A 225,582-nucleotide genomic window follows, 5' to 3' on the forward strand; every position below is an offset into this window, starting at 1 on the left:
GCAAAGGCCGATACACTGGCATCAAAGGAGACCCCCATGCGAGCCCTGATCGTTTTAGCCCTGGCGGCCAGCGCCGTCGGCTGCACCCGCTGGTCCATGGACCACCACCTGAACAATGCCTACCGTGCCTACGACCGTGGCGATTGCGCGCGGGTCATGCTCGAGCTGTCGCAGGTCGACCGCACCAGCCGTGCACGACCGTTCATCCACCCCGAGGTGTCGCTGCTGCGCGGCCAGTGCCTGGAGCGCCAGGCCTTGTACGTGGATGCGGCGCAGACCTACCAGTACCTGATCCAGCAGTACCCGGGCAATGAATACGCGTATCGTGCCCAGGCACGCCTGCAGACCCTGGAGAAACTCGGCCATTTGCGCGGCACCGAAGCCGCCGTGGCGAGCCCGGTGACCGCCGCACCTTGGCGTTAACACCAAGGTGTGATTTATTTCACGGGATTTGCCGCGCGCGCTGCGCTAATCTGTAACTCAGTTGTTACAACAACCGCCAGTTCCACGTATTCCTGGCATCGGATACGGACTGCACTTGCGATCATGTTCAACAAGCGCCACATCGAACGCCATCAGCTGCCTTGTGTTCTCAAGGTGTTCAACCGCATTACCGGCCAGGCCATCGGCCAACTGGGTAACGCCTCAGAAGACGGGCTGATGTTGATAAGCCAGCTACCTGTGCTGGTCGGGCCCGACTATGATCTGCAATTACGCCTGCCGCTGCTTGGTGGCGGGCATCAATTCGTCAACCTTACCGCCAGCTGCCTGTGGTGCCGTGAAGACCAGACGCCCGGGCACTACGATTCCGGTTTCATGCTGCTGCAGGCCCCCCGCGAGTACGATGAATTCGTCCGTTCGTTGCGCGACTATTTCAGTTTCCGCCCCGCCAACGCATCTGCCTGAGCCTGCTGAGCCCCGGGCCCAGCTTCTGGAATCGCGCTAGAATCGGGTCGACCTCGATACAGGACGACCCCGTGACCTCCAGCATTTTCTGGCACGACTACGAAACCACCGGCATCAACCCGCGCTGTGACCGGCCGTTGCAGGTTGCCGGTGTGCGCACCGACTTTGACCTCAACGAAATCGACGAGCCGATCAGCCTTTATTGCCGGCCCTCCGACGATATCCTGCCGCACCCGGCCGCCTGCCTGGTGACTGGCATCACCCCACAACTGCTGGCCGAGCAGGGTTTGTGCGAAGCGGAGTTCATGACCCGGGTGCACGCACAACTGGCGCACCCTGGTACCTGTGGCGCCGGCTACAACACCCTGCGCTTCGACGACGAAGTGACCCGCTACAGCCTGTACCGCAACTTTTTCGACCCTTATGCCCGAGAGTGGCAGGGCGGCAACAGCCGCTGGGACCTGATCGACATCGTGCGCACGGCCTATGCACTGCGCCCGGACGGCATCGAGTGGCCGCAGCAGGACGGGCGCACCAGCCTGCGCCTGGAGCTGCTGAGCAAGGCCAATGGCATCGACCATGGGCATGCCCACGAAGCGCTTTCCGACGTGCGGGCAACCATCGCCCTGGCCCGCCTGATCCGGCAAAAACAGCCCAAGTTGTATGACTGGCTGTTTCAGTTGCGCAGCAAGCATAAAGTGATGGAGCAGATCCGTTTGTTGCAGCCACTGGTGCATATATCCGGGCGCTTCTCGGCGGCACGCAATTACCTTGGTGTCGTATTGCCGCTGGCCTGGCACCCGCGTAATCGCAATGCACTGATTGTGTGCGACCTGCATCAGGAAACCCTACCGTTACTACGGGAAAGTGCTGAAGTTCTACGCCGGCGTTTGTATACCCGCCATGAAGAACTGGCCGAAGGCGAATTACCCGTGCCGCTCAAATTGGTGCAGGTCAATCGCTGCCCGGTAGTGGCGCCACTTTCGGTATTACGCCCGGCCGATCAACAGCGGTTGGGTCTGGACTTGACGTTGTTACAATTGCGCGGCGAAGAATTGGCCGAGCAACAGGCGCAATGGCAAGACAAGCTGGAACACATCTACGGCAAGGAAGACTTCGCCCCGAGTGAAGACCCGGAACAACAGTTGTATGACGGTTTTCTGGGGGACCGTGACCGCCGCTTATGCGAGCAAGTTCGTGCACTGGAACCGGCGCAGTTGAGCCATGGGCAGTGGATGTTCGATGACCTGCGCTTGCCTGAATTGTTGTTCCGCTATAGGGCACGCAACTTCCCCGAGACCCTGACCGGCGAAGAGCGGCAACGCTGGTTCAGCTTCTGCCAGCAGCGCCTGAGCGACCCGCAGTGGGGCGCGCCGAATACGCTGGGCGACTTCGAACAGGCGCGGCAGCAGGCCTGGGAGGGCGCTGACGATGCGGGGCGGCGGGTGCTGGATGCCTGGCAGGTACATGCCCGGCAATTGCAGGCACAGTATGCAGTTGGCTGAGCGCTGACACAAAACGCGGACAAACAAAAACGCCGGCAATATGCCGGCGTTCTTGTTGCGATAAGCAGCAGGCGTGTGCGGACAATCAGTCCAGCAGGGTCGCCCAGCTTTCAACCACATCGCCACCCCACTTGGCTTTCCATTCTTTCAGGGTCTTGTGGTTGCCGCCTTTGGTTTCGATCACTTCATTGTTGTGCGGGTTCTTGTATTGCTTGACCTTGCGCGCACGCTTGGTGGCGGTAGTCTTGACTGCACCACGAGGGGCCTTGCTCAGTTTCGACTCTGGGTCGAGCAGGGCAATCACGTCGCGCAGCGACTTGGAGTACTCGCCCATCAGTGCGCGCAATTTGCCTTCGAACTCCAGTTCTTTCTTCAGCTTGTCATCCTGCGACAGGTTGGCCAGGCGGGCCTGAAGTTCCTTGATGGCTTCTTCGGTAGCGCGGTACTCGTTGATCAGGGACATGGAGTGTTCCTTAATGCGTGTTCAGAAATGTGTGGGGCAATAATAGACAGGCAATACTCGCAAGTAAACATATTGTTGGGCAATTAACTGTTAACTAAGCTGTGACAACCATTTCTCTACGTGAACAAAAATTTACAATTAACCCTGCATTTCGTCATGTCTGTCAGAGAATGCCGGTAGTGCATCTCGTCAGGAACACAGGCCACGGCCGCTGCGATCAATACTGCGTTTTTCCTGGCGGGCCGCTAGAATGAGCGCCTTTGCGAAGTTCTGGAGTCTCATTCATGCGCACCTATCGTCTGGTGATCGCCTGCCCCGATCGTGTTGGCATCGTGGCGAAAGTCAGTAATTTCCTGGCCTTGTACAATGGCTGGATCAACGAAGCCAGCCACCACTCCGATGAGCAGAGCGGTTGGTTCTTCATGCGCCATGAAATCCGCGCCGAATCGCTGCCGTTCGGTATCGAAGCCTTCCGCGAGGCGTTTGCGCCGATCGCCGAAGAGTTCTCCATGACCTGGCGCATTACCGACTCGGCGCAGAAAAAGCGCGTGGTACTGATGGCCAGCCGCGAGTCGCACTGCCTGGCGGACCTGCTGCACCGCTGGCACACCGATGAACTGGACTGCGAGATCCCTTGCGTGATCTCCAACCACAACGACCTGCGCAGCATGGTCGAGTGGCACGGTATTCCGTTCTTCCATGTACCGGTCGACCCCAAGGACAAGGCATCGGCCTTTGCCGAAGTTTCGCGCCTGGTGCAGGAGCACGCCGCCGACGTGGTGGTGCTGGCCCGCTACATGCAGATCCTGCCGCCGCAACTGTGCCAGGACTATGCTGAAAAGGTGATCAATATCCACCACAGCTTCCTGCCGTCGTTCGTCGGCGCCAAGCCGTATCACCAGGCGGCCCTGCGTGGTGTGAAACTGATCGGCGCGACCTGCCACTACGTTACCGAAGAGCTGGACGCCGGCCCGATCATCGAGCAGGACGTGGTGCGTGTCAGCCATGCCGACAGCATCGATGACATGGTCCGCTTTGGCCGTGATGTGGAGAAGATGGTGTTGGCCCGTGGCCTGCGTTATCACCTGGAAGACCGGGTGCTGGTGCATGGCAACAAGACTGTAGTTTTTGATTGACGGCCTTGGGGCTGCTTTGCAGCCCATCGCCGGCAGGCCAGCTCCCACAGGTTTGCACATGGCTTGAGGTCGATGCGGTCGGTGTGGGAGCTGGCTTGCCGGCGAAAGGGGCGCAAAGCGCCCCCGGCAATCTTGAGGGATACGTAATGGCGAAGACTCGCAACAACCCCACCGCCTCACCCCCACCCACCCTCGGTGAAGGCTGCCTGGCCCGCTACGACCCCGAAGCCCTGGCCGACACCGATGGCACCGATTTCCCCGGCGCTGCGGAACTTTGGCAGCAGCTCAACCCGCCTGACGCCGCCAACGCGCCAGCAGCGGGCGCGCCAGCAGGCACACAAACACCGGCCCACCCGCCAGCAGATAAAAGTAGTAAGTGACCGCCCGCCATATCAGGATCGCCGCAGCCGCGGTCGAACTGCCCACCAGTGGCGTCAGCAAGCTGGCCGAAGTCAGCTCGGCGGCACCGGCACCGCCAGGCAGCAGGCTGAACTGGCCGGCACTGAGCGAGAGCATCTGCACCAAAAAGCTGGGGATCCACGCCAGGTCTACCCCCAACCCCCTCAATACCAGGTACAACACGCTGTAGCGCAGGCCCCAGTGGGCGCAGGTCAGGGTGAACACCAAGGTCAGCGTACGCTTGGGCAGGCGCCAAGTCTGCGCCAGTGCATCGATGAAGCGTAGCAGTTTGCGTGCCCAGCGCCGCTTGCGCTGGCGGCTCATGCCCAGGCGGCGCAGCAACCTGCCGTTCACGCGCATCACCGTGCGCCGGTAGCGCAGCAGGCCGATCACTCCGGCCAGTGCCGTGCACAGCAGCAACGCGCTGCCCAGCAACATGCTCTCCTGGCTGCGGCCCAGGCTGTGGAACAGTGCATAACCGGCAATAGCCAGCATCGCGCAGAAAAAGAACACCAGGTCGTTCAGCTGATCCATGGCAAACACCGCGCCGCTGCGCGCCGGGCCTATCCGGTCACGTGCCAGCAGGGCCATCAGGGTCAAGGGGCCGCCGCTGCCGCCGGGGGTGGTACAGATGGCGAACTCGGTAGCCATCACCACACCCAGGCTGCGCAGGCGCCCAAGCCTTGCTCCTTGCTGGCCGAGCAACAGGCGCAAGCGGATGGCGTTGATGACCCAGCAAAGCAGGATCATGCCCAGCAGGGTCAGCATGAGGCTGGGGGCGAAGCGCTGCAGCCTCGGTAGCAGCTCGCTGCCACCGAGCAGTGCCGGTACCAGCATGGCACCCAGCAGTGCCAGGGCCAGCCAGGCCAGGCGGTTCATACGCTGGCCTGGCGGTCGAGCCAGGTGGATTTGGTCAGCGGCTCTCGGCCCTGTGCCAGTAGCGTGTGCAAGGTGTTCAGCCAATAGTCGCGGGACGCGCGATGGCGCATGTCCACCGGGTGCAGGCCCAGGCGCAGGGTCTGGGCGTCGCGCCAGCGCCGGCATTGCCAGTCGCACAGCACCCGTGACAGGCCACGGCGCCAGGCGCTGCGTGCACTCCAGACAAGCCCTGGGGCCTTGATCGCGGTGAAGTCCGGTAAACGATACAGGTGCTGTGGCGTGCTGGTGTAGCGCAGCGGCAGACGGCGCAGTGCCTGGCGGGTGCCTTCGCTCATCAGCCAGGCAGGCGCGACGAAGCCTGCCACTGGCCAGCCCTGCTGGGCGAACAGTGCCAGGCCGTGCTCCAGTCGTTGCAGGGCCTGCTGCTGGTCAAGGGCGTAGAATTCCCCTTCGTGGGTATAGATGCGGCGCATGAAGTATTCGCCGGGTGTGCGCGGTGGTGGCCCGCTGTCGGCATGGTAGAAGCCGTGCAGGGCAAGCTCGTCGCCCTGGGCCAGGCGCCGTTCGAGCAAGCGGCAGAAGGTAGGCGAGCGTTGCAGCGGGTTGCGGTGGTGAAAGTCCGGCACCACCAGCCAGGTCATGGGGATGCCGCCGATGGCGTCGACGGCCTGGACGAAGGGCTGGTAGTCGGGCCAGGTTTCGGGCGCGACATCGTGCAGCACCAGCATCAGGCTGCGCGATGCCGGTAGCGGCTCAGCCATGGGCACGTACCTGTGGCTGGTGGCCGAGCACAGCCTGGTAGTGTTGCAGCAGGCCGGCGACGACGTTGTCCCACGAATAGTGCTGCTCGGCATGGCGACGGGCCTGTACCCCAAGCGTGCGCACACCGGCTTCGAACGCCTCTTGCACGGCCGTCGCCATGGCCTGGCTATCGTTGGGGCGGCACAAGCGCCCGCATTGTTCGTTGACGATTTCGCCGAAAGCACCTGCGCGCACGGCCACTACCGGCGTGGCGCTGGCCATCGCTTCGAGAATGACCAGGCCGAAGGTTTCCTGGTCACCGGCATGCACCAGCAGGTCGGCGCTGGCCATCAGCCGGGCGACTTCCGGTGCCGGGCAGAAGTGATCGATCACACTGACGTTCCGCGGTACGTTGGCCGGCATGTTCGAACCCACCAACAGCAAGTGGTAGGGGTGGCCCAGGTGCTGCATGCAGTCGAGCAGCACCGGCAGGTTCTTTTCTCGCGAGCCACGGCCGGCGTAGATCAGCAGGCGACTGGTTTCGGCAATACCCAGTTCGGCACGCAGCTGCGGGTCGCGCTGGTTGGGGTGGAAGGTGGCCAGGTCGACGCCCAGGCGCTGCACGTGCACATCGCGCACGCCCAGGCGGCGCAACTTGTCTGCCATGACCTGGCTGGGGGCCAGGACCCGGTCGAAATTGCCGTACAGCTTGCTGACATAGGCCTCGACATTGGGGGTGAACCAGTTGCCCATGCGGTTGCTGACCAGCAGCGGCAGGTCGGAATGGTAGAAGCCGATTACCGGCACATCGAGCTTGCGCCGCGCTTCCAGCGCAGCCCAGGCGGTCAGGTAGGGGTCGCCGACTTCGATCAGGTCGGGCTTGAGCCTGCGCAGCACATTGCACCAAGGGGCCAGGCGTACCGGGAAGCGGTAGCCATTGCCGAACGGCAGTGGCGGTGCGGGCACCTGGTATATGCCATCGGCGTGCTGGGCGCTGGCACCGGGTATCAGCAAGCTGTGGCGGACGCCCTGGATGGCGTCGAGGCGGTGGTGTTTGGCATCAAGATAGGTACGTACGCCACCACTGGCGGGGGCGTAGAACATGGTGATGTCGGCGATGTGCACGATCAGCATCCCTCCGGGATCGTCTTCGGGTCTGTCATCCGGCGTTAACGGGCCGGCGATGACGCGCCTAAAGGTTGACCTATCAGAAGGATAGTTTGTTCGATCGGGGTTGGGTGGGGTTGGGAAGAGGGTAGGCTGCACAAGCGTTGTAGGAGCAGCCTTGTGCTGCGAAGGGGCCAGAGAAGGCATGCCTGTACTGGCCTCTTCGCAGCACAAGGCTGCTCCTACAAAGAGAGGAGTAGCACTTGTCAGATGCGGAAGCTGCCCACCAGGTGCTTCAGGCGGCCGGCCTGCTGCTCCAGGTCGGAGCAGGCGCGCAGGGTGGCCTGCAGGTTTTCCACGCCCTCCTGGTTGAGCATGTTGATTTCGTTGATGTCCATGTTGATCGCTTCGACCACGGCGGTCTGCTCTTCGGTGGCGGTGGCTACCGACTGGTTCATGCCGTCGATCTCGCCGATGCGCACGGTAACGCTGTCCAGCCGTTCACCGGCCTGGTTGGCGATCTGCATGCTGTCCTGGCTGTGGCGCTGGCTCTGGTCCATGGTCTCGACCGATTCGCGCGCGCCGACCTGCAGTTCTTCGATCATGGTCTGCACCTGTTGCGCCGACTCCTGGGTGCGGTGCGCCAGGTTGCGTACTTCATCGGCGACTACGGCAAAACCACGCCCGGCTTCACCGGCACGGGCCGCTTCGATGGCCGCGTTCAGCGCCAGCAGGTTGGTCTGCTGGGAAATGCTGGTGATCACCTCAAGGATCTGACCGATGTTGACGGTCTTGCTGTTCAGCGTCTCGATGTGCGCGCTGGAAGTGACGATCAGGTCGGACAGGCGGTTCATTGCCGCAATGTTGCGTTCCACCACCTGCTGCCCTTCTTCGGCCAGCAACCGCGCCGAACTGGCGTGCTGCGAGGCCTGGGCGGCGTTGCCGGCAATTTCCTGGGCGGCGGCGCCCAGTTCGTTGATGGCGGCGGCCACGCTGTTGGTACGGTTGGACTGTTCGTCGGAGTTGGTCATCGACGAGTTCGAGGCACTGATGACCCGCAGGGCAACTTCGTTGACCTGCTCGGTGGCCGAGGACACTTCGCGGATCGAACTGTGTATACGTTCGACAAAACGGTTGAAGGCGCTGCCCAGGATGCCGAACTCGTCATGGTTGTGGATGCGCAGGCGCTTGGTCAGGTCGCCTTCACCCTCGGCAATATCTTCCATGGCACGGGTCATGGTGTGCAGCGGCTGCATCAGCACGCGGATCAGCAGCCCGAGCAGGCCGATGATGATCACCACCGCCACCAGCGTGGCGATCACCGCTGACGTGCGGAAGGTGCTCAGCATCGAGAAGGCCTTGTCCTTGTCCACCGACAGGCCGATGTACCAGTTGGCCGACGGCAGGCCGGTGATCGGGGTGAAGGTCAGCAGGCGGGTCTGGCCGTCGCTCTGCACTTCGGTCAGCTCACCGCTCAGTTTCGGCGTGTGCTGCGGGAACAGGTCCGACAGCGACTTCATCACCAGGTCTTTGTCCGGGTGCACCAAGATCTTGCCTTGATCGTTGACCAGGAAGGCATAGCCCATGCCGCCGAAGTTCAGCGAGTTGATGATCTGCACCAGGCCGTCCAGGGCCAGGTCGCCACCGACGACACCGACACTGCCGGACACTTTGTTGATGATGCCGATTACCATCCTGTTGGTGGCCATGTCGATGTATGGCTCGGTCAGGATCGGGCCTGCGGCGTTCATGCCGTCCTTGTACCAGGGACGGATACGTGGGTCGTAGCCGTCAGGCATCTTCGTGTCAGGACGCACGCTGAAGCCACCGTCGACCTTGCCCACGTAAACCGTGAGAAAGCTCGAGATCAGCGCATTCTGGCCCATCAGGGTTTCGGCGTTGGTCGGGTCCTGGGCTATGTTCTGTGCCAGGTTTTCCACCAGCTTGATACGGCCTTCGAACAGGTTGCGGATATTGGTCGAAGTGGAAGCGCCCATTTCAGCCAGATAGTTCTCGAGGTCCTCGCGGATCGCATTACGCTGGAGGTAATCGTTGTAGAGCGTGAAAAGGCTGAAGGCGAGTATCACGATCAGTGATGCTGCCAAAAGAATCTTGTGGCTGAAACGAAGGCTTTTGTTCATGGCGTAATCGGTTCCGCTAAGGTTTCATATCAGGCGTTTGCACGCGTGGAGTCGCAAAGCAGTGCAATATCCCGAAAAGTCCCTTTTCGGTTGTTCCTCTCTATTAAGGCGAATATCACCCACAGGTATCGGCCGAATTACGGTAAAGCTTGAGCAGAGGATTTAAGAGATGTCGGAAATTTCGACCATCGTTGTAGGTGCTGGCCCGGATGGCCAGCCGGTTGGGCAAGCTATGAGGTTGGCCAACCGCCATGGCCTGGTAGCGGGCGCTACGGGTACTGGCAAGACCGTCACCTTGCAGCATCTGGCGGAAGCGTTCAGTGACGCGGGGGTTGCGGTGTTCGCCGCCGATGTCAAAGGCGACCTGTGCGGCCTGGGCGCTGCTGGTGCGCCGCAAGGCAAGGTGGCCGAGCGCATCGCCGGCATGCCCTGGCTGGGGCACAGGCCCCAGGCTTACCCGGTGAGCCTGTGGGACATTGCCGGGCAGTCCGGCCACCCGCTGCGTACCACCCTCAGTGAAATGGGGCCGCTGCTGCTGGGCAACCTGTTGGAACTGACCGACAGCCAACAGGCGGCGCTGTATGCGGCGTTCAAGGTAGCCGACCGTGAAGGCCTGCTGCTGCTGGACCTCAAGGACCTCAAGGCGCTGCTCGCGCACCTGAAGGACAACCCGCAACTGCTGGGCGAAGACAGCGCGCTGATGACAACGGCCTCCACTCAGGCGCTTTTGCGCCGGTTGGCGACCCTGGAGCAGCAGGGCGCCGAGGCGTTGTTCGGTGAACCGGGGTTGCAGCTCGAGGACCTCCTGCGGCCAGACCCGGATGGCCGTGGGCGTATCCACCTGCTGGACGCCAGCCGGTTGGTTCACGATGCACCGAAGGTGTACGCGACCTTCCTGTTGTGGCTGCTGGCCGAGTTGTTCGAGCAACTGCCCGAGCGCGGTGATGCCGATAAGCCGGTGCTGGCGTTGTTCTTCGATGAAGCGCACTTGTTGTTCAACGATACACCCAAGGCATTGCAGGATCGCCTGGAGCAGGTGGTGCGGCTGATTCGTTCCAAGGGCGTGGGTGTGTACTTCGTCACCCAGTCGCCGGGGGACTTGCCAGATGCGGTGCTGGCCCAGTTGGGCTTGCGCATTCAGCATGGCTTGCGGGCGTTTACCGCCAAGGAGCAGAAGTCGCTGCGGGCGGTGGCTGATGGCTTCCGCCCCAACCCGGTGTTCGACACCCTGGCGGTGCTGACCGATCTGGGTATTGGCGAGGCGCTGGTGGGGACACTGGAAGAGAAGGGCACGCCAGCGATGGTGCAACGTGTGCTGATTGCACCGCCGCAGTCGCGTATCGGGCCGTTGAGCGCGGCTGAGCGCAGTGCGCTGATTGCCAATTCGCCGCTGGCGGGGCGTTACGACAAGCCGGTGGACCGTGAATCGGCCTATGAGATGCTGACCCAGCGCAAGGGCGAGCCGGTGGAGCCCGTGCCGCAACCCAAGGCGGATGAAGAGAGCTTTGCCGACAAGGCTGGTGAGTTCTTGCAGAGTGCGGCAGGGCAGGCAATCAAGTCGGCGGTGCGCCAGGCGGCCAACCAGTTGGGGCGGCAGTTGGTGCGAGGGTTGATGGGGTCGTTGCTGGGGGGCAAGAAAAGGTAGGTTGCCTGTACCGGCCCCATCCACAGGCCTGCGCTGTACCTGTAGGAGCGGCCTTGTGTCGCGAAAGGGCTGCGAAGCAGCCCCGGGATTTCAGCGCAGATGCGCAAATTGCCGGGGCTGCTCTGCAGCCCTTTCGCGACACAAGGCCGCTCCTACAAGAGGCGTGTGTGTTTGCGGATACGAAAAAGGCGCCCGAGGGCGCCTTCTTCTTATTGCGGTATCACTCAGCCAATGGCTTTGGACGCCAGCCAGAACAGGCCGGCCGCCAGGCCCATCGACGCAGGCAGGGTCAGTACCCAGGCCAGCAGGATGGTCTTCACGGTGCCGCCTTGCAGGCCGCTCTTGTTGGCGACCATGGTGCCGGCCACACCGGACGACAGCACGTGGGTGGTCGATACCGGCAGGGCGAAGATGTTGGCCATGCCGATGGCACAGGCCGCGGTGATCTGTGCCGACATGCCCTGGGCATAGGTCATGCCCTGCTTGCCGATCTTCTCGCCAACGGTCAGTACCACGCGCTTCCAGCCGACCATGGTACCCAGGCCCAGGGCCAGGGCGACGGCCACGATCACCCAGAACGGGGCGTACTCGGTAGTGGCGGTCAGGTCTTTGCGCAGTTTTTCCAGATCGGCCTTTTCACGGGCTTCCAGACCTGGCAGCTTGCCGACCTTCTTCGCCGTGTCGTCCAGGCACAGCAGGTAGCGGCGCACTTCGACACGCTTGTCGGCACTCAGGCTGTGGTAGTCGGTCACGCCCTGCAGCGAGGACTGCAGCGCGGCAATGGTCGGCTCGGTCTGCTGCGGGTTGCAGCTGAACTGCTCCGGCAGGTCGCTGGACTTGGCCTTGCCCAGTGCCAGGAACTCGCCCAGGGTGGCGGCGTTGCGCTGGTAGAACTGGCTCATGTGCAAGGTGGCGTCGCGGGTACGCTCGATCTGGTAGGTGGTGCTGTTCAGGTCGAGGACGAATTTGGCCGGGACGATACCGATCAGCACCAGCATGATCAGGCCGATGCCTTTCTGGCCGTCGTTGGAGCCGTGCACGAAGCTCACACCCATGGCCGAAACCACCAGTACCAGGCGGTTCCAGAACGGTGGGTGCTTCTTGTCGTCGAGCTTGCGGCGCTGCTCGGGGGTCTTGTGCATCTTCGACAGCGGGCGCCACCACTTCAGGCCGATCAGCACCATAGCGGCAACGGCGAAGCCGGCCATCGGCGAGACCACCAGCGACATGGCGATGTCGATAGCCTTCTGCCAGTTGACACCGTCGCCCAGCGGGATGTCGTTGATCAGGGCGTTGGCCAGGCCGACGCCGAGGATGGAGCCGATCAGCGTGTGCGAGCTGGAGGCGGGGATACCGAAGTACCAGGTGCCCAGGTTCCAGGTGATGGCCGCAGCCAGCAGCGAGAAGACCATGGCCAGGCCGTGTCCGGTGTTCACATTGATCAGCAGCTCTACTGGCAGCAGGTGCACGATGGCATAGGCCACCCCGACACCGCCGAGCAGAACGCCAAGGAAGTTGAACACGCCGGAGAAGAACACGGCGAGGTGCGGCGGCATGGCTTTGGTATAGATGACGGTAGCTACCGCGTTGGCGGTGTCATGAAAGCCATTGATGAACTCGAAGGCGAGCACGAAGGTCAAGGCGAGCAGCAGGCTCACCAACACCCAGGCATCCAGTCCGCTGAATAATTCGATCATGAAGGTTGTCTGGCGGTCTTAGGGGGGCGGGATTATGCCAGAAAACGTTGGCAATCGATGCATTTGCGACAGACCGACGGCAATCTTCCTGACGCGAGCGTGATGTGCACGGTGCGACGTGCCGGCAGGGAAATATCCGCTAAAGCGCGTAAAAGCTGGCGAAAACCGGCAAAAAGCTGGAAAAAAAGCCGCTTCGCTTCTTTTCAAACGGGCGTATGAAATTTGTGTAATTCCATTTCACCTTCGGCCGGACAGTAAAGATCGACCGCGCCCGGGCTGGCCGGGCGACGACGCGCTGGCGTGGTCCCGGGTCAGGGAGTGTCGCTGCGCAGTTCCTTTTGCATACGTTCCAGTTCCTGGCTGAAGGCCTGGTCGCGCACGCTGGCGCGCTTGCGCCAAGGTTTGCGTTCCGGATCCGGTTGTGCGGCGTAAGTGGTGACTTCGCCACCATAAACATCCTTGTAACGTTCAGCCTGGCGCTCGAGTTCCGCGCGCAGTTCATCTTTCGTCACAGTAGTACCTGAATTAAGTTTGATGACAGTTGTTAAGCGTTGTGCAGCGTGCACATGCCTTGCTGGCCGCAACGGCTTGATACAGCGGAGGGTTCCATTACCACGGCATCGTCGAGGCCTGCGCAATCGATTATAGCAATCGATATTCGCCGAACATCGTAATTTACCCAACCCTGACATCACAAGACGCAAGTAATGGAATGCATTCGATGACAGTTTGGGCCTTTCGTACAAGTTTGAAAGGCAATACGGACAAAAGTTCGTTGCAGTGCAGCAGCGGGACAGTCGACCGGGAGGGTAATGAAAAACGGCCTCGCCAAAAGGCGAGGCCGTTGCCTGGGGACTTCTACGGTGGGTACCTGACCAGTCTCTCCAAAGAAGCCACAAGTGGCATGAGAAAGGTATAAGTAAAAGTGTCAGCGGTCAATTGCGATTATCGGCCGTTTGTTCGATAATCGCACGAGTGGGCGTTTTTTTTTGAGGTGTGCGATGAGTGACGAAACCTTGGCCAGCGATTCCGTCAATCCAGAGTCGGTCAACCTGGAGCAGGGGCGACCTGCCTCGGCAGCCCTGGCACCACCGATCGTGGCGTCACCGGCCAAGCGCATCCAGGCCTTTACCGGCGACCCGGACTTCATGACCTCCCTGGCGCGAGGCCTGGCAGTCATCCAGGCCTTCCAGGAACGCAAGCGCCACCTGACCATCGCCCAGATCAGCCACCGCACCGAAATCCCCCGTGCTGCGGTACGCCGTTGCCTGCACACGTTGATCAAGCTGGGTTACGCCACCACCGACGGGCGCACCTATTCGCTGTTGCCCAAAGTGCTGACGCTGGGGCATGCGTACCTGTCGTCGACGCCGCTGGCGATTTCCGCCCAGCCTTACCTGGACCGCATCAGCGACCAGCTGCACGAGGCGGCCAACATGGCCACGCTGGAAGGTGACGACATCCTTTATATAGCCCGTTCGGCGACCGTGGAGCGGTTGATTTCGGTCGACCTGTCGGTGGGCGGGCGCCTGCCGGCCTATTGCACATCGATGGGGCGTATTCTGTTGGCGGCCATGGACGACACCAGCCTGCGTGAATACCTGGAGCGTGCCGACCTGAAGGCGCGTACCAGCCGTACCTTGCACGACCCCGAGTCGCTGTTCGCCTGTATCCAGCAGGTGCGTGCCCAGGGCTGGTGCGTGGTAGACCAGGAGCTGGAGCAGGGGCTGCGCTCGATTGCGGTGCCGGTGTATGACGCCTCGGGGCAGGTGCTGGCGGCTTTGAATGTGAGTACCCATGTCGGGCGGGTGACGCGCAGTGAGCTGGAGCAGCGGTTCTTGCCGATCCTGCTGGCGGCCAGCCGGGACCTATGTCATCAGTTGTTTGGTTGAGCCCCGAAGGGGCGCACAGCGCGCCACTTTCAAATTTAGAACAGGCAAAACCCTTTCCTGTGCGATAAACGCACAGTGTCGTTCGCGGTGAATTGCGCCGCCTCCGCTCGCTGATTAATGTCTCTCGCAACGGTCGGCTGTGCCGACCGAACAAGAAAAACATAAGAGGCACTTAACATGAATACTGTCCCCTCGCTGCCGCGGCCGCACCCGCGCGCAGTACCGTTATATCCAGGCTGACGCCGGCTGCATTCCCCAAATCATCGTCCTCTGTACCGTTTGATCGCGTGCAGTGGGCTGGCTGTGCCCATCATTCTGGAAAACAATAATGAATCAAGCGCAAACCAACGTCGGCAATAGCCTCGACGTCCAGTCGTTCATCAATCAGCAGCCGCTGTCCCGCTACCAATGGCGGGTGGTGTTGCTGTGCTTCCTGATCGTCTTCCTCGATGGCCTGGACACCGCCGCCATGGGCTTCATCGCCCCGGCCCTTTCGCAGGAGTGGGGGATAGACCGCGCCAGCCTCGGCCCGGTCATGAGTGCTGCATTGATCGGTATGGTTTTCGGTGCCCTCGGCTCCGGCCCGCTGGCGGACCGTTTTGGCCGCAAGGGCGTGCTGGTGGGCGCAGTGCTGGTATTCGGTGGCTTCAGTCTGGCCTCGGCCTATGCCACCAACGTCGATCAGTTGCTGGTGTTGCGCTTCCTGACTGGCCTGGGCCTTGGTGCAGGTATGCCCAACGCCACCACGCTATTGTCTGAATATACCCCCGAGCGCCTCAAGTCGCTGCTGGTGACCAGCATGTTCTGCGGCTTCAACCTGGGCATGGCCGGTGGTGGTTTCATTTCCGCCAAGATGATCCCGGCCTACGGCTGGCACAGCCTGCTGGTGATCGGTGGCGTGCTGCCGTTGCTGCTGGCGCTGGTGCTGATGGTGTGGCTGCCGGAGTCGGCGCGGTTCCTGGTGGTGCGCAATCGGGGCACCGACAAGGTGCGCCAGACCTTGTCGCCCATCGCGCCGCAGGTGGTGGCCGAGGCGGGCAGTTTCAGCGTGCCGGAACAGAAGGCGGTGGCCGCGCGCAACGTGTTCGCGCTGATCTTCTCCGGTACCTACGGCATGGGCACCATGCTGTTGTGGCTGACCTACTTCATGGGCCTGGTGATCGTCTATCTGCTGACCAGCTGGTTGCCAACCTTGATGCGCGACAGCGGCGCGAGCATGGAACAGGCCGCCTTCATCGGCGCACTGTTCCAGTTCGGTGGCGTGCTGAGCGCCGTCGGTGTGGGTTGGGCCATGGACCGCTTCAATCCGCACAAGGTGATCGGCATTTTCTACCTGCTGGCCGGGGTGTTCGCCTACGCCGTGGGGCAGAGCCTGGGCAACATCACCGTATTGGCCACGCTGGTGCTGGTTGCCGGCATGTGCGTGAACGGCGCCCAATCGGCGATGCCTTCGCTGGCGGCGCGCTTCTATCCGACACAGGGCCGCGCCACAGGGGTATCGTGGATGCTGGGTATAGGCCGCTTCGGTGCGATTCTCGGGGCCTGGAGTGGTGCGACGCTGCTCGGGCTGGGCTGGAACTTCGAACAGGTGCTCACGGCATTGCTGGTGCCGGCGGGGCTGGCGACCGTGGGTGTGATCGTGAAAGGGCTGGTGAGCCACGCTGACGCGACCTGAAGCCCGAGGGCCGCTGTGCGGCCCTTCGCAGCACAAGGCTGCTCCTATAACGGCGACGCAGCCCTCTGTAGGAGCAGCCTTGTGCTGCGAAGAATTCGACACGGTAGCGAATGAGTAGCAGGACAACAAATGGTTCGATAATCGCACAAATAGTCGATTATCGGATTGTAAGCCACCCACCAGTCTCCTTAATCTGAGCTCACCGAAGCACCCTGACCAGGAGTCTCCAAATGGCTGCAATTCTCCCGCTTCACGAAGCCGTGAAGCAGTTCATCCAGGATGGCGATACCGTCGCCCTCGAAGGTTTCACCCACCTGATCCCGACTGCCGCCGGCCACGAGATCATCCGTCAGGGCAAGCGCGACCTGACCCTGGTGCGCATGACTCCGGACCTTATCTACGACCAGCTGATCGGCGCCGGCTGCGCCAGCAAGCTGATCTTCTCCTGGGGTGGTAACCCAGGTGTCGGCTCGCTGCACCGCCTGCGTGATGCCGTCGAGAAGCAGTGGCCACACGCCATCGAAATCGAAGAACACAGCCATGCCGACCTGGCAAACGCCTATGTCGCCGGTGCTTCTGGCCTGCCGTTCGCCGTGCTGCGTGCCTACGCCGGCTCCGACCTGCCGAAGGTCAACCCGCTGATCAAGAGCGTCACCTGCCCGTTCACCGGTGAAGTGCTGGCAGCCGTGCCGTCGGTGCGCCCGGATGTGACCGTGATCCACGCGCAAAAGGCCGACCGCAAAGGCAATGTGCTGCTGTGGGGCATCCTCGGCGTGCAGAAGGAAGCCGCCCTGGCCGCCAAGCGCTGCATCGTCACCGTCGAGGAAATCGTCGACGACTTGCAGGCCCCGATGAACGCCTGTGTGCTGCCGACCTGGGCCCTGAGCGCGGTATGCCTGGTACCTGGCGGTGCGCACCCGTCCTATGCCCACGGCTACTACGAGCGTGACAACCGCTTCTACCAGGCCTGGGACCCGATCGCGCGTAGCCGCGAATCGTTCGCCGCCTGGATCGACACCTACATCCGTGGCACTGCCGATTTCAACGAATTCAAGGCCAAGCTGGCCAGCACTGCGGAGGCCGCACAATGAGCTACTCCACTTCCGAAATGATGACCGTCGCTGCAGCACGTCGCCTGCGCAACGGTGCTGTGTGCTTCGTCGGCATCGGCCTGCCGTCCAAGGCTGCCAACCTGGCGCGCCTGACATCGTCGCCAGACGTGGTGCTGATCTACGAATCCGGCCCGATCGGCGCCAAGCCAAGTGTGCTGCCGCTGTCTATCGGCGACGGCGAGCTGGCCGAAACCGCTGACACCGTGGTGCCGACCGGCGAGATCTTCCGCTACTGGCTGCAAGGTGGGCGCATCGACGTCGGCTTCCTCGGCGCTGCCCAGGTCGACCGCTTCGGCAACATCAACACTACCGTCGTCGGTGATTACCACGCCCCGAAAACCCGCCTGCCAGGTGCTGGTGGTGCACCGGAAATCGCTGGTTCTGCCAAGCAGGTACTGATCATCCTCAAGCAGTCGCCGCGTGCCTTTGTCGACAAGCTGGACTTCATCACCTCGGTTGGCCACGGTGAAGGCGGCGACTCGCGCAAACGCCTTGGCCTGCCAGGCGACGGCCCGGTCGGCATTATCACCGACCTGTGCATCATGGAGCCGGAAGCCGGGACCCACGAATTCGTCGTCACTGCGATCCACCCGGGTGTGACCCGCGAGCAGATCATCGCCGCCACTGGCTGGGCGATCCGCTTTGCCGACGATGTGCAGACCACCGCCGAACCGACCGAAGTCGAGCTGTCCGCTCTGCGTGACCTCGAAGCCCGTACCGCCGCGGCCCATGGCCAGGTCGCAGGAGAAGCTTGATGCGCGACGTATTCATCTGTGACGCCATTCGCACCCCGATCGGCCGCTTCGGTGGCGCCCTGGCCGGCGTGCGGGCCGACGACCTGGCCGCCGTACCGCTGAAGGCGCTGATCGAGCGCAATCCGACCGTGCAGTGGGATCAGGTTGACGAAGTGTTCTTCGGCTGCGCCAACCAGGCTGGTGAAGACAACCGCAACGTGGCACGCATGGCGCTGCTGCTGGCCGGCCTGCCGGAGAGCATTCCGGGTGTCACCCTGAATCGCCTGTGCGCGTCGGGCATGGATGCCATCGGCACTGCCTTCCGCGCCATTGCCAGCGGCGAAATGGAGCTGGCTATTGCCGGCGGCGTCGAGTCGATGTCGCGTGCCCCGTTCGTCATGGGCAAGGCCGAAAGCGGCTATTCGCGCAACATGAAGCTCGAAGACACCACCATCGGCTGGCGTTTCATCAACCCGCTGATGAAGAGCCAGTACGGTGTGGACTCCATGCCGGAAACCGCCGACAACGTGGCCGACGATTACCAGGTTTCGCGTGCCGACCAGGACGCGTTCGCCCTGCGCAGCCAGCAGAAGGCAGCTGCGGCCCAGGCCGCCGGCTTCTTCGCCGAAGAGATCGTGCCGGTGCGTATCGCGCACAAGAAGGGCGAGACCATCGTCGAGCGTGACGAACACCTGCGCCCGGAAACCACGCTGGAAGCCTTGACCAAGCTCAAGCCGGTCAACGGCCCGGACAAGACCGTCACCGCTGGCAATGCCTCGGGCGTGAACGACGGTGCCGCGGCGTTGATCCTGGCTTCGGCCGAGGCTGTGAAGAAACACGGCCTGACCCCACGTGCCCGCGTACTGGGCATGGCCAGCGCCGGTGTTGCACCGCGAGTGATGGGCATTGGTCCGGTGCCGGCAGTACGCAAGCTGACCGAGCGCCTGGGTGTGGCGGTGAATGATTTCGATGTGATCGAGCTCAACGAAGCCTTTGCCAGCCAAGGTCTGGCGGTGCTGCGTGAGCTGGGTGTGGCCGACGATGCACCGCAGGTGAACCCCAACGGCGGTGCCATCGCCCTGGGCCACCCGCTGGGCATGAGCGGTGCGCGCCTGGTGTTGACTGCGCTTCACCAGCTGGAGAAGAGCGGTGGGCGTAAGGGCCTGGCGACCATGTGTGTGGGCGTAGGCCAAGGTTTGGCGCTGGCCATCGAGCGGGTTTGACTTGTACCGGCCTCTTCGCGGGTAAATCCGCTCCCACAGGGGGAACCACGCCTCCCGCTGTGGGAGCGGGCTTGCCCGCGAAGAGGCCGGTCCTGCCAGACTCAAGGCCAGTTGCCAGCCAGATAGCGGAACGAGTGTGTTACCAGGTGTGTCTAGAATTACCTGCGACCCTCCAGGAGTAAACTCACCATGACCTCAACCTATTACACCGGCGAAGAACGCAGCAAACGCATCTTCGCTATCGTTGGTGCCTCTTCAGGCAACCTGGTGGAATGGTTCGACTTCTACGTCTATGCCTTCTGCGCGATCTACTTTGCCCCGGCTTTCTTCCCCTCCGACGACCCCACCGTGCAGTTATTGAACACGGCAGGCGTGTTCGCCGCGGGCTTTCTGATGCGCCCCATCGGTGGCTGGATCTTCGGCCGCCTCGCTGACCGCCATGGTCGCAAGAATTCCCTGATGATCTCGGTGCTGATGATGTGCTTCGGCTCCCTGATGATCGCCTGCCTGCCTACCTATGCCAGCATCGGCACCTGGGCCCCGGCGCTGCTTTTGCTGGCCCGGTTGATCCAGGGCCTGTCGGTAGGCGGCGAGTACGGCACCACTGCCACTTACATGAGTGAAGTAGCCCTGCGCGGCCAGCGCGGTTTCTTCGCCTCGTTCCAGTACGTGACCCTGATCGGCGGCCAGTTGCTGGCGGTGCTGGTGGTGGTGATCCTGCAGCAACTGCTCACCGAAGAAGAGCTGCGCGCCTGGGGCTGGCGCATTCCGTTCGTGGTCGGTGCCATTGCCGCACTGATCTCGCTGATGCTGCGCCGCTCGCTGCATGAGACCAGCAGCGCCGAAACCCGCCAGGACAAGGATGCCGGCACCATCAAGGGCCTGTTCCGCGACCATGCGGCGGCCTTCATCACCGTGCTCGGCTATACCGCGGGCGGTTCGCTGATCTTCTATACCTTCACCACCTACATGCAGAAGTACCTGGTCAACACCGCTGGCATGACCGCGAAGAACGCCAGCTATGTGATGACCGGTGCGCTGTTCCTGTTCATGGTGCTACAGCCGTTCTTTGGCATGCTCTCCGACCGCATCGGTCGGCGTAATTCGATGATGCTGTTCGGTGCCCTGGGGACGCTATTTACCGTGCCGTTGCTGATGGCGCTGAAAACCGTGAGCAGCCCGTTCATGGCCTTCGTGCTGATTACCCTGGCGTTGTGTATCGTCAGTTTCTATACCTCGATCAGCGGCCTGGTGAAGGCCGAGATGTTCCCGCCGCAGGTGCGCGCACTGGGCGTGGGCCTGGCCTATGCAGTGGCGAACGCGGCGTTCGGCGGTTCGGCCGAGTACGTGGCCCTGGGCCTGAAGACCCTGGGCATGGAAAACACTTTCTACTGGTACGTGACGGCGATGATGGCGATTGCCTTCCTGTTCAGCCTGCGCCTGCCGAAGCAGGCGGCCTACCTGCACCACGATAATTAAGGACGTGGCATGACCAACCAACTGTTCGACGCCTACTTCACCGCACCGGCCATGCGCGAGATCTTCTCCGACCGTGGCCGCCTGCAGGGCATGCTCGATTTCGAGGCGGCGCTGGCGCGTGCCGAGGCGGCTGCCGGGCTGGTCCCGCATAGCGCTGTAGCGGCCATCGAGGCGGCGTGCCACGCCGAGCGCTATGACGTTGGCGCGCTGGCCAATGCCATCGCCACTGCTGGCAACTCGGCGATCCCGCTGGTGAAGGCGTTGGGCAAGGTGATTGCCAGTGGCGTGCCCGAAGCCGAGCGCTATGTGCACCTGGGCGCCACCAGCCAGGACGCGATGGACACCGGGCTGGTCCTGCAACTGCGTGCTGCCCTCGACCTGATCGAAGCCGATCTAGGCAAGCTCGCCGATACCCTGTCGCGCCAGGCTTTGCAGCACGCCGACACGCCGCTGGTGGGGCGCACCTGGCTGCAGCACGCCACCCCCGTGACCTTGGGGATGAAACTGGCCGGCGTGCTGGGCGCCTTGACCCGTCACCGCCAGCGCTTGCAGGAGCTGCGCCCACGCTTGCTGGTGCTGCAGTTCGGCGGCGCCTCGGGCAGCCTGGCGGCGTTGGGCAGCAAGGCGATGCCGGTAGCCGAAGCCCTGGCCGAGCAGCTCAAGCTGACCCTGCCCGAGCAGCCCTGGCACACCCAGCGCGACCGCCTGGTGGAGTTTGCCTCGGTGCTGGGCCTGATCGCTGGTAGTCTGGGCAAGTTCGGCCGCGATGTCAGCTTGCTGATGCAGACCGAGGCGGGGGAACTGTTCGAGCCTTCCGCGCCGGGCAAGGGTGGGTCTTCGACCATGCCGCACAAGCGCAACCCTGTCGGCGCCGCGGTGCTGATCGGCGCCGCGACCCGCGTGCCGGGGCTGGTCTCTACGCTGTTCGCCGCCATGCCCCAGGAGCACGAGCGCAGCCTCGGTCTGTGGCATGCCGAATGGGAAACCCTGCCGGACATCTGCTGCCTGGTATCTGGTGCGCTGCGCCAGGCCCAGGTGATTGCCGAGGGCATGGAAGTGGATGCCGCGCGCATGCGCCGTAACCTCGACCTGACCCAGGGCCTGGTGCTGGCCGAAGCGGTGAGCATCGTCCTCGCCCAGCGCCTGGGCCGCGACCACGCCCATCACCTGCTGGAGCAGTGCTGCCAGCGCGCTGTGGCCGAACAGCGCCACCTGCGCACCGTGCTGGGTGAAGAGCCGCAGGTCAGTGCCGAGCTGTCTGCCGAAGAACTCGATCGCTTGCTCGACCCTGCCCATTACCTGGGCCAGGCCCGCGTCTGGGTGGCGCGCGCCGTGTCCGAACATCAACGTTTCACTGCCTGAAGGAGACCGCTGTGGCGCACTTGCAACTGGCCGATGGCGTTTTGAATTACCAGATCGATGGCCCGGAAAACGCCCCGGTGCTGGTCCTGTCCAACTCGCTGGGCACCGACCTGGGCATGTGGGACACGCAGATTCCACTGTGGAGCCAGCACTTGCGCGTGCTGCGCTACGACACCCGTGGCCACGGTGGGTCGCTGGTCACTGAAGGCCCCTACAGCATCGAACAGCTGGGCCGTGACGTGCTGGCCCTGCTCGATGGCCTGGATATCGCCAAGGCGCACTTCGTCGGCCTGTCGATGGGCGGCTTGATCGGCCAGTGGCTGGGCATCAACGCCGGCGAGCGCCTGCACAGCCTGACCCTGTGCAACACCGCCGCCAAGATCGCCAACGACGAGGTGTGGAACACCCGTATCGACACCGTGCTCAAGGGCGGGCAGCAGGCCATGGTCGACCTGCGCGATGCCTCCATCGCCCGCTGGTTCACCCCAGGCTTCGCCCAGGCCCAGCCAGCGCAGGCCCAGCGCATCTGCCAGATGCTGGCGCAAACCAGCCCGCAAGGTTATGCCGGCAACTGCGCGGCGGTGCGTGATGCCGATTACCGCGAGCAACTGGGCCGTATCCAGGTGCCGGCGCTGATCGTTGCCGGTACCGAGGACGTGGTGACCACTCCGGAGCACGGCCGCTTCATGCAGGCCGGTATCGCGGGTGCCGAGTACGTCGACTTCCCGGCGGCGCACCTGTCCAACGTCGAGATCGGCGAGGCGTTCAGCCGCCGTGTGCTCGACTTCCTGCTGGCTCACTGAGGATACCGCCATGGACGAGAAACAACGTTACGACGCCGGCATGCAAGTACGCCGCGCAGTGCTTGGCGATGCCCACGTGGACCGCAGCCTGGAGAAGCTCAACGAATTCAACGGCGAGTTCCAGGAGATGATCACCCGCCACGCCTGGGGTGACATCTGGACCCGCCCGGGCCTGCCGCGCCATACCCGTAGCCTGATCACCATCGCCATGCTGATTGGCATGAACCGCAACGACGAGCTGAGGCTGCACCTGCGCGCGGCGGCCAACAACGGCGTGACCCGCGACGAGATCAAGGAAGTGCTGATGCAGAGCGCGATCTATTGCGGCATTCCGGCGGCCAATGCCACCTTCCACATGGCTGAGTCGGTGTGGGATGAGCTGGGTGTGGAGTCGCGACAGCAGTAATGGCTGTACCGGCCCAATCGCCGGCAAGCCAGCTCCCACAGGGATTGCATCAGGCTTGAGGGCAGTGCAGTTCCTGTGGGAGCTGGCTTGCCGGCGATTGGGCCATGGAATGTTTACATGGCCGCATTCTTCTGCCGCATGGCCACTGGGCCGGCGTTGCTTTCCACGGCTTGCTTCAGGGCCGGGCACAGGCCGAGCATGAATGCCGCTTCTGCCACCACGAACAACGGCCCGATGATCAATCCGCTGACATCGTCGACAAACGCCGGTTTGCGGCCTTCGTAGTAATGGCCGACGAACTGGATGATCCAGCCCACCACGAACGCTCCCAGCCCGGTGCCGAGCCACAGCGCTGTCGTCTGCATCGCCAGCACCTGGCCGACCCACAGGCATAGCCCAAGCAACAACCCCATCACCAGGCCGAAGCGCAGGTCCAGGCGCAGGTAGAACCAGACCGAGGCCGCCGCCGCAGGCAGGGCAGGGGACAGCCACATGCCGGCTACCTCCCAGCCTGGGCGCGACAGCAGGATAGTGACCGCCAGCACGATCATCGGGATGCCGACGAAGTGGGTGGCGATGTTGCGTGGGTCGCGGTGGTAGCTGGCGTATTGGCTCAGGTGGTCGACGAGGGTTTTCATTGTTGTGCCTCCCTGGTTGCCTGATCGAGGTGTATTGCTGTTCCGGCCTCTTCGCGGGTAAATCCGCTCCCACAGAGTCACTACAACTCCTGAGGGCTGCGCTGTACCTGTGGGAGCGGGTTCACCCGCGAATGGGGCGGTACAGGCGACCGATATAGCTCAGGATAGCCCGCTCCTGCCACCATCATCAGCTCAGCGAATGGCAGCAGCCCGCACTGGCATATCCAGCCCCACCAGCGTCTCGATCATCGCTCGCGCCGCCGGCGACAGCCGGTAACCGCTGCGGCTGACCACGCCACAGCGCACACTCAGCACTTCCAGCGCCGGTGGCAGGTTGCGCCAGTGCAGGCGCACCAGCCGGCCGCTGGCCAGGTCTTCGGCAACTGCTTCCTCGCTGGCGGTGCCGATGGCATCGCTGGCTTGCACCACACTGCGCAGCACGGCCAGGTGCTCGGTTTGCAGGTGCGGGGTGAAATCGCTGCGCCCGCTCAGGTTGGCCAGGCGCTTGCGCACACCGGGGGCGAGCAGGGCGCTGGCCAGCGGGTAGCTGAACAGGTCGTTGGTCGACAGGCTGTCCTTGGCCAGCAATGGGTGCCCCGGGCGGCAGAAGAACAGGCCGGGGCGCGTTGAAAGGGGCTCGGTGTGAAAGTTGGGATCGGCTTCGAACGGTCGGATATCGTCGACGAAAAATTCGATCTGCTCGCGGCGCAGGGCCTGGCCGAGGCGTTCGGCGTTGTCTACCAGCAGTGAGGTGCGGATGCCCGGGTGGCGTTCGAGAAAGTGGCGCAGGGCATCGGGCACCAGGCGCACGGCCAGCGCCGGGCCGCTGCCGAAATGCAACTCGCCGGCGTCGAGCTTGGTCATCTGCAGCACTTCGTTGCTCAGCTGCGCGGCACCTTGTACCAGGCGCCGGGCATGTTGCAGCACCACCAGGCCTTCGGGGGTGGGCGGCAGGGCTTTGCTGGCGCGGTCGACCAGTGGGCAGCCGAAGCTGTGTTCCAGACTCTGTATGGCACGGCTGAAGGCGGGTTGGGTGATGCCCATGGCCTCGGCGGCACGGACGAAGCTGCGGTATTCGGTGAGGGCGATGAAGTAGCGCAGCTGACGGAGGTCCATGTCATGGCTCTGGGGCGGGGATCAGGGGCCTATTCAAGCGGTTGCTGCATATGTCGTCAAAGAAGGTTTATTGATTTGTTTATAGCTTAGGGTTATTTGTTGTAGCTTCTGGCCTCTTCGCGGGCATGCCCGCTCCCACAGGGACCGCACAGGTTTCAAGGCTGGTGCGGTCCCGCGAAGAATTCAGAGGAGATTCAGCGGGTAACTCAGGATCAACCGGTTCTCATCGAACGAGTTGGTGCTGAAGTCCCGGCGCATGGTGGAGTTGCGCCACTTCACCGACAGGTCCTTGAAGCTGCCCGACTGCACCACATAGGCCAACTCGGTTTCCCGCGCCCATTCCTTGCCATCGTCCACACCGCCTGCGGTCACGTTGTCACCCTTGATGTAGCGGTTCATCAGGGTCAGGCCTGGCACGCCGACGGTGGCGAAGTTGAAGTCATGGCGCACCTGCCATGAGCGTTCCTTGGCGTTGTCGAAGCTGGAGTTGTAGCTGTCGTTTGCCAGAGTGCCGCCGCTGGTGCCGTTCACCCGCATCCAGGCGTCGTCGCCGCTGACTTTCTGCAGGCCGACGTAGATGGTGTGGCCCTGATAGCGTGCCGAGAGCATGGCCGAGGCGGTGCGGTTGTCCAGTTCGCCAGCGCGTTCGGCGCCGTCTTCCTTGCCGATGAAGTAGCCCAGGTTGGCGCCCAGGGTCCAGTCGCCCAGGGGTTGGCTGTGCACCAGGTTGAGGTACTGCTGGCGGTAGATGTCCTTGAGCTGAGCATTCCACAGGCCGATCATGGTGCGCTTGTCGTTGAAGGTGTATTCGCCGCCGCCAAAGTTGAAACGGTCGGAGGTGAACGCTGCCTTGCCGTTCATCGACATGTCTTCCATGCTGGCGTCGTTGCGCGGGCTGTTGCCGCGGAACTGGCCGGCGTACAGGGTCAGTCCGGCGATTTCCTTCGAGGTCAGCTGGCCGCCGCGGAAGGTCTGCGGCAGCGAGCGGCCATCGTCCGAGCGCAGGATCGGCAGTACCGGCATCCATTCACCTACTTTCAGCTCGGTTTCGGACAGCTTGGCTTTCAGTGCCACGCCCAGGCGGCCGAAGTCATCGGCCGGGCGGCCATCATCGTGCACCGGCAGCAGGTGGGTGTTGGTGGTGCCTTTGCCGCCGTCGAGCTTGACCGAGTACAGGCCCAGTACGTCCACGCCGAAACCGACGGTGCCCTGGGTGAAGCCGGAGCGGGCGTCGAGGATGAAGCTCTGCGTCCACTCCTCGGCCTTGGCCTGCGGGTGGGCCGGGTCGACGAAGTTGCGGTTGATGTAGAAGTTGCGCAGGTTGAGGGTGGCCTTGGCGTCCTCCAGGAAACCACCTTCGTCGGCGGCGAACACGGGGAGTGCGCAGGACATGGCCAACAGGCCGGGCAGCAGCTGGCGTGCGGGTTGCAAAGTGCTCATCTGTCGTGGATCTCTTGTTTTTATGGGCGAGCCGGTACGCTGCAGGATGCGGCCTGCAGGTGCGGGTCTTTTGGGATGAACCGTGGCAACGTTGCGTGGGGAGGATGGTGCGGGGTAGGGCAGGGGTGAGGCAATTCGCCACAAACGGAAACGGGCGATAATCGAACGGAATGTTCTGGTTGGTTAATTGTTTTTCCTGTGCTGGCCTCTTCGCGGGCGAGCCCGCGAAGAGGCTGGTCCAGGCAACACAAAACAAAAAGCCCACCGCGAGGGTGGGCTTGATGCTTTGACAGCTTCAATCAGCTCTTCGGTGCTTCCACCGCTGCCTGCTGGTTGTTGGCCTGCCCGGTCTGCTCGTACCAACCACCGCCAAGCGCCTTGTACAGGTTGACCTCGCTGGTCAGCTGCGACAAGCGGTCGCCGATCAGTGCCTGCTGGGCGCTGAACAGGTTGCGCTGCGCGTCGAGGAAGGTCAGGTTGCTGTCGATACCGATGCGATAGCGGCGTTCGGCCAGGCGGTAGTAGTCCTGGTTCGCCTGCACCAGGTCGCGTTGCGCCTGCAGCTGCTCTTCGAAGGTCTTGCGCGCCGCCAGGCCATCGGAGACTTCCTGGAACGCGGTCTGGATGGTCTTTTCGTACTTGGCGACGTTGATGTCCTTCTGGATCTTCGAGTAGTCCAGGCTGGCCTTCAGGCTGCCGGCGTTGAAGATCGGCAGGTTGATCTGCGGCTGGAACAGCCAGGTGCCCTGGCCGCCCGAGAACAGGTGGCCCATGTCGGGGCTCAGGCTGCCGGCATTGGCGGTCAGGCTGATGCTCGGGAAGAACGCTGCGCGGGCCGCGCCAATGTTGGCATTGGCGGCCTTGAGCAGGTGCTCGGCTTCCTGGATGTCCGGGCGACGCTGGAGGATGTCCGACGGCAGGCCGGCCGGTACTTCGGCCAGTTGGTCGGCATTGAGCTCCAGCGGCTTGGCCAGGTCGGCGGGAATGCCGGTGCCCAGCAGCACGGTCAGGCTGTTGACGTCCTGGGCGACCAGGCGCTGGTACTGCGAGTACTTGACCCGGGCGCCTTCCACGGCGGTACGCGCCTGGCTGACGTCGAGTGCCGAGGCTACGCCGACTTCGTTGCTGCGACGGGTGAGGTTGTAGCTTTCCTCGTAGGTCTTCAGCGTTTCTTCGGTCAGCTTGAACAGCGCCTGGTCGGCCTGCCAGGTGTAGTAGGCGTTGGCCACGCTGGCCACCAGGCTGATCTGCGTGGAGCGACGCGCCTGTTCGCTGGACAGGTAGGTTTCCAGGGCCTGCTCGGTCAGGCTGCGTACGCGGCCGAACAGGTCCAGCTCATAGGCGCTGACGCCCAGGGTGGCCGAGTACTGGCTGGTGATGCCCGCTTCGCCCGTCTGCGACATGTTCGCCGGTACGCGCTGGCGGCTGCCGCTACCGTTGGCCGAAACCGCAGGGAACAGGTCGGCACGCTGGATGCGGTACTGCGCACGGTAGGCGTCGATGTTCAACGCGGCAACGCGCAGGTCGCGGTTGTTCACCAGCGCGGTCTGGATCAGCTGCTGCAGGGCCGGGTCGTGGAAGAACTGACGCCAGCCCTGTTCGGCGGCGGCAACCTCCGCCGACTGCGTCGGCGAGTAAGCCGGGCCTTGCGGCCACTGCGCAGCCACCGGCGATTCCGGGGTCTGGTAGTCAGGGATCAGCGAGCAGCCGCCAAGAATGAAAGCGGTTACTGCCAGGGACAACAAAGACTTGGTCATTGCCCAGCCTCATAACGTGGAGTTTCAGGGGTGACGTCTTTTTCCGGCTCTTTGCTGCCGAACAGTGACGACACTGCGACGAAGAACAGTGGTACCCAGAAGATAGCCAGCACGGTCGCACTGATCATGCCGCCGATCACGCCAGTACCGATGGCATGCTGGCTGCCGGCGCCGGCGCCGCTGGCGATAGTCAACGGTACCACGCCGAGGATGAACGCCAGCGAGGTCATGATGATCGGGCGCAGACGCATGCGGCACGCCTCGATCGCCGCGTCGTACAGGCTGCGGCCTTGCTCGTGCAGTTCCTTGGCGAACTCGACGATCAGAATGGCGTTTTTCGCCGCCAGGCCGATGGTGGTCAACAGGCCGACCAGGAAGTACACGTCGTTGGACAACCCGCGCAGGCTGGTGGCGATCAGGGCACCGATGATACCCAGCGGTACTACCAGTACCACGGCGATCGGGATCGACCAGCTTTCGTACAGGGCTGCCAGGCACAGGAACACGAACAGTACCGAGAGGGCGAACAGTGCCGGCATCTGCGAACCGGAGAGTTTTTCCTCGTAGGACATGCCGGTCCAGGAGAAGCCGATGCCGCTTGGCAGTTCGCCAGCAATGCGCTCGACCTCGGCCATGGCTTCACCGGTGCTGTAGCCCGGGGCCGGAGCACCGAGGATTTCCATTGCCTCGACGCCGTTGTAACGCGACAGCTTCGGCGAACCGTAGGTCCATTCGCCCTTGGCGAAGGAGGAGAACGGCACCATTTCGCCGGCGCCATTGCGCACGTACCACTTCTGCAGGTCTTCCGGGCTCATCCGCGCGTTCGGCTCGCCCTGGATATACACCTTCTTGACCCGGCCACGGTCGATGAAGTCGTTGACGTAGCTGGCACCCAAGGCAATCGACAGGGTGTTGTTGATGTCGGCGATGGTCACACCCAGGGCGCTGGCACGCTCGTCATCGATGGTCAGCTGGTACTGCGGCTCGTCGTTCAGGCCGTTCGGGCGCACGGCGCTGAGGATCTTGCTCTGCGCGGCCTTGGCCAGGAACTGGTTGCGCGCTTCCATCAGCTTGGTATGGCCGACACCGCCGCGGTCCTGCAGGAACACGTCGAAGCCGGTGGCGTTACCCAGTTCGAGCACCGCAGGCGGGGCAAAGGCGAACACCATCGCATCGCGGAAGGTGAAGAAGTGCTGCTGGGCGCGCTGGGCAAGGGCGAACACGCTGTTTTCCTTGGAGCGTTCATCCCACGGCTTGAGCATGATGAATGCCATACCCGAGCTCTGGCCACGGCCGGCGAAGTTGAAGCCGTTGACGGTGAACACCGAAGCCACGGTGTCGGCCTCTTCGCTGAGCAGGTACTCACGCATCTGGTCGACCACCACCTGGGTGCGCTCGGCACTGGAGCCGGCCGGGGTCTGTACCTGGGCGAACAATACGCCCTGGTCTTCTTCCGGCAGGAACGCGGTAGGGATGCGGGCGAACAGCCAGATCATGCCGATCACGATCAGCGCGTAGGCCAGCAGGAACGGTACCTTGTTGCGCAGGATGGTGCCCACGCTGCGCTCGTAGCCGGTTACGCTGCGGTCGAAGTTGCGGTTGAACCAGCCAAAGAAGCCGCGCTTGGCCACATGGTGCTCGCCCTTCTTCAGCGGCTTGAGCATGGTGGCGCACAGGGCCGGGGTGAAGATGAGCGCCACCAGCACCGACAGGCCCATGGCCGAGACGATGGTGATGGAGAACTGCCGGTAGATCACACCTGTGGAGCCGCCGAAGAACGCCATGGGCAGCAGTACCGCCGACAGCACCAGGGCGATACCCACCAGGGCACCCTGGATCTGCTCCATCGAGCGCTTGGTCGCTTCCTTGGGCGGCAAGCCTTCCTCGGACATCACCCGCTCGACGTTCTCCACCACGACGATGGCGTCGTCCACCAGCAAGCCGATGGCCAGGACCATGGCGAACATGGTCAGGGTGTTGATGCTGAAGCCGGCAGCGGCAAGGATGCCGAAGGTACCCAGCAACACAACCGGTACGGTCATGGTGGTGATGATGGTGGCGCGGAAGTTCTGCAGGAACAGGTACATCACCAGGAACACCAGGACCACGGCTTCGATCAGGGTGTGGATAACGCCACTGATCGATTCGGTGACCACCGGGGTGGTGTCATACGGGAATACCGCTTTCACCCCAGGCGGGAAGAACGGTTCCAGGTCGGCGATGGTCTGGCGCAGGGCCTTGGCGGTGTCCAGGGCGTTGGCACCGGTAGCCAGTTTAACTGCCAGGCCGGAGGCCGGCTTGCCGTTGAACTGGGCGCTGACGGCATAGTTTTCACCACCCAGGCCAACCTGGGCGACATCACCCAGACGCACCTGCGAACCGTCGCTGTTGACCTTGAGCAGGATTTTCTCGAACTGCTCGGCAGTCTGCAGGCGGGTCTTGCCGATGATGGTAGCGTTCAGCTGGGTACCCGGCATGGCCGGCAGGCCGCCGAGCTGGCCGGAGGATACCTGCACGTTCTGCGCGGCCACGGCGGTCTTGACGTCGACCGGGGTCAGCTGGAACTTGTTCAGCTTGGCCGGATCGAGCCAGATACGCATGGCGTACTGCGCACCGAACACCTGGAAGTCACCCACACCCGCGGTACGCGAGATCGGGTCCTGCATGTTGGAGACGATGTAGTTGGCCAGGTCGTCCTTGGTCATGCTGCCGTCTTCGGACACCAGGCCGATCACCAGAAGGAAGTTCTTCACTGCCTTGGTGACGCGGATACCTTGCTGCTGCACTTCCTGCGGCAGCAGCGGGGTAGCCAGGTTCAGCTTGTTCTGCACCTGCACCTGCGCGGTGTCTGGGTTGGTGCCCTGCTCGAAGGTGGCGGTAATGGTCATGCTGCCGTCAGAGTTACTTTCCGACGACACATAACGCAGGTTGTCGATACCGTTGAGCTGCTGCTCGATCACCTGTACCACGGTGTCCTGTACGGTTTGCGCCGAGGCGCCCGGGTAGGTCACGGCGATGGCGATGGCCGGCGGCGCGATGCTGGGGTACTGGTTGATCGGCAGCTTCAGGATCGACAAGGCGCCGACCAGCATGATCACCAGGGCGATCACCCAGGCGAAGATCGGGCGATCGATAAAGAACTTCGACATGGTTTACTCCGCTTTGGCGTCTGCTTTCGCCGCGTTGGCCTGAACAGGGCTGGCCGGCTTCTTGACGTTGGTGGCTTCGCTGACCTTGACCTCGACGCCCGGGCGCACGTACTGCAGCCCTTCGGTGATCAGGCGGTCACCCGGGTTCAGGCCTTCCTCGATCAGCCAGTCGCTGCCCAGGGTACGGTTGGCCTTGAGCTGGCGCAGTTCGACCTTGTTCTCCTGGTTGACCACCAGTGCGGTCGGCGCGCCTTTCAGGTCGCGGGTCACGCCCTGTTGTGGGGCCAGGATGGCGTTGGCGTTGACCCCGGCCTTGAGCCGCGCATGCACGAACATGCCTGGCAGCAGGGTGTGATCGGGGTTGGGGAAGAGGGCGCGCAGGGTGACCGAGCCGGTGGTCTCGTCGACCGCGACTTCGGAGAACTCCAGGCGGCCTTCCTGCTTGAACAGGCTGCCGTCTTCCAGCACCAGCTGCACCGAGGCGGCGTTGTCGCCGGCCTTCTGCAGCTGGCCGCTTTCCAGGTCACGGCGCAGCTTGAGGAGTTCGGCGGTGGACTGGGTGACGTCGACGTAGATCGGGTCGAGTTGCTGGATGGTGGCCATGGCGTTGGCCTGGCCATTGCTCACCAGTGCACCTTCGGTGAACGAAGAACGGCCGATACGGCCGCTGATCGGTGCCAGGACCTTGGTGTAGCGCAGGTCGATCTGCGCGCTTTTGAGCGAAGCCTCGGCCTGCAATCGTTTGGCATTGGCGTCGTCGTATTCCTGCTTGGAGACAGCCTGTTCGTCGATCAGCTGCTTGTAGCGCTCGGCCAGCGAGCGGGTGGCCTGCAGGTTGGCCTGGGCATTGGCCAGGTTGGCTTCGTACACGGCAGGGTCGATCTGGTACAGCTGCTGGCCTTCCTTGACCTCACTGCCTTCCTTGAACAGGCGCTTGAGGATGATGCCGTTGACCTGCGGGCGCACTTCGGCGACGCGGTAGGCAGTGGTACGCCCCGGCAATTCCGAGGTCAGGGTGAAGGCTTGGGGCTGGATGGTCACGACGCCGACCTGAGGAGCCTGCGCCGCTGGCGCTGCTTCTTCTTTCTTACAGCCACTGAGCAGGGTTGCCAGGGCGACGGCGGAAACCAGAGCGGTAACGGCTGGCTTGAATTGCATGAGGATCCTCGGGTCGCTGGAGCTGGGAGACGCTCAAGAGTAATGGAAGAGTCTTGATCTGGAAAAATTGCTATCCGGTGGATAAATAGCTTGCTAAGGAATATACTTACATTCATGGTTGTTTGTAAATACCGCTGGGTTGTACTCGGGTACTGCCACAGCTCTTGATTAGCTCCCCCGCGAGGCACCCTGCAGAGGTGCCCCCGGAGTGTTCCCCGCACGCGCCGCGCGTTCGGGGCAGATGAGGTTTGTACTGCCATGGTCCGTCGAACCAAAGAAGAAGCCCAGGAAACCCGCGCCCAGATCATCGAGGCGGCGGAAAAGGCCTTCTACAAGCGCGGGGTTGCGCGAACCACCCTGGCCGACATCGCCGAACTGGCGGGTGTGACGCGAGGAGCGATCTACTGGCATTTCAACAACAAGGCCGAGTTGGTGCAGGCGTTGCTCGACAGCCTGCATGAAACCCATGACCACCTGGCGCGGGCGAGCGAAAGCGAGGACGAAGTGGACCCGCTTGGCTGCATGCGCAAGCTGTTGCTGCAAGTGTTCAACGAGCTGGTGCTCGATGCCCGAACCAGGCGTATCAACGAAATCCTGCATCACAAGTGCGAGTTCACCGATGACATGTGTGAAATTCGCCAGCAGCGCCAGGCTGCTGTGCTGGATTGCCACAAGGGCATCACCCTGGCGTTGGCCAATGCCGTGCGCCGGGGCCAGTTGCCAGGCGAGCTTGATGTCGAGCGCGCGGCGGTGGCCATGTTCGCCTATGTCGATGGCCTGATCGGGCGCTGGCTGTTGCTGCCTGACAGTGTCGATTTGTTGAAGGATGTCGAAAAATGGGTCGACACCGGGCTGGATATGCTGCGCTTGAGCCCGGCTCTGCGCAAATGACACTTTGTTAAGGATTGTGAGGGAGTGTTACCCCTTTGTGTTAAGGGGGGATTAATGCTTCCGGATGACCTTGAACAAATCACAGATCCTGTGGGAGCGGCCTTGTGTCGCGATAGGGCTGCGCAGCAGCCCCGGCAATTTGTGCATCACTGCTGAAATCCTGGGGCCGCGTCGCGGCCCTTTCGCGACACAAGGCCGCTCCCACAGAGATCGCGTAGCTTCTAGCGTCCGCGCAGTTGCCGGTCGGGCAATGCAAACGCTGCAAACAGTCCCAGCACGGCTACCCCGGCACTCCCCATCAACAACTGCCGGAACGTCTCGAGCAACCGCCCCTGTGTCACCAGGTCCACTTCACCGGCCTTCAGGCTCCCCAGCAACGGATTACCCAGCGACTCGAACCCGCCCTGGTGCAGCAGCGCCAGCAGCAGGCTGGACATGCACGCCACCCCCATGGCCCCACCTAGCGAGCGGAACAGGTTGGTGGTGCTGGTGGCCACGCCGATGTCCTTGCTGTCCACCGCGCTTTGTGTGCCTACCAGCGAGGTCGGAAACTGCAGCCCGCAAGCGATGCCGGTCAGCAGCATGAACAGTGCACTGAGCAAGACCGACTGCGGCGGGGTCAGCGCCATGGCGAAAATGGCCAGTGGCATCAGCAGTGCGCCGGCCAGAATCTGCGGCTTGTAGCGCCCGGTCAGACTAGTCATGCGCCCGCCGGTGAAGGCACCCATGGGCAGCCCCATCACCAGCGGCAGGAGGTGCAGGGCAGCACTGTCGGCGCCGGCACCGGTGATGCCCTGGTAGCGCAACGGCATAAGCATGGTCAGGGAGATCGACTGGAAGCTTGCGAAGAAGATCACGCCCCAGCACAGCACCGCCACGCGATTGCCGAACAGGCCGAGCGGCAGCAGCGGCTCCGGGCAGCGGCGCTCATGGGCGATGAACAGCATCAAGCCCAGCGCGGCGCAGGCGAACAAGGCCAGCACGGCCTGGTCGACCCAGGCGTGGCCCTGGCCGACCAGGGTAATGCCCAGCAACAGGCTACCCAGGCCGAGAATCAGCAAAACGGCACCCAGGTAATCCACCTGCGCCTCGCGGCGCTGCACCGGCATGCCGCCGAGGGCGCGGCGGATCGCCCACAGTGCAACCAGCCCCAGCGGCAGGTTGATCCAGAACACCCAGCGCCATGACAGGTATTCGGTCAACCAGCCGCCCAGCACCGGGCCGGCGACACTGGCCACCGCGTACATGCTGCTGAAGTATCCCTGGTAGCGGCCGCGCTCTCGTGGGGGTACGAAGTCGCCGATGATCGCCTGGCTCACCGAGACCATGCCACCGGCACCGATGCCCTGCAGTACCCGGGCCAGCACCAGCTGTTGCATGTCCTGGGCCAGGGCGCAGGCGATCGAGGCCAGGGTGAACAGGCTGATGCCGGTGAGGATCATCCTGCGCCGCCCGTACAGGTCGCCCAGCTTGCCGTAGATCGGCACGGCCACGGTCATCGCCACCATGTAGCCGGAGATGACCCAGGCCAGCAGGCCGACATCGTTGAACTGCGCCGAGATCGCCGGCAGGGAGACGGCAACGATGGTCTGGTCCAGGGCGCCGAGGAAGATCGCCAGCATCAGGGCGGTGAGCACGTTGCGCAGGGTGGTGGGGGGCAGGGCGGCGGTCACGGGGATACCTTGTTTATCGGTTGAGGCCTCTTCGCGGGCACGCCCGCTCCCACAGGTACAACACAGGGCTTGAAGGCTGTGGTGTACCTGTGGGAGCGGGCGTGCCCGCGAAGGGGCCCCGAAATTGTAACCTGAGTTAGGTAGCTTCCTATCCACTATCTGCATCCCCTATGCAAGATCGGCATTGGCGCATTCGTTCAGTGCTGCATGGCTGCGTGATATCGTTGGTATGCCACAGAGGCTGAAAATCGGGGCTTTGCACCACCTTGGTGCAACATTATGCCGCAGGTTTTTGCGCCGCTGTCTCCCACACCTTTTATTCCTCTGCCTGCATGTCGAGCATGACCGCCCAGATGGCGACGGTTGGAACAGGCCAGGTAGACCCGATTACAGGGGTCGGTAGTTACCGTTCGAATTTCAACTTATTTTGCGGAGTGATCATGCCCAAGGCTTCCCATCAAGATCTGCGTTTTGCCTTCCGCGAGCTGCTCGCTTCAGGTTCCTGTTATCACACCGCATCGGTGTTCGACCCGATGTCGGCACGCATTGCCGCAGACCTGGGCTTCGAGGTCGGCATCCTCGGTGGCTCCGTCGCTTCGCTGCAGGTACTGGCTGCACCGGACTTCGCCCTGATCACCCTCAGCGAGTTCGTCGAGCAGGCCACCCGTATTGGTCGTGTGGCACAACTGCCGGTGCTGGCTGACGCCGACCATGGCTATGGCAACGCGCTGAACGTCATGCGCACGGTCATCGAACTGGAGCGCGCCGGCGTGGCTGCGCTGACCATCGAGGACACCCTGCTGCCTGCCCAGTTCGGGCGCAAGTCCACCGACCTGATCCCGGTTGAAGAGGGCGTAGGCAAGATCCGTGCGGCGCTGGAGGCTCGGGTCGATTCGTCGCTGTCGATCATTGCCCGGACCAACGCTGGCGTGCTCACCACCGAAGAAATCATCGTGCGTACCCAGAGCTACCAGAAGGCCGGAGCCGATGGCATCTGCATGGTGGGGGTGAAGGACTTCGAGCAACTCGAGCAGATTGCCGAGCACCTGACGGTGCCATTGATGCTGGTGACCTACGGCAACCCGAACCTGCGTGACGACGAGCGCCTGGCACGCCTGGGCGTGCGCATCGTCGTCGATGGTCACGCGGCCTACTTTGCCGCCATCAAGGCCACCTACGATTGCCTGCGGCTGCAGCGCGGCCAGCAGAACAAGTCGGAAAACCTCAGCGCCACCGAACTCTCGCACACCTACACCCAGCCCGAGGACTACATCCGCTGGGCCAAGGAGTACATGAGCGTCGAGGAGTGACAGTGCCATTCCTGTAGGAGCGGCCTTACAAGTCCTGATCCCACTCCGGTTCGTCCTTGAACCGCTGCACAAGAAAATCCAGCATGCTGCGCAAGGTCGCCGGCATGTGCTTGCGTGAGGTGTATACCGCATTCAGGTTCAGCTCGCGTGGCCTGGCTTCGGGCAGCAGGCGCACCAGTTCACCCCGGCGCAGGGCCTGCGCGGCCTGGTAGGTCGGCAGCATGGCGATACCTGCGCCGGCCAGCGCCGCCTTCTGCAGTGTCATCGCCTCGTTGGCACTGATGTTCCCCGCCACTGGCACGGCGACTTGCTGGCCGGCTACCTCGAAATGCCACAGGCTGTGGCCGAAGTAGGCATGTGTCAGGCAGTTGTGCCGGCTCAGTTCCTCGACCCGTTGCGGCGTGCCGTGCTCGCGCAGGTAGGCCGGTGCCGCACACACAGCCGAGCGGCATACGCTCAGGCGCCGGGCGATCAGGTTGGGGTCCAGGTCATTGCTGGTGCGTATGGCCAGGTCGATGCGCTCGTCCACCAGGTTGACCGTGCGATCGAGCATCTGTAGTTCCACCTTCACCCCAGGGTAGCGTCGGACGTAATCGGCCACAGCATCCACCAGTTGGGCCTGGCCGAATGAGGTGCTGACGCTGATGCGCAGCGCGCCCTTGGGCGCGTCATCCGGCTGCTGCACCGCGGCCTGCAGGTCGCCAGCCAATTCCAGCAATTGCCGGCAGCGGGGCAGGGTTTCCTGGCCGGCGGCGGTGAGGCTGAGCTTGCGTGTGGTGCGCTGCATCAGCCGTGCGCCAACCCAGTCTTCCAGCTCTGCCAGGTAGCGCGAAACCACCGGCCGGGACAGTTGCAGATGATCCGCCGCCGCCGACTGGCTGCCCAGGTCGACGACGGTGACGAAAACGCGCATGGCGTTGAGACGGTCCATGATTTGCCCGGTTTCAGAAACAAACTATGTTCGAGCATCGCATTTTTTGTCACGGATTAGGCAACTAGGCTGTTGGGCATTGTTCATCTGACGGGCGTTTGCGATGTCTCTTTTCACTCCTCTGCGTGGCCTGCTGCTGGCCTGTGTGACCCTGGCCGGCCCGGCGCTGGCTGCCGACCCCTTGCGGCTGGAGGTTTACAACCCCGGGCATGAGGCGATCTTCCCGGTCAGTTCGGTGATCGTCAGCGGCGAGCACGACGCCATCCTCGTCGATGCCCAGTTCGGCAAGGCCCAGGCCGAGCAGCTGGTGCAGCGCCTGCGGGCAGGCGGCAAGCAGCTGACCACTATCTACATCAGCCATGGCGACCCGGACTACTACTTCGGCCTGGATACCCTGACCCAGGCCTTCCCGGACGCCAAGGTGCTGGCGTCGGCCGCCACGGTTGCCCATATCCGCCAGACCAAGGATGCCAAGCTGGCCTACTGGGGCCCGCAGATGGGCGCGGACAAGCCGGCGCGGCTGGTGCTGCCACAGGTGCTCGAAGGCAACCGCCTGACGCTGGAAGGGCAGGACCTTGAGGTGGTCGGCCTCGACGGCTCGCAACCTGACCGCAGTTTTGTGTGGATCCCGTCGATCAAGGCGGTGGTCGGTGGCGTGGTGGTGTCGGAGAACATTCATGTGTGGATGGCCGACACGCAAACGACCAAGTCCCACGCCGACTGGCTCGGCACCCTGGCGCACATCGAAGCGCTGGCGCCGCGTACGGTCATCCCCGGACATTACCTGGGGGGCAGCAGTCGATCGCTGGAGGCCGTGCATTTCACGGCGAACTACATTCGTGACTTCGATGCCGAGACCGCCCAGGCGAAAGACGCCGGTGCGTTGATCGCGGCGATGAAGCGACGTTACCCGAGCCTGGCCGATGAAAGCTCGCTGGAGCTGGGGGCCAAGGTCGCCAAGGGCGAGATGAAGTGGTAGTTCCGTTCAACTGATGGAGAGTATCCCATGAGCAAGATTGCAATCATCGGTGCCACCGGCCGCGCTGGCAGCCAGTTGCTGGAGGAGGCCCTACGCCGTGGTCACAGTGTGCTGGCCATCGCCCGCGACCCGTCGCGGTTGCAGGGGCGGGAGGGGGTGACCGTCAAGGCGCTGGATGCCAAGGACAGCGCAGCCCTGCAAGCGGCGGTCGCGGGTGTGGATGCGGTGCTGAGTGCGGCGCATTTCTCGACCATCGAGCCACACGCCATCATCGAGCCGGTCAAGCGGGCTAGGGTTAGGCGCCTGCTGGTGGTAGGTGGGGCCGGCAGCCTGTTGCTGCCGTCTGGGCATCGGGTGATCGACAGCCCGGACTTCCCCGAGGCATACAAGGCCGAGGCCACTGCCGGGGTGCGTTTTCTGGAAGCGTTGCAACGGGAGCCGAACCTGGACTGGACCTTCCTGTCGCCGTCGGCGGAGTTCGTTGAAGGTGAGCGCAGCGGGCATTACAAGCTGGGCAAGGATCATCTGTTGATCGGCGCGGATGGCAAGAGCTGGATCACCTTTGCCGATTACGCGATTGCCATGCTCGACGAACTGGAAAAGCCGGCGCATTCGCGGCAGCGTTTCACTGTCGGCTATTGAGTCGCCTGCTTCGCGGGCGTGCCCGCGAAGAGGCCCTCACTGGCTGGCCTGGTGTTCCAGCCAATCCAGCAACTCCCCCAACCCCGCCGGCAAGCTCTTGGCCTGGCTCACCAGGTAATACCCCTTGCCGGTCATCACCTTCAGCGCAAACGGCATGCACAACCGCCCCCCGCGCAAGTCATCGCCGATCAGCGACCAGTCGCCGATGGCCACACCGGTGCCCTGCGAGGCCATGGCCATTGCCATGTCCAGCGTCTCGAAATGCTGCTTCGGGCCTTGAATGGCCAGCGTTGCCCCGGCTGCCTGCAGCCACAACCGCCAGTCATGCTCATTCCGCGAGGGGTGCAGCAGCATGTGTCGCGCCAGGTCCTCGACCTGCTGCAACGGCACCGGCCCCTCGCGCAGTGACGGCGCGCAAACCGGCGTCAGCTGCTCATCGAACAGCTTGCGCACGCGCAGCCCGTGGTTCGGCGCATCGCCATACACCACCGCCGCATCGAAACCCTCGCGGCGAAAGTCAACTCCATGTTGCACCGTGGTGGTCAGCTCCACCGGTACATCCGGGCGTAGCGCCTGCCATTCCATCAGGCGTGGCAGCAGCCAGCGCATCACGCAGGTCGGTGCCTTGAGCTGCAAGGTAGTGCTGCGCCCACCCACCTCGCGCACCCCTTGTTCAATCAGCGCAAATACCTGTTGCACCCTTGGCAGCCAGTCCTGGCCTTCACGGGTCAGGCTCAACCCACGGGCCTGGCGCTGGAACAAGGCATAGCCCAGATGCTCTTCGAGGGCCGCGATCTGCCGGCTGACGGCGCCCTGGGTGATATGCAACTGCTGCCCGGCACGGGTGAAATTGCAGTGCTGGGCAGTGACCAGGAAGGTATGCAGGGCGGGCAGGGGCGGGAGGCGTTTCATTGTGCTGAGCCATGATTGCAGGACATGGCTAGTATGTGTTTTTTTGCATTGTGGCGATAGCCGTGGCTGGGTCCAATAGGGGCATAACCCAACCAAGATTCACGGTGAAACCCAATGGCGACCTGCGGCGAAGTACTGGTAAAACTCCTTGAAGGCTATGGTGTTGACCATGTCTTCGGCATTCCTGGTGTACATACCGTGGAGCTCTACCGCGGCCTGGCGGGTTCGTCCATCCGCCATGTCACCCCGCGCCACGAGCAGGGTGCCGGGTTCATGGCCGACGGCTATGCGCGGACCCGTGGTAAACCGGGGGTGTGCTTCATCATCACCGGCCCGGGGATGACCAACATCACCACCGCCATGGGCCAGGCCTATGCCGACTCGATCCCGATGCTGGTGATTTCCAGCGTGCAATCCCGCGACCAGCTGGGCGGTGGCCGTGGCAAGCTGCATGAGTTGCCCAACCAGGCCGCGCTGGTGTCGGGTGTGGCGGCGTTTTCCCACACCCTGATGAGTGCCGATGACCTGCCGCAGGTGCTGGCTCGGGCATTCGCCGTGTTCGAAGGCGCCCGACCGCGCCCGGTGCATATCGAGATCCCGCTCGACGTGCTGGTCGAACCGGCCGATCACCTGCTGCCGGGGCGCGTGGTGCGCAGTAGCCGGGCAGGGGCAGCGCCGCAGGCCGTGGCGCAGATGGCCGAGCGCCTGGCCAATGCAAGGCGGCCATTGATCCTGGCCGGGGGTGGTGCATTGGCCGCGGGCGCTGCGCTGGCGCGCCTGGCCGAACAGCTGCAGGCGCCGGTGGCGCTGACCATCAATGCCAAGGGGCTGCTGCCGGCCAGCCACCCCCTGCAGATCGGCTCGACCCAGTCACTGCCAGCCACACGGGCGCTGGTGGCCGAGGCCGATGTGGTGCTGGCGATCGGCACCGAACTGGCCGAAACAGACTATGACGTCACCTTCAAAGGTGGTTTCGAGATCCCGGGCAGCCTGTTGCGCATCGACATCGACCCGGACCAGACCGTGCGCAATTACCTGCCGGCGCTGTCGCTGGTGGCCGATGCCGAACTGGCCGCCGAGGCGCTGCTCGGTGCCTTGCAGGCGCTGCCGCAATCCGTGCGTGAGAGCACGTGGGGCGAGGCCCGGGTGGCCAAGCTGCGCCAGGCACTGGCGGCGGGTTGGGACCAGCCGACCTTGAGCCAGACGCGTCTGCTGAGTGCGATTCTCGAGCGTCTGCCCAATGCCATTCTGGTGGGCGATTCGACCCAGCCGGTGTACACCGGCAACCTGACCCTGGACATGGACCAGCCACGCCGTTGGTTTAACGCATCGACCGGCTACGGCACCTTGGGTTACGCATTGCCGGCGGCCATGGGCGCCTGGCTGGGCAGCGCGGAGCAGGTCGGTGAGCGTGCCCCTGCGGTGTGCCTGATTGGTGATGGCGGTTTGCAGTTCACCTTGCCGGAGCTGGCCAGCGCGGTGGAAGCGCAGGTGCCGCTGATCGTGCTGCTGTGGAACAACCAGGGGTACGAGGAAATCAAGAAGTACATGGTCAACCGGGCTATCGAGCCGGTCGGGGTGGATATACATACGCCGGACTTCATCGGTGTGGCGCGGGCCCTGGGCGCGGCGGCGGAGCAGGTGGCAGATGTGGCGCAGCTGCAGGTGGCGTTGGGGCAGGCAGTGGAGCGCAAGGGGCCGACTTTGATCCAGGTTGACCAGAATCAGTGGCAGGGGGCTGTGTCGGGTTGAAGTAAATCTATTGCCAGTATCGGCCCTTTCGCGGGCTTGCCCGCTCCCACAGGTTTTTGCACAGGCTTTGAGTATTGTGCTGTACCTGTGGGAGCGGGCGAGCCCGCGAAAGGGCCGGTACTGCCGTTCAAAACTTCAGCCAGCAGTCGCCCGCAATCTGGCCACATCACGAATCGGCGGCGCGCCATACAGCCGGCTGTATTCACGGCTGAACTGTGACGGGCTTTCATACCCCACCCGGTAGGCCGCCACCGCTGCCTCGAGGCCGTCATTGAGCATCAATCGCCGCGCCTCCTGCAGGCGCAGTTGCTTCTGGTACTGCAACGGGCTCATCGACGTCACGGCCTTGAACCGGTGGTGCAAGGTCGAGGTGCTGAGGTTGACTTCACGCGCCAGATCCTCGATGCGCAAAGGCCGCTGGTAGTTCTGGTTGAGCCAGGTGATGGCCTGACAAACGCGGTGGGTCTGGCTGTTGGCCAAGGCAATTTCGTACAACCGATAGCCCTGCGGCCCTCGCAGCAGACGGTACAGAATCTCCCGGCGGAACAGCGGCGCCAGCATCGCGATGTCGCGCGGGGTGTCCAGCAGGCGTATCAGCCGCAGCAAGGCGTCGAGCAACGCGGCGTCGGTTCTCTCCACATACAAGCCACGACCGGAAGGCCGGTTGGGCACCAGCATCGGCCCGCTTTCGGCGATCAGTTGGCTTATTTCGGCTGGGTCCAGGTCCATGCGCAGGCCAAGGCTCGGGTGCTCGGGGCTGGCGTCGAGCTTTACGCCGCTAAGCGGCAAGGTTACCGAGACCACCATGTAGTGCAGCGGGTCGTAGGCGTACTGCTCGTCACCCAGGAACAGGCTTTTGCTGCCCTGGGCGAGGATGCACAGCGCGGGTTGCGCCAGGGTCGGTACCGAGCGCACGTTTTCGGTGTAGCGCACCAGGTACAGGTCATCGATGGCCGATGCCGGGCCATGAGGCTCCCCGGCGTGGCGGCGGATCAGCTCGGCCAGCTCCTGGCGTTGCAGTTCCAGGCTTGGGTCGATGGACGTGGCGATAGTCATGATGGCTTTCCTCTGCTGACCGACGCAGCATAGGTTTGGGCAATGGCGGGCGCTAGTCAAAAGCTGCACGCCGATTGCCTGATCCTGCCGCGCTGCAGGATCAGGCAATCGGCGTGCAGTAATGGCCTAACGCGTCGCGCGGGCGAGGCCCTAACCTTGGCAGCCTGGCTTTTTCGTCCGCCTGCTTCAAGGAGATTGTGCAATGACCCCGACACAACCGGTCACCCACCTTGCTTTCATCCGTGCCAGCAGCGGGCGCTCGGCGGAGCTGGGCGCGCGCCTGCGTGACCTGCTCGAGCCCTCGTTGCGGGCACCGGGCTGCCTGAGTTTTTCGGTGCAGCGTTCGCAGGCTGATGCCGATTTATGGTTGCTCAGTGGCAGCTGGCAAGACCAGCAGGCGATGAGTGGCTATTTTGCTTCGCCAACGCTGGAAGTGTTTGGTGAGTTGGTACAGGCGCAGGTGGTCAGCAGCCTGGATCTGCATACCTTTGATTGAGGTGTTGCCTATTCTGGCCTCATCGCCGGCAAGCCAGCTCCCACAGGTTTATCGCAGGTTTCGAGAGCGGTGCAGCACCTGTGGGAGCTGGCTTGCCGGCGATAGGGCCGGTACAGGTGAATAGGGTAAGATGCTGCCCTTGATCAACCAGGTAGATAGCAACATGGCACGTAGGGAATTCCCGCATTTCGAAGCGGTTTCGGCGATGGTCCCGGTGGAAGGTGGCGGCTACAACGCGGCCATCGCAGTCAAGGCCCTGGGCATGGGCGGCGCGCCGCGCTTTCACAAGATTCTCGACGGCCAGGTGTTCAAGGGCGCCGTGGCCGCCGATGAAGCGGCCACGGCCGAGCTGCAACGCCTGCAGGGCGTCAGCGAAGAGGGTGAGCTGATCTGGTGATCAGGCCGGTGGGCGGGCCATCTTGAACAGGTTGCCCAGCTCGAAATAGTCTGCCGGGCCACCACCACGCAGGATCGGCTCGGCGGCAGCGGTATCGTAGATACCGTTCTTCAACAGGTGCTCGGCAATGTGCACCGCCACCACTTCACCCAGGATCAACCAGCTGGGCACCAGTTCCTGGTCGGCCCGCTTGAGCTGGACGATCTGGCTGACCTTGCACTCGAAGGCCACTGGGGTTTCGCCGACACGCGGCACATTGACGATGCTCGATGGCGTGGCGGTGAGGCCGCTCAATTCGAATTCGCTTACCTCGGCGGCAACCGGTGCGCAGCTCTGGTTCATCTGCTCGGCCAACGTGCGAGTGGCCAGGTTCCAGACGAACTCGCCGGTCTGCTCGATGTTGTTCAGGCTGTCTTTGCGCCCGACGCTGCAGAAACCGATGATTGGCGGGATGTAGTTGAAGGCGTTGAAGAAGCTGTAGGGCGCCAGGTTCAGGCGGCCTTCGCGGTCCTGTGAGGAGATCCAGCCGATAGGGCGGGGGCCGACGATGGCGTTGAACGGGTCGTGGGGCAGGCCGTGGCCTTTTGCGGGTTCGTAGTAATACATCTGTGCTGGGCTTGCTGGCCCTACCTCCTGGTGGACAAGGCGCCTAGTGTGCCAAGCCTGTGCCCGCCTGAAAATGATCAAGCCCGGCCGAAGCCGGGCTGGGTGCTCGCATCAGGGATCAGCTGATGCGGTGGGCGTTGGTGCGGTTGAAGCCGTCTTCGGCGAAGCGCTGGCCACCAGTGCGGTCGAAGCCGTCTTCGGCGAAGCGTTGACCACCAGTGCGGTCGAAGCCGTCTTCGGCGAAGCGCTGGCCACCGGTGCGGTCGAAGCCGTCTTCGGCGAAGCGCTGGCCACCGGTGCGGTCGAAGCCGTCTTCGGCGAAGCGCTGGCCACCAGTGCGGTCGAAGCCATCTTCAGCGAAGCGCTGGCCGCCAGTACGGTCGAAACCATCTTCAGCGTAGGCAGCGGATTGGCTCTGGGTCGCTGCGAAGGTGTGGGCGTTGGTGCGGTTGAAGCCATCTTCGGCGAAAGCGCCAGCAGCGAAAACCGAGAGGGCCAGGGTAAGGATCAGTTTGTTTTTCATGGTCGTTGCTCCAGGGGTTTTTGAGGTTGTTTTGTTTCTATGGGTTTAATCCTACGCCGATTAATTTGATTAAAAAGCGCAAATAGTAGTGCTTAAAAATCGAATAGTTCGATATGTGTTGGCGTGCATCTTGTGGCTCGGGCAGCGGTTCTGGCTCAGGATGTGTCCGCCCATGCGCCGACGTTCTGCCAGCCATTTCAGCTTGAGGCGGTGGAATTAATGGGGCGTTAAGGATGAAAAATTTGTCATTGAAGGCTGCTGAACGCATTTTTCATACATCACCAACCGATTTTTCAAATGCAGCTCAGCACCATCGCCGCACCTCAAACCGGAGCGGCACAACAATGAACAAACTTCCGCAAATCACCTTGGCCTTCTGGGTCATGAAGATCTGCGCTACCACCCTTGGCGAAACGGCGGGGGATTTGCTGTCGATGACCCTGAACATCGGCTATGCCCTCAGTTCGTTGCTGCTTGTCAGCGTGTTCCTGCTGACCTTGCTCGGCCAGCTGTACTCGCGCCGCTACCACCCGATGCTGTACTGGCTGGTGATCCTCTCCACCAGCACCGCCGGCACCACCATGTCCGACTTCATGGACCGCACCCTGGGCCTGGGCTACGCCGCGGGTTCGGCCATCCTCATCGGCATCTTGCTGCTGACCTTCCTGGTATGGCGCCTGAGCGGCAACCCGCTGGATGTCACCCGCATCAAGAACCGCACGGGGGAATTGTTCTACTGGGTGGCGATCTTGTTTTCCAACACCCTCGGCACGGCGCTGGGCGATTACCTGGCCGATGACTCGGGGCTCGGTTTTGCCGGTGGCGCACTGTTGATAGGCAGTGCCATCGCCTTGGTAGTGGTGGCCCGCTACTGGACACGCATCCCTGGCGTGGTGTTGTTCTGGGTCGCGTTCGTGCTTACCCGCCCGTTCGGCGCCACCTTGGGCGACTTCCTCACCAAGCCCCACGAGAAGGGCGGCCTGGACTTCGGCACGGTCGGCTCTTCGGCGGTGCTGGGCGGGGTGTTGCTGGTAGTGGTGCTGATGGCCACCTGGTACCAGCGCCGTGAGCCGCGTCAGGCGTTGGAGATGTCCTGAGCCTGCTTTCCGATACCAGTAAGCCGATTAATTGGGCTATTCGGCTCACATGGTGAGCCGAATAGGATTTCTAATCGGCTCATCAGAAGGCTTCGGAGGTATGGCTTGATGTTTGCGCTGTTGCTCAAATCAAGCGCCGTCCGCGCGGTGCGTCTCGCATGCGCTGGAGCCCTCAAACCGTACACCTGGATTGCATGACGCATTCGCATGTATGAAAAAAGGCGCCCCGACAACGGGGCGCCCTTCTTGATTACCGCAAGCTCACACTCACTCAGTGGTAATCCGCGAGTGCTGCTTGGTGTCCTTCATGGTTGCGTAAACCAGCAGCGAGCAGGCGATGCAGGCGGTCACGTACCAGTAGAAGCCACTCTCCATGCCGGCGCTCTTGAACCACAGGGCCACGTACTCGGCGGTGCCGCCGAAGATCGACACGGTCAGCGCGTACGGCAGGCCCACGCCCAGGGCGCGGATTTCGGTAGGGAACAGCTCGGCTTTGACCACGGCGTTGATCGAGGTGTAGCCGCTGACGATGATCAGCGCCGCCATGATCAGGAAGAACGCGCCCCACCAGGTCTGGATGGTGTGCAGGGTGCTGAGGATCGGTACGGTGAACAGGGTGCCGAGCACGCCGAAGGCGATCAGGATCGGGCGTCGACCGATCTTGTCGGACAGGCCGCCGATCACCGGCTGCAGGCACATGAACAGGAACAGCGTGGCGGCCGAGATGGTGGTCGAGTCGCTGATGCTCATGCCAACGGTGTTGACCAGGTACTTCTGCATGTAGGTGGTGTAGGTGTAGAAGGCCAGGGTGCCGCCCATGGTCAGCCCGACCACGGTCATCAGCTCCTTGGGGTGGCGCAGCAGGGTGCGCATCAGGCTTTCCTTGGCCTTTTCCTTCTTGGTGAAGGAGGCGGTTTCTTCCATGCCGCGACGCAGGTACAGGGCCACCACGGCGCACAGTGCACCGATCACGAACGGTACGCGCCAGCCCCAGGCATACAGCTGCTCGGTGGTCAGGGTCTGTTGCAGGACGATCAGTACCGCCAGGGCGATGAGCTGGCCGGAGATCAGGGTCACGTACTGGAAGCTGGAGAAGAAGCCACGGCGGTCCTTGCTGGCCATTTCGCTGAGGTAGGTGGCCGAGGTGCCGTATTCACCACCCACCGACAGGCCCTGCATCAGGCGTGCAATGACCAGCAGGATGGGTGCGGCGACGCCGATGGTTTCGTAGCCTGGGGTCAGGGCGATGACCAGCGAGCCGGCGCACATCAGCAGCACCGAGGCCATCAATGCGGCCTTGCGGCCTTTGCGGTCGGCGTACAGGCCCATCAGCCAGCCACCGATCGGGCGCATGAGGAAGCCCACTGCGAAGATCGCGGCGGTATTGAGCAATTGTGCGGTGGAGTCGCCGGCCGGGAAGAAGGCCTTGGCGAAGTACAGCGAGAATGCGGCGTAGACGTACCAGTCGTACCATTCGACCATGTTGCCGATGGACCCGCTGAAGATCGACTTCAGGCGGCTGGCGGTGGTTTTTTCTGTGGCAGGCGCGGTGGACGCCCCGGCTGGCAGGGAGGTGGCATTATCCATCAGGGATACCTTCTCGTTGTTTTTGTGGAGCGCGCCGTGGCGCAGCTTGCACAGGTGATTGCAGAAGGTGTGCCAAATGGGTGCATTGGGCTTCAAATGGGGGCGCTGTGCGCCCCTTCGCGGGCACGCCCGCTCCCACAGAAGCCGCGTTATTCCTGACGTGGAGCATTTCCTTGTGGGAGCGGGCGTGCCCGCGAAGGGCTGCAAAGCAGCCCAGGAAAATCAGATTAATGAGCGGTTTTTTGCTTGCTGATTGAGCGAGATAAGCGGATTTCCGCTCATTCCCGCCCGATGAAGTCCTCGCGCACCAACCCATGCCGCTGCATCTTTTCGTTCAGCGTGCGCCGCGGCAGCTGCAAGGCCTCCATCACCGCCTTGATTTCGCCGCCGTGCTGGCGCAGCGCCGCGCGCAGGCATTGCGCCTCGAACGCTTCCATCTGTTCGCTCAACGACTGCCCGGCAGGCGTCACCTCGATGTTCGGCGAGCCCAGCCCCAATGCATGCCGCTCCGCCGCGTTGGCCAGCTCACGCACGTTGCCCGGCCAGTCATGCGACAGCAGCTGCGCCAGTTGCGCGCCCGACAGGGGCGGGGCTGCGCGACCAAGCTTTTCGCCGGCGGCACGGGCAAAGTGCTCGAACAGCAGTGGAATGTCCTCACGCCGTTCACGCAATGGCGCCAGGCGCAACTCGGCCACGTTCAGGCGATAGGCAAGGTCTTCGCGAAAGCGCCCGGCGCGGGCTTCTTCGAGCAGGTCGGGCTTGGTCGCGGCAATGATGCGCAGGTCGACGCTGATGCTCTGGTTGGCACCCAGGCGTTCCAGCTTCTGTTCCTGGATCACCCGCAGCAGCTTGGCCTGTTGGGCCAGTGGCATGCTTTCGATTTCGTCGAGGAACACCGTGCCACCGTTGGCGTACTCAAGCTTGCCGATGCGCTTGCCCTGGGCGCCGGTAAAGGCGCCGCTTTCATGGCCGAACAGCTCGGCCTCGAACAGCGACTCGGGGATGGCTGCACAATTGAGGGCGACGAACGGCTTGTCGGCGCGCGGGCCAAAATCGTGCAGGCAGCGGGCCACGCGCTCTTTGCCACTGCCGGTTTCGCCGCGGATCAGCACATTGACCGGCAGGCTGGCCAGGTCCAGCACTTGCCGACGCAGCTGTTGCAGGCCCTGGGACATACCCAGCAGTGTGCCTTCCAGGCGTGACTTGAGATCGGCCTGCTCGTGCAGCCGGCGGTTTTCCAAGACCAGCTGGCGCTTTTCCAGGGCCCTGCGCAGGCTGCCCAGCAGGTGCTGCGGGGTAAAGGGTTTTTCCAGGAAGTCGTAGGCCCCGCTGCGCATGGCTTCCACTGCCATGGGCACATCGCCGTGGCCGGTCAGCAGGATCACCGGCAAGTCGGGGTCGTCCGCCAGCAGGCGTTCGAGCAACTGCAGGCCATCCATGCCCGGCATGCGTACATCGCTGATGATCACCCCGGGAAAGTGCCGTGGCAGGTGTGCCAGGCATTCTTCGGCGCGGGCGAACAGTTGCACGCTGAAGCCCGACAGGCTCAGCCATTGCTCGACCGCGGTGCGGATACTGGCTTCATCATCGACGACGATCACTGAATTCAACATGCAGGCTCCAGGTCACGGGGCAGGGTAAGGCTAAGGCGCGCGCCGCCAGGCAGGTTTTCGGCCTGCAGCTTGCCGCCGGCCTCGTGGACGATGCCGTAGGAAATGGCTAGCCCCAGCCCAAGGCCTTCACCCACCGGCTTTGTGGTGAAGAATGGGTCGAAGACCTTGGCCAGGTTGGCCTCGGCAATGCCGCCACCCGAATCCAGCACGCTCAGGCGCCATAGCTCGCCGTCGGGCTCGATGCGGATCTCCAGGCGTTTGTAGCGCTTGTCGGCCATGGCGTCGAGGGCATTGCGCAGCAGGTTGATCAGCACCTGCTCCAGGCGAATGGCATCGCCGCGCACCCAGGCCGGGCGCGCCAGGTACAGGGCTACCTCCACTTCTTCGCTGCGAATACGCGCCTCCAGCAGGTGCAGTGCCTGGTCGACCACGGTGGCCAGGTCGAGGCGTTCGCGCAGGCCGACCGGGCTGTTGCGGGCGAAGGTTTTCAGGTGACTGGTGAGCGCGGCCATGCGCGTGAGCATCTGCTCCAGCGGCTCCAGTGCCTGGCGTGCTTCGTCATATCGGCCATGGTCGAGCAGCAGACGCAGGGTTTCCAGCTGCATGCGCTGGGTGGTCAGCGGCTGGTTGATTTCATGGGCCATGGCCGCCGACATTTGCCCAAGCGCCGCCAGCTTGGCCGATTGCACCAGCCCCTCCTGGGCGGTGCGCAGCTCACGGGTGCGTTCCTCGACCTGGCGCTTGAGCTCCTCCCGGCTACGCTGGCGCAGGCGGGCAAGGCGCAGGCGCTGGCTGACGAACAGCGCAGCGAACACCAGGCTCAGCCATACGGCGGCGGCGCCGAGGGCGGCATTGCGACCGTCGGCGGCCACCTGCGGCTTGCGCAGCAGATGCAAGGTCCAGTTTTCACTTTCCAGCGGCAGGCTTTCCCACAGGTACTCGGCGCTACCCTCCGGGCCTTGCACGCGGCTGAGGGTGCTGTTGGCGGCAAAGCGGGTCAGCACCTGGTGCTGCAGCGGCACCAGCGGTTGCTTGTCGTACTGACGGGTTTCGGCCAGTTCGGCACGGTCGGCACCATTGAGCGGCTGCAGCTCGCGGTAGCGCCAGCCGTCCTGGTTGGCGATGAAGGTGATGCCACGGGCATCGCTGACCAGCAGGATGTCGCTGCCCTGGCGCCACTCGCGCTCCAGTTCGGGGAACTCCAGCTTAACCACCATGGCGCCGAGGAAGCGGCCATGCTCGTCGTTCACCGCGCTGGCGAGGAAGTAGCCCGGCACGCCACTGGTCACGCCCACGGCGTAGAAGCGGCCACTGCCTTGGCTGCGGGTTTGCTTGAAGTAGGGGCGGAAACCGTAGTTGGAGCCCACATAGCTGCTGGGCAGCCGCCAGTTGCTGGCGGCGATGGCCAGGCCGGTGCGGTCGAGCAGTTCGAGGGTGGAGGAGTTGGCAGCGCCGTTGATGCGTTCGAGTTTGCGGTTCAAGGCGTCCTGCACCGGTTCGCTGACCGGGCCGCGCAGGGCGGCGATCAGTTCCGGGTCCAGCGCCAGCACGGCGGGCAGGGCGCGGTAGCGGTCGATCAGCGTGTGCAGGGCATTGGCATACAGGCCCAACTGCTGGCTGGCACGCTGGGCGTCGGCTTCCATGGCCTGGCGCTTGGCCTGGTGCATGGCCCAGCCGGCGCTGAGGGCGGTGCCCAGCACGATCAGCAGGGAGATCAGCCCCAGACGCAGGGCGCGAACGGAAAAGGGCATGGGGCGGATCCGGATGAATGGGATATCAGGGCCGGCCTCTTCGCGGGCAAGCCCGCGAAGAGGCCGGTACAGGCAAAACCAGTCAGTTACAGCAGTTCAAAGCTCTGCTGCTGTACCGCCTGGGAATCCAGCCCGACCTGTACATTGAATTCCCCCGGCTCGGCAACTCGCTGCAGTTGGCCATTGTAGAACTTCAGGTCTTCCTCGCTGATGCGGAAGCTCAACGTGCGCGACTCGCCAGGCTTGAGCATCAGCTTCTGGAAGTTCTTCAGTTCCTTCACCGGGCGGCTCATCGATGCCGATACATCCTGCAGGTACAGCTGCACCACGGTCTCGCCTGCCACCTTGCCGGTGTTCTTCACCGTCACCTTGGCTTCCAGCGTGTCGCCACGCTTGAGGTCCTTGTTCGACAGCTTCAGCCCCGACAGCTCGAAGCTGCTGTAGCTCAGGCCATAGCCGAACGGGTACAGCGGGCCATTGGGCTCTTCGAAGTACTGCGAGGTGTAGTTGCCCGGCTTGCCCGGTGTGAAGGGCCGGCCGATACGGGTGTGGTTGTAGTACATCGGGATCTGCCCGACCGAACGCGGGAAGGTGATGGCCAGCTTGCCGGACGGGTTGTAATCGCCGAACAGTACGTCGGCGATCGCGTTGCCGCCTTCGGTACCGGCAAACCAGGTTTCCAGAATGGCGTCGGCCTGCTCGCGTTCCCAGGCAATCGACAGTGGGCGGCCGTTCATCAGCACCAGCACCAGCGGCTTGCCGGTGGCCTTCAGGGCCTTGATCAGCTCCCGCTGGCTGGCCGGGATTTCCAGGGTGGTGCGGCTCGACGACTCGTGGGACATGCCGCGGGATTCGCCGACCACTGCCACCACCACATCGGACTGCTTCGCCGCCTTCACCGCCTCGTCGATCAGCACCGCAGGCGGGCGCGGGTCGTCGACGATTTCCGGAGCATCGAAGTTGAGGAAGTTCAGGTAATCGAACATCGCCTTGTCGCCGGTGACATTGGAGCCTTTGGCGTAGACCAGCTTGGCCTTGCCCTCCACGGCGCGGCGCAGGCCTTCGCGCACGGTCACCGAGTGCATCGGTTTGCCGTCGGCAGCCCAGCTGCCCATCATGTCGATCGGGGCATCGGCCAGTGGGCCGACCAAGGCGATGGTGCCGGCCTTTTTCAGCGGCAGCGTCTGGTTGCGGTTTTCCAGCAGCACCAGGCTGCGGCGCGCCACGTCACGTGCGGCGTCGCGGTGCAGGCGGTCGTTGCCGTAGTAGTCCTTCAGGTCGGTTTCGGCCTTGCCGATGCGCACGTACGGGTCCTTGAACAGGCCCATGTCGTACTTGGCACCCAGCACTTCGCGCACTGCCTGGTCCAGTTCGGCCTGGGTCACTTCGCCAGACTTCAGCAGGCCTGGCAGCTCTTCGCCGTACAGGGTGTCGTTCATGCTCATGTCGATGCCGGCCTTGATCGCCAGCTTGGCGGCTTCGCGCCCGTCGCGGGCGACGCCATGGCGGATCAGTTCCTGGATGGCACCGTGGTCGCTGATGGTCACGCCCTTGAAGCCCCACTCCTTGCGCAGCAGGTCGTTCATCAGCCAGGTGTTGGAGGTGGCCGGCACGCCGTTGATCGAGTTCAGCGCCACCATCACTCCGCCGGCACCAGCGTCGAGCGCGGCGCGATAGGGTGGCAGGTAGTCGTTGTACATTTTCGGCAGGCTCATATCGACCGTGTTGTAGTCGCGCCCGCCTTCCACCGCGCCATACAGGGCGAAGTGCTTGACGATGGCCATGATGCTGTCGGGGTTGGCCGGGCTGCTGCCCTGGAACGAGCGGACCATCACCTGGCCGATCTTCGAGGTCAGGTAGGTGTCCTCGCCGAAGCCTTCACTGGTGCGGCCCCAGCGCGGGTCGCGGGCGATGTCGACCATCGGTGCGAAGGTCATGTCCAGGGCGTCCGCCGCGGCTTCGATGGCGGCGGTGCGGCCGACCTTGGCGACGGCGTCCATGTCCCAGGTCGCGGCCATGCCCAGGCCGATCGGGAAAATGGTGCGTTCGCCGTGGACGGTGTCGTAGGCGAAGAACATCGGAATCTTCAGCCGGCTACGCATCGCCGCGTCCTGCATGGGGCGGTTCTCGGGGGCCGTGCGTGAGTTGAAGGTACCGCCGATGCGCCCGGCGGCAATTTCCTCGCGGATCTTATCCTTGGGCATTTCCGGCCCGATACTGATCAGGCGCAGTTGGCCGATCTTCTCGGCTTCGGTCATCTGGCTGATCAGATGGTCGATGAACGCCTGCTTGTCCTGCAGGGGCGGGGCGGAGGGGGCGGCGAGTGCCGCCTGACTGGCAAGGCCCATGGCCAGGCCCAGCAAAGACAGTTTCATCATCAATTCCGTTGTGAGGCCTGTGCCGTATCCACGGTGATACGCGCGCGGCCGAAGTTTTCAGGCGGCTATTGTTGTACGATTTGCAGGCATTTCTTCCAGCGGCGGATTATGCCTGAATATGTCGCCTGCGGATGAAGCCCCGAATGCCGGGAGAACAACTATAAGAACGCTCAAGAGACCGATGGCATGACCCCCCTCGATGAATACCATCAGCGCCAGATCGCCGAAGCCATTGCCCGTGCCGAACGGCGCACCGATGCCGAACTGGTGACGGTGCTGGCCCGCCGGGCCGACGATTATGCCTACTGGCCGTTGTTCTGGGCCGCCGTGCTGGCGCTGGCCGTGCCGGCCCTGTTGCACTGGCTGCTGGGTTGGCCCGGAGTGCGTGGCTTGCTGGTGGCCAATGTGCTGCTGTTCGTAGGCTTGTGTCTGCTGTTGCGCAGCCCACGCCTGGCCGGCTGGGTGATCCCCCGGGCCCTGCGCCGCTGGCGTGCTTCGCGCCTGGCCCGCCAGCAGTTTCGCGAACAGAACCTGCAGCGCACTGCCGGTGCCACGGGCGTACTGATCTTCGTCAGCGAGGCGGAGCGGCATGTGGAGATCCTGGTCGACCGCGGTATCGAGCGCCATCTGGATGCCACCGCCCGCGCGGCCATCGTCGCCCGCCTTGCCGAACAGGTACGCCAGGGCCGCACCTTGCAGGGGTTTGTCGAGTGCATCGAGGCATGCGGCGAACTGCTCAGCGAACATGTGCCGCCTACCCATGCACGTAACGAGTTGCCCAACCGGTTGGTGATTCTCGATTGAGCCGAACCCCGATGGCTTGACGCGCCCCCTGTAGGAGCGGCTTTAGCCGCGAACACCGGCGCAGCCGGGGCCATGCACCGCGTTGGATTCTTCGCGGCTAAAGCCGCTCCCACAGGGTACGCGTACCGCTTGCGAATTCAGTTCCCTACGCGACAGCGCAGCCCAAAGGACTGGGCGATCTCCCACAGGAAGTTAGCCACCCTGTAGAATGCGTGCATTGCGCCATGCGCTCCCCGCTATCCGAGGCACCGTTTTTCCATGTCCGCCAGTTCTTCTGCCCCATCCGCGCCGGATGCGCGCACCCAGTTTCTCGACCTGCTGACCGCCGCCCTGCATGGCAATACCCTGGTCAAACTGGTATTGGCGCGCCATGTCGGTGCCGACCAGACCCTGCAACGGATCATTGCCAAGCCGCTGCAGGTCAAGGGCCAGCCGTGCCTGTCGCTGGTCTATCGCCACCAGACCCGCGACATCACCCGCAATCTGGCGCTGGAGCAGGCCCAGGCGCTGGTCGCCGAGCTGCTACCGGACAGCTTCCGCAACGCGCACCTGTTCGATGCCGACGGTGAAGTGCAGTTGACCTTCAGCAAGAAGGGCAAGCCCATGCTCCAGCGCCACGGCGCACAGGCGCCACGCGAAGCTGCCAGTCGCAGCGGCCATGACCGCGAGAAGAAGCGCTATCTGGAGCTTTCACGGCCGTTCCTGCGGGACCTCGGCGTGACTGACGCACAAGGCGCGCTGATACCGTCGATGTCGCGCAAGTGGAAGCAGATCAACAAGTTCATCGAAGTCTTCGACCACGCCCTGGCCAGTGCACCGGTGCCGGCGGAGCAGGCGCTACGGGTGGCCGACTTCGGCTCAGGCAAGGGCTACCTGACCTTTGCCATTCACGACTACCTGCACAATAGCCTGGGCCGCGAAGCACAGGTAACCGGCGTCGAGCTGCGCCAGGACATGGTCGATCTGTGCAACGCCGCCGCCTTGCGTCTGGAGCACCCGGGCCTGGAGTTCCAGTGTGGTGACGTGCGTAGCGTGGTGCCCGAGGCCATCGAAGTGATGATTGCCCTGCATGCCTGCGACATCGCCACCGACTACGCCATCCACACCGGCATCCGCTGCAACGCCGCGATCATCATGTGCTCGCCGTGCTGCCACAAGCAGATCCGCCCGCAACTGCACAGCCCGGGGTTGTTGCAACCGATGCTGCAGTACGGCCTGCACATGGGCCAGCAGGCCGAAATGCTGACCGACAGCCTGCGCGCGCTGTACCTGGAAGCTTGCGGGTACGAGACCAAGGTGTTCGAGTTCATTTCGCTGGAGCACACCAACAAGAACAAGATGATTCTTGCGGTGAAGCGGCGCCAGGCAGGGGACAACGGCGCGTTGCTGGAGAAGATCGGACAGCTCAAGGCGTTTTACGGGGTGCAGGAGCATTGCCTGGAGACGTTGTTGCAGGCGGACGGGTTGCTCTGATAGCACTGCTTGCTTCTACGGGCCTCTAAAACATTCTTCGGGTCGAAGTCTCGATTCCGCGTAGGAAAATTCCCAACAGTTACTTACAGCGACTCCCAGCATCATCAATTCTGTAGTGTGGCGTGCACGCTTGCCGATTGGGTGGTTGTCATTTGACAACCTTTGGCATGCAAGTCCACACTGGAGAAAATCTGATGTCACGCCCCAGTCACGCCAGGAAGGAGGTTGAGCAGGCCTTGAGGCACGCTGAGTCAAAGGGATGGAGAGTAGTGGTGGGTGGGGGGCATTGTTGGGGGAAAATGTACTGCCCGTGGAACGATGCCCATTGTCGGTGTGGGGAGTTTTGCATTACCAGTATCTGGAGCACCCCGAGGAGCCCTGGCAATTTGGCGCGTCAGCTGAGGCGTGTGGTTGATAACTGTTCGGGCAGCAAAGTTGCCTTAGGCGCACCAAATGCCGGAGAGGAGTAGAAGCAGTGGAATATGAGTTCACCCTCAAGTATCAATTGAGCGAAAACGAAGACACCGATGCGCTACTGGAGCGTCTGGCTGAAGGCGGATGCGATGATGCGGTGGTTGGCGTAGGTCAACCGGGCCGCTTGGCGCTTGCCTTCATCCGCGAGTCCCCTACTGCGAAAGAGGCTATCGAGAGCGCTTTGAGAGATGTTTGCAGAGTGGTGCCAGGCGCTCGCCTTATCGAAGCGACCCCCGATCTTGTAGGGCTATCCGATGTGGCTGAAATCATAGGCGTATCTCGGCAAAACATGCGGAAATTAATGTTGGCGCATTCACATAACTTCCCTGCCCCCGTGCACGATGGCAGCACTGCTCTCTGGCATCTTGCCGACATTCTGGTTTGGTTGCAGGCGCGGGGTAGTTACTCAATTGGCCAGGGCACCCTTGAACTGGCTCGCATAGCGATGGCAGTCAATATTTCAAGCGCATATGAACGGGTAGTGCTTCAGCGATACTTTTGAGTCCCCGCACCCTGCAACAAATTGTCTGCCACGGCTGCATTGGTATCTTTCAAGGGCTCGGTTTCGCTGGCCGTCGCTTCGAGCTGGCGGGCCTGGCGGTATTCGCTGGGCGTGCAGTTGCTGACCTGCTTGAAGGCACGGGCGAAGTAGGATGGGTCCTTGAAGCCGGCCTCATAGCCGATGCTGGTAATCGGCATCTGGCTGTTGACGAGCAGGTCCATGGCCAGGTTCATGCGCTTGCTCAGGATGTAATCCAGAAACCCAACGCCGTTGACTTCCTTGAACAGGCGGCTGAAGCGGGCCGTGGTCATGCCGCAGCGCTGTGCGATGTCCTTTTGGTCGATGCATTCGCGAAAATGCTGGTCGATGTATGGCATGACCTTGCTGAGCGCCTGGTGCTTGTGGTGTTCGCCGGTCAGGCGAATGCTGTCCGGCAAAGAGGGAAGGTGGTCGATGCGCTGCGCATTGCCTGAGGTCTTGCTGGCGCGGCGTATGTCGCAAAGCTGCTTGAGGACATCGATGTAGCGACTTTTCTCACCGCTTGTCAGCGGCAATACCAGATACTCCCAGACCCGCGAACGCATGGCCCAGACAGCCAGCTCTTCGGAGTGCTGCACGGTGAACATGGTGATCGGTATGGACGGTGAGTTGCGTTTCACTTCCAGCAGCAGGTTGAGGTTGAGCGTGTCGGGACGATCGAAATGCATGCAGATCATGTCTGCCTGCTGGCGTTCGGAATGCGCCACGGCCTTCGCCAGTTTGCAATCGCAGACATGACTGAACTGTGCCATAAGCGCTTCGGTGGAATGATCGCGTGTCAGATCGAACCACAACAGCAGCGGCTTTGTGCCCGGGTTAGACATCGTGACTTAACCTTATGCTGGGGAGTTTCCCTACGAGCAGCAGTATTGTCAAAACATTATTAAGTCGCCGAGCAATTTGGTTATTACCTTAGATCGTTTTTGCTTAGGGGGTTCTATGCGTTTTGTAAAACCCTGATGTTAGACAGGTTCCGCAGTCAGGCTGGTCTTTGATCATGACGACCGCTTGTCGGCTTTGAACAAACGTGCCAGAACCTTTCCCTGAGCCGGCTGCAAATGCGTACGAAAGTGCTTCTCATATTGACGCTTGCTACCTGTTTTCCTGGTGGCATTGTCACTTTTTGGATGCTGGCCAATGGCCGCAAAAAAGTCCTAGCGATTCGCAAAAATCTCCTAACGACTGTCGTCTCCCCCTGACTAGGATTCCCATCAGGTAGTGCAACCGCCACTGCCTGGGAAGAAAGATAATGTCCTTAGCGAGGTGAGCGAAATGACTCTGCAAACAATCAAGGCTTCGGTCGTGAAGTTCGTCAAAGATGAAGATGGCCTGACCGTTGTGGAATATGCGGTGGCTGGTGGGTTGGTGACGGCACTTGTTGTTGGGATATTCACTAGTCTCGGAACTGCAGTGCAAACAAAGATGCAGACTCTCTGCACTGCCATTAAAGGGTCGGCGTGCTAATAGAAATAATCATCCAGCAGGGAGAGGCGGTGATGACCAGAGAGCAGTTGGTTATGACTGTTTTGCTGATGGGGCTGCTGGGTATAGCGGTGGCGAGCGACCTTCGTCGCCACCGCATTCCCAACCTCCTGATTCTGGTGGGGCTGGGGTTGGGCTTGGCTGGTCAGGCTTACTCCGCCGGAATCAGTGGTTTCGGTTATGGGTTGCTGGGGTTGCTGATTGGCTTCGCCATTTTTCTCCCAATGCACGCCTTGGGTGGGATGGCTGCCGGCGATGTCAAACTAATGGCTATGGTCGGCGCTTTTCTTCCTTGGAACGGCGCGCTCAGCGCGGCACTCCTGAGCCTGATTGCCGGATGTCTATGTGGTCTTCTACTAATTCTAGTGCGTGGCCAGTTACCGATGACCTTGTCGCGTTACTGGTTGATGTTGAAAGCACAGGCGTATTTCGCACCGCAGGCTGATGAAGTGGCCGGAAAGCCTTTCCCATACGCCATAGCAATTCTTCTCGGAACCCTTGTCAGCCTTTTTTGGCAACCGCTTGGCCTATAGCCTGGGAGGCTAACCATGTACGCACTCAGAGACAGTGGTGCCTGCGCCTGTGACAAGGACGCAGTGCAGAGCCTGGCACCTCAGCCACGTACAGTCCGTGAGACTGGCCTGGCAGAAAGCTTTCTCGCTGATCTGCTGTGCAAGCACCTGCATGACGCCGGTACGCTGGACCTGTCGCGCCTGGTGGAGCGCCTGGCACTGACCGGTGCGGTGGTAGAAGAAGTGTTGGCCTTTCTGCGCAAGGATGGCCGCGTCGAAGTACTGGGCCAGGTCGGTGTGCAAACGGGGGGGCAGGTGCTGCGCTACGGCCTGACCGAACGCGGCCGTGCCACCGCTCGCGATGCACTGGCGCGCAGCGGCTATATAGGCGCGGCGCCCTTCCCTGTAAGTACCTACCGTGACCTGCTCAAGCTGCAGACCATCCACCATGGCCGCATCAGTACGCAGGACATGCACTCGGCCTTCGCAGGTGTTGTGCTCTCGGAGAGCATGCTCGATCAACTGGGCGTAGCGTTGAACTCCGGGCGCGCGATCATGATTTACGGCCCCGCAGGCACCGGGAAGACCTACGTCAGCAGCCGGTTGATTCGTCTGTTCGCCGAAGCCATCTGGGTACCGCATGCCATAGAAATCAATGAGTCGGTTATCGAGGTGTATGACCCTCAGGTGCATCAGCGCCTGGAGGAGGAGGGGCAACCCACCAGCCTGTTGCTGAACGAAGGCATCGATCGCCGGCTGGTGCGCTGTAAGCGCCCGGTGGTGATCACTGGCGGCGAACTGGGCATGGAGCAACTGGATGTCCGTTTCGATCCGAGCACCCGCCAGTATCAGGCCTCCTTGCAACTCAAGGCCAGCAATGGCCTGTTCATCATCGACGACATGGGGCGCCAGCGCATGGCCCCGGCCGAGCTGTTCAACCGCTGGATCGTGCCGATGGAAGAGAAGCGCGACTTCCTCAACCTGGGTGGCGGGCGCCATTGCGAGCTGCCGTTCGATCTGGTGCTGGTGTTCTCCACCAACCTCAACCCGCTGGAGTTGGCTGACGAAGCCTTCTTGCGGCGCATTGGCTACAAGCTGCAGTTCAGCTACCTGAAAGTCGATGAGTACGAACGCATCTGGCGTCAGGAATGCGAACGCCTGGGCCTGGCTTACGACCCGCTGCTGTTGCGTTACGCGCTACAGGCGCTGTACGAGGTCGAAGGCGTGCCGCTGGTGCCCTGCCACCCTCGCGACCTGCTGAACATGGCGCTTGACCGCCAGCGTTACCTGGGCGGCGATGGTCCGCTGTCGCCACAGGAGCTGAAATGGGCTTGGCAAAGCTACTTCGTGCAGATCGACTTCCTTGGATGAGGAGATGCAGACATGAGTGCCCGTACGCTGACCTTGGTTGCCGTTTCCCTGACCCTGGGGCTTGGCGCCGCCTGGATGGCCAACAACTGGCTCAATGGTCGGCTCAACGCCGCCCCGGATGACAACATGAAGAACGTGGTGGTCGCTACGGTGGAGATCCCGTTCGGGCAGATGATCGAGGCCCAGCAGGTCGCTATCGTGCGCATGCCCAAGGATGCGGTGCCCGACGATGCCTTCGACAGCAATGAAAAGGTGGTTGGCAAGATTGCCACTTTCGCACTGTTGCGCGGCGATGTGCTGCGTAGTGCTCGCCTTGCCGAGCACCTGGGTGGCAGTACCCTGGCTTCATTGATTGCTCCAGACAAGCGCGCCATTTCGGTGCGTGTGGATGACGTGGTCGGGGTGGGCGGGTTCCTGTTGCCGGGTAACCGGGTCGATGTTCTGGCGACCAAGCAAAGCAATGGCGGTAGTAACGACGCTGAGTCCAGAACCATCCTCCAGGACCTCCGGGTATTGGCCGTGGACCAGACTGCAGGGACGGACAAGACCCAGCCGGTGGTGGTACGTGCCGTGACCCTGGAAATGTCGGCCAAAGAGGCCGAGGTGCTGGTCAGGGCGCAATCCGAAGGGAAGTTGCAGCTGGCCCTGCGCAATCCGCTGGACGCTCAGAAGCAGGCGCCAGCCGTTGCCGCTGTCGAGCCGGTGAAGGCTGCAACGCCAGCATTCAAACCCCAACCAAGACCGGTGGTAAATCGTAGTAGTGACGGTGGCGCGGTCACCATCATCCGTGGGACTGAAGTTGAAGTAGCGAAAGCAAGGTTTTAAGGCGGCAGGCGTCCGAATGGCTAACGTTCGGCAGGAACAAGAATACCTAGCAAGGAGTTGTGTATGAATACTTTGCAGAGACTAGGGATGTACCTGTTGTGCGGGCTTGGTACGCAGCTGCTGTTCGTCGGCGTGACGCAGGCTGCAGAACCGGGATCGGGATACAGCGCCATGCCGGCGGCCAACGCCAACATGGTCCAGGTGCCCATCTACAAGTCGCGGACGATCAGCGCTCGTACGCCGGTGAGGAAAATTTCGGTCGGCAACCCGGATATCGCCGATATCCTGATCACCAGCCCGACCCAGCTCTACCTGCTCGGCCGTTCCCTCGGCACTACCAACGTATTGCTGTGGGACAGCAACAACCGCTTGATCGAGACCATGGATGTGGAGGTTGTGCATGACCTCACCGGGCTCAAGACCAAACTGCACCAGCTGCTGCCCGAGGAGAACATCGAGGTGTTCAGCGCACAAGGCGCGTTGGTACTGCGTGGTCAGGTGCGCAGCGCCGCGGCCATGGACACAGCGATGAAAGTGGCCAAGACCTATGCCGCGCAGACCTCGAGTGTGGTGCAAGGCAAGGGTGAAGCCGCCGAAGCGGCACCGGCTCAGTCGCTGGAGGTGATCAACCTGCTCAGCGTCGGTGGCAGCCAGCAGGTGATGCTGGAAGTGAAAGTGGCAGAGATGCAGCGCAGCCTGATCAAGAACCTCAACGTGCGCTTCAATGCCCTTGGCTCGTCCGGCAACTGGAGCGGTGGTGGGTTCAACAATGGTCAAGGACTGGGCCTGACTCCAGGTGGCGGGTCGATTCTTTCGCCAGGTTCGCTGATTGGTGGCGGCAAAGGCTTGTTCGCACAGTTCCTGTCCGACGATTTCCTCTTCAACGTGGTGCTGGAGGCGTCCAAGGACAATGGTTCGGCCAAGGTGCTGGCCGAGCCCACCCTCACCACGCTGACCGGCCAGCAGGCGGAGTTCATTTCTGGTGGCGAGTTCCCGGTGCCGATCACCGAGGATGATGGCATCACCATCGAATACAAGGAATTCGGTGTCGGCGTGAAGTTCCTGCCGGTGGTGCTCGACTCCGGGCGTATCAACCTCAACCTGAATGTCTCGGTGAGCGAGCTTTCCAACGCTAACTCGCTGGTACTCGACACGGGCCTCAGCAGCATCCTGGGCGATGGAGTTTCCCAGGTTATTCCGTCGCTGACCAAGCGCAGCGCAGAGTCCACGGTCGAACTGGGCAATGGCCAGACCATTGCCATCGCCGGCTTGATCAGCGAAAACACTCGCGATTTCGTCAGCCGTTTCCCGGGTCTGGGGGACTTGCCGATACTCGGGCACCTGTTCCGCAGCCAATCGTTCATCAACGGTGAAACCGAACTGGTGATCCTGGTGACGCCGCACCTCGCCAAGCCTGTGGATGCCAAGGCGGTGCGCCTGCCCACCGAGAAGTTCGTCGAGCCCAGTGACCTGGACTTCTACCTGCTCGGCAAGACCAAGGGCAGTGAGCCGGGGCGCGCGGTCCCCGTGAGCCTCGGTGTCAGCGGTGGCAACTTTGGCCATGACCTGAATTGATCGGAGAGAACCAGCATGAGAAGCATGATCGTGTGTTGCGTGCTGCTGTCGGGGTTGTCGGGTTGTATGTCGTACGACGAAGGGCGCGTTGGCCCGTTGGGCTACAGCGTCTACCAGACCACCTACCAGCAGATTGCCGACAAGCAGGTAGCCGCCAACCCAGGCACTGAAGTGCCGGCCGCTGGCTCTGACGGGCCTTTACTGGAGAAGGTGATCAATAGCTACCGGGGGACGACTGGTGATGCGCAGCAGATCGGTCAGCCGATCCAGATCCAAGTCACTGATTCAACTCGCTGATTGAGGGCGTAATCATGACTCCTCGAGCTCAACGGATGTTCACCGCGCCGCCAGGCCAACAGCGGGGGGCAGTAACTGTCATCATCGTGATCGCCCTGTTGGCGATACTGATGATGGCAGCGTTGGTGCTCGATGGCGGTCACATGTTGTTGAACAAGACTCGACTGCAGAATGCCGTGGACGCCGCCGCCCTCAGTGGCGCCAAGACCCTGAGCCAGGTGATGGGCACTGGCAATTCTGCCAGTACCACACGAGCAGCCGCGCTCTTCACCCTCAACGAAAATGCCAAGGCCGCTGGCAACACGGAGCTGTTGACGGCAATCGGCGGCAACCCTGGTGGATTTGCCGTGGTGGAGTTGGCAGACAATGTCTATGGGCCTTTTTCCTTCCCCGGGCCGGCCAATGCCACCTATGTGCGGGTCTCGGTATCGAATTACTCACTGGCGGGCTTTTTCTGGAGCTTCGCCCAGTCAATCGGTACAGGAACCGTGGGGACCAAAAGCGTGACGGCGATTGCCACCGCCGGGCCGAGCCCCACCAGTCCATGTGATCTTGCGCCGCTGCTGGTGTGTGGGGATCCGACCAAATACACCCCGGATACCGGCATGTTCTGGGGGTATCGCTTTGGTGACCTGGAGGTCTTGAAATCAGCTTCCAAGGACAGCGACCCGATTGGCCCGGGCAATTTTCAGCTGCTCGATTTTGGCTCGGGCGGCAAGGCGGTTGGCGAACTCATGGCTGGTGGCGCCTCGGTTTGCCGAAATGTCGGTGACAACGCCGCTACCAAGCCTGGCAACACGGTTGGCCCTGCTGTGAAAGGCCTGAATACTCGCTTCGGCGAGTACGCCGGGTCGCTCAATAGCACGGACTATCCGCCCGATCTGGTTACGAGCTATAGCAACCCGGCGATGAAGTACAACGACACAACTGAAAAGGTGGAGCACCAAGGCCAAGTCGTCACTTCGAGCAATGGCAACCTGTCTGCTGGCGGCACGCCGCTGTTCGACTACAACGACTATGCCGCGCAGACCGCCGCATGTGTCGCAGGCGGTACGGGTTGCCAGTCGGGTGGAGTTTTCGAGCGGCGGATGCTGAAGATCGTGGTGGGCGACTGTTCGGGCAAGAACTCGGGGGCATCGTCGATTCCGGTCATCGGTTTCGGTTGCTTCTACGTAGTGCAGCCAGCGGACAACTCGGGCGGGGATTCGCAGATCTTCGGCCAGTTCGTCAAGCAATGCGAAGGCGACGGTGTGCCTGGGCCTACACCGCAAGACGATTCCGGCCCGCAGATCATCCAGTTGTACAAAACCTTTATCAGTGGCAGTGGCACACCGAGCACCGACTCCTAGGAGCGTGTCATGGAACTTCATCGGCTCAAGCGTGCGCAGCGCCAGCACGGGGTGGCAATCGTCGAATTCACCATCACCCTGCCGCTGTTGCTCCTGACCTTGCTGGCCTTCGGCGAATTCGGCCGAATGCTTTACCAGTACAACAGCTTGCTGCAGGGCAGCCGGGATGCCGCACGCTTTGTCGCCAGCCAGGCCTGGAACTCGACCCTGGGCAAGGTCGAAGTGAGCGCCGACCTCGAGTGCATGACCAAGTACGTGGCGGTGTACGGTGCACCCTCCACGCCGCCCTGCAGCCTGACCGGGATGCCCGCTAACACTAGCGTGCAGGTTGCCAAGGTGGCGGGTACCAACGACCACGTGCAGGTGACCATCAGTGCGGTCTTTTCCCCGCTGATAGCCAGCGGTATTCCGGCGTTTATCGGCAACGGCACGGCACTGAACTTCCCGTTGGTCGCCACCACTGTGATGAGGGCACTGTGATGAAGCGCAGAAGCATGCAGGGCGTGTATGTGGTGGAGTTCGCCATCGTCAGTGCGTTGATGTTCACGCTGCTGTTCGGGGTGCTTGAAATAGGCCGGCTGTACTACACCGTGAACGTGCTGAATGAGTCCGTGAGGCGTGGTGCACGTCTGGCAGCGGTGTGCAATATCAGCGATCCGGTGGTGCTGCGCCGGGCAATATTCAACAGTGCGGGCGACAGTGGAGCCAGTGGCCTGCTGGCCGACCTGGACACCTCGGACCTTACCCTGCGCTACCTGGACAAGAACGGTGCACAGGTCGCCAATCCCGGTGATCTGGTGAACGCCACCGGGTTTGCCGCTGTCCGCTATGTCCAGCTGACGCTGCAGAACTTTCAATTCAGCCTGTTTATTCCAGGTTTTGGGGTGCCCATTACCCTGCCAGTATTCAAGGCGACCTTACCTCGCGAGAGCCTCGGGCGTCATACCGAGGCGGATGTCGTACCGGAGATCACGCCATGCTGAATCTTAGGGAATCTTCCGTATCCGCTACCTCCATCAAACCCGGGATGCGTCTGTTGATCAGCAGCTCTGACGCCTTGGCCCTGCGTCAATTGCAAGAAATCTGTCAGCGCATCTCCGGTCTGGAGGTGAATGTTCGTCAGGTGAGCAATGGGCATTGCGACCCGCTGTACGGGCTGGACCGGATGCCCGATTTTCTGCTGCTGCGCGTTGGTCAGCTGTGGCGTGAGGAACTGGCGGCCCTGTTGCAACGCCCGGCCCATGAGCGCCCACCGCTGTTGGTGTGTGGCCTGCTGGACGATCGGGAAGGCATGCGCCTGGCGATGCAGGCCGGTGCGCGCGACTTTCTGCCGGAGCCCATCGTTGCCACGGAGCTGATCGCTGCCTTGAACCGTATGGTCATGGAAACCCAGACCAACAGCACGGCAACAGGCAAACTGGTCGCGGTGATGAATGCCAAGGGTGGCTCCGGTGGCACTGTGCTGGCCTGCAACCTGGCGCATCAGCTCAGCCTCAAGGGCAACACCCTGTTGCTTGACCTGGACCTGCAGTTTGGCAGCGTGTCGCATCATCTGGATGTGGCGCAGTCGCACAGCCAACTGGACGTGTTGCAGCAGATAAAAGAAATGGACGGGGTGGCACTGCGCGGGTTCTGCAGCCATTTCAGCCCGTCCTTGCATGTGCTTGGCAGCCGCGCCAATGAGCTGTGTCTGCCGCAGGATGTCCAGGCCGAACAGCTCGATGCGCTGCTGCAACTGGCGCGGGCCAACTATGACTGGGTAGTGGCGGACTTGCCACGGCAGATCGACCATATCACCGCTTCGGTGCTGGAGCAGGCCGACCGGGTGTATGTCGTGGTGCAGCAGAGCGTCAACCACTTGCGCGACGCCAGTTCCCTGGCGCGCATTCTGCGCGATGACCTGGGCGTACGCGGCAACCAGCTGGAGGTGGTGGTCAACCGCTACGACAAGGCGGCGCCGGTCAGCCTCAAGGATATCGGCGAGGCGCTGCGTTGCACCAATATCGTGAAACTGCCGAATGACTTCAGCGTTATCAATCAGAGCCAGAACACAGGTGTGCCATTAGGCCTGCAAGCACCTCGCTCCGCGATCACCCAAGCGCTGCGTGGGCTGGCCGAGGAATTGGTGGGCAAGCAGGTGGCCACAGACAGCGGACTGTTCAAACGCGCCTTCAAACGTGTTTTTCGGGGGTGAACCATGCTTAGCGATTTCCGTAACCGTTTGCGCAAACAGGCAGTCACCCCCGAGGCATCGACGCCGTCGAAGCAGGGTGGCGGCGCGAAGGACCCGGCAGAGGCACTGATGGCGTGGGAACATTTGGCACCGGATGTCCTGTTTGAAACGAAAAGCCAGGTCACATCGGTGGAAGCCGAGTGGCGGGAGAGGACCTATCAGCAACTGCTCAAGGTCATGGACCTGTCCTTGCTCGACTCGCTCGAGCAGGCCGAGGCCGTGCGGCAGATCCGCGATATCTGCCAGCGTCTGCTCGATGAGCATTCGGCGCCGGTAAGCTCTGCCAGCCGCCAGTTGATCATCAAGCAGATCACCGACGAAGTGCTTGGCCTTGGCCCGTTGGAGCCGCTGCTGGCCGACCATACGGTGTCCGACATTCTGGTCAACGGGCATGACTCGGTATACGTCGAACGGTTCGGCAAGTTGCAGCGCACCGATGTGCGTTTTCGCGATGATCAGCACCTGCTGAATATCATCGACCGCATCGTCTCCAGCCTCGGCCGGCGTATCGACGAGTCTTCGCCGTTGGTAGATGCGCGGCTCAAGGATGGTTCACGGGTCAATGCGATCATCCCGCCGCTTGCCATCGACGGGCCAAGTATCTCGATACGCCGCTTTGCGGTGGACCTGCTCAATGTCGACAGCCTGATCCAGGCGGGCGCCCTGACCCCGGCCATCGCGTTGCTGCTCAAGGCGATCGTGCGGGGCCGGCTGAACGTGCTGATCTCCGGCGGCACCGGCTGCGGCAAGACCACCATGCTCAATGTGCTGTCCAGTTTCATTCCGCATAACGAGCGCATCGTCACCATCGAGGACTCGGCCGAACTGCAACTGCAGCAGCCGCATGTGGTGCGCCTGGAAACACGACCGGCGAATATCGAGGGGCGCGGGGAGGTGGGCCAGCGTGAGCTGGTGCGCAACAGCCTGCGGATGCGCCCCGACCGTATCGTGATCGGTGAGGTGCGCGGCGCCGAGGCGCTAGACATGCTGACGGCAATGAACACCGGCCACGATGGCTCGCTGACCACGATCCACGCCAATACCGCGCGCGATGCGTTGGGCCGGGTTGAGAACATGGTCTTGATGTCTGGTGCCACGTTCCCGATCAAGGCCATGCGTCAACAGATCGCATCGGCCATCGATGTGGTGATCCAGCTGGAGCGGCAGGAAGACGGCAAGCGGCGGTTGGTCAGTGTGCAGGAGATCAACGGCATGGAGGGCGAAATCATCACCATGACCGAGATATTCTCGTTCGTCCGCAATGGCCTGGGCGAACAGGGCCAGGTGCTTGGTGACTTCCGGCCAAGTGGTATGGTCCCTGCCTTTCGCGATTCTTTGGCCAAGCGCGGGATCGAGTTGCCGCTGACTATGTTCAGACCGGAATGGATGGAGGTTGGTCAGCCATGAGCCAAATACCTGGTGAGTTCATCCTGATATTTCTTGGCATGGTGTTCGTTGCCGTGTTTCTCCTCAGCCAAGGGTTGGTGGTGCCAGTATTCGGCGAGGCGGGTAAGGTACGCAAACGTATCCGTAGCCGATTGGTGATTCTGGAGCGGGCAAGCCATCTGCCGAACATGCAGACCGTGTTGCGGCAGAAATACCTGACACGTTTGTCGCCACTGGAGGCGTGGCTCGAACAATTGCCCTTCATGGCGACGCTGACGCAGTTGATCGAGCAGGCCGGGCATGATTATCGGGCCTATCGGGTACTACTGATGGGGCTCGTGCTTGCAGCGGCTGCCGGGATGCTGGCCTGGCTGTTCTTTCCTTACTGGTGGTTGGCGCTGGCGGCAGCGTTCGTGGCGTTATGGCTGCCGCTGCTGAAAATTATCCATGACCGTGGCATTCGTTTCGCCAGATTCGAGGAGGGTTTGCCGGATGCGCTGGAAGCCATGTGCCGGGCATTGCGCGCTGGGCATCCCTTCAATGAAACCCTGCGCCTGGTGGCAGAGGAGCACAAGGGACCGGTGGCGCATGAATTCGGCCTGACCTTCGCCGATATCAACTACGGTAACGATGTGCGCCGGGCCATGCTTGGCCTGCTGGAACGGGTGCCGAGTATGACGGTGATGATGATGGTTACTTCGATCCTCATTCACCGCGAGACTGGCGGCAACTTGACCGAAGTGCTGGAGCGTTTGAGTAGCCTGATCCGGGGGCGTTTTCGCTTTCAGCGCAAGGTCAAGACTATGTCGGCCGAAGGGCGAATGTCGGCTTGGGTGTTGGTGGCCGTACCCTTTGTGCTGGCGGCGGGGATCATGCTCACTAGCCCCAAGTATTTGCCAGCGCTGGTCAACGATCCTTTCGGCCAAAAACTTATCATGGCGGCTTTCGGAGCCATGCTGGCCGGGATCCTCTGGATTCGCAAAATCATCCGAATCCAGGTTTAAGCAGTTCTCGCAACGGGGGCGTCGGTCATGGATTATTTGCTCGGTTTATTGAGTCGGGTGACGGACAATGAGGCACTGACACGCCTCCTGATCGTCGGTGCGATCGGGATGAGCACGGTCATTGCGGTTATTACCGTGACGTTGCTGGTGCTGGGGCTGCAGAGCCCACTGCAACGCCGTCTTGCATTGATCAAGCGTGACCACTCCAGCGCCGCGGCCGGTCGGGAGCCGCCAGGAAGCCTGCAGCTTCTACTGGAGCGTGTAGGTCGGCGCGTTACCCCGTCTACGGAGGGGCAAGTGTCAGCCACCCGAGCCCTGTTGACCCATGCTGGATACGGCTCGGCTTCAGCGGTACAGGTGTACTGGGCGGTGCGTTTGCTGCTGCCGTTGATGCTGATGGGTATCTCGTTGTTGATACTGCCGCTGGTTCCCAATTTTTCCCCGCTCAAGATCATGGGACTGGTAGCCATGGGCGCTGCCGTCGGATGGCTGCTGCCGGCCGTGTACATCGACAAGCGCAAGAATGCTCGGCAGGGCCGGTTGCGCGCGGCCTTTCCTGATGCCCTGGACTTGATGGTGGTTTGCGTGGAATCGGGCCTGGCGTTGCCCCAGGCTATCGAACGAGTGGCCGAAGAAATGGCGGTCAGCCAAGCCGAACTGGCCGAGGAGCTGGCGTTGGTCAATGTGCAGATCCGCGCCGGCATTTCCAGTACCGAAGCGCTCAGGCAACTGGCAGATCGCACTGGCCTGGAAGACATCCAGGGCCTGGTCAGCCTGTTGGCCCAAAGCATCCGCTTCGGCACCAGTGTAGCGGCTACCTTGCGCATCTATGCCGAGGAGTTTCGTGACCGGCGCATGCAGGCCGCAGAAGAAATGGGCGCGAAAATCGGAACGAAGCTGGTTTTTCCGCTAATTTTCTGTTTGTGGCCAAGCTTTTTTCTGGTTGCCATCGGCCCGGTGATCATCGGGATACTTAGAACGTTCGGGAATCCATGACATGAACAGGATCAGTTTGCTGTTGACCGTGATAGCCGTGCTTTCGGGGTGCCAGAGCACTGGGCCTGACCTGAATGGGGTGCGTTCTGTCTACTCCGGTGGCAATTCGGTGCTCTACCAGGTGCAGTCGCAGAGCAACTCGCCCGACCAGGCAATGCAGATGGCCGCGATGGCTTACCAGGCCGGTGACCTGGACCAGGCACTGTACCAGTACCTGCGCGTCCTCGAGCTGGCGCCCGAACGTTATGAGGCCTTGGTCTGGGTTGGCCGTATCCACCGCGAACGGGGCAATAACCAGCTTGCCGAGATGGCTTTCACCGAGGTACTGGGCAAGGCGCCGGAAAACCCTGATGCGCTGACTGAAATGGGCCTGCTGAACCTGTCCATGCGTAAACATGAGCAGGCCAAGGTGATGCTTTTGAAGGCAGTTGCCGTGGATCAGAAACGCTTCGTCAAGGACGCGGCCAACACCCAGACAGGGGCGGCTGCGCTCAGGGTCGACAGCAAGTCACCGCTCAAGGCGTACAACGGGCTGGGGGTGCTCGCGGATCTGGCCGACAACTTCGCCGAGGCGCAGACCTACTACCGCCTGGCCGAGCTCATCGATCCACGTTCGGCGTTGGTGCAGAACAGCCTGGGGTATTCCTACTATATGGCCGGGCAATGGGCCGATGCCGAGCTCCGGTACAAGCGTGGTGTGAGCTACGACGGCACCTACAAACCGCTTTGGCGCAACTATGGGTTGCTGCTGGCTCGCATGGGGCGCTATGAGGAGGCGGTATCTGCCTTCGAACAGGTCGAAAAGCGTGCCGAGGCCAGCAATGATGTCGGCTATGTCTGCCTGGTGGAAGGCAAGCTGGATGTGGCCGAGCAGTTTTTCCGCAGCGCGATCGAGTTGTCGCCGGGGCACTACCCCGTCGCCTGGGAAAACCTGAACAGGGTCCAGCAGATTCGGCAAATCCGCCAGCTGGGCGGCGATGTAGCGATGCCCGAGCCGGTTGCAGTTGGCCCGGCCGTGCAGGTGACAACCGCGTCGGCGCCTTGATGGGGTTCAGCGGGCAAGCGCTGATGCCTGTCAGATAGCGTAAACGGGGCTGCTACGCAGCCCGTCGCCGGCAAGCCGGCTCCCACAGGTACCGCGCAGAATTCAGGAGTTGGGCGATCCCTGTGGGAGATTGCCCAGCCCTTTTGGGCTGCGCTGTCGCGCAGAGAACAAATTTCGCTCGTCTGACGCGTCCTTTGTAGGAGCAGCCTTGTGCTGCGAAGAGGCCGGTACTGACAATGCCTGTCTGTTGCTTGTACCGGCCTCTTCGCAGCACAAGGCTGCTCCTACAGAACCTCGCCGAACCAATGAGTCAGGTGTTGTTCTACGAGAGCTGGCTTGCCGGCGATGGGCCGCAAAGCGGCCCCCAATTGGTCCACTTCACCTGTGGGTGAGCGGTGCTTCAATAGCCAACGCTGCTTGCCCCAACGGATGCGTACTGGCATCAAAGAAGTGCAGCACTGTCCCTGGCATATCCCCGAACCTGTCGACAAAATGCTGCTTCTGGTTGATCACCGATGCCTCGCTCAATGGCCGTATGGCAATCGACAGATGCTTCGGCCGGGCCTGTCGGATGGCTTCGAGCAGATGCTGGTCACTGCTGTCCAGGTGCAGCCCGAACAGGCATAGCCCTTGGCTTTCCCGCGCCAGTTGCCCCAGGCACCAGCCCAGGTAGTCAGAGTTGCGGATGGCGCGCAGCTTCTCGTCGCTGCGGTCTTCGTTGACGAACAGCGGCACTTCGCCCGGGATGTTAACGGCAAAACCATCGAGCAGTTCGGCGCTGTCGGCGCTGCGTTGGCGGGTGGTGCCGTCGGGCAGCTTGAGCAGGTGCAGGCCGCCATGCAGGTGCAGCACCCGCGTGCCTTTGACGTTGGTGCGGCGCACGTCGAAGAAGCCTTGCTCGTCGAACAGTTCGGCGAAGCCGTGCGGTGCGTGTAGCACGGCCCACGGTAGCAGCAGGTCGTAGTTGCTGGTGTAGACGCTGCGGTAGCCGCGCAGCGCCTGGTTGAGGGTTGCCAGGGTCGTGGCCGGCATGAGTGGCCACGGCAGGTGCACCGTGCGTACTGCGTGGATCAGCGCTTCCTTGATCGAGTAGTAGCGGTTCAGCGGCGCGGTGGAGTTGATGGCCAGCGCGGCGTTGGTGCGCACGGTGGTGTTGAGGGCGCTGAGCACCGGCTCGAACAGTTCCGTACCCAGTGACTTGAACAGTGCCTGGTCGCTGACGGCCAGGCCTTTCTTGCGCCCGGCACGTTGCGCTTCCTCGAACAGCGAGAAGTAGCCGAACGGCTTCCACAGCACGCGGCTGGCGCCGTTGCCCAGCAGCAGGGCGTCGCAAGGGTGGCGGGCGGCGAGTTCCGGCCAGGGGGTGAGGGTGGCGTCTAGTGCGGGCATGCTGGGGTCCGTTGGGTGGAGCGGGAACGGGGGCGACTTTAGCATGTCATGCAAAGTGTGCGAGGGTTGGTGTCCAGGCAACTGCTTTGTGCAGCCTGTACTGGCCCTATCGCCGGCAAGCCAGCTCCCACGGTTCGCCACAGGCCTTGAGAGCAGTGCAGTACCTGTGGGAGCCGGCTTGCTGGCGATATGGCCAGTAGCAACGACGCAATGCTTCAACCTTGTTCAGCCCGTTGCTCAACGCGACTCCTGTTACGCCAAACCCGATAGGCGCGAATGCCCGCCCGCACCGAGCCGAACAGCAGTTTGTCTTCCATCTCCCGGGCCATCCCCGAGCGCACCAGCATGCGCAGGAAGGTGCCGCGAGCGCGGGCGATGGCAAAGAAGATGCCCTGCGCGGCCAGGGTGTCGCGCACTTCGCGCAGGGCGGCGATGCCGCTGACGTCGATGCTGGTTACCGCTTCGGCATCGAACAGCACGGCCCTGGGCCGTTCCTGGCTCTGCACCGCTTCGAGCAGGCGCATCTTGAAGTAGTCGGCGTTGAAGAACAGGATCGCGTCGTCGAAGCGGTACACCACAAGGCCTGGCACGGTGCGGGCATCCTTGTGTTTGCGGATGTCCACCTGGCCTTCGGTGCCGGGCAGCCAGCCAAGCACCGCGTCGGTGGGCTGATAGATGCTGTACAGCAGGCGCAGGATCGCCAGGGTCACGGCAAACACGATGCCGGGAAGCACGCCCAGGCTCAGCACACCGACCGTGGTCAGCAGGCACAGCCAGAACTCGAAGCGGCTCAGGCGGCGGATATGCTTCAGCGACTTGATGTCGATCAGCCCCCAGCCTGCCATCAGCAGCACGGCACCCAGCGCGGCCTGCGGGATCCACGCCATCGGCGCGGTGAAGAACAGCAGGATCAGGGCGATGACCAGTGCTGCGATGATGCCCACCAGTTGGCTCTTGCCACCGACCATGTCGTTGACCGCAGTGCGCGAGTCTGCACCGCTGATGGCAAAGCCCTGGGAAACCCCGGCAGCCAGATTGCTTACGCCCAGGGCGACGAATTCGTGGTTGGCGTTGATCGCGTAGCCGTGCCGGGCGGCAAAGCTGCGTGCGGTGAGCATGGCGCTGCAGAAGCTGACGGTGGCGATACCCAGGGCGTCGCGCAGCAGGCTTTTCATTTCTGCCAGGTTACTGTGTGGCCAGGCCAGCTGCGGGATGCCGGCAGGTACCGGGCCGAGAATGGCGACGCCAAAGCGGTCGAGGCCGAGCAGGCCGACCAGCAGCATGAACAGCGCCACTACAGTTAGCGCCGCAGGCAGATGGGGGTAGCGTCGTGGCAGCCAGATCAGCAGGCCCAGTGCGGCGATGCCGATGAGCAGCGTCACCCAGTGGATTTCGCCTAGGCGCTGGAAGAAGTTGATCAGGCTGAGGATGAAACCGTCGCCCTCGATCTTGAACCCCACCACCTTGGACAACTGCCCGGCGATCAGGCTCAGGCCGATACCGTTGAGATAGCCGATCAGGATCGGCCGCGAGAAGAAGCTGGCGATGAACCCGGCCCGGGCCACCCCGGCCGCGATCAGCATTACCCCGACCAGCAAGGTGACGATCACCGACAGCTCGGCAATCCGGTGCGGTTCGCCCATGGCCAACGGCGCCACGGCGCCGGCGATCATCGCGCAAGTGGCGGCGTCTGGGCCGACCATCAGCTGGCGCGAGCTTCCGATCAGGGCATAGACCATCATCGGCAGCACACAGGCATACAGGCCGTACTGCGGCGGTAGGCCGACGATCTGCGCGTAGGCGATGGCAATGGGAATCTGGATCGCCGCCACCGAGAGGCCGGCCTGCAGGTCGGCGTGGAACCACTCGCGGCGGTAGTGCAGCAGGTTGGCAAGGCCCGGTAGCCAGCGGGAGATAAACATGCGTCGTCCTTTCGAAATGCTTCACGAATCCATCCACGCATTGAAGCGGATCGGCAGGCAAATGGCCATGGGGCAGGTCAAAGGGAGGGGGGAGAAACGAAAAAAGGAGCCTGGGCTCCTTTTGACAGCGATGACGTTGCTGGAACGCCATGCGGGAATGCGATGTGGAGCGGGTAGAGGGAATCGAACCCTCAACTAAAGCTTGGGAAGCTTTCGTTTTACCACTAAACTATACCCGCGTTTGCGCAGCACTTTTTACCAGAACCCTCAACGAATTAGAAGCCCAAGTTATTAAAAAGCTTGTCGGCGCCCCATGGTTTGCGGGTTTGAGCCACAGGACGCCGAGTTGCTCAGATGGCCAATGCATGCTGCTCCTGTTTTACAGGCTGGTAACGTTGACGAGGTTCACGCACGGTTGGCTTCAGGAACCCCAGCATGACACTGCGAGTGTCCTCGCAAGCGGCCTTGTGTTCCATATCCAGGAAGTGGCCTGCATCGCGGATCACGCTGAAGTGGCTGCGTCCCACGTGCTTGCTGAACTGCCGCGCATCTTCGACCGTGGTGTACTCGTCGCGGTCACCATTGATGAAAAGTACCGGGATGTCGATATTGCGTGCACCATCCAGCGCCCGCCCCAGGTCATGTTGCAGCACCTCGTTGATGTGGAAGTGCATCTGCGCATACTCGTGGCTGTCCAGGCTGCTGACATGGCGGTAGTTGAAGCGCTTGAACAGTGACGGCAGGTGCTTGCCGATGGTGTCGTTGATCAGGTTGCCGACCTGATAACGGTCGCAGGCGGCCAGGTACTGGCAACCACGGTCCAGGTAGTCGCGCATCGGTTCGTTGATCACCGGTGAGAACGAACTCACCACTGCCTTCTTCACGCCCCGCGGCTGGTGCGCCAGCGCCAGCAGCGTACTTGCGCCACCCCACGAGAACGACATCACGTGGTCTGCCTGGAAGTGCTCGATCAGCTCGAGGAGAATATGCGCTTCGGTCTCCTTGCTGATAAAGCGTTCCTGGCGATTGTGCGGCTTGGATTTGCCCGCGTATGGCTGGTCGAACAGTACAACGTTGAACTGCGGGTGCAGGTTACGTACCGTCTGGGCGAACGAGGCCGTGGTGGCAAGCGAGCCATTGATCAGGATGATCGTATTCTCGGCCGCATCCGCGCGATAGAACTCCGTGTAAACCCGATACTGACCTTGGATATCAAGTACAGCGATTTCTGGCCTCATGTCATCGACTCCTGGCGCAAAAAGGGTATTCGCGTCACCTAGGGTGCACGTTCTTTATGACAGGTAGGCATTTGCCTGAAGAGAAACCGGGGGGCCCTGTGTCGATCCTTGGCACGTGCGTCGACGGTATTGTTTTTGGCGGGCAATTCGCCGTGCCCCAAGGCATCGAGGCCTTGGGTGGCCGGCAAAAAGTGTCTGCGACTGCGGTCGTGACTTGGTAGTCACATGCAGACTGACGATTTGGATTCAAGCAGTGGGTCGGGAATCCCGCAAGTGCCGTTCGGGGGAAAATGTGACTTTTGTCGCTGAGCGGTCGTATGACGACCCTGATCTGTCTGGTCCGGCCCTTTCCACGTTTCGAGTCAGGCTTTGCGTGCTACGCGGCCCCTGTGGGAGCGGGCGAGCCCGCGAAGAGGCCGGAACAGCCAACCTAGACCGTCGCTATTTCATCCGCCGTCAGCTCACGAAACGCCCCTGGCGCCAACCCCGGGTCCAGCCGGATCGCCCCCATGCTCTCCCGATGCAACCCCACCACCTTGTTGTCGAAATGGCCGAACATGCGCTTCACCTGGTGATAGCGCCCTTCGACGATCGACAGCCGTGCCTGGCGCGGCCCGAGGATGTCCAGCTGGGCGGGCAGGGTGGTGAGGTCTTCGAAAGCGAAGTAGAAGCCCTCGAGGAACTTGGCCACATAGTGCTCGCCAATCTCGTCCTCGGTTTGCACCAGGTAGTGCTTGGGCAGCTTGGTCGCGGGCTGGGTAAGCCGGCGTGACCATTGGCCATCGTTGGTCAGGATCATCAAGCCCGTGGTGTTGAAGTCCAGGCGCCCGGCAATATGCAGGTCCTCACGCAAACCGGCTGGCAGCAAGTCGAGCACGGTGCGGTGTTGCGGGTCCTGGGTGGCGCTGACGCAGCCTGCGGGCTTGTGCAACATCAGGTAGCGTGCCGGGCGGCCAGCCTGCAGCAGTTGGTCGTCCAGCTCCACGCGGCTGAATTCGCGCACTTCGGCCAGTGGGTCGCTGACCACTTGGCCATCCACCCGCACGCGGCGTTGCGCCAGCATCAGACGGACTTGCTGGCGGTTGTGGCTGGGCAGGTTGGCGAGGAAACGGTCGAGGCGCATGGCAAACGGTCAGTCGGAAGCGGGGGAGCGAAGTTGTTCTTCGACGGCGGCGCAGCGCGGGCACAGGCAGGCTTTGTCGCGCAGCTCGGCGGGCAGGGCCTTGAGCACGGCAGGGTCGATGGTCACGCTGTAACACCAGCAGGCCTGGGTGGCCCGGCGCGGATCGGCCAAGCTGCACTGGTTGAGGGCGCCACAAGCGGGGCAGTGCTGGTTGTCGGGCATGGCTGCCGCTCACCTGTATCAAATTGTTGCAGAAATGGCACTGCACCTTGGCGGCACTGTCTTATTCAACGTCGATGATCGCATTTCGCATCGATGCTCGCCAGCGCCGCTGTTCGGGCACTCCAGCGGTCCAGGAGGCCGCCATGTCCTATCGAATCCTGTTGATCGCCCTGCTGGGGCTGATGACTTCCGCCTGCGTTCCGTACTACGAGAGCGGGGGCTATTACCGATCGGACCACTACTACTCCGACCGTTATGTGTCACCGGATTATTACCGCTATGACCGCTATTACGTAGCGCCGCAGCCCCGTTATTACTATCAGCCTGCGCCACGCTACTACTACCGCTCGGCGCCCGCGCCTCACTACCGGTCTCATCCGCAGCCGGGGATGAAGCAATGGTATGGCAACCCACGAAACGACTATGGCAACCGCCAGCGGTATGACTATGGGCGCGACCGGGACCGTCATGATTATCGCGGTGGCAGCCAGCGCTACCAGCAGAATGACCGTTGGCACTCTAGCGGGCGGGGGGATAGTGACCGACGCGGGGACGGGCGGCGTGGGCACGGGCAAGGGGGGAACTGGCAGCGGTAGGTGAATTGAAAACCGGGGGCGCGTTGCGCCCCTTTCGCGACGCAAGGCCGCTCCCACAGGTACGGCGCAGCATTGGAAACCATCGCTGTACCTGTGGGAGCGGCCTTGTGTCGCGATGGGCTGCAATGCAGCCCCAACTTCTCGAAGCTACCCGAGATCCGCCAGCGGATGCCGCCCCTCCCACACCTTGGCAAAATGCGCCTCCACCACCGCCGCCGGCACTTGCGCCACATCGGGCCAGTGCCAGTGCGGCTGGTTGTCCTTGTCCAGCAAGCGCGCACGCACGCCTTCGCTGAATTCCGGGTGGCGGCAGCAGTTCAGGCTCATGCTGTATTCCATCTGAAACACCTGCGCCAACGACAGCTGCCGTGCCCGGCGGATCTGTTCCCACACCAGGTGTGCGGTCAGCGGGCAACCTTCATGCAACCGTTGGCCGGCATCTGCCAGCAGCGGGTCGTCGTGGTGCTTGAGCCCCTCCAGCGCACGCCAGGCGGCTGCTGCGTCGGCCACGTCGAGCAACTGATCGATTACCTGTCGCCGCGGCAGCCACTGGGCCTGGGGCAACTCGGCGCAGGCGCGGTGCTGTTCGGCCTTGAGCAGGCTGTTCAGTTGCAGGGTAGTTTGTTCCTGCCAGTTCAGCTGCAGCAGTTCCTCGATCAGCGCCTCTTGCTGGTGCTCACCCAGAAAGCGGTCGGCCAGGCCCAGGTCCAGGGCGTCGTGGGCATTGATCGGCGCGCCTGTCAGGCCGAGGAACAACCCCAGCTTGCCCGGCAGGCGGGCAAGGAACCAGCTGGCGCCCACGTCCGGGTACAGGCCGATGCTGATTTCCGGCATGGCCAGCCGACTGCTGGGGGTGACAATACGCACATTGGCGCCCTGCAGCAGGCCCATGCCACCACCCAGCACATGCCCGTGCCCCCAGCACAGCAAGGGCTTGGGATAGGTGTGCAGGGCAAAGTCCAGGCGGTATTCGGCGGCGAAGAAGGTGGCGGCCAGCGGGGGCACGCTACCAGGGTGGTCGCGGCAGGCTTGTACCAGCGCACGCACATCACCGCCGGCACAGAAGGCCTTGGCACCGTTGCCGCGCAGCAGCACGCAGACGATTCCCGGGTCGCGAGCCCAGGCGTGCAACTGTTCGCCCAATACCTCGATCATCGGCAGGCTCAGCGCATTGAGCGCCTTGGGCGCATCCAGGGTGGCGATGCCGATGCGGGCGCCATCGGCGCCGGTGAGTACCTCGCAATGAATGGCCATGGACTACCTCGCGCAAGTCATCGCCCAAGTATGGCTTGCCTGGCCGAACATGCCGGTCGTCGGTCGGATCGTTTGACAAGCGGGAAGGGCTTACCTAGTGTCGCGCCATTGTTTATGGAAGGCCCCATGACTGACGACGATCGCATCAAACTCGAACCCAGCTGGAAGGCCGCCTTGCGCGCGGAATTCGACCAGCCCTACATGCATCAGTTGCGCGAGTTCCTGCGCAGCGAGTACGCCGCCGGCAAAGAGATCTACCCGCCAGGGCCGTTGATCTTCAACGCGCTCAACTCGACGCCGCTGGAGCAGGTGAAGGTGGTCATCCTTGGCCAGGACCCTTACCACGGGCCGGGTCAGGCGCATGGCCTGTGCTTCTCGGTGCAACCGGGCGTGGCCACGCCACCTTCGCTGGTCAACATCTACAAGGAGCTGCAGCGCGACCTGAACATCCCGATTGCCAGTCATGGCTACCTGCAGAGCTGGGCCGAGCAGGGCGTGCTTTTGCTCAACACGACCATGACCGTGGAGCGTGCCAATGCCGCGTCGCATGCCAAGAAGGGCTGGGAGTTCTTTACCGACCGGATCATCCAGGTGGTTAGCGAGCAGTGCCCGAACGTGGTGTTCCTGCTGTGGGGCTCGCATGCGCAAAGCAAGCAGAAGCTGATCGACGGGACCAAGCACCTGGTGCTGAAATCGGTGCATCCATCACCGTTGTCGGCTTACCGTGGGTTCCTGGGGTGCGGGCATTTCAGCCGGGCCAACAGTTTCCTCCAGCAGCGCGGGCTGGCGCCGATCAACTGGGCATTGCCACCGCTGTGATCACCTGAAAGAACGCGTCGCCTGCTTCGCGGGCTTGCCCGCTCCCACAGGGATAGCACCTGCCTTGAGGGCGATGCAGTACCTGTGGGAGCGGGCAAGCCCGCGAAGCAGGCGACGCGATTATTCCGGGTTGGCGTTCCACACCCGGAACAACGGCTCTGCCAGAAACAGCACAAACAACAAGCGCATCACCTGCAGCGCCGTCACCAGCGGTACCGACAGCTGCAGGGTCTCCGCCGTCAGGCTCATCTCGGCAATTCCGCCCGGCATCATCCCCAATGTCAGCGAACGCAGATCCAGCGCGGTCATCATGCTCAGCACCCATGCGGCACTGCCGGCAATCGCCATGCACAACGCCGTGGCCACCAGGGTGCGGCAAAGGAACGACGGTGCGCGGCGGAAGAACGCGCGGTTGAAGTGGCAGGCCAGGCCGCTGCCGATCAACCACTGGCCGATCTGGCTGGCGCCATTGGGCAGGGTTATCTGCAGGTCGCCCGCCAGGCTCACGGTGGCTGCGACCAACAATGGCCCGAACAACCACGGGTTGGGCTGGCGCAAGCGCTGCCACAGCAGGGCGACGGCAACGCCCAGCGGTGCAGTCAGCGCCAGCCAGCCCCAGCTCACACTGCCGGTGTGATTCAGCGGTACCCCGTCACCCAGCAGGAACTTGAACAGCGCCGGCACGCACAGTACCACCGCCAGTACGCGCAGGCTTTGCGCCGCCGCCACCTGGCTGAGCACTGCGCCATTGCGGGCGCCAAGGTTGACCATCTCCCCCGAACCGCCCGGCATGCTGGCGAAGAACGCCGTGGCACGGTCTTCACCGGTGCGCCGCAGCAGCCATACGCTGATCACGCTGGACAAGGTGGTGAACAGCGCGCCGAAGAAGATCAGTGCGAAATGGCTGGCCACCTGCTCGATCACCGCCGGGGTGAAGTGCAGGCCAATGCCGATACCGATGATGCATTGCCCGCATTTGCGGCCATTGGGGATTTCCGGCAGCTGCCAGGGTGTCAGGCAGCGCACCAGGATGATCGCCAGCAACGAGCCGACCATCCACGGCAAAGGCCAGCCGACCTTGCTGGCGGCAAAACCGCCAGCAAGGCCGACCAGCCCGGTCGCGACAAACAACGGCAACGAGCGATCAGGCATCGGCCATCGCCCGGCGCTGCAGGCTGCGTTTGCGCCAGATGCGCAGCAGCGGCAGGGTCAGCATGCAAATGGTCAGTACCCATACCGACATGCTGATCGGGCTCGACCAGAGGATGCCCAGTTCGCCGTTGGAGATCGACAGCGCCCGGCGCAGGTTCTGCTCCATCAACCCACCGAGGATGAAACCGAGCAGGATCGGCGACAGCGGGAAGTCCAGCTTGCGCAGGATATAGCCCATGATGCCGATACCGACCATCAGGAACAGGTCGAAGGTAGTGGCATGCACGGCGTAAACGCCGATCGCGGTGATGATGGCGATCACCGGTACCAGCGCCCAGTTTGGCACGGCGAGGATGCGGGTGAAGATGCGGATCATCGGGATGTTGAGGATCACCAGCATGATGTTGGCGACGAACAGCGAGGCGATCAGGCCCCAGACGATGTCTGGCTGCTGTTCGAACAACAGCGGGCCTGGGGTGATGTTGTACAAGGTCAGCGCGCCGATCATCACCGCGGTGGTGCCCGAGCCAGGTACGCCCAGGGTCAGCATCGGTACCAGGGCGCCACAGCAGGAGGCGCCGATGGCGGTTTCCGGTGCGGCCAGGCCGCGGGCGTCGCCCTTGCCGAACTTGCCCTTGTCGCCCGCCAGGCGTTTTTCGGTCATGTAGGCCACGGCGCTCGCCAGTGTTGCACCGGCACCAGGCAGCACACCCATGATGAAGCCAAGCAAGCCGCAGCGGATATTGACCACGAACACCGAGGCCGCTTCCTTGAAGTTGAACAGCATGCGGCCGGTGGCTTTGACTGCCTGGTGGCCATGGTGGGTCTTTTCCAGCAGCAGGAGGATTTCGCTGATGGAGAACAGGCCCAGCACCAGTACCACGAACTGGATGCCGTCGGCCAGGTGCACGCTGTCGCCGGTGAAGCGGTACACGCCACTGTTGGCATCGATGCCGACTGCCGACAGGAACAGGCCGATCAAAGCGGCAATGAAGGTTTTCAGCGGCTTGTCGCCGGCCATGCCGCCGAGGGCGACGATGGCGAACACCATCAGCACGAAGTACTCCGCCGGGCCGAAGGCGATTGCCCATTTCGCCAGCAGCGGTGCGAACAGCACCATGCCGCAGGTGGCGATCAGCGCACCGATGAACGAACTCCAGGCCGACAGCGACAGCGCTACGCCAGCCAGACCATTGCGGGCCATCGGGTAGCCATCGAGAGTGGTCATCACGGTCGAGGCTTCGCCGGGGATGTTCAGCAGGATCGAACTGATGCGTCCGCCGTACTCGCAGCCCAGGTACACCGCTGCCAGCAGGATCAGCGCCGATTCCGGCGGCAGGCCGAGGGCGAAGGCGATGGGGATCAGCAAGGCCACGCCGTTGATCGGGCCCAGGCCCGGCAGCAGGCCGACCACGGTACCGATCAGCGTGCCGGTGAGGGCGGTGACCAGGTTGTAAGGGGACAGGGCGACGCCGAAGCCCTGGCCCAGGTAGCTCAAGGTATCCATGTGTCAGTTCTCCAGTACGCTCAGCAGGCCAAGGGGCAGGGGCACGTCCATCACGCGGTCGAACAGCCAGTAGAGAAACAGGCTCATGCCCGCCACCACGATGGCGCTGTGCAGCCAGCGGCCGCCGTACAGGCGGGCCATGGGCACGCCGACCAGGATGGCGCTGAGGATGAAGCCCAGGGCTTCGAAGGTGCTGGCGAACACGATCAGCAGGCCGACGCAGGCGGCGATCTTGATCAGGGTCTCGCGGTCCAGTTCCGGTTCGTCGTCCTTGCGCACGATGGGGGTGGGACGGAACACCAGGTACAGCAGGCCCAGGCCGAGCAGGCCGAGCGTCAACAGCGGGTAGGCGCGCGGGCCCACCGGTTCATAGGAAAACGCCGCCTGGTAAGGCCAGGCCATCACGGCCAGGGCGGCGCACACCGCCAGCAGGGCCAGGGCGAAGATGCGTTGCAGGATCATGAAGGAATCCTCGTTGTTCATCGGCAAGACGCAGATCCTTTGTAGGAGCGGCCTTGTGTCGCGATGGGTCGCAAGGCGGCCCCAGGATTTCAGCATCGCTGCACAAATCGCTGGGGCTGCTTCGCAGCCCTTTCGCGACACAAGGCCGCTCCTACATGGAGCGAACGGCGTTGGCGTGTTACTGGATCAGGCCAAACTCCCTGGCCAGTGTCTTGTAGTCAGCCACTTGCTTCTTCACATAGCCGTCCAGCTCTGCACCGGTCATGGCGAACGGGAACAGTTCGCGCTGGTCACGCAACTTGGCGAAGTCTTCCGAAGCCAGCATCTTGTCGAATGACTGCTTCCACCAGGCGTATTCCTCGTCGCTCACCTTTGGCCCCAGGTAGAAGCCGCGTACCACTGGCCAGACGATGTCGTAACCCTGTTCCTTGGCGGTGGGGATGTCTTTCATCTCGGGCTCGTCCAGGCGCTTTTCCGAGAACACCGCGAGGATGCGCATGTTGCCGCTCTGAATGTGCGGCATGGAGTCGGAGATGTCGGTCGAGCCTACCTGGATATGCCCGCCCAGCAACGCCGTGGCGATCTCGCCGCCACCTTCCAGGGCGACGTAACGCAGGTCACGCGGGTTGATGCCGGCGGCCTTGGCAATCAGGGCGGTCTGCATCCAGTCCTGGCTGCCGACGGTACCGCCGGAGCCGATTACCACCTTGCTCGGGTCTTTCTTCAACGCTGCGACCAGGTCGTCGAGGGTCTTGTAGGGCGAGTCGCTTTTCACTGCGATGGCGCCATAGCTGGTGCCGACGGCGGCCAGCCATTTCACCGCGTTCTCGTCGAAGCGGCCGAACTTGCCCTGGGCCAGGTTCAGCAGCGAACCGCTGGACCAGGCCACCAGGGTGCCGGCATCGGCCGGGCGCTGGGCGACCACGGCGTTGTAGGCCACCGCACCGACACCGCCGGGCATGTAGGTGACGCGCATCGGCTTGGTGAGGATTTTTTCCTGCACCAGGGCGCTCTGCACCAGCTTGCAGGTCAGGTCGAAGCCGCCGCCGGGCGAGGCGGGAGCAATGCATTCGGGGCGTTTCGGTTCGGCAGCGAGGGCGTTGCCGGCCAACAGCAGGCAGCCGGTAGCGAGGACGAGGCGGCGCAGTGAGTAGGTCATCGTCTTTCTCCGTGAGCGTTGTTGTTATCAAGTTATCGCTATGGGGTTACCACAGCGCCACGCTGTAGCTCACCAGCAGCCGCACCTCGTCCGCGTCGCGGGCGAAGTTGGAGCGGAAGGTGGCGTTGCGCAGGCGCACGGCGACGTTCTTCAACGGGCCGCTTTGTACCACGTACTTCATCTCGGTATCGCGTTCCCACTCCTTGCCCTCGCCACCGGCGGCGCGGCTGACGTTGTCGCCGCTGATGTAGCGGGTCATGAAGGTCAGGCCGGGCACGCCGAGCGCGGCGAAGTTGTAGTCGTAGCGCGCCTGCCAGGAGCGTTCGTCGGCGCCTGCGAAGTCGTTGATCTGGACGAAGTTGACCAGGTACGGGTCGGCACCATCGACGTACGGGAAGGCGCTGTCGCCTGACAATTGCTGCCAGGCGGCGCTGACCTTGTGCCCGCCCAGGGCGTAGCTGAGCATGCCATTGAAGGTGGTGTTGTCGATGTTGCCGGCCTTGGCGGCGCCGGCGTCGTCACTCACGGCCAGGCGCAGGTCGGCGCCCAAGGTGCCGGGGCCCCATGGCTGGGTGGCGACCATGCCGATGAAGTGCTGGCGGTAGATATCGTCGAGCTGGGCAAAGTGGTAGCTGCCGGTGATGCGATCGGTGAACTGGTAGTCGAGGCCGGCCAGGTCCAGGTTGTCGGCGCTGAACGAGCCACCGAAGCGGCCGTTCTTGTTGTTCAGGGCCAGGTCTTCCCAGTTGGTGTCGTTGCGGTCCTTGGCCTTGTCCAGTCGGCCTCCGGTGAAGGTCAGGCCCTTGACCTCCTTCGAGGTGAGCAGGCCGCCTTCGAAGGTTTGCGGCAGGATGCGCCCATCGTTGGGCTGCAGGGTCGGCAGTTCGGGGATCAGAGTGCCGATCTTCAGTTCGGTCTGCGACACCTTCACCTTGCCGGTCAGGCCGAGCTTGGAGTACTCGTCGGCGGCCTTGCCGTCATCGTGCGTCGGCAGCAGGCCGGTGTCGGTGCGGTCGGGGCTGGAGTCGAGCTTGATGCCGAGCATGCCCAGCGCATCCAGGCCGAAGCCTACGGTGCCATCGGTGTAGCCAGACTCGAAGTTGAGCATGAAGCCCTGGGCCCACTCGTCGCGCTTGGATTGCTGTGCACTGGTGCCGTCGCGGAAATCGCGGTTGAAGTACATGTTGCGGGTTTCGAAGGTGGCCGTGCTGTCTTCGAAGAAGGCGGCCTGGCTCATCGGCGCGACACCGGCAAGCGCAAGGGCACTGACGATGGCGGAAGGGCGTGCGGCAAAGGAACGGGTAGGCGCGAACGCCTGTGGCTGCGATGACAGCATCACTGATGGCTCCGTTTATTGTTCTTATTCGTTGCACCTTGCTGGTGCTTTTTTTCGGCGCGTAGGGCGACCGTGGTGCGATGCTAGGTAACCAACCTTTCGCTAACCTTTCAGCGTGAAAGGTTTGTCGACAGGGCTTCACAGGCCTGCCGACAGCGGTACACTCCGCGCCACCGTCCCACCCGAGCAGGAAGAATCCGATGCGTGTGCTGCTGGTCGAAGACCACCTGCAACTGGCTGAAAGCGTGGCCCAGGCCTTGAAAAGCCATGGCCTGACCGTGGATGTGCTGCATGACGGCGTGGCCGCCGACCTGGCCCTGGCCAGCGAGGAGTACGCCGTGGCCGTGCTGGATGTCGGCTTGCCGCGCATGGACGGCTTCGAGGTGCTGGCGCGTCTGCGCGGCCGTGGCAAGACCCTGCCGGTGCTGATGCTGACCGCGCGCAGCGACGTCAAGGACCGGGTTCATGGGCTGAACCTGGGCGCCGACGACTACCTGGCCAAGCCGTTCGAGCTGACCGAGCTGGAAGCACGGGTCAAGGCCCTGTTGCGGCGCAGCGTGCTCGGTGGCGAGCGCCAGCAACGCTGCGGGCCGTTGGTATACGATCTGGATACCCGGCGCTTCACCTTGGGTGGCGACAACCTGACCCTGACTTCTCGCGAACAAAGCGTACTGGAAGCGCTGATCGCCCGCCCGGGCCGGGTGATGAGCAAGGAGCAACTGGCCGCCCAGGTGTTCGGCCTGGACGAAGAAGCCAGCCCTGATGCCATCGAAATCTACATCCACCGCCTGCGCAAGAAGCTCGACGGCCACCCGGTGGCGATTGTCACCTTCCGTGGCCTGGGCTACCTGCTCGAGCACCGCGATGCGTGACAACGGCAGCCTGCGTGGGCGCTTGCTCGGCAACCTGGCCTTGCTGCTGGTGGTGTTGATGCTGGCCAGCGGCCTGAGCGCCTACTGGAACGGCCGTGAGGCCGCCGACACCGCCTACGATCGGACCCTGCTGGCCTCGGCAAGGACCATTGCCGCAGGCCTGTCCCAGCGTGACGGTTCGCTGAGCGCGGATGTGCCCTACGTGGCCCTGGACACCTTCGCCTACGACAGTGCCGGGCGAATCTACTACCAGGTGCTGGACATCCAGCAGCGGCTGATTTCCGGCTACGAGAACCTGCCAGCGCCGCCGCCGGGCACGCCGCGTACCGACGATTACCCGGCGCTGGCGCGGTTCTACAACGCCACCTACCTGGGCCAGGACGTGCGCGTGGTCAGCCTGTTGAAGCCGGTGAGCGAGCCGAACATGAACGGCATGGCGGAAATCCGTGTGGCCGAGACCGAGGAAGCGCGGGTGCGCATGGCCCGTGGCCTGATGGCCGATACCCTGCTGCGCCTGGGGATGCTGGCGCTGGGCGCGCTGGTGATGGTGTGGTTTGCCGTGAGTGCCGCGTTGCGACCGCTGGAGCGCCTGCGCACGGCGGTGGAAGAGCGCCAGCCGGACGACCTGAGGGCCTTGCCGGTGGTGCAGGTGCAGCGTGAGCTGGGCCCACTGGTGCGGGCTTTGAACCATTTCACTGAGCGTTTGCGAGGCCAGTTCGAGCGCCAAGCGCAGTTCATCGCGGACGCCGCCCACGAGTTGCGTACGCCGCTGGCCGCGCTGAAGGCGCGGGTCGAGCTGGGCCTGCGTTCGGCCGAGCCGCAGGAGTGGCGGCAGACACTGGAGTCCGCGGCCCAGGGCACCGACCGGCTGACCCATCTGGCCAACCAGCTGCTGTCGCTGGCGCGGGTCGAGAACGGTGCGCGGGCGATTGCAGAAGGCGGCGCGCAGCGCCTGGACCTGAGTCAGTTGGCTCGTGAGCTGGGCATGGCCATGGCACCGCTGGCGCACAAACGCGGGGTGGCGCTGGCCCTGGAGGCCGAGGCGCCGGTGTGGCTGAAGGGGGAGCCGACGCTGCTCAACGAGCTGTTGAGCAACCTGGTGGACAATGCCTTGGCGCATACGCCGACTGGCGGCAACGTGATCTTGCGAGTGCTGACGCCGGCGGTACTGGAGGTGGAGGATGACGGACCGGGGATTCCCGAGGCCGAGCGTGAGCGGGTGTTCGAGCGCTTCTACCGGCGCAGTGCGCAGGGCAGTGGGCTTGGCTTGGCGATTGTCGGCGAGATCTGCCGGGCGCACCTGGCACAGGTGAGCCTGCATGACGGTGCGAAGGGCGGGTTGCGGGTGCGGGTGAGTTTTATCGCGGATTGATGTGTTGCCTGTACCGGCCCTATCGCCGGCAAGCCAGCTCCCACCTCGACTGCATTGACCTCAAGTCATGTGCTATCCCTGTGGGAGCTGGCTTGCCGGCGATAGGTCCGAACAGGCTGACACCGGTCAGCGCAACATGCTCCGCGCCTCGATCAGTTCACCCACTTCAAGCTCGGTGCCGTACGGCAGGCCCAGGTGGCGGTATGCCGGCAGTGCCGCCAGCGGCCGGTGGCGGCCTCGCTGGCTGATGCAGCGGGCGATCTGCACGATGTCGATGTAGTCGATCTTGTCAGTCTGCCGGTCCAGGTCCTGCACCTGGCTCGGCAGGTTGACCAGTTGCTCCGGAAACTCCCAGGCCTTGAGGATCTTGTCGCCCAGCACTGGCTGGATCTGCTCGATCACATAATGCAGGCACACTGGGTCCGACAGCAGTTCGTTGTGCTCTTCGGCGTAGATCAGTACCGGCAGCGCGCCAATCTGGTTGACCAGCCCGCCGAGGGTGGCCTGGTCGGGTTTGAGTTGTGTAAAGCGTCGGCAGATTTCGTAGCTGATGCCCGCCACATCCAGGCTGTTGGCCCAGATATCGCGTAACTTCTGCTCCACAGCCGGCGCCCGTGCGTGGAAAATCTGCTCGATCACCAGGCCAATGGCCAGGTTGCAGCTGTAGTTGATGCCCAGCCGCGTGATGGCGGTGTGCAGGTCGGTGACCTCGACCGCCGCGCGCAGCAGCGGGCTGTTGACGACTTTGATCAGGCGCGCTGAAAGGGCCGCATCGCGACCGATCACCTTGCTCAGGGCCGCTACGCTGATCTCGCTGTCTTCCGCCGCCTCGCGGATGCTCAAGGCAACCTCCGGCAGGGTCGGCAGGACCAGGTCATCCTTTTCGATGGCATCGAGCAACTGTGCTTGAACCATCTCGGCCAGCTTGTTCATGGGCGTGTCTACCGCAGTGGTGGTGCGGCCCCGCCATGTAGGCGGGGCAGGCTGGTCAGCGCTGGATTTCCCGGTCGCGGTCCAGTTCGTAGGGCAGGGTCAACACCTGCAGGCTTGGGCCATCGAGGCTGCCCAGGTGCAGGTTGTCGTCTTCCACCGCTTCGGCGCTGAGCACCGCGAGCAGTTCGCAGCCTGTGCCGTTGCTGGCAGCAATGACCACTTCACCGACCGACGAACCATGGGTGGGCGAGAAAATCTCGACGCCCGGGGCCGGAATGGCCTGCTGGTCCAGTGCCAGGCGGTACTGGCGGCGCTTGAGCTTGCCCAGGTACTGCATGCGGGCAACGATTTCCTGACCGGTGTAGCAGCCTTTCTTGAAGCTGACGCCGTCGACGGCCTGCAGGTTGATCATCTGCGGGATGAACAGCTCGCGGGTCGGCCCCATGACCTGGCCTATACCGGCGCGAATCTGACCCAGCAGCCAGTCGTCCAGGCTGCCTTCGGGCAGCGCGGTGGCCAGCGCCTGGCGAACGCGGTCGGCGTTGTCTGCCGGTACCCACAGTTCCACGCGGTCGGCGGACACGGCGATGGCGATCAACCCGTCGTGGCGCACGGTGCTACCGGCTGCCGCAGGCACATCGAGCCCCAGGGCCTGCAGCGCCGCATCGCCGCCTTGCAGGCCGAAGCGTGCCCAGGCAGCGCTTTCATCGGTCAGCGTGGCCTTGGAGAACACGGCGTACTTCTTGAGGTCGACCAGCTGGGCGTCGAGCAGCTCGCTGGCCATGGCCAGCAGGTAGCCGTTGCCTTCGGGCAGGATGCGGAAACTCGACTGCATGCGCCCCTTGACCATGCAGCGGGCGCCGAGGCTGGCGTGTTCCGGGCTGAGGTAGTTGATGTTGCAGGTCAGCTGGCCTTGCAGGAACTTGCCTGCATCGGAGCCGCGGACGGCGAGGATGCCCTCGTGGGACAGGGGGCAGAAGAAAGCGGAATCGGCCATGGGTCATCGCGGTGGCTAAAGACTGGCGGCCATCATAGAACGCCGGTAACAAAATAGGTAGTTGACTAGACCAACGCCCGGTGTCGCTTCGCTCGCCTGGCTGTATACTGGCGGGCCATTCGAGGAGGGCCCCATGGTCGAACAAACTGAACTCAACCGGCTTTTCTGGCACAGCCGCCGCGGCATGCTGGAACTGGACGTACTGCTGGTGCCTTTCACCCAGGAAGTCTACCCCACGCTCAACGAAACCGACCGCGAACTCTACGTGCGTCTGTTGAGCTGCGAGGATCAGGACATGTTCGGCTGGTTCATGGAGCGCACCGAGTCCGAAGACCCGGAGCTGCAGCGCATGGTCCGCATCATCCTGGATCGTGTCCAGCCCAAGTGAGTGCTTCGAGTGCCGCTGGCAAGGCTCGCGCCTGCTGCTGGCGGTCTACCTGGGTTGCCAGGTACTGGCGTGGTTCGCCGTATGGGCGAGCCCGCTGCCCGGGTGGTCGGCCCTTGCAGTTGTCGCCGCCTGTATTGCCCACGCTGGCTGGGCCATTCCCCGACGTATTCTGCTGACGCATGAGCATGCCGTTGTCGGCCTGCGCCGTGATGTGCGCGGCTGGCAGGTGTTCAGCCGTGCCCGTGGCTGGCAGCCGGTGCGCTTGTGCCGGGACAGCGTGGCGTTGCCGGCGCTGGTGGTGTTGCGCTTTGTGCGGGCGGGGCGCTGGTTGGGGGAGAGCCAATGTGTGCCGCGTGATGCGCTGGGGGCTGATGAGCACCGGCGTTTGCGGGTGCGGTTGAAGTTCAGCCGGCGCAGGTGGGCAGGGGTGGGGGCGAGTCAGGGCTGACAGGTGTTCGTCGTGGCAACTTCAGCGCCTGCAAGATCGAGCGCCGCCCGCGCGGCGCTTCGCAGCACAAGGCTGCTCCTACCGTTTGTTTCGGGCCAGTTATTCCTGTGAGCGCGGCACGCGGCCCCTGGCGGTCGCGTGCGCAGGCACAGGCGTTACTGGCCCGAAACAGATGTAGGAGCAGCCTTGTGCTGCGAAGCGCCGCGCGGGCGGCGCTCGATCTCGCAGGCGCTGAAATTGCCGCGCCAGGGGCCGGACTTAGATCGGACTAAGGATGGTGTCCTTGGCCTCGTCCAGCATCCCCGGGTAATCCAGTGTGTAATGCAGTCCGCGGCTTTCCTTGCGCTGCATGGCCGACAGGATCATCAACTCGGCCACCTGCGCCAGGTTGCGCAATTCGATCAGGTCGCGGCTGACCTTGTAGTTGCTGTAGAACTCGTCGATTTCGTCCAGCAGCAGGCGAATGCGGTGCTGCGCTCGCTGCAGGCGCTTGCTGGTTCGCACGATGCCTACGTAGTCCCACATGAAGCGCCGCAGTTCGTCCCAGTTGTGCGCAATGATCACGTCCTCGTCCGAGTCGGTGACCTGGCTGGCGTCCCAGCCGGGCAAGGCCTTGGGTATGGTCACCTCATCCAGGTGCGCCTGGATGTCGGCGGCGGCGGCACGGCCATAGACGAAGCATTCCAGCAGCGAGTTGCTGGCCATGCGGTTGGCGCCGTGCAGGCCGGTGAAGCTGGTTTCGCCAATGGCATACAGGCCCGGCACGTCCGTGTGGCCGCGGTCGTCGACCATCACCCCTCCGCAGGTGTAGTGCGCCGCTGGCACCACCGGGATCGGCTGACGGGTGATGTCGATGCCGAAGGCCAGGCAGCGCTCGTACACGGTGGGAAAGTGGCTCTTGATGAAGTCGACCGGCTTGTGGGTGATATCCAGGTATACGCAGTCCACGCCCAGGCGCTTCATCTCGTGGTCGATGGCGCGGGCCACGATGTCGCGCGGCGCCAGTTCTTCGCGCGGGTCGAAACGTGGCATGAAGCGTTCGCCATTGGGCAGGCGCAGCAGGGCACCTTCGCCACGCAGGGCTTCGGTGATCAGGAAGCTCTTGGCCTGTGGGTGGTACAGGCAAGTCGGGTGAAACTGGTTGAACTCCAGGTTCGCCACCCGGCAGCCAGCCCGCCAAGCCATGGCGATGCCGTCGCCGCAGGCACCGTCGGGATTGCTGGTATACAGGTACACCTTGGCCGCACCGCCAGTGGCCAGCACGGTGAAGCGCGCACCGAAGGTGTCCACCTCGCCGGTGTTGCGGTCGAGCACGTAGGCACCCAGGCAGCGCTCGCCGGGCAGGCCGAGGCGGCGTTCGGTGATCAGGTCGACCGCCACGCGCTGCTCCAGCAACTGGATATTCGGGCGTTTGCGGGCCTGCTCCAGCAGCGTGGTGAAGATGGCTGCGCCGGTGGCGTCGGCGGCGTGGATGATGCGCCGGTGGCTATGGCCGCCTTCGCGGGTCAGGTGGAACTCGAAGCCGCCGTCGTCGACGCTGTAGTGCTCGTCGCGGGTAAAGGGCACGCCTTGCTCGATCAGCCACTCGATGGCCTCGCGGCTGTGCTCGACGGTAAAGCGCACGGCGTCTTCATGGCAAAGGCCGCCGCCGGCATTGAGGGTGTCCTCGACATGCGACTGCACGGTATCGGTATTGTCCAGCACCGCCGCGACACCGCCCTGGGCCCAGAAGGTCGAGCCGTTGGCCAGGTCGCCCTTGCTGAGTACGGCGACTCGAAGGTGGCTGGGGAGGTTCAGTGCCAGGCTGAGACCGGCGGCACCGCTGCCGATCACCAGGACATCATGTTGGAATTGTTGGCTCATGTCGGGACACTAGTATTCTTTGGAAGGGGCGCGGCACAATAGTCACGCGCCGATGGCATTGTGAAACTATCGTAAAAGCTGGCCGGGTTGCCTTTATAGCAGCCCCGGGTGGCCAATTTCCATGCCACTTGCCTGGTCGCGACAACCTTTGTGGGAACTTTCCGACATGGCCGGAAATCCTATGAAGGCTGCCCACGCGCCACAACTTGCCGCGGCGACGCAGGGCGGCAGGCCTGTCCGGGCTGTCCCTGCGTACTCGAAACCTGATTATCGACGTAGCCGGCCGTAACCGTGCCGCGTCTTTCGTGCAAGCCGACCAAGGGCTGCAGGAAACTTGCTTGGAGGGGAGAACTTTTGCGCAAAGCCCGAGTCTATGGTTGCAAGCCTGAACGATGGCTGATGCAACGCTCCTTCGAGTTCACTGAGGAGTGTTCATGCTAACCCAGGAAGAGGATCAGCAGCTTGTCGAGCGCGTTCAGCGTGGTGACAGGCGAGCGTTCGATCTGTTGGTGCTGAAGTATCAGCACAAGATTCTCGGGTTGATCGTGCGGTTCGTTCACGACACCCACGAGGCCCAGGATGTAGCACAGGAAGCCTTCATCAAGGCCTACCGTGCGCTTGGCAACTTCCGCGGAGACAGTGCGTTCTACACGTGGCTGTACCGCATCGCCATCAACACGGCGAAGAACTACCTGGTGTCCCGTGGAAGACGGCCGCCAGACAGTGATGTGAGCTCCGAGGATGCGGAGTTTTACGACGGCGATCATGGTCTCAAGGATCTCGAGTCCCCAGAGCGCTCGTTGTTGCGGGATGAAATCGAAGGCACTGTCCATCGCACCATCCAGCAACTGCCTGAAGACCTGCGCACGGCGCTGACCCTGCGCGAGTTCGACGGGCTGAGTTACGAAGACATTGCCAGTGTCATGCAATGTCCGGTGGGTACCGTGCGCTCTCGAATCTTCCGCGCTCGGGAGGCAATAGACAAAGCCCTGCAACCTTTGCTGCAGGAAACCTGAGACAGCGGCGACAGCCAAGAGAGGAACCGCCATGAGTCGTGAAGCTTTGCAGGAATCGCTGTCCGCGGTGATGGATAACGAAGCGGACGAGCTTGAACTGCGTCGTGTGTTGAACGCCGTAGACGATGCTGAAACCCGTGCCACCTGGTCGCGTTACCAGGTTGCCCGCGCAGCCATGCACAAGGAGCTGCTGCTGCCTAACCTGGATATCGCCTCGGCGGTGTCTGCAGCGCTGGCTGACGAAGCCGTGCCGGCCAAGGTCAAGAAAGGGCCATGGCGCAGCATTGGCCGCCTGGCGGTAGCTGCCTCGGTCACCGTAGCGGTGCTGGCCGGTGTGCGCATGTACAACCAGGACGAGATCACTGGCGCCGAGCTTGCTGCCCAGCAACCTGCCCAGCAAGGCCTGAGTGTGCCACAAGCACAAGGCCCTGCCGTTTTGGCAGGCTATAGTGAGAGCAGTGAGCAACCGACCGGGCCGATGGCCAACGGCGTGCTGCAGAACCAGGCCGGCTGGGACCAGCGTCTGCCAGGCTACCTGCGCCAGCATGCCCAGGAATCTGCGCTCAAGGGCACTGAAACCGCATTGCCGTATGCCCGCGCCGCCAGCCTGGAAAACCGTTAAGTAAGGAGGATCATGCGCGCGCTACCTCTCCTGTCGCTGCTGATTGGCAGCTGCGTGACGGTGCCAGCATTGGCGGCCAATTCTTCGCCCGAGGCGAGCGAGTGGCTGAGCAAGCTGGCACAGGCCGAGCAAAAGCAGAGCTACCAAGGCTCTTTTGTCTACGAACGGAACGGCAGTTTCTCTTCCCACGAGATCTGGCACAGGGTCGACGACGGCAAGGTCAGCGAGCGGCTGTTGCAGCTCGATGGTGCCGCTCAGGAGATCGTGCGCGTGGATGGCAAGGTGGAGTGCGTCAGCGGGGCATTGGTCAGTGGAGTGACGACGCCCCCGAACACTACGCAGCGTGTACTTGATCCGCTGAAACTGATGGGCTGGTATGACTTGAGCGTGGCGGGCAGGTCGCGGGTCGCCGGACGCGATGCCGTGATCGTGACGCTCACCCCGCGCGACCAGCACCGCTATGCCTTCGAATTGCACCTGGACCGCACTACTGGCCTGCCGCTGCGCTCGTTGATGATCAACGACAAGGGGCAGTTGCTGGAGCGCTTCCAGATGACCCGTCTCGATACTGGCGCACCCAGCGATGATGACCTGCGCGCCAGTGCTGCATGCAAGCCGGTGCAGCATGTGGCTGCTGCCGCCAATGACACGGTCGCCGGCTGGCGTTCGGACTGGCTGCCGCCCGGCTTCGAGCTGGTCAACAGCTCGGTACGCCGCGACCCCAAGAATGACAGCACGGTCAGCAGCCTGATGTATGACGATGGCCTGGCGCGCTTCTCGGTGTTCCTCGAGCCGGTAAAGGATGAGGGCGGGACCGACATGCGCACCCAGCTTGGCCCGACCTCGGCGGTCTCGCGTCGGCTGAACACGCCCAAAGGCAAGGTCATGGTCACTGTGGTCGGCGAGATTCCGCTGGGTACCGCAGAGCGTGTGGCGCTGTCGATGCGCCCCCAGGATGGCCAGGCGCGCCAGTGATGGCGTGCATTTGCGGGCATGGCGTGCAGGCCATGCCAAGGCGTGCGGACATGCCGCTGAAATGAAATTAAAGCATTGTCATTTGCAATCCATCGGCAAATTTTCTATAGGTCAGGCTTCTAGGAGTCTGGCCTTTCCTGTTTTGTGCAGGGGCCTTTCTAAACTACCGCTCGTTGTGACGGGAGCCGTATGTCAATACCACGCTTGAAATCCTACCTATCGATGTTCGCCGCCGTGCTGATGCTCGGCCAGGTGCTCAGCGCCCAGGCCGAGGAAGCCCTGCCGGACTTCACTACCCTGGTCGAGCAGGCCTCGCCAGCCGTGGTCAACATCAGTACCAAGCAGAAACTGCCGGACCGCCGCATGGCCGCCGGGCAGATGCCCGACCTGGAAGGCCTGCCGCCGATGTTCCGCGAGTTCTTCGAGCGCAACATGCCGCAGCAACCGCGCTCACCGCGTGGCGACCGCCAGCGCGAGGCCCAGTCGCTGGGTTCGGGCTTCATCATTTCCAGTGATGGCTATGTACTGACCAACAACCACGTGGTAGCCGATGCCGACGAGATCATCGTCCGCCTGTCGGACCGCAGCGAGCTGCAGGCCAAACTGGTCGGCACCGACCCGCGCACCGACGTGGCCCTGCTCAAGGTCGAGGGCAAGAACCTGCCGACCGTCAAACTGGGTGATTCCGAGAAGCTCAAGGTGGGCGAGTGGGTACTGGCCATCGGTTCGCCGTTCGGCTTCGACCATTCGGTGACCAAAGGTATCGTCAGCGCCAAGGGTCGCACCCTGCCCAACGACACCTACGTACCGTTCATCCAGACGGACGTTGCCATCAATCCGGGCAACTCCGGCGGCCCGCTGTTCAACATGAATGGCGAAGTGGTGGGTATCAACTCGCAGATCTTCACCCGTTCCGGCGGTTTCATGGGCCTGTCGTTCGCCATCCCGATCGATGTGGCGATCGATGTCTCCAACCAGCTGAAGAAAGACGGCAAGGTCAGCCGCGGCTGGCTGGGCGTGGTGATCCAGGAGGTCAACAAGGACCTGGCTGAATCGTTCGGCCTGGACAAGCCGGCCGGTGCCCTGGTGGCACAGGTGCTGGAAAACGGCCCTGCAGCCAAGGGCGGCCTGCAGGTGGGTGACGTGATCCTGAGCATGAACGGCCAGCCGATCATCATGTCGGCCGACCTGCCGCATCTGGTCGGCAGCCTCAAGGATGGCGAAAAGGCCAAACTGGAGATCATCCGCAACGGCAAGCGCCAGAACCTCGACATCAGCGTTGGCGCACTGCCCGACGAAGATGCCGACATCGGTACCGGCGCCGAAGGCAGCGCCGAGCGTAGCAGCAACCGCCTTGGCGTCTCGGTTGCCGACCTGACCGCCGAACAGAAGAAAGCCCTCGAACTCAAGGGTGGTGTGGTCATCAAGGAAGTTCAGGATGGCCCGGCCGCGATGATCGGCCTGCGTCCGGGTGATGTGATCAGTCACCTGAACAACCAGGCTATCGGTTCGGCCAAGGAATTCACCGAAATCGCCAAGGAACTGCCGAAGAACCGTTCGGTGTCGATGCGCGTACTGCGTCAGGGCCGTGCAAGCTTCATTACTTTCAAGCTGGCTGAATAAGGTGTAGTTGCCTTCGCAGGCATTGTCCGGCTTGACAAGCCCGGTGCGTGAGCGCCGGGCTTTGTCATTCAGGGGGGGCTCAGTTGAAAATGGACATCAACGTGCCGAGGTATCCAGCAACTGCGGTTGAGTTGAAACCGATCACAGTGCGCTGCCCGTTATCCAGGCAAGTCATGGCATCGGGTATGCCGACGAGATCATTGATCGGTCGGAAGGATGTATCAATGGAGCCATCCGCAAGAAAGCGACGGTTTTCCAGGCTCCTGCCCAGGCCGAACGCAAACAGCCGATGTTGCTCATCGATGGCCACTGCACACCAATCTGTCAGACCTGAGTCGTCCAGTATCGGTGCACCGCCGTTAAATGTCGGGTCCTTCGCGCCACTGGCATCGAACTGCCAGAGCAATGCTTGTGATGAATTGTCTCCGGTTGTCGCTTTACCGGCGACCAGCAGCTGTCCTTCCGGCCTGGCTAGCAGCGCGTTGAGTTCGGTAGTGAAACCCGCAGCCCGGAAATACACTGTGCCGCCTTCACCGAAGGCTGAATCCAGTTCGCCGTCGTGGCGGTAGCGAGCGAGAAAGCTTTCTGCGGGCTGCCCCTGCTGCGAGCGGGTTCCGCTGACCACGAACCCGTCAGGCAACTGAACGATTCCGGCGACAGCAATTTGGCCTGCGTCCGGTAGAATATCGATGAATTCCTGAAGCCCTGCTGCTGGCTGGCCGGAGTGTTCCCGCAGGTACACCCTGGCCATCGTGGAACGCGCGCCTTGAGCCTTTTGGAGGTTCAGGGAAACCATGAGGTATGGCCCATCGCTTGTAAGGCGACCGCTACCAATCACCATGCCCATATCCGGCGGCACGCTCAGGAGCTGGTGTTCACCTCCTCGGCCATCGCGGTCGTAACAGGTGAGCCTGGGCTTTGCCAGCAGGTTCGAGGTAGGGGCACTCCATCCCAGCACTGTGAAGCGTTGGTCAGCCAGTACCGTTAGCGCTTCAGTCGATGCATGCTCGTCAAGCACGTAACGGCCAACTATTACGCCGCCCTGTGCAAAGTCGTTGTCAACTGAACCGTTTGCGGTAAAGCGGGTCAGGGCAAAATGACGCCCCCCGGAGGAGTCAAAGGCAAGCGCGCTGACAAGCAGGCTGCTCCCTTGTAGCGCCATGCCAGTCAGGTTTCGGCCTATTGAAGCGCCATGGAACGAAGGGAGCTCGGCCCTGCCATTCATTCCAAATGCAGGGTCGTAATCCCCCGGTGTCATGTGTTGTTCGGGCATGCTGGTCACCTTGGTCGAGAGATTTGCAAGGATGGTCGACTCCCGATGCGGTGAGTACTGGCAGAAATGCCAGGTAGCACCTCTGTCAGGCAACCGTGTTCACCAACGGCCGGATGGCGTGGCGGCCTGCTGCGGCTTAAGGTACAATTCCCGGCTATTTTTCGGCGGGCGTCCGGCTCGCAGCCTTTTCGAGTGTTGACCCGTGAGTGATTTGAGTCATATCCGCAATTTCTCCATCATCGCCCACATCGACCATGGCAAGTCGACGCTGGCCGACCGTTTCATCCAGATGTGCGGTGGCCTGTCGGCACGCGAGATGGAAGCCCAGGTGCTCGATTCCATGGACCTGGAGCGTGAGCGCGGTATCACCATCAAGGCCCACAGCGTCACGCTCAACTACAAGGCGCAGGACGGCAAGGTCTACCAGCTGAACTTCATCGATACTCCTGGCCACGTCGACTTCACCTACGAAGTCTCGCGTTCGCTGGCGGCCTGTGAGGGCGCGCTGCTGGTGGTGGATGCCGGCCAGGGCGTCGAGGCCCAGTCCGTGGCTAACTGCTATACCGCCATCGAGCAGGGCCTTGAGGTCATGCCGGTACTGAACAAGATGGACCTGCCCCAGGCCGATCCGGATCGCGTCAAGGACGAGATCGAGAAGATCATCGGCATCGACGCCACCGACGCCGTGGCCTGCAGTGCCAAGAGTGGCATGGGCGTGGACGAGGTGCTCGAGCGCCTGGTGCAGACCATTCCCGCGCCGGAAGGCGATATCGAGGCGCCGCTGCAGGCGCTGATCATCGACTCCTGGTTCGACAACTACCTGGGTGTGGTCTCGCTGGTGCGCGTGCGACACGGTCGCGTCAAGAAAGGCGACAAGATCCTGGTCAAGTCCACCGGCAAGGTGCACCTGGTCGACAGCGTGGGCGTATTTACCCCGAAGCACACCCAGACCGCCGACCTGAAGGCCGGCGAAGTGGGCTTCATCATCGCCAGCATCAAGGACATCCACGGTGCCCCGGTCGGTGACACCCTGACCCTGTCCGCGACCCCTGAGGTCGAAGTGCTGCCAGGCTTCAAGAAGATTCAGCCGCAGGTCTACGCCGGCCTGTTCCCGGTCAGCTCCGACGACTTCGAGGACTTCCGCGATGCGCTGCAGAAGCTGACCCTGAACGACTCGTCGCTGCAATACATGCCGGAAAGCTCCGACGCCCTGGGCTTCGGCTTCCGTTGCGGCTTCCTCGGCATGCTGCACATGGAGATCATCCAGGAGCGCCTGGAGCGCGAATACGACCTGGACCTGATCACCACCGCGCCAAGCGTGATCTATGAGCTGGAACTGAAAACCGGCGAGACCATCACCGTCGACAACCCGTCGAAGCTGCCAGACGTCTCGGCTGTCGCCGATTTCCGCGAGCCGATCGTCACTGCCACCATCCTGGTGCCGCAGGAGCACCTGGGCAACGTCATCACCCTGTGCATCGAGAAGCGTGGCGTGCAGCGCGACATGCAGTTCCTCGGTAGCCAGGTGCAGGTGCGCTACGACCTGCCGATGAACGAAGTGGTGCTGGACTTCTTCGACCGCCTCAAGTCCACCAGCCGCGGCTATGCTTCGCTGGACTATCATTTCGATCGCTACCAGTCGGCCAATCTGGTCAAGCTGGACGTACTGATCAACGGCGACAAGGTCGATGCCCTGGCATTGATCGTGCACCGCGACAACGCGGCCTACAAGGGCCGTGCGTTGACCGAAAAGATGAAGGAACTGATCCCTCGGCAGATGTTCGACGTGGCGATCCAGGCAGCTATCGGCGGCCAGATCATTGCGCGGACAACCGTCAAGGCGCTCAGAAAGAACGTACTGGCCAAGTGCTACGGTGGCGACGTCAGCCGTAAGAAGAAGCTGCTGGAGAAGCAGAAGGCCGGTAAGAAACGCATGAAACAGGTGGGTAACGTGGAAATTCCACAGGAAGCCTTCCTCGCCGTGCTCAGGTTGGATAGCTAGGTCCTATGTCGCTAAATTTCCCGCTGTTGCTAGTCATCGCCGTCTTCGTCTGCGGCCTGCTGGGCTTGATCGACCTGCTGTTCCTGGCCCCGCGCCGGCGTGCGGCAATCGCCAACTACCAGGGCAGCGTCAGCCAGCCCGAGATGGCGGTGGTCGAGCGCCTGGGCAAAGAGCCGTTGCTGGTCGAGTACGGCAAGTCGTTCTTCCCGGTGCTGTTCATCGTGCTGGTGCTGCGTTCGTTCCTGGTCGAGCCGTTCCAGATCCCTTCGGGGTCGATGAAACCGACCCTGGAAGTGGGCGACTTCATCCTGGTGAACAAGTTCTCGTACGGCATTCGCCTGCCGGTGATCGACAAGAAGGTCATCGAGGTGGGTGACCCGCAACGCGGTGATGTGATGGTGTTCCGCTACCCTAGCGACCCGAACGTCAACTACATCAAGCGTGTGGTCGGCCTGCCGGGCGACCAGGTGCGCTACACCAGCGACAAGCGGTTGTTCGTCAACGGCCAGCCGATTGCCGAGCAACTGGTGGGCACCGAGCCGGGCACTTTGGGCAGCGCCGAGCTGTACAAGGAAAAGCTCGGCGAGGCCGAACACCTGATTCGCAAGGAAATGAGCCGTTATCGCATGCCGCCGGACCAGCAATGGACCGTGCCAGCAGGCCATTACTTCATGATGGGCGACAACCGCGACAACTCCAACGACAGCCGTTACTGGGATGACCCGAACATCCCGAAGGAACTGCACGGCATGGTTCCCGACCGGAACATCGTCGGCAAGGCCTTCGCGGTGTGGATGAGCTGGCCAGAGCCCAAGCTCAGCCACCTGCCCAACCTGTCGCGGGTCGGTCTGATCCATTGATACCCATCGGCGCTGGCCTGCAGGCAGCGCCGAATGCATTTCTGACATAGGCTGTGTTCTCAGGGATCGGGAGATTCGTCGCACATCGCGGCGGGCCACAGCCAAACAGTCTTTCAGGATGTTGATTTGAACAACGCGTTGAACAACGAACGGGTGGCTGCATGAGTGCTCCCCTTGCCCGTCTGGAGCGAAAGCTCGGTTATACCTTCAAGAACCAGGACCAGATGCTCCTGGCACTGACCCATCGCAGCTACGCCGGGCGCAACAATGAGCGCCTGGAGTTTCTCGGTGACGCCATTCTCAACTTCGTCGCCGGCGAAGCGCTGTTCGAGCGCTTCCCGCAGGCCCGCGAAGGCCAGCTGTCGCGCTTGCGCGCGCGCCTGGTCAAGGGTGAGACCCTGGCCCGCCTGGCCCGTGGTTTCGACCTGGGCGATCACCTGCGCCTGGGCTCGGGGGAGCTCAAGAGCGGTGGCTTCCGCCGCGAGTCGATCCTGGCCGACGCCCTGGAGGCGCTGATTGGCGCCATCTACCTGGACGCCGACATGGAAACGGCCCGGGAGCGCGTGCTGGCCTGGCTGGCCGATGAATTCGAAGGCCTGACCCTGGTTGATACCAACAAGGACCCGAAAACCCGCCTGCAGGAGTTCCTGCAGTCGCGCAGCTGTGAGCTGCCGCGTTACGAAGTGGTGGATATCCAGGGCGAACCGCACTGCCGGACCTTCTTCGTCGAATGCGAAGTGGTGCTGCTGAACAACAAGAGCCGTGGCCAGGGCGTTAGCCGGCGTATCGCCGAGCAAGTCGCCGCCGCGTCTGCACTGATCGCCCTGGGCGTGGAGAATGGCAATGACTGATAGCAACCCGACCCGCTGCGGCTACGTGGCCATTGTCGGCCGCCCGAACGTGGGCAAGTCGACCCTGCTCAACCACATCCTCGGCCAGAAGCTGGCGATCACCTCGCGCAAGCCGCAGACCACCCGTCACAACATGCTCGGCATCAAGACCGAGGGTGACGTGCAGGCGATCTACGTCGATACCCCCGGTATGCACAAGGCCAATGACAAGGCCTTGAACCGCTACATGAACCGCAATGCCTCGGCGGCCCTGAAGGACGTCGACGTGGTGATCTTCGTGGTCGACCGCACCAAATGGACCGACGAGGACCAACTGGTGCTGGAGCGCGTGCAGTACGTGACGGGCCCACTGATCATCGCGGTCAACAAGACCGACCGCATGGAAGAGAAGGCCGAACTGATCCCGCACCTGCAATGGCTCCAGGAGCAGTTGCCGAACGCCGAAGTGATGCCTATTTCCGCGCAGCAGGGGCACAACCTGCAGGCGCTGGAAGCACAGATCGCCAAGCACCTGCCCGAGAACGAGCACTTCTTCCCCGAAGATCAGATCACCGACCGCAGCAGCCGCTTCCTGGCCGCCGAACTGGTGCGCGAAAAGATCATGCGCCAGCTGGGTGCGGAATTGCCGTACCAGATCACCGTGGAAATTGAAGAATTCAAGCAGCAGGGCCACGTGCTGCACATCCACGCGCTGATCCTGGTCGAGCGCGATGGCCAGAAGAAGATCATCATTGGCGACAAGGGCGAGCGCATCAAGCGCATCGGCTCCGAGGCGCGCAAGGACATGGAGGTGCTGTTCGACTCCAAGGTCATGCTCAACCTGTGGGTCAAGGTGAAAGGCGGCTGGTCCGATGACGAGCGCGCCCTCCGCTCGCTGGGCTACGGCGACCTCTAAGCAATACTATTGGGGCCGCGGTGCGGCCCATCGCCGGCAAGCCGGCTCCCACCCCGATCGCATCGACTTCAAGCCATGCGCCGTACCTGTGGGAGCTGGCTTGCCGGCGATGGGCTGCAGAGCAGCCCCAATATGCAGTTTACCGAGCCACAGGGAGCCAGTGATCTTCCATGGAACAACCTGTCGGCCAGCCAGCCTACGTGCTGCACAGTCGTGCCTACAAGGAAACCAGCGCGCTGGTGGACTTCTTCACCCCGCAGGGCCGCATGCGTGCCGTGCTGCGCCGTGCGCGTGGCAAGGGTGGCAGCCTGGTGCGGCCGTTCGTGCCGCTGGAACTGGAGCTGCGCGGGCGTGGCGAGCTGAAGAATGTCGGTCGCATGGACAGCGCTGGCATCGCCGCCTGGCTGCATGGCGATGCCCTGTTCAGCGGGTTGTACCTAAACGAACTGCTCATGCGCCTGCTGCCCGCCGAAGCGCCTTTCCCGGCGCTGTTCGAGCACTACACCCTGACCTTGCAGGCCTTGGCCGCCGGTCGCCCGCTGGAGCCGCTGCTGCGCTCCTTCGAATGGCGGCTGCTGGACGAGCTCGGTTACGCGTTTTCGTTGCACCACGACGTCAATGACCAGGCGATCGCGGTCGATGGCCTGTACCGCTTGCGTGTGGATGCCGGCCTGGAGCGGGTCGAGCTGGTGCAACCCGGGCTGTTCCGCGGCACCGAACTGCTGGCCCTGGCCGAAGCCGACTGGGATGCGCCAGGTGCCTTGCTCGCTGCCAAGCGCCTGATGCGCCAGGCACTGGCGGTTCATCTGGGGGCAAAACCGCTGGTCAGCCGGGAACTGTTTCGCAAGCGCTGATCACGACGTATGCTGTGGGGCTCAATCTTCAGGAGAGCCTTTCGTGACTCACAGCAACCGCATGCTTCTCGGCGTAAACATCGACCACGTGGCGACCCTGCGCCAGGCCCGGGGCACGCGTTACCCCGATCCGGTCAAGGCTGCCCTGGATGCCGAGGAAGCGGGCGCCGATGGCATCACCGTGCATCTGCGTGAAGACCGTCGGCACATCCAGGAGCGTGATGTGGTGCTGCTGAAGGACGTGCTGCAGACGCGCATGAACTTCGAGATGGGCGTCACCGAAGAGATGATGGCCTTTGCCGAGAAGATCCGACCGGCGCACATCTGCCTGGTACCCGAAACCCGTCAGGAACTGACCACCGAAGGCGGCCTTGACGTGGCGGGCCAGGAGGCACGGATCAAGGCTGCGGTTGAGCGGCTGTCGCGTACCGGTGCCGAAGTGTCGCTGTTCATCGATGCCGACGAGCGGCAGATCGAGGCGTCGCGTCGCGTTGGTGCGCCTGCCATCGAACTGCACACCGGGCGTTACGCCGATGCCGAAACCCCGACCGAAGTGGCCGAGGAGCTCAAGCGTATCGTCGATGGCGTGGCGTTTGGCGTGGGGCAGGGGTTGATCGTCAATGCTGGCCACGGGCTGCACTACCACAACGTGGAGGCGGTGGCGGCGATCAAGGGCATCAATGAGCTGAACATCGGTCATGCGCTGGTGGCGCATGCGCTGTTCGTCGGCTTCAAGGCCGCTGTGGCCGAGATGAAGGCGCTGATCGTGGCGGCTTCGCGCTAATCTCTGGTCGCCTGTACCGGCCTCTTCGCGGGTAAACCCGCGAAGAGGCCGGCACAAGCGATGTATTACTCGGCAGGAAATACCAGGGTAAACCGGGTCGGCCCCAAGGGCCTGCTGCTGACCTCGACCCGCCCACCATGCAACTGCATGATCGATTTCACGATCGCCAGCCCCAACCCGGTCCCTCCCTCCAGCCGCGAGCGCCCCGAGCCCACCCGGTAAAACCGCTCGAACAAGCGCGACTGGTGCTTTTCAGCAATACCAGGCCCCTGGTTTTCCACCGAAAGCCTGACTTCGCTGCCCACGCGCTCGATGCACAGTTCCACAGGCTTGCCATCCGGACAGTGCCGAATGGCATTGCTCAACAGGTTCGACAGTGCCCGCTGAAACATCAGCCGATCACCCTGCGCCGTCCCCCAGCCTTGCACACGCAACTCAACCCCTTTCAGCTCGGCACTGAACGCAAACAGCTCGACAACCCGCGCCGTCTCGTCGGCCAATGCCATGGGCTTGAGCGCGACCTGGGCCTGGGGTTGGCTGACCTGGGCGAGAAACAGCATGTCATTGATGATGCGGTTGAGCCGGGTCAGTTCTTCGATGCTGTCTTCCAGCACTTCCCGGTAATTCGCGTTGTCCCGTTCGCGGGCCAGCGTCACTTGCGCCTTGCCCATCAGGTTGCTCAACGGTGTGCGCAGTTCATGGGCCAGATCATCGGAAAACTGCGACAGCTGGCTGACGCCCTGATCGAGGCGGTCGAGCATCACGTTGATGCTGCTGGCCAGCTCTGCCAGCTCCAGCGGCAGGCCGGTAGCGGGAAGGCGATGTTGCAGGTCCTGGGCCGACACCCGCCCGGCAATGCGCCGGAAGTGCCGCAGTGGCCTCAGGCCGCGCTGCATCAGCCACCAGGCACCGGCCCCGATCAGCAACAGCAGCAACGGCAGCGCGAGCAAGGTGGAATGCAGATAGGCCTGCAGCAGGGCGTTGTCGTCGGCGCGGTTGAGCGACATCATCACCTTGACCGGGGTGTCGTCGCGCAGGCGCATCAGCCGGGTCGCGGTGAGTATCTGGTTGCCATTGCTGTCGCGCCACGCATGAAAGGCCAGACGGGCATCGGTGCGCAGCTCGCCTACCTGTGATTCCAGCGCCGGCCCGAGGCTGAGCAGGTGCGGGTGGCGGCCTTCGAGAGCCAGCACGCTGAGGCTGAGGTTATCGTGCCCCATCACCAGGTCGAGCAAGGGATGGGCGCGGCTGCCCAGGTCTTCGTTACGCAGGTCGACGCGCAGGTTGTGCTCGACCTGCAGCATCTTGCGCGCCAGGTCCTTGCGTGCGCGGCTGTCCAGTTCGTGATCGAGGGCGAACACGGCCAGGCAGGCCAGCAGCAGTACCAGTGCGGCGCCCATCAGCGTCACGCTCAGGCCCAGGCGCAGTGACAGGCTGGCGTTTTTCAAAAGCGTGCCTCGAGCACGTAGCCGACGCCACGCAGGGTATGGATCAGCTTGTTGTCGAACGGGTCGTCGATCTTGGCCCGCAGGCGCCGGATCGAAACCTCGACCACATTGGTGTCGCAGTCGAAATTCATGTCCCACACCAGCGAGATGATCTGGGTGCGCGACAGCACCTCGCCGGTCTGACGCATCAGCAGGTGCAGCAGGGCGAATTCCTTGGCGGTCAGGTCGATACGCTGCCCGGCGCGGTAGGCGCGGTGGCGGCCGGGGTCCAGCTCCAGATCGGCGACGCGCAGGGTGCTGGGCTGCAGTTGCTGGTCGTTGCGGCGCAGCAGGCTGCGGATACGGGCCAGCAGTTCCGGGAACTCGAAAGGTTTGAGCAGGTAATCGTCGGCACCCAGGTCCAGGCCCTTGACTCGGTCGGCCAGGCGGCCATGGGCGGTCAGCATCATGATGCGCGTGGCCGATTCGGCGCGCAGCCGCTGCAGCACGGTCCAGCCATCGAGCTCGGGCAGGTTGACGTCGAGAATGACCAGGTCGTAGGGCTGCTGGCGGGCCAGGTGCAGGCCATCGGTGCCGGTGTGGGCGCAGTCGACCACGTAGCCGTTCTCGCGCAGGCCCTGCTGCAGGTAGTCGGCGGTGCGCAGTTCGTCCTCGATGATCAGTAGACGCATGGATGGGCTCGGTGTGATGAAAGGGGGCGATTCTCGACCCTGTAGTGGCATCAGGGTCAAGGAGCGGGATGTTACGGCATGAGTAAGGGCGCGCGGCGCAGATAACGGATTTGTAATGCTGCCGTTATCTGGCTGTCTGTTAGGGCCCTATCGCCGGCAAGCCAGCTCCCACAGGTACTGCACAGTTTCCAAGACCTGTGGTGATCCTGTGGGAGCTGGCTTGCCGGCGATAGGGCCCGAACAGGCAAAACAAGGCCACATTGCAAGACTGTAATCCCCGCCTCACCTTGCCGTTAGCTGGCCCTCGCTAGGATGGCCGTATCTGATCGGCTATCACGAGGCAACCACGATGAACCTGACCAAATTCCTGCTGTTGGCCACCCTTGCCCTGGGCAGCGCCAGTGTTCACGCCGAGGGCGGTGCGGAACGTTCGAAACAATTCTGGCAAGCGTTCCGCGAAGACCAGCAGCGCCTGTACGGCGACAAGCAACAGGCCGTCGCAGAGCGTGAGCGCAAGGCACAGGAGAAGGCCCGCGAGTTGGCCAAGGATTGAGGTAACAACACCTGCGCCGCGACAGCTCCTCGGCGCGGGCGTATTCAGGCGCCCAACCGGGCGCCTTTTTCATTTGCGTGCCAGCAGGGTGGCGCGGCGTGGAGCCGGCAGGCCTTCGATGGTCTTGCTGTGGTCGTTCGGGTCAAGGAAGTCGCCCAACGACTGGTAGCGCATCCACTCGGTGCTGCGCTGTTCCTCGACGCTGGTCACGCTCACGTCGACGCATCGCACATCGCTGAAACCGGCGCGGCGCAACCAGCGCTCCAAGGCCGGTACCGACGGCAGGTACCAGACGTTGCGCATCTGTGCATAGCGGTCCTCAGGTACCAGCACCTGGTTTTCGTCACCCTCGATCACCAGGGTTTCCAGCACCAGTTCCCCGCCTTTTACCAGGCAGTCCTTCAGCGCCAGCAGGTGCTCGATGGGCGAGCGGCGGTGATAGAACACCCCCATGGAAAACACCGTGTCAAAACCTTCAAGGTTGGCCGGCAGATCTTCCAGGGCGAACGGCAGGTGCCAGGCGGGCAGCTCTGGCAGGTATTGCTGGACGGCCTGGAACTGGCAGAAGAACAGCCAGTTGGGATCGACGCCAATCACCATGTCGGCACCGGCACCGAGCATGCGCCACTGGTAGTAGCCGTTGCCGCAGCCCACGTCGAGCACGCGCTTGCCCTTGAGGTCCAGGTGCGGGCCAACCCGCGACCATTTCCAGTCTGAACGCCATTCGGTGTCCACATGCACGCCGAACAGGTCGAAGGGGCCTTTGCGCCAGGGCGACAGTCCCATTAGTGCATGATGCATCTGCGCGCGGGTCGCGTCGTCGCAATCGCAGTCCAGGCGCAGCCCGTTGACCAGGTCGACTTCGCTCGGCTGCAGGGCGGGCAGGGCTTCCAGCGCACCGCGCCAGCGGTCGAGGTCACCGTGGCCCTTCTCCAGCTTGGCTTCCAGTTGCGCTTGCAGGCCTTGCGACCAGGAAGCCAGGGGCGTGCCCGCCAGGCGGCGGACTAGGGGGGACAGATCGATCATGGCAGGGCAATCAACGAGGCGAAGTTAAGGCATTGGAACCAGGGCACCACCTTCGAGAAACCGGCTGCGCGCAGGCGCGCCTGGTGGGCTTCGAGGGTGTCGGGCTTCATCACGTTCTCGATGGCGCTGCGCTTCTGGGCAATTTCCAGTTCGCTGTAGCCATTGGCACGTTTGAAGTCCAGGTGCAGTTCATTGAGCAGGTCCTGCTGTTCCGCATCGGCGAAGCGCAGTTTTTCCGAGAGGATCAGCGCACCACCGGGCAAAAGCGCCTGGCGGATGCGGCCAAGCAGTTCCAGGCGCTGGTCGGGGGCGACGAATTGCAGGGTGAAGTTCATCGCCACCACCGAGGCGGGCTCGAATGGCAGGGCCAGGATGTCGGCTTCCAGCACCTGCACCGGCAGCAGTTCCTGGAACATCGAGTCCTGGGCAGTGAGGTATTGGCGGCAACGCTCGACCATCGCCGCGGAGTTGTCCACGGCAATCACCCGGCAGCCATCACTGCGCACATGGCGGCGCAGCGACTGGGTAACGGCACCCAACGAGGCACCGAGGTCGTACAACGCGGTGTGCGGCTGGGCGAAGCGCGCGGCCAGCACGCCGAGGTTCTCGACGATGGTCGGGTAGCCTGGCACCGAGCGCTTGATCATGTCCGGGAACACGCGCACCACATCCTCGTTGAAGGCGAAGTCGGGCACTTGCTCCAGGGGCTGGGCGAAAAGGCGGTCGGGTTGTTTGCTCACGGGAGGGCTCGATACAGGGTGAAACGGAGACGCATTTTAGCCAAAGGCCGCGATTCTTGCCATGGCGGCGCTCAAGGGGCGGGGCGCCGAGGGGCCTCTGCCCCTAACAAGTGGCCGTTCAGGTTGCCCGGGACGGAGCTGCGGCCTTTAGCGGACGATGATCTTGCAGTCGAAGGTTTGTACGGGCGCAATATCTGCGGCCCACGGCTGCTGGTACACAAGCACCAACTGGCCATCGCCGGTACCGCTGGCCTGGTAGCGCCAGGTGGAGACACCGGCATTGCCGACCAGGTCTTCCTCCTCGGGAGCGCTGTACACCTCCGGGCCAAGGCTGCGCAGTACATTGGCGGCGGGTTTTTCGACGCGCCAGCGATAGCCGGTGGATGGGTTGCTGGGCAGGGTCAGTGTCAGCACCTGGCCAACCTGCAGGCGTGTCGGGCATTCGCTTTCGGCGTCCAGTTCGACGGGTTGCGTAGGCTGTTGAGCGCAGGCGGAAATCAGGGCGAAGCTCAGGGGAACGAGCAGACGAGGGGCGGTCATGTTGGCTCCGGAGGCTGGCGATGGCCTGAGGATAACCGATGATCGAGGAGATTTGTGTTGCCTGTGCCGGCTCTTTCGCGGGTAAACCCGCCCACGGGGATCTCACTGAGCTCAAGCCCTGCGCTATCCCTGTGGGAGCGGGTTTACCCGCGAAGAGTGGCTAGAACAGGACTTTGGCCACGTCGGCAAAGCGCTTGGCGAAATGCACGGTCAGGCCTTCGCGCAGGTAGTCCGGCAGTTCTTCATAGTCCCCGCGGTTAGGCTCCGGCAAGATCAGCTCGAAGATCTTCTGCCGCCGTGCTGCAATCACCTTCTCGCGCACACCGCCAATCGGCAGTACCTGCCCGGTCAGGGTCAGCTCGCCAGTCATGGCCACCCCTTTCTTCGGCGCCTGGTCACGGGCCAGCGACAGCAGGGCGCTGGCCATGGTGATACCGGCACTTGGGCCGTCCTTGGGCGTGGCGCCTTCGGGCACGTGCAGGTGAATGAACGCTTCGTTGAAGAAACCTGGGTCACCACCAAACTGCTTGAGGTTGGAGCTGACGTAGCTATAGGCGATTTCGGCCGACTCTTTCATCACCTCACCCAGCTTGCCGGTCAGCTTGAAGCCGCGGTTGAGGCTGTGGATGCGGGTGGCTTCGATCGGCAGCGTGGCGCCGCCCATGCTGGTCCAGGCCAGGCCAGTGATCACGCCTTTGCCGGCCAGCACCTGCTCGCTGCGGAACACGGGCATGCCGAGCGCAGCTTCCAGGTCCTTGGTGCCGATCCTCAGCTTGGCTTCGGGGTTGTCCAGCAGCTTGACCACGGCCTTGCGCACCAGCTTGCCCAGTTGTTTCTCCAATTGGCGTACCCCGGCTTCGCGGGCATAGCCTTCGATCACCGCACGCAGGGCGCTGTCGCTGATGCCGAGGCTGGTCTTGGCCACGCCAGCCTTTTCCAGCTGCTTGGGCCACAGGTGGCGCTTGGCGATGGCCAGTTTCTCTTCGGTGATATAGCCGGACAGGCGGATCACTTCCATGCGGTCGAGCAACGGCCCGGGGATCGAATCCAGGGTGTTGGCGGTGCACACGAACAGCACCTTGGACAGGTCCAGGCGCAGGTCGAGGTAGTGGTCGAGGAAGTCGACGTTCTGCTCCGGGTCCAGGGTTTCCAGCAGCGCTGAAGCCGGGTCGCCCTGATAGCTCTGGCCCATCTTGTCGATCTCGTCGAGCATGATCACCGGGTTCATCACTTCGACGTCCTTCAGGGCCTGCACCAGCTTGCCGGGCTGGGCGCCGATGTAGGTGCGGCGATGGCCCTTGATCTCGGCCTCGTCACGCATGCCGCCGACACTGAAGCGGTAGAACGGCCGGCCGAGCGATTCGGCGATGGATTTGCCGATGCTGGTCTTGCCTACCCCGGGCGGGCCCACCAGCAGCACGATCGAGCCGCTGATCTCGCCTTTCCAGGCGCCCACGGCAAGGAACTCGAGAATGCGCTCCTTGATGTCATCGAGGCCGGCGTGGTGCTGGTCGAGGACTTTGCGCGCGTGGTTGAGGTCGAGCTTGTCCTTGCCGTACACACCCCAGGGCAGGGCGGTTGCCCAGTCCAGGTAGTTGCGGGTGACGGCGTATTCGGGCGAGCCGGTTTCGAGGATGGCCAGCTTGCCCATCTCTTCGTCGATGCGCTTGCGCGCCTGGTCCGGCAGGGTCTTGCCCTCGAGGCGCTGCTCGAACTGCTCCAGGTCGGCGCTGCGGTCGTCCTTGGTCAGGCCCAGCTCCTGCTGGATGACCTTGAGCTGTTCCTTGAGGAAGAACTCGCGCTGGTGCTCGCCGATCTGCCGGTTGACTTCGGCCGAGATCTCGTTCTGCAGGCGCGCGACCTCGACCTCTTTGCGCAGCATCGGCAGGACCTTTTCCATGCGTTTGAGCATGGGGACGCAGTCGAGCACTTCCTGCAACTGGTTGCCGGTGGCCGAAGTGAGGGCGGCGGCGAAGTCGGTGAGCGGCGACGGGTCGTTGGGGCTGAAGCGGTTTAGGTAGTTCTTCAGCTCTTCGCTGTACAGCGGGTTGAGTGGCAGCAGTTCCTTGATCGCGTTGATCAGCGCCATGCCGTAGGCCTTGACCTCGTCGGTCGGCTCGGCGTGCTGGCGCGGGTATTCGACCTCTACAAGATACGGCGGGCGGTGGTGCTTGAGCCAGGTACGGATGCGTACCCGGGTCAGGCCCTGGGCGACGAACTGCAGCTTGCCGTTTTCGCGGCTGGCGTGGTGCACCTTTACCAGCGTGCCGTACTGCGGCAGCGCCGAGGTATCGAAGTGGCGGTGGTCTTCTGGCGGGGTATCCATGAAGAACAGGGCCAGGCTGTGGTCTGGCGACTTGGCTACCAGGTCCAGGGTTTCTGCCCAAGGGTCTTCATTGACTATGACCGGCAGCACCTGGGCCGGGAAGAACGGACGGTTGTGGATCGGGATCACGTAGACCTTGTCCGGCAGCTGCTGGCCGGGCAGGGCGAGGGCGTGGCCGGTTTCGGCTTGGGGTGTAGTGTGTTCGACTTCGCTGTGTTCGTCGGGATGTTCCGGGAAATCCTGCTGGTCGCTCATGGGGCACCTGCGTGAATGACTATGGTGCTTAGATGGGGCGCGGGGGGATGGGTTTCAATGGTAGATGATGGCAGGAGGGAGGGGATCGTTGGTGGCCTGTTCTGGCCCTATCGCCGGCAAGCCAGCTCCCACAGGTGGCCCACTGCTTTCAAGGCTAATGGAGTACCTGTGGGAGCTGGCTTGCCGGCGATGAGGCCACTACAACGAGTGAGCCCCGCTGGCGGGGCTCGGCAACTTTACTCAGCCAGTTTGTAGGCGATGATGTAGTCGCCCATCCTGGTGCCCAACGAGCCATGCCCGCCGGCAGTCACCAGCACGTACTGCTTGCCATCCTTGCCGGTGTAGGTCATCGGCGTGGCCTGGCCACCCGCGGGCAGGCGGGCTTTCCACAGTTCCTTGCCGTTGTTCACGTCATAGGCGCGCAGGTACTGGTCCAGGGTGCCGCTGAGGAAACCGACGCCACCAGCGGTGACGATCGAGCCGCCCATGCTCGGCACGCCAACCGGCAGGCCGATCGGTACCGGGGTGCTGTCGCGGGTGGTGCCGTTCTTGTGCTTCCACACCACCTTGTTGGTGAACAGGTCGATGGCGGCGACATAGCCCCAGGCCGGGGCCTGGCACGGTACGCCCAGGGGCGACATGAACGGGTGCATGGTCACTGCGTACGGTGCGCCGGTGTTCGGCTGCACGCCGCTGGTCTCGCTTTCGCGCTTGCTGCCCTCGGCCACCTGCTCACGCGGGATCATCTTCGACACGAAGGCCATGTAGTTGGGCGAGGTGAACAGCAGTTGGCGCACCGGGTCGACCGACACGCTACCCCAGTTGAACACACCGACGTTGCCCGGGTAGACCAGCGAGCCTTGCTCGGACGGTGGAGTGTATTGGCCTTCGTAACGCAGTTCGCGGAACTGGATGCGGCACAGCATCTGGTCGAACGGCGTGGCGCCCCACATGGCCTGTTCGGTCAGCTCAGGGCCGAGCAGGTTGAGGTCGGAGCGGGCCTGGGTCGGCGAGGTGTGGTCACCCTTCACCGCACCTTGAGGGGTGGGGATCTCGCGGATCGGCACGATCGGCGTACCGTCGCGGCGGTCGAGCACGTACAGGCTGCCTTGCTTGGTCGGCACGATGATTGCCGGCTTCACGCCATCGTCGGTCTTCAGGTGGACCAGGGTCGGCTGGCTGCCGACGTCCATGTCCCACAGGTCGTGGTGGGTGAACTGGTAGTTCCAGCGAGCCTTGCCGGTGGCCAGGTCGAGTGCGACCACGCCGGCGCTGTACTTCTCGGCGCCCGGGGTGCGGTCGGCGCCCCACTGGTCCGGGGTCTGGTTGCCCAGTGGCAGGTAGATCATGCCGAGGTCTTCATCGACGCTGGCGATCGACCACATGTTGGCCGAGTTGCGGCTGTACATCTTGCCGGGGGCCAGTGGCTGGGTGTCGTCCGGGTTGTTGCTGTCCCAGTTCCACACCAGGTGACCATCGTGTACATCGTAAGCGCGGATCACGCCGGATGGCTCGTTGGTCGATTCGTTGTCGGTGACGTGGCCACCGATGATCACCAGGTCACGGGTGATTGCGGCTGGCGAGGTGGAGTAGTAGCCGCCAGCGGTGAACGGGCCGATGCCGGTGGTGAGGTCGATCACGCCCTGGTTGGCGAAGCCTTCGCAGACCTTGCCGTTGTCGGCATTGATGGCGATCAGGCGGGCGTCCGCAGTCGGCAGGTAGAGGCGGCGAGGGCAGGCCTGGGCCACGGCTTGGCCGGCGTCGGTAATTTTCGGTGCCGGGCTGCCGTCGCGGCTGACGTAACGGTTTTCGTCATAGTACGAAACGCCACGGCAGGTCATGTGGGCAAAGCCTTTGAAGGTGCCGACGGGGCTCTTGACCTGTGGATCAAAGCGCCAGATTTCCGCGCCGGTGTCCGGGTCCAGGGCCAGCAAGCGGCTATGCGCGGTGCAGGCATAGAGCATGCCGTTGACCTTCAGTGGGGTGTTCTGGTTGGTCAGCTCCACAGGGTCGTTTTCGGTCGGCAGGTCACCGGTGCGGATGCGCCAGGCCTCTTCGAGGCGGTAGGCGTTCTGCGGGGTGATCTGGCGCAGTGGCGAATAGCGGTCGCCATGCTCGGTGCGGCCGTAGGCCTGCCATTCACCGTCGGGCATGGCCGGGGCGGCGCTGGCCATTTCGCTGCTGTCGCGGCCCAGTTCGCCAAACACTTCACCGGGGTGGGTGAACTGGCTGCCCAGGGCACAAGCGCCAGATGCTACCACTGCAACGCCGAGCAGCGCAGTGTTGGCCTTGCTGGCCGGGCCGACCAGCGGACGACGCGCCCAAGGCAGCAGCAGGACCACGCCGATGGCAAACCAGATGGCCAGGCGTGGCACCAGTTGCCACCAGTCCAGGCCCACTTCGAACAGGGCCCATGCGGTGCTGCCCAGCAGTACCAGGCCGTACAGGCCCAGGGCGATGCGGCGTTGGGCCAGCAGCAGGATACCAGACAGGGCAAAGCCGATTCCGGCGATCAGGTAGTACAGCGATCCGCCCAGCTGGCTCAGCTTGATGCCGCCAGCCAGCAGGGCCAGGCCCATCAGCAACAGCAGCGCGCCGATCAGGCGCGGTAGCCAGCGGCTTCCATTGTTGGCACCTTCAGTGCTCATCGTAGGTTCTCCGTCAGGTCAAGAAAGGGGTTAGAAACTGCTCTGGATCTTCAGGCCGCCGATCAGGGCGCCATCGACTTGCGACACCCCGCCTGGGTGGCGGATGTACTGCAGGTTGGGGCGTACCGTGAGCCAGTCGGCCAAGTGGATGCCGTAATACAGCTCGGCGCTGTACTCGGTGTCCTGTACCGGCAGGAAACCGGGGTTGTCATAGTCGTCGATGCCGGCGGCCTGGTTGACCAGACGCGCGTTCTTGCGATAGGCAGGGTTGACGTGCACGCGGGCGAGGGCGAAACCGATGTCGTCCTTGGCGCGGGCGTCGAATGGCCCTTTGTATACCAGTCCTGCCTGAACATAGTTGTCGATGGCATTGGTCTTCTTGTCGTGCACCGTGGCGTTGGCGAACAGGCTCAGGCCACGCGACTGGTCGGACGCCAGCGAAGTCACCTGCTGCTGGGCGCCGAGCCACAAGCCGTGCTTGCTCGAACTGCTGCGGTAGGCGGCGCCGCTGAGGGCTGCCGGCTGGCCATTGCTGTCCTTGAGAACATCCTGTGCCTTGGCATTACTGTAGTAGTAGCCGGCGCGATATTCCCCTTTCAGGCCATTGACCTGTGGGCTCCATACCAGTTCGATCGGCATTACCGCGCCTTGGGTGCCGCTGCCGCTGAGCTTGAAGCCGTTGCCCGACTCCAGGTTGGAGGGGTTCTGCTCGTACACGCCGACCTGGGCGTAGAGCGCATCGCTGAGGTTGTAGCGGACGCGCAGGGCCCACTGGCTGACCGGCCAGTTGTACCAGATGCCACCTACCCAGTTGCCTACCTGCGAGCCGCAGAAGGCCAGGTTCTGGAAGTCGCAGGGGAAGCTGTTGAAGTCTTCGCCTTCGCCGAAACGGCCGAATTTCACATCCAGTGCGCCATCGAAGTACTTCTGCTTGATCCACATCTGCGTCAGCCGCCAGGTTTCGCCACGGCCCCAGACCTCCTGGGCCGAGGTGAAGCCGCCGACACGCGGGTCGTTGATACGGTCGTTGCTGATGTTGTCGCCGTGGCGCTCGGTAATGGTCAGCTGGAATTCGGTGTCGTTCCAGCCGAGGATCTTCTCCAGGTCCAGGTGGCTGCCGAAGGTGAACTGGTCGCTGTAGCGCGCGGTGCGGTCGTGGTCGTAGCCACCATGCAGGTTGCTGCCCATCTCGCCGGTGTAGCCGAGGGTGAAGTCGTAGCCTTTTTCCAGCAGTTCGCTGCGGGTGCCACCCCAGTCGCCGAGCATCCATGGCGAATCGCTGGCGAACATCTCGCTGGCGCTGCTGGGAGCCGCCAGGGCGCTGAGGGCTAGGCCGATGTAACAGGTTTTGGGCAGTTGGAGCATGAGATAGCGCTATCTTCTGATTGTTGAATAAACGGCAAGCGCATCGAAGGGCGGGCCCTTCAATGGAAATGGCGACAAGATGGTTTCGATGAAGCGATTCAGCTTGCGGCGGGGAGGATATAGGGGAAGTTGTAAGAAAAAAAGACAAATTGTCGCAGTGGATTGTTGTTCGACAGGTAATAATTGGCTGCAGAGGCGGCTGCTTTGCAGCCCAATCGCCGGCAAGCCAGCTCCCACAGGATGGCGTTGCACTTGAGGCAGAAGCAATACCGGTGGGGCTTGCCGGCGAAAGGGGCGCGAAGCGCCCCCGCGATTTCAGAAGGTGGTACGCAGACCCACTTCCACACTACGCCCCGGCGCCGGGGCGATGTCGCGCAGGATCGAGCTGGCATAGCGCACGGTCTGGTCCGTCAGGTTTTCGCCGCGCACAAACGCCAGCCACTGGCTCTGGCCAACTTCGAAGCGGTAACCAACGCTGGCCCCTAGCGTGGTATAGCCATCAGTGCTGGTTTCGTTGGCCGGTTTGCGATGCTGAGACGCAGCGTGTTGCACGTCGACCCGCGCCTGCCAGCGGTCCAGCTCCCAGACCAGGCCGCTGTTCAGGCGCAGCGGGGCGATGCGGGGCAGCGGCTCGCCACTGTCCAGGTTCTTGGCCCGGGTGTAGTCACCAGACACTTCCAACGCGAAGCTGCCGTAGCGGTTCTCGGCCAGCTGCCAGCGATCCTGGGCCTCGATGCCATAGAATCGCGCCCGCACGCCCTGATACTGGTACTCCGGGAAACCGCCGTGGTCATGATCGTGATCATGGTCGTGGTCATCCTCATCATGATCGTGGTCATGCCCCTCGCGGATGTTGCCGGTGCTGATCAGGCCGATGTAGTTGCGGAAGTGGCTGTAGAACACCCCGAAACTGCCCTTGTGGGTGCCGTTGTCGAAACGCAGGGCCAGGTCGGCGGAAACGGCTTTTTCCTTGTTCAGGCTGGCATCGCCGACTTCAAAGGCTCCGGTGGCCACGTGGGCACCATTGGCATACAGCTCGTAGAAGGTCGGGGCGCGCTCGGTGTAGCCGAGGTTGGCGGCCAGCGACCAGACCGGGTCGAGCTGGTACACCGCCCCGGAAGACAGGCTGAAGGTGTTGAAACTGCTGGCGCTGTCGGCGTCGGCGAAGTTCTCGTTGCCTTTGGCATCCGGATCGACCCGGGTGTGCTCCATGCGTGCACCCAGGCTCAGGTTGAGGCGCTCGGTGGCTTGCCACTGCTCCAGCATGAACAGCGCCAGGCTGTCGGTGTCGGTGTGCGGGACGAAGGCTTCCTCGCCCAACGCGGAGAATTCGTTGCGGCTGACCTGGGCGCCGATCACGCCTTCTACCGGCCCGAGCGGTTGGTGGCGAGCTTCGATACGTGCTTCATAGCCCTTGTTCCTGAAGGTGGTGTGGACCTCGCCTTCTTCGATTTCACGATGCTCGTAGTCGGTGTAGCCGGCATCGACCTTGATCGAAGTGAACGGGCCGTCCATGTCACGCAGCTCGGAGGCGAAGGCGTAATGGTCCTGCTTCATGTCCAGGCGCACACCTGGCTCGGCCACCGAGCCATAGTTACTGTCGTAGCGGCTGTACGACAGGCCGGCGTAACCGTGGTCCCAATGGTAGGCGCCACCCAGGGCGCCACCGTCCTGGCGGCCATCGCTGTTTTCCAGGCGGTGCTTGCTGCCGGGTTCGTCGGCATCGCGCACCTTGGAACTGCGCGCGTAACCGGGGATGCGCAGGTCGTTGAACTGGCGGCTGTTGGCATCCAGGTGCAGGGCGAAGGCACCGTTGCCGGCCTCCAGCTTGCCAGCGCTGCTGCGGGTGGTATCGGCGCCGCCGTAGCGCAGTTCACCGGCACCGTGGATGCCCTCGATGGGGGCATCCGGGATGCGGTTGTCGAAGGTATTGACCACGCCGCCGATGGCGTTGCCGCCGTAGAGCAGGGCAGCCGGGCCACGGACGATCTCGACGCGCTCGACGGTCACCGGGTCCAGCGGCACGGCGTGGTCGTAGGACAGTGATGAAGCGTCGAGGGTGCCGACGCCATTGCGCAGGATGCGAATGCGGTCGCCGTCCAGGCCACGAATTACCGGGCGACTGGCGCCAGGGCCGAACCAGGTGGAGGCGACTCCGGGCTGCTTGTTCAGGGTTTCACCAAGGCTGCCGTGCTGCTGTTGCAGCAGGTTGTCGCCTTCGAGCACGGTGCTGGGGGCGGCCAGCTGGCTGTTACCCAAAGGGTTGGCGGTGATGACCTGGGGCTCGAGCTCCACCGCTTGGCTGGGTGGTGTGGCAAGCCAGAGCGCGACGGCGAGGGGAGAGAGGCGAAGCGGTGTGTACAGCATGGGGATGGGGCGTTCCTTGGCAGATGCTTTTGTATTGTTACAATATAACATCTCTATTTCAGCACAGAGGTTTTGCGCCTGGCCAGCGGTTTTTCTGTTGACTCACCTGATCCCACCCACCACTACACTCGTGTAAGGTGCGCATCTTTCCTACGGAGCACTGGCATGAGCACGGCCCAACACAACGCGCTGCACGGCAAGACCCTCGAACAGATCCTCACCGAGCTGGTGGCGCACTACCAATGGCAGGGCCTGGCCGAGCGCATCGATGTGCGCTGCTTCAAAAGCAACCCGACCATCAAGTCGAGCCTGACCTTCCTGCGCAAGACGCCGTGGGCACGGGAAAAGGTCGAGCAGCTGTACGTGAAGCTGCAGCGCCAGGCCTGACATGCCGCGTCGCCCCTGGCTGACCGGCATGGCCGTGCTGGGCTGGTTCGGCCTGACCGTGCAGGTGTATCTGGTGCTGCTGGCGCGTTGGCAGGAGCAGGCCAGCCTGGTGGGTGGCCTGATCAATGTGTTCGGGTATTTCACCGTGTTGACCAACACCCTGGTGGCAACGGTGCTCAGTTATGCGGCGTTTGGCCGGGAAGGCCGTGCCAAACGCTTTTTCCTGTCGCCTTCGGTGAGTTCCGCAGTGGCTGCCAGCATCGTGCTGGTGGCATTGGCCTACAGCGTGCTTTTGCGTCACTTGTGGCAACCGCAGGGCTGGCAATGGCTGGCGGACGAGTTGCTGCACGATGTGATGCCCGTGCTATATGCCTTGTACTGGTGGTGCGAGGTGCCCAAAGGTAGGTTGCGGCTATGGCATCTGCTGGTCTGGGCGGTTTACCCGGCGACATATTTTGCCTACGCGCTGTGGCGTGGGAGCGAGATTGGCGTGTATGCCTACCCGTTCATCGACGTGGCGAGCCTGGGGTATGGGCAGGTAGTGCTCAATGCCCTGGGGGTGTTGGCGGGGTTCTGGGGGATTGGGCTGGTGTTGCTGGGGCTGGATCGGTGGCGGGGGCTGCACAGATTGGCTTGACCTGCACTGGCCCTATCGCCGGCAAGCCACACAGGTACAGCGTTACTCTCGAGGTTGTCGCTGTACCTGTAGGAGCGGCCTTGTGTCGCGATAGGGCCGCAACGCGGCCCCAGGATTGATGCGCGATAGTTGAAATTGCTGGGGCTGCTTTGCAGCCCTTTCGCGACACAAGGCCGCTCCCACAGGGGCTGCGCGATTCCTGTGGCTGGCTTGCCCGATAGGACTAATGCAGGCAATAAACAATCATTCGTCGTCCGCAGTCCCGTCGGCACGCCAGTAGGCCACAGCCTTGAGCGCATCCTCAGGCAAGCCTTTCTCCAGCAACAGTGCCTTGGCCTGCCGGCTCAGGGCTTTTTCCAGTGCCACCCAGCCGTACAACCGGCCCTGCGGCAAGGTCAGGTTCTTCACCAGTGCCAGCAAGTCCTCCTGTTGGCGACGTACCCAGATCACCTCCACCTGTGCCTTGCTCGGCAGTGGCTGGCGTTCCTGCTCGTCTTCGATCTGGATAACCGCCAGCACCTGACGGCCCGCAGGCAACTCCTCCAGGCGGCGGCCAATGGCCGGGATGGCAGTTTCGTCACCGATCAGCAGGTAGCTGTCGAAGATGTCCGGCACCACCATCGAAGCCCGCGGCCCGGCGATGTTCAGGGTTTGCCCGGGTGCCGCCTGGGCGGCCCAGGTGGATGCAGGGCCATCGCCGTGCAGCACGAAGTCGATATCCAGTTCATTGGCCACCAGGTCGATGCGCCGTGGCGTGTATTCGCGCATGGTAGGCCGTGCGCCACCTTCTCGGCCCAGGTTGCGAGCCTCGATGGCTTGCTGTTGCTCCGGCGTTTCGGCGAACAACAGCTTGATATGGTCGTCGCTGCCCACGCTGGTGAAACCTTGCAGCTCGGCACCCCCGAGAGTGATGCGGCGCATGCGCGGGGTCAGTTCGGTGACCCGCAGCACCTGCAGGTGGCGTTGGCGGATTTCGTGGTTGACGCGGTGAATGGTGTCACTCATGGGGTGTCTCCCTGGCAGGTTCAGCCGGCGAGGAGGCGATGGCCTTGGCGGCGTGGTTGAGCAGGTCGCGGACCCGCTCGATTTCTTCCGGTGTCCAGCGGCCGCTGTGCATGTGCAGTGCGTGGCGCAGGTTGCCGACCGCTTCATGAATCTCTGGTGGGCGGTCGTGGCCGCGCAGGGCGCGCTTGCTGACTTCGATGCGCATGCGCACGCCGTCCAGTGCGACGGCCTGTTCGGCCAGGGCGGTGCGGCCGGCTTGTGTGATGGCATAGAGGCGTTTGCTGCCCTGCACCTGGCCGCTGATCAGTTCGGCTTCCTCAAGGAAGTTGAGGGTGGGGTAGATCACCCCGGGGCTTGGGCTGTAGCTACCGTCGAACAGGTTTTCGATCTGGCGGATCAGGTCGTAGCCGTGGCCTGGCTGCTCGGCGAGCAGGGCCAGCATCAGCAGCTTGAGGTCGCCGGGAGCGAAGACGCGCGGGCCGCGTTCGCCACGACCTGGGCGCCGCTCGAAGGGGTCATGGGGGGTATGTTCGCGCATGGGGGCAGGGCTCCGTCGTTTGCGATATATCGTAAGATATTACTCAAGATATATCTAAAGACAAGCCCTTAATTGCAGATGATTATCATCTAGTTGTTCGATGTATCCCCTTGCGGCGCGGCTGTGTGCATGGCCACCTGCGGCGCTTTGCACTCATTCGGATTGCCCGGTTGCAGGTAAGGCATGAGAATCGGAGCCATACCCTTGAGCACCTGCACCGGCAGCGCCGAGGTGAACTTGAAGGCCTCTGCCGAGCGCCCCGGCACGAATGCGGTCAAGGTGCCGAAATGGTTGTCGCCCAGGAAGAACACGAAGGTGGCGGTTCGGTTCAGCGAGCGCGAGCCGATCAGTCGGCCGCCAGCACCAAAGCTTTCGATGCGGTTGTCACCGGTACCGGTTTTGCCGCCCATCACCAGTGGCGTGCCGTCCTGCAGCTTGAAACTGCCGGAAATACGCCGCGCGGTGCCCGCATCCACCACCTGCGACATGGCGCCTTTGAGGGCGCGCGCGACTTCGACCGGCAGAATCCGCACACCCCGGTCCGGGTCGGTGACCAGCTTGGTCTCGTAAGGCGTATTGGCTGCGAAGTGCAGGGTGTCGATCCGCAAGGTCGGCAGGCGCACACCGTCGTTCTGAATGATGCCGACCAGCTCGGAGAGGGCGGCGGGGCGGTCGCCCGAGCTGCCGATGGCGGTGGCCAGCGAGGGTACCAGGTGGTCGAATGGATAGCCCACGCGCTTCCAGCGCTGGTGAATGTCGAGGAACGCTTCGATCTCCACCATGGTGCGAATGCGGCTGTCACGGGCGCCCTGATGGCGGCTCTTGAACAGCCAGCCGTAAACCTCCTGGCGCTCGAAGCGGCTGGCATTGACCATTTCGGTCAAGGTCGAACCGGGGTTCTTCAGCAGGTAACCCAACAGCCACAAGTCCAGCGGGTGGACCTTGGCGATATAGCCCTGGTCGGGTAGGTCGTACTTGCCCGGGCCATAGGCGTCGTACATCTCCGACAGGCGGCCATCGGTCAGTTTGCCCAGGACGATCTTGTCACCCTTGAGGTGGGCGCGGACGAAGGCGTTGAAGGTTTCCTGGCCAGCCTCGGGGAACAGGTAGCGGTGCACGGCCGCCAACCGTTGCGGGGTCACGCGCATGCTGTCGAGGAAGGTGTCCAGGCGCTGCTGCGAGGTCTTGCGCTGGTATTTCTTCCAGAAGCGCATCAGGTAGTTGGTGCCTTCCTTGTCGGCGAAACGGGCCAGGTATTCCTGGCGGCGCGGGTCGGAGTCGTCCTTGAGCAGCGGCACGCGGTTATACGGTTGCTGGTAGGTCACGTAGCGCACCAGGTCGCGCATCAGGCGGATGAACGGCAGGTTGATCGATTCGCGCAATGCATCCTTGAGGGTTGGGTTGCGGCTGTTGTCTTCCTTGCGGAAGTTGTTGAACACATGCATGCCGCCGCCGGTGAAGAAGGCTTCGCCGGTGTTGGCCGAATACTTGCGTTCCAGTGCGGCATCGAGCATGGCGTCCAGGCTCTGGTTCTTGCTGTTCTGCGCCAGCCATTCCAGCGACCACTGGCTGATGCGGTCTAGCTCGGCGACTTCGACTTTCTTCAACTCGGCGGCTGGCTTGCCGGCGTATTTGTCGTGCAGTTCGGCGATGATCTCCAGGTAGGTGGTGAGCACCCGCAACTTGGCGGTTGAACCCAGCTCCAGCTTGCTGCCTTCGTTGATATCGAATGGCTGGTCGGTGCTGTCGGTCTGCACCCGCACCCGCGAGCCGTCGGCGGTGCGCTCGAACAAGGTGAAGCTGTAGCTCACCTGATCGGTGGTCTTGGCGGTGAGCAGGCGTTCGCCGATCAGGCCGATCTGCGCCGCGAATTCAGGGTCGGAAAGGTTTTTCAGGTACTGGCTGACCTGCAGTTGCAGGTCGGACTGCAGGGTGCTGGTGGCCGACAGATCCAGCCGGTCGAGATCGTACAGCGGGCGGTTGAGCATGGCTGCCAGGCGGTTGCGTGCCAGGCTGATGCCCTTGTTGGTGACGATCGGCACGATGGTCGGTTGCGCCACCCAGTCGCGGTATACCGCCTTGCTGGCCAGTGCAGCGTCGGCCAGTGGCCGCTCGATGACCTTGTTGGCGGCCAGCACGCGGATGTGCGCGTCGGTCAGTTCGGCCAGTTCGAGCCGCCCCTTGGACAGGTAGTGCGACGGCCGGCGCTGGGCAATCATCAGCGACAGCACCTGGCGCAGGGCCAGGCCGCGTGCGGCCATGCTCTCAGGGTCGCTGGCGGTGGAACTCAGGGCCTGGTTGACCTGGTCGAAATCGGCGCCGTACCACACCCGCAGGCCTTCGGCCATGCCATGCACTTCGCCATGCCCAGGTACTGCCGACAGCGGCACGCTGTTGAGGTAGTCCCGCACGATGCGCTGGCGCGCCTCGGTTGTATCAGGGCCGCCCTGATAGGCACGCACGCTGGCGGAAATCATCTGGCGGATCTTCTCGGCGCCGGAAACGGTCAGGCCGTCCGGTGAATGACGGTACTTTTCAAGCTGCGTGGCCAGGGTGCTACCGCCAGCGGACTGGCCGGGCAGGGCCAGGTACTTGGCCACCTGGCTGTAGGCGGCCTTGGCGAAGCGCGGCCAGTCCACGGCCGGGTTGTTGCGCGGGTCCTTGGTGTCGAGCAGGTCGCGGTTCTCGATGAACAGCAGGCTGTTGACGATAACCGGCGGGATCGCCGCAAAGTCCGGGTACAAGTGTTGCGGGTAGTTGTACTGGTACAGCATGTCGCCACGGCAGTCGGTGATCGACAGGCCAGCCTGGATTTTCTCGATATAGGGGGCGAACAGCCCATGATCGACGTAGTTCATCAACGCCGGCGAGAACTTCACCTGCTCGCTGATCAGGTAGTCGCGCTTGAGCAGGCGTGGCAGGAATTCGCCCAGGGCACTGTAGCCCAGGCGTTTGTCGAACGGCCCTTCGCCGGGGTAGACGATGGCATCGCTGGGGCCTGGTTGCAGCGAATAGGTGAGGGTGCTTGCCAGCTTGCTGAATTCCCGCGACTGCAGGTTGGAGGTGCGGAATTCGTCATATGCAGCGAAGCCGATGGCAACCAGCGCCACCAGCAGCATGAGGATGATCAGCCGCCACCATAGCCGACGCTGACGGGGGGACTTTGGTTGTGGCGTCTCGGCCGGAGGTATCTCGGGTGCTTCCGTTCTGCTTGGTTCCGATTGCCACAGTGCGCCCATAGTCTTCTATCCGGCCAGGTATTTTCGTCTTGCTTGTCTGAAGCTTAGACGTTGAGCGGGTCAGGTGAAAAATTTGTAAGAGACGGAGAAGAGTGGCGTAGGGCTATGCGGCTTTGGTGTGGGTTTCTTCATACGGCGATGTTGCTATGGTGGCCGGGCGATTTGGGGCCGCTTCGCGCCCCATTCGCAGCACAAGGCTGCTCCTACAGGGGAATGCGTATCCATTGTAGGAGCAGCCTTGTGCTGCGAATGGGGTGCGAAGCGGCCCCAGAGATCTAGCTGAATATTCCTGTTTATACAGCGAAAAAACCTGCAAGGGTCTTCCTATACTGCTCGCCCCCTTCGCCTCGCCGGGCGCTCTATTCCGGCACTCGGGCCGGCCCACAAGGCCAGTTCGGCAAGCCAATGCCACGCCTATCGGCCTGGCTGGAGCTGCACGAAGGTCAAATCCAATAACAAAATGAGGTTGTATTGCTATGCCAGTCGGCAACCACTCTGCCCACGGCCAGGCCGCTGAAGGCGGCCCGCTCAAGCGTGAACTGGGCGAACGGCACATCCGCCTGATGGCGCTGGGCGCCTGTATCGGTGTCGGTCTTTTCCTCGGTTCGGCCAAGGCCATCGAAATGGCCGGCCCCGCCATCATGTTGTCCTATATCATCGGCGGCCTGGCCATCCTGGTGATCATGCGCGCCCTTGGCGAAATGGCCGTGCACAACCCTGTCGCTGGCTCGTTCAGCCGTTATGCCCAGGACTATCTAGGCCCGCTGGCGGGCTTCCTTACCGGCTGGAACTACTGGTTCCTGTGGCTGGTGACCTGCGTTGCCGAAATCACCGCGGTGGCCATCTACATGGGTATCTGGTTCCCTGACGTACCACGCTGGATCTGGGCCCTGGCGGCGCTGGGCAGCATGGGGGCGGTCAACCTGGTGGCCGTCAAGGCCTTTGGTGAATTCGAGTTCTGGTTCGCCCTGATCAAGATCGTCACCATCATCGCCATGGTCCTTGGCGGCATCGGCATCATTGCCTTTGGCTTCGGCAATGACGGCGTGGCAGTGGGTATTTCCAACCTTTGGAGCAACGGCGGCTTCATGCCCAATGGCGTGACCGGCGTGCTGATGTCGCTGCAAATGGTCATGTTCGCCTACCTGGGCGTGGAAATGATCGGCCTGACTGCCGGCGAAGCACGCAACCCGCAAAAGACCATCCCGCAGGCCATCGGCTCGGTGTTCTGGCGCATTCTGCTGTTCTATGTCGGTGCGCTGTTCGTGATCCTGTCGATCTACCCTTGGAGCGAAATCGGCAGCCAGGGCAGCCCGTTCGTCATGACCTTCGAGCGCCTGGGCATCAAGACCGCCGCCGGCATCATCAACTTCGTGGTCATCACTGCAGCGCTGTCGTCGTGCAACGGCGGCATCTTCAGCACCGGGCGCATGCTCTACAGCCTGGCGCAGAACGGCCAGGCCCCGGCGGCCTTCGCCCGTACGTCGAAGAACGGCGTGCCGCGCAACGCGCTGCTGCTGTCGATCGGCGCGCTGCTGCTGGGCGTGCTGGCCAACTACCTGGTGCCGGAGAAGGTCTTCGTCTGGGTGACTTCGATCGCCACCTTCGGCGCGATCTGGACCTGGGTGATGATCCTGCTGGCGCAACTGAAGTTCCGCGCCGGCCTGAGCTCCACTGAACGCAAGGCGCTGAAATACCGCATGTGGCTGTGGCCGTTGAGCTCGTATCTGGCACTGGCCTTCCTGGTGCTGGTGGTCGGCCTGATGGCGTACTTCGAGGATACCCGCGTGGCGCTGTACATCGGCCCGGCGTTCCTGGTGCTGCTGACGGTGCTGTACTACGCGTTCCGCCTGGCGCCGAAAGACGCGCAGGGTGTGGCCAGTACTGCTTCCTGATCTGAAATGGCTGGGGCCGCTTTGCGGCCCTTTCGCGACACAAGGCCGCTCCTACAGGCGACCGCAGCCAGCTGCATGGGTCGCGGTCGCCTGTAGGAGCGGCCTTGTGTCGCGATGGGCTGCGTAGCAGCCCCAGGGTTCTATCAGGCCGCCACTTCGCTGTTCGGTTCAAAGCTGTCCGCCCGCGCCAGCTGCCACATGCGCGAATAGAACTGCCCGTTCACCTCGCCAGTCAGCAGTTCACCCGGCTTCAAGAACACATGCATCTGCGAGAACAGTTTGATCTCGGTGGCCGAGATGCGCCGTACCAGGTGCTTGGCTTCCAGCTGCGCCGGGTGCTCCAGGCCCGCTGCCGCAAGCATTTCGGCCAGGGCACGCAAGGTATTGTGGTGGAAGTTCAACACCCGCTGGGCTTTGTCCGGCACCACCAGCGCACGCTGGCGCAGAGGGTCTTGCGTGGCCACACCGGTCGGGCACTTGTTGGTGTGGCAGCTCTGCGACTGAATGCAGCCGATGGCGAACATGAAGCCGCGCGCCGAGTTGGCCCAATCAGCGCCAATGGCCAGCACGCTGGCAATGTCGAACGCGCTGACGATCTTGCCGCTGGCGCCCAGCTTGATCTTGTCGCGCAGGTTCAGGCCAACCAGGGTGTTGTGCACGAACAGCAACCCTTCGCGCAGCGGTACGCCAATGTGGTCGGTGAACTCCACCGGCGCCGCGCCGGTGCCGCCTTCCTTGCCGTCGACGACGATGAAGTCGGGCAGGATGCCGGTTTCCAGCATGGCCTTGGCGATGCCCATGAACTCCCACGGGTGGCCCAGGCAAAACTTGAAACCTACCGGTTTGCCGCCAGACAGCTCACGCAACTGGGCGATGAACTGCATCATCTCGATGGGTGTGGAGAAGGCGCTGTGGCGCGACGGCGATATGCAGTCTTCGCCCATCAGCACACCACGGGTTTCGGCGATTTCCCGGGTCACCTTGTGCTTGGGCAGGATGCCGCCATGGCCGGGCTTGGCGCCTTGGCTCATCTTGATTTCGATCATCCGCACCTGCGGGCTGCGTGCCTGGGCGGCAAAGCGTTCGGGGTCGAAGCGCCCGTCTGGCGTGCGGCACCCGAAGTAGCCGCTGCCCAGTTCCCAGACCAGGTCGCCGCCATGCTCGCGGTGATAGGGGCTGATGCTGCCTTCGCCGGTGTCATGGTGGAAGTTGCCCAGCTTGGCGCCCTGGTTGAGGGCGCGGATGGCGTTGGCGCTGAGCGAGCCAAAGCTCATCGCCGATATGTTGAAGATCGACGCCGAGTATGGCTGGCTGCATTGCGGCCCGCCGACGATGACCCGGAAGCTTGCCGGGTCGGCCAATGGCGCCGGGCGCATGGAGTGGCCGATGAATTCGAAGCCGGACTCGTACACGTCGATCAGGGTGCCGAAGGGTTTGTCCGAGGCTTCGTTCTTCGCCCTTGCGTAAACCAGCGAGCGCTGGGCGCGGGAGAACGGCAGGGCGTCGCTGTCCGCCTCCAGCAGGTACTGGCGAATTTCCGGGCGAATGGCCTCGACCAGATAGCGGATGTTGCCCAGGATCGGATAGTTGCGGCGTACTGCGTGGCGTTGCTGCAACAGGTCGAACAGACCGATGAGGCTGAGGATGCCGGTGCTCAGGGTGAACGGCCACAGCCATTCGTGGTGGGTGAACGGCAGGCTCGCCAGGGTGAACAGCACACAGGTGGCGAAGAAGGCATAGCGACTGAGAAGTGACAGGCTCATACAGGGTCCTTGCGATGGCGCGGTCAGGCTCAGGGCCTGGGGCAAACCCCGACCATAGCCAAGTTGCTCGGCTGTGCAAATTAAAATCGGGGTAGCGAAAATCATTCTCGCAGAGCCTGGCGATAGTCTTCAGGCCAACACGGGCTTTTGTAGGAGCAGCCTTATGCTGCGAAGAGGCCAGTAGGGAAACAGATTGTCTTCGGCAATAATGGCCTCTTCGCAGCACAAGGCTGCTCCTACAGGTGCTGTGCATGCCCTGAAGTCAGCAACAAGGGATTCAGATAGTGTCGCGCAGCAGCTTCTGCCGCCAGCTTTCCTGCTCTTGTGCCGGCGCTTCGACCAGGTACGAATAGTGCCCTGCCACCCGCATCGCCACTGGCACCCCGTCGCGGTACAGCAGGCGGTTGCCACTCACCGCCGGCACTTTCGCCCCCGGCAGCAACGACCCAACCAGGTTCAGCGGGTCACTGGCACTCACCACCACCAGAGTCCCGTCCAATTCACGCCGCCGCACCTGCCGCAGCAGCCCCACCGCCTCCGGCAAGGCGAACTGTTCGCCAGCCAGCCCGGCAATGAAACGCCCGCCACGAATCTCGCCACGCGCTTCCAGACGGTGATAGCAGCGCAGCAATTCGCGCCAGGGCGGCAACACATCGCTTTCGCGCTCCAGCAGGCGCCAGCACACCACGCCATAGCGCCGTAGCAGGGCCCGGGCGATGTGCTCCAGGCGCTGGCTGTCGTCTACAGCGCCCCTGCGCAGCAACGCCCAGCGCCCGGCATGGGACATGCTGCTGGACAGCGGTGGGTGGCCGCGTCGGCTGTTGCGCGATGTGCGTTTCGCCGCCGGGGTGATCAGGCTGCGCAGGCCGGTGAAGCTGTCGGCCCCTACCAGCCCTGCGCCTACCAGCTCCTGCAACGCCGTCTCCAGTTCGCTGGGCAGCAGGTGGGCGTCGTGTGCCAGCTCGTCGAAGAACAGCGCGCCATGTGCGTTCAGCACCTCGTGGACGCGTTGCGCCCGTGCGCCGAGGCTATCCAGGGCGGGTACGGGGGCAAGGCTGCGCCACAACCCAAGATGCTCGCGTGGCAGCAGCACCAGCGGTGTGCTCGACAAGGTGTTGCTCGACACGGTCGCCGCCAGCCGGCTCCAGGCAAACTGCCCGCTACGGCAGGCATCGTCGAGCCAGTGCGGGCTGTAGTCCTTGATACGTGCCGGCAGCAGTTCGGCCTCCCAGGCTCCGGCTGCACTCGGGAACCCTTGCAACTGGCCAAGTACCTCGGCCACGGCTTGCGGGCCGCGCAGGCGCGTGTCGTCAGCCAGGTGCTGCCAGTCGAACAGAAAGCGCACGAAGTCCTGCAGGCTGACCGGCTCGATCTCCCGGCGCAGGCGTTTGACTGTGTAGCGGTGGATGCGCGCCAGCAAATGGCGCTCGCACCACTGCAGTTCGCTTGCGCCGGGGCTGAAATGCCCACGCAGCACATAGCCTTCGGCCTCCAGGCGGGCCAGGGCCTGTTCGATGGCCGGCAGCGGCTTGCCAAGTGCTGCCGCAATCTGCGCACGGGTCAGCGGGCCATGGCCGCTCAGGCGGGCTCGCAACAGTTCGACCAGCGCAATGTCCGGCTCGATGGCCTGATCGAAGCCTGGCAGTACCTGCAACGCAGGTTCCAGCCGGGAGCCGGGATACAGCACCTGCAGCAGACTCAACCGCTCGCGTGCCAGCCACAGTTTTTCATCCACCAGGCGCAAGGCCCGGCCAGCCTTGGCCAATTGTCTGAGCAGCAGCTCCCAGCCGGCATTGCCCTGCACTTCGTCCTGGCTGATGACACCCAGGCCCATCAACGCTTCATGCATTTCGTCGGCGTTGCCCGGTTGCGGCCAGGCCTCGGCCGTCACGGCGGCAATCGCATCGGCGTCCAGCGCGCCCAGGTCGTCGCCGTTCTGCACCTCGTTCCAGCGCCGGTTGAGCACTGCCTGTGTGCGACGCTCTTCCAGTGGCGCGTCATCCAGGAAGGCATATGGCCGTGCATTGAGGATGGCCGCCGCCAACGGCGAAGGGGCGGGCAGATCGCGGCACAGCAGGCGTACCGTGCCGCTTTCCATGCGCCGCAAAAGTGCTAGCCAGCCTTCGCTATCCATCGCCTCGTGCAAGCAGTCGTCGAGGGTTTGCTCGACCAGCGGATGATCGGGAATCTGCCGCTCGCCGACGATGTTCTCCAGGCAGGCGATCTGGTCGGGGAACACGGCGGCAATCAGGTCTTCACTCTTCATCCGCTGGATCTGTGGCGCCACCTTGCGACCGCCGACAAAGCGCGGCAAGGCCATGGTCACGCTGGCGTTCCAGCGCCAGCGCACGCCGAACAGCGGCGCATCGAGCAGTGCCTGGACAAGGATCGACTCGGCGTTGCGGCTATTCAGGTAACGCCACACGTCGTCCAGTTCGAAGCTGTGGCTGGAGGACAGCGACAGCACGATGGCGTCCTCGCTGGCCGCCGCCTGCAACTCGAAGTTGAAGGTGCGGCAGAAGCGCTTGCGCAGGGCCAGGCCCCAGGCGCGGTTGATGCGGCTGCCGTAGGGCGAATGGATGATCAACTGGGTACCGCCGGACTCATCGAAGAAGCGCTCCATCACCAGCGTGTCCTGCGAGGGCAGGGCACCAAGCACTTCGCGGGTGCGGGCCAGGTAGTCGAGCAACTGGCCGGCGGCGTCTTCACCCAGTTCGAAGGTGGCCTGCAACCATGCCAGCACCTCGGCCTGGTTGTTGTCAGCCAGCTGTTGGTCGATCTGCGCCTGCAGCCGGGCCACCGCGGCGGACAGCTCGTCGCTGCGCCCCGGCGCCTCGCCCAGCCAGAATGGAATGGTCGGTGGAAGGCCATGGGCATCCTCCACCCGCACCCGGCCCGGCTCGACCCGCAGGATTCGATAGGAGGCATTGCCAAGCTGGAAGATGTCGCCGGCGATGCTTTCCACGGCGAAGTCTTCGTTGACGCTGCCGATGTTCAGCGCCTGCGGTTCGAGCAGCACGGCGTAGTCGGCGTTGTCGGGGATGGTGCCGCCGCTGGTCAGGGCGGTCAGCTGGCTGCCGCGGCGGCCACGCAGGGTGCCGCTCACCGCATCGCGGTGCAGATAGGCACTGCGCACGCCCTGGCGGCCGTTGTAGCCCTCGGCGAGCATGCGCAGCAGGGCCTGGTAATGTTGCTGGTCGAGTTCGGCATAGGGCGTGGCCTGGCGCAGGCAGTCGAACAGGGCTTGTTCGTGCCAGGGCTGGTTGCTGGCTTCGGCGACGATCTGCTGGGCCAGCACGTCCAGCGGCGCCCGTGGAATGTGCAGCTCGTCCAGCTCCCCCCGGCGTATGCAGTCGAGCAGGGCCACGCATTCGATCAGGTCATCGCGCGAGGTCGGGAACAAGCGGCCCTTTGGCACGCCATCGACCTGGTGGCTGGCGCGGCCGACCCGCTGCAGAAAGGCCGCTATCGAACCTGGTGAGGCGATCTGGCAGACCAGATCGATGTCACCGATATCGATGCCCAGCTCCAGCGATGCAGTGGCCACCAGCACCTGCAACTGGCCATTCTTCAGGCGTTGTTCGGCATCCAGGCGTAGTTCCTTGGCCAGGCTGCCGTGGTGCGCGGCAACCGCCTCCTTGCCCAGCCGGTCGCTGAGGTGGCGGGTGATGCGCTCGGCCAGGCGCCGGGTGTTGACGAACACCAGGGTGGTGCGGTGTTCGCGCGCCAGGGTGGCCAGGCGGTCATAGACCAGGCCCCAGACATCGGTGGACATCACTGCACCCAGCGGCACTGGCGGCACCTCGATGGCCAGGTCGCGCTGCCGAGCATGGCCGACATCGACGATTGCGCAGGGGCGGCCGTTGCCGACCAGAAATTGCGCCACCCGCTCGACCGGGCGTTGCGTGGCCGACAGGCCGATGCGCCGCAACGGCCGGTTGCACAGGGCCTGCAGGCGCTCCAGGGTCAGTGCCAGGTGGGCGCCGCGCTTGTTGCCTGCCAGGGCATGGATTTCGTCGACGATTACCGTGTGCACGCTGGCCAGGCCTTTACGGCCAGAAGCCGAGCCCATCAGCACGTAGAGCGATTCGGGGGTGGTCACCAGGATGTGCGGCGCCAGCTTGCGCATGGCGGCACGCTCCTTCTGCGGGGTGTCGCCGCTGCGCACGGCCGTGGTGATGCGCGGGGCGTTCAGGCCCTGGTCCGCGATGGCCTGGCTGATGCCTTCGAGCGGGGTTTGCAGGTTCAGGCGGATATCGTTGGAAAGCGCCTTGAGTGGCGAAACGTAGACCACCTGGGTTTGCGCTGGTAGCTCGCCTTGGTGCTCCAGGCCTTGGCGGAACAGTTCGTCGAGCACGGCCAGGAACGCACTGAGGGTCTTGCCCGAGCCGGTCGGTGCGGCTAGCAGCATCGACTGGCCCGCATGGATCAACGGCCAGGCCTGGGCCTGGGCATCGGTCACCGTAGCGAAGTGGCGACGGAACCAGGTGCGCACGGCGGGGTGGAACAGCTCGAGCACCGGGTGGTGTTTGGCGGGCAGGTTCATGTGTTGGTTATGGAGGGTGTGGGGCGGGTTGGCAAGGGGCCGTTCGTCTGCTGGATCGGCTACGACCTGTGTCGGCCTCTTCGCGGGTACTGCGCCGCTCTCTGGCCTTGTGGTGCACCTGTGGGAGCGGGTTCACCCGCGAAGAGGCCGGCACATGAGACACTGGCCTTGTCAGGGCAAGGACCCCCATGGGATCCTCCCCGGCCATTGTTTCAGGTGAGCCCCCATGCCCAACACCATCCGCATAGCCGCGGCCCTGTTGATCGACTCCCAAGGCCGCACCCTGCTGGTACGCAAGCGCGGCACCCAGGCTTTCATGCAGCCCGGCGGCAAGATCGATGCTGGCGAAACCCCGGTGCAGGCGCTGGTGCGCGAGCTGCATGAGGAACTAGGCCTGCACATCGACCCAGCTCAGGCCGTGCACCTGGGCCGGTTCAGCGCCCCGGCCGCCAACGAGCCGGGCTTCGAGGTACAGGCCGAACTGTTCCGTGTCGACAGCGCCGCAGCCGTGCTGCCGGCCGCGGAGATCGAGGAGGTGGTGTGGCTGGCCGCAGACCAGGCACCCGCCATGCAGCTTGCACCCCTGACCCGCGACCTGATCCTGCCGCTATACCGCCAGGCCGTCAGCGCACCGCGCTGACGCCATCGAGGGTGGCGAACGAGGTGTCCTTGGCCGTGAGCAAGAAGTCGCGCATATATGGCGCATCGAGCATGTCGGTGCGCACGGCGGCATAAAGCGTGGCGAACAGGCCTTTCTCACCCAGGCGCTTGCCCTTCACATACCCGCGCGAACTGTACTCGTGCAGCGCCCAGTGCGGCATGCCGCAAACGCCACGGCCACTGGCCACAAGTTGCATCATCATCACCGTCAGCTCCGATGTGCGCACGGCGGCGGGCTCGATGTCGGCTGGCTCCAGGAAGCGGGTGAAGATGTCCAGGCGGTCGCGCTCCACCGGGTAGGTGATGAGGGTCTGGTCGAGCAGGTCCTGCGGCACGATGTAGGGCTTGCTGGCCAACGGATGCTGGTTGGCCACCGCCAGCATCGCCTCGTAGGTGAACAGCGGCACGTAGGTGATGCCCGCCAGGTCCAGCGGGTCGGAGGTCACCACCAGGTCAAGGTCGCCGCGGGCCAGGGCCGGCAGTGGTGCGAAGGCAAAGCCGGAGGCCAGGTCCAGCTCCACCTCCGGCCAGGCGTCACGGAACTGGTCGATGGTCGGCATCAGCCACTGGAAGCAGCTGTGGCATTCGATGGCCATGTGCAGACGACCGGCGGTGCCGCCGGCCAGGCGCGCGATGTCACGTTCGGCGCCGCGCAGCAGCGGCAGGGTGGCATCGGCCAGTTGCAGCAGACGCAACCCGGCGCTGGTGAAGCGGATCGGCTTGGTCTTGCGCACGAACAGTGGCAGGCCCAGGCGTTCTTCCAGCTCCTTGAACTGGTGCGACAGCGCCGACTGAGTCAGGTGCAGGCGCTCGGCAGCCTCCACGAGGCTGTCGGCCTCGCGCAGGGCATGAAGGGTTTTCAGGTGACGGATCTCCAGCACAGCTGACTCCGGTGTGTGGACTTGAGGAAACAGGGAATGAGTTGAGTTTCCCTCATGTTGCCGCGCCTGTCGACTGGGCGTACCGCCGCACCGCCTGGCGGGAGTCATCAAACTGTCACTGAACTGTGGCAGCGCGCCCGAACAGAATTCATCAGACTCGCGCTCTACTGGGGATCTGCATTCTGGTGTTTCTTTCATGCGGGCTTTTTGGCTTTTTCTTTTCTTTGTATTCGGCGTACCTGCAAGTTTCGCTGAACAGCGTTGTGACGCCCACGTGCCGGTGCAGCGTGCCGAGCTGGGCGCGGTCAGCCTTGTCTACCAGAGCGTCGGTGCGCCACGCGACCCGGCCTTGCTGCTGGTGATGGGCCTTGGAGGGCAGCTGATCCACTGGCCGGACGACGTGGTCGAAGCGTTGTGCCGCCAGGGCTTTCGGGTGATCCGCTATGACAACCGCGATGTCGGCCTGTCACGCTGGAACCAGTTGCCACCGACGGCCAACCTGACGGTCGAACTGCTGCGCTACAAGCTGGGCCTGTCGGTGGCTGCGCCCTATACGCTGACCGACATGGCGGACGATGGCCTGCGCTTGATGGATGCGTTGGGCGTGCGCCAGTTTCATGTGCTGGGGGTGAGCATGGGCGGCATGATTGCCCAGCACCTGGCTGCCATGGCGCCCGAGCGCGTGCGCAGCCTGACGCTGGTCATGTCCAGTTCAGGGGCGGCGGGGTTGCCGGCGCCGGATCCGGCGCTGGTGCAGTTGCTGGCCCGGCGCAGCGCGCCGAACCGCGAAGTGGCCATTGAGCAGCAGGCTGATCTGCTGGCGGCGCTGGGTAGCCCCGAGGTGCGTGACGACCGTGCGGCCTTGCTGCAGCAAGCGGCCGTGGCCTACGACCGGGCGTTCAACCCTGAAGGGGCCAAGCGCCAGATCATGGCGATACTGGCCGAGCCGAGCAGGGTCGAGTTGCTTAACCAGTTGCGGGTGCCGACCCTGGTAGTGCATGGCACGGCCGACCCGTTGCTGCCGGTGATGCATGGCGTGCACCTGGCAGCACATATCCAGGGCAGCCAGCTGCGTTTGATACCGGGGTTGGCGCACCGCTTCCAGGAGCCGTTCAAGGCGCCGCTGCTGGGGGCGGTGTTGCCCTACCTGCAGGCACATCGGCAGGATGTCACGCATATCGCAGGGCTCTGAATTTCCATGCTTCCAGGCTGATGCTATCCCCTGTAGGAGCGGCCTTGTGTCGCGAAAGGGCCGCAAAGCGGCCCCGGCAATATTCGTTGCGAAGCTGAAATCGGGGGCCGCTACGCGCCCCATCGCGACACAAGGCCGCTCCTACACGGACCGCGTCAGCCGACTGCCTCAGTGCATCCGCACCCACAGGGTCACCAGCACGGTCGCAGCCATCAGCCAGGCCACCGTGGCCAGCGCCAGCGATGCCTCAAGGCGCATGCGGTCGACCAGTACATACAAGGTCGCCAGGTACACGAAGTACGGAATGATCGACCACATGCCGAACAGGATGGTGGTCTTCAGGTCGGCAATGCTGCGCCCCTTGCCGACAATGTAGTGGGCAATCAGGGCGAAGGTGGGGAACAGCGGCACCAGCCCGGCGATGTAGTAATTGCGTGTCTTCGACAGCACCGCCAGCAGCAGCACCACACCAGCACCCAAGGCAGCTTTGAATACCAGGTCCACGTTGTCTTTCCAGGTTGGGTTGAGGTCAGCCGAGGCCGTATTTCTTCACTTTGTCGAACAACGTGGTCTTGGCCATGCCCAGCTCCTGGCTGGCCTGGCTCAGGTTGCCACCAGTACGTTGCAGGGCATCGCTGAGCAGGTTGCGCTCGAACGCTTCCACCGCCTCGGCAAAGCCCAAGCCTTGGCTGGCACCACCGCTGGGGCCTTTCTTGAACGCAGGCAGGCCGAGGGCATAGCGTTCGGCGACGTTGCGCAGCTCACGCACGTTGCCCGGCCAGTCGTGGGCCATCAGGCGCGACAGGGTCTGGCTGTCCAGCGCAGGTGTTTCACGGTCGAAGCGCAGGGCCGACTGCTGCAGGAAGTGTTCGAACAGCTGCAGGATATCTTCGCGGCGCTCGCGTAGCGGCGGCAGCTCCAGTGTCACCACGTTCAGCCGGTAATACAGGTCGCTGCGGAACTGGCCACTCTGGCCCATGGCATCCAGGTCAGACTTGGTGGCGGCGATCACCCGGCAGTCCACCGGAATGCTCTGGTTCGAGCCCAGCCGCTCCAGGGTGCGCTCCTGCAGCACGCGCAACAGCTTGATCTGCAGGTTGATCGGCATGCTCTCCACTTCGTCGAGGAACAGCGTGCCGCCGTTGGCGTGTTCGATCTTGCCGATGCGGCGTTTGCCGGCACCGGTGAAGGCGTTGGCCTCGTGGCCGAAAATCTCGCTTTCGAACAGGTTTTCCGGCAGGCCGCCACAGTTCAGTGCCACGAACGGCTGGCCCTGGCGGCGGCTGAAATCGTGCAGGCAGCGGGCGACCAGTTCCTTGCCGGTACCGGTCTCGCCTTCGATCAGTACGTTGGCCGAGGTATCGGCGACGTTTGCAATCAGTTCGCGCAGGTGCTCCATGGCCGGCGAGCGGCCAATGATGCGCCCCTCCAGGCTGCTTTGCTCGGCCAGCTGGCGGCGCAGGGCCACCACTTCGCGCGACAGCCCGCGCTGCTCAAGGGCGCGGCGCACCACGTCGACCAGGCGCTCCGGGGAGAAGGGTTTTTCCATGAAGTCGTAGGCGCCATTGCGCATGGCGCCGACCGCCATGTCGATATCGCCGTGGCCGGTGATCAGTACCACCGGCAGGCTGCGGTCGCGGGCCTTGAGGCGGTTGAGCAGCTCCAGGCCATCGATGCCCGGAAGGCGGATATCGCTGACGACGATGCCGGCGAAGTCGTCGCCGATGCGTTCCAGCGCCTGTTCGGCGCTGCCTACGCCTTCGCAGGCGATGTCTTCCAGGGCCAACGCCTGTTGGCAGCCGAGCAGCACATGCGGGTCGTCTTCGACGATCAGGACGGTAAGAGGCGCTTGGTTCATGGGTGCTCTGCCGATTCGCTAGGGGGTGAGACCAGGGGCAGGGCCAGGACGAAGGCCGTGCCGCCGCTGGCGGGGTGCTCGACGTTGAGGCTGCCCTTGGCGGCGGCGGCAAGGCTCGCCGACAGGGTCAGGCCCAGGCCCAGGCCGTGTTCGCCCGGTTTGGTGGTGAAGAAAGGTTCGAACAGGTGCTTGCGCGCCTCGGCGTCGATGCCGTGGCCATTGTCGCGCACCTGCAAACGGTACTTGTCGCCCTGCAGCTCGCCTTCCAGCCACAGTTGCGGCAGCGGCTGGGCGGCCATGGCATCCAGGGCGTTGCCGATCAGGTTGACCAGGATCTGCTCCAGGCGGGTCTGGTCGATGGCCAGCTGCTGGTCCTCGAACTGATTGTGCAGCTGCAGGTGGCAGGCGCTGATGCGGTTGGCCAGCACCTGCAGGGTAGCGTCCACTGCCTTGGCCAGCGAGGCCTGGCCGCTGTCGTCACTGCGTCGGGCGAACGAGCGCAGGCTGGCGGTGATGCGGCCCATGCGGTCGATCAGGTCGTTCATGGTGCGCAGGTTGGTGCTGGCGGTTTCCAGTGCCCCGCGCTCGAGGAAGCGCACGGTGTTGCCAGACAGCGTGCGCAGCGCGGCCAGCGGCTGGTTCAGTTCGTGGGCAATGCTGGTGGACATCTGCCCGATGGCGGCCAGCTTGCCGGCCTGTACCAGCTCATCCTGGGCGTGGCGCAGGGTCTGCTCGGCATGCCGGCGCTCGCGAATCTGGCCCTTGAGGCGTTCGTTGCTGGCACGCAGGTCGGCCGTGCGTTCGGTAATCCGTCGCTCCAGCTGGCTGTTGGCTTCCTGCAGGGCCTCGCGGGCTGCCAGGCGGGTGGCGATGACCTTGCGCCGTTCGTTCCAGGCAATGCCGAGGATCGCCAGCAAGGCAAAGGCCACGCCCACCAGGATGCCCTGTACCATGGATTCGCGGCGCAGGTCCTGCAGCGGGGTCAGCAGAGTGAAGTGCCAGGGCGTGTCGACCAGGCGTCGGGTCTGGGCCAGGTAGGCCATTTCGCGGGCCTTGCCCTGTGCGGTTTCGCTGTTGGCCGGGAAGGTCAGCTTTTCCACACCATCGGCCAGGGTTTCCCGGGCCAGGGGCTGCAGCTCGTTCAGCGGCCACCAGTAGTATTGCAGGCTACGGGCCAGGCGCTCCTTGATCTGCGGGGTCAGCGGGCGTACCGACTTCAGGCGCCGGGCCGGGTCGCTGGAGAGGATGATGATGCCGTTCTCGTCGCTGACGAACGCTTCCAGGCGGGCACGCTGCCAGCGCTCCTCGAGGGTGTCCAGGCGCACTTTGATCACCGCCACGCCAATGATCTTGCCGTGTTCCTCCAGGCCGTGGGCCAGGTAATAGCCAGCCTCGCCGGTGGTGCTGCCGATACCGTAGAAACGCCCGGGCTCGCCGCGCACGGCGGTCTGGAAGTAGGCACGGAACGACAGGTCCTCGCCGAGGAACGAGTCGGCATCGCGCCAGTTGCTGGTGGCCTGGACCCGGCCATTGGTGTCGAGGACGAAAATGGCCCGGCTGCGGCTGCGCCGGTTCAGGCCTTCGAGGTATTCGTTGACGGTCTGCCGCGAGCCGCCGTCAGGGTCGGTGAGCAGATGCGAGACGCTGTCTTCCAGCTCCAGCAGGCTCGGCAGGTAGGTGTACTTGCTGATTTCGCTCTCGACCGTGCGCGCGTGCAGCTCCAGCTGGCGCTCGCCGTTTTCGCTGAGGGTGCGGATACCGCTGCTCTCGCTGATCAGGTAGCCAGCCATTCCCAGGCCGACCATCAGCAGGATGATCAGTGGCGGTAACAGCAATTGGCGGAGCAGGCGGGATTTCACGGCAGGCTTGGCAGGGAGAAGAAGCGAAGGATCGCATTTCATCACAGTGGCCTTGTCACGGCCAGCGCCTGCTGCCCGAAGGGCAGCGGCGCCGACCGCTTCAGTGAAGCAAAATCAGTGTTGCAGGATCTTGCTGAGGAAGTGCTGGGTACGTTCGTGGCGGGCACTCGGGTTGCCGAAGAAGTCTTCCTTCTGGCAATCCTCGATGATGTTGCCTTTGTCCATGAAGATCACGCGGTTGGCCACCTTGCGGGCGAAGCCCATTTCGTGGGTCACGCACATCATGGTCATGCCTTCGTGGGCCAGCTCGACCATCACGTCCAGTACTTCGTTGACCATTTCCGGGTCCAGGGCCGAGGTCGGTTCGTCGAACAGCATGACGATCGGGTCCATCGACAGGGCGCGGGCGATGGCCACGCGCTGCTGCTGGCCGCCGGACAGCTGGCCGGGGTGCTTCTTGGCGTGGGCACCGAGGCCGACGCGGTCGAGCAGGGCCAGGCCCTTCTTGGTCGCTTCTGCTTCGCTACGGCCAAGCACCTTGCGCTGGGCAATGGTCAGGTTCTCGGTGATGGTCAGGTGCGGGAACAGCTCGAAGTGCTGGAACACCATGCCAACGCGTGAACGCAGCTTGGGCAGGTTGGTCTTGGGGTCGGCGATGGAGGTGCCGTCGACCACGATGTCACCTTTCTGGAACGGCTCCAGGGCGTTGACGCACTTGATCAGGGTGGACTTGCCCGAGCCCGACGGGCCGCAGACCACCACCACTTCACCCTTCTTGACCTCGGTGCTGCAGTCGGTCAGTACCTGGAAGTCCCCGTACCACTTGTTTACGTTCTTGATGGAAATCATACGGCGATCCTTTTTTGCAGGCGCTTGACCAGCCACGAAGCGGAGAAGCTGATGAGGAAGTACACGACACCGGCGAAGATCAGGAACTCATGGGAGCGCCCGATGATGTCGCCGTTGGAGCGTGCCGAGTTGAGGAAGTCCACCAGGCCCACGGTGTAGACCAGCGAGGTGTCCTGGAACAGGATGATGCTCTGCTGCAAAAGCAGCGGCGTCATCTTGCGGAAGGCCTGGGGCAAGATGATCAGGCGCATGGTCTGGCCGTAGGTCATGCCCAGGGCCTGGGCGGCGCCCATCTGGCCTTTGGAGATCGACTGCACGCCGGCGCGGACGATTTCGCAGAAGTACGCGGCCTCGAACATCATGAATGCCACCACGCAGGAGGTGAAAGCACCTACCGGGGTGTCCTCGCCGGTAATCCAGCGCAGCACGAATGGTACTGCCAGGTAGAACCAGGTGATTACCAGCAGCAGCGGGATCGAGCGGAAGTAGTTGACGTAGGCGCCGGCCACGTTCGACAGCAGCTTGCTCGACGACAGGCGCATCAGGGCCAGGATGGTCCCCAGTACAATCCCGCCAACCACGCCCATTATCATCAGCTGCAGGGTCATGACCATGCCTTCCCAAAGGGCAGGCAGGGCCGGGATGATTTCGCTGAAATCCATGTCCATTTATTTGCCCCCTACGGAAATCAGGCCGGGCACCGAGACTTTCTTCTCGACCATGCGCATCAGCAGCATCAGGCCCATGTTCAGGGTGAAGTAGATCAGCGTGGCCAAGGTGAAGGCCTCGAACAGGTTCGCCGAGAACTCAGCGGTCTGCTTGGTTTGTGCCAGCAGTTCCATCAGGCCGATCAGCGACGCCACCGACGAGTTCTTGAACACGTTCAGGAATTCCGAGGTGAGCGGCGGAATGATGATCCGGTAGGCTTGTGGCAGCAGCACGTTGGTGTAGATCTGCGACAGGCTGAAGCCCATGGCGCGGGCGGCGGCTTCCTGGCCGCGGGGCAGCGCCTGGATGCCGGTACGCACCTGCTCGCACACGCGGGCGGCAGTGAACAGGCCCAGGCAGATGACCACGCTGATCAGCGCCGAGGTGGTCGGGTTGAGGTCCTGCTTGAACCATTCCTGCAGGCCTTCTGGCAGCAGGTCTGGCACCAGGAAGTACCAGATGAACAGCTGCACCAGCAGCGGTACGTTGCGGAACAGCTCCACATAGGCGGTGGCGATACCCGATACCAAACGGTTCGGCACGGTGCGCATGACACCGAGGACCGAGCCCAGCAGCAAGGCGATGACCCAGGCGGAGATGGCGATGGCGATGGTCCAGCCCAGGCCGGTGACGTACCAGTCCAGATAGGTTTCGCTGCCCACGCCGGTGGACTTGAAGAACACGCCCCAGTCCCAGTTGTAATTCATCGGGATTTCCCCTCAGACGGTTGTTTCACGGGCACCTTCCAACATCCGAGGGCATAAGCCCTCGGATGAAAGGTTAGACACTAACGGGTGGCCTGCAGGTTTAATTCGCGCTTTGCAGCGCAACAGGCCATGGGCTGGTGGTCAGGACTTTTTCTCGTCCGCAGCCTTGTCGGTCGGCTCGGCGATCAGTTTCTTCAGCTCGTCGCTCATCGGGAACTGCAGGTTCAGACCCTTCGGCGGGATTGGCTGTTGGAACCATTTATCGTAGCTCTTGTTGACTTCGCCCGACTTGAAGTAGCCGACGATGGCGTCATCGACTGCTTTCTTGAAGGCCGCGTCATCCTTGCGCACCATGCAGCCGTAGATCTCGTAGGACTGCGGGGTACCGGTGATGACCCAGTCCGACGGCTTGCGAGCCTTGGCCATTTCGCCGGCGAGCAGGGCGTCGTCCATCATGAAGGCCACGGCGCGGCCGCTTTCGAGCATGTTGAAGGCTTCACCGTGGTCCTTGGCGGAAATCACGTTCATCTTCATCTGCTTGTCGGCGTTCATCGCCTTGAGGATGCGCTCGGAGGTGGTACCTGCGGTGGTTACCACGTTCTTGCCGGCCAGGTCCGGGAAGTCCTTGTATGCCGGCTGACCGTCCTTGACCTTGGTCAGCAGGCGGGTACCGACTTCGAAGATACCGACCGAGAAGCCGACTTGCTGCTGGCGCTCGACGTTGTTGGTGGTGGAGCCGCACTCGAGGTCTACGGTGCCGTTCTGCACCAGCGGGATGCGGGTCTGGGAGGTGACGAGGTTGTAGCGGACCTTGATGTCCGTGCCCAGCTGCTTCTTCAGGGCGTCGACGACAGCCAGCTGGATGTCATGCGAGTAGCCCACGGGCTCTGGCTTGCCGGCCAGGTAGGAAAACGGGATGGAGGAGTCGCGGTGGCCCAGGGTGATGGTGCCCGACTCCTTGATCTTCTTCAGGGTGCCGGTCAGTTCTTCGGCCATGGCCGGCGAAGCGATCACGGCGGCCGCGATGGCGGCGCCCAGCAATTGACGAACGATGCGCATCAAATTTTCCTCGACGTGTTTGTTTTTTTTATGGAGCCGTTGGCGGACTCTTCGTTCAACGAATACAGAAATAAACGATTGCATTCGGCTACCAAGTGTAGAGCATGAGTCGTGCCAAGCTCTGGCATTGATCATAACGCCTCGAATTCATTGGGAATCAACCTTTCGCACTCATCGTGTGACGGTAAGTTTCATTCGCCATACCGAATGAATAGCGGTTAATCGTTCGGAAATCCGAACGGATTGCCAGCCCTGCATCGCAATGCACGAGCGATCAGGACCGCTGCCATGCTGAGCCTGATCGCAGTGCTGCCAGCCTGGTCAGTGGGGCATGAGCCGCTCTTTCGGCGTCTGGTTCCAGCGCGCCCAGGCCTCGGTAGTGAGGGTGCGTATCAGCACTGACTCCTCGGCGGCAAGTTCGCGCATCAAAACCCTGGCCTGGTCTTCATAGCCCGCTTCCTGGCCGGCCACGGCCCGTGCCTCGAGCGCTTCCATTCGCTCGTGATAAGGCCTTGCGGTCGCCTCGAAACGGTCAGCATAGGTTTCTCGCAGGTAGTTCTGCCAGTAAGGGCGGCCTGCAAGCGCGTCCAGCATCGACAAGGTGCTGTAGCTTTGCAGTACTTCTATTTCTGCTGCATTCAGATCCCGCGTTGTCACGTGGGCGAATGATGCGAAGTGCATCTCATCCGGTGGTGCTGGCAAGTCAAGTGGCCCTGTCAGCCGCAGGCGATAGAAAAGCCGAACTTCGATTTCATCTACTCTGCGTCCTGCTTCGCGCAGGGCCTGGATGTGCCGGTTGGCAATATCGTCAAGCAGGTCCAGGCGGTGCAGCTGGCCGCCCAGATACAGCAGGCGGCTCTCTCTCATTTCCGCTGGTACTCCTTCGATGCCCTGGAAGGCCAGCACGCCCACTTCCATCTGATTGAGCAGCAGCAACAGGCGATCCTCGCAGGTACGCGGCCCGTCGGCCTCGCGAAACAACTGCTCGCGTAACGCTTCATTGTTTTCGCAGGCTTCGAGGATGTGCCAGAGACGGCGTCGAAAATGCCGCGGATGGGCCTCGAAGTCTTCGCTCTGGGCAAAGTCGGCCAGGAATCTGAACAGGCCTCCAGAGCCCGGCTCCTCGCTCAGGCGGTCCCAGGCTGCCTCCCGTTCTGCACGGAGGAGCTCGTTTCTGGACGCTACCCAGGTTGCACGGGTTTCTTCATCTATTGGCTCGTGGGCATACGACGCGCTGCCTCGGGCGCCTGTTTCGCTGGCACCCTGTGCTTCGTCCAGATACTCGATGCTGCCTTCGCTCAACGGATTGTCATGCAGGTTCAGCCTTTGCAGGCGCAGGCGCAAGCCGCGCATCTCGCGCTGCAACTCGCTGATTCTGTTGTCGCGCAAGTCGATATGGGCGCGTAGCGCTACGCTCTGGTGGACCAGGCCAATATCCGCCTGGCCCGTTGCTCGCAGGCGCAGGTCCCGCACATGTGGCAAGGCCGAGAGGTCGGGCATGCCGTTGAGGGGGTTGTAATTGAGTATCAGGGTATCCAGCCGCTGCAACTGAGCCAGGCGGCTACTACCTGCTGCGTCCATCGCAATCAGGTTGTTGCTCAGGTTCAAGCGCCGTAGCTGGCTGAGGCCCTCGATGCCCTCGGGAACCAATGTCAGCTGGTTGCCGCTCAGGTCCAGGTCCACGACGTTGGGGAACAGCCTTAGGAAGTGCGCATCGATCTGCTGCAGGCGCATGTTGCGTAACGTCAGCCGGCGCACGTGTCGGTATTCCACACCCTCCGGCAGGTCTGGCAAGGCATCGATGTGCTCGCCGTCTATGGTCAGTTCATATTGGTCGTTGCCGTCCACCAGTTTGCGCCGCCAACTGCGGCGAAGGGTATCGGCTACCCGGCGTCTGCGAATGGCGTCGATCGGAGATTGCCAACCGGCCTGCCAGACCCGAAGTGTTTCGCGCAGGTCGGCAAGCTGGCGTTGCAGCGCCTGGTAATGGTCCCACAAGCTCTCCCCGCGCTGGCGGACTGCTTCGAGGTAAGCGTCCAGTTGCAGTTCGGAGAGTGTGGGGAATATTTGATGGATCCCTCGGCGAATAGCGCTTTGGCTGCTTTCACCACCGCCGCTGAGTGTATAGGCCAGCCTGCCGTCGGCGAAACGCCGGGGCGGCCTGATAGTTGCGCGGATGCCGGGCAGGTCGAGCAGGCTAGCCGTGGAGTCGCGATCCTGTTCGGCTGCCATGGCCAGTTTGTCGCGCAGTTCCCTGAGCTGCAGGTTGCGGTTCCCCAACCGGGTTTTCTGCTCGTCGTCCAGGCACCGCAGGAGCGCTGCCAGCAAGGACTTGCCCTGGGTTTCTTCGCCAGCCAAGGCGTAGCCTTGCTCATTTTTGACAATGGTGCGCACCTTCTGCGCGGTCTCGCTCTGGCTGGCGAATATCTGTAATCCCTCCAGGCCCCCGTGGCGTAATTCGACCCGTACTGAGTCTGGCCACGGGGCTTCCCGCTCGATGAGGCGTAGCGCCAGTATTTCGCTATCGGTGTTGGTCAGGTTCTGTAGGCGCAAGCCGAGACAAGCTCGGTCAATACGGCTGGCATGTTCATACCATCGTGCATGTTGCGCCATGCTCAGTGGTATCCGCCCGGAAGCATGCAACTGTTCTATCTGGGCGCTACTGCAATGGTCGATGACTTCCTGGGCGCCCCTTGGCGACAGCCCCCGAAAGGCGCCGATCAGCTTGGCCTGGTCGATGGATAGCGGTGTTTGCCATGCCTGAAGTTTTTGCTCGAAGGCCAGCCCTTTCAGGGTCGGATCCTGCTGGTGCAGCTTGATCCGGTCGTGGATGTCTAGCAGCCGCGCGGGTGGTGGAGCGTTCTCCAGGCAAAGTCGGCGCAGTTGGTCCACGGACAGGCCTGTGACCTGCAGAAGCATCCGGCCATGGTCTGACAACGTGTCGGCAAAGTGCTCCCCTTGCAGGCCTTCCAATAATACCGAGACATTTTCCTCGGCAGGCAGGTAGCGGAGGTTTCTGGTCAGCCTTACGCCGCGGCCGGGCAACACCGTTGGCGCAAGCCTGTCGACAAAAGGTATTCGTCGCAGCGTATGCAGCGCACCTGCAGTCAGGCCTGTGGTCGCCAGGCCCTGGGCTACGTTGAACAAGTGGTCCAGTGCACCTTGGCGATCACCTAGCTGCCAGTCCTGGTAGCCTTCGTAGACTTCATCGAGCAATTGCGCCGCGCTGACGACCAGCAGCAGGTCTCCCAATACCGGTACGACCAGAGCTGCCAGCCCCAGCAGGTCCAACCCGGCGCTGAGCATGCCCTGCAAGCGCTGATGTCTGCTCAGGCGGTCTTCGACGTCCGTGGGCACAGCCAGGTAGGCTGCATCATCGAACATTCGTCCGAGCAAAAGCGCTCGTACATGTGCGAACACATCCCCCTCTATGGGCAGGTTTCGCCCGTCGAGCTGCAGTTTCTTTGCTCCAGGCGACGCTACCAGCCGTTGTGCAAGTTCCTTGTCGAAAGCGCTTGTGTCCCGCGCCTTGATGAAACGCTTGAAAAACCTGCGGAATGGCTGCTGTTTGAGGCGAGTGGCCAGGTCGCTGTATACATCGTTCCAACTGTCGTAGAAGCACAGGCTTTGCCCGGGGGCATCGGGTATCCAGACGATGATCTCGTCGATGTCGGCAGCCAAGGCAGGGCGCCATTCGAGAGTGATGACCCCCGTCACGCACTTGCCGAGCAGATAGAGTTGGCGAGGTGTCAGCGTGCCTTTGCCATAGGTTGCGAGCGCAGGGGTTTCCAGCATCGACCGCAGCCGAAGCAGATCCCGCTCATCCAGTTGCCGCTTGAACCTGGCCTCGTAAACCGCTGCTTGCATGCGCGTTCGTACACCGGTTTCAAACAGGTGCCTTATTCTCGTGCGCGCCTGATCGCCCGGCTGGCCACGCCCAGCCTTGGGTTCGAGCACTGTCTTGAGCAGCACCTGATACTTGCCGCCCAGATCCAGCGAGCGGCACAGGCGAACGAATTGCTCGAAGGTCATGGCCAGCTTTTCGCCTTTCTCGTTTTCCAGATGCGCTTTACGCAACAGCCACGGTTTAGCTTCGTGTGCTTCGAAGTTATGCAGGGCGGCAGCCAGCAGGGTTTGTCGTGTGCTATGGATTACGGTCGGCTTGTAGAAATGCTCTGCGGCCGAAGGTAGTTGGAACTCTTCGCTCACGACCACGTGACCCCGTCGCGCGTCGATATGCCCCAGTCTCTGCTCACGCAGCGCGCGTTCGAGCAGAGGCAGGGCGAAGTCTTCGAGGCGAGGGATTCTTTCGAGCAGATGGCGAAGCCTGTCCGCTGCCTGTTGTTGTGCACCCAAGGCCTTGCCGTAGGCTTGCAGGTGCGTTGTGTCGGCGCCGGTCAACCAGTCTGGCAGTTGCTGGGCGATCAGGGCGTCGACTGAATAGGACGGGTTGTATTCGGTGGGTGGCACGTGATGTTCTCCGGGGTTAGAAAGACCCCAGAGCATCACGCCGATAATGTGGTTTGGCGGTAGTTACTGCTGCGCCGAATGGCCCGCTTGACAGCCAGGCGCTTGCGCCTGGCGCGTGTGGGCGGGCCAGGGAGTCACGCTGCCTGGGTGCGCGCCTGCTGCTCTTGTTGCAGGTAGTCTGCAAGCACCTGTTGTTCGCCCGCGCTGGTGAACAGGCCCAGCTTGGTGCGGCGCCAGAGAATGTCTTCAGCGCTGCAGGCCCATTCGTTGCTGGCGAGGTAGTCCACCTCTCGAGCGAACAACCCACCACCAATTGCCTGGCCCAGGTCTTCCGGCCCTTGCACGCCCTCCAGCAACTGCCATACACGGCTGCCATAGGTCAGCACCCAGCGCCTGGCGATATCGACCGGCAACCAGCCACAGCGCGCCAGCACCGCATCTACCAGAGCCTGCACCGTGGTCATTTGCTCACCACCAGGTAGCGGCGCGCCAGCGGTCCAGCTGCCGCGCATCTGTGGGAAGTGCGGCTTGAGCTCGGCCATCGCCGATTCGGCCAGTTTGCGGTAGGTGGTCAGCTTGCCACCGAATACCGACAGCAACGGCGCTTGCCCTTCACTGGCGGACAGCGCCAGGGTGTAGTCGCGGGTGACCGCGGACGGATTGTCCGATTCGTCGTTGCACAGTGGGCGCACGCCGGAATAGGTGTGCACGATGTCGCTGCGGCTGATCTGGTGGTTGAAATGGGCGTTGACCACTTTGAGCAGATAATCGGTTTCCTGCTCGGTGATCGCGACTTTGGCGGGGTCGCCGCTGTACTCGCGATCGGTGGTGCCGATCAGCGTGAAACGCTCCAGGTACGGGATGCAGAAGACGATACGCTGGTCCTCGTTCTGCAGGATGTAAGCGTGTTCGCCTTCGTACATGCGCGGCACAATGATGTGGCTGCCCTGGATCAGGCGGATGCCGTAGGGGGCATCGAGCTTGAGGTCGTCCTTGATGAAGCTGGCCACCCACGGCCCGGCGGCATTGACCAGGGCACGGGCGCGAATGGTCTGCAGGCGGCCGTCAGCGTGCTGCAACTCCACTTGCCATAGGCCATCCACACGCTCCGCGCGCAGGCAGCGGGTGCGGGTATGGATATGGGCACCTTTTTCCCGTGCGGCCATCGCATTCAGCACTACCAGGCGGGCATCGTCCACCGCGCAGTCGGCGTATTCGAAACCACGGCTGATCGCAGGCTTGAGCGGGTATCCCGGGCCGAAGCGCAGGCTGCGCGAAGCACCCAGGCGCTTGCGCTTGCCCAGGTGATCGTAGAGGAACAGGCCAGCGCGAATCATCCAGGCAGGGCGCAAGTGCGGGCGGTGCGGCAGCACGAAGCGCATCGGCTTGACGATGTGCGGGGCTTTGGCCAGCAGCACTTCGCGCTCGGCCAGCGCTTCACGCACCAGGCGGAACTCGTAGTGCTCCAGGTAGCGCAGGCCGCCGTGGATCAGTTTGCTGCTGGCCGACGAGGTGTGCTGGGCCAGGTCGTCCTTTTCGCAGAGGAATACCTTGAGGCCACGCCCGGCGGCGTCGGCAGCGATGCCCACGCCATTGATGCCGCCGCCGATCACGGCGAGGTCATAGCAGTCGGCGACTTGGGGCTGGGACGAAACGGGCTGGGACACGGGCAAGGCCTCCTGGGGCTGTTCACATCGAATATGAACATTGATGTTCGTTTTCGAAAATACTAGCGCAACAGAAAGCTGGTCGCCAGTCAGTCTTCATAGAAAAAACTGATCAGATGACAATGAAATGAACATTTACGAAAGTTTTGGATGATCGGTTTGAAAGGTATCGCGCCTGTGAGATCGAGCGCGGCGCGGGCGACGCTCGATCTCACAGGCGCGACAAACCTTGCGGCATGCGCCTGTCAGCCCTCAAACCACCTCAAGCCGGATCTTGTACTGGTTCAGCAGCTGGGTGAGGGTGGGAGTTGGCGCCTGGTCGGTCACCAGGCAGTCGACCAGGCTGATCGAGCCCATGCGCACCATGGCGTTGCGCCCGAACTTGCTGGAGTCGGCGGCAAGGATCACTTGTCGGGCATTGGCGATGATTGCCTGGGATACCCGCACTTCCTGGTAATCGAAATCGAGCAGGCTGCCATCTTCGTCGATGCCGCTGATGCCCACCAGGGCGAAGTCGACCTTGAACTGGTTGATGAAGTCGACACTGGCCTGGCCGACGACGCCGCCATCACGGCGAACCGTGCCACCTGCCACCAGCACTTCGAAATCGTCCTTGGCGGCTAGGATCGCGGCCACGTGCAGGTTGTTGGTGATGACTTTCAGGTGGTTGTGGTTGAGCAGTGCCCGGGCGATGGATTCGGTGGTGGTGCCGATGTTGATGAACAGCGAGGCATGGTCGGGAATCTGCCGTGCCACGGCTTCGGCGATGCGTTGCTTTTCGTCGCGCATCTGATCGGCGCGCATGGCGTAGGCGGTGTTCTCGATGCTCGAGTCGTAGGCCGCGCCCCCGTGGTAGCGGCGTAGCAGATTGAGCTCGGCCAGCTGGTTGATATCACGGCGGATGGTTTGCGGTGTGACGACGAACAGCTGCGCCATTTCTTCGATACTGACGTAACCGCGTTCGCGCACCAGTTCGAGGATTTGTTGTTGGCGAGGGGGCAGATTCATGGGCGGTCCTTTGGGGCTGCCGGACAAATGCTGCAATGATGCCGTAGGACGCGGACTACGACCAGTAGACTATCGGGGCGGCGGCGGGGACAAATGCCCTGCATCGATTTTGTGGCCTGCGCTGGCGCTTCTTTGTAGGAGCGGCCTTGTGTCGCGAAAGGGCCGTGAAGCGGCCCCAGGATTTTCGCGTCATAGCAAATGCTGCTGGGGCCGCTTCGCGGCCCTTTCGCGACATAAGGCCGCTCCTACACGTGGTGTAGCGCCTGTCAGGTAGGATCAGGCCTCGTGATCTTCCCAGTCACGGGTACGGTCGACTGCCTTCTTCCAGCCTGCGTACAGCTTCTCTTTCTGCGTTTCATCCAGCTGCGGGCTGAACTCGCGCTCGATGATCGCCTTGTCGCGCAGTTCGTCCAGGCCGCTCCAGAAGCCACAGGCCAGGCCTGCCAGGTAGGCCGCCCCCAGCGCCGTGGTTTCGCGCATCTTCGGCCGCTCCACGCAGGTGCCGAGGATGTCGGCCTGGAACTGCATGAGGAAGTTGTTGGCCACCGCGCCGCCGTCCACGCGCAGCTCGGACAGGCGCTGGCCGCAATCCTGCTGCATTGCGTCAAGCACGTCGCGAGTCTGGTAGGCGATCGATTCCAGCGCGGCGCGGATGATGTGGTCCACCTTCACGCCACGGGTCAGGCCGAACAGTGCGCCACGGGCATACGGGTCCCAGTACGGGGCACCCAGGCCGGTGAAGGCAGGCACCAGGTATACGCCGTTGCTGTCCTTGACCTTGCTGGCGAAGTATTCGGTATCCAGTGCGTCGTTGACGATCTTCAGTTCGTCACGCAGCCACTGCACGGTGGAACCACCATTGAACACTGCACCCTCCAGCGCATAGGCCACTTCACCACGCGGGCCGCAGGCGATGGTGGTTAGCAGGCCATGGGACGACTTCACCGCCTGGTCACCGGTGTTCATCAGCAGGAAGCAGCCGGTGCCATAGGTGTTCTTGGCCTGGCCCGGTTCCACGCACATCTGGCCGAACAGTGCCGATTGCTGATCACCGGCGATACCGGCAATGGCGATACCGCTCTTGGTATGGCCGTAGACCTCGGAGGAAGGGCGTACCTCGGGCAGCATCTGCCGTGGGATGCCGAGGATTTCCAGGAGCTTGTCGTCCCACTGCAGGCTGTGGATGTTGAACATCAGCGTGCGCGAGGCGTTGGTGTAATCAGTGACATGCACCTTGCCGCCGGAGAACTTCCAGATCAGCCAGGTATCGATGGTGCCGAACAGCAGCTCGCCGCGCTCGGCGCGTTCGCGGGCACCCTCGACATTGTCGAGGATCCACTTCAGCTTGGTGCCGGAGAAGTATGGGTCGGTGACCAGGCCAGTGGTTTCGCGAATGTAGTCTTCATGGCCGTCGCGCTTGAGCTGGGCGCAGATCTCGGTGCTGCGGCGGCACTGCCAGACGATGGCGTTGTACACCGGGCGGCCGGTTTCCTTGTCCCACACCACGGTGGTTTCACGTTGGTTGGTGATACCCAGTGCGGCGACCTGGGCGTGGCTGATGCCCGCCTGGGCCAAGGCCTCGACCATGGTCGCGCTCTGCGTGGCAAAGATTTCCATCGGGTCGTGCTCGACCCAGCCCGCCTGCGGGTAGTGCTGGGCGAACTCGCGCTGGGAGGTCCCCACCACATTGGCGTCGCGGTCGAAAATAATGGCCCGCGAACTCGTGGTGCCCTGGTCCAGGGCGATGATGTAGTTCTTATCCTGGGTGTCTGTCATGGTCGTAGGCCTTGCGAAAATAGGGGGTCAGGGCTGGGCGTGATGCCGGCGTCAGTTGACTTGAGTATCGCCCTGGCGATTGTCATTTGTCTCAGGGTTCACGGCGGCTGCCATTGGCAGGTTGCGTGCGATCAGGCCGCGATAGGTCGCGGCACCCAGGCAGGCGCCAAGGATCGGTGCGAACACCGGAACCAGGAAATAAGGCATGTCCCGACCGCCAGTGAAGGCGATTTCGCCCCAACCGGCCAGGAAGGTCATGAGTTTTGGCCCGAAATCGCGGGCCGGGTTCATGGCAAAGCCGGTCAACGGGCCCATGGCGCTGCCGATCACGGCGATCAGCAGGCCGATCAGCAGCGGGGCCATGGCGCCGCGCGGCAGGCCGTTGTTGTCGTCGGTCAGGGCCATGATCACGGCCATCAGGATGGCGGTGATGATCACCTCGACCAGAAACGCCTGGCCGGTGGACAGCGATGGGTGCGGATAGGTGGAGAAGACCGAGGCCAGTTCCAGGCTGGCTTCGCTACCGCGCAACATGGCGTGGGCCTGTTCGAAATCGAAGAACAGGTTGCTGTACAGGGTGTAGACCAACGCTGCGCCACAGAACGCGCCGCATACCTGGGCCAGCATGTAGAAGGGCAGCTTGCGCTTGTCGAAGCCGGCGAACAGTGTGAGGGCGATGCTCACCGCGGGGTTCAGGTGCGCGCCGGAAATACCGGCGGTGAGGTAGATCGCCATGCTGACGCCCACGCCCCAGATTATACTGATTTCCCAAAGGCCGAAGCTTGCGCCCGCGACCTTGAGCGCGGCGACGCAGCCGGTACCGAAAAAGATGAGCAGTGCAGTGCCCAGGAACTCGGCCAGGCATTGGCTGGAAAGCGTGGGTTGGCGTAGAGCAGTCGTCATGTATGACCTCGTTTTTTTTGTTGTGAGGCGCGTGGCGCTCGACAGCAAAGCCCGGAGTCTATCCCCGTTGACCCGGGCAGATGTTGGAAATGCACCTTAAAAGTGCACCATTTTATTCAGAAACGAAAAAATATAGACAAGAAACGCTGATGTCAAAGGTCGAAAGTGAACGGTCGGTCACGATCTGGATGCTGATTTCAGGTGCGGATCCGCGTACTAGAGCCGCGCAATTGCGGTGCGCTGGCTGCGGTGTGGGAATTGTCCTAAAGTAGCCGCCGAGCTGTCCCGACCGGAGCCCCCGCATGACCCCCGCCCTAGACCTGTTGAAGAAACACCGTGCCGAGCATCGTGTGCACAGTTACGAACATGACCCCAAGTCGGCGTCATATGGCCTGGAGGCGGCGGAAAAGCTCGGTCTCGACCCGCAGCAGGTGTTCAAGACCTTGCTGGCGAGCAGTGAGAAGGGTGAATTGCTGGTGGCGGTGGTACCTGTGGTGGGTACGCTCGACCTCAAGGCCCTGGCCCAGGCTGCCGGGGTGAAAAAGTGCGAGATGGCCGACCCGGCGTCGGCGCAGCGAGCCACGGGGTACCTGGTGGGCGGGATCAGCCCGCTGGGGCAGAAGAAGCGCCTGCGCACCTTCATCGATGATTCGGCGCAGAACTTTGCAACCATCCATGTCAGCGCCGGGCGGCGTGGGCTGGAGGTGGAGTTGGCGGCGGTGGTGCTGGCTGAGTACACCCAGGGCAAGTTTGCCGGGATTGGTCGGGGCTGAGATTTCTGGGGCTGCTTTGCAGCCCTTCGCGGCACAAGGCCGCTCCTACAGGGGGAATACGTACCCTTGTAGGAGCGGCCTTGTGTCGCGATGGGCCGCAGAGCGGCCCCAAAATTTCGAATCAGGTCGCCGAGCTGTACCGGCGAACGCCGTTGTCCTGCCGCGGCAACTGCGCCGCCACGCTGCCCGGCACCGGGAACAGCACCAGGTGATCGGCCTTGACCGCAATCCCCACATCCTCACCGACCTGACGGTCGTCATGGCTAGGGAAGATCGCCTCGAGCTGGCTGCCGGTCGGCAATTGCAGGCGGTACAGGGTCGATGCCCCAAGGAAGCTCTTGCCGACGATGTTCGCCTGCAGCGCACTGCCCGGTGCGTGGACGATATCGTCAGGGCGCAGCAGCACATCCACCGAGCTGCCCGGCGCCATGATGTAGGCACGGTTGCCGCGTAATTCACCCAGCTCGGTATTGACCGCCTCGTGGCTGATCATCTGCCCACGGATGAAATACCCCTGGCCAATGAAGCTGGCCACGAACGGCGTCTGCGGCTCGTGGTAAAGGTTGTAGGGCGTGTCCCACTGCTCCAGGCGGCCTTCCTTGAACACGCCAACCTGGTCGCTGACGGCAAAGGCTTCTTCCTGGTCATGGGTCACCAGGATGGCGCTGGTGCCGCGGCTCTTGAGAATGTCGCGAACCTCATGGCTCAGGCGCCGGCGCAGCTCTACGTCGAGGTTGGAAAATGGTTCGTCGAGCAGCAGCAGTTGCGGCTCCGGTGCCAGTGCACGGGCCAGGGCGACCCGTTGCTGCTGGCCGCCGGACAGTTCATGCGGGTAGCGCCCGCCCAGACCGCCCAGCTTGACCAGCTCGAGCATCTCTTCGATGACCTCGGCCTGGCGGGGGTGCTTTGCGATGCCGAAGGCAACGTTCTGCGCCACGGTCAGGTGCGGGAACAGCGCGTAATCCTGGAACACCATGCCGATGCGGCGTTTTTCCGGGGCCAGTGTGAAACCGGCCCGGGAAATGACTTCGCCAGCCAACTGGATCTCGCCATCGTGTATCGGTTCGAAACCGGCGATGGCGCGCAGGGTAGTGGTCTTGCCGCAACCGGATGAACCCAGCAGGCAACCGATGTCGCCTGCGTTCAGGTGCAGATTGAGGTTCTGAACGATGCGCTGGTCGCCATAGCCGCAGGCGAGGTTGCGCAGGTTGAGCAGTAGGGGTTGACTCATGCGTGGTGGTAAGCCGGTTCTACAAGGAATTCGAGAAGGGCCTTCTGTGCATGCAGGCGGTTTTCAGCCTGGTCCCAGGCGACCGAACGTGGGTCGTCGAGCAGGTCATGGCTGATTTCCTCACCACGGTGGGCTGGCAGGCAGTGCATGAACAGGGCGTCGGGTGCCGCCAGGTCGAGCAGTTCGCGGGTGACCTGGTAAGGCGCGAAATGCGCCAGGCGCCGTGCAGTTTCCTCCTCCTGGCCCATGGAAGTCCAGACATCCGTGGTCACCAGATGGGCGCCGCGCACGGCTTCCTTCGGGTCACGTACGATCTGCACGTGGTCACCACCAATGGCCATGAAGCGTGGGTCCGGCTCGTAGCCTTCCGGGCAGGCAATGCGCAGCTGGAAGTCGAACTGCCTGGCTGCCTCGATGTACGAGTTGCACATGTTGAAGCCATCGCCGATCCAGGCGACGGTCTTGCCCTGGATCGAGCCGCGATGTTCGAGGAAGGTCTGCATGTCGGCCAGCAGCTGGCACGGGTGCGACTCGTCGGACAGCGCGTTGATCACCGGCACACGCGAGTTGGCGGCGAATTCGGTCAGGGTGCTGTGGGCGTGGGTACGGATCATCACCACGTCGAGCATGCTCGACAGCACGATGGCGCTATCGCTTATCGGCTCGCCACGGCCCAGCTGGGTGTCGCGCGGGGACAGGAAGATGGCCTGGCCGCCGAGCTGGATCATGCCTGCCTCGAATGACACGCGGGTACGGGTCGAGGACTTTTCGAAGATCATGCCCAGCACGCGGTTCTTCAGGGGCTCGAACAGCACGCCTCGCTTGCGCAGGTCCTTCAGCTCGATGCCGCGGCGGATCACACCGAGCAATTCGTCGGTGGTGAAGTCCAGCAGGGAGAGAAAGTGCCTAGCGCTCATGATTGACTACCTTATCTGCAACGGTATGCAGGTCGACCGTATGGTTTTTTTTGACAACGGGAGTGACCTGCGGCGTAAGCCGCACGGGGGCGGACGAAATAGGGAAAGGCGCAATACTATAAGTAAATGTCGCCTGAAGCCAAGAGGGGAAACAGCTGCCCAGTACCAAAGGGTGTTGCAAAGGGTGTCTTTACCCGACGGGCAGTGCTGTTTTTTATTTGCTACAGAGGTTTGTACACGGCTTGCCAGCAATTTGGCAAATGGCTGTCGCAAATCGTGTGCCTGATGTCGGCGGATTCACACCGCGAAGTGCGCTGGCCGGTGGCGGGGGCTGGGCGCATAGTCGATGTTCGACAACCTTCTACACATCCTCCACAACAACAAGGCAGAGGCGGCCATGACCAAGACCCTGCATCACCGTGCCTGTCACCTGTGCGAAGCGATCTGTGGGCTGAACATTGAAGTCAGCCATGACGACGATGGGCGGGCGCTGATCAGTTCGATCAAGGGCGACCCCCAGGACCCGTTCAGCCGCGGCCATGTCTGCCCAAAGGCCGTGGCCCTGCAGGACATCCAGAACGACCCCGACCGCCTGCGCCAACCGCACAAGCGGGTGGGCGAGCACTGGCAGGCCATCGGCTGGGACGAGGCCTTTGCCCTGGCCGCCGACAGGCTGTGGGCGATCCAGCAGGTCCATGGGCGCAATGCCGTGGCGGTGTACCAAGGCAACCCGAGCGTGCACAACTACGGCCTGATGACCCACAGCAACTACTTCCTGGGCCTGCTGAAAACCCGCAACCGCTTCTCTGCCACCTCGGTGGACCAGTTGCCGCAGCACCTGGTCAGCCACCTGATGTACGGCCATGGCCTGCTGCTGCCGATCCCGGACATCGACCAGACCGGTTTCATGTTGATCCTCGGCGGCAACCCGCTGGCCTCCAACGGCAGCATCATGACCGTGCCGGACGTGGAAAAACGCCTGAAAGCCCTGCAGGCCCGGGGTGGGCGACTGGTGGTGGTGGACCCGCGGCGCAGCGAAACGGCGGCGATGGCCGACAGTCACCTGTTCATTCGCCCTGGAGGGGATGCGGCCTTGTTGTGTGGCTTGCTCAACACCCTGTTCACTGAAGGCCTGGCGCGCGGCTCGCACTTGCCGGTCATCGGCTTGCAGCAGGTGCGCGAAGCGATCGCGCCGTTCAGCGCGGAGGCCATGAGCGCGCACTGTGGCATTGCCGCGACAGACATTCGCCAGCTGGCAAGGGACTTTGCCGCGGCCGACAGGGCGGTGTGCTACGGCCGCATGGGGGTTTCGACCCAAGCCTACGGCACCCTTTGCCACTGGCTGGTGCAACTGATCAACCTGGTAACCGGCAACCTTGACCGTGAAGGCGGCGCGTTGTGCACCGAGCCTGCCGTCGACCTGGTAGCGACCACCTCGGGTGGCCATTTCAACGCCTGGCAGAGCCGGGTGTCGGGCTTGCCCGAGTACGGCGGCGAACTGCCCGTGGCGGCCTTGGCCGAGGAAATGCTGACGCCAGGCGAAGGGCAGGTGCGTGCGCTGGTGACGGTGGCTGGCAACCCCGTGCTCTCAACGCCCAATGGCCGCCAGCTGGATGTGGCGCTGGAGGGGTTGGAGTTCATGCTCAGCATTGACCTGTACATCAACGAAACCACCCGCCATGCCGACCTGATCCTGCCCTCCACCTCGGCGCTGGAAAACGACCATTACGACAGCACATTCAACTTGCTGGCCGTGCGCAACGTGACCCGCTTCAACCGGGCGATCCTGGCCAAGCCCGAAGGGGCATTGCATGACTGGGAGATTTTTGTCGGGCTGGCACAAGCGTTCGCCAAACGCGCCGAGCTGGAGTTGAAACCGACCTGGGCGCCAGCGCAGATGATCGACCTGGCCCTGCGCAAGGGGCGTTATGGTGAAACGACACCCTGGCAGCTTTCGCTGGCAGCGCTGGACGAGCACCCGCATGGCCTCGACCTGGGGCCATTGCGCGCCAACCTCGCTGCGCGCCTGACGACTGCCAGCAAGGCCGTCGAAGCGGCGCCCCAGGTGCTGCTGGATGACTTGGGGCGACTGGCGCAACAGGCCCCTCCGGTGCCGGGCGAACTGCTGCTGATCGGCCGTCGCCATGTTCGCAGCAACAATTCATGGATGCACAACTTTCATCGACTGGTGAAAGGCAAACCGCGCCATCAGTTGTTGATGCATCCGCAGGACCTGCAGCATCGTCAGTTGCAGGACGGCCAGCGAGTTCGTATCCGCTCGCGTACCGGGGATCTTGAAGTCGAGGTTCAGGCCTGCGAGGACATGATGCCCGGTGTAGTCAGCCTGCCCCATGGCTTCGGTCACTCTCGTCAAGGCGTGCACATGCAGATCGCCAAGGCGCAACCTGGGGTGAGTGCCAACGACCTCACCGATGAGCGCCTGCGTGATCAGGTTTCCGGCAACGCCGCCCTCAATGGCGTACCCGTGCAGGTAGAGGCCGCGTAAGGAATGGTAAGGCCGAGCATGCTGCTCGGCTTTCCGTTACAATGCGTCACCGTGCCGACGACCGCGTCGGAAAGTTCAGCCGAGGTGCTACATGGATATCATCGAAACGATCAAAGAGCAGATTGCCAACAACACCATTCTGCTTTACATGAAAGGCTCGCCGAATGCCCCGCAGTGTGGCTTCTCTGCGCGTGCATCGCAGGCCGTGATGGGTTGTGGCGAGAAGTTCGCCTACGTCGACATCCTGCAGAACCCGGAAATCCGTGCGAACCTGCCAAAATACGCCAACTGGCCGACCTTCCCGCAGCTGTGGGTAGCCGGTGAACTGGTCGGCGGCAGCGACATCATGCTGGAAATGTTCGAGAAGGGTGAGCTGCAGACCCTGATCAAGGAAGCGGCTGCCAAGGCCAAGGCTTCCGAGGCCTGAATTTCCGGCAAGCATGAAAAAACCCGCTGATCGCGGGTTTTTTCATGGGGCGAATATTTATTCTTCGCCCATCTGCGACTGCAGGTAGTTCTCGATACCAATCTTGTCGATCAGCCCCAGCTGGGTTTCCAGCCAGTCGATGTGCTCTTCCTCGGACTCGAGGATATCTTCGAGCATGTCACGCGAGCCAAAGTCGCCAGCGGTTTCGCAATGGGCGATGGCCGCTTTCAGGTCGACCAGGCCTTTCTGTTCGATCTTCAGGTCGCATTCGAGCATCTCTTTGGTGTGCTCGCCAATCAGCAGCTTGCCCAGGTCCTGGACGTTGGGGATGCCTTCGAGGAAGAGAATACGCTTGATCAGTTTGTCAGCGTGCTTCATCTCGTCGATGGATTCCTTGTACTCGTGCTTGCCGAGTTTGTTCAGGCCCCAATCTTCGTACATGCGTGCGTGCAGGAAGTACTGGTTGATCGCGACCAGCTCGTTTCCGAGGATCTTGTTGAGATGCTGGATGACGCTTACGTCGCCTTTCATGTCGGGTTCCTGCCCTGTAGAAGTGTGCCAATACAGTGAAGTTTGAGCCCGATACTTAGGTGTGTCAAACCTAAGTTCTTGAATAATAAGTGAAAATTAATGGAAATAAGAATGTTTGTGAACCGCGTTGGAGCGCTAACTTATTGAATTGCGGGCATAAAAAAACCGGACGCAAGGTCCGGTTCTTCGAATTCTTTGTTATCAGGCTGCGGTAAATTCCACGGGGTAGGGCAGGGCTGCCTGGCTGACCTGAAGCTCGGTCAGGGTCTCGCGGACCACCTGCTTGGCAACGCAGGCACATTTGCCGCACTGGCTGGCGACGTTTGTGGCGGCTCGCACTTCCTTGTAGCTGCAGCATCCTTCATAGATCGCATCGCGGATCTGTCCGTCGGTAACGCCGACACAAAGACACACATACATAAAGGCTGACCATCGTTGGTGGGCTCGATGGAGTGGAGCTTAATGTTAATGAGAATGCTTGTCAAAGGGGTTTCTGAAAGGGCCGTGCTTGAGCGACCGGCGGTTGCTTCGTCGTTGGAGTCGGCCTGTCACCAGAAGCCGTGTATGATGGACGGCCTTTGTTGGATGTCGGGCAAGCCCGTCTGGCCCGGCAAACGGTTTTTCACCCTCATCAGGAGATTACAATGAGCGTACTCGTTGGTAAGAAAGCCCCCGATTTCACCGTTCCGGCCGTGCTGGGCAACGGCGAGATCGTCGACAGCTTCAACCTGGCTTCGGCCATCAAGGGCAAGTACGGCCTGGTGTTCTTCTACCCGCTGGACTTCACCTTCGTCTGCCCGTCCGAGCTGATCGCCCTGGACAACCGCATCCCTGACTTCCAGGCGCGCAACGTGGAAGTGATCGGCGTGTCGATCGACTCGCACTTCACCCACAACGCCTGGCGTAACACCCCGGTCAACAACGGTGGTATCGGCCAGGTCAAGTACACCCTGGCTGCCGACATGACCCACGAAATCTGCAAGGCCTACGACGTCGAGTCCGAAGGCGGCGTAGCCTTCCGTGGCGCCTTCCTGATCGACACCAACGGTGTTGTTCGTTCGCAGATCGTCAACGACCTGCCACTGGGCCGCAACATGGACGAGCTGCTGCGCCTGGTCGACGCCCTGCAGTTCCACGAAGAGCACGGCGAAGTCTGCCCTGCCAACTGGAAAAAAGGCGACAAAGGCATGAACGCTTCGCCGGAAGGCGTTGCTGCCTACCTGAGCGAGAACGCTGGCAAGCTGTAATTGCCGCGTGCATGAAAAAACCGGCCCTTGTGGCCGGTTTTTTTGTGCCGTCCTGTGCCGGCCTTTTCGCGGGCTTGCCCGCTCCCACAGGAATAGCACAATGGCTGAGGCCACTGCAGTACCGGTGGGAGCGGGAATGCGCGCGAACGCTTTTGCAGATCAATCGTTGAAATCGCGCCAGCCGCCCATCTCTTTCCAGCGGTTGACGATGCCGCAGAACAGCTCGGCCGTCTTCTCGGTGTCATAGCGCGCCGAGTGCGCCTCACGTCCGTCGAAGTCGATGTCGGCGCTCTGGCAGGCCCGCGCCAGTACGGTCTGGCCATAAGCCAGGCCCGCCAGGGTAGCGGTGTCGAAGCTGGAGAACGGGTGGAACGGGTTGCGCTTCAGGTCATTGCGCGTCACCGCCGCATTGAGGAAGCCCAGGTCAAAGCTGCTGTTGTGGCCGACCAGGATCGCCCGCTTGCAACCATTGGCCTTGAGCGCCTTGCGTACGCCACGGAAGATGTCGGTCAGCGCACTTTCTTCGCTGACTGCCATACGCAGCGGGTGGTCCAGCTTGATCCCGGTGAATTCCAGCGCGGCCGCCTCGATGTTGGCGCCCTCGAATGGCTCCACGCGGTGGAAGTAGGTGTGCTCGGGGAACAGGAAGCCCTTTTCGTCCATGCCGATGGTGACTGCGGCAATTTCCAGCAGGGCATCGGTAGCGCTGTTGAAGCCGCCGGTTTCAACGTCTACCACTACCGGCAGATAGCCGCGGAAACGCTCGGCCATCGGATGGCGCGAGCCGCTGCTGCCTTGGGTGTCGAGGTCGTCTTCGTAGAGGTCTTCGCTCACGCGTTTTCCTCCAGCAGGCGCCAGCGCAGTTTTTCGCCGGCGCGCAGCGGGACTACGGTCTGCTCGCCAAACGGCAGGCTATCCGGGGCGGTCCATTCTTCGCGGACCAGGGTAATGGTGTCGGTGTTTGCCGGCAGGCCGTAGAACGCCGGGCCGTGCAGGCTGGCAAAGCCTTCCAGCTTGTCCAGCGCGTTACGCTGCTCGAACGCTTCGGCGTACATCTCGATGGCTGCGTAGGCGGTGTAGCAACCGGCGCAACCGCAGGCGGCTTCCTTGGCGTGTCGGGCGTGTGGGGCCGAGTCGGTACCCAGGAAGAACTTCGGGTTGCCGCTGGTGGCCGCATCCAGCAACGCCACCTGATGGGTGTTGCGCTTGAGGATCGGCAGGCAGTAGAAGTGCGGGCGAATGCCGCCAACCAGCATGTGGTTGCGGTTGTACAGCAGGTGCTGCGCGGTGATGGTCGCGCCGACGTTGGCCGGGGCCTCGGTGACGAACTGCGCGGCATCGCTGGTGGTGATGTGCTCGAACACCACCTTCAGTGTCGGGAAGCGCTCGACCACACGGCGCATATGCTCGTCGATGAAGCGCTTCTCGCGGTCGAACACGTCGATCTCGCTACGGGTCACTTCGCCATGCACCAGTAGCGGCATGCCAACTTCCGCCAGCGCCTCGATGGCCGGGAAGATGTTGTCGATGCTGGTCACGCCCGAGTCTGAATTGGTGGTGGCGCCAGCAGGGTACAGCTTGGCGGCATACACGAAACCGCTGGCCTTGGCCGCGCGGATGTCCTCGGGGCTGGTGCGGTCGGTGAGGTACAACACCATCAGCGGCTCGAAGCGGCTGCCAGCCGGGCGGGCGGCCAGGATGCGCTCACGGTAGGCGCCGGCCTCTACGGCATTGCGTACCGGCGGAACCAGGTTGGGCATGATGATGGCACGGGCGAAAGTACGCGCCACATCGCCAACGGTGTGGGGCAGGACGGCACCATCGCGCAGATGGATGTGCCAGTCGTCGGGACGCAGGAGGGTCAGGCGATCGGACATTGGGGATTCCAGGCGGGTCGAACTCAAGCCCCAATGCTACCGGAAAACCCTGGGTGGAGCACGGCTATCAAGTTTTCCGCCAGGCGTCCGATAGCCTGCAGGTAAGCCGTCAGAATTTGTGGAGCCGCCCGTGCGCCAGCGTTACCTAGCCCTGTTGACCCTGTTCGCCAGCCTGCCGGCCGGTGCGCTGACCTTCCAGACGCGCATGGAAAACATTGCCTGGAAGGTCGAGGGTGACCAGTTCGAATGCCGGCTGATCCAGCCGATCGACGGTTTCGGCAGTGGCGAGTTCGTGCGCCGCGCGGGCGAGCAACCGGTGTTCCAGTTGCGCTCGGACAGCAACGTACTGGGGGCGGGCACGGCCACATTGCTGGCAGCTGCTGCGCCGTGGCAGCCTGGGCGCAGCGACATCAATCTGGGCAGCGTGCGCATGGCCCGTACCGGGGTGTTGTTCAGTTCTTCCCAGGGCCAGGCCAGTCGCCTGATCAACGGCCTGCTCGATGGGCGCAGCACGGTGGTACGCAATTATGCCGGCGAGGCGGGCAGGCCGATGGAAGTGCGTGTGCTGCCGGTCAGCTTCGCCAAGGCCTACAACGACTATCAGGCCTGTGCCGGCAAGCTGCTGCCGATGAACTACGATCAGGTGCGTCAGACCCAGGTGGGCTTCCCCGGGGGAGGCTTCGAGCTGGATGGCGCGGCCAAGGCACGGCTGGACGTGATCCTCGACTACATCAAGGCTGACCCGACAGTTAACCATGTAGAGCTCAACGGCCACTCCGACAACAGTGGCAATCGCCTGACCAATCGCGACATGTCGCGCCGCCGGGCACTGGCGGTAGCCGACTACCTCAAGGCCCATGGCGTTCCGGAAGAGCAGATTACCGTGCGTTTCCATGGCGAGCGTTATCCATTGGCGAAGAACACCAATGCTGCCAACCGGGCGCGTAATCGTCGGGTGAATATCGAACTGGATCGGGTTGCGGTAATCGAGAAGCCGGTTGAGAAGCCTGTCGAAAAGGCCCCTGAGCCAACACCTGCCAAGTCCTGAAGGCTGCTCCCACACGGCATTTCATAATTTCCGACGGTAAGTCGCCCTTCCGAAACTTCTTGTCGCTTTGTCGTCAGAAGCTGTCGCCCCACTGTAAATTTATCCGTAACGTCGTTAGAATCGATCCCTTTCCGTACAACCCCGTGGAGTGATGGCATGGCGGACGTAAAAAAGGTCGTACTGGCGTATTCCGGCGGCCTTGATACTTCGGTGATTCTCAAGTGGCTGCAGGATACCTACAACTGCGAAGTGGTGACCTTCACCGCTGACCTGGGGCAGGGCGAAGAGGTCGAGCCGGCTCGTGCCAAGGCCCAGGCAATGGGCGTTAAAGAGATCTACATCGACGACCTGCGCGAAGAATTCGTGCGTGATTTCGTGTTCCCGATGTTCCGCGCCAACACCGTCTACGAGGGCGAGTACCTGCTGGGTACTTCCATCGCCCGTCCGCTGATCGCCAAGCGCCTGATCGAAATTGCCAACGAAACCGGCGCCGACGCCATTTCCCACGGCGCCACCGGCAAAGGCAACGACCAGGTGCGTTTCGAACTGGGTGCCTACGCGCTGAAGCCAGGCGTCAAGGTAATCGCCCCATGGCGTGAGTGGGACCTGCTGTCCCGCGAGAAGCTGATGGACTACGCCGAGAAGCACGGCATCCCGATCGAGCGCCACGGCAAGAAGAAGTCGCCGTACTCGATGGACGCCAACCTGCTGCACATCTCCTACGAAGGCGGTGTCCTGGAAGATACCTGGACCGAGCACGAAGAAGACATGTGGCGCTGGAGTGTCTCGCCTGAGAACGCCCCGGATCAGGCTACCTACATCGAGCTGACCTACCGCAACGGTGACATCGTTGCCATCGACGGTGTCGAGAAGACTCCGGCCACCGTCCTGGCCGACCTGAACCGTATCGGTGGTGCCAATGGCATCGGCCGTCTGGATATCGTCGAGAACCGTTACGTCGGCATGAAGTCGCGCGGTTGCTACGAGACCCCTGGTGGCACCATCATGCTCAAGGCCCACCGTGCCATCGAGTCGATCACCCTGGACCGCGAAGTCGCTCACCTGAAGGATGAGCTGATGCCGAAGTACGCCAGCCTGATCTACACCGGCTACTGGTGGAGCCCGGAGCGTCTGATGCTGCAACAGATGATCGACGCTTCGCAGGTCAACGTGAACGGCGTGGTACGCCTGAAGCTGTACAAGGGCAACGTCACCGTTGTCGGCCGCAAGTCGGACGACTCGCTGTTCGACGCCAACATCGCTACCTTCGAGGAAGATGGCGGCGCCTACAACCAGGCGGATGCAGCTGGCTTCATCAAGCTCAACGCCCTGCGTATGCGCATTGCTGCCAACAAGGGCCGCTCGCTGCTCTGATTACCGTCATGTGCGGCAAGAACCCCGGCTCAGGCCGGGGTTTTTTTTGTCCGTGGAATCAATGGCCGTCGTTCGCCACCTGTTCATCAAGCGCGCTGATCGATAGTTGCGCGCACTGGCGTCTGTCCAGGTTGCAAAAGCGCCAGGTGCGAGATTGCTGAGGCGGTTGGGCGAGGGCGGACAGCAATTGCTGCTCCATCATGCGATAGGCATCGGGGCCGGAAAACATGAACGTGACAGGCTCGCCCTGCAGCGCTTCGCCGGTACTACCGGGCATTGCATGCTTGGACACATCACTCGGTGTCGATGTGTTGTCGTTTGTCGTCCTGTTTGGCGACGGGTCGTAGAACGACTTGTAATTGAAGTTGAGCGTGAGGAAGAACAGTGCCGTCAGGAAGAATGGGAAGCCCACCAGAAACCAAGTATAGAGCTTTTGACTGGACTCGCTGAGAAACGGCAATGTGGCAAGGGCGGAGGCTTCGATAATCCCTGCGAAGATGGCAATGATCGTCAGCGGGGCGACAGGTTGTACTTGGTGCATATGGGTCGTCTCCAGCGATTTTGCATATCTTTGCCTTACCGCGCTGCTCAACTAAAGACTGGATTGTTTCCCGTGAGAATAATCGCTCGAAATCCTGGTGATGTTGCCTGTTCAGGTATTTGAATTGAACATTTCCCGAGGTATCGGCCGGTTTTCAACTGGTGCACTTTTACAGGCCGGTGATACCGTTCATTCGGTAACAGGGAATTTGATTGTTACAAGTACATCAGTTGAGTGTAGGAAATTTCTGTAAGTGTTGTAGGTTCCATCTGTTCATATATTTCGCCGGTAAATCACCGCGCCAGCAGGCGCTCTGTAGGTTATCTTGGCGGGCCAAAGCAAAAGCAATGAATGGATATCGCATGAATAAAGTGCTTATCGTGGATGATCATCCGGTCATACGCCTGGCCGTACGCATGCTGATGGAGCGGCATGGGTATGACGTCGTGGCGGAAACCGACAACGGAGTGGCTGCGCTGCAACTGACACGGCAACACCTGCCGGATATCGTGGTGCTCGATATCGGCATCCCCAAGCTGGATGGCCTGGAAGTAATCACCCGCATGACGGCCTTCAGCCCGGGCAGCAAGGTGCTGGTGCTGACATCGCAGGCCCCCGGCAACTTCTCGATGCGCTGCATGCAGGCGGGGGCGGCGGGGTATGTGTGCAAGCAGCAGGAACTCACCGAACTGCTGAGCGCCATCAAGGCCGTACTGTCGGGCTACAGCTACTTCCCCAACCAGGCCCTGCACGTATCACGTGGAAGGGGGGGGAGCGAGACGGATATGGTCAACCGCCTCTCGGCAAGGGAGATGACCGTGTTGCAGCAGCTGGCGCGAGGGCGTTCCAACAAGGAAATTGCCGACAGCATGTTCCTCAGCAACAAGACGGTCAGTACCTACAAGTCGCGCCTGTTGCTCAAGCTCAATGCACGGTCGCTGGTCGACTTGATCGAGCTGGCGCAACGGCAAGGGTTAAGCTGATCACCAAGGCCGTAAAGCCTCCAGCCAGGAGGCTTTGCCAAGGTTACAGATCGTAGTCGAAGTCGGCCAACTGCTTCTGCAGGCGCCTTTCCTCCAGCATATTGTCGATGGTGCGGCGCTTGCTCAGGTTGGTCTTTGCGGTTTCCACCTGGGGTTCCGCTTCGTCATCTGCGGCAACAAAATCATCTTCGATCGACAGGTCGTCTTTATCGCTACTCATGAGTCGCTCCAAGCCAAGGGGCCATTGGCCGTCCTTATAACCAGAAAGCAGACGCTGGTAAAAAAGATTTTTTCAATCGCAGTGGGTGGTTTCGAGCTATCGACTCAATCGTCGGAGGTCTTGTGCTTGTACTCGCACAAGTCTTCAATCCGGCAACTGCCGCAGCGTGGCTTGCGTGCCTGGCACACATAGCGCCCGTGCAGGATCAGCCAGTGGTGGGCGTCGAGCAGGTAATCCTTTGGCACGAACTTGATCAGCTTTTTCTCCACTTCCAGCACCGTCTTGCCTGGCGCAATGCCCGTACGGTTGCTGACCCGGAAGATATGGGTATCCACGGCCATGGTCGGCTGGCGGAACGCTGTGTTGAGCACTACGTTGGCGGTCTTGCGGCCAACGCCGGGTAGCGCCTCCAGGGCTTCGCGTGTCTGCGGGACCTGGCTGTCATGGCGTTCGATCAGCAGCCGGCAGGCTTCGATAACGTTTTTCGCCTTGCTGTTGTACAAGCCAATGGTCTTGATGTACTCACTCAGGCCTTCGACGCCCAGCGCATAGATGGCCTCGGGGGTGTTGGCGACCGGGAACAGGCGTGCGGTAGCCTTGTTGACGCCGACATCGGTGGATTGCGCAGACAGTGTCACGGCGACCAGCAACTCGAACGGGGTGGTGTACGCCAGTTCGGTCTTCGGGTCGGGGTTGTCTTCGTGCAGCCTGCGAAAGATCTCCAGGCGTTTGGCGGCATTCATGAAATCAGAGCTTTCCTTGATGACGTGATTGGGCAGGGCCCGGACGCAGACGATTGTACAAGGCCAACAGCAGTCCGAGCAGTAGCAAGGCGCCCGGGGCCAGGCTGGCCAGGTGCAGGCCGATACCGTCGGCCAGCCATTGGCGGCTGGCACCAAGCAGCAGGCATGTGGCAAACAACGCGCAAAGGTGGCCGGCGAGCAGGCGCCAGCGCCCTTGATCGGGCAGCAGGTAGTCAATGGCCAGGCATTGCAGGCACAGCAGTGCGGGATAGTGGCCGAGGGCGAGTGCCAGTGGCAGCAGCCAGGCACGCAGTGCCAGTTGCAAGCAACTGGCCAGGGCCGCCAGAACCAGCAGGCTGGCCAGTACATAGGTCCAGGTGGCGGACCGTCGGCGCAGGGGTGCCATTGATAGCTGGTGAAGGCTGCTCAGCAGCACTGCGCACACGCCTATGGTGGCGCCTTCGCTCAGTGTTCGGGTGGCGCCCAGCAGAGGCACCAGGCTTGCGCCGAGCAGGTAGAGCCTATTCATGCGTGGCGCCCTCCAGCAATACGCTGCGCTGCTCATCGAAGTAGCTCAGCGCTTCCTGTAGCGCGACGATCACTGCACGTGAGGTCACGGTTGCGCCGGCCAACTGGTCAAAGTCGCCCTGGTCGCGCTTCAGCGCCCAGTGGTCGCCCAGCTGACGGTTGGCAAATTGCCCCAGCCAGTTCAGCTGCGCATCACCCAGGCGTGCACCCAGCCCAGGGCTTTCCTGGTGCTCGACCACCTGGCTGCCGATCAGTCGGCCGTCCGCTGCGATGGCCACGCTCAGCACGATAGGCCCGGCATAGCCCTGGGCCTTTGTGACCAGTATGACGGCGGCCGGTTTACCCGCCAGCGTTGCCCGGTAAGCTGCCAGGATGCGGCTGTTTGGCCGCTGTGCGGCGGGCCTGGGCAACGGGCTGTCCAAAGGTTGGTTGTCGTAACTGCCTTCTGGCAACACCGCCAGCCGCTGGCGGCTATTCAGTTGCTTCTCGGCGTCGGCGATGGCTGCGCTGGTCCAGTGCCGCCAGGCCAAAGTGGTCGACAGCGCCAGTGCTCCGGTCAGGAGCAACAAACCCACATCACGTACCAGGCGCTTCATCGGGCAACCTGCTGGCGCTGCAGAGCCAGGCGTTCGAGGCTCGGCGCCATGAGGTTCATGAGCAGGACGGCGAACGCTGTACCGTCCGGGTAGCTACCCCAGGTGCGGATCAGATAGATCAGCAGGCCCGCCCCCAGGCCGAAACCCAGCTTCGCCCACTCCTGCCGGGGCCCGGACACCGGTTCGGTGGCAATGAAGAACGCCGCCATCATTGTCGAGCCGGAGAACAGGTGCACCAGGGGAGAGCCGTTGGAGTCCGAGCCCGAGCCATTCCAGCCCAGCAGGCTGAACAGGAACAACCCAGCCAGCAGACCGGCCGGCGCATGCCAACTGATAACCTTGCGTTGCAGCAGGAACAGGCCGCCCAGCAGGAACGCCAGGTTGACCCATTCGCTGCCCCGTCCACCGATGCTGCCGAAACCCGGGTGACCGGCGAACAGTTCATCGATGGTCAGGCTGTGGTTGTGGCGAAGGCCGTCGAGCAGCGTCGGCCTGGCCCAGGCATCGATCTGCTCGCCGCCGGCGAACACCAGCTGCAGGCTGTCGAGCAGGCCTGGTGCCGGCCCCGGCCAATGGTTCATCTGCAACGGGAAGCTCAGCAGCACGAAGGCGTAGCCGACCATGGCCGGGTTGAACAGGTTGCGCCCAACCCCGCCAAAGGCCTGCTTGCCGATGCCGATGGCAACGCTGGTAGCGACCACCGGCAACCACCAGGGTGCCAAGGTGGGCAGGGCGGCGGCCAGCAGCACGGCGGTCACCAGCGCGCTGCCGTCGTTCAGCGCCGTGCGCAGCGGTTGTGCTCGCAAGGTAAGCAACAGCGCCTCGCACAGCAGCGCGGTGCTGGCGCACAGCAACAGGTTCAGTAGCAAACTCCAGCCATGAAGCCAGAACAGCGCCAGCAGGCCAGGTACGCAGGCAAGCAACACCAGGCCCATGCTGGTGCGTAGCCGCGGGTCGGGCTTGGCGGTCATTGGGCAAACAGCCCGTTGAAGCCGGAAAACGCCATGGCCATTACTCCGGCCCCAAGCAGTTCGATGGGCAGGCCGCGCATTGCCCCGGGGACGTCGGCATGAGCGCTGCGCTGGCGCAGGTCGGCGAACAGCACCAACGCCAGCCAGAAGCCGCCGCCGGCCAGCAGGCCTTGCAGCAAGGTAGCGAGCCATGTGCTTTCGTCGCTTGCCTGTTGCAGGGTCAAGCCCAGTACTACCGCGTTGCTCAACAGCAGCGCGGGCAGTTGCGTCACCGGCCAGCTCGGGCGCCATCTTGTCAGTAGCCATGGTACGCCCCAGGCAAGCACGGCCAGCCAGGGCAACAACAGGAACAGGGCAAGGTCCTGGGCTTGCAGTGGGGCAAGCACACCGCGCACCAGTAGTTGTGCGCCGATCACGCCCAAGGCAATGCACAGTGCGCAGGCGAGGCCGTGCACGTGGAGGTGCAGCCTTGGGAATGGCTGTTGTTGCAGGCACAGGTGATTGACCAGCGCAGCGCTGATCAGTACCAGGATGTAGTCGCTCATGAGATGACGATAGCCGGGAATCGGGGCGATTGTCCGGGTTTGGCATCAAGGTGCCGGAGTCATTGTGAGAGCGGGCGTGCCCGCGAGCACCGGCAACGCCAGTGCCATGCACCGCGTAGTCAGTTTCGCGGGCACGCCCGCTCCCACAAGGTCCAGCAGGTTTTGTTACTTGATGCGCTGGCCTGGCTTGGCACCGCTGTCCGGGCTCAGCAGGTAGATCTCTTCACCGCCAGGCCCGGCCGCCATGACCATCCCTTCGGACACCCCAAAGCGCATCTTCCGTGGTTTGAGGTTGGCCACCATCATGGTCAGCCGGCCTTCCAGCTGGGACGGGTCGGGGTACGCCGACTTGATGCCGGAAAACACGTTGCGGCGCTCGTCACCGATGTCCAGGGTCAGTTGCAGCAGCTTGTCCGCGCCCGGTACGGCCTCGGCCTTGACGATCAGTGCCACGCGCAGATCGACGGCAGCGAAGGTGTCGAACTCGATTTCCGCCGACAGCGGGTCCTTGGCCAGCTCGCCATTGCCGGCCGGGGCCTTGGCTTCGGCGGCCAGCAGGTCTTCCTTGCTGGCGGCGACCATGGCTTCGACCTTGGCCGGTTCGATGCGGCTCATCAGCGCCTTGAACGGGTTCAATTGGTGGTTTTCCAGGCGCGACAGGTGGTCGTTCCAGGTCAGTGGTGCCACGTTGAGGAAGGCCTCGGCATCGGCAGCCAGTACCGGCAGCACCGGCTTGAGGAAGATCACCAGCTGACGGAACAAGTTGATGCCTTGGGCGCAGATGGCCTGAACTTCATCCTGCTTGCCTTCCTGTTTGGCCAGCGACCATGGGGCCTTGTCAGCGATCCAGGCGTTGGCGCGATCGGCCAGCGCCATGATTTCGCGCATGGCACGGCCGAAGTCGCGGCCTTCATAGGCGTCGGCGATCGACGGGGCGGCCGCCAGGAAGGCTTCGGTCAGCTCCGGTGCAGCATCGCCAGCCACCATCACGCCTTCATTGCCCTTGTGGATGAAACCGGCGCAGCGGCTGGCGATGTTGACCACCTTGCCAACCAGGTCGGAGTTGACCTTCTGTACGAAGTCTTCCAGGTTCAGGTCCAGGTCATCGACGCCACGGCCCAGCTTGGCGGCGTAGTAGTAGCGCAGGTATTCCGGCTGCAGGTGGTCGAGGTAGGTGCGGGCCTTGATGAAGGTACCGCGCGACTTGGACATCTTGGCGCCGTTCACGGTCAGGTAGCCGTGCACGTTGACCGCGCTCGGCTTGCGGAAGCCCGCGCCTTCGAGCATGGCTGGCCAGAACAGGGCGTGGAAGTTGACGATGTCCTTGCCGATGAAGTGGTACAGCTCGGCCTTGGAGCCTTCGTTCCAGAACGCGTCGAAGTCCAGCTCCGGGCGGCGTGCACAAAGGTTCTTGAAGCTGGCCATGTAGCCGATCGGTGCATCCAGCCACACGTAGAAGTACTTGCCTGGCTCGCCTGGGATCTCGAAGCCGAAGTACGGCGCGTCGCGCGAGATGTCCCACTCCTGCAGGCCCGAGTCCAGCCATTCGGCCAGCTTGTTGGCTACCGCGTCCTGCAGCGTGCCGCTACGGGTCCACTGCTGCAGCATGGCCTGGAAGTCCGGCAGCTTGAAGAAGAAGTGCTGGGAATCACGCAATACCGGGGTGGCACCAGAGATGGCCGACTTGGGGTTCTTCAGCTCGGTGGGCGCGTAGGTGGCGCCGCATTTCTCGCAGTTGTCGCCGTACTGGTCTTCGGCCGCGCACTTGGGGCAGGTGCCCTTGATGAAGCGGTCGGCGAGGAACATGCCCTTTTCCGGGTCGAAATACTGGGTTACCGAACGGGTGGCGATGTGCCCGGCGTCTCGCAGGCGCGCGTAGATCAGGCCCGACAGTTCGCGGTTTTCTTCGCTGTGGGTAGAGTGGAAGTTGTCGAAGTCCACCAGGAAGTCGGCGAAGTCGCTGCTGTGTTCGGCCTGGACGTTGGCGATCAGCTGTTCCGGGGTGATGCCTTCTTTCTCGGCGCGCAGCATGATGGCCGAACCGTGGGCGTCGTCGGCGCAGACGTAGATGCACTGGTTGCCGCGCAGCTTCTGGAAGCGGACCCACATGTCTGTCTGGATGTACTCGAGCATATGGCCAAGGTGGATCGATCCGTTGGCATAGGGCAAGGCGCTGGTGACGAGAATCTGACGTGGCTCGGACATGGTGGCTCGGCTACTTATCTGGCGACGGGGTAAAAATGAGGTTGATCGGCCACTATAAAGGGCTGGCGAAGATATTTCACCCCGCATGCGCATCTGCTGACGATTGACGGGTTAGGATAGGCGTCTGTTTTACATTCAGTTTGCCATTGGGAGTCTCCATGAGTGCCGTCACCCGTGCCGCCGTCGAAGGCGTGCTTCGCCAGTACACCGACCCCTACCTGAACCAGGACCCGATCAGCGCCGGCTGTGTGCGCGCAATCGATATCCAGGGCGGCCAGGTCAGCGTGCAATTGCAACTGGGTTATGCCGCAGGGCTGTTCAAGAACGGCTGGGCCCAGGTGCTGCAGACCGCCATCGGCAACCTGGAGGGCGTCAGCAGTGCCCAGGTGTCGATCGACTGCGTGGTGGCTGCGCACAAGGCCCAGGCCCAGGTGCCGGCAATGGCCAACGTCAAGAACATCATCGCCGTGGCCTCGGGCAAGGGCGGTGTGGGCAAGTCGACCACCGCTGCCAACCTGGCCCTGGCGCTGGCTCGCGAGGGCGCGCGAGTGGGTATTCTCGATGCCGATATCTATGGCCCCAGCCAGGGCGTGATGTTCGGCATCGCCGAAGGCACCCGCCCGCAGATTCGCGAGCAGAAGTGGTTCGTGCCGATCAAGGCCCATGGCGTGGAAGTCATGTCCATGGCGTTCCTTACCGACGACAACACGCCGATGGTATGGCGTGGCCCTATGGTTTCCGGCGCGCTGCTGCAGCTGGTGACCCAGACTGCCTGGGACGACCTGGATTACCTGGTGATCGACATGCCGCCGGGCACCGGTGACATCCAGCTGACCCTGGCGCAGAAGGTACCGGTTGCCGGTTCGGTGATCGTCACCACCCCGCAGGACCTGGCCCTGCTGGATGCCAAGAAGGGCGTGGAGATGTTCCGCAAGGTCAACATCCCGGTGCTGGGCGTGGTGGAGAACATGGCCGTGCACATCTGCTCGAACTGCGGTCATGCCGAGCACCTGTTCGGCGAAGGCGGTGGCGAGAAGCTGGCGAGCCAGTATGGCGTCGACCTGTTGGCGTCGTTGCCGCTGTCGATGCTGATTCGCGAGCAGGCCGATAGTGGCAAGCCGACGGCGATCGCCGAGCCGGAAAGCCAGATTGCGATGGTCTATCAGGAGCTGGCCCGTCAGGTGGGCGCGCGGATCGTGCTGCAGGAAGCTGCTGCGCCGGCGATGCCTAGCATTACCATCAGCGAAGATTGATCTGTCAGATCGCGTCGCTCTCTTCGCGGGCAAGCCCGCGAAGCAGGCGACACGGTCTTTCGGCCAGGCATAAAAAAACCCGCCGGAAGGCGGGTTTTTTGAAAGCTAGGAAGCTTCGATCGACTTAGGCGATCTGAACTTCTTCAGCCTGCATGCCTTTCTGGCCGCGGGTAGCGACGAAAGTAACAGCCTGGCCTTCTTTCAGGGTTTTGAAGCCGTCAGCTTGGATGGCTTTGAAGTGCACGAACAGGTCGTCGCCCGACTGAGGGGTGATGAAGCCGTAGCCTTTCTCATCGTTGAACCACTTAACAACACCGGATTGACGGTTGGACATTTTTCTGTCTCCTTGGACAATTTGATAACGGTCAGGAAAAACCCTGGCCGGGACTGAGCGCAAAGAGAGCAGAAAATTCAGCGATGGGCCGATCAGGATCGTGCATCAAACTAGAGATTCTCGGTGTCACGTGCAGCACAGTGGCGCCACCTTACCCCACTTTCCGCAACCTGCCAATGGTCAGAAGGCGCTTTACGCAAATTCGGATCGACGGCGGCTGAAGCCCCCGCCCGGCGCGGGATGAGGCATGGAACTTTAACCTGGGCGCCGGGACCGGTAAGATGCGCGTCTCGAATTTTCACCTCGCAACTCTTCAGGACACCCCGCCATGAGCATCAAATCGGACAAGTGGATTCGCCGCATGGCGCAGGAACACGGCATGATCGAACCGTTCGTCGAGCGCCAGGTGCGCGGCGAACAGGACAGCCGGGTGATCTCCTTCGGCGTCTCCAGCTACGGCTACGACGTGCGCTGCGCCGACGAATTCAAGGTGTTTACCAATATCAACTCGGCCACCGTCGACCCGAAGAACTTCGATGCAGGCAGTTTCGTCGACATCAAGAGCGACGTGTGCATCATCCCGCCGAACTCCTTCGCCCTGGCGCGTACCGTCGAGTATTTCCGCATTCCGCGTGATGTGTTGACCATTTGCCTGGGCAAGAGCACCTACGCCCGTTGCGGCATCATCGTCAATGTCACCCCGCTCGAGCCCGAGTGGGAAGGCCATGTGACACTGGAGTTCTCCAATACCACCACGCTGCCGGCGAAGATCTACGCCAACGAAGGTGTGGCCCAGATGCTGTTCCTGCAGTCCGACGAAGAATGTGAAGTGTCGTACAAGGACCGTGGCGGCAAGTACCAGGGCCAGCGCGGCGTCACCCTGCCGCGTACCTGAGCCGACAAGCGCGGGGAATTCCCCGCGCCTTTGGCACTCCAACTGGATAACGCCGGTGCGCATGACGCGTAGCGGCCTTGCCAGGAGCAGCCAATGAAACTCCACCCCGCAATCAGTGCCAAGCTGGCAGGCCTGCAGCCCAACCACGTCGGGTTGCTACCATGGTCACTGCTGGCACACCCGCTGCCGATGCAGGCGGGGGGCGTGCCCCACCAGCCTGACCCGGATACCCCGCAACCGCCGGAGCCCGGTGATACACCACCCATGGAGCCGGGCGAGCCGACCCTGCCGGACGAGCCTCCACCGGCACCTGTAGCCTGAGTGATCCGGGCTAGAGCGGCCAGACGCGGTCTGCCCCGGTCAGGAACACCCGGCTGGCGCCCGTGGGGGCGATTTCCCAACCCCCGGTAAACTCACCGAACGCCGGCAGCAGGCTGACCTGTCCATCGATCAGGAAGCAGGGCAATCGCAGGCGTTGCCGAGCCTTGCCGCGCAGGACGAATACCGGGTGTACGTGCCCTGCCAACACCGGTTGGGTCGGGTGGGGGCGGGGTTCGTGCTGTAGCGCAAAGGGTTCCAACAGCCAAGGTTCGCTCACGACTTCGATACCAAGTGACGCGGGCGGGTCACCGGCGTTTCGATCGTGATTGCCGCGGATCAGCACGATTTTCAGGGTTCTGTGGCGCTCTCGCCAGGCCTGCAGCGTTGCCAAAGTTGCCGGCGCCTGCGCTGCGCGCGCATGCAGAAAATCGCCAAGAATGATCAGTTGCTCGCAATCATGCCTTGCCAGCAATGCATCCAGGCGGGAGAGTGTCGCCTCGGTGGTGCCGCGCGGTACCGGTTGGTGCAAGGCGCGATAGCTTGCTGCCTTGCCGATGTGCACGTCGGCCACCAGCAGAGCATGACGGGCTGGCCAGTAGATGGCCTTGTCCGAAAGCAGCCAGAGCACTTGGCCATGGTGTTCGATGGGTAGAAGGTTGGTCATTCCGTAGCGTCCGCCGCACTGTTCAGCTCCGCGACCATCCTCGCAATCCGGTCCGCCAGTCTCTCGGTGCTCAACGTTTCGCGCATGCCTTCCACCAGCAAGGCAAATGCCAACGGTCCGGGCCGTTTGAGTGGTCGCAGTTCCAGCTGTAACTGGCCCATCTTCAGCAATTGCCGGTGCAACCGCTCGATCTCCAGTTCCTCATTCAGCACCTCGTCCCGTGCCTGGGCCAGCAGCAGGTTGCCGGTGTCATGCTTGCGAAATACCTCATAGAACAAGCCGCTGGAGGCCTGGATCTGCCTGAGGCTTTTCTGCGCCGCCGGATACCCGCCAAACACCAACCCGGCAATCTGTGCGATCTCGCGAAAACGACGCAACGCCATTTCTCCTGCGTTGAGGCTGGCCAGCACATCATCCAGCAGGTGTTCGGTACCAAGTGCCTGCGGCAGGTGCGTCGTCCAGTCCACCTTGCCTGGACTGAGCAGTTCGAAACCGTAGTCATTGACCGCAATCGAAACCGAAAGCGGCTGCACGCGGCTCACCCGCCAGGCGATCAGGTTGGCCAGTCCAAGGTTGGCCATGCGCCCGGCGAACGGATACAGGAACAGGTGCCAACCCTGGCGCGACTTGAAGGTTTCTGCCAGCAGCGTTTCGGGGGTGGGCAGCGCCGACCATTGCGCCTGCAAGGCCAGCAGGGGGCGTACTGCACGCATCTCCGGGCTTTGAAAGCGCCCTTGGGATGCTGCGCCGAGCTGCTCGACCAGTGCGTCGGCCAGTTCGCTGGAGAGCGGCATGCGGCCACCATTCCAGCGTGCAACCGCTGCCTTGCGCGCGGTACTGCGGCGTACGTAGGCCGTCATGTTTTCCACGCGCACCAGTTCCAGCACTCGCCCGGCGAACACCAAGGTGTCGCCAGGGCGCAAACGGGCAATGAACGCCTCTTCGACGCTGCCCAGCGCCTTGCCCCCACCACCCTTGCTCCAGTACTTGAGCTGCAGGCTGGCGTCGCTGACGATGGTACCGATACTCATGCGGTGGCGACGTGCCAAACGTTCGCTGGCAACCTTGTAAGTGCCGTCGGGCTGGCGCTCGACGCGCTGGTAGTCTGGGTAGGCGCTGAGTGAGCTGCCGCCATGGCAGACGAAGTCCAGCGCCCATTGCCACTGGCTGTCACGCAATTCGCTGAAGGCCCAGGTACTGCGCACTTCGGCCAGCAACTGCTGCGGGTGAAAGCCGCTGCCCAAAGCCATGCTTACCAAGTGTTGCACCAGCACGTCCATGCACAAGCGCGGCGAATGCCGGGCTTCGATGTGCCCGGCTGCCAGGGCGTGCCTGGCGGCGGCTGCTTCCACCAGTTCCAGGCTGTGGGTGGGCACCAGAGTCACCCGGGAGCGCCGCCCCGGCGCATGGCCGGAGCGCCCGGCCCGTTGCACGAGGCGGGCAATGCCCTTGGCGGAACCGATCTGCAGTACTCGCTCCACGGGCAGGAAGTCCACCCCCAGGTCCAGGCTGGAGGTGCAGATCACTGCCTTCAGGTTGCCTTGCTTGAGGCTGCGCTCGACCCAGTCACGGGTATCGCGGGCCAGTGAGGCATGGTGCAAGGCAATCAGCCCGGCCCACTCGGGGCGTACCTCGAGCAGGGCCTGGTACCAGAGTTCGGCCTGCGCCCGAGTGTTGGTGAAGACAAGGCAACTAGTGCTGGCATCGATCTCCCGGCTGACCTGATCGAGCATCTTCAAACCCATGTGCCCGGCCCAGGGGAAGCGCTCGATGGCCGTTGGCAGCAGGGTATCGACCTGCAACTGCTTGTCCTGTCGGCCTTGTACCAGCAGGCCGCCTTGTGGCAGCAATACGTCCAGCGCATGTTGGAGATTGCCGAGGGTCGCGGACAGGCCCCAGGTCGGCAGGCTCGGGTGCCAGTGGCGCAGGCGGGCCAAAGCCAGTTGCAGTTGTACTCCACGCTTGTTGCCCAGTAGTTCGTGCCATTCGTCCACCACTACCAGGCGCAGTGTGGCGAAGTCTTCGCGAGCTTGTGCCCGGGTCAACAGCAGCGTAAGGCTTTCAGGGGTAGTGACCAGTACGCTGGGCAGGCGCCGTGCTTGCCGGGCACGTTCGGCACTGCCGGTGTCGCCGCTGCGAATGCCCACGCTCCAGGGCAGGCCCAGGTCGTCCAGCGGCATCTGCAGTGCGCGGGCGGTGTCGGCGGCCAAGGCTCGCATGGGGGTAACCCACACCACCTGCAAGGGTGCAGCATGACGTCCTTGGGCTTCGGCCTTGAAGGCCCTCAGTGCGGCGAGCCATACCGCGTAGGTCTTGCCGGCACCGGTACTGGCATGCAGCAAGCCGGATTCGCCCCGTTCCACGGCGGCCCAGACGCGGCGCTGGAAAGCGAAAGGCTTCCAGCCACGCTTGGCGAACCAGGCCTTGGCGAGGTCGGTGGCGGCGGGCATGGGGCATAGGGTCCTTCGGTGGCTGTGTTTCTACAGACAACCAGCCAGGCGCAATGGTTTTACCGGATCAGTTTGCCAGCAGATAGCCGCTGCGGCACACCTGCTCGCCTGCGACGTGGGCGATGACCATGCCTGCGGTAGCCATGCGCCGTACGTTACGTGCATACAGCAGGCCGGGCTGGCTGTTGCGGATGGCCGTCACCCGGTCGCTGAGCGGGTCGATGACTTCAGCGATCAACTGGCCCGCCTCCAGGTGCTGGCCTGGCCGGGCGTGGTACACCAGCAACCCGCCCAGTGGCGTTATCACCGGTTCTACTGCGGCCAGTGGTGTGGCCGGGCAGCGCAAGGCGGGCAGGGCCGGGCTTGCGCCTTCGATGACCCCCGCATGGGTAAGGAAGTCGAGGATCGCCTGGCAGTCCTTGCTGGCCAGGTCGTGGCTGACATCGGCCTGGCCGCGCAACTCGACGGTGACCGAGCAGCAGCCCAGCGGAATCGGGAAACGTTTGCCGAAGCGTTGTTGCAGCTGCCACCAGACCAGGCTGAAGCATTCATCGAACGACTGCCCGCCAGAGTCGGTGGCAAGCAGGCTGGCTTGGGCACCCAGGTAGCGGGCCAGAGGTTCGATCTGCGGCCAGGCGTCTGGCGTGGTGTACAGGTGCTCGACCGCCTCGAAGTCGCAGTGCAGGTCCAGCACCATGTCGGCATCGCAGGCAAGGCGCTGCAATATCAGGCGTTGGGCCTGCAGCGGTGTGCGCGCCGGGTGTGCGTCCAGCCCCCGCCGCAGGTATTCGCGGATCAGCGCGAGGTTGTGTGCCGGGTCTTCGGTCAGGTGTTCTTCGATCTGGTCGCCGATGCTGTCGGAAAGATCGACGAAGTTACGGTTGAAGTTCTCGCCGCTTTGCAGTTCGAATCGTCCCAGCGGCGCGTCCAGCAGCACTTGTTCCAGGCCGACCGGGTTGGCCACCGGCACCAGGATGATCTCGCGCTGCAGGCGGCCTTGCTGTTCCAGTTCACCCAGGCGGCTTTTGAGGTGCCAGGCCACCAGCATGCCGGGCAGCTCGTCGGCATGCAGCGAGGCCTGGATATAGACTTTGCCGCCACCGCGAGGTCCGAAGTGGAAGCTGTGCAACTGGCGGGTGATGCCCGGAACGGGCGAGAGCAGGTCGTGAGTTGAGTGGTGCATGGTGGTCCTGGGTGCGTGGCGAAAACGGTCTGCGACACAGTCGGCACAAAGATGGAAGCACAGTTTTCGGGCTTGCGCCTCCTTCGATTGCGCCCCGATTACCCCGTCGGCTTCTTCGCGGGCGTGCCTGCTCCCACAAGGAACCTCACAATCCTCCCGGCCTGTGATGAACCTGCGGGAGCGGGCGTGCCCGCGAAAAAGCCAACGCCGTATCGAAATGGTTTCAGGCCAGCAGCGCCTGCAATGTAGCCAGGTCATCCGCTTCTTCCACTGGCTTGTCCAGCCGCCAGCGCAGCATCCGCGGAAAGCGCACGGCGATGCCGCTCTTGTGCCTCCTGGACAGGGCGATGCCCTCGAAGCCCAACTCGAACACCAGCGTCGGCGTCACGCTGCGCACCGGCCCGAAGGTTTCAACCGTGGTCTTGCGAATGATGGCGTCGACCTTGCGCATTTCTTCGTCACTGAGCCCTGAATAGGCCTTGGCAAAGGGGACCAGTGCCCGACCCGGCGTACCGGCTGGCGCGTCCCACACGGCGAAGGTGTAGTCGCTGTACAAGCTGGCCCGCCGGCCGTGGCCGCGCTGAGCATAGATCAGCACGGCATCGACGCTGAACGGGTCGATCTTCCACTTCCACCAGGTGCCCATGTCCTTGGTGCGCCCCACGCCATACAACGCCTCTCGCTGTTTCAGCATCAGCCCTTCCACCCCCAGGCTGCGGGACTGTTCGCGCTGGCGGGCAAGGTCGGCCCAGTCCTGGCCTTCGAGCAGAGGCGAGAGCAATACCGGGGCCAATGGGTGCTGCTCAAGTACCTGCTCCAACTGCTGGCGGCGTACATGCTGCGGGCGGCTGCGCCAGTCCTCGCCTTGCCATTCCAGCAGGTCGTAGGCCTGCAGCACGACCGGGGCGTCGCTCAGCAGCTTCTTGCCCAAGGTCTTGCGTCCCAGGCGCTGCTGCAACAGGGCAAATGGCTGCACAGCCAGCTCAGCCGCTGAGCCACCAGGTTTCCAAACCAGGATCTCGCCATCGAGCACGACACCGTCGGGTAACGTCTGCGCCAGGCTGTGCAATTCGGGGAAGCGTTCGGTGACCAGTTCCTCACCGCGCGACCAGACCCACAGCTGGCCTTCGCGCTTGACCACCTGGGCGCGAATGCCGTCCCATTTCCACTCGATTTGCCATTCGCTCGGCGGCCCGAGCAGTGTATCGAGCTGTTCGGTTGATACCTGCAGGGGGTGGGCCAGGAAAAACGGGTAGGGCTGGCCGCCACGCAAGCTATGTTCATCGTCTGATTCCGGGGCTATCAGCCGTTGATAGCTGGCTGCCGTCGGGCGGTGGCTGATGTCGGTGTAGCCAACCAGGCGCTGGGCCACGCGTTTGGCATCCAGCCCGGCCAGTTGCGCGAGGGCGCGAGTGACCAACAGCTTCGATACGCCCACGCGAAAGCTGCCAGTGATGAGTTTCAGGCAGAGCATCAGGCTGGGGCGGTCCAGCTGGGCCCAAAGAGGCGGCAGGCGTTGCTGGATCTCCTCGACCGGCAGGTTCCGCAATGGCAGCAGATGGGCTTCGACCCAGCGGGCGAGGCCGTCGTCGCCAGGGTGGCGGCTTTCCGGAACCAGCAGGGAAATGGTTTCGGCCAGGTCGCCAACGGCCTGGTAGCACTCCTCGAAAAGCCAGTCAGGCAGCCCCGCCAACCTGCCGGCCAGCTCCCGCAGCACGCGTGTAGGCACCAGCTGGCGGGGGCGGCCACCTGCCAGGAAGTACACCGCCCAGGCGGCATCCACAGGCGGGGCGGTGTTGAAGTAGTCGCGTAGCGCCTTGAGCTTTGCAGTGCTGGAGGTGGTCGCATCCAGCCTCATGTACAGCTCGGCGAATGCTTTCATGCGCCTGGCTCCGTGGTCACAATGTCATCTTCCTCACCGTACTCGGTCACGAAGGCGCGGGCATCGAGGCCTTGTTCGATGAGGTAGCGCACCAGCACATTGACCGAACCATGGGTGACCATCACGCGTTCTGCGCCGGTCTGGCCGATGGCCCAGAGCAATCCCGGCCAATCGGCATGGTCCGAGAGCACGAAACCTCGGTCTACCCCACGCCGGCGTCGGGTGCCGCGCAACAGCATCCAGCCACTGGCAAAGGCATCGCTGTAGTCGCCGAAACGGCGCATCCAACTGCTGCCACCCGCCGAAGGCGGTGCCAGGACCAGTGCCTGGCGCAGCAGCGGGTCGTTGCGAGGGATATCGCCGACATAGCGGGTTTGCGGAAGGTAGACGCCAGCGTCCCGGTAAACCCGGTTGAGTGGTTCGACAGCACCATGCACGAGGACAGGGCCAATGTTGGCGTCCAGCCCGTGGAGGATTCGCTGGGCCTTGCCGAAGGCATAGCAGAACAGCACGCTGGCTTTGCCCTGTTCGCTATTGGCGCGCCACCAGTTATTAATGCCGGTGAAAATCTCGCCCTGGCTGGGCCAACGGTAGATGGGCAGGCCGAAGGTCGATTCGCTGATGAACGTGTGGCAGCGCACCGGTTCGAACGGCGTGCAGGTGCCGTCGGGTTCCACTTTGTAGTCGCCGGAGGCGACCCAGACCTCGCCCTGGTACTCCAGGCGCACTTGCGCCGAGCCCAGTACATGCCCGGCCGGGTGCAGGCTCAGGGTTACGCCATGGTGCAGCAGGCGTTCGCCGTACGGCAGGGTTTGCAGGTGGATGTCCTGGCCCAGGCGGCTGCGCAGGATGCCGGCACCTGAGGCGGCGGTGAGGTAATGGCGGTTGCCGACGCGGGCATGGTCGCCGTGACCATGGGTAATAACAGCGCGGTCTACGGGGCGCCACGGGTCGATGTAGAAATCACCGGGCGGGCAGTACAGGCCTTCGGGGCGGGCGATGACGAGGTCCATGGCTCAACGTCTGGAGTAGGGCTTGCTAGGTCAGAGTGGCGAGGCCTGCGACAAGTTCTATGTGTGAGGCAGCCCTCTTGAGGGCTGCCAGACCCGCGTCAGGAAATAGCGACCTTCCAGCCCGATTTTCGGGCTTCTTCGATGCTGATCTTGGCGACGCGGGCGATGTTCAGGCGTTTGCCGTCATGCATCAGATATGGCGAAGCGCGGAAGTGATCCCAAGTGGTATCGACGCTGTCGGGCAGTAGGTCCTCGGAGTCATAAGCGATTTCCAGGGTGACGGGTGAAGAAACCGCAGGGGCGCTGGCATCTCCGTCGCTGATCATGCGGTAGTCGGCGATTGCGGTTCCCAGCCAAAGTTGTGCATTGACGGTAGCGCCAGCTGGAACTTTGAGCGTATCAGGCCAGGAAATTTCAATTTTCAGGGTTTCTGTAGCCATGTTCATCATCCTCTTGATGGAAAGTGTGCCGCACCTGTCCGGGAACAGTGCGGCACCGAGGATGCTAGGTAGCTGGGTGGCTGCCGGTAAGGAGGAAAGGCTCCACTAGCGCCCAGGCACCAACGTCAAACGCTGGTTGCCATACGCCTGCCCGAAGTTCTGCTGCTGCAGTGGCAGGCTCATGAAGCGCCCTTTGAACCAGGCATCCAGCCCATCGCTGTAATGCGTGCTGGCCGGGTTGCCGGACTGCCCGCTGCTGGTCAGCACCTGCAACGGCTCGGCCTGGCCGAAGTCGACGATCATCCGTGCCGAGGCCGGCAGGCGGGTGTCGAAGTCGCTGCCCCAAGCGTATGGCGTCAGGGCCAGGGTGGTAAAGTCGCCACCGGCAGCCAGCGGCGGGCGACCGAGGGCATCGCCCAGGCCATGGTAGGCCGGTGCAGGCCAGCGGTACTGGTGCAGCTTGCCCCACTGCCAGGCGCGGCGGTCGGCTCCCAGTTGAGCGGTGCCGGCATCCACAGCACCAGCCAGGCTGCGGGCGAGAATGGCCGGCTTGTCTTCTTTCTGCGGGGTATTGCGGTCATCCCAGAACGGGCTGTCGTCGCGGCCCAGCAGGTGGTCGGCCTGCGCCGAGAACGACAAGCGGGCATTGCTGACGAACGCCTGCCAGGCCGGGCCGGATTCCGGGCCCAGGTCATCAAGGAAGGTTTGCCGGGCGACTTCCTGGAGGAACAGTTCGTACAGTGCGGCATCGGCCGACACCGGGCTCAGGCGGCCATCGAAGGCCTTGAGCCGGGCCAGCGCGTCGCTGGCCTTGTCGCGCTGTGCGGCGGGCAGGGCGTCGATCGCCTGCTTGAGCGGCTGGGCCATGCCCGGGGCGTCGAACATCTGCTTGAGCTTGTCGGCCAGCAGGGTGGTCTGGTCGTTCTGCAGGGCCATCAGGCTGCGGCTGTCGTGGCGGCCATTGCCGGCCAACTGGGCCAGGCGCTCGGCGCGTTCTGGGTAGTACCAGGTGCTGGACAGCTGCATGCCATAGCCACGCGGAAGGCTGCGCTGGTTGGCGTGGCCGATCCAGCCGGCGGGCGGGTCCTGATCGTAAGGGTGCAGCATCGGGTCGGCATAGCCGTCCCAGTCGTAGCGCCCGTCCCAGCCAGGCGACGGCAGCAGGCCCTGGCCTTCGCGGCGGTTGGGGTAGCGGCCACTGACTTGCCAGCCGATGTGCTCGGGTTCGGCGAAGACGAAGTTGAGGGCGGCGGCGGTCACTTCACGGGTACTGTCGAAGGCACGCTCCACGCTCTTGGCACGGGTCAGGTCGAACAGCGCATCCAGGCTGCGGTCGCCCTTGAACTGTGGCAGGTTCAGCGCCAGGCCCAGGCTGGCATTGCCTGGCTGGGCCAGCAGGGTGCCGTGGCGTGTGTCGTACATCACCTCGCGCAGCGGGCGCTGGCCGCGGACGAAGAAGGTTTCGCTACGGGCGCGGGCCGGCAGCCATTTGCCGTCGGCGAGGTAGCTCAGTTGGCTGCCCTGGTGGCGCAGTTGCTCCAGATACAAGTCCTGGTTGTCGGCCATGACCGCGCTGCTGCTCCAGGCCAGCTTGCCGTTGTAGCCGGCCAGCACGATCGGCAGGCCAGGCAACGACAGGCCGGCGACCTGGTACTTGCCGGTGTGGATCTGCACCGGGCTCAGGGCCCAGGCGGCTCGGCTGTCGCAGGCCAGCAAGCTTTTGCCGCTGCGGCTGCGCTGCGGCGCCAGGGCCAGGTTGGCCGAGCCCGGGCTGCCCAGAAGGTCGAGGTCGGCCAGCTTCTGGCTGGCGGCTGCCAGGGCTGGCAGCCCCGGCAACTGGCTGGCCAGGTTCAGGCCCTTGAGCTTGTCCACTTCGGCTTCGGCCAACGGCTCGTCCGGGGCACCGGGTAGCAGCCAGGCCAGCTTGTCGCTGCCGGCTTTTTGCGCCAGGGTCAGGGCGCTCAGTTCTTCCTGCAGGTTCACCGACTGGCTGAACGCATACAGGCTGAAGATCAGTGCCGAGTCCTCGGGCTTCCAGTATTCGGGGCGGTATCCACTGCTGGCCAGGCCGGCGGGCAGCTTGTCGCGGTAGCGGAACAGGTAGGCGTTGACCCCGCGTGCATACACTTCGAAGAAGCGCTTGAGCCGTGGCGACGCGTCGGCGTACTGCTGGGCGGCGCTTTGCTTGAGGTTGGCCGCGCGCATCAGGCGGTCGATGTCCAGCGCGTCGCTGCCGGCCAGTTCTGCCAGGCGGCCCTGGGCCAGCAGGCGCATGGCGACCATCTGCTCGATGCGGTCGCCGGCATGCACATAGCCCAGGCTGAACAGGGCGTCATGGAAGCTGCTGCTTTCGATCAGTGGTGCGCCCATTGCGTTGCGCCGTACCGAGACGTTCTGCGCCAGGCCCTTGAGCGGCTGCACGCCGCTGGTCGGTGGCACGCTGCCCTGGTAGCCGCCCGTCTGGCAGCCGGCCAGCCCGAGCATGCCGAGCAGCGTGGCAGCGGTTGCGAACCGCGGGCGGAATGGAGGAAAGGCGGAGGCGGCCATGACAAGGGCTCCTGCAAGGCGTGGCGGGTTTCGAAAGGCGCTAAGGTAGTGAGCGCGCAGGCGCCGTGCAAGGTCCCTGGGCGGTTTATTTTTTGTGCTTGGCGTGGGGTGTGTGGTGCCTGTGAGATCGAGCGCCGCCCGCGCGGCGCTTCGCAGCACAAGGCTGCTCCTACATTTGTTTCAGGCCAATTATTCCTGTGAGGTTTGTGCGCGAACGCTTTGGCGCATGGCTCGATATCGCGTTGTACGAACAAGGCGGTCGCGTGCACTGGCATAGGCATTACTGGCCCGAAACAGATGTAGGAGCAGCCTTGTGCTGCGAAGCGCCGCGCGGGCGGCGCTCGATTTGCGCGCCACCTCAAAAATCAAGACATGCACTCAAACCTTGAAATGTTCGGCCACGGCGTCGGAAAAGTGCGTGCAATTGATGCGAGCAAGGCGTTGATAGTCACGGCTGACGGCGAAGGCCGAGCCTGGCATCAATAGCACCTTGTGCTGTTCCAGGCGACGCATGAAGGGCTGCAGGTCGGCCAGTTCGGGGTGGTAGACCCACAGGAACATGCCACCTTGGGGCGTTATGTCGAATTGCCAGCCACGCGCCCGCAACAACTGCTGGGTCTGCGCCTGCTGCCGGATCAGGCGCTGCTGCAGGTCTTGCATGTGCCGGGCATAGGTGCCGTCGGACAAGATGGTGTTGACGAAGCGCTCGCAAAACGCCGGTACCGCCACGCAGGTCAGCAGCTTCAGGCGTGTCAGCGGCTCCATCAGCTCTGCCGAGCAGGCGATGTAGCCCACGCGCAATGAGGCGGACAGGCATTTCGAGAAGCTGCCGATGTAGATGACCCGCTCAAGGTTGTCCAGTTCGGCAAAGGTCTGGCGCACACCCGGGCTGAAGTCGCCGTAGACATCGTCCTCGACCACGAAGAAGTCGTGTTCCACCGCCAGGCGCAGGACGCTGAAGGCATTGTGCGGGCTGATGTTGCCGCCGGTCGGGTTGTGGAAGGTGCTGTTGCAGAAGAGTGCCTTGACCTTGTGCCTGGCCAGGTGCTCCTTCATGTCTTCAACGTTCGGTCCGTCCTGGGTTCGGCGCACCCCGACCACATGGCCGCCGGCCAACTGGATCAGCTTGATCAGGTTGCCATTGCCAGGCTCGTCGACGAACACGTGATCGCCTGGCTTGATCAACAACCGCGCCACCAGGTCCAGCGCTTGTGTGGCGCCCAGCGTAGTCAGCAACTCACTTGGCCGGGCATCCACACGGGTCAGGCGTTTCAGGTGCACGCACAACTGCTTGCGCATGGGCAGGTAGCCCTGGATGTCGCCATATTCTGCCAGCGAACTCTGCTCCAGGCGTGCCGTGCGCCGAATTGCCCTGGCCAGCAGCTCGGTGTCTCGCCAGGCGGGTGGCAGCCAGCCGCTGCCCAGTTTGGTGTAGTGCTGGCCCCCCTGCAGCAACTTGAACAGCGGGTCGTCGGCCATGCCTGCGGGCGTATCCACTGTGCCGGTTTGCCGTGTGTGGCTGGCGACGAAGTAGCCGCGGCCAGGAATGGCGGTCAACACACCTTCGCTTACCAATCGGGCATAGCTGGAGACGACATCGTGGTAGCTGCAGCCAACCGCCGCCGTCAGCTTGCGGATGGACGGCATGCGCTGGCCAGGCAGCCATTCGCCGGCTTCGAGGCGCTGTTTCAACTGGTCATGAAGGCTGTGCGGGCGCATGGCGGGTCCAGCAGCTGTTAGAAAAAACAGCCTAACAGTTAACTGGAAAGCGCGTCGACTGTTCGAACTACAGGGCGCGGCAGATGCCACCATGCACCTGTCGGCATCTTTCCAATGCAGAATTCCACCCGTCCACCAACCGTGAGCACACGCCATGTCGAGCCCCCTTCCACGGCGCACGTACCTGTATTTCACCGCGCAATCGATCAACCTGACGACTGCGGTCATGTCCGTGACCATGGCGGCCATTGTCGGGGCGGCGCTGGCGCCTGCTGCCACATGGTCCACTTTGCCCTATGGGTTCCAGTTCCTTTGCCTGATGCTGGCTACCTATCCGGTCTCCAGGCTGATGAGCCGCATTGGCCGCAAGCGCGCCTTCATGCTGGGCTCGGTCCCTTTGGCGGTGTCTGGCATCAGTGGTTACCTGGCGGTGCAGTACCAGCACTTCCCGACGCTGGTGATCAGCCATTCGGCATTGGGCATCTACATTGCGTTTGCCAACTTCAATCGCTTCGCGGCCACCGACAATCTGGCCCAGAACCTGAAGCCCAAGGCGCTTTCCCTGGTGGTGGCCGGTGGGGTGATCGCTGCCGTGGTCGGGCCGGCGCTCACCGAGTGGCTGAGGGACGTTGGTGGGTATCCGCTGTTTTCGCTGTGCTACGCCGCTTTTGTCGGCCTGGCGGTGATGTCGTTGCTGACAGCGGCCTGCCTGCCCGGCGATACCGGCACCGCCAGTAACGACCGTGCAGCGAAACCGGCTGGCACGACCGCCGAGCCGCTGAGCCCGGTGGTTGCCGTGGCCATGGCGGTGGCCGCGCTGGGCTACGGCATCATGAATTTGCTGATGATCCAGGCGTCCATGCACATGAAACACATGCATGAGGACTTTTCCGACGTTCGCTTGGCGATTCAATGGCATGTGATTGCCATGTTTGCGCCGTCGTTCTTCACCGGCGCCATCATCCACAAGCTCGGCATCAGGGCCACCATCTGTCTCGGCCTGTGCCTGCTGATCGGTTGCACGGCCATGAACATGTGGTCGCACAGCTACGCGATGATGACCTTGTCACTGATAGCCCTGGGCCTGGGTTGGAACCTGACCTACGTGGGCGGTGGGGCGCTGTTGGCGCAGACGCTGCAAAACAGCCCGGCAGCGATGCAGATGCAGGGGAAGAACGATCTGGCCATTGCGGTGTTCGCGACCGTTGGTGCATTCAGCCCATCGCTGTTGCTGGGTACGGTCGGCTGGGATGGCACCAATGCCATTTGCATGGCCCTCTGCATCGTGCTGCTCATGGCCACCGCAGGGTTGCTGCAGCGCAAGGTTTCAGGGCCTGCCAGGGCCAGTTAGACCCCGGCTACCCTCCGCGCGGCCCGCAGCAGGGACGCGCGAGTGCTGTTCAGGTCAGGCGCCGTGGCACTTCTTGAACTTTTTCTGGCTACCGCACGGGCATGGGTCGTTACGGCCAACGTCCTTCAGGGCGTTGCGTACCGGCTCCTGGTGGCCGTGGTTGCAGTGCGGGCCGTGTACATGGCCATGATCGTGGTGGTGATCATGATCGTGGTTGCAGTCAGGGCCATGAACGTGGGGTTGCTGGGACATTGCAGGGTCACTCCGGTTTGTAATCGCCGGGGATTATCTCACCACTGCGCGACAAGTGCAGGTCCCGATGGATGAGCAACCCGGTCGCCAGCTCGCCCTGCAGGCTGTAATGCAGTGGTTGTTCGCTTTTCAGCAGCTTGGCCAGCGGTTTCAGGTGCTGCCACAGGTTGGTCCGTGCGGTGATCTTGAAAGTACGCCGGGCATGCCCGCCGACACTGCGCCACACGCTGGTTTCATCCTGCACCAGCAACAGGTCGTTGAGGCGTATGGCATACGACAGGTTGCGGATGAACAGGCGGCTGTCATTGGGGTTGTCGATTCGCAGATGCAGCACGAACTCCTGCTCCAGCAACCTGGCCTTGACCGTCTCCACCTCGACCAGGTGCACCTCGGGTTCGCGCCAGTCGTCACCGCCCCAGCTGGCGCAGCCCGCCAGCAGTGCAAGCCATGCCATCAGGGTGGCGAGCAGCAGCGGGCGGGTGCGGGCGATCATGGTCAGCTACCCACGTAACTGGCGCAGCATTTCTTGAACTTCTGGCCGCTGGCGCAGGGGCAGGGGTCGTTGCGCCCGGCCTTGAGCCCGACCGTGGGGTCGATGAAGTACCAGCGCCCGGCGTGCTGGACGAATGCCGAGCGCTCGCGGTGCTGATGGTCACCCTCCTGGTCGTGCCAGCGTGCAGTGAAGGTGACAAAACCGTGCTCTGGCTGGCCGCCCAGCACCTCTGCGCTTTCCACCTCCAGGCCCAGCCAGGTGCTCTGGGCGCTCCAGGCGGCCATGGCGGCACGGTCCAGGCCGGCTTGCTGGGCCGGCAGGGTGGTGGCCACCAGGTAGTCGACCAGGCCCAGCACGTAGGCACTGTAGCGTGAGCGCATCAGCGCCTGGGCATCCGGCGCCGGGGTGCCGGCATGGTAGTGCCCGCAGCAGGCGTCGAGCAGGTTGCCACTGCCACAAGGGCAGACCGAGACACTCATCATCACCACCAGTACTTGCCGAAGTTTTCAGGGTTGGCCCAGAACTTGGCATTCAGCCAGTCCGGTACCTGCTTGTAGTCATGTAGATCATAGGTGAACAGGCTCAATACCTGCTGGTCACGGCGGAATTTCTCGCTGGCCGACAGGGCAAGGGCAAAGAAATCGGTGTCCTGCCAGCCACAGGCGGCCAGGTCGGCCAGCACAGCGACCCGGCTGGCATTGAGGTTGCGAATGCCACCGAGCAATTCCAGGCCGGTGCGTTTTGGCAGGTGCTCCAGGCAGTCCACCAGTACCGCCAGGTCAAAGCGCTGGGCTGCCAGTTCTGCCGGCAGCGGGCCTGGGGCGGCCGTGGCGATGGTTACCTGTGGGTGCGCCTGGGCGAAGGCGTCCAGCGCCGGGAAGCGCGTGCCCACCAGCAGCAGGCGTTGCGGAGTGAAGCGATCGAGCAGGGCCGCCAAGGCCTGCTGCGGGGTGCGCTGGGAAAAACCGTCGGTCATTGCCAATCCTCGTTGAAGTCATCCAAGACTAGCGGGCCGCAGCGTGCGGGCAAAGAGGCATGTGACTGTGTCGTGGCTTATTGGTGGCAGGGATCAGATGCTCGGTCTTTACTCCCTGAAATCGGCCTTATGCCGATTCCCCCTAGGAGAAGCAATGAAATGAGCATAGTACGCACAGCGATACCCCTGGTTCTGCTCACCAGTGTGTTGACTGGTTGTGCAGGTTTGCAAAAGACCGACTGGCCGAAATGTGCCGCCGTCGGGGGTGTAAGCGGCGCTGCCCTGGGCGCCATCGAGAGCTCCAGCTGGGCTGGTTGGGGCGCGTTGCTGGGCGGTGGCCTGGCGGCGGGCTATTGCTGGGCCCATGGCGATGGCGACGAGGATGGTGACGGTGTGCCGGACAGCCGTGACAAGTGCCCAGGCACCCCGCGCGGTGTGCAGGTCGATGCCAACGGCTGCCCACCGGAGCCGGCCGCGGTGGTCGAGGAAGTGGTGGTGCAGAAGGAAGAAGTCATCGTCATCCGCGATGTGCACTTCGAGTTCGACTCTGCGCGCCTGACCGCCAGCGACAAGGAGCGCCTCAACACCATTGCCACGCGCCTGAAACAGGAGGCGCCGTCCGCCCGCCTGAGCGTCAGCGGCCATACCGATAGCGTCGGCTCCGACAGCTACAACCAGAAACTGTCCGAGCGCCGTGCCCACTCGGTGACCGATTACCTGGTCGAGAGCGGTGTGCCGCGCAGCAGCTTCGTGTCGGTGGTCGGTGCTGGTGAAACCCAGCCGGTGGCAGACAACGCCACGGCCGAGGGGCGTGCCATGAACCGCCGTACCGAGATCAAGATCCAGCGGTAGACCGGCGTGCGCCCGTGCCTTGAGCAGTGGCACGGGCGCGTCTTCACGGCGGTCAGCCGTCCGTGGCCAATGACACAGGAGCATTCAGCATGAGTGTGACGTCGAAGGCGGCGCTGCCGCTGTTGGTGGCTGCCAGCCTGCTAGCGGGCTGCGCCACCCACAGCGATGGCAGCGCGCCGCTCAACCAGAGGACCTGGCCCATCTGCAGCCTGCTCGGCGGCCTGGTCGGTGGTGGCCTGGGCGCCATCGAAAGTTCGAGTTGGGCGGCTGGCGGCGGTGCCCTTGGCGCCATCGCCGGGGGCCTGATCTGTTACGCCCAGGATGGCGACGAAGATGGCGACGGCATTTTCGACCGCCGTGATCGTTGCCCCGATACCCCCGCCAACACTGCGGTCGACCACATGGGTTGCCCGTTGAGGGTGTACCCCGCATCGCCGCCTGCCACTGAACCTGAACCCTCGCCGGAGGTGATCATCCTGGATGACAACGGCGCGGTGATGTTCGCCTTCGATTCCGCCGAGCTGACCCCGGCGGCCCAGCAGCGTCTGCAAGGCCTGGTGGCAAAACTCGATTCACCGACGGTGGCCAAGGTAAGCGTGATCGGGCATACCGACAACGTCGGCTCCGACAGCTACAACCAGGCACTTTCCGAACGCCGCGCCAGCAGCGTGGCCGTTTACCTGATCGGCCAGGGGCTGGAGGCGGGCAAGGTCACCAGCCAGGGGCGCGGCGAGAGTGAACCGCTCACCGACAACGAAAGCGAGGAGGGCCGTGCCCGCAACCGACGGGTGGAACTGCACCTCAACTGAGTGGTGCTGGCGCCTGTCCGGGCATTGCAGTTAATGTTGGTCGCACGGCCCGCTCGAACGGGCCGTCTCGACATAACAACAATCCATGGGGGCGGGATATGAAGTTCATCCTGGGCTTGGGCAAGGTCCTGACTGTCGCTTTCTGGGGGGTGGTGCTGTTCAATCAGTTCATGCCACAACCCTTGCCCTTCAACCTGCTGATCAACGCCGCCGGCATCACCTTGCTGGGCCTGCACCTGCTTGAAGTGCTGTTCTTCAATGGCAGCTTGCGCGGCCGCAGCCACCGCTGGTTCGATCGTTTGCAGATCCTGTTGACGGGTATCTTCCATGTCATGTCCATCCCCCGTGTGCAGGAGGCGCCGCGAAATGCGTAATCTGATGTTATTGGCCATGTTGGCCGCTCCCCTGGCCCAGGCCGAAAGCCTGGAGGTCGCTGCCAATTCCATGCTGCGCCTGCCCGACAAGTCTGCCAGCGTGCACCTGGCACAGTTGCGTGTCGCCGATGCCGCAACCCTGCTGCTGCCTGCCACGCTCGCGGAATTGAAGGTCGACCAGCTGGAGCTGGGGCGCGATGCGCGTATCGCCATTGCACCTTCCGATAGCCCGTTGCTGATCGAGGCGCGCAGTGCGCGGCTGGGTGAGGGTAGCGAATTCAGTGCGCCGGGAGCGGCGGGTACTTACCAGCGGGGGGCCCGGTCAGGCCGCAGCCTGGACCTGAAACTGGCTGAAGTGGATGCCGAGCGCCTGGCCATCGATGCCCGTGGCGGTGCCGGTGCGCCGGGGTACGTGGGGCTGGATGGCGCCAACGGCCAGGCCGGTGGCTGCACCTGGGGCCAGGCCAGCCGCGGTGCCAACGGCGATGACGGCGGCAACGGGCACGATGGCGCGCCGGGTGGGCGCATCCGCCTGAGCGTGCCGCAGGGCTTCCCGCAGGAACGCATCGTGGTCCGCCTGGACGGCGGCGCACCGGGCAAGGCCGGTGCTGCTGGCAAGGCCGGCAAGGGCGGCGCTAGCAAGGGTTGCCTGGTTTACCGCACAGACGCCGGCGCCAACGGCCGGCCGGGGCAGCCGGGCCAACCTGGGTTGGCCGGCGCTGTAGGTGAGCTGATTCTGCAGCGCCTCTGAAGCCTTGCCGCGCCCCCCTGTAGGAGCGGCCTTGTGTCGCGATGGGCTGCGCAGCAGCCCCAGGATTTCAGCGCCTTCGCACAAAATGCCGGGGCTGCTGCGCAGCCCATCGCGACACAAGGCCGCTCCTACAGGGGCCGAGCAGATCCTGTCAGAACATCAGCCGCGAACTGGCCACGGCTACCACCGCCAGACCGAGCAGCAGGTTGATCCCCACCATCCGCCGAATCCGTCCCAGCACTGCCGCACCCGCCGGCCAGTCCTCGGCCTGCACTGCCCCCCTCAATTCCGGCAGCAGCAGCGCCTGGATGCGCATGAACAGGGCAAACATGGCGATGCCCCCGCCGATCATCACCTGCACATATTTCGGTGCAGTCTCGAAGCCGCTGAAGCGCATGTGCAACATGCCGATACCACTTATCGCCAAAATCGCCACTGCCAGCCAGACCCAACCGAAGAAGCGTCGGAAAACTTCCACCCACAAGCGCAGCCGGGCAGGCCCTTCAAGGGCTGCAACCGTTGCCGGGCGCAGCACCAGCCAGGCGAAGAACATGCCGCCGACCCACACCAGGGCGGCCAGGACATGCAGTGTGTAGGGCAGGGCAAAGGCAAGCATCCGGATCTCCATGCGGCATAAAGGGCAATAGCGGGGTATGATAGCCGCCCCATGCGAAACACTGAAAATATATCCAGCCCTCCGGGCGCCTGCAGACCATGATCAGCAACGAACTCAAAGCCACCATCCAGGGCGCCTATACGCGTTTTCTCGAAGCCAAGAGCCTCAAGCCGCGCTATGGCCAGCGCCTGATGATCGCCGAAGTGGCCAAGGTGCTCGGCGACATCGCCTGCGACGAAGAAGGCCGCCGTGCCGGCGAGCCTGCCGTGGTGGCAGTGGAGGCGGGCACCGGTACCGGCAAGACGGTGGCCTACAGCCTGGCTGCCATTCCGGCCGCCAAGGCCGCCGGCAAGCGTTTGGTGATCGCCACCGCCACCGTGGCGCTGCAGGAGCAGATCGTCTTCAAGGACCTGCCCGACCTGATGCGCAGCAGCGGGCTGAACTTTAGCTTCGCCCTGGCCAAGGGCCGTGGCCGCTACCTGTGCCTGTCCAAGCTCGACATCCTGCTGCAGGAGGGCCACGCCCAGTCGGCCACCGCCCAGCTGTTCGAGGAAGAAGGCTTCCACATCGAAGTCGACGAGCGCAGCCAGAAGCTGTTCAACAGCATGATCGAGAAGCTTGCCGGCAACCGCTGGGACGGTGACCGCGACAGCTGGCCCGAAGCCCTGGAAGACCAGGACTGGGCGCGCCTGACCACCGACCACAGCCAGTGTACCGGCCGTCATTGCCCGAACTTCCAGCAGTGCGTGTTCTACAAGGCCCGCGAAGGCATGGGCAAGGTCGACGTGATCGTCACCAACCACGACATGGTGCTGGCCGACCTGGCCCTGGGCGGCGGCGCGGTATTGCCCGACCCGCGCGACACCATGTACGTGTTCGACGAAGGCCACCACCTGCCGGACAAGGCTATCGGCCATTTCGCCCACTATTCGCGCCTGCGCTCTACTGCCGACTGGCTGGAGCAGACCGCCAAGAACCTGACCAAGCTGCTGGCCCAGCACCCGCTGCCCGGTGACCTGGGCAAGTACATCGAGCAGGTGCCGGAGCTTGCGCGGGAAGTGCGCACCCAGCAGCAGTTCATGTTCACCCTGTGCGAGCAGGTTGCCGACTTCCGCCCCAGCGAGGACAACGAAGGCCGTGAGCGCCCGCGCTACCGCTTTGAAGGCGGCGTGGTGCCGGAGCAGATTCGCGAAGTGGGCATCGAGCTGAAAAAAGGCTTTGCCCGCCTCAACGACCTGTTCACCCGCTTGGCCGACCTGCTCAAGGAAGGCATGGACGGTGAGGTCAACATCGGCATCGCCAGCCACCAGGCCGAGGAGTGGTACCCGCTGTTCGGTAGCCTGGTCACCCGTGCCCAGGGCAACTGGGAACTGTGGACGGCCTTTACCGCCGAAGATCCGGAAGACAGCCCACCCATGGCCCGTTGGCTGACCCTGGCCGAGAGCGGTGCGCTGTTCGACATCGAAGTCAATGCCAGCCCCATCCTGGCCGCCGAAATGCTTCGCCGCAGCCTGTGGAGCGTGGCACATGGCGCACTGGTGACCTCGGCGACGCTGACTGCGCTGGGCAAGTTCGACCGCTTCCGCATGCGCTCGGGGTTGCCCCGTGACGCGGTCACTTGCGTGGTGCCCAGCCCGTTCGTGCATGGCGATGCCGGCCTGCTGCGGGTCCCCGACCTAAAGGCCGACCCGCGCGATGCGGCGGCGCATACCGCAGCGATCATCCGCGAACTGCCGAACATCGTCGAAGATGCCCGTGGCGCGCTGGTGCTGTTCTCCTCGCGCAAGCAGATGCAGGACGTGTTCGATGGCCTGGACCGTGACTGGCGCAAGCTAGTGCTGATCCAAGGCAACCTGTCCAAGCAGGAAACCCTGAACAAGCACAAGGCACGGGTCGACGATGGCCAGCACAGCGTGCTGTTCGGCCTGGCCAGCTTTGCCGAGGGTGTCGACCTGCCGGGTGCCTACTGCGAGCACGTGGTTATCGCCAAGATTCCTTTTGCCGTGCCTGATGATCCGGTCGAAGCGGCGTTGGCCGAGTGGATCGAAGCTCGCGGCGGCAACCCGTTCATGGAAATTGCCGTGCCCGATGCCTCGCTGCGGCTGATCCAGGCCTGCGGCCGCCTGCTGCGAACCGAACAGGACCGCGGTGTTATCACCTTGCTTGACCGGCGCCTGGTCACCCAGCGCTACGGCAAGGCTATTCTCAATGCGCTGCCGCCGTTCCGGCGGGAGATTTCCTGACCGCCGGAGCACACTTGCTCCGGTGCGTTGTCCATTACTCAGTCGTGGGCCATGAGGGCCCTGAAGGAGAGCCCCAGCCTTATGGTCCGCCGTACCCTGCCCGCCGTTTTTGCCCTGTTGTTCAGCTCGCCGTTGCTGGCTGGGCAGCAGACGCTTTTCAGCTTCGTGCGCCCGGCCTCGGTGGTCAATGTGGCGACCGAGGATGCCGGCATGCCGCAGTACAACGCGGAGCAGACGGCCGAAGGTGAAGTGTTGCGGCGCGTGGTGTTCAACCCGGCCGAGCGGCCGACCCTGCGCCTGAGCCCGCAAAGCGGTGTGTGGGACTGGTCCGGCGGTCAGTTCCTGACTTTGCGCCTGCAAAGCGCGATGGATTGGGCGCTGACCGTGGACGTGGTGGTGCAGGGCAGTGATGGGCGCACGTTGACCAGCCGCATCGACCTTCCGGCCGGTCCTGCACAAACCGTGATGGTACCGCTGACGGCCAGTTCGCCATTGAGCCAAGGCATGCGCGCCGGCCCGCCCATGCCCTGGAACCATGGCGGCCAGCGCCTGCTGCTGACCAGCAGCGCGGGTGCGGTCGACCTCAAGCAGGTGACGTCGGTCAGCCTGAGTATCCCCAACCCCAAGGTGGCGCAGAACCTGCTGATCGAGCGGGTGGGCATCCAGGATGACGACCAGGCATACAAGGCGGCCTACCAGGAACTGATCGATGCCTATGGCCAGTCCACCCGCGGCCATTGGCCAGAAAAGGTTACCAATGACGAGCAGCTCAAGGCGGCCGATGTACGCGAGCAGCAACAGCTCAAAGGCTGGCTGGCAGAGCGTGGCAAGCAGCAGCTGGACGCTTACGGAGGCCTGCTGGCCGGGCCGGCGTTCGAGGCCAAAGGCTTCTTCCGCACCGAAAAGCGTGACGGCCGCTGGTACCTGGTAACGCCCGAGGGGCATCCGTTCTATTCCCTGGGGGTGAATGCCGTCGCCGCGGATGGCGGGCGTACCTACGTCGCCGGGCGTGAGGGGATGTTCAAGGGGTTGCCGGTTGAGGGGGATGCACTGGCCGCATTCTATGGTGATGGCAACAACGACGATGGCAACCCCTCGTCGCAAGGTCGCAACTTCAAGCAGGGGCGCTGGTTCGATTTCTATGCCGCCAACCTGCAGCGCACCTATGGCAAACCCTGCCCGCCCGCGGTAGAGGGGCAGCCGGCAAGCTGCCCACCATTGGCGCTGGATACCGCCCGCTGGCAGGCGCATGCGCTCGACCGCCTGCAGGCCTGGGGTTTCAACACGGTCGGCAACTGGAGCGAGCCGGCCCTGGGCCAGGCCAGGCGCATGCCGTACACCTTGCCGCTATCGATAGTTGGGGATTACGCCAGCATCAGCACCGGCATGGACTGGTGGGGCCGCATGCCCGACCCGTTCGACCCGCGTTTTGCCATGGCCACCGAGCGCGCCGTGGCCATTGCCGCCCGCGATCACCGTGACGACCCCTGGCTGATCGGCTATTTCGCCGACAACGAACTGTCCTGGGCCGCCCCCGGTAGCGACCCGAAGGCGCGTTACGGCCTGGCCTACGGAACCTTGCGCCTGACTACCGATGTACCGGCCAAGCGCGCCTTCCTCAAGCAGTTGCGTGACAAGTACCGCAACCAGGAAGGGTTGTCCAAGGCCTGGGGCATCGAGCTGAGCGCCTGGGAACTGATGGAGGACCCGGGCTTCGAGGCACCGTTGCCGAACCCGGAGCACCCGGAAATCGAGCGTGACTACCAGCACTTCCAGCAGGTGTTCGCCGAAACCTACTTCAGGACCATTGCCGACTCGTTGAAGTGGCATGCGCCCAATCACTTGCTGCTGGGTGGCCGCTATGCCGTCAGCACGCCGGAGGCGGTCAAGGCCTGCGCCGAGTTCTGCGATGTGCTCAGCTTCAACTTCTATACCCTCAAGCCGCAGGATGGCTACGACTTCACCCGCCTGGCCGAGCTGGACAAGCCGGTGTTGGTGTCCGAATTCCAGTTCGGCTCGCGCGATCGCGGGCCGTTCTGGCCGGGGCCGCTGGAAGTGGCGCGGGAAGAAGACCGTGGCCCGGCCTACGGCAACTTCCTCAAGGCGGCCCTGGCGCAGCCGATGATCGTTGGCGCGCACTGGTTCCAGTACCTCGACCAGCCGGCCAGCGGCCGCCTGCTCGATGGCGAGAACGGTCACCTAGGGTTGGTGGCGATCACCGATATGCCATACCCGGGGTTTGTCGATGCCGTGCGCAAGAGCAACTTGCAGGCAATGAGCCAGCTGCGCGTCCAACTGGAAAAACCGGCGCCCTAGCAACCGGCTGACGCGGTCTTGTGTAGGAGCGGCCTTGTGTCGCGATGGGCTGCACAGCAGCCCCAGGATCTCAGCCGCAATGCACAAATTACCGGGGCTGCTGCGCAGCCCATCGCGACGCAAGGCCGCTCCTACAGGGGCACCGTTCGTCCTGGCTGCCATTCGTCGCGACCACTTGGCCCAAGCCAGTTTGCAAAACACGCAACTACTGAAACAATGCACACCATTTTCGGAATTGGTCGTACGGAGAACAGCGGGTGCAGATCCAGGGTCACTATGAGCTGAAGTTCGAAGCAGTGCGCGAAGCCTTCGCCGCGCTGTTCGATGATCCCCAGGAGCGTGGCGCCGCGCTGTGCATCCAGGTTGGTGGCGAAACCGTGGTCGACCTGTGGGCCGGCAGTGCCGACAAGGACGGCCAGCAGGCCTGGCACAGCGATACCATCGCCAACCTGTTTTCCTGCACCAAGACCTTCACCGCTGTCACCGCCCTGCAACTGGTCGGCGAGGGCAAGCTGGCGCTTGATGCGCCGGTGGCCAACTACTGGCCCGAGTTCGCCCAGGCAGGCAAACAGGCGATTACCCTGCGCCAGCTGCTCAGCCACCGCGCCGGCTTGCCGGCCATCCGTGAGCTGCTGCCGGCCGAGGCACTGTATGACTGGCAGGCCATGGTCGATGCGCTGGCTGCCGAAACGCCCTGGTGGACACCCGGCACCGAGCATGGCTATGCCGCAATTACCTACGGCTGGCTGATTGGCGAGCTGATCCGCCGTGCCGACGGCCGTGGCCCCGGCGACTCGATCGTGGCCCGTACCGCTCGGCCGTTGGGGCTGGATTTTCATATCGGCCTGGCGGACGATGAGTTTCATCGCGTAGCGCATATCGCCCGTGGCAAGGGCAACGCCGGGGACGCTGCGGCTCAGCGCCTGCTGCAGGTGACCATGCGCGAGCCCGAGGCTCTGTCGACCCGTGCCTTCACCAACCCGCCGGCGATCCTGACCAGTACCAACAAGCCGGAGTGGCGGAGCATGCAGCAGCCAGCGGCCAATGGCCATGGCAATGCGCGCAGCCTGGCGGGCTTCTATGCCGGGCTGTTGGACGGTAGCCTGCTCGAATCAGAGCTGCTCGACGAACTCACCCGTGAGCACAGCCTCGGCCAGGATCGTACTCTGCTCACCCAGACCCGTTTTGGCCTGGGCTGCATGCTCGACCAGCCAGACGTGGCCAATGCCACGTTCGGCCTCGGGGCCCGCGCCTTCGGCCACCCAGGCGCCGGCGGCTCGGTTGGTTTCGCTGACCCGGAACACGATGTGGCCTTCGGTTTCGTGGTCAATACCCTTGGCCCTTATGTGCTCATGGACCCGCGAGCCCAGAAACTGGTACGCGTCCTTGCCAATTGCCTTTGATCGGGTAATGCGGGTATTGCCCCAGCCCTTTGACTATCCTCAATGCCAACGCCTGAAGGGCGTAAGCAAAATTTCTTTCTATTTCATGGTGTATCGCTGATGTCTTCACACAAAACCTTAGCACTCGCCCTGTGCCTGACCGCCGTTACCGGCTGCGCCAGTCACCCCCAGGACGGCTCGAAGGACAGCGCCTCTAGCTGGTGGCCCTTCGGTTCGGACAAGGTTGCCGAGCAGGAAGTGAAGCAAGCCGTCACGGAAAATGTGGCCAAGGCCGACGCCAAGTCCGACAACGCCAGCCGTTGGTGGTGGCCGTTCGGCGGTGAAGAGAAGCAGGCCAAGGGGCCGGTGGTGCCGAAGGTCGACCAGAAGGCCACCCAGGCCTGGCTGGACGAGTACGAGCCAAAGCTGCGTGAGGCGATCAAGGGCAGCAAGCTGGAGCTGGAGCGTCGTGACAACGTGCTGGCCGTAACCATCCCGGTGGACAGTTCGTACAACCCCGATCGTCCGAACATGCTGCTGCCGATGACCCTGGGCCCGATTACTCGTGTGGCCAAGACTGTCGAAGGCGATGCCAAGACCGCCGTGCTGGTGCTCGGCCATGCCGACAGCAGCGGGGTCGCTGCCGCCAACCAGAAGCTCAGCCTGGAGCGCGCCGCTTCGGTGTCGGCCATCTTCCGCCTCAGCGGCCTGCAGCGTGACCGTCTGAACCTCAAGGGCATGGGCTCGGAAATGCCGCGCGCCGCCAACGACAGCGCCGAGGGCCGTGCCCTGAACCGCCGTGTGGAAATGCTGTTGACCCCGCAGAACACCATGGTCGCCCTGCTGGCCAAGTACCAGCAAGCCGCCCCGGCGCGCGCGCCAATGGTGGCGGTGCAAGATGTCAAAGCACCTGCTGCCAAGCCTGCCGACAGCAAGCCGGCCATCAAGGCTGCGGCGAAGAAGCCTGTGACCAAAGCCAAGGCCAAGGCGCCAGCCAAGACCACGGCCAAGAAAAAAGCTGCACCGGCCAAGCCGGTTGCCAAGAAAGCTACCACTGAAAAGAAAGTAGCTGCCAACAGCCCTGCGAAGACCAACTGATCGTCAAGGAACGCAGCAATGACCCAATCCCTGGCCGATATGCGCCGCGACTACACCCGTGATGGCCTGGCCGAATCCCAGGCCCCGGGAGAGCCGTTCGCCCTGTTCCACCAGTGGTTCGCCGAAGCGGTGAAAACCGAGCAGGTGCCGGTGGAAGCCAACGCCATGACCTTGGCCACTGTCGACGGTGAAGGCCGCCCGCACTGCCGTATCTTGTTGCTGAAGGGGCTCGATGAGCGTGGCTTCACTTTCTTCACCAACTACGATAGTGCCAAGGGCCAGCAACTGCTGGTCAACCCTTTCGCCGCCATGACCTTCTTCTGGCCGGCGCTGGAGCGCCAGGTGCGCATCGAAGGGCGGGTGGAAAAGGTCACCCCCCAGGAGTCTGACGCCTACTACCAGGTGCGCCCGCTGGGTAGCCGCCTGGGTGCTTGGGCTTCGCCACAGAGCCAGGTGATTGCCGGTCGTGAGGAGCTGGAGGGACTGGTCAAGGCCACTGAGGCGCGCTTTTCCGACACCCAGCCGCATTGTCCGGAGCATTGGGGTGGGTATCGTTTGCTACCTGAGCGCATCGAGTTCTGGCAGGGGCGGGCCAGCCGCCTGCATGACCGACTGAACTACCGGCTGGTGGATGGGCAATGGCTGCGGGAGCGGTTGGCGCCCTGAGTTTGTCGGGGCCGCTTTGCGGCCCCGGCGCTCCATCAGGCTACCCCGGATACCCTGTAGCCTGCCGTTCCAACCACCCCGCCAACTGCTTGCGCCCCACCTTCTCCACCCGCGCCTGCTCCAGCCTTTGCAGCATATACGCGCGTTTTTCCGGGTCCGCCCCTGCCAGCGACAACGCCAGGTCACGGTCCATCCAGCGGCGCATGCGCACATACAGCCACCAGTGGAAATACAGCCCCGCAACGGTGGTGACCACGACGATGAAGTAATCCATGGCTATCCTTGGTCTCACTTGAAAGGCCTCGACACAGCCGTGCAGGCTGTCCCTTGGCTGAATGAAAACAATTTTATTACGTTTGTACCGTGACAGCCGTCAACGTGCAGCGTCTAATGAGCACCTGACTTATGGAGACCTTACCCATGCGTAAATCCGCTTTGCTGGTGGCGACCTTTACCACCATGTCGCTGTTGCTGGGTGGCTGTGCCTCGAGCCTGACCGGTGACAGCTACTCCCGTGATGAGGCCCGCCGCGTGCAAACTGTGCGCATGGGCACTATCGAGTCCCTGCGTCCGGTCAAGATCGAAGGCACCAAGACCCCGATCGGTGGCGGTGCTGGCGCCATCGTGGGTGGCGTGGCCGGGAGCGCCGTGGGTGGTGGCCGTGGCAGCATCGTCGCCGCCGTGATCGGTGCCGTTGCCGGTGGCCTGGCCGGTTCCGCCGCCGAAGAGGGCCTGACCCGTACCCAGGGTGTCGAGATCACCGTGCGTGAGGACGATGGCAGCATGCGTGCCTATGTGCAGGCCGTGCAGCAGAACGAGATCTTCCGCGTTGGCGACCGCGTGCGCATCATGACCGTCGATGGCACCAGCCGCGTCACGCACTGACCGTAGCCCAACAAGAAAAAACCCCGACATGGCGCTCGCCAGTCGGGGTTTTTTCATGCTGCGGCCAGGTCAGCCGACGTTGGACTTGCGGCTGGCCATGGCGGTTACTGCATAGCCGAACACGGCGGCGAAGAACGATCCGGTGAGAATACCCATGCGGTCCATCCCGGCGTAATCACTGCTTCCAGGCACAAAGGCGAGCGAGCCGACGAACAGGCTCATGGTGAAGCCGATACCGCAAAGTATCGCCACACCCAGCAATTGCCCCCAACTGGCGCCTGCAGGCAGTGCGGCCAGGCGCAGCTTGACCGCGACCCATGTCAGGCCGAAGACACCCACGGTCTTGCCCAGCAACAGCCCCACGGCGATGCCCAGTGGCACCGGGTGGGTGAAGCTTTCTAAGGTCACGCCTGACAGCGATACACCGGCGTTGGCGAAAGCGAACAGCGGCAGGATGGCGTAGGCAACCCAAGGATGCAGGGCTTGTTCCAGGGCAAGCAGTGGTGAGCGTTCGGCATGGCGCGTGCGCAGCGGGATGCACAGGGCCAGGGCGACGCCGGCCAGGGTGGCATGCACGCCGCTCTTGAGCACGCAGACCCACAGGATCAGGCCAACGACCATGTAGGGCCCAAGCTTGACCACGCCAAGCCGATTCATCGACACCAGCAATACCAGGCAGGCGGCAGCCAGCAGCAGCGACATGCTCGACAGGGTGCCCGAGTAGAACAGGGCAATGACGATGATCGCACCCAGGTCGTCGATGATCGCCAGGGTCATCAGGAACAGTTTCAGCGACACCGGCACGCGCTTGCCCAGCAGGGCCAGTACGCCGAGGGCGAAGGCGATGTCGGTGGCTGTGGGGATAGCCCAGCCGGCTATGGCGGCAGGGTTGTCACGGTTGATGAACCAGTAGATCAGTGCCGGTATCACCATGCCGCCCACGGCGGCGGTGGCTGGCAGGATTACCTGGGAGGGCTTGGACAGGTGGCCGTCGACTACCTCGCGCTTGACCTCCAGGCCGATCAGCAGGAAGAACAGGGCCATCAGGCCGTCGTTGATCCAAAGCAACAGCGGTTTGGCGATGTGCAGCGCACCGACCTGAACGGCGACGGGAACGTCGAGCAGGCCGCTGTACAGGTAGGACAGCGGCGAGTTGTTGATTATCAGGGCCAGGATGGCCGCAGCGATCAGCAACAGGCCACTGGCGGCTTCGAGCTGGAAGAAGCGGGTGAACAGGCTACGCACGGGCTATAGGCTCTCCATGAGCAGTTGACAATGGAACGGGCGTACACCCTAGCCTTTGGCGATATGCTTTCAAACAAAAACCATATTCGTTTTTGTTATATGGTATTGCTGGCTGGGCTGCGGGAAAGCCTAGACGCAGATGGGGAAGGAGTGGGGGGGGGAAGTCTGATGTTTGTTGTGGATTTTTCTGATGTCTGCAGTGGCCCTTTCGCGGTTTTACCCGCGAAGAGGCCCTGGCATGTAAAAGGCTCAGAGGCCGAGCATATCCCGCGCCACCGCCTCAGCGATGCGAATCCCATCGACACCCGCCGACAGGATTCCGCCCGCATACCCGGCCCCTTCACCCGCCGGGAACAGCCCCTTGAGGTTCAGGCTCTGGAAGTCCTCACCGCGGGTAATGCGCAGCGGCGAGGAGGTGCGGGTCTCGATCCCAGTCAGCACTGCATCATGCAGGTTGTAGCCCTTGATCTGCCGGTCGAACGCTGGCAGCGCCTCGCGAATGGCTTCGATGGCGAAGTCCGGCAGGCTCGGCGCCAGGTCGCCCAGGGTCACGCCCGGTTTGTAGGACGGCTCGACACTGCCCAGTGCAGTCGACGGCCGGCCAGCGACGAAGTCACCCACCAGCTGTGCCGGGGCCTGGTAGTTGCTGCCGCCCATCACGTAGGCGTGGGCTTCCAGGCGTTCCTGCAGCTCGATGCCGGCCAGCGGGCCGCCCGGGTAATCGCGCTCGGGGTCGATGCCGACGACGATGCCTGAGTTGGCGTTGCGCTCGTTACGCGAGTACTGGCTCATGCCGTTGGTAACCACCCGGCCTGGCTCGCTGGTTGCTGCGACCACGGTGCCGCCCGGGCACATGCAGAAGCTGTACACAGAGCGGCCATTCTTGGCGTGATACACCAGTTTGTAGTCGGCGGCACCGAGTTTCGGGTGACCGGCGTACTTGCCTAGGCGAGCCTTGTCGATCAGCGTTTGCGGGTGCTCGATACGGAAGCCCACCGAGAACGGCTTGGCTTCCATGTACACGCCTTTGGCGTGCAGCATGCGGAAGGTGTCGCGGGCACTGTGGCCCAGTGCCAGCACCACATGGCGCGAGTGCAGCTGTTCGCCGCTCTCCAGCACCACGCCGGTCAGTTGCCCATCCTCGATCAGCAGGTCGGTGACCTTCTGCTGGAAGCGCACTTCGGCGCCAAGGGCAATCATGTCCTGACGCATCTGCTCGACCATGCCGGTGAGGCGGAAGGTGCCGATGTGCGGTTTGTTGATGTACAGGATCTCGTCCGGTGCACCGGCCTTGACGAACTCTTCCAGCACCTTGCGGCCGTGGTGCTGCGGGTCCTTGATCTGGCTGTACAGCTTGCCGTCGGAGAAGGTACCGGCGCCGCCTTCGCCGAACTGCACGTTGGACTCGGGGTTGAGCACGCTCTTGCGCCACAGGCCCCAGGTGTCCTTGGTGCGCTGGCGTACTTCCTTGCCGCGCTCGAGGATGATCGGCTTGAAGCCCATCTGTGCCAGCAACAGGCCGGCGAAGATGCCGCACGGGCCGAAGCCGACCACGATCGGGCGCTCCTGCAGATCGGCAGGGGCCTTGCCGACGAACTTGTAGGTTACGTCTGGCGCCGGGCCGATATTGCGATCGTCGGCGAACTTGCTGAGCAGCTCGGCTTCGTTGCTGGCTTCCAGGTCGATGGTGTAGATGAACAGCAGTTCGCTGTTCTTCTTGCGCGCATCGTAGCTGCGCTTGAACAGGTTGAAGCTGAGCAGTTGCTCGTCGCGGATGCCCAGGCGCTGGACGATCGCTTCACGCAGGGCTTCGTCGGGATGGTCCAGGGGCAGCTTCAGTTCGGTGATTCGTAGCATGGCAGGGTCCAGTATCCCGGCCATGGGCGGCCGGCGGCTTTACACAAACCGCCAAGTATAAGCTGTTCGCCGCCCCGACTGGCAGGATAAAAGCGCCCGGCGATCAGTTGTCGCGTGCACCGCCATAGTAACCGCAGCCCAGCAGGGTCTTGCCGTCGATGCGCAGTTCGGCACGTAAGTGGTGGATGGCACCGGTGGCGGTGTCTACACAGCGTTGTGGCGCGACCCACAGCTCCACGTGCTGGCCGTTGGCTTCGCTGGTCAGGGTCAGGCCGCCGCCGGGCACTTCTTCTTCCAGAAAGGGCAGGGGCAGGGGATCCTGGCCGACGCGGTTGAGCACCATGCCTTTGCCGCTGGCCTTGATGTCCCATTCCGGCTCATGGCCGTTGGCGCGCAGGGTCAGCTGCTTGAAGTTGGGGTCTTCACAGGCGCGGGTGGAAGGTTCCAGGCGGTACAGGCGGCGAACTTCAAGCTGGCCGTTGTTGTTGGCCTGCCTGCTGCCGGTGAGGCGGCCACGGACGTCGGCGAACAGTTTGTCGTTGGCGTCCTTGGCGAGGTTGGCGGCTTCCTGCAGGATGCCGGTTGCGGCGACGTCGTTGATCACGAAAGTGCGGTTTTCGCTGCACGGCTTGAACAGCAGCTGGCCACCGCCGGCACGCAGCTCGCCCTGCATGCGCGTAGTGCCGATGTTCGGGTCGCTGGGGGTGTCAGCCATGAGCTGGCAGCCTGCGAACAAGGGCAGCAGGGCGGTGAGCAGCAGGGTGGGGGTGAGGCGCATGGGGCGGGCTCCGGGGAAATCTTTGCCATGAAAGCCGGCCACGTTACTCAGGCTGGCGCTGGATCACAAGTTAATGGTTGCCTGTACTGGCCCTATCGCCGGCAAGCCAGCTCCCACAGGCCCCCACAACTTTCAGGAACTGTGGGGGTACCTGTGGGAGCTGGCTTGCCGGCGATAGGGCCAGTACAGACAATACATTTCTGACAGGTAGAAAAAAGGGCCAGTAGATGGCCCTTTTCCCGGTCAACCCCCCAGGTACGCGTCGCGCACCTTCGGGTCGGTCAACAGTGCTTCCCCAGTACCCTGCATCACCACCCGGCCGTTCTCCAGCACATACGCCCGGTCAGCGATCTTCAGCGCCTGGTTGGCGTTCTGCTCCACCAGGAACACCGTCACGCCATCACGGCGCAGCTGTTCGATGATGTCGAAGATCTGCTGGATGATGATTGGCGCCAGGCCCAGCGATGGCTCGTCGAGCAGCAGCAGCTTGGGCTTGCTCATCAGCGCCCGGCCAATGGCGAGCATCTGCTGCTCGCCACCGGACATGGTGCCGCCACGCTGGATATAACGCTCCTTCAGGCGCGGGAACAGCTGCAACACCTTGTCCAGCTGCTCCTGGTAATCGCCCTTGTCGGTGAAGAAACCACCCATTGCCAGGTTTTCCTCGACGGTCAGGCGGGAGAACACGCGGCGGCCTTCCGGTACCACCGCGATGCTCTTGCGCATGATGTGCGAAGACGGCTGGCCGACCAGCTCTTCACCCAGGTACTTGATGCTGCCGCTGTGCGCCTGCGGCGAGCCGCACAAGGTCATCAGCAAGGTCGACTTGCCGGCGCCGTTGGCGCCGATCAGGGTGACGATCTCACCCTGGTTGATCTCCACATTGACGCTGTGCAGCGCCTGGATCTTGCCGTAGAAGGTGGAAACGTTCTCGAACTTCAGCATTTACGCTTCCCCCAGGTAGGCTTTGATCACATCAGGGTTGTCGCGGATCTCTTCCGGTGTGCCGTGGGCCAGGGGTGTGCCCTGGTTGATCACCACGATATGGTCGGAAATGCTCATCACCAGCTTCATGTCGTGCTCGATCAGCAGCACGGTGACGTTGTGCGACTCACGCAGGTAGGCGATCAGCGCCTTGAGGTCTTCGGTTTCCTTCGGGTTCAGGCCCGCAGCCGGTTCGTCGAGCATGATGATGCGCGGTTGGGTCATCATGCAGCGGGCGATTTCCAGGCGGCGCTGCTGCCCGTAGGCGAGGGTGCCGGCGGTACGGTTGGCGAACTCGGTCAGGTTGACCTTCTCCAGCCAGTACTGCGCGCGCTCCATGGCCTCCTTCTCGCTGCGGCGGAAGCTTGGGGTCTTGAACAGGCCGGCGAAGAAGTTGGTGTTGAGGTGGCGGTGCTGGGCGATCAGCAGGTTTTCCAGCGCGGTCATTTCCTTGAACAGGCGCACGTTCTGGAATGTCCGCACCACGCCCTTGCGGGCGATCTGATGCCCGGCCAGGCCCTGGATCGGCTGGCCATCGAGCAGGATGGTGCCGCCGCTGGGCTTGTAGAAGCCGGTCAGGCAGTTGAACACGGTGGTCTTGCCGGCGCCGTTCGGGCCGATCAGTGCCACCACCTGTTTTTCCTTGACGGTCAGGCCCACGCCGTTGACCGCCAACAAGCCGCCGAAGCGCATGCTCAGGCCGCTGACTTGCAGAATTTCGCGGCTCATCGACGCAGCTCCATGTGTGGACGTTGCATAGGCAGCAGGCCTTGCGGACGCCAGATCATCATCAACACCATCAGCGCACCGAACATCAGCATCCGGTATTCGCTGAACTCACGCATCAGCTCGGGCAGCAGGATCATCACGATGGCCGCGAGGATCACGCCCAGTTGTGAGCCCATGCCGCCGAGCACGACGATGGCGAGGATGATCGCCGACTCGATGAAGGTGAACGACTCCGGCGTCACCAGGCCTTGGCGCGCAGCGAAGAAGCTGCCGGCGAAACCGGCGAAGCAGGCGCCCAGGGTGAATGCCGACAGCTTGATCACGGTCGGGTTCAGGCCCAGAGCGCGGCAGGCGATCTCGTCTTCGCGCAGGGCTTCCCAGGCGCGGCCGATCGGCATGCGCAGCAGGCGGTTGATCACGAACAGCGCCAGCAGGGCCAGCAGCAGGGCCACCAGATAGAGGAAGATGACCTTGTTGATCGAGTTGTATTCCAGCCCGAAGAACTCATGGAAGGTCTGCATGCCTTCGGCGGCACGGCGTTCGAAGGTCAGGCCGAAGAACTCCGGCTTGGGAATGTTGCTGATGCCGTTGGGGCCGCCGGTCCAGTCGGTGAGGTTACGCAGGAACAGGCGGATGATCTCGCCGAAGCCGAGGGTCACGATCGCCAGGTAGTCACCGCGCAGGCGCAGCACCGGGAAGCCGAGCAGGAAGCCGAAGGTAGCGGCCATGAGGCCGGCGATCGGCAGGCATACCCAGAAGCTCCAGCCCAGGTAGTGCGAGAGCATGGCGTAGCTGTAGGCACCGACGGCGTAGAAGCCGACGTAACCAAGGTCGAGCAGGCCTGCCAAACCGACCACGATGTTCAGGCCCAGGCCCAGCAACACGTAGATCAGGATCAGCGTGGCAATGTCGACCGCGCCGCGCGAGCCGAAGAACGGCCACACCAGTGCCGCGACGATCAGGCCCATGATCACGTAGCGCTGGGTTTTCGGCAGGGTCAGGTAGTTGCTGACCGCTGGCGGGATCAGCTTGCGATCCGAGCGGCGGCCCATCACCGAGCTCCACTGCTTGTCGAACAGCACGCGCAGGAACATCAACACCGAACACACGGCGATGATGCCGATGGTGAACGAGCCCTGGCTGTGCACTACCAGGCTGATGCCATCGATGCTCAGTTTCAGGCCCAGTACCGGGAAGGCCACGGCCCATACCAGCAAGGCGCTGAAGAACGCCTGTTTGAGATTTCTGTTCATACTTTTTCAACCTCCGGGCGGCCCAGGATGCCGGTCGGCCGGAATAGCAGGACAAGAACCAACAAGCCGAATGCCACAACGTCCTTGTACTGGTCGCCGAAGATATCGGCACCGAACGCTTCGGCCACGCCCAGCACCAGCCCGCCGAGCATGGCGCCCGGAATGCTGCCAATGCCACCCAGCACCGCCGCGGTGAAGGCCTTCAGGCCCACCAGGAAACCGGCGTTGGGGTTGATCACCCCGTACTGCATGCTCAGCAGCACGGCCGCCACCGCCGCCAGGGCGGCACCGATGACGAAGGTGAGGGCGATGATGTTGTTGGTGTTGATGCCCAGCAGGTTGGCCATCTTGATGTCCTCGGCGCAGGCGCGGCAGGCGCGGCCCAGGCGGGAACGGGAGATGAACAGGGTGAGGCAGGTCATGGCCACCAGGGTGACCACGAACACCAGGATCTGCATGTAGCTGATCAGTACTTCCTCCGCGCCGCCTGGCCCGAACGAGAAGCTGCCGGGGATCAGGTTGGGGATGGACTTGTCCTTGGAATCTTGCGACAGCAGGACGGTGTTCTGCAGGAAGATCGACATGCCGATGGCGGAAATCAGCGGGATCAGACGGTTGCTGTTGCGCAGGGGGCGGTAGGCAACCCGTTCGATGCTGTAGCCATAGGCACTGGTGACGAAGATCGTCGCGACAAAGGCGACGGTCATCAGGACAGGCAGCGAATGGATACCCATCATGGCCAGGCCCGCCAGGGCGATGAAGGCCACGTAGGAACCGATCATGTACACCTCGCCGTGGGCGAAGTTGATCATGCCAATGATGCCGTACACCATCGTGTAGCCGATGGCGATCAAGGCATAGGTGCTGCCGATGGTCAATCCATTAACCAGTTGTTGGAAGAAATGGTAGATCTCAGGCATTACAGCGCTCCTAAAAACCTGATTTGCATTTCGCTGGCGGGGGTAGGCCAGGAAACCGCGGGTGACGGTTTTAAGATTTTCAGGTGAGCCCGCCCCCGGATCGCGGGGATCAGGCCCATGAACCTCGTAAAACAAAGCCCACTGCTCGCACAGTGGGCTTCTACGGTCAGCTATTAGTCACGCAGTTACTGAGGGGAGACTTCGGTCTTCGGCTTGCCGAAGTGCCATTCGTAGACCACGAACTTGAAGTCTTTCAGGTCGCCTTTGTCGTCGAACGACAGGTCACCGGTCGGGGTCTTGAAGGTACCTTCGTGGATGGCGGCTGCCACCTTGTCGGCATCTTCGGACTTGGCTTTCTTGATGCCTTGGGCGATCAGCTCGACAGCCGAGTAGGCCGGGAACACGAACGGGCCGCTTGGGTCCTTGCCGTCAGCCTTGATGGCGTCGACGATCTTCTTGTTCGCAGGGTCCGCATCGAACGACTTCGGCAGGGTCACCAGCAGGCCTTCGGAGGCGTTCTGGGCGATCTGCGAGATGGAGTCGTTGCCCACGCCTTCCGGGCCCATGAACTTGGCTTTCAGGCCCTTTTCCTGAGCCTGGCGCAGGATCAGGCCCAGCTCTGGGTGGTAGCCGCCGTAGTAGACGAAGTCGACGTTGTTCTGCTTGAGCTTCTGGATGATCGAGGAGAAGTCCTTGTCACCGGCGTTCAGGCCTTCGAACACGGCAACCTTGGTGCCTTTGCCTTCCAGGGTCTGCTTGACCGCGGTGGCGATGCCTTCACCGTACTGCTGCTTGTCGTGCAGAACGGCGACAACCTTCGGCTTGACGTGGTCGGCGATGTAGTTGCCGGCAGCCGGGCCCTGGGCGCTGTCCAGACCGATGGTGCGGAAGATCAGCTTGTAGCCACGTGCGGTGATTTCCGGGGAGGTCGCGGCCGGGGTGATCATGATCACGCCTTCGTCTTCGTAGATGTCGGACGCAGGCTGGGTAGAGCTGGAGCACAGGTGACCAATGACGAACTTGACGCCGTCGTTGACCACTTTGTTGGCGACTGCCACGGCCTGTTTAGGATCGCAGGCGTCGTCGTATTCCTTGGCTTCGAGCATCTTGCCATCCACGCCGCCCGCGGCGTTGATATCCTTGATGGCTTGCTTTGCGCCGATGAACTGCATGTCGCCGTACTGGGTCACAGGGCCGGTCTTGGGGCCGGCAATCCCGATCTTGATGGTATCGGCGGCAAACGAATGGCTGGCTACCCCTGCCAGAACCATTGCGGCGAACAGCTTGGAAATCTTGATCATAGTGCTCCACTCATTCTGTTGTAATTCTTATAGTCCTGGCGGCCAGGGCTACAGACCGGGCGGGATTTGCGGCGTGGCCATGCCAACGCGCAAGCCCACCTTCCCCCGGAACATGTCCCGGAACTGTACCGGTACAGTGTAGAGCGCTGTTCGAGCGCTTGAAAAGCGGTCGAAAAGTGCCTGCTTCCTGGGTTGTCGCATGGTCGACACAAAGATACAGAAAGGCGCCATCAAACTGCCTGCATCTGCGACCCCGCCCCACAAGTTCGGGATCAATCGACCAAATTACATATTTGAAACCGGGTTTTTCTGCAAAAATGCCGACCTTTTTTATTGGCCGATTTTTGCGGAAACCACCCATGACTGATCAAACAAGCACCCTCTATGCCAAATTGCTTGGCGAGACGGCAATCATCGAGTGGAAAGCGCTGGAGCGTTTCTGGGCCAAGGGTGACCTGATTTGGGTCGACCCGAGCCTCGACCTGATTGCCGTTGCCGAGGCGATGGCCGAGAATCGCAGCGAGATCTTCGCCAAGTGGCGTAGTGATGGCACTGTTGGTCCGGTAACCGCCGAGCAGGCCCTGGACCTGCAAAGCCGCGATCCAGAGATCTGGGCGGTGGTGGTTTCGCCGTTCATCGTGATTCAGGCAAAGCGCCCGACAGAGGCATGATCGCTTTTGGTGCGCAAAAATGCGCAGCAGCCCCGTTTTGGTGCTTGAAGGCGCTCAAGGCGGGTGGAGGGAAGTAACAATTCGGCGTGGCGGTAACAGTTTACGGGATGCGTAATGCCCCACCGTTCTGCCAGGCAACGCGAAACCTGTAGGAGCGGCCTTGTGTCGCGATGGGCTGCGCAGCAGCCCCGGCATTTTTTGCATCGATGCGGAGATCTGGGGCTGCTGCGCAGCCCATCGCGACACAAGGCCGCTCCTACAGGTTCCTGGCCCGCATGGGTAAAGTTCGAACCAGTCAGGAGTCATTGATGAGCACTGCACTACCTTCGCTTGGATTCGCCGGCATCGGCCTGATGGGCCTGCCCATGTGTCGGCGCCTGCTGGCAGCGGGTTACCCGCTGACGGTATGGAACCGCAGCCCGGACAAGTGCACTGCACTGGTCGCGGCTGGCGCGCGCCTGGCCAGCAGCCCTGCCGAACTGTGCCGCGACAGCGACATGGTGCTGCTGTGCCTGGCCGACACGGCCGTGGTCCGCGAGGTGGTGTTCGGCGAGCAAGGCATTGCCCAGGGCGGACGCAGCGGCCAGTTACTGGTCGATTTCTCCAGCCTGGAGCCAACCGCCACTCGTGAAATGGCCGCTGAACTGGCAGCGCTGTGCGGCATGGCCTGGCTGGACGCGCCAGTGTCCGGGGGCACCCCCGGGGCCGAAGCCGGCACCCTGGCGATCATGGTCGGTGGCGAGGCAGCCGACCTGGCGCGTGCGCGCCCGGTACTGCAGGTACTTGGCCAGCGCGTGACGCATATGGGCGCGGTGGGCGCAGGCCAGGTGACCAAGGCCTGCAACCAGATGATCGTGGCCTGCAATGCTCTGGTAATCGCCGAAGTGGTTGCCTTGGCTGAACAGTCCGGTGTCGACGCGACGCTGATCGCCGAAGCGCTGGCGGGCGGTTTTGCCGACTCCAGACCGTTGCAGATCCTCGCTCCGCAAATGGCCGAGAGCCGCTTCGAGCCGATCAAGTGGCATGTGCGCACGCTGCTCAAGGACCTCGATGGCGCGGTCAAGTTCTCCCGCGAGCAAGGCTCGGCGACGCCGCTCAGTGGCCTTGCCGCACAATTGATGCGCCTGCACGCAAGCCAGGGGTACCTGCAAAAGGATCCGGCGACCCTGGTTGAGCTGTATCGCAGCAAGGGCTGAATACGCCGCCCTTGTGCCGAACCCGCTCCAGTAGCGAGCGTAGTTCGGCAAGCGGCTCCGGGCGGCCCAGCAGGTAGCCCTGCAGGTAGTCGCAGCCGTGGGCTTGGAGAAACGCCAGCTGTTCGGCGGTTTCCACGCCCTCGCTGACCACCTGCAGATGCAGGGTATGCGCCATGACGATGATCGCCTGGACAATTTCGCGATCCTTCTGGCTGCCCGGCACATCCTGCAGGAAGCTGCGGTCGACCTTAAGCACGTCCAGCGGCAGGCGCTTGAGGTAGGCCAGCGACGAGTAGCCGGTGCCGAAGTCATCGATCGACAGCGCCACGCCCAGGGCGCGTATGCGCGTGAGCAGGTTTACCGTGCGCTGGATGTCACCCATCAAGGCGTTCTCGGTCACTTCCAGTTCCAGCTGTCGGGGTGCGAGCCCGGCGTGGAACAGCGCCTTTTCCACTTCGTTGGGCAGTTCGTCGTGACTGAGGGTGACGGCCGAACAATTGACCGTGACCTTGAGGTTTCCATGACCGTGGCGCTGCAGATAGGCCAGGTCGGCGCAGGCGTGGCGCAGCACCCACAGATCGAGGTCGATGATCAGCCCGTTGGCCTCGGCGATGGCGACAAAACGATCGGGCCCGAGCAGGCCGTGTTGCGGGTGTTGCCAGCGCACCAGGGCCTCAAGTTTGGCCACTTGCCTGCTGCGCAGGTCGAAGATCGGCTGGTAGTGCACGCATAGCCCATGTTCCTCGAGCAGCGCCACCCGCAGTTCCTCTTCCAGTTGCAGAGCAATCGAGGCCTGGGTCTTCAGGCTGTCGTTGAAGAAGTTCAGGCTGTTGCGCCCGTTACCCTTGGACTGGTACAGGGCAAGGTCTGCATGCTTGAGCAGCTCTTCGGCGGTGGTGCCGTCGTCGGGGAAGATGCTGATGCCGATGCTGGTGGTCATGACCATGCGCCGGCCGCCCAGGTTTATGGGCTCTTTCATCCTCTGCATGATGCGCTGGGCCAGGTGGCGGGCTTCGTCGCGGTTTGTGAGGCTGGTGACCACGCAGAACTCGTCGCCGCCCAGGCGTGCGACCAGGTCGCGGTTTCGGGTGGCGGCCTTGATGTGTCCGGCGATCACTTTGAGCAGTTCGTCGCCGGCGTCGTGACCGAGGCTGTCGTTTATGCGCTTGAAATGGTCGATGTCGAGGAACATCACCGCCAGGTGGCTTTGCGTGGCCTGGTGCTCGGCCAGGCGTTCGGCGAACACCTGGTTGAAACCGCGGCGGTTGACCAGGTTGGTCAGGGCGTCGTAGTGCGCGGCCTGCTGCAGCGAAGCGCGGGCCTGGTCCAGTTGGCTGAGCAGCACGCTGACCCGGCGCAGGTCGTGCTCCTTGCTTTGCAGCTTCTTGTCGGCCAGTGCGGTACTGATGCTGGCAGCACTGATCAGCATGGTGATGAAGCCGATGCCCAGTGCCAGTTGCAGGCTGTTGTCGCCAGAGGGCAGGCGCAGGGCGGTGTCGGCCGGGATGACCAGGGTCATGGCCGACATCGCGGTAAAGTGGGTGGCAACGATACCACCAGCCATCAGCAGGCTGGCGCCGTACTTCATGGCCTGGTGCAAGGTACCGCTGCCCTGCCGGAAGTAGCGGGCCAGGTATAGCGCGGTCAGGCTGGTGAGCAGGGCAATGGTGGCCGAGGCCAGCAGCAGGCCGGTCTGGTAGTACTGGCGGGCACCGGTTTCCAGGGCGGCCATGCCTACGAAGTGCATCAGGATGATGCCCAGGCCGATCAGTACCGCACTTCGCAGGTAATGGATTGCGCGCATCTGGCTGCGGTCGAGGCTGTGCATGGCCAGCCAGGCGACGGCCAGTGCGATGAGCAGCGAAAGGATGGTCAGGGACGCGTCGTAGTGCACTTCCACTGGTGCCCGGAAGGCCAGCATGCTGATGAAATGCATGGCCCAGATGCCACCTGCCAGGCAGCAGGCACCGAGCATGTTCCATTGTCGGTGGGCGGTGGGGTCTTCGCTGTGGGATTGTCGCTCGGCCATGTCCAGCGTGGCGAAGCAGGCCGCACAGGCGACGAGGTAGGCAAGCAGAACCAGGAACGGTTCATGCCGGCAATCGATGACGATGCGCCCGGTTGCCGGCAGGTCGGCGAACAGTTGCAGCCCCAGCCATTCCATGGAATGCCTCATGATCGAGTTTTCACTCGTCTGCGCTAAACCCTGTGCAGACTGTCCAGAGGCAGTATAGGAAGAGGTGTTTAAGCCTTCCTGACTAATGGCACATTGATTCCTACGATTTGGTTATGGAATCAATCGCCGCCAAGAATATTGGCTCGCATTTGTAGGAGCGGCCTTGTGTCGCGATGGGCTGCGCAGCAGCCCCAGATTTCTGCACTACCGCAAAAATGCTGGGGCTGCTGCGCAGCCCATCGCGACACAAGGCCGCTCCTACACGGGTGCGGGGAAAGACTAGCCAGCCACCAGCACGCGAATGGCTTCCAGGCGCAAGGCGGCCTTTTCCAGCATCGCCAGGCCCTCTTCACGCTGCTTGCGCAGCGCTTCGATCTCGCTGTCGCGCACGCTCGGGTTGACCGCTTGCAGGGCGACCAGACGGGCCAGTTCTTCGTCGGCCTCCGCCTTAAGGCGGCGCTGGGCCTCGGCCACGCGCTCGACGTGGGCCGGCATGACCTTGGCCTCGCCGCTGCCGATGCGCTGGGCCAGCACATCACGCTGGGCCTGGACGAACTTGTTGGCGCTGGCGCGTGGCACGCTTTCCAGCTGGTCGTTGAGGGTTTCGAAGGCCACGCGGGACGCCAGGTCGTTGCCGTTGGCATCGAGCAGGCAGCGCAATGCCGCCGGTGGCAGGTAACGCCCCAGTTGCAGGCTGCGCGGTGCCACCACCTCGCTGACGAACAGCAGTTCAAGCAGCACGGTCCCGGGTTTGAGCGCCTTGTTCTTGATCAGCGCCACGGCGGTGTTGCCCATCGAGCCGGACAGCACCAGATCCATGCCGCCTTGTACCATCGGGTGTTCCCAGGTGAGGAACTGCATGTCCTCGCGCGACAGCGCCTGGCCACGGTCGTAGGTGATGGTCACGCCTTCGTCGTCACCTAGCGGGAAGCTGGCGTCGAGCATCTTTTCGCTCGGCTTGAGGATCAGGGCGTTCTCGGAATGGTCTTCGCTGTCGATGCCGAAGGCGTCGAACAGGGTTTCCATGTAGATCGGCAGGGCGAACTGGTCGTCCTGTTCGAGAATGTCCTCGACCAGCGCCTGGCCTTCGCCGGCACCGCCGGAGTTGAGCTCCAGCAGACGGTCACGGCCGGTATGCAGTTCGGCTTCCAGGCGTTCGCGTTCGCTGCGGGCGTCGGCCACCAGGGCTTCCCAGGCCTTGCTTTCGCCACCTTCGAGCAGTGGCAGCAGGCGCGGGCCGAACTGGTGCTGCAGGGCGTTGCCGGTAGGGCAGGTGTTGAGGAAGGCGTTGAGGCCTTCGTGGTACCACTGGAACAGGCGCTCTTGCGGGCTGTCCTGCAGGTACGGGATATGCAGCTGGATGGTGTGCTTCTGGCCGATACGGTCGAGGCGGCCGATGCGCTGTTCGAGCAGGTCGGGGTGCGCTGGCAGGTCGAACATCACCAGATGGTGGGCAAACTGGAAGTTGCGGCCTTCACTGCCGATCTCGGAGCAGATCAGCACCTGCGCGCCGAACTCTTCGTCAGCGAAGTAGGCGGCGGCGCGGTCGCGTTCGAGGATGCTCATGCCCTCATGGAACACCGAGGCCGGGATGCCGGAGCGCACGCGCAGGGCGTCCTCCAGGTCCATCGCGGTTTCGGCATGGGCGCAGATCACCAGCACCTTGGTACGCTTGAGCATCTTCAGGGTGTCGATCAGCCAGTCGACGCGCGGGTCGAAACGCCACCAGCGCTCGTCATCGGCCACCTCGCCCTGGGCCTGGAAGGCGACTTCCGGGTACAGCTCGGCATGTTCGCCGGCTGGCAGGTCGCGGTACTGCTCGGGCGTCGCCAGTGGGTAAGGGTGCAGCTGGCGCTCAGGGAAGCCCTGGATCGCCGCGCGGGTGTTACGGAATAGCACGCGGCCGGTGCCGTGGCGGTCGAGCAGCTCACGGATCAGGCGCGCGCTGGCCTGGGTATCGCCGTCGCTGACCGCAGCCAGCAAGGCTTCGCCTTCGGCACCCAGGAAGCCCTGGATGGTGGCGTGGGCCTTGGGCGACAGGCGGCCTTCGTCGAGCAGTTCCTGTACGGCTTCGGCCACCGGGCGATAGTGCTCGCTCTCGGCGCGGAAGGCGGCCAGGTCGTGGAAACGGTTGGGGTCGAGCAGGCGCAGGCGGGCGAAGTGACTGTCCTGGCCGAGCTGCTCGGGGGTGGCGGTGAGCAGCAGCACGCCCGGGATCACCTGGGCCAGCTGTTCGACCAGGCCGTATTCGGCGCTGACCTGGTCTTCGTGCCAGACAAGGTGGTGGGCTTCGTCCACCACCATCAGGTCCCAGCCAGCGGCGAACAGCGCGTCCTGGGCCTTTTCGTCTTCTACCAGCCACTCCAGGGCCACCAGCGCCAGCTGGGCATCCTCGAACGGGTTGCTGGCATCGCTTTCGATGAAACGCTCAGCGTCGAACAAGGCCACCTGCAGGTTGAAGCGGCGGCGCATTTCCACCAGCCACTGGTGCTGGAGGTTTTCCGGTACCAGGATCAGTACGCGGCTGGCGCGGCCAGACAGCAGCTGGCGGTGGATCACCAGGCCGGCTTCGATGGTTTTGCCCAGGCCTACTTCGTCGGCCAGCAAGACGCGCGGCGCGCTGCGGTCGGCGACTTCGCGGGCGATGTGCAACTGGTGGGCGATGGGTTGGGCACGGCAGCCGCCCAGGCCCCACAGCGCCGACTGCATCTGCTTGCTGGTGTGCTGCAGGGTGTTGTAGCGCAGGCTGAACCACGACAGCGGGTCGATCTGCCCGGCGAACAGGCGGTCGCTGGCCAGGCGGAACTGGATGAAGTTCGACAACTGGGTTTCTGGCAGGGTGCGCGGCTGGTTCTGCCCGTCCAGGCCGTGGTAGACCATCAGCCCGTCGATGTCCTCGACCTCGCGCACGGTCAACTTCCAGCCTTCGAAGTGGGTGATCTGGTCACCTGGCGAGAAGCGCACGCGGGTCAGCGGCGCATTGCGCAGGGAATACTGGCGGGTGTCGCCAGTGGCCGGGTAGAGCACGGTCAACAGGCGGCCGTCCTGCGCCAGGATGGTACCCAGGCCGAGCTCGGCTTCGCTGTCGCTGATCCAGCGTTGCCCCGGTTGATACTGCTGCGCCATACTGCCTGAACTCCCGCGATGAAAAAGCCGGTTATGTTAACGGATCGGCCGGTCAGACCAAAGTGCCGAGCGCATCGAAAGGTGCCGAAGTGCGATAGGTAGCAACAGTCTAGCCGCTTCATCGTCCCCCACCGTGCTGCCGACGAGGGCTCCGGATCAACATGTCTGCCAAGCACCGCTGGATCAGCGCTTCGATGGCCGTGGGCAGCCTGTTGCTGCTGGCCGCCTGCGAGCAGAAAAACTTCGAGACCTTGCCCGCCATCCCGATCGAGCAGCTCGAGGTGCTGGGCGTGCAGACGCCGATCAAGAGCGTGCACTTTCTTGACCGCGACGGTGAAGGCCTGCTGGTGTTGAGCCGCAGCGATGGCCAGGCCAGCGACCCGGAAAGCGAGCAGGAAGTTGACAAGGTTGTACTCAAGGCCACGCTGTACGGGCGCAAGGCCGAAAATGACGCTTTCAAGGCGCGCTGGCAGATCGAACAGGAAACCACCTGCCCGGGCCTGGACCTGGATGTGGACTTCTATAACGACGTCAGCGATGTCGGCGACCTGAACAAGGACGGCGTCGCCGAGGTGACGGTTGCCAGCCACGCATTCTGTGGCGGTGGCATCGACCCGCACGACATCGCCATCGAGATGCGCGAAGGGCAGGCCAGCTACAGCATCACCGGCCAGTCGCTGATCACCCCGGCAGGTGAAGAGCCGATCGGCGGTGAGCGTGAGGACAGCGCCTCGCTCAAGGGCGCGCCGCAGGTGCTGCGCGAGCACATGGACGCGGTCTGGCAGCAGGTGTACAAGCGGCCCTGGAGTGAGGCCAGCCCGCCAAGCGACGACAACCCTGACGACGAAGCCGAATAAGTGTTGTGCATGCCATCAAGGTAAACCCGCGCCTGCCGATACAGGGGGCATAGGAGAACGTCCATGCTGCCACCGATCATTCCGCTCAGTGCCGCCCCGGTGACCTCGCAACAGGACCCGGTCAAGCCGACACCCGACATCAAGCCGGTGGTGCCGACCCAGCCTGCATCCGGTGAAAGTGCCATCGACCTCAAGCAGCAGCGTGACCCGCAGGAGCAGGCGCTGCTGCTGCGCGACGAGCAGCGCCGCCAGCAGCAACGTCGGCAGAAGGGCGACGACGAACGCTACAGTGCAATGCCGGGTGACGAGGTCAACGCCGACAACACCGTGCCGGTAGCGCCATTGATGGGCGAGCATGTACGCCAGGGGCTGCTGGTGGACATCGAAGTCTGACATGGGGCTGGTCAGCGCCAGCGCCTGGCTTCATCATGCAAGTCTCAGTTGATCGTCGAGCCCACCCATGAGCCAAGACAACCTCATCGATTTCGATGCCGAACGCGCCAAGCGCGTCCACGACCTCAAGGAAAAGCGCCTGAACGAAATGCGCAATGCGTTCGAGCAGGCCCTGCCGTTGAACAGTGCCAAGAAAAAGAAGCCCAAGGGCAAGCCGAAGAAGCGCTGAAACTTGACGCAGGTCAACCCTGCACTCGCCTCGCGTGCCCGGCCCCGGGCACCATTGACACCGATCAATTTTCCCCGCCTCCACATTGGTTAACTTGCACCCATCGGACAACGGCAAACGAATGGGGAGGCCAGCATGTTCTTCGACAACGTGGTTATCGCCGGAGTGGTAACGGTCGGGTTGATGGTCGCATTCTTTGCCGGTCTGGGCATTTTCATCTGGAAGGACTCGAACAAGCGCAAACCGCGCTGACCTTCCGGGTACACGAGCACGCAAGGCATTTAGGGCGACTTCGGTCGCCCATTTTTTTGCCTGCAATTTTTGTGTCGCCTGTCCCGGCCCTTTCGCAGCACAAGGCTGCTCCTACACAGTTTCTGTAGGAGCAGCCTTGTGCTGCGAAAGGGCCGGGACAGGACCATCTGCACCTCTTATAAAGATGATTAGCTAGCTAATTAATCGTTTCCGCTTTATCCTTCCCACCATTGTCTATCTTTCTACAAGACCATCCCCTCAAGGTCCGTCTCGTGCCCATCACCTTCCAGGCCCTGTTCGCTCCCAGCAGCCTCGCCCTCAAGTTCGCCATCAAGACCCTGCTCGGTGGCGGCCTGGCCCTGTGGCTGGCGATGCGCTGGGGCCTGGAGCAACCGTCCTGGGCCCTGATGACCGCTTTCATCGTCGCCCAGCCGTTGTCAGGCATGGTGGTGCAGAAGGGCCTGGCGCGGCTGGCCGGCACCCTGGTCGGCACATTTATGTCGGTGCTGTTCATCGGTCTGTTTGCCCAGACCCCCGGTCTGTTCCTGCTCACCTTGGCCCTGTGGCTGGCCCTGTGTACCGCCGCCTCCACACAGTTGCGCAGCGCCTGGGCCTATGCCTTCGTGTTGGCAGGCTACACGGCGGCGATCATTGCCCTGCCGGCCATCGATCACCCATTGCAGGTGTTCGACCAGGCCGTGGCGCGCTGCACCGAGATCTGCCTGGGTATCTTCTGTGCCACCGCCAGCAGCGCCTTGCTCTGGCCCATGCGGGTAGAGCAGCAACTGGGCGGGCAGGCCCGTCAGGCCTGGCAGAACGGCCTGCAGGCCGCCAGTGCCATGCTGGGCGGTGAAGACGAGGCGCGCAAAGGCCTGCTGGAGAGCCTGGGGCGTATCGTTGCCATCGACAGCCAACGCGAACACGCCTGGTTCGAAGGCAATCGCGGGCGCCAACGCGCTCGTGCCATTCGCGGCCTGAGCCAGAAACTGATGGTGCTGCTGCGCATTTCCCGTTCGGTGCGCCGCCAGTGGCGGCAACTTGATGAGGGCGAGGCCGAACGCCTGGCGCCCTGGCTGGAGGAGGTGCGCGCACTGTTGGGCAAGCCCGATCAGCCGAGCCTTTTGCTTCTGCGCCAGCGTATCTGGGATGCTGCCCACGATGATCAGATCAGCCCGGCGGAGCACTTTTGCCTGGCACGCATGGCACTGCTGCTGGATTACGCCATGGCTGCCAGCCAGGCGCTGGAGGATGTGGAGGCGGGCAGGGCGCCCAAGGATGTGTCTCAGGGCCTGGCCGCGCACCGCGACTGGTCGCTGGCCTTGCTGTTCGGCTCACGCAGTGCGCTGGCCTTTCTGGTGATGAGTGGTTTCTGGCTGGCCACCGCCTGGCCTTCGGCACCGGGTGGCCTGGTGCTGACCTGTGTGGTCTGCAGCCTGTTCGCCAGCCGCGAGAATGGCGCGCAGATCGGCCTGAGCTTTTTACGAGGGATCCTCCTGGCAATACCGGCGGCGTTTCTGGTCGGGCAAATTCTGCTGCCGCAATGGAGCAGCTTCGCCATGCTCTGCCTGGGCATGGGGGGGCCGCTGTTTCTTGGTGCGCTGGGCATGGCTCACCCGCGGACCGGGGCCACGGCTACTTCTTATTGCCTGCATTTCATCGTGCTGGTGTCGCCGCTCAACGCCATGCAGTTCGGCGTGGCCACCATGCTCAACAGTGCCTTGGCCATGCTGGTGGGTGTGTCGGCGGCGGTGATGGCCTTCCGCTTGTTGGTGTTTCGCCACCCGGCCTGGCTGGGCCAGCGCCTGCGCGCGGCGACCCAGAATGACCTGGTGCGCCTGACCCGGCGCGACCTGCGCGGGGCCGACAGTTGGTTTGGCGGGCGCATGGCCGACCGCCTGATGCAACTGGCGCGGCATGCCGGCGACCTGCCCGAGAGCGAACGCAAGCGCTGGGACGACGGCCTGCACGGCCTGGATATCGGCGACGAACTGGTGCATTTGCGCATGTGCCTGGCGGTCGCCCAGGCCCCGTTGGGACGGGCCGAGCGCGAATACCTGCAGCAGGTAGAGGCAGTGCTGGCCAAAGGGCCGGCGCCAGGGTGTGGGCAGAGCCTGGATGCCGCAAGCGAACAGTTCATTGGCGCCTTGCGCCGTCTACCCTCCAGCGATCCGCTGCGGTTGGCCGAAGGGGCGGTGCTGCAACTGCAAAAAAGCTGGGGCAAGTGGTGCCGTTGGCAGGAGGAATCCCATGGGGTTGCGTGAGTGGGAATTGGGCGGCGTGCTGTTCAGCCCTTTCCTGGTTTATGTGTTGATGGCGCTGGTGCTTACCGGCGTGTTGCGTCTGGTGGTGCAGGCCACGCCGTTGGGGCGCTGGATCTGGCATGAAGCGCTGTTCGATGCGGCGTTGTTCGTTTGTGTGTTGTTCCTGGTAGTGCGACTGCTGGGAGCTTTATAAAGGAGTGTTTCGATGCGTGCGGCCGTACGTACCCTGGTCACCTTGTGTGTGGTGGCCCTTGCCGTCTTCGCCGGCTATCAGCTGTGGCAGTACTACATGCTCACCCCCTGGACCCGCGATGCCCGTGTGCGCGCCGATGTGGTGGTGATCGCCCCCGATGTGTCCGGCTGGGTGCGCGAGCTGAAGGCCCGTGACAATCAGCAGGTCAAGGCCGGCGACCTGCTGATGAGCATCGACCGCGAACGCTTCCAGGCTGCTTTCGACCAAGCCAGCGCGGTGACCGAAACCCGCAGCCAGCAACTGCGCCTGCGCGAGCGTGAAGCGGCCCGGCGTACCGCACTTGGGCCGGAGGCGATCAGTGCCGAATTGCGGGAAAACGCCCAGATCAATGCGGCCATCGCCCGCGGTGAGCTGCATGAGGCCGAGGCACAATTGCAGGTCGCCAAAATCAACCTGGCGCGCAGTGAAGTGCGGGCGCCGCGCAGCGGGCATATCACCAACCTGCGCCTGGCCGAGGGCAACTATGTGAACACCGGGGAGGCGGTGATGGCCCTGGTGGACGATTCAACCTTCTATATCCAGGCCTATTTCGAGGAAACCAAGCTGCCACGCATTCGTGTGGGGGATGCGGTGAAGGTCTGGCTGATGGGCGCGGGCGAACCGATGCAAGGGCATGTGGAAAGCATCAGCCGTGGTATCACCGACCGCAACAGCAACCCCGACAGCCAGTTGCTGCCGGAGGTCGAGCCGACCTTCAACTGGGTGCGATTGGCGCAGCGGATACCGGTAAGGATTCGCCTGGACCAGGTGCCGGAGGGGGTGACCCTGAGTGCGGGAATGACGGCCAGTGTGCAGGTGCATGAGGAGCAGAGTCGGCCGTGAGGGCCAAAGGGGCTGCTAAGCAGCCCCAGATCCTCGATTTCAGAGGAACATCCCGCCCGAAACCTCCAGCCGTTGCCCGTTGATCCAGCCGTTGCCATCTTCCAGCAACAGCGCAATCGCTGCCCCGATATCATCCGGCAAGCCCACCCGCCCCAGCGCCGTGTTGCCGGCAATGTATTCATTAACCTGTCGGTTATCCCGCACCACGCCGCCGCCAAAATCGGTCTCGATCGCCCCCGGCGCCAGAATGTTCACACGGATCCCACGTGCTCCCAGTTCCTTGGCCTGATAGCGGGTCAGCACCTCCATCGCCCCCTTCATCGCGGCATAGGCGGCATACCCCGGTAGCGCAAAGCGCGCCAGGCCAGTGGAAATGTTGACGATGCGGCCATTGTCGACCAGCAACGGCAGCAGGCGCTGGGTAAGGAAGAACGGACCTTTCAGCTGGATTTTCAGCAACTGGTCGAACTGTGCCTCGCTGGTTTCGGTGTATGGCACGTTCAATCCGATCCCGGCATTGTTCACCAGAAAGTCGAAGCGCTCGTGGCCAAAGTGTTGCTGCAGGGTTGCGCCGAGGCATTCGGCGAAGCCGGCAAAGCTGGCGCTGTCGCTGACGTCCAGTTGCAGCATGATGGCCTTGACCCCGGCCTGCTCCAGCCGGGCGGCGACGGCATGGGCTTCCTCCGCCTTGCTGTGGTAAGTGCCGATGACATCGATGCCGCGTGCGGCCAGGTGTTCTGCGGTGTTGCGGCCCAGGCCGCGGCTGGCGCCAGTGATCAGGGCAATCTTGCGGGTCATGGTGAAAACCTCATGGTGGGCTGATGAGCACAGGTTATTGGTCGGTGTGGTGCTGTTAAATCCAGCGAATATGGAAATACTGTTCGGTAAAACCGGATAGACGAGGGCTGAATTGAACAAGCTGGAGTTGTTGCGCACCTTTGTTCGTGTCTGCGAGGTCAGCAGTTTCACCCTGGCTGCCGAGAGCTTGGGGCTGCCCCGTTCGACTGTGTCGGAGCAGGTCAGGGCGCTCGAGCGTTTGCTGGGTACGCAGCTGTTCAACCGCACCACCCGCCGGGTACAGGCGACCCAGGATGGCGTCTTGCTGTACGAGCGCAGCAAGGACCTGCTGTCGGGCATGGACGAAATCGAGGGCTTGTTCCGCGCCGACGATGCCGAGCTGGCCGGGCGCCTGCGCGTCGATCTGCCGACAATGATGGCCCGGCGGGTCATCATCCCGGCGTTGCCGCAGTTTCTGCAGCGCTTCCCGCGCCTGGAGGTGGAGCTCAGTTGTACCGACCGCCAGGTCGACCTGCTGCGTGAAGGCTTCGATTGCGTGATGCGCATTGGTGCCCTGCATGACCTGGATGTGGTGGCGCGCCCGGTCGGCCAACTGAGCATGCGCAACTGTGCCAGCCCTGCCTACCTTGCACGCTACGGCGTGCCGCGCACGCTGCAGGACCTGGCCGAGCATCACTTGGTGCATTACGTGCGCACTCTGGGGGGGCGTAGTGCCGGTTTCGAATTTCTGCAGGACGGTGAACTGCATTTCCAGGCCATGGCCGGCGTGGTCACAGTGAACAATGCCGAGGCCTACTCGGCGGCCTGCCTGGCCGGGCTGGGGCTGATCCAGGTACCGGCGGTGGGCGTGGCCGAGCACCTGCAGCGCGGTGAGCTGGTTTCGGTACTGGAAGGCTGGCAGGCGCCGGCCATGCCCGTATCACTGCTTTATGCCCGGCAACGGCACGTGCCACGCCGGGTGCAGGCCTTCATGCAATGGTTGGGCGAGGTGCTGCATTCACAGGTTGACGGTGGTCGCTGATCGATGAAAACCGTGGCGCCTGTGTGATGGCTTGCGTTAGGCTGCCAGTCACGAGTTGCCCGGCAGAGGCAACCCTTTCCCGCCTGGCGTGCGTATCTTCCGATTTCATTGCGAGGTTACGTCATGGCCATCACTTCACAGGACATCTGCAACGCTGCCGACCAGCTCAAGGGCTTTGTCGGTTTTCATGGCAAGCGCGGCGTGCATATCGTGCGTTTTTCCGAAGACTCTTTCGGCATGGACGTGGCCGATGCCAGCATCACGCCCTGCAGCGAGTTTGTCTGGCGGCCCGAGCAAGGGCAGCGCATGGCTCTTTGCCGCGAACGGCTGGCGCTGTTGCTGGAGCAGCATGTGGATGACCGTTTGAACATCGGTGAACCGCTGCGCACCTACCTGCGCCGGCGCGACCTGCCGGAAATCGTGGCTGAGCGCAGCTTGCGGCAGCTGTGCTGAAAATCCCTGTAGGAGCGGGCTGCGCAAGCTTTCAAACTTACGCTACAGGTAGGGCGCCGAGCGCTGGGATGCCTGCTGCAACAACGCCTCGAGCCCCGCACTGTTCAGAGGCCTGCTCAGGTAATAGCCTTGCACTTCATGGCAACGGTCCTTCTGCAGTGCCCTGAGCTGCTGCTCGCTTTCCACTCCTTCGGCCGTCACCGTCAGCCCCATCGCTTCGCCCAGGTTGATGATGGCCTGGACCACGGCGCGGTCGCTGCCAGCGGTGTTGTTCAGCCCGCCGATAAAGCGTTTGTCGATCTTGATGCTGTCGAACGGGTAGGTGCGCAAGTAGCCCAGCGACGAGTAGCCGGTGCCGAAGTCGTCCATGTTCAGGCGAACGCCGAGCTCCTTGAGCGACAGCATTGTGCCCAGTGCGCCTTCGATGTCATTGAGCATCACGTTCTCGGTAATTTCCAGCTCCAGGCGCTGTGCGGGGAAAGCGGTTTCCAGCAGGATCTCGCGTACATCCGCCACCACATCGCTGCGCTGGAACTGCGCAGGTGACAGGTTCACAGACACCAGAACATCGGCGGGCCAGTCATGGGCAGTGCGGCAGGCTTCGCGCAACACCCAGCGGCCCAGCGCGACAATGATGTCACTCTGTTCGGCCAAGGGGATGAAGGTGTCCGGCCCCAGCAACCCTTCCTGCGGATGCTGCCAGCGCAGCAAGGCCTCGACTGCGACGATGCGCAGGTCGCTGAGGCGGTAGCGCGGCTGGTAGTGCAGCTCGAATTCCTGGTTGCGCAGGGCTCGCCGCATGTCGTTCTCCAGTTGGCGGCGGTACTGGATCTGCTGGTTCATTTCGGCAGCGAAATAGCGCCAGGTGCTCTTGCCGTCGGCCTTGGCCTGGTACAGGGCGATATCGGCGCAGCGGATCAGCTCGCCGGCATCGAAGCCCTGGGTACGGGTCTGGGCGACTCCGATGCTGGCGCCAACGTGCAGGGGCTGGTTATCGAAGATGATCGGTTGTTGCAGCAGGCTGATCAGGCGCGCACAGAAACGGTCGATCTCGCTGCGGTTGTCCATGCCGCCGAGCACCAGGAGGAACTCGTCGCCGCCCAAACGCGCGACCAGGTCGCCGTCGCGGGTAGTGTCGCGCAGGCGGTTCGCTACCTCCTGCAGCACCGCGTCACCGGCGGCATGGCCGAGAGAGTCGTTGATCGGCTTGAAGTTGTCCAGGTCCAGCAGCAGCAAGGTCAGTGGTGGCGAGTCGCTCCCACGTAACAGCGCCTGTTCCAGGTGGCGGGCTAGCTTGTTGCGGTTGGCCAGGCCGGTCAGCGGGTCGTGCAGCGACAGGTGCTGGATGCGTGCATGGGCATCGACTTCGTCGGTGATGTCACTGGCGGTGCCACGGAAACCGACGGGCTTGTCGTCGTACCAGATGGCGCGGGCCGAAATCCGGCAGTAGCGGTTCTGGCCATTCTGGTCGCGGTAGGTGCAGCGCAGGTTGGCCAGTTGTTGCGGGTCGGCCGCGGCCAGGGCATCCAGCCACGGCGAGAGCGGCGTGGTATCGCAGGCCAGTAACTGATTGAGCGGGTGGCCGAGCCAGTCGTCCACCGGGTAACCGGTAACGTTGACAAAACGTTGTGACAGATAGGTGAGGCGTTGCTGCCGATCAGTTTCCCAGATCCAGTCGGATGCCGACTCGGCCACCGCGCGAAAACGCTGCTCGCTGGCCTCCAGGGCCTGGTTGCTCTGCTGCAGATCGGCGAGCGTGAGGTCGATCGCGCGCGAACTGCGCAAGGCATGACGGAACAGGTAGAGCATGACCAGGCCAAGTATCAGCAAGGCTCCCGACAGCGGGGGCAACACAGCACGCAGCAACTGGTGCCCTGGCAGCGGGCTGCTCCAGGACAGGTGGTAGCCGGTATCGCCGAGGTCGATGCGCAGGTGGCCGTGCTCGCCCACATCATCTTTCTCCACGTGCATGCCGGTCAGGCCGGCACCGCTGCTCAGTTGCGCCAGCTTGTCCTCGGTGAGCTGGTCGACAAACAGCATTACCGGCGCCTGGCTGACCTCGCTCTCGGTAACATCCCGGTCCGGGCGCACCGCCGCAGCAC

201 protein-coding genes, 1 tRNA gene and 1 pseudogene (1 of these 203 only partly in view) are annotated in these 225,582 nt (G+C 63.0%); 94 read left to right on the top strand and 109 right to left on the bottom strand.

Translation table 11 applies throughout. The features are described 5' to 3' along the window. Positions 1-36: 36 nt before the first annotated feature. The 3 genes from IMX18_RS02355 to sbcB all read left to right on the top strand — a co-directional run bounded on the left by IMX18_RS02355 (position 37) and on the right by sbcB (position 2,411). On the top strand, positions 37-423 hold the full coding sequence (locus IMX18_RS02355) for a tol-pal system YbgF family protein (RefSeq protein WP_217190088.1): 387 nt from the start codon (positions 37-39) through the stop codon (positions 421-423). Between the two features lie 123 nt (positions 424-546). Further along, positions 547-906: a PilZ domain-containing protein gene (locus IMX18_RS02360; RefSeq protein ID WP_003259592.1), complete on the top strand. Its 360-nt coding sequence runs from the start codon at positions 547-549 to the stop codon at positions 904-906. A 71-nt stretch (positions 907-977) separates the two neighbouring features. Further along, positions 978-2,411: an exodeoxyribonuclease I gene (gene sbcB / locus IMX18_RS02365; RefSeq protein WP_015271663.1), complete on the top strand. Its 1,434-nt coding sequence runs from the start codon at positions 978-980 to the stop codon at positions 2,409-2,411. 85 nt (positions 2,412-2,496) lie between these two features. Here sbcB and mvaT read toward each other — a convergent pair whose 3' ends face one another. Next, positions 2,497-2,874 carry a histone-like nucleoid-structuring protein MvaT gene (gene mvaT / locus IMX18_RS02370; protein ID WP_015271662.1) on the bottom strand — a complete coding sequence of 126 codons (378 nt, stop codon included), beginning with the start codon at positions 2,872-2,874 and terminating at the stop codon, positions 2,497-2,499. Positions 2,875-3,158: 284 nt separating this feature from the next. Here mvaT and purU point away from each other — a divergent pair, with 284 nt between their 5' ends. Beyond that, the gene (gene purU / locus IMX18_RS02375; RefSeq protein ID WP_015271661.1) at positions 3,159-4,010 is read left to right on the top strand and encodes a formyltetrahydrofolate deformylase; all 852 of its coding nucleotides are present in this window, start codon (positions 3,159-3,161) and stop codon (positions 4,008-4,010) included. A 285-nt stretch (positions 4,011-4,295) separates the two neighbouring features. Here the strand turns inward: purU and gpgF are convergent, their stop codons facing one another. The 5 genes and pseudogenes from gpgF to IMX18_RS28325 all read right to left on the bottom strand — a co-directional run. Next, the gene (gene gpgF / locus IMX18_RS02380) at positions 4,296-5,288 is read right to left on the bottom strand and encodes a glucosaminyl phosphatidylglycerol flippase (RefSeq protein WP_015271660.1); all 993 of its coding nucleotides are present in this window, start codon (positions 5,286-5,288) and stop codon (positions 4,296-4,298) included. After that, complete coding sequence (gpgD, locus tag IMX18_RS02385; protein WP_015271659.1) at positions 5,285-6,049, bottom strand: N-acetylglucosaminyl phosphatidylglycerol deacetylase; 765 nt, start codon at positions 6,047-6,049, stop codon at positions 5,285-5,287. The genes gpgF and gpgD overlap by 4 nt, the downstream gene beginning before the upstream one ends. Further along, on the bottom strand, positions 6,042-7,163 hold the full coding sequence (gene gpgS / locus IMX18_RS02390; RefSeq protein ID WP_015271658.1) for an N-acetylglucosaminyl phosphatidylglycerol synthase: 1,122 nt from the start codon (positions 7,161-7,163) through the stop codon (positions 6,042-6,044). Before gpgS ends, gpgD begins: the two co-directional genes overlap by 8 nt. Before the next feature lie 239 nt (positions 7,164-7,402). Beyond that, positions 7,403-8,167, bottom strand: a complete 765-nt coding sequence (locus IMX18_RS28320; protein WP_370464237.1) for a methyl-accepting chemotaxis protein — start codon at positions 8,165-8,167, stop codon at positions 7,403-7,405. Positions 8,168-8,308: 141 nt separating this feature from the next. Continuing rightward, positions 8,309-9,277: pseudogene (locus tag IMX18_RS28325) on the bottom strand (PDC sensor domain-containing protein); the annotation flags it as partial. A 169-nt stretch (positions 9,278-9,446) separates the two neighbouring features. Here IMX18_RS28325 and IMX18_RS02400 point away from each other — a divergent pair. After that, positions 9,447-10,922 carry a helicase HerA-like domain-containing protein gene (locus IMX18_RS02400; protein WP_015271656.1) on the top strand — a complete coding sequence of 492 codons (1,476 nt, stop codon included), beginning with the start codon at positions 9,447-9,449 and terminating at the stop codon, positions 10,920-10,922. A gap of 224 nt (positions 10,923-11,146) precedes the next feature. Here the strand turns inward: IMX18_RS02400 and IMX18_RS02405 are convergent, their stop codons facing one another. Together IMX18_RS02405 and IMX18_RS02410 are read right to left on the bottom strand one after the other, a co-directional pair. Beyond that, complete coding sequence (locus tag IMX18_RS02405) at positions 11,147-12,619, bottom strand: inorganic phosphate transporter (RefSeq protein ID WP_013974049.1); 1,473 nt, start codon at positions 12,617-12,619, stop codon at positions 11,147-11,149. Between the two features lie 311 nt (positions 12,620-12,930). Beyond that, the gene (locus IMX18_RS02410; RefSeq protein WP_217190087.1) at positions 12,931-13,131 is read right to left on the bottom strand and encodes a hypothetical protein; all 201 of its coding nucleotides are present in this window, start codon (positions 13,129-13,131) and stop codon (positions 12,931-12,933) included. A 489-nt stretch (positions 13,132-13,620) separates the two neighbouring features. Here IMX18_RS02410 and pcaR point away from each other — a divergent pair, with 489 nt between their 5' ends. The 9 genes from pcaR to pcaC all read left to right on the top strand — a co-directional run bounded on the left by pcaR (position 13,621) and on the right by pcaC (position 23,305). Further along, entirely contained in the window at positions 13,621-14,511 is an 891-nt protein-coding gene (gene pcaR / locus IMX18_RS02415; protein ID WP_013974048.1) for a pca regulon transcriptional regulator PcaR, read from the top strand. 328 nt (positions 14,512-14,839) lie between these two features. Then, on the top strand, positions 14,840-16,186 hold the full coding sequence (gene pcaK, locus IMX18_RS02420; protein ID WP_015271655.1) for a 4-hydroxybenzoate transporter PcaK: 1,347 nt from the start codon (positions 14,840-14,842) through the stop codon (positions 16,184-16,186). A 230-nt stretch (positions 16,187-16,416) separates the two neighbouring features. Next, on the top strand, positions 16,417-17,277 hold the full coding sequence (locus IMX18_RS02425; RefSeq protein WP_217190086.1) for a CoA transferase subunit A: 861 nt from the start codon (positions 16,417-16,419) through the stop codon (positions 17,275-17,277). Beyond that, entirely contained in the window at positions 17,274-18,053 is a 780-nt protein-coding gene (locus IMX18_RS02430; RefSeq protein ID WP_015271653.1) for a CoA-transferase subunit beta, read from the top strand. The genes IMX18_RS02425 and IMX18_RS02430 overlap by 4 nt, the downstream gene beginning before the upstream one ends. Then, positions 18,050-19,255 carry a 3-oxoadipyl-CoA thiolase gene (gene pcaF / locus IMX18_RS02435; RefSeq protein WP_169774743.1) on the top strand — a complete coding sequence of 402 codons (1,206 nt, stop codon included), beginning with the start codon at positions 18,050-18,052 and terminating at the stop codon, positions 19,253-19,255. The genes IMX18_RS02430 and pcaF overlap by 4 nt, the downstream gene beginning before the upstream one ends. Positions 19,256-19,444: 189 nt before the next feature. After that, positions 19,445-20,734 (top strand): MFS family transporter, encoded by a 1,290-nt coding sequence (locus tag IMX18_RS02440; protein WP_015271652.1) that lies wholly within the window; start codon positions 19,445-19,447, stop codon positions 20,732-20,734. Positions 20,735-20,743: 9 nt separating this feature from the next. Continuing rightward, positions 20,744-22,096, top strand: coding sequence for a 3-carboxy-cis,cis-muconate cycloisomerase (locus IMX18_RS02445; protein ID WP_054571992.1), 1,353 nt, complete (start codon positions 20,744-20,746; stop codon positions 22,094-22,096). A gap of 11 nt (positions 22,097-22,107) precedes the next feature. Further along, positions 22,108-22,899 carry a 3-oxoadipate enol-lactonase gene (gene pcaD / locus IMX18_RS02450; protein ID WP_015271650.1) on the top strand — a complete coding sequence of 264 codons (792 nt, stop codon included), beginning with the start codon at positions 22,108-22,110 and terminating at the stop codon, positions 22,897-22,899. Between the two features lie 10 nt (positions 22,900-22,909). Further along, positions 22,910-23,305 carry a 4-carboxymuconolactone decarboxylase gene (gene pcaC / locus IMX18_RS02455; protein WP_015271649.1) on the top strand — a complete coding sequence of 132 codons (396 nt, stop codon included), beginning with the start codon at positions 22,910-22,912 and terminating at the stop codon, positions 23,303-23,305. A gap of 113 nt (positions 23,306-23,418) precedes the next feature. Here pcaC and IMX18_RS02460 read toward each other — a convergent pair whose 3' ends face one another. The 6 genes from IMX18_RS02460 to ttgA form a co-directional block, all read right to left on the bottom strand. Beyond that, on the bottom strand, positions 23,419-23,943 hold the full coding sequence (locus tag IMX18_RS02460) for an Mpo1 family 2-hydroxy fatty acid dioxygenase (RefSeq protein ID WP_015271648.1): 525 nt from the start codon (positions 23,941-23,943) through the stop codon (positions 23,419-23,421). Positions 23,944-24,135: 192 nt separating this feature from the next. Then, the gene (locus IMX18_RS02465; protein ID WP_015271647.1) at positions 24,136-25,059 is read right to left on the bottom strand and encodes a LysR family transcriptional regulator; all 924 of its coding nucleotides are present in this window, start codon (positions 25,057-25,059) and stop codon (positions 24,136-24,138) included. 183 nt (positions 25,060-25,242) lie between these two features. Continuing rightward, complete coding sequence (locus IMX18_RS02470; protein ID WP_015271646.1) at positions 25,243-26,499, bottom strand: OprD family porin; 1,257 nt, start codon at positions 26,497-26,499, stop codon at positions 25,243-25,245. Positions 26,500-26,798: 299 nt separating this feature from the next. Beyond that, positions 26,799-28,256, bottom strand: a complete 1,458-nt coding sequence (locus tag IMX18_RS02475; RefSeq protein ID WP_013974037.1) for an AdeC/AdeK/OprM family multidrug efflux complex outer membrane factor — start codon at positions 28,254-28,256, stop codon at positions 26,799-26,801. Next, entirely contained in the window at positions 28,253-31,405 is a 3,153-nt protein-coding gene (gene ttgB, locus IMX18_RS02480; RefSeq protein WP_217190085.1) for a multidrug efflux RND transporter permease subunit TtgB, read from the bottom strand. The genes IMX18_RS02475 and ttgB overlap by 4 nt, the downstream gene beginning before the upstream one ends. 3 nt (positions 31,406-31,408) lie before the next feature. After that, positions 31,409-32,563: a toluene efflux RND transporter periplasmic adaptor subunit TtgA gene (gene ttgA / locus IMX18_RS02485; RefSeq protein ID WP_013974035.1), complete on the bottom strand. Its 1,155-nt coding sequence runs from the start codon at positions 32,561-32,563 to the stop codon at positions 31,409-31,411. A 258-nt stretch (positions 32,564-32,821) separates the two neighbouring features. Between ttgA and ttgR the strand changes: the two genes are divergently transcribed. Continuing rightward, on the top strand, positions 32,822-33,454 hold the full coding sequence (gene ttgR / locus IMX18_RS02490; RefSeq protein WP_013974034.1) for an efflux transport transcriptional regulator TtgR: 633 nt from the start codon (positions 32,822-32,824) through the stop codon (positions 33,452-33,454). A 221-nt stretch (positions 33,455-33,675) separates the two neighbouring features. Here the strand turns inward: ttgR and IMX18_RS02495 are convergent, their stop codons facing one another. Next, positions 33,676-35,127: an MDR family MFS transporter gene (locus IMX18_RS02495; RefSeq protein WP_054571990.1), complete on the bottom strand. Its 1,452-nt coding sequence runs from the start codon at positions 35,125-35,127 to the stop codon at positions 33,676-33,678. A 440-nt stretch (positions 35,128-35,567) separates the two neighbouring features. On the opposite strand from IMX18_RS02495, the gene IMX18_RS02500 reads away from it, so the two are divergent. Further along, positions 35,568-36,437, top strand: coding sequence for an isocitrate lyase/PEP mutase family protein (locus tag IMX18_RS02500; RefSeq protein ID WP_003259571.1), 870 nt, complete (start codon positions 35,568-35,570; stop codon positions 36,435-36,437). Between the two features lie 25 nt (positions 36,438-36,462). Here IMX18_RS02500 and IMX18_RS02505 read toward each other — a convergent pair whose 3' ends face one another. Further along, the gene (locus IMX18_RS02505; RefSeq protein WP_015271643.1) at positions 36,463-37,368 is read right to left on the bottom strand and encodes a LysR family transcriptional regulator; all 906 of its coding nucleotides are present in this window, start codon (positions 37,366-37,368) and stop codon (positions 36,463-36,465) included. Between the two features lie 103 nt (positions 37,369-37,471). Between IMX18_RS02505 and IMX18_RS02510 the strand changes: the two genes are divergently transcribed. Both IMX18_RS02510 and IMX18_RS02515 read left to right on the top strand, forming a co-directional pair. Next, positions 37,472-38,347: an MBL fold metallo-hydrolase gene (locus IMX18_RS02510; RefSeq protein ID WP_054571989.1), complete on the top strand. Its 876-nt coding sequence runs from the start codon at positions 37,472-37,474 to the stop codon at positions 38,345-38,347. Positions 38,348-38,374: 27 nt separating this feature from the next. After that, positions 38,375-38,989, top strand: a complete 615-nt coding sequence (locus tag IMX18_RS02515) for an NAD(P)-dependent oxidoreductase (RefSeq protein ID WP_015271641.1) — start codon at positions 38,375-38,377, stop codon at positions 38,987-38,989. Positions 38,990-39,025: 36 nt separating this feature from the next. Here the strand turns inward: IMX18_RS02515 and IMX18_RS02520 are convergent, their stop codons facing one another. Further along, on the bottom strand, positions 39,026-39,901 hold the full coding sequence (locus tag IMX18_RS02520; protein ID WP_015271640.1) for a LysR substrate-binding domain-containing protein: 876 nt from the start codon (positions 39,899-39,901) through the stop codon (positions 39,026-39,028). A gap of 114 nt (positions 39,902-40,015) precedes the next feature. Between IMX18_RS02520 and IMX18_RS02525 the strand changes: the two genes are divergently transcribed. Further along, the gene (locus IMX18_RS02525) at positions 40,016-41,653 is read left to right on the top strand and encodes a 5-guanidino-2-oxopentanoate decarboxylase (protein WP_061303736.1); all 1,638 of its coding nucleotides are present in this window, start codon (positions 40,016-40,018) and stop codon (positions 41,651-41,653) included. A 135-nt stretch (positions 41,654-41,788) separates the two neighbouring features. Here the strand turns inward: IMX18_RS02525 and IMX18_RS02530 are convergent, their stop codons facing one another. Beyond that, positions 41,789-42,709 carry an AraC family transcriptional regulator gene (locus IMX18_RS02530; protein ID WP_003258430.1) on the bottom strand — a complete coding sequence of 307 codons (921 nt, stop codon included), beginning with the start codon at positions 42,707-42,709 and terminating at the stop codon, positions 41,789-41,791. 202 nt (positions 42,710-42,911) lie between these two features. Here IMX18_RS02530 and IMX18_RS02535 point away from each other — a divergent pair, with 202 nt between their 5' ends. Then, entirely contained in the window at positions 42,912-43,205 is a 294-nt protein-coding gene (locus tag IMX18_RS02535) for a putative quinol monooxygenase (protein WP_015271638.1), read from the top strand. A 130-nt stretch (positions 43,206-43,335) separates the two neighbouring features. Further along, the gene (locus IMX18_RS02540; RefSeq protein ID WP_015271637.1) at positions 43,336-43,602 is read left to right on the top strand and encodes a hypothetical protein; all 267 of its coding nucleotides are present in this window, start codon (positions 43,336-43,338) and stop codon (positions 43,600-43,602) included. Here the strand turns inward: IMX18_RS02540 and IMX18_RS02545 are convergent, their stop codons facing one another. Further along, positions 43,603-44,208 (bottom strand): flavin reductase family protein, encoded by a 606-nt coding sequence (locus tag IMX18_RS02545; RefSeq protein WP_013974025.1) that lies wholly within the window; start codon positions 44,206-44,208, stop codon positions 43,603-43,605. 118 nt (positions 44,209-44,326) lie between these two features. Next, positions 44,327-44,731, bottom strand: coding sequence for a hypothetical protein (locus IMX18_RS02550; protein WP_003258434.1), 405 nt, complete (start codon positions 44,729-44,731; stop codon positions 44,327-44,329). 344 nt (positions 44,732-45,075) lie between these two features. Here IMX18_RS02550 and IMX18_RS02555 point away from each other — a divergent pair, with 344 nt between their 5' ends. Then, entirely contained in the window at positions 45,076-45,828 is a 753-nt protein-coding gene (locus tag IMX18_RS02555) for a COG4705 family protein (protein ID WP_217190084.1), read from the top strand. A 267-nt stretch (positions 45,829-46,095) separates the two neighbouring features. On the opposite strand, the gene IMX18_RS02560 is transcribed toward IMX18_RS02555, so the two are convergent. The 4 genes from IMX18_RS02560 to bglX all read right to left on the bottom strand — a co-directional run bounded on the left by IMX18_RS02560 (position 46,096) and on the right by bglX (position 53,157). Next, positions 46,096-47,415, bottom strand: a complete 1,320-nt coding sequence (locus IMX18_RS02560) for an MFS transporter (RefSeq protein ID WP_003258436.1) — start codon at positions 47,413-47,415, stop codon at positions 46,096-46,098. Positions 47,416-47,693: 278 nt separating this feature from the next. Beyond that, positions 47,694-49,028 (bottom strand): sigma-54-dependent transcriptional regulator, encoded by a 1,335-nt coding sequence (locus tag IMX18_RS02565; protein ID WP_054571986.1) that lies wholly within the window; start codon positions 49,026-49,028, stop codon positions 47,694-47,696. Beyond that, positions 49,022-50,779: a sensor histidine kinase gene (locus IMX18_RS02570; protein WP_015271634.1), complete on the bottom strand. Its 1,758-nt coding sequence runs from the start codon at positions 50,777-50,779 to the stop codon at positions 49,022-49,024. Before IMX18_RS02570 ends, IMX18_RS02565 begins: the two co-directional genes overlap by 7 nt. An 86-nt stretch (positions 50,780-50,865) precedes the next feature. After that, positions 50,866-53,157, bottom strand: a complete 2,292-nt coding sequence (gene bglX / locus IMX18_RS02575; protein WP_043935888.1) for a beta-glucosidase BglX — start codon at positions 53,155-53,157, stop codon at positions 50,866-50,868. 186 nt (positions 53,158-53,343) lie between these two features. Here bglX and IMX18_RS02580 point away from each other — a divergent pair, with 186 nt between their 5' ends. From IMX18_RS02580 to IMX18_RS02590, 4 genes are all read left to right on the top strand, one after another. Next, on the top strand, positions 53,344-53,961 hold the full coding sequence (locus tag IMX18_RS02580) for a TPM domain-containing protein (protein ID WP_015271632.1): 618 nt from the start codon (positions 53,344-53,346) through the stop codon (positions 53,959-53,961). Between the two features lie 258 nt (positions 53,962-54,219). Further along, complete coding sequence (locus IMX18_RS02585; RefSeq protein WP_217190083.1) at positions 54,220-55,434, top strand: class I SAM-dependent methyltransferase; 1,215 nt, start codon at positions 54,220-54,222, stop codon at positions 55,432-55,434. Positions 55,435-55,628: 194 nt separating this feature from the next. Then, complete coding sequence (locus tag IMX18_RS27890) at positions 55,629-55,904, top strand: hypothetical protein (RefSeq protein WP_080604900.1); 276 nt, start codon at positions 55,629-55,631, stop codon at positions 55,902-55,904. 5 nt (positions 55,905-55,909) lie between these two features. Then, entirely contained in the window at positions 55,910-56,410 is a 501-nt protein-coding gene (locus IMX18_RS02590; RefSeq protein WP_015271630.1) for a helix-turn-helix transcriptional regulator, read from the top strand. On the opposite strand, the gene IMX18_RS02595 is transcribed toward IMX18_RS02590, so the two are convergent. Continuing rightward, positions 56,395-57,273 carry a response regulator transcription factor gene (locus IMX18_RS02595; RefSeq protein ID WP_061303741.1) on the bottom strand — a complete coding sequence of 293 codons (879 nt, stop codon included), beginning with the start codon at positions 57,271-57,273 and terminating at the stop codon, positions 56,395-56,397. The two genes, IMX18_RS02590 and IMX18_RS02595, sit on opposite strands and share 16 nt — an antisense overlap. A 448-nt stretch (positions 57,274-57,721) precedes the next feature. Here IMX18_RS02595 and IMX18_RS02600 point away from each other — a divergent pair, with 448 nt between their 5' ends. From IMX18_RS02600 to IMX18_RS02665, 14 genes are all read left to right on the top strand, one after another. Continuing rightward, positions 57,722-57,913 (top strand): Flp family type IVb pilin, encoded by a 192-nt coding sequence (locus tag IMX18_RS02600; RefSeq protein WP_054571983.1) that lies wholly within the window; start codon positions 57,722-57,724, stop codon positions 57,911-57,913. A 32-nt stretch (positions 57,914-57,945) separates the two neighbouring features. Beyond that, positions 57,946-58,464 (top strand): A24 family peptidase, encoded by a 519-nt coding sequence (locus tag IMX18_RS02605; protein ID WP_061303742.1) that lies wholly within the window; start codon positions 57,946-57,948, stop codon positions 58,462-58,464. A gap of 15 nt (positions 58,465-58,479) precedes the next feature. Beyond that, on the top strand, positions 58,480-59,814 hold the full coding sequence (locus IMX18_RS02610) for a Cdc6/Cdc18 family protein (protein ID WP_054573868.1): 1,335 nt from the start codon (positions 58,480-58,482) through the stop codon (positions 59,812-59,814). 12 nt (positions 59,815-59,826) lie between these two features. Next, complete coding sequence (cpaB, locus tag IMX18_RS02615) at positions 59,827-60,639, top strand: Flp pilus assembly protein CpaB (RefSeq protein WP_054573867.1); 813 nt, start codon at positions 59,827-59,829, stop codon at positions 60,637-60,639. An 87-nt stretch (positions 60,640-60,726) separates the two neighbouring features. Beyond that, positions 60,727-62,214, top strand: a complete 1,488-nt coding sequence (locus tag IMX18_RS02620) for a type II and III secretion system protein family protein (RefSeq protein ID WP_054573866.1) — start codon at positions 60,727-60,729, stop codon at positions 62,212-62,214. Positions 62,215-62,229: 15 nt separating this feature from the next. Beyond that, positions 62,230-62,511 carry a hypothetical protein gene (locus tag IMX18_RS02625; RefSeq protein ID WP_054573865.1) on the top strand — a complete coding sequence of 94 codons (282 nt, stop codon included), beginning with the start codon at positions 62,230-62,232 and terminating at the stop codon, positions 62,509-62,511. 35 nt (positions 62,512-62,546) lie between these two features. Beyond that, positions 62,547-63,860 (top strand): TadE/TadG family type IV pilus assembly protein, encoded by a 1,314-nt coding sequence (locus IMX18_RS02630; protein ID WP_217190082.1) that lies wholly within the window; start codon positions 62,547-62,549, stop codon positions 63,858-63,860. Positions 63,861-63,869: 9 nt separating this feature from the next. Continuing rightward, on the top strand, positions 63,870-64,340 hold the full coding sequence (locus IMX18_RS02635) for a TadE/TadG family type IV pilus assembly protein (protein WP_054573863.1): 471 nt from the start codon (positions 63,870-63,872) through the stop codon (positions 64,338-64,340). Continuing rightward, the gene (locus IMX18_RS02640; RefSeq protein ID WP_054573862.1) at positions 64,340-64,843 is read left to right on the top strand and encodes a TadE/TadG family type IV pilus assembly protein; all 504 of its coding nucleotides are present in this window, start codon (positions 64,340-64,342) and stop codon (positions 64,841-64,843) included. The genes IMX18_RS02635 and IMX18_RS02640 overlap by 1 nt, the downstream gene beginning before the upstream one ends. Next, entirely contained in the window at positions 64,837-66,054 is a 1,218-nt protein-coding gene (locus IMX18_RS02645; RefSeq protein ID WP_217190081.1) for an AAA family ATPase, read from the top strand. Before IMX18_RS02640 ends, IMX18_RS02645 begins: the two co-directional genes overlap by 7 nt. 3 nt (positions 66,055-66,057) lie before the next feature. Continuing rightward, entirely contained in the window at positions 66,058-67,500 is a 1,443-nt protein-coding gene (locus tag IMX18_RS02650; protein ID WP_054573860.1) for a TadA family conjugal transfer-associated ATPase, read from the top strand. Next, positions 67,497-68,483, top strand: a complete 987-nt coding sequence (locus tag IMX18_RS02655) for a type II secretion system F family protein (protein WP_102083281.1) — start codon at positions 67,497-67,499, stop codon at positions 68,481-68,483. Before IMX18_RS02650 ends, IMX18_RS02655 begins: the two co-directional genes overlap by 4 nt. Positions 68,484-68,510: 27 nt before the next feature. After that, complete coding sequence (locus tag IMX18_RS02660) at positions 68,511-69,479, top strand: type II secretion system F family protein (RefSeq protein WP_054573858.1); 969 nt, start codon at positions 68,511-68,513, stop codon at positions 69,477-69,479. 1 nt (position 69,480) lies between these two features. Next, positions 69,481-70,524: a tetratricopeptide repeat protein gene (locus tag IMX18_RS02665; RefSeq protein ID WP_217190080.1), complete on the top strand. Its 1,044-nt coding sequence runs from the start codon at positions 69,481-69,483 to the stop codon at positions 70,522-70,524. A gap of 378 nt (positions 70,525-70,902) precedes the next feature. Here the strand turns inward: IMX18_RS02665 and IMX18_RS02670 are convergent, their stop codons facing one another. From IMX18_RS02670 to IMX18_RS02695, 6 genes are all read right to left on the bottom strand, one after another. Beyond that, a complete protein-coding gene (locus tag IMX18_RS02670) occupies positions 70,903-71,913 on the bottom strand; it encodes a DUF4917 family protein (RefSeq protein ID WP_100412751.1) in 1,011 nt (336 codons plus the stop codon). 215 nt (positions 71,914-72,128) lie between these two features. Next, positions 72,129-73,835, bottom strand: a complete 1,707-nt coding sequence (locus IMX18_RS02675; protein WP_217190079.1) for a SulP family inorganic anion transporter — start codon at positions 73,833-73,835, stop codon at positions 72,129-72,131. Positions 73,836-74,000: 165 nt separating this feature from the next. Beyond that, a tRNA-Gly gene (locus IMX18_RS02680) sits at positions 74,001-74,074 on the bottom strand. A 111-nt stretch (positions 74,075-74,185) separates the two neighbouring features. After that, entirely contained in the window at positions 74,186-75,073 is an 888-nt protein-coding gene (locus IMX18_RS02685; protein ID WP_013974016.1) for an alpha/beta fold hydrolase, read from the bottom strand. Positions 75,074-75,503: 430 nt separating this feature from the next. Further along, positions 75,504-76,196, bottom strand: a complete 693-nt coding sequence (locus IMX18_RS02690) for a pseudouridine synthase (protein WP_015271612.1) — start codon at positions 76,194-76,196, stop codon at positions 75,504-75,506. 9 nt (positions 76,197-76,205) lie between these two features. After that, positions 76,206-76,418, bottom strand: coding sequence for a cysteine-rich CWC family protein (locus IMX18_RS02695; protein ID WP_039613741.1), 213 nt, complete (start codon positions 76,416-76,418; stop codon positions 76,206-76,208). Positions 76,419-76,561: 143 nt separating this feature from the next. On the opposite strand from IMX18_RS02695, the gene IMX18_RS02700 reads away from it, so the two are divergent. Then, the gene (locus IMX18_RS02700; protein WP_015271610.1) at positions 76,562-77,014 is read left to right on the top strand and encodes a lipoprotein; all 453 of its coding nucleotides are present in this window, start codon (positions 76,562-76,564) and stop codon (positions 77,012-77,014) included. 147 nt (positions 77,015-77,161) lie between these two features. On the opposite strand, the gene IMX18_RS02705 is transcribed toward IMX18_RS02700, so the two are convergent. Beyond that, a complete protein-coding gene (locus IMX18_RS02705; RefSeq protein WP_015271609.1) occupies positions 77,162-78,268 on the bottom strand; it encodes an enoyl-CoA hydratase/isomerase family protein in 1,107 nt (368 codons plus the stop codon). Between the two features lie 126 nt (positions 78,269-78,394). On the opposite strand from IMX18_RS02705, the gene ung reads away from it, so the two are divergent. Continuing rightward, the gene (ung, locus tag IMX18_RS02710; RefSeq protein ID WP_015271608.1) at positions 78,395-79,087 is read left to right on the top strand and encodes a uracil-DNA glycosylase; all 693 of its coding nucleotides are present in this window, start codon (positions 78,395-78,397) and stop codon (positions 79,085-79,087) included. A 120-nt stretch (positions 79,088-79,207) separates the two neighbouring features. On the opposite strand, the gene IMX18_RS02715 is transcribed toward ung, so the two are convergent. From IMX18_RS02715 to IMX18_RS02735, 5 genes are all read right to left on the bottom strand, one after another. After that, positions 79,208-80,239: an AbrB family transcriptional regulator gene (locus tag IMX18_RS02715; RefSeq protein ID WP_015271607.1), complete on the bottom strand. Its 1,032-nt coding sequence runs from the start codon at positions 80,237-80,239 to the stop codon at positions 79,208-79,210. Then, positions 80,232-81,746 carry a tripartite tricarboxylate transporter permease gene (locus IMX18_RS02720; protein WP_013974009.1) on the bottom strand — a complete coding sequence of 505 codons (1,515 nt, stop codon included), beginning with the start codon at positions 81,744-81,746 and terminating at the stop codon, positions 80,232-80,234. The genes IMX18_RS02715 and IMX18_RS02720 overlap by 8 nt, the downstream gene beginning before the upstream one ends. 3 nt (positions 81,747-81,749) lie before the next feature. Next, the gene (locus tag IMX18_RS02725; RefSeq protein ID WP_015271606.1) at positions 81,750-82,208 is read right to left on the bottom strand and encodes a tripartite tricarboxylate transporter TctB family protein; all 459 of its coding nucleotides are present in this window, start codon (positions 82,206-82,208) and stop codon (positions 81,750-81,752) included. A 178-nt stretch (positions 82,209-82,386) separates the two neighbouring features. Further along, complete coding sequence (locus IMX18_RS02730) at positions 82,387-83,367, bottom strand: Bug family tripartite tricarboxylate transporter substrate binding protein (RefSeq protein WP_013974007.1); 981 nt, start codon at positions 83,365-83,367, stop codon at positions 82,387-82,389. A gap of 46 nt (positions 83,368-83,413) precedes the next feature. Next, a complete protein-coding gene (locus IMX18_RS02735) occupies positions 83,414-84,703 on the bottom strand; it encodes an OprD family porin (RefSeq protein WP_015271605.1) in 1,290 nt (429 codons plus the stop codon). Between the two features lie 200 nt (positions 84,704-84,903). On the opposite strand from IMX18_RS02735, the gene IMX18_RS02740 reads away from it, so the two are divergent. Both IMX18_RS02740 and IMX18_RS02745 read left to right on the top strand, forming a co-directional pair. After that, entirely contained in the window at positions 84,904-85,575 is a 672-nt protein-coding gene (locus IMX18_RS02740; protein WP_013974005.1) for a response regulator, read from the top strand. Further along, positions 85,568-86,947, top strand: coding sequence for a sensor histidine kinase (locus IMX18_RS02745; protein ID WP_015271604.1), 1,380 nt, complete (start codon positions 85,568-85,570; stop codon positions 86,945-86,947). Before IMX18_RS02740 ends, IMX18_RS02745 begins: the two co-directional genes overlap by 8 nt. Positions 86,948-87,073: 126 nt before the next feature. Here the strand turns inward: IMX18_RS02745 and IMX18_RS02750 are convergent, their stop codons facing one another. Further along, positions 87,074-87,880, bottom strand: coding sequence for an HDOD domain-containing protein (locus IMX18_RS02750; RefSeq protein ID WP_015271603.1), 807 nt, complete (start codon positions 87,878-87,880; stop codon positions 87,074-87,076). Between the two features lie 55 nt (positions 87,881-87,935). Next, the gene (ygfZ, locus tag IMX18_RS02755; protein ID WP_015271602.1) at positions 87,936-88,877 is read right to left on the bottom strand and encodes a CAF17-like 4Fe-4S cluster assembly/insertion protein YgfZ; all 942 of its coding nucleotides are present in this window, start codon (positions 88,875-88,877) and stop codon (positions 87,936-87,938) included. Between the two features lie 133 nt (positions 88,878-89,010). Here ygfZ and IMX18_RS02760 point away from each other — a divergent pair, with 133 nt between their 5' ends. Together IMX18_RS02760 and IMX18_RS02765 are read left to right on the top strand one after the other, a co-directional pair. Continuing rightward, positions 89,011-89,265, top strand: coding sequence for an FAD assembly factor SdhE (locus tag IMX18_RS02760; RefSeq protein ID WP_003252043.1), 255 nt, complete (start codon positions 89,011-89,013; stop codon positions 89,263-89,265). Further along, a complete protein-coding gene (locus IMX18_RS02765) occupies positions 89,249-89,713 on the top strand; it encodes a protein YgfX (RefSeq protein ID WP_015271601.1) in 465 nt (154 codons plus the stop codon). The genes IMX18_RS02760 and IMX18_RS02765 overlap by 17 nt, the downstream gene beginning before the upstream one ends. 258 nt (positions 89,714-89,971) lie before the next feature. On the opposite strand, the gene nadB is transcribed toward IMX18_RS02765, so the two are convergent. Next, on the bottom strand, positions 89,972-91,576 hold the full coding sequence (nadB, locus tag IMX18_RS02770) for an L-aspartate oxidase (protein WP_217190078.1): 1,605 nt from the start codon (positions 91,574-91,576) through the stop codon (positions 89,972-89,974). A gap of 434 nt (positions 91,577-92,010) precedes the next feature. Here nadB and rpoE point away from each other — a divergent pair, with 434 nt between their 5' ends. From rpoE to IMX18_RS02790, 4 genes are all read left to right on the top strand, one after another. Continuing rightward, positions 92,011-92,592, top strand: a complete 582-nt coding sequence (rpoE, locus tag IMX18_RS02775) for an RNA polymerase sigma factor RpoE/AlgU (protein WP_003252049.1) — start codon at positions 92,011-92,013, stop codon at positions 92,590-92,592. A gap of 31 nt (positions 92,593-92,623) precedes the next feature. Further along, complete coding sequence (locus IMX18_RS02780; protein WP_015271600.1) at positions 92,624-93,214, top strand: sigma-E factor negative regulatory protein; 591 nt, start codon at positions 92,624-92,626, stop codon at positions 93,212-93,214. A 12-nt stretch (positions 93,215-93,226) separates the two neighbouring features. Then, on the top strand, positions 93,227-94,189 hold the full coding sequence (locus tag IMX18_RS02785; protein ID WP_085721057.1) for a MucB/RseB C-terminal domain-containing protein: 963 nt from the start codon (positions 93,227-93,229) through the stop codon (positions 94,187-94,189). Between the two features lie 222 nt (positions 94,190-94,411). After that, positions 94,412-95,812, top strand: coding sequence for a DegQ family serine endoprotease (locus IMX18_RS02790; protein ID WP_370290353.1), 1,401 nt, complete (start codon positions 94,412-94,414; stop codon positions 95,810-95,812). A 79-nt stretch (positions 95,813-95,891) separates the two neighbouring features. Here IMX18_RS02790 and IMX18_RS02795 read toward each other — a convergent pair whose 3' ends face one another. Further along, positions 95,892-97,085 (bottom strand): hypothetical protein, encoded by a 1,194-nt coding sequence (locus IMX18_RS02795; protein WP_137109105.1) that lies wholly within the window; start codon positions 97,083-97,085, stop codon positions 95,892-95,894. 202 nt (positions 97,086-97,287) lie between these two features. Between IMX18_RS02795 and lepA the strand changes: the two genes are divergently transcribed. The 6 genes from lepA to pdxJ all read left to right on the top strand — a co-directional run bounded on the left by lepA (position 97,288) and on the right by pdxJ (position 103,331). Then, entirely contained in the window at positions 97,288-99,087 is a 1,800-nt protein-coding gene (gene lepA / locus IMX18_RS02800; RefSeq protein WP_013973995.1) for a translation elongation factor 4, read from the top strand. Between the two features lie 5 nt (positions 99,088-99,092). After that, positions 99,093-99,947 carry a signal peptidase I gene (gene lepB / locus IMX18_RS02805; RefSeq protein ID WP_003258486.1) on the top strand — a complete coding sequence of 285 codons (855 nt, stop codon included), beginning with the start codon at positions 99,093-99,095 and terminating at the stop codon, positions 99,945-99,947. Positions 99,948-100,108: 161 nt separating this feature from the next. Further along, on the top strand, positions 100,109-100,798 hold the full coding sequence (rnc, locus tag IMX18_RS02810) for a ribonuclease III (RefSeq protein WP_003258487.1): 690 nt from the start codon (positions 100,109-100,111) through the stop codon (positions 100,796-100,798). Further along, complete coding sequence (era, locus tag IMX18_RS02815; RefSeq protein WP_015271595.1) at positions 100,791-101,693, top strand: GTPase Era; 903 nt, start codon at positions 100,791-100,793, stop codon at positions 101,691-101,693. The genes rnc and era overlap by 8 nt, the downstream gene beginning before the upstream one ends. Positions 101,694-101,863: 170 nt before the next feature. Further along, positions 101,864-102,547, top strand: a complete 684-nt coding sequence (recO, locus tag IMX18_RS02820; protein WP_015271594.1) for a DNA repair protein RecO — start codon at positions 101,864-101,866, stop codon at positions 102,545-102,547. Positions 102,548-102,608: 61 nt separating this feature from the next. Beyond that, positions 102,609-103,331: a pyridoxine 5'-phosphate synthase gene (gene pdxJ, locus IMX18_RS02825; protein ID WP_153670549.1), complete on the top strand. Its 723-nt coding sequence runs from the start codon at positions 102,609-102,611 to the stop codon at positions 103,329-103,331. Between the two features lie 65 nt (positions 103,332-103,396). Here the strand turns inward: pdxJ and IMX18_RS02830 are convergent, their stop codons facing one another. Further along, positions 103,397-104,779, bottom strand: a complete 1,383-nt coding sequence (locus tag IMX18_RS02830) for a heavy metal sensor histidine kinase (protein WP_100412746.1) — start codon at positions 104,777-104,779, stop codon at positions 103,397-103,399. Continuing rightward, positions 104,776-105,450, bottom strand: a complete 675-nt coding sequence (locus IMX18_RS02835; protein WP_003258489.1) for a heavy metal response regulator transcription factor — start codon at positions 105,448-105,450, stop codon at positions 104,776-104,778. Before IMX18_RS02835 ends, IMX18_RS02830 begins: the two co-directional genes overlap by 4 nt. Positions 105,451-105,799: 349 nt before the next feature. On the opposite strand from IMX18_RS02835, the gene IMX18_RS02840 reads away from it, so the two are divergent. Continuing rightward, entirely contained in the window at positions 105,800-106,003 is a 204-nt protein-coding gene (locus IMX18_RS02840) for a hypothetical protein (protein ID WP_015271591.1), read from the top strand. A gap of 69 nt (positions 106,004-106,072) precedes the next feature. Here the strand turns inward: IMX18_RS02840 and cmoB are convergent, their stop codons facing one another. From cmoB to IMX18_RS02875, 7 genes are all read right to left on the bottom strand, one after another. After that, on the bottom strand, positions 106,073-107,029 hold the full coding sequence (cmoB, locus tag IMX18_RS02845; RefSeq protein ID WP_015271590.1) for a tRNA 5-methoxyuridine(34)/uridine 5-oxyacetic acid(34) synthase CmoB: 957 nt from the start codon (positions 107,027-107,029) through the stop codon (positions 106,073-106,075). Further along, positions 107,026-107,769, bottom strand: a complete 744-nt coding sequence (cmoA, locus tag IMX18_RS02850) for a carboxy-S-adenosyl-L-methionine synthase CmoA (RefSeq protein WP_015271589.1) — start codon at positions 107,767-107,769, stop codon at positions 107,026-107,028. Before cmoA ends, cmoB begins: the two co-directional genes overlap by 4 nt. 147 nt (positions 107,770-107,916) lie before the next feature. Next, positions 107,917-108,309 (bottom strand): protease inhibitor I42 family protein, encoded by a 393-nt coding sequence (locus IMX18_RS02855; protein WP_015271588.1) that lies wholly within the window; start codon positions 108,307-108,309, stop codon positions 107,917-107,919. 160 nt (positions 108,310-108,469) lie between these two features. After that, positions 108,470-110,890, bottom strand: a complete 2,421-nt coding sequence (gene lon, locus IMX18_RS02860) for an endopeptidase La (RefSeq protein ID WP_100412745.1) — start codon at positions 110,888-110,890, stop codon at positions 108,470-108,472. A 236-nt stretch (positions 110,891-111,126) separates the two neighbouring features. Then, a complete protein-coding gene (locus IMX18_RS02865) occupies positions 111,127-113,538 on the bottom strand; it encodes a glucose/quinate/shikimate family membrane-bound PQQ-dependent dehydrogenase (protein WP_013973985.1) in 2,412 nt (803 codons plus the stop codon). Between the two features lie 30 nt (positions 113,539-113,568). Further along, complete coding sequence (locus IMX18_RS02870) at positions 113,569-114,903, bottom strand: carbohydrate porin (protein ID WP_013973984.1); 1,335 nt, start codon at positions 114,901-114,903, stop codon at positions 113,569-113,571. Positions 114,904-115,218: 315 nt separating this feature from the next. Beyond that, positions 115,219-117,270, bottom strand: a complete 2,052-nt coding sequence (locus tag IMX18_RS02875; protein WP_100412742.1) for a TonB-dependent receptor — start codon at positions 117,268-117,270, stop codon at positions 115,219-115,221. Positions 117,271-117,435: 165 nt separating this feature from the next. Between IMX18_RS02875 and IMX18_RS02880 the strand changes: the two genes are divergently transcribed. Both IMX18_RS02880 and IMX18_RS02885 read left to right on the top strand, forming a co-directional pair. Further along, entirely contained in the window at positions 117,436-117,657 is a 222-nt protein-coding gene (locus IMX18_RS02880; protein WP_003252112.1) for a VF530 family protein, read from the top strand. Between the two features lies 1 nt (position 117,658). Continuing rightward, a complete protein-coding gene (locus IMX18_RS02885) occupies positions 117,659-118,294 on the top strand; it encodes a Pr6Pr family membrane protein (RefSeq protein WP_015271585.1) in 636 nt (211 codons plus the stop codon). 243 nt (positions 118,295-118,537) lie between these two features. Here the strand turns inward: IMX18_RS02885 and IMX18_RS02890 are convergent, their stop codons facing one another. The 3 genes from IMX18_RS02890 to IMX18_RS02900 form a co-directional block, all read right to left on the bottom strand. Continuing rightward, on the bottom strand, positions 118,538-119,299 hold the full coding sequence (locus IMX18_RS02890) for a siderophore-interacting protein (RefSeq protein WP_015271584.1): 762 nt from the start codon (positions 119,297-119,299) through the stop codon (positions 118,538-118,540). Then, positions 119,292-119,837 carry a PadR family transcriptional regulator gene (locus IMX18_RS02895; RefSeq protein WP_054573739.1) on the bottom strand — a complete coding sequence of 182 codons (546 nt, stop codon included), beginning with the start codon at positions 119,835-119,837 and terminating at the stop codon, positions 119,292-119,294. The genes IMX18_RS02890 and IMX18_RS02895 overlap by 8 nt, the downstream gene beginning before the upstream one ends. Before the next feature lie 89 nt (positions 119,838-119,926). Continuing rightward, positions 119,927-123,076 carry a transglycosylase domain-containing protein gene (locus tag IMX18_RS02900; RefSeq protein ID WP_054573738.1) on the bottom strand — a complete coding sequence of 1,050 codons (3,150 nt, stop codon included), beginning with the start codon at positions 123,074-123,076 and terminating at the stop codon, positions 119,927-119,929. A gap of 476 nt (positions 123,077-123,552) precedes the next feature. On the opposite strand from IMX18_RS02900, the gene IMX18_RS02905 reads away from it, so the two are divergent. Further along, on the top strand, positions 123,553-124,971 hold the full coding sequence (locus IMX18_RS02905; RefSeq protein WP_013973978.1) for an amino acid permease: 1,419 nt from the start codon (positions 123,553-123,555) through the stop codon (positions 124,969-124,971). 143 nt (positions 124,972-125,114) lie between these two features. On the opposite strand, the gene IMX18_RS02910 is transcribed toward IMX18_RS02905, so the two are convergent. Both IMX18_RS02910 and IMX18_RS02915 read right to left on the bottom strand, forming a co-directional pair. After that, on the bottom strand, positions 125,115-126,734 hold the full coding sequence (locus IMX18_RS02910; protein ID WP_191472204.1) for an FMN-binding glutamate synthase family protein: 1,620 nt from the start codon (positions 126,732-126,734) through the stop codon (positions 125,115-125,117). 277 nt (positions 126,735-127,011) lie between these two features. Further along, the gene (locus tag IMX18_RS02915) at positions 127,012-131,280 is read right to left on the bottom strand and encodes a DEAD/DEAH box helicase (protein WP_217190077.1); all 4,269 of its coding nucleotides are present in this window, start codon (positions 131,278-131,280) and stop codon (positions 127,012-127,014) included. Positions 131,281-131,506: 226 nt separating this feature from the next. Between IMX18_RS02915 and IMX18_RS02920 the strand changes: the two genes are divergently transcribed. Then, positions 131,507-131,920 (top strand): NUDIX hydrolase, encoded by a 414-nt coding sequence (locus tag IMX18_RS02920; protein ID WP_054573736.1) that lies wholly within the window; start codon positions 131,507-131,509, stop codon positions 131,918-131,920. Here the strand turns inward: IMX18_RS02920 and metR are convergent. Continuing rightward, positions 131,904-132,821 (bottom strand): transcriptional regulator MetR, encoded by a 918-nt coding sequence (gene metR / locus IMX18_RS02925; RefSeq protein ID WP_003258025.1) that lies wholly within the window; start codon positions 132,819-132,821, stop codon positions 131,904-131,906. The genes IMX18_RS02920 and metR overlap by 17 nt on opposite strands. Positions 132,822-133,017: 196 nt before the next feature. Here metR and IMX18_RS02930 point away from each other — a divergent pair, with 196 nt between their 5' ends. Continuing rightward, positions 133,018-134,013, top strand: coding sequence for an alpha/beta fold hydrolase (locus IMX18_RS02930; protein ID WP_024087669.1), 996 nt, complete (start codon positions 133,018-133,020; stop codon positions 134,011-134,013). 168 nt (positions 134,014-134,181) lie between these two features. Here the strand turns inward: IMX18_RS02930 and IMX18_RS02935 are convergent, their stop codons facing one another. The 12 genes from IMX18_RS02935 to IMX18_RS02990 form a co-directional block, all read right to left on the bottom strand. Further along, a complete protein-coding gene (locus tag IMX18_RS02935; RefSeq protein ID WP_015271577.1) occupies positions 134,182-134,517 on the bottom strand; it encodes a GlpM family protein in 336 nt (111 codons plus the stop codon). 25 nt (positions 134,518-134,542) lie between these two features. Further along, on the bottom strand, positions 134,543-135,820 hold the full coding sequence (gene aauR, locus IMX18_RS02940) for a two-component response regulator AauR (protein ID WP_230491511.1): 1,278 nt from the start codon (positions 135,818-135,820) through the stop codon (positions 134,543-134,545). 47 nt (positions 135,821-135,867) lie between these two features. Next, a complete protein-coding gene (gene aauS / locus IMX18_RS02945; RefSeq protein WP_015271576.1) occupies positions 135,868-137,772 on the bottom strand; it encodes a two-component sensor histidine kinase AauS in 1,905 nt (634 codons plus the stop codon). A 72-nt stretch (positions 137,773-137,844) separates the two neighbouring features. Then, on the bottom strand, positions 137,845-138,579 hold the full coding sequence (locus IMX18_RS02950) for an amino acid ABC transporter ATP-binding protein (RefSeq protein WP_015271575.1): 735 nt from the start codon (positions 138,577-138,579) through the stop codon (positions 137,845-137,847). Continuing rightward, a complete protein-coding gene (locus IMX18_RS02955) occupies positions 138,576-139,247 on the bottom strand; it encodes an amino acid ABC transporter permease (RefSeq protein WP_013973970.1) in 672 nt (223 codons plus the stop codon). Before IMX18_RS02955 ends, IMX18_RS02950 begins: the two co-directional genes overlap by 4 nt. Next, the gene (locus IMX18_RS02960; RefSeq protein WP_015271574.1) at positions 139,248-139,994 is read right to left on the bottom strand and encodes an amino acid ABC transporter permease; all 747 of its coding nucleotides are present in this window, start codon (positions 139,992-139,994) and stop codon (positions 139,248-139,250) included. Positions 139,995-140,135: 141 nt separating this feature from the next. Continuing rightward, positions 140,136-141,053: a glutamate/aspartate ABC transporter substrate-binding protein gene (locus tag IMX18_RS02965; RefSeq protein WP_015271573.1), complete on the bottom strand. Its 918-nt coding sequence runs from the start codon at positions 141,051-141,053 to the stop codon at positions 140,136-140,138. A gap of 321 nt (positions 141,054-141,374) precedes the next feature. Then, entirely contained in the window at positions 141,375-145,523 is a 4,149-nt protein-coding gene (locus tag IMX18_RS02970) for an NEL-type E3 ubiquitin ligase domain-containing protein (protein WP_217190076.1), read from the bottom strand. 134 nt (positions 145,524-145,657) lie between these two features. After that, positions 145,658-147,190, bottom strand: coding sequence for a glycerol-3-phosphate dehydrogenase (gene glpD, locus IMX18_RS02975; protein ID WP_100412734.1), 1,533 nt, complete (start codon positions 147,188-147,190; stop codon positions 145,658-145,660). A gap of 252 nt (positions 147,191-147,442) precedes the next feature. After that, positions 147,443-148,198, bottom strand: coding sequence for a DNA-binding transcriptional repressor GlpR (gene glpR, locus IMX18_RS02980; protein WP_015271570.1), 756 nt, complete (start codon positions 148,196-148,198; stop codon positions 147,443-147,445). A gap of 276 nt (positions 148,199-148,474) precedes the next feature. After that, entirely contained in the window at positions 148,475-149,974 is a 1,500-nt protein-coding gene (gene glpK, locus IMX18_RS02985) for a glycerol kinase GlpK (RefSeq protein WP_015271569.1), read from the bottom strand. 51 nt (positions 149,975-150,025) lie between these two features. Beyond that, positions 150,026-150,877 carry an MIP/aquaporin family protein gene (locus tag IMX18_RS02990; RefSeq protein WP_015271568.1) on the bottom strand — a complete coding sequence of 284 codons (852 nt, stop codon included), beginning with the start codon at positions 150,875-150,877 and terminating at the stop codon, positions 150,026-150,028. A gap of 302 nt (positions 150,878-151,179) precedes the next feature. Here IMX18_RS02990 and ybaK point away from each other — a divergent pair, with 302 nt between their 5' ends. After that, positions 151,180-151,650, top strand: a complete 471-nt coding sequence (gene ybaK / locus IMX18_RS02995) for a Cys-tRNA(Pro) deacylase (RefSeq protein WP_015271567.1) — start codon at positions 151,180-151,182, stop codon at positions 151,648-151,650. A gap of 121 nt (positions 151,651-151,771) precedes the next feature. On the opposite strand, the gene IMX18_RS03000 is transcribed toward ybaK, so the two are convergent. Continuing rightward, a complete protein-coding gene (locus IMX18_RS03000; RefSeq protein ID WP_015271566.1) occupies positions 151,772-152,881 on the bottom strand; it encodes an ABC transporter ATP-binding protein in 1,110 nt (369 codons plus the stop codon). Then, on the bottom strand, positions 152,878-153,798 hold the full coding sequence (gene argF / locus IMX18_RS03005; protein ID WP_015271565.1) for an ornithine carbamoyltransferase: 921 nt from the start codon (positions 153,796-153,798) through the stop codon (positions 152,878-152,880). The genes IMX18_RS03000 and argF overlap by 4 nt, the downstream gene beginning before the upstream one ends. A 397-nt stretch (positions 153,799-154,195) precedes the next feature. Here argF and IMX18_RS03010 point away from each other — a divergent pair, with 397 nt between their 5' ends. Together IMX18_RS03010 and grxD are read left to right on the top strand one after the other, a co-directional pair. After that, positions 154,196-156,304, top strand: coding sequence for a molybdopterin oxidoreductase family protein (locus IMX18_RS03010; RefSeq protein ID WP_015271564.1), 2,109 nt, complete (start codon positions 154,196-154,198; stop codon positions 156,302-156,304). Between the two features lie 91 nt (positions 156,305-156,395). Next, the gene (gene grxD / locus IMX18_RS03015; RefSeq protein ID WP_003254949.1) at positions 156,396-156,731 is read left to right on the top strand and encodes a Grx4 family monothiol glutaredoxin; all 336 of its coding nucleotides are present in this window, start codon (positions 156,396-156,398) and stop codon (positions 156,729-156,731) included. A 57-nt stretch (positions 156,732-156,788) separates the two neighbouring features. On the opposite strand, the gene bfr is transcribed toward grxD, so the two are convergent. Together bfr and IMX18_RS03025 are read right to left on the bottom strand one after the other, a co-directional pair. After that, a complete protein-coding gene (bfr, locus tag IMX18_RS03020; protein ID WP_003258014.1) occupies positions 156,789-157,262 on the bottom strand; it encodes a bacterioferritin in 474 nt (157 codons plus the stop codon). 201 nt (positions 157,263-157,463) lie between these two features. Beyond that, positions 157,464-157,682 carry a bacterioferritin-associated ferredoxin gene (locus IMX18_RS03025; protein ID WP_003254947.1) on the bottom strand — a complete coding sequence of 73 codons (219 nt, stop codon included), beginning with the start codon at positions 157,680-157,682 and terminating at the stop codon, positions 157,464-157,466. 224 nt (positions 157,683-157,906) lie between these two features. On the opposite strand from IMX18_RS03025, the gene IMX18_RS03030 reads away from it, so the two are divergent. Further along, positions 157,907-158,509, top strand: a complete 603-nt coding sequence (locus IMX18_RS03030) for a peroxiredoxin (RefSeq protein WP_003254945.1) — start codon at positions 157,907-157,909, stop codon at positions 158,507-158,509. 159 nt (positions 158,510-158,668) lie between these two features. Here IMX18_RS03030 and rnt read toward each other — a convergent pair whose 3' ends face one another. Both rnt and pyrC read right to left on the bottom strand, forming a co-directional pair. Continuing rightward, complete coding sequence (gene rnt, locus IMX18_RS03035; RefSeq protein ID WP_230388460.1) at positions 158,669-159,280, bottom strand: ribonuclease T; 612 nt, start codon at positions 159,278-159,280, stop codon at positions 158,669-158,671. A 59-nt stretch (positions 159,281-159,339) separates the two neighbouring features. After that, positions 159,340-160,386 (bottom strand): dihydroorotase, encoded by a 1,047-nt coding sequence (gene pyrC / locus IMX18_RS03040; protein ID WP_015271562.1) that lies wholly within the window; start codon positions 160,384-160,386, stop codon positions 159,340-159,342. Positions 160,387-160,516: 130 nt separating this feature from the next. Between pyrC and IMX18_RS03045 the strand changes: the two genes are divergently transcribed. Then, on the top strand, positions 160,517-161,434 hold the full coding sequence (locus tag IMX18_RS03045; RefSeq protein WP_015271561.1) for a flagellar protein MotY: 918 nt from the start codon (positions 160,517-160,519) through the stop codon (positions 161,432-161,434). Positions 161,435-161,590: 156 nt separating this feature from the next. Next, entirely contained in the window at positions 161,591-162,808 is a 1,218-nt protein-coding gene (locus tag IMX18_RS03050; RefSeq protein ID WP_013973956.1) for an argininosuccinate synthase, read from the top strand. Between the two features lie 58 nt (positions 162,809-162,866). Here IMX18_RS03050 and IMX18_RS03055 read toward each other — a convergent pair whose 3' ends face one another. Next, entirely contained in the window at positions 162,867-163,349 is a 483-nt protein-coding gene (locus tag IMX18_RS03055) for a hypothetical protein (protein WP_015271560.1), read from the bottom strand. Between the two features lie 362 nt (positions 163,350-163,711). Between IMX18_RS03055 and IMX18_RS03060 the strand changes: the two genes are divergently transcribed. Beyond that, a complete protein-coding gene (locus tag IMX18_RS03060) occupies positions 163,712-164,332 on the top strand; it encodes a response regulator transcription factor (protein ID WP_015271559.1) in 621 nt (206 codons plus the stop codon). 43 nt (positions 164,333-164,375) lie between these two features. Here IMX18_RS03060 and IMX18_RS03065 read toward each other — a convergent pair whose 3' ends face one another. The 7 genes from IMX18_RS03065 to metG form a co-directional block, all read right to left on the bottom strand. Next, positions 164,376-164,552, bottom strand: a complete 177-nt coding sequence (locus IMX18_RS03065; RefSeq protein ID WP_003258006.1) for a PA3496 family putative envelope integrity protein — start codon at positions 164,550-164,552, stop codon at positions 164,376-164,378. A gap of 104 nt (positions 164,553-164,656) precedes the next feature. Further along, on the bottom strand, positions 164,657-165,295 hold the full coding sequence (nth, locus tag IMX18_RS03070) for an endonuclease III (protein ID WP_013973953.1): 639 nt from the start codon (positions 165,293-165,295) through the stop codon (positions 164,657-164,659). Positions 165,296-165,299: 4 nt separating this feature from the next. Continuing rightward, a complete protein-coding gene (locus IMX18_RS03075; protein WP_015271558.1) occupies positions 165,300-165,824 on the bottom strand; it encodes an Rnf-Nqr domain containing protein in 525 nt (174 codons plus the stop codon). Continuing rightward, entirely contained in the window at positions 165,817-166,419 is a 603-nt protein-coding gene (locus IMX18_RS03080) for an RnfABCDGE type electron transport complex subunit G (protein ID WP_015271557.1), read from the bottom strand. The genes IMX18_RS03075 and IMX18_RS03080 overlap by 8 nt, the downstream gene beginning before the upstream one ends. Then, positions 166,416-167,390, bottom strand: coding sequence for an RnfABCDGE type electron transport complex subunit D (locus IMX18_RS03085; protein WP_013973950.1), 975 nt, complete (start codon positions 167,388-167,390; stop codon positions 166,416-166,418). The genes IMX18_RS03080 and IMX18_RS03085 overlap by 4 nt, the downstream gene beginning before the upstream one ends. Next, positions 167,387-167,935 (bottom strand): Rnf-Nqr domain containing protein, encoded by a 549-nt coding sequence (locus IMX18_RS03090; protein WP_015271556.1) that lies wholly within the window; start codon positions 167,933-167,935, stop codon positions 167,387-167,389. The genes IMX18_RS03085 and IMX18_RS03090 overlap by 4 nt, the downstream gene beginning before the upstream one ends. Before the next feature lie 165 nt (positions 167,936-168,100). Beyond that, a complete protein-coding gene (metG, locus tag IMX18_RS03095) occupies positions 168,101-170,140 on the bottom strand; it encodes a methionine--tRNA ligase (protein ID WP_015271555.1) in 2,040 nt (679 codons plus the stop codon). A 158-nt stretch (positions 170,141-170,298) separates the two neighbouring features. On the opposite strand from metG, the gene apbC reads away from it, so the two are divergent. Continuing rightward, the gene (gene apbC / locus IMX18_RS03100) at positions 170,299-171,393 is read left to right on the top strand and encodes an iron-sulfur cluster carrier protein ApbC (protein ID WP_015271554.1); all 1,095 of its coding nucleotides are present in this window, start codon (positions 170,299-170,301) and stop codon (positions 171,391-171,393) included. A gap of 124 nt (positions 171,394-171,517) precedes the next feature. Here the strand turns inward: apbC and IMX18_RS03105 are convergent, their stop codons facing one another. Then, complete coding sequence (locus tag IMX18_RS03105; protein WP_003254922.1) at positions 171,518-171,727, bottom strand: cold-shock protein; 210 nt, start codon at positions 171,725-171,727, stop codon at positions 171,518-171,520. Positions 171,728-172,055: 328 nt separating this feature from the next. On the opposite strand from IMX18_RS03105, the gene dcd reads away from it, so the two are divergent. Then, the gene (gene dcd / locus IMX18_RS03110) at positions 172,056-172,622 is read left to right on the top strand and encodes a dCTP deaminase (protein ID WP_003258001.1); all 567 of its coding nucleotides are present in this window, start codon (positions 172,056-172,058) and stop codon (positions 172,620-172,622) included. 93 nt (positions 172,623-172,715) lie between these two features. Then, on the top strand, positions 172,716-172,943 hold the full coding sequence (locus tag IMX18_RS03115; RefSeq protein WP_015271553.1) for a hypothetical protein: 228 nt from the start codon (positions 172,716-172,718) through the stop codon (positions 172,941-172,943). Between the two features lie 10 nt (positions 172,944-172,953). On the opposite strand, the gene pdeM is transcribed toward IMX18_RS03115, so the two are convergent. The 8 genes from pdeM to IMX18_RS03155 form a co-directional block, all read right to left on the bottom strand. Further along, positions 172,954-173,607, bottom strand: coding sequence for a ligase-associated DNA damage response endonuclease PdeM (gene pdeM, locus IMX18_RS03120; RefSeq protein WP_015271552.1), 654 nt, complete (start codon positions 173,605-173,607; stop codon positions 172,954-172,956). Next, positions 173,604-176,057 carry a ligase-associated DNA damage response DEXH box helicase gene (locus IMX18_RS03125; RefSeq protein WP_015271551.1) on the bottom strand — a complete coding sequence of 818 codons (2,454 nt, stop codon included), beginning with the start codon at positions 176,055-176,057 and terminating at the stop codon, positions 173,604-173,606. The genes pdeM and IMX18_RS03125 overlap by 4 nt, the downstream gene beginning before the upstream one ends. Before the next feature lie 67 nt (positions 176,058-176,124). Continuing rightward, entirely contained in the window at positions 176,125-177,240 is a 1,116-nt protein-coding gene (locus IMX18_RS03130) for a succinylglutamate desuccinylase/aspartoacylase family protein (RefSeq protein WP_015271550.1), read from the bottom strand. Positions 177,241-177,463: 223 nt separating this feature from the next. After that, a complete protein-coding gene (locus IMX18_RS03135; protein ID WP_100412732.1) occupies positions 177,464-179,122 on the bottom strand; it encodes an ATP-dependent DNA ligase in 1,659 nt (552 codons plus the stop codon). Then, the gene (locus tag IMX18_RS03140) at positions 179,119-180,135 is read right to left on the bottom strand and encodes a ligase-associated DNA damage response exonuclease (protein WP_015271548.1); all 1,017 of its coding nucleotides are present in this window, start codon (positions 180,133-180,135) and stop codon (positions 179,119-179,121) included. The genes IMX18_RS03135 and IMX18_RS03140 overlap by 4 nt, the downstream gene beginning before the upstream one ends. 98 nt (positions 180,136-180,233) lie before the next feature. Beyond that, positions 180,234-180,575, bottom strand: a complete 342-nt coding sequence (locus IMX18_RS03145) for a hypothetical protein (protein ID WP_015271547.1) — start codon at positions 180,573-180,575, stop codon at positions 180,234-180,236. Positions 180,576-180,680: 105 nt separating this feature from the next. Continuing rightward, positions 180,681-183,122 carry a penicillin acylase family protein gene (locus IMX18_RS03150; RefSeq protein ID WP_217190075.1) on the bottom strand — a complete coding sequence of 814 codons (2,442 nt, stop codon included), beginning with the start codon at positions 183,120-183,122 and terminating at the stop codon, positions 180,681-180,683. A gap of 378 nt (positions 183,123-183,500) precedes the next feature. After that, the gene (locus IMX18_RS03155; RefSeq protein ID WP_217190074.1) at positions 183,501-184,841 is read right to left on the bottom strand and encodes an aminotransferase-like domain-containing protein; all 1,341 of its coding nucleotides are present in this window, start codon (positions 184,839-184,841) and stop codon (positions 183,501-183,503) included. A 154-nt stretch (positions 184,842-184,995) separates the two neighbouring features. Between IMX18_RS03155 and IMX18_RS03160 the strand changes: the two genes are divergently transcribed. Next, entirely contained in the window at positions 184,996-186,192 is a 1,197-nt protein-coding gene (locus tag IMX18_RS03160; protein ID WP_015271544.1) for an MFS transporter, read from the top strand. A gap of 54 nt (positions 186,193-186,246) precedes the next feature. On the opposite strand, the gene IMX18_RS03165 is transcribed toward IMX18_RS03160, so the two are convergent. The 4 genes from IMX18_RS03165 to IMX18_RS03180 are packed head-to-tail and all read right to left on the bottom strand — an operon-like array spanning position 186,247 to position 187,913. Beyond that, the gene (locus tag IMX18_RS03165) at positions 186,247-186,444 is read right to left on the bottom strand and encodes an SEC-C metal-binding domain-containing protein (protein ID WP_003258907.1); all 198 of its coding nucleotides are present in this window, start codon (positions 186,442-186,444) and stop codon (positions 186,247-186,249) included. Between the two features lie 7 nt (positions 186,445-186,451). After that, entirely contained in the window at positions 186,452-186,937 is a 486-nt protein-coding gene (locus IMX18_RS03170; protein WP_015271543.1) for an LEA/WHy family protein, read from the bottom strand. 2 nt (positions 186,938-186,939) lie between these two features. Next, positions 186,940-187,416, bottom strand: coding sequence for a YchJ family protein (locus IMX18_RS03175; protein WP_015271542.1), 477 nt, complete (start codon positions 187,414-187,416; stop codon positions 186,940-186,942). A 2-nt stretch (positions 187,417-187,418) separates the two neighbouring features. Then, on the bottom strand, positions 187,419-187,913 hold the full coding sequence (locus IMX18_RS03180) for a DUF6231 family protein (protein WP_015271541.1): 495 nt from the start codon (positions 187,911-187,913) through the stop codon (positions 187,419-187,421). Between the two features lie 159 nt (positions 187,914-188,072). On the opposite strand from IMX18_RS03180, the gene IMX18_RS03185 reads away from it, so the two are divergent. The 4 genes from IMX18_RS03185 (at position 188,073) to IMX18_RS03200 (ending at position 190,699) form a co-directional block, all read left to right on the top strand. Further along, the gene (locus IMX18_RS03185) at positions 188,073-188,765 is read left to right on the top strand and encodes a PA1041 family peptidoglycan-binding anchor lipoprotein (protein ID WP_003258902.1); all 693 of its coding nucleotides are present in this window, start codon (positions 188,073-188,075) and stop codon (positions 188,763-188,765) included. Positions 188,766-188,854: 89 nt separating this feature from the next. Beyond that, positions 188,855-189,574: a PA1041 family peptidoglycan-binding anchor lipoprotein gene (locus IMX18_RS03190; protein ID WP_015271540.1), complete on the top strand. Its 720-nt coding sequence runs from the start codon at positions 188,855-188,857 to the stop codon at positions 189,572-189,574. Between the two features lie 98 nt (positions 189,575-189,672). Further along, positions 189,673-189,948 (top strand): DUF1145 domain-containing protein, encoded by a 276-nt coding sequence (locus tag IMX18_RS03195; protein WP_013973933.1) that lies wholly within the window; start codon positions 189,673-189,675, stop codon positions 189,946-189,948. Then, positions 189,941-190,699 carry a hypothetical protein gene (locus IMX18_RS03200; RefSeq protein WP_015271539.1) on the top strand — a complete coding sequence of 253 codons (759 nt, stop codon included), beginning with the start codon at positions 189,941-189,943 and terminating at the stop codon, positions 190,697-190,699. Before IMX18_RS03195 ends, IMX18_RS03200 begins: the two co-directional genes overlap by 8 nt. A 151-nt stretch (positions 190,700-190,850) precedes the next feature. Here the strand turns inward: IMX18_RS03200 and IMX18_RS03205 are convergent, their stop codons facing one another. Beyond that, positions 190,851-191,315 carry a CopD family protein gene (locus IMX18_RS03205; RefSeq protein ID WP_085721077.1) on the bottom strand — a complete coding sequence of 155 codons (465 nt, stop codon included), beginning with the start codon at positions 191,313-191,315 and terminating at the stop codon, positions 190,851-190,853. A 98-nt stretch (positions 191,316-191,413) separates the two neighbouring features. Between IMX18_RS03205 and dinG the strand changes: the two genes are divergently transcribed. From dinG to pdxH, 5 genes are all read left to right on the top strand, one after another. Continuing rightward, on the top strand, positions 191,414-193,558 hold the full coding sequence (gene dinG / locus IMX18_RS03210) for an ATP-dependent DNA helicase DinG (protein ID WP_013973931.1): 2,145 nt from the start codon (positions 191,414-191,416) through the stop codon (positions 193,556-193,558). Positions 193,559-193,639: 81 nt separating this feature from the next. Further along, positions 193,640-195,874 carry a beta-galactosidase gene (locus IMX18_RS03215; protein WP_217190073.1) on the top strand — a complete coding sequence of 745 codons (2,235 nt, stop codon included), beginning with the start codon at positions 193,640-193,642 and terminating at the stop codon, positions 195,872-195,874. A gap of 257 nt (positions 195,875-196,131) precedes the next feature. Then, complete coding sequence (locus IMX18_RS03220) at positions 196,132-197,277, top strand: serine hydrolase domain-containing protein (RefSeq protein WP_217190072.1); 1,146 nt, start codon at positions 196,132-196,134, stop codon at positions 197,275-197,277. A 99-nt stretch (positions 197,278-197,376) separates the two neighbouring features. After that, on the top strand, positions 197,377-198,354 hold the full coding sequence (locus IMX18_RS03225; protein WP_015271535.1) for an OmpA family protein: 978 nt from the start codon (positions 197,377-197,379) through the stop codon (positions 198,352-198,354). Positions 198,355-198,372: 18 nt separating this feature from the next. Then, on the top strand, positions 198,373-199,020 hold the full coding sequence (pdxH, locus tag IMX18_RS03230) for a pyridoxamine 5'-phosphate oxidase (RefSeq protein ID WP_015271534.1): 648 nt from the start codon (positions 198,373-198,375) through the stop codon (positions 199,018-199,020). A gap of 40 nt (positions 199,021-199,060) precedes the next feature. On the opposite strand, the gene IMX18_RS03235 is transcribed toward pdxH, so the two are convergent. Further along, positions 199,061-199,294, bottom strand: coding sequence for a hypothetical protein (locus tag IMX18_RS03235; RefSeq protein WP_015271533.1), 234 nt, complete (start codon positions 199,292-199,294; stop codon positions 199,061-199,063). 146 nt (positions 199,295-199,440) lie between these two features. Between IMX18_RS03235 and IMX18_RS03240 the strand changes: the two genes are divergently transcribed. Next, positions 199,441-199,905 carry an outer membrane lipoprotein gene (locus IMX18_RS03240; RefSeq protein ID WP_013973925.1) on the top strand — a complete coding sequence of 155 codons (465 nt, stop codon included), beginning with the start codon at positions 199,441-199,443 and terminating at the stop codon, positions 199,903-199,905. A 69-nt stretch (positions 199,906-199,974) separates the two neighbouring features. Here IMX18_RS03240 and nhaA read toward each other — a convergent pair whose 3' ends face one another. The 8 genes from nhaA to IMX18_RS03280 all read right to left on the bottom strand — a co-directional run bounded on the left by nhaA (position 199,975) and on the right by IMX18_RS03280 (position 208,972). After that, on the bottom strand, positions 199,975-201,150 hold the full coding sequence (gene nhaA / locus IMX18_RS03245) for a Na+/H+ antiporter NhaA (RefSeq protein ID WP_015271532.1): 1,176 nt from the start codon (positions 201,148-201,150) through the stop codon (positions 199,975-199,977). Positions 201,151-201,399: 249 nt separating this feature from the next. Further along, positions 201,400-203,007 carry an NAD(P)/FAD-dependent oxidoreductase gene (locus tag IMX18_RS03250; protein WP_015271531.1) on the bottom strand — a complete coding sequence of 536 codons (1,608 nt, stop codon included), beginning with the start codon at positions 203,005-203,007 and terminating at the stop codon, positions 201,400-201,402. Positions 203,008-203,110: 103 nt separating this feature from the next. Further along, positions 203,111-203,785 (bottom strand): COG3650 family protein, encoded by a 675-nt coding sequence (locus IMX18_RS03255; protein ID WP_217190071.1) that lies wholly within the window; start codon positions 203,783-203,785, stop codon positions 203,111-203,113. Positions 203,786-204,028: 243 nt separating this feature from the next. After that, positions 204,029-204,730 carry an ABC transporter ATP-binding protein gene (locus tag IMX18_RS03260; RefSeq protein ID WP_013973921.1) on the bottom strand — a complete coding sequence of 234 codons (702 nt, stop codon included), beginning with the start codon at positions 204,728-204,730 and terminating at the stop codon, positions 204,029-204,031. Beyond that, the gene (gene livG / locus IMX18_RS03265; protein ID WP_013973920.1) at positions 204,731-205,498 is read right to left on the bottom strand and encodes a high-affinity branched-chain amino acid ABC transporter ATP-binding protein LivG; all 768 of its coding nucleotides are present in this window, start codon (positions 205,496-205,498) and stop codon (positions 204,731-204,733) included. It lies immediately after the preceding gene. Continuing rightward, a complete protein-coding gene (locus IMX18_RS03270) occupies positions 205,495-206,751 on the bottom strand; it encodes a high-affinity branched-chain amino acid ABC transporter permease LivM (protein WP_015271529.1) in 1,257 nt (418 codons plus the stop codon). The genes livG and IMX18_RS03270 overlap by 4 nt, the downstream gene beginning before the upstream one ends. After that, positions 206,748-207,671, bottom strand: a complete 924-nt coding sequence (gene livH / locus IMX18_RS03275; protein WP_013973918.1) for a high-affinity branched-chain amino acid ABC transporter permease LivH — start codon at positions 207,669-207,671, stop codon at positions 206,748-206,750. The genes IMX18_RS03270 and livH overlap by 4 nt, the downstream gene beginning before the upstream one ends. 185 nt (positions 207,672-207,856) lie before the next feature. Then, the gene (locus IMX18_RS03280; protein WP_015271528.1) at positions 207,857-208,972 is read right to left on the bottom strand and encodes a branched-chain amino acid ABC transporter substrate-binding protein; all 1,116 of its coding nucleotides are present in this window, start codon (positions 208,970-208,972) and stop codon (positions 207,857-207,859) included. 359 nt (positions 208,973-209,331) lie between these two features. Between IMX18_RS03280 and IMX18_RS03285 the strand changes: the two genes are divergently transcribed. Beyond that, positions 209,332-209,643, top strand: a complete 312-nt coding sequence (locus tag IMX18_RS03285; RefSeq protein WP_003258939.1) for a DUF2288 domain-containing protein — start codon at positions 209,332-209,334, stop codon at positions 209,641-209,643. A 308-nt stretch (positions 209,644-209,951) separates the two neighbouring features. After that, positions 209,952-210,839 (top strand): NAD(P)-dependent oxidoreductase, encoded by an 888-nt coding sequence (locus IMX18_RS03290; RefSeq protein WP_015271527.1) that lies wholly within the window; start codon positions 209,952-209,954, stop codon positions 210,837-210,839. Here IMX18_RS03290 and IMX18_RS03295 read toward each other — a convergent pair. Together IMX18_RS03295 and rapA are read right to left on the bottom strand one after the other, a co-directional pair. Beyond that, on the bottom strand, positions 210,739-213,003 hold the full coding sequence (locus IMX18_RS03295; protein WP_054573718.1) for a putative bifunctional diguanylate cyclase/phosphodiesterase: 2,265 nt from the start codon (positions 213,001-213,003) through the stop codon (positions 210,739-210,741). The genes IMX18_RS03290 and IMX18_RS03295 overlap by 101 nt on opposite strands. A 291-nt stretch (positions 213,004-213,294) precedes the next feature. Beyond that, on the bottom strand, positions 213,295-216,141 hold the full coding sequence (gene rapA, locus IMX18_RS03300; RefSeq protein WP_041505639.1) for an RNA polymerase-associated protein RapA: 2,847 nt from the start codon (positions 216,139-216,141) through the stop codon (positions 213,295-213,297). 161 nt (positions 216,142-216,302) lie between these two features. On the opposite strand from rapA, the gene IMX18_RS03305 reads away from it, so the two are divergent. The 7 genes from IMX18_RS03305 to IMX18_RS03330 all read left to right on the top strand — a co-directional run bounded on the left by IMX18_RS03305 (position 216,303) and on the right by IMX18_RS03330 (position 221,208). Next, positions 216,303-216,998 (top strand): M949_RS01915 family surface polysaccharide biosynthesis protein, encoded by a 696-nt coding sequence (locus IMX18_RS03305; RefSeq protein WP_015271525.1) that lies wholly within the window; start codon positions 216,303-216,305, stop codon positions 216,996-216,998. A gap of 63 nt (positions 216,999-217,061) precedes the next feature. After that, entirely contained in the window at positions 217,062-217,391 is a 330-nt protein-coding gene (locus tag IMX18_RS03310; RefSeq protein WP_003258942.1) for a hypothetical protein, read from the top strand. Positions 217,392-217,458: 67 nt separating this feature from the next. Further along, positions 217,459-217,620 (top strand): hypothetical protein, encoded by a 162-nt coding sequence (locus tag IMX18_RS03315; protein ID WP_003258944.1) that lies wholly within the window; start codon positions 217,459-217,461, stop codon positions 217,618-217,620. A 135-nt stretch (positions 217,621-217,755) separates the two neighbouring features. After that, complete coding sequence (ccoM, locus tag IMX18_RS28190; protein ID WP_003254862.1) at positions 217,756-217,872, top strand: cytochrome c oxidase subunit CcoM; 117 nt, start codon at positions 217,756-217,758, stop codon at positions 217,870-217,872. A gap of 272 nt (positions 217,873-218,144) precedes the next feature. Further along, positions 218,145-220,133: an FUSC family protein gene (locus tag IMX18_RS03320; protein WP_217190070.1), complete on the top strand. Its 1,989-nt coding sequence runs from the start codon at positions 218,145-218,147 to the stop codon at positions 220,131-220,133. Further along, on the top strand, positions 220,120-220,326 hold the full coding sequence (locus tag IMX18_RS03325; RefSeq protein WP_013973910.1) for a DUF1656 domain-containing protein: 207 nt from the start codon (positions 220,120-220,122) through the stop codon (positions 220,324-220,326). Before IMX18_RS03320 ends, IMX18_RS03325 begins: the two co-directional genes overlap by 14 nt. A 12-nt stretch (positions 220,327-220,338) precedes the next feature. Further along, complete coding sequence (locus IMX18_RS03330) at positions 220,339-221,208, top strand: efflux RND transporter periplasmic adaptor subunit (RefSeq protein ID WP_015271522.1); 870 nt, start codon at positions 220,339-220,341, stop codon at positions 221,206-221,208. Between the two features lie 39 nt (positions 221,209-221,247). Here the strand turns inward: IMX18_RS03330 and IMX18_RS03335 are convergent, their stop codons facing one another. Further along, the gene (locus IMX18_RS03335; RefSeq protein WP_015271521.1) at positions 221,248-222,006 is read right to left on the bottom strand and encodes an SDR family NAD(P)-dependent oxidoreductase; all 759 of its coding nucleotides are present in this window, start codon (positions 222,004-222,006) and stop codon (positions 221,248-221,250) included. Between the two features lie 112 nt (positions 222,007-222,118). Here IMX18_RS03335 and IMX18_RS03340 point away from each other — a divergent pair, with 112 nt between their 5' ends. After that, a complete protein-coding gene (locus IMX18_RS03340) occupies positions 222,119-223,027 on the top strand; it encodes a LysR family transcriptional regulator (RefSeq protein ID WP_217190069.1) in 909 nt (302 codons plus the stop codon). A gap of 123 nt (positions 223,028-223,150) precedes the next feature. Beyond that, positions 223,151-223,480, top strand: coding sequence for a DUF2025 family protein (locus tag IMX18_RS03345; protein ID WP_015271519.1), 330 nt, complete (start codon positions 223,151-223,153; stop codon positions 223,478-223,480). A gap of 42 nt (positions 223,481-223,522) precedes the next feature. On the opposite strand, the gene IMX18_RS03350 is transcribed toward IMX18_RS03345, so the two are convergent. Then, positions 223,523-225,582, bottom strand: the 3' portion of a protein-coding gene (locus tag IMX18_RS03350) for a bifunctional diguanylate cyclase/phosphodiesterase (RefSeq protein WP_015271518.1). 526 nt of this gene lie beyond the right edge of the window; the window shows 2,060 of its 2,586 coding nt (coding positions 527-2,586); its start codon lies beyond the right edge, outside the window — the gene reads right to left on this strand; its stop codon occupies positions 223,523-223,525.

It is taken from the genome of Pseudomonas shirazica, assembly GCF_015168335.1.
GTDB lineage: Bacteria > Pseudomonadota > Gammaproteobacteria > Pseudomonadales > Pseudomonadaceae > Aquipseudomonas > Aquipseudomonas asiatica.

What these genes read in the sequence shown, in the direction of transcription:
- IMX18_RS02355 (WP_217190088.1), top strand. Translation starts at nt 37, where the DNA reads ATGCGAGCCCTGATCGTTTTAGCCCTGGCGGCCAGCGCCGTCGGCTGC.
- IMX18_RS02360 (WP_003259592.1), top strand. Translation starts at nt 547, where the DNA reads ATGTTCAACAAGCGCCACATCGAACGCCATCAGCTGCCTTGTGTTCTC.
- mvaT (WP_015271662.1), bottom strand. Translation starts at nt 2,874, where the DNA reads ATGTCCCTGATCAACGAGTACCGCGCTACCGAAGAAGCCATCAAGGAA.
- purU (WP_015271661.1), top strand. Translation starts at nt 3,159, where the DNA reads ATGCGCACCTATCGTCTGGTGATCGCCTGCCCCGATCGTGTTGGCATC.
- gpgF (WP_015271660.1), bottom strand. Translation starts at nt 5,288, where the DNA reads ATGAACCGCCTGGCCTGGCTGGCCCTGGCACTGCTGGGTGCCATGCTG.
- gpgD (WP_015271659.1), bottom strand. Translation starts at nt 6,049, where the DNA reads ATGGCTGAGCCGCTACCGGCATCGCGCAGCCTGATGCTGGTGCTGCAC.
- gpgS (WP_015271658.1), bottom strand. Translation starts at nt 7,163, where the DNA reads ATGCTGATCGTGCACATCGCCGACATCACCATGTTCTACGCCCCCGCC.
- IMX18_RS28320 (WP_370464237.1), bottom strand. Translation starts at nt 8,167, where the DNA reads ATGACCAACTCCGACGAACAGTCCAACCGTACCAACAGCGTGGCCGCC.
- IMX18_RS02400 (WP_015271656.1), top strand. Translation starts at nt 9,447, where the DNA reads ATGTCGGAAATTTCGACCATCGTTGTAGGTGCTGGCCCGGATGGCCAG.
- IMX18_RS02405 (WP_013974049.1), bottom strand. Translation starts at nt 12,619, where the DNA reads ATGATCGAATTATTCAGCGGACTGGATGCCTGGGTGTTGGTGAGCCTG.
- pcaR (WP_013974048.1), top strand. Translation starts at nt 13,621, where the DNA reads ATGAGTGACGAAACCTTGGCCAGCGATTCCGTCAATCCAGAGTCGGTC.
- pcaK (WP_015271655.1), top strand. Translation starts at nt 14,840, where the DNA reads ATGAATCAAGCGCAAACCAACGTCGGCAATAGCCTCGACGTCCAGTCG.
- IMX18_RS02425 (WP_217190086.1), top strand. Translation starts at nt 16,417, where the DNA reads ATGGCTGCAATTCTCCCGCTTCACGAAGCCGTGAAGCAGTTCATCCAG.
- IMX18_RS02430 (WP_015271653.1), top strand. Translation starts at nt 17,274, where the DNA reads ATGAGCTACTCCACTTCCGAAATGATGACCGTCGCTGCAGCACGTCGC.
- IMX18_RS02440 (WP_015271652.1), top strand. Translation starts at nt 19,445, where the DNA reads ATGACCTCAACCTATTACACCGGCGAAGAACGCAGCAAACGCATCTTC.
- IMX18_RS02445 (WP_054571992.1), top strand. Translation starts at nt 20,744, where the DNA reads ATGACCAACCAACTGTTCGACGCCTACTTCACCGCACCGGCCATGCGC.
- pcaC (WP_015271649.1), top strand. Translation starts at nt 22,910, where the DNA reads ATGGACGAGAAACAACGTTACGACGCCGGCATGCAAGTACGCCGCGCA.
- IMX18_RS02460 (WP_015271648.1), bottom strand. Translation starts at nt 23,943, where the DNA reads ATGAAAACCCTCGTCGACCACCTGAGCCAATACGCCAGCTACCACCGC.
- IMX18_RS02465 (WP_015271647.1), bottom strand. Translation starts at nt 25,059, where the DNA reads ATGGACCTCCGTCAGCTGCGCTACTTCATCGCCCTCACCGAATACCGC.
- IMX18_RS02470 (WP_015271646.1), bottom strand. Translation starts at nt 26,499, where the DNA reads ATGAGCACTTTGCAACCCGCACGCCAGCTGCTGCCCGGCCTGTTGGCC.
- IMX18_RS02475 (WP_013974037.1), bottom strand. Translation starts at nt 28,256, where the DNA reads ATGACCAAGTCTTTGTTGTCCCTGGCAGTAACCGCTTTCATTCTTGGC.
- ttgB (WP_217190085.1), bottom strand. Translation starts at nt 31,405, where the DNA reads ATGTCGAAGTTCTTTATCGATCGCCCGATCTTCGCCTGGGTGATCGCC.
- ttgA (WP_013974035.1), bottom strand. Translation starts at nt 32,563, where the DNA reads ATGCAATTCAAGCCAGCCGTTACCGCTCTGGTTTCCGCCGTCGCCCTG.
- ttgR (WP_013974034.1), top strand. Translation starts at nt 32,822, where the DNA reads ATGGTCCGTCGAACCAAAGAAGAAGCCCAGGAAACCCGCGCCCAGATC.
- IMX18_RS02500 (WP_003259571.1), top strand. Translation starts at nt 35,568, where the DNA reads ATGCCCAAGGCTTCCCATCAAGATCTGCGTTTTGCCTTCCGCGAGCTG.
- IMX18_RS02505 (WP_015271643.1), bottom strand. Translation starts at nt 37,368, where the DNA reads ATGGACCGTCTCAACGCCATGCGCGTTTTCGTCACCGTCGTCGACCTG.
- IMX18_RS02510 (WP_054571989.1), top strand. Translation starts at nt 37,472, where the DNA reads ATGTCTCTTTTCACTCCTCTGCGTGGCCTGCTGCTGGCCTGTGTGACC.
- IMX18_RS02515 (WP_015271641.1), top strand. Translation starts at nt 38,375, where the DNA reads ATGAGCAAGATTGCAATCATCGGTGCCACCGGCCGCGCTGGCAGCCAG.
- IMX18_RS02520 (WP_015271640.1), bottom strand. Translation starts at nt 39,901, where the DNA reads ATGAAACGCCTCCCGCCCCTGCCCGCCCTGCATACCTTCCTGGTCACT.
- IMX18_RS02525 (WP_061303736.1), top strand. Translation starts at nt 40,016, where the DNA reads ATGGCGACCTGCGGCGAAGTACTGGTAAAACTCCTTGAAGGCTATGGT.
- IMX18_RS02530 (WP_003258430.1), bottom strand. Translation starts at nt 42,709, where the DNA reads ATGACTATCGCCACGTCCATCGACCCAAGCCTGGAACTGCAACGCCAG.
- IMX18_RS02535 (WP_015271638.1), top strand. Translation starts at nt 42,912, where the DNA reads ATGACCCCGACACAACCGGTCACCCACCTTGCTTTCATCCGTGCCAGC.
- IMX18_RS02540 (WP_015271637.1), top strand. Translation starts at nt 43,336, where the DNA reads ATGCTGCCCTTGATCAACCAGGTAGATAGCAACATGGCACGTAGGGAA.
- IMX18_RS02545 (WP_013974025.1), bottom strand. Translation starts at nt 44,208, where the DNA reads ATGTATTACTACGAACCCGCAAAAGGCCACGGCCTGCCCCACGACCCG.
- IMX18_RS02550 (WP_003258434.1), bottom strand. Translation starts at nt 44,731, where the DNA reads ATGAAAAACAAACTGATCCTTACCCTGGCCCTCTCGGTTTTCGCTGCT.
- IMX18_RS02555 (WP_217190084.1), top strand. Translation starts at nt 45,076, where the DNA reads ATGAACAAACTTCCGCAAATCACCTTGGCCTTCTGGGTCATGAAGATC.
- IMX18_RS02560 (WP_003258436.1), bottom strand. Translation starts at nt 47,415, where the DNA reads ATGGATAATGCCACCTCCCTGCCAGCCGGGGCGTCCACCGCGCCTGCC.
- IMX18_RS02565 (WP_054571986.1), bottom strand. Translation starts at nt 49,028, where the DNA reads ATGTTGAATTCAGTGATCGTCGTCGATGATGAAGCCAGTATCCGCACC.
- IMX18_RS02570 (WP_015271634.1), bottom strand. Translation starts at nt 50,779, where the DNA reads ATGCCCTTTTCCGTTCGCGCCCTGCGTCTGGGGCTGATCTCCCTGCTG.
- bglX (WP_043935888.1), bottom strand. Translation starts at nt 53,157, where the DNA reads ATGATGAAACTGTCTTTGCTGGGCCTGGCCATGGGCCTTGCCAGTCAG.
- IMX18_RS02580 (WP_015271632.1), top strand. Translation starts at nt 53,344, where the DNA reads ATGACCCCCCTCGATGAATACCATCAGCGCCAGATCGCCGAAGCCATT.
- IMX18_RS02585 (WP_217190083.1), top strand. Translation starts at nt 54,220, where the DNA reads ATGTCCGCCAGTTCTTCTGCCCCATCCGCGCCGGATGCGCGCACCCAG.
- IMX18_RS27890 (WP_080604900.1), top strand. Translation starts at nt 55,629, where the DNA reads ATGTCACGCCCCAGTCACGCCAGGAAGGAGGTTGAGCAGGCCTTGAGG.
- IMX18_RS02595 (WP_061303741.1), bottom strand. Translation starts at nt 57,273, where the DNA reads ATGTCTAACCCGGGCACAAAGCCGCTGCTGTTGTGGTTCGATCTGACA.
- IMX18_RS02600 (WP_054571983.1), top strand. Translation starts at nt 57,722, where the DNA reads ATGACTCTGCAAACAATCAAGGCTTCGGTCGTGAAGTTCGTCAAAGAT.
- IMX18_RS02605 (WP_061303742.1), top strand. Translation starts at nt 57,946, where the DNA reads ATGACCAGAGAGCAGTTGGTTATGACTGTTTTGCTGATGGGGCTGCTG.
- IMX18_RS02610 (WP_054573868.1), top strand. Translation starts at nt 58,480, where the DNA reads ATGTACGCACTCAGAGACAGTGGTGCCTGCGCCTGTGACAAGGACGCA.
- cpaB (WP_054573867.1), top strand. Translation starts at nt 59,827, where the DNA reads ATGAGTGCCCGTACGCTGACCTTGGTTGCCGTTTCCCTGACCCTGGGG.
- IMX18_RS02620 (WP_054573866.1), top strand. Translation starts at nt 60,727, where the DNA reads ATGTACCTGTTGTGCGGGCTTGGTACGCAGCTGCTGTTCGTCGGCGTG.
- IMX18_RS02625 (WP_054573865.1), top strand. Translation starts at nt 62,230, where the DNA reads ATGAGAAGCATGATCGTGTGTTGCGTGCTGCTGTCGGGGTTGTCGGGT.
- IMX18_RS02630 (WP_217190082.1), top strand. Translation starts at nt 62,547, where the DNA reads ATGTTCACCGCGCCGCCAGGCCAACAGCGGGGGGCAGTAACTGTCATC.
- IMX18_RS02635 (WP_054573863.1), top strand. Translation starts at nt 63,870, where the DNA reads ATGGAACTTCATCGGCTCAAGCGTGCGCAGCGCCAGCACGGGGTGGCA.
- IMX18_RS02640 (WP_054573862.1), top strand. Translation starts at nt 64,340, where the DNA reads ATGAAGCGCAGAAGCATGCAGGGCGTGTATGTGGTGGAGTTCGCCATC.
- IMX18_RS02645 (WP_217190081.1), top strand. Translation starts at nt 64,837, where the DNA reads ATGCTGAATCTTAGGGAATCTTCCGTATCCGCTACCTCCATCAAACCC.
- IMX18_RS02650 (WP_054573860.1), top strand. Translation starts at nt 66,058, where the DNA reads ATGCTTAGCGATTTCCGTAACCGTTTGCGCAAACAGGCAGTCACCCCC.
- IMX18_RS02655 (WP_102083281.1), top strand. Translation starts at nt 67,497, where the DNA reads ATGAGCCAAATACCTGGTGAGTTCATCCTGATATTTCTTGGCATGGTG.
- IMX18_RS02660 (WP_054573858.1), top strand. Translation starts at nt 68,511, where the DNA reads ATGGATTATTTGCTCGGTTTATTGAGTCGGGTGACGGACAATGAGGCA.
- IMX18_RS02665 (WP_217190080.1), top strand. Translation starts at nt 69,481, where the DNA reads ATGAACAGGATCAGTTTGCTGTTGACCGTGATAGCCGTGCTTTCGGGG.
- IMX18_RS02670 (WP_100412751.1), bottom strand. Translation starts at nt 71,913, where the DNA reads ATGCCCGCACTAGACGCCACCCTCACCCCCTGGCCGGAACTCGCCGCC.
- IMX18_RS02675 (WP_217190079.1), bottom strand. Translation starts at nt 73,835, where the DNA reads ATGTTTATCTCCCGCTGGCTACCGGGCCTTGCCAACCTGCTGCACTAC.
- IMX18_RS02685 (WP_013974016.1), bottom strand. Translation starts at nt 75,073, where the DNA reads ATGAGGCCAGAAATCGCTGTACTTGATATCCAAGGTCAGTATCGGGTT.
- IMX18_RS02690 (WP_015271612.1), bottom strand. Translation starts at nt 76,196, where the DNA reads ATGCGCCTCGACCGTTTCCTCGCCAACCTGCCCAGCCACAACCGCCAG.
- IMX18_RS02695 (WP_039613741.1), bottom strand. Translation starts at nt 76,418, where the DNA reads ATGCCCGACAACCAGCACTGCCCCGCTTGTGGCGCCCTCAACCAGTGC.
- IMX18_RS02700 (WP_015271610.1), top strand. Translation starts at nt 76,562, where the DNA reads ATGTCCTATCGAATCCTGTTGATCGCCCTGCTGGGGCTGATGACTTCC.
- IMX18_RS02705 (WP_015271609.1), bottom strand. Translation starts at nt 78,268, where the DNA reads ATGGCCATTCATTGCGAGGTACTCACCGGCGCCGATGGCGCCCGCATC.
- ung (WP_015271608.1), top strand. Translation starts at nt 78,395, where the DNA reads ATGACTGACGACGATCGCATCAAACTCGAACCCAGCTGGAAGGCCGCC.
- IMX18_RS02715 (WP_015271607.1), bottom strand. Translation starts at nt 80,239, where the DNA reads ATGCCTGATCGCTCGTTGCCGTTGTTTGTCGCGACCGGGCTGGTCGGC.
- IMX18_RS02720 (WP_013974009.1), bottom strand. Translation starts at nt 81,746, where the DNA reads ATGGATACCTTGAGCTACCTGGGCCAGGGCTTCGGCGTCGCCCTGTCC.
- IMX18_RS02725 (WP_015271606.1), bottom strand. Translation starts at nt 82,208, where the DNA reads ATGATCCTGCAACGCATCTTCGCCCTGGCCCTGCTGGCGGTGTGCGCC.
- IMX18_RS02730 (WP_013974007.1), bottom strand. Translation starts at nt 83,367, where the DNA reads ATGACCTACTCACTGCGCCGCCTCGTCCTCGCTACCGGCTGCCTGCTG.
- IMX18_RS02735 (WP_015271605.1), bottom strand. Translation starts at nt 84,703, where the DNA reads ATGCTGTCATCGCAGCCACAGGCGTTCGCGCCTACCCGTTCCTTTGCC.
- IMX18_RS02740 (WP_013974005.1), top strand. Translation starts at nt 84,904, where the DNA reads ATGCGTGTGCTGCTGGTCGAAGACCACCTGCAACTGGCTGAAAGCGTG.
- IMX18_RS02745 (WP_015271604.1), top strand. Translation starts at nt 85,568, where the DNA reads ATGCGTGACAACGGCAGCCTGCGTGGGCGCTTGCTCGGCAACCTGGCC.
- IMX18_RS02750 (WP_015271603.1), bottom strand. Translation starts at nt 87,880, where the DNA reads ATGAACAAGCTGGCCGAGATGGTTCAAGCACAGTTGCTCGATGCCATC.
- ygfZ (WP_015271602.1), bottom strand. Translation starts at nt 88,877, where the DNA reads ATGGCCGATTCCGCTTTCTTCTGCCCCCTGTCCCACGAGGGCATCCTC.
- IMX18_RS02760 (WP_003252043.1), top strand. Translation starts at nt 89,011, where the DNA reads ATGGTCGAACAAACTGAACTCAACCGGCTTTTCTGGCACAGCCGCCGC.
- nadB (WP_217190078.1), bottom strand. Translation starts at nt 91,576, where the DNA reads ATGAGCCAACAATTCCAACATGATGTCCTGGTGATCGGCAGCGGTGCC.
- rpoE (WP_003252049.1), top strand. Translation starts at nt 92,011, where the DNA reads ATGCTAACCCAGGAAGAGGATCAGCAGCTTGTCGAGCGCGTTCAGCGT.
- IMX18_RS02780 (WP_015271600.1), top strand. Translation starts at nt 92,624, where the DNA reads ATGAGTCGTGAAGCTTTGCAGGAATCGCTGTCCGCGGTGATGGATAAC.
- IMX18_RS02785 (WP_085721057.1), top strand. Translation starts at nt 93,227, where the DNA reads ATGCGCGCGCTACCTCTCCTGTCGCTGCTGATTGGCAGCTGCGTGACG.
- IMX18_RS02790 (WP_370290353.1), top strand. Translation starts at nt 94,412, where the DNA reads ATGTTCGCCGCCGTGCTGATGCTCGGCCAGGTGCTCAGCGCCCAGGCC.
- IMX18_RS02795 (WP_137109105.1), bottom strand. Translation starts at nt 97,085, where the DNA reads ATGCCCGAACAACACATGACACCGGGGGATTACGACCCTGCATTTGGA.
- lepB (WP_003258486.1), top strand. Translation starts at nt 99,093, where the DNA reads ATGTCGCTAAATTTCCCGCTGTTGCTAGTCATCGCCGTCTTCGTCTGC.
- rnc (WP_003258487.1), top strand. Translation starts at nt 100,109, where the DNA reads ATGAGTGCTCCCCTTGCCCGTCTGGAGCGAAAGCTCGGTTATACCTTC.
- era (WP_015271595.1), top strand. Translation starts at nt 100,791, where the DNA reads ATGACTGATAGCAACCCGACCCGCTGCGGCTACGTGGCCATTGTCGGC.
- recO (WP_015271594.1), top strand. Translation starts at nt 101,864, where the DNA reads ATGGAACAACCTGTCGGCCAGCCAGCCTACGTGCTGCACAGTCGTGCC.
- pdxJ (WP_153670549.1), top strand. Translation starts at nt 102,609, where the DNA reads ATGCTTCTCGGCGTAAACATCGACCACGTGGCGACCCTGCGCCAGGCC.
- IMX18_RS02835 (WP_003258489.1), bottom strand. Translation starts at nt 105,450, where the DNA reads ATGCGTCTACTGATCATCGAGGACGAACTGCGCACCGCCGACTACCTG.
- IMX18_RS02840 (WP_015271591.1), top strand. Translation starts at nt 105,800, where the DNA reads ATGAACCTGACCAAATTCCTGCTGTTGGCCACCCTTGCCCTGGGCAGC.
- cmoB (WP_015271590.1), bottom strand. Translation starts at nt 107,029, where the DNA reads ATGATCGATCTGTCCCCCCTAGTCCGCCGCCTGGCGGGCACGCCCCTG.
- IMX18_RS02855 (WP_015271588.1), bottom strand. Translation starts at nt 108,309, where the DNA reads ATGACCGCCCCTCGTCTGCTCGTTCCCCTGAGCTTCGCCCTGATTTCC.
- lon (WP_100412745.1), bottom strand. Translation starts at nt 110,890, where the DNA reads ATGAGCGACCAGCAGGATTTCCCGGAACATCCCGACGAACACAGCGAA.
- IMX18_RS02865 (WP_013973985.1), bottom strand. Translation starts at nt 113,538, where the DNA reads ATGAGCACTGAAGGTGCCAACAATGGAAGCCGCTGGCTACCGCGCCTG.
- IMX18_RS02870 (WP_013973984.1), bottom strand. Translation starts at nt 114,903, where the DNA reads ATGCTCCAACTGCCCAAAACCTGTTACATCGGCCTAGCCCTCAGCGCC.
- IMX18_RS02875 (WP_100412742.1), bottom strand. Translation starts at nt 117,270, where the DNA reads ATGCTGTACACACCGCTTCGCCTCTCTCCCCTCGCCGTCGCGCTCTGG.
- IMX18_RS02880 (WP_003252112.1), top strand. Translation starts at nt 117,436, where the DNA reads ATGAGCACGGCCCAACACAACGCGCTGCACGGCAAGACCCTCGAACAG.
- IMX18_RS02885 (WP_015271585.1), top strand. Translation starts at nt 117,659, where the DNA reads ATGCCGCGTCGCCCCTGGCTGACCGGCATGGCCGTGCTGGGCTGGTTC.
- IMX18_RS02890 (WP_015271584.1), bottom strand. Translation starts at nt 119,299, where the DNA reads ATGAGTGACACCATTCACCGCGTCAACCACGAAATCCGCCAACGCCAC.
- IMX18_RS02895 (WP_054573739.1), bottom strand. Translation starts at nt 119,837, where the DNA reads ATGCGCGAACATACCCCCCATGACCCCTTCGAGCGGCGCCCAGGTCGT.
- IMX18_RS02900 (WP_054573738.1), bottom strand. Translation starts at nt 123,076, where the DNA reads ATGGGCGCACTGTGGCAATCGGAACCAAGCAGAACGGAAGCACCCGAG.
- IMX18_RS02905 (WP_013973978.1), top strand. Translation starts at nt 123,553, where the DNA reads ATGCCAGTCGGCAACCACTCTGCCCACGGCCAGGCCGCTGAAGGCGGC.
- IMX18_RS02910 (WP_191472204.1), bottom strand. Translation starts at nt 126,734, where the DNA reads ATGAGCCTGTCACTTCTCAGTCGCTATGCCTTCTTCGCCACCTGTGTG.
- IMX18_RS02915 (WP_217190077.1), bottom strand. Translation starts at nt 131,280, where the DNA reads ATGAACCTGCCCGCCAAACACCACCCGGTGCTCGAGCTGTTCCACCCC.
- IMX18_RS02920 (WP_054573736.1), top strand. Translation starts at nt 131,507, where the DNA reads ATGCCCAACACCATCCGCATAGCCGCGGCCCTGTTGATCGACTCCCAA.
- IMX18_RS02930 (WP_024087669.1), top strand. Translation starts at nt 133,018, where the DNA reads ATGCGGGCTTTTTGGCTTTTTCTTTTCTTTGTATTCGGCGTACCTGCA.
- aauS (WP_015271576.1), bottom strand. Translation starts at nt 137,772, where the DNA reads ATGAAATGCGATCCTTCGCTTCTTCTCCCTGCCAAGCCTGCCGTGAAA.
- IMX18_RS02950 (WP_015271575.1), bottom strand. Translation starts at nt 138,579, where the DNA reads ATGATTTCCATCAAGAACGTAAACAAGTGGTACGGGGACTTCCAGGTA.
- IMX18_RS02955 (WP_013973970.1), bottom strand. Translation starts at nt 139,247, where the DNA reads ATGGACATGGATTTCAGCGAAATCATCCCGGCCCTGCCTGCCCTTTGG.
- IMX18_RS02960 (WP_015271574.1), bottom strand. Translation starts at nt 139,994, where the DNA reads ATGAATTACAACTGGGACTGGGGCGTGTTCTTCAAGTCCACCGGCGTG.
- IMX18_RS02965 (WP_015271573.1), bottom strand. Translation starts at nt 141,053, where the DNA reads ATGCGCATCGTTCGTCAATTGCTGGGCGCCGCCATCGCGGCCGCCGTG.
- glpR (WP_015271570.1), bottom strand. Translation starts at nt 148,198, where the DNA reads ATGAATCTGCCCCCTCGCCAACAACAAATCCTCGAACTGGTGCGCGAA.
- glpK (WP_015271569.1), bottom strand. Translation starts at nt 149,974, where the DNA reads ATGACAGACACCCAGGATAAGAACTACATCATCGCCCTGGACCAGGGC.
- IMX18_RS02990 (WP_015271568.1), bottom strand. Translation starts at nt 150,877, where the DNA reads ATGACGACTGCTCTACGCCAACCCACGCTTTCCAGCCAATGCCTGGCC.
- ybaK (WP_015271567.1), top strand. Translation starts at nt 151,180, where the DNA reads ATGACCCCCGCCCTAGACCTGTTGAAGAAACACCGTGCCGAGCATCGT.
- IMX18_RS03000 (WP_015271566.1), bottom strand. Translation starts at nt 152,881, where the DNA reads ATGAGTCAACCCCTACTGCTCAACCTGCGCAACCTCGCCTGCGGCTAT.
- argF (WP_015271565.1), bottom strand. Translation starts at nt 153,798, where the DNA reads ATGAGCGCTAGGCACTTTCTCTCCCTGCTGGACTTCACCACCGACGAA.
- IMX18_RS03010 (WP_015271564.1), top strand. Translation starts at nt 154,196, where the DNA reads ATGACCAAGACCCTGCATCACCGTGCCTGTCACCTGTGCGAAGCGATC.
- grxD (WP_003254949.1), top strand. Translation starts at nt 156,396, where the DNA reads ATGGATATCATCGAAACGATCAAAGAGCAGATTGCCAACAACACCATT.
- bfr (WP_003258014.1), bottom strand. Translation starts at nt 157,262, where the DNA reads ATGAAAGGCGACGTAAGCGTCATCCAGCATCTCAACAAGATCCTCGGA.
- IMX18_RS03025 (WP_003254947.1), bottom strand. Translation starts at nt 157,682, where the DNA reads ATGTATGTGTGTCTTTGTGTCGGCGTTACCGACGGACAGATCCGCGAT.
- IMX18_RS03030 (WP_003254945.1), top strand. Translation starts at nt 157,907, where the DNA reads ATGAGCGTACTCGTTGGTAAGAAAGCCCCCGATTTCACCGTTCCGGCC.
- rnt (WP_230388460.1), bottom strand. Translation starts at nt 159,280, where the DNA reads ATGGCCGAGCGTTTCCGCGGCTATCTGCCGGTAGTGGTAGACGTTGAA.
- pyrC (WP_015271562.1), bottom strand. Translation starts at nt 160,386, where the DNA reads ATGTCCGATCGCCTGACCCTCCTGCGTCCCGACGACTGGCACATCCAT.
- IMX18_RS03050 (WP_013973956.1), top strand. Translation starts at nt 161,591, where the DNA reads ATGGCGGACGTAAAAAAGGTCGTACTGGCGTATTCCGGCGGCCTTGAT.
- IMX18_RS03055 (WP_015271560.1), bottom strand. Translation starts at nt 163,349, where the DNA reads ATGCACCAAGTACAACCTGTCGCCCCGCTGACGATCATTGCCATCTTC.
- IMX18_RS03060 (WP_015271559.1), top strand. Translation starts at nt 163,712, where the DNA reads ATGAATAAAGTGCTTATCGTGGATGATCATCCGGTCATACGCCTGGCC.
- IMX18_RS03065 (WP_003258006.1), bottom strand. Translation starts at nt 164,552, where the DNA reads ATGAGTAGCGATAAAGACGACCTGTCGATCGAAGATGATTTTGTTGCC.
- nth (WP_013973953.1), bottom strand. Translation starts at nt 165,295, where the DNA reads ATGAATGCCGCCAAACGCCTGGAGATCTTTCGCAGGCTGCACGAAGAC.
- IMX18_RS03075 (WP_015271558.1), bottom strand. Translation starts at nt 165,824, where the DNA reads ATGAATAGGCTCTACCTGCTCGGCGCAAGCCTGGTGCCTCTGCTGGGC.
- IMX18_RS03080 (WP_015271557.1), bottom strand. Translation starts at nt 166,419, where the DNA reads ATGAAGCGCCTGGTACGTGATGTGGGTTTGTTGCTCCTGACCGGAGCA.
- IMX18_RS03085 (WP_013973950.1), bottom strand. Translation starts at nt 167,390, where the DNA reads ATGACCGCCAAGCCCGACCCGCGGCTACGCACCAGCATGGGCCTGGTG.
- IMX18_RS03090 (WP_015271556.1), bottom strand. Translation starts at nt 167,935, where the DNA reads ATGAGCGACTACATCCTGGTACTGATCAGCGCTGCGCTGGTCAATCAC.
- metG (WP_015271555.1), bottom strand. Translation starts at nt 170,140, where the DNA reads ATGTCCGAGCCACGTCAGATTCTCGTCACCAGCGCCTTGCCCTATGCC.
- apbC (WP_015271554.1), top strand. Translation starts at nt 170,299, where the DNA reads ATGAGTGCCGTCACCCGTGCCGCCGTCGAAGGCGTGCTTCGCCAGTAC.
- IMX18_RS03105 (WP_003254922.1), bottom strand. Translation starts at nt 171,727, where the DNA reads ATGTCCAACCGTCAATCCGGTGTTGTTAAGTGGTTCAACGATGAGAAA.
- dcd (WP_003258001.1), top strand. Translation starts at nt 172,056, where the DNA reads ATGAGCATCAAATCGGACAAGTGGATTCGCCGCATGGCGCAGGAACAC.
- IMX18_RS03115 (WP_015271553.1), top strand. Translation starts at nt 172,716, where the DNA reads ATGAAACTCCACCCCGCAATCAGTGCCAAGCTGGCAGGCCTGCAGCCC.
- pdeM (WP_015271552.1), bottom strand. Translation starts at nt 173,607, where the DNA reads ATGACCAACCTTCTACCCATCGAACACCATGGCCAAGTGCTCTGGCTG.
- IMX18_RS03125 (WP_015271551.1), bottom strand. Translation starts at nt 176,057, where the DNA reads ATGCCCGCCGCCACCGACCTCGCCAAGGCCTGGTTCGCCAAGCGTGGC.
- IMX18_RS03130 (WP_015271550.1), bottom strand. Translation starts at nt 177,240, where the DNA reads ATGCACCACTCAACTCACGACCTGCTCTCGCCCGTTCCGGGCATCACC.
- IMX18_RS03135 (WP_100412732.1), bottom strand. Translation starts at nt 179,122, where the DNA reads ATGAAAGCATTCGCCGAGCTGTACATGAGGCTGGATGCGACCACCTCC.
- IMX18_RS03140 (WP_015271548.1), bottom strand. Translation starts at nt 180,135, where the DNA reads ATGGACCTCGTCATCGCCCGCCCCGAAGGCCTGTACTGCCCGCCCGGT.
- IMX18_RS03145 (WP_015271547.1), bottom strand. Translation starts at nt 180,575, where the DNA reads ATGGCTACAGAAACCCTGAAAATTGAAATTTCCTGGCCTGATACGCTC.
- IMX18_RS03150 (WP_217190075.1), bottom strand. Translation starts at nt 183,122, where the DNA reads ATGGCCGCCTCCGCCTTTCCTCCATTCCGCCCGCGGTTCGCAACCGCT.
- IMX18_RS03155 (WP_217190074.1), bottom strand. Translation starts at nt 184,841, where the DNA reads ATGCGCCCGCACAGCCTTCATGACCAGTTGAAACAGCGCCTCGAAGCC.
- IMX18_RS03160 (WP_015271544.1), top strand. Translation starts at nt 184,996, where the DNA reads ATGTCGAGCCCCCTTCCACGGCGCACGTACCTGTATTTCACCGCGCAA.
- IMX18_RS03165 (WP_003258907.1), bottom strand. Translation starts at nt 186,444, where the DNA reads ATGTCCCAGCAACCCCACGTTCATGGCCCTGACTGCAACCACGATCAT.
- IMX18_RS03170 (WP_015271543.1), bottom strand. Translation starts at nt 186,937, where the DNA reads ATGATCGCCCGCACCCGCCCGCTGCTGCTCGCCACCCTGATGGCATGG.
- IMX18_RS03175 (WP_015271542.1), bottom strand. Translation starts at nt 187,416, where the DNA reads ATGAGTGTCTCGGTCTGCCCTTGTGGCAGTGGCAACCTGCTCGACGCC.
- IMX18_RS03180 (WP_015271541.1), bottom strand. Translation starts at nt 187,913, where the DNA reads ATGACCGACGGTTTTTCCCAGCGCACCCCGCAGCAGGCCTTGGCGGCC.
- IMX18_RS03185 (WP_003258902.1), top strand. Translation starts at nt 188,073, where the DNA reads ATGAGCATAGTACGCACAGCGATACCCCTGGTTCTGCTCACCAGTGTG.
- IMX18_RS03190 (WP_015271540.1), top strand. Translation starts at nt 188,855, where the DNA reads ATGAGTGTGACGTCGAAGGCGGCGCTGCCGCTGTTGGTGGCTGCCAGC.
- IMX18_RS03195 (WP_013973933.1), top strand. Translation starts at nt 189,673, where the DNA reads ATGAAGTTCATCCTGGGCTTGGGCAAGGTCCTGACTGTCGCTTTCTGG.
- IMX18_RS03200 (WP_015271539.1), top strand. Translation starts at nt 189,941, where the DNA reads ATGCGTAATCTGATGTTATTGGCCATGTTGGCCGCTCCCCTGGCCCAG.
- IMX18_RS03205 (WP_085721077.1), bottom strand. Translation starts at nt 191,315, where the DNA reads ATGCTTGCCTTTGCCCTGCCCTACACACTGCATGTCCTGGCCGCCCTG.
- dinG (WP_013973931.1), top strand. Translation starts at nt 191,414, where the DNA reads ATGATCAGCAACGAACTCAAAGCCACCATCCAGGGCGCCTATACGCGT.
- IMX18_RS03215 (WP_217190073.1), top strand. Translation starts at nt 193,640, where the DNA reads ATGGTCCGCCGTACCCTGCCCGCCGTTTTTGCCCTGTTGTTCAGCTCG.
- IMX18_RS03225 (WP_015271535.1), top strand. Translation starts at nt 197,377, where the DNA reads ATGTCTTCACACAAAACCTTAGCACTCGCCCTGTGCCTGACCGCCGTT.
- pdxH (WP_015271534.1), top strand. Translation starts at nt 198,373, where the DNA reads ATGACCCAATCCCTGGCCGATATGCGCCGCGACTACACCCGTGATGGC.
- IMX18_RS03235 (WP_015271533.1), bottom strand. Translation starts at nt 199,294, where the DNA reads ATGGATTACTTCATCGTCGTGGTCACCACCGTTGCGGGGCTGTATTTC.
- IMX18_RS03240 (WP_013973925.1), top strand. Translation starts at nt 199,441, where the DNA reads ATGCGTAAATCCGCTTTGCTGGTGGCGACCTTTACCACCATGTCGCTG.
- IMX18_RS03250 (WP_015271531.1), bottom strand. Translation starts at nt 203,007, where the DNA reads ATGCTACGAATCACCGAACTGAAGCTGCCCCTGGACCATCCCGACGAA.
- IMX18_RS03255 (WP_217190071.1), bottom strand. Translation starts at nt 203,785, where the DNA reads ATGCGCCTCACCCCCACCCTGCTGCTCACCGCCCTGCTGCCCTTGTTC.
- IMX18_RS03260 (WP_013973921.1), bottom strand. Translation starts at nt 204,730, where the DNA reads ATGCTGAAGTTCGAGAACGTTTCCACCTTCTACGGCAAGATCCAGGCG.
- livG (WP_013973920.1), bottom strand. Translation starts at nt 205,498, where the DNA reads ATGAGCCGCGAAATTCTGCAAGTCAGCGGCCTGAGCATGCGCTTCGGC.
- IMX18_RS03270 (WP_015271529.1), bottom strand. Translation starts at nt 206,751, where the DNA reads ATGAACAGAAATCTCAAACAGGCGTTCTTCAGCGCCTTGCTGGTATGG.
- livH (WP_013973918.1), bottom strand. Translation starts at nt 207,671, where the DNA reads ATGCCTGAGATCTACCATTTCTTCCAACAACTGGTTAATGGATTGACC.
- IMX18_RS03280 (WP_015271528.1), bottom strand. Translation starts at nt 208,972, where the DNA reads ATGATCAAGATTTCCAAGCTGTTCGCCGCAATGGTTCTGGCAGGGGTA.
- IMX18_RS03285 (WP_003258939.1), top strand. Translation starts at nt 209,332, where the DNA reads ATGACTGATCAAACAAGCACCCTCTATGCCAAATTGCTTGGCGAGACG.
- IMX18_RS03290 (WP_015271527.1), top strand. Translation starts at nt 209,952, where the DNA reads ATGAGCACTGCACTACCTTCGCTTGGATTCGCCGGCATCGGCCTGATG.
- IMX18_RS03295 (WP_054573718.1), bottom strand. Translation starts at nt 213,003, where the DNA reads ATGGAATGGCTGGGGCTGCAACTGTTCGCCGACCTGCCGGCAACCGGG.
- rapA (WP_041505639.1), bottom strand. Translation starts at nt 216,141, where the DNA reads ATGGCGCAGCAGTATCAACCGGGGCAACGCTGGATCAGCGACAGCGAA.
- IMX18_RS03305 (WP_015271525.1), top strand. Translation starts at nt 216,303, where the DNA reads ATGTCTGCCAAGCACCGCTGGATCAGCGCTTCGATGGCCGTGGGCAGC.
- IMX18_RS03310 (WP_003258942.1), top strand. Translation starts at nt 217,062, where the DNA reads ATGCTGCCACCGATCATTCCGCTCAGTGCCGCCCCGGTGACCTCGCAA.
- IMX18_RS03315 (WP_003258944.1), top strand. Translation starts at nt 217,459, where the DNA reads ATGAGCCAAGACAACCTCATCGATTTCGATGCCGAACGCGCCAAGCGC.
- ccoM (WP_003254862.1), top strand. Translation starts at nt 217,756, where the DNA reads ATGTTCTTCGACAACGTGGTTATCGCCGGAGTGGTAACGGTCGGGTTG.
- IMX18_RS03325 (WP_013973910.1), top strand. Translation starts at nt 220,120, where the DNA reads ATGGGGTTGCGTGAGTGGGAATTGGGCGGCGTGCTGTTCAGCCCTTTC.
- IMX18_RS03330 (WP_015271522.1), top strand. Translation starts at nt 220,339, where the DNA reads ATGCGTGCGGCCGTACGTACCCTGGTCACCTTGTGTGTGGTGGCCCTT.
- IMX18_RS03335 (WP_015271521.1), bottom strand. Translation starts at nt 222,006, where the DNA reads ATGACCCGCAAGATTGCCCTGATCACTGGCGCCAGCCGCGGCCTGGGC.
- IMX18_RS03345 (WP_015271519.1), top strand. Translation starts at nt 223,151, where the DNA reads ATGGCCATCACTTCACAGGACATCTGCAACGCTGCCGACCAGCTCAAG.